Raw genomic sequence first — 175,762 nt, forward strand, 5'->3', positions numbered from 1 at the left:
GCTCGGCTTGTAGGCCGAAAGCAGCCGAGCGTGGGCTCGGCTCTACACGCGGCGCGCCGAAGAATGACTACGTGGATGCAGCCGAATGGTCGCTCGACACGCAGCTGGCCAAACGGCCGGGGCCCGCCGATTCTGTAGAGCCGAGCCGATGCTCGGCTTGTAGGCCGAAAGCAGCCGAGCGTGGGCTCGGCTCTACACGCGGCGCGCCGAAGAATGACTACGTGGATGCAGCCGAATGGTCGCTCGACACGCAGCTGGCCAAACGGCCGGGGCCCGCTGATTCTGTAGAGCCGAGCCGATGCTCGGCTTGCCGGCCGAAAGCAGCCGAGCGTGGGCTCGGCTCTACACAGGCCGCGTGGAAGGGTGCCGGTCAGACCGACCGGCACCGCCACTGAATCTCAGCCGCCCTGCCCGTGCTGTGCGAAGGGCTCGGTGCCGCCATCAGCCAGCACCAGCTCTACGGTATACGGCTGCACATAGCCATCAGGCATTTCCATGCCCGGAGATCCTGCCGGCATGCCTGGCAGGACGAGGCCACGCGCCGTCGGCCGTTCCTTCAGCAGGCGCTTGATGTCGCTGGCCGGAATATGGCCTTCCACCACATAGCCACCGATCTCGGCGGTATGACAGGACGCCTTGCCGGCCGGCACGCCGAGGCGCTGCTTGACCGGATGCATGTCATCGGTGTCACGTATCTCAACCGGGAAGCCGGCAGCCTTGAGGTGGTCGGCCCACACGCCACAGCAGCCACAACTGGCCGTCTTGTGGACGATGGCCAGCGGCAGTTCCGGATCGATCGTCGCCCCAGCCGTCACCGCGACTGCCGAGGCGGCTGCGGTTGCGGTTCCGGTTGCCGTTGCGGGCGAAGACACGGCCTCTTCGGAGGCACGCGCGCAGGCGGTGCCCAGCAGAACGGTGGTAAGCAACAGGCTCAGGGAAAGAGTGCGGTTCATATATCAGGTTGTCCTTTGCAATCGCAGGCGCGAGCGCCTGCCACCCACACGACGGATTCGCGTGGGTCAGGTAGATAAGGGGGTACTGCAGGACGGCAGGCACGCAATGCCTGCGCGCGATCAGGCGATCGGCGGACGGATCAGGTGCGGCAGCGCAGGCGCGGGATGACCGGGTCGCAGCGCCTCGCCGGGCACTGCACGCCGTGGCCATGCAGCAACGCTTGCCGCCGACGGCAGCATGGCCACACTGGCCGGCACGCATTCGCAACCCTCGCTGCTGCACGCGCCTGCGTCCCGGTCATCGCAGCAAGCGGGCGCGGCAGAGATCGCAATGTCGGCGCTCTCGTGGGGTGCACCGCAATGACCATCGCTGGCCTGACCGTTGATGCCGCCCGAGGCAAGCGCCAGCGCCGGTGCATTCAGCACCAGGGTCAGGAGCAGCATCAGTCGCAGCAGCAGGCCGGATATATCCACGGGCTGATGATAGCCGACGCACGACGCGCCCGTCGCCGCTGCCGGGTGTCATCATGGATGACGTTCATTGGAGCTTTTCCATGCCTGCCCGCTGCGCCTCTGCTGCCCTCCTGCTGTCCGCGTTGCTGAGCCTTCCGGTCATGGCAGGCGAACGCCAATGGACCGTGCTGTCCAGCGGCGATGGTGACGACACCCATGAGCGCTGGCAGGTGAGCGCGACGCGGTTGCATACGCTGCCCGCCTTCGACCCAGCGCGCGCCGAGCCGCCGCTGTCAGTGCACCAAGCGACGATTGCAGCGCTGGCCCACGCGCGCCTGCGCTATCCCAGCGATGACTTCATGGTCTCCGAAGTGAGCCTGCAGCGGTTCACCGCCGGCGCGGCGGCGCATACCGAAGATGCAGCGCGCGGCTGGGTGTACCTGGTCAGCCTCGACTACAACGCCAAGGGCTGGACCCAGATGGTTCCCGTGCTGCTGGACGGCAGCATCGTGCTCAGCGACAGCGAGGAACCGTAGGAGCGGCGCTTTACGCTGGCACCTCGACCTGCGCGCGCATCCGTACCGGAATGGATTTCGCCGCTGGCGTACCGCTGATCCGATCGTAGTAGTCCAGCGGCAGCAGTGGATTGAGCTCAGGGTAGTAGCCCGCCAGGGCACCGCGCGGCATCGGATAGTCAAGCACGGTCAACCCTTCGATGCGCCGCGTCACGCCATCGTCGCTGATCGTTTCCAGGCTCACCAGGGCTTCCTTGCCGAGCCCGCGCGCCAGACGGTCCTCGATGTTCATGAACACCACCATGCGGTCGTTGTACACGCCCCGGTAGCGGTCGTTGTAGCTGTAGATGGTGGTGTTGTACTGGTCGTGCGAACGCACCGTGGCCAACCGCAGCATCTCCGGGTCATCGACCACCGCGTTCACTTCCAGGCCCGGCATGACCAGGATGTTGGCCTTGCCGTTCGGCGTCGGCCACACGCGCCGACGCGGTGGAATATCCAGGTGAAAGCCGTGCAGTGCCTGGATGCGTTCGTTGAAGCCTGCGTAGATGTCCGGATAGACGGCGGCGATCAGGTCGCGGATCGGGCCGTAATCATGCATGTACGCCGCCCAGTCCACCTTGCTGTCCGGCAACGCCGCCATCGCCATGCGGCAGACGATCTCCACCTCCGGTAGCACGTGCTCGCTGGCCGGCTCCAGCACACCGCGCGACGCCGTCACGTTGGACATCGCATCTTCGATGGTGACGAACTGCTCCCCCAGTGGTGTGCGGATCCACTCCTAACGCGCCACCACTGGAAGAATCAGCGCGTCGCGGCCATGCACAAGATGACCTCGATTGAGCTTGGTGGCGATGCCCACTGTCAGTTCCAGCTTGCGCATGGCTGCATAGGCGCGTTCGGTATCGGGCACGGCATGGATGAAGTTGCCGCCCATGCCGATGAACATCTTGGCGCTGCCATCCAGCATCGCCGCGATCGACTCGACCACGTGGTGGCCATGTTCGCGTGGCGGATCAAAGCCGAACACCTGCTGCACGCGATCCAGGTAGCGCGCCGTGGGCTTTTCATCGATGCCGACCGTGCGATCGCCCTGCACGTTGGAATGCCCGCGGATCGGGCCGATGCCCGCGCCCGGCTTGCCGAAGTTGCCGCGCAGCAACAGCAGGTTGGCCACCTGCTGCAGCAGCCGCGATCCCTGCTGGTGCTGGGTCAGGCCCATCCCATAGCAGATCACCGTCGCCCGCGAACGGATGTAGATCTCCGCGCAGCGCCGTATCTGCTCCTGCGCGATGCCCGACACCCGCACGATCTCATCCCAGTCCTGCGCCAGCACGTCTTCGCGCAGTGCCTCCAGGCCAACGGTATGCTCGGCCAGGAAGGCATGATCCAGCACCTGCTCGCCCTGCGCTTCGCGCTCGAACATCACCTTCATCATGCCCTTGATCAGCGCCAGGTCGCCGCCGATATGGACGTGCACGAACTCGCTGGTGATCTCGGTGGAACCGAACGTGGCCATCTGCACCACGTCCTGCGGTTCGGTGAAGCGGATCAGCGCACGCTCGGGCATCGGGTTGACCGCCACGATCGGCACGCCGCGTTTGCGCGCTTCCACCAGGTTGCTCATCATCCGCGGCGAGTTGGTGCCGGTGTTCTGGCCCATCACGAAGATCGCCTCGGCGTGTTCGAAGTCGTCCAGCACGATGGTGCCCTTGCCCACGCCTATCACCGGCGGCAGGCCCCGGCTGGTCGGCTCGTGGCACATGTTCGAACAGTCCGGGAAGTTGTTGGTGCCGAACTCGCGCACGAAGATCGAGTACAGGAACGCCGCCTCCTGCGCCATCAGCTCGGTGACGGTGTGCTGGGCGAACAGCTCGCGGGTCACCCGGTGCTGGGTCGCTTCCCAGGCCAGAGCCTTGGCGCCGTTCTCGCAGAATTCCAGCTTCTTGCGGTGGTCGGCATCGGGGAACGCGCAGCTGGGGCACTTGAAGCCACCCGGCTGGTTCATCGCCAGCAGTGCCTTCGATCCCTTGCCGATCACGCTCTGCTGCAGCAGCACCTTGGCGGTCGCACCGGCGGCCCCCCAGCCGCCTGCCGGTTGGTTGTAGGGCTTGTAACGCGGCGGCTTCTGTTCGGACATGGTCGGGACCTGCGTTGGTGGAGTGCCTGCCTGCAGTGCCGGGCCCGCGCCCGGGTGCCGTGGCCAGTCAAGCACGCCGGCAACCGCGGCGCCATAGCCCAGCCGTGGTAACGCAGGCTGCCATGGCAACGGTTACCGCTGCGTCTTCACTGGATGGCTGCGTTATTCTGCGGGCGTAGCCTGCCCTTCTGCTTTGCCCAGGATGTGCCGCATGCCCGGATCGACGCCGCCCTCCCCTCCGCCCGCCGGCACGGCACTGCGCACGTTGCAACGCTGGCGCAACACAGCGCAGGAGCAGCAGGTGGACGTGATCGCCGAGGAAGTGCCGGTGGTGATGCGCTACAACGGTGCCGCCTTCGCGGTGATGATGGCCACGCCGTGCGACCTGGAGGATTTCGCCCTGGGTTTCTCGCTCAGCGAAGGATTGATCGAGCGCCCCGATCAGCTGCTGTCCGCCGAGGTGCAGCCACAACTGGAAGGCATCGAGCTGAAGATGACCGTGTCCGCCGACGCCCCGGCCGCCGCACTGGATCCGGACAACGGGCGCCTGCTGCCTGGCCGAGGCGGTTGCGGGTTGTGCGGAGCGCGTCAGCTGGAGGACGTGTTGCGCCCACTGCCGCCGGTGAAGGACCGCCGCACGTATCAGACGGCTGCACTGCAGCGGGCACTGGCCGGGCTGGCCGCGCAGCAACCGATGAATGCTGCCAGTGGTTCGACCCATGCAGCGGCCTGGGCCGATGCCAGTGGCCGCATCGGCTGGGTGCGCGAAGACGTGGGCCGTCACAACGCGCTGGACAAGCTGATCGGTGCGCTGCACCACAACGAACACAGCATCGATGGTGGCCTGCTGGTGGTGTCCAGCCGTGCCAGCTACGAAATGGTCAGCAAGGCAGCACGCGCCGGTGCCAGCGTACTGGTTGCCGTTTCGGCCCCCACCGCGCTGGCCATCGACCTGGCCCGCAGTGCTGGCCTGTGCCTGGTGGGTTTCGCCCGCGAAGGGGGCTTCAACGTGTATACCCACCCGGAGCGACTGCAGGGGGATGGCCTGCACGGCCACCCACCTGCTTGACGGCGCGGCCTCAGCGCAGCGCCACCTTCGGGAAGTCCACCGGCACGTCAAAGGCCACGTTGACGTAGTTGGTGAACAGATTGAGCGCTACATGGGCCAGAATCTCCACGATCTGCTCGTCATCGAAACCAGCCGCGCGCAGCGCCTGCACGTCAGCGTCGGCAATCTGCGCACGCTGCTCGACCACCTTCAGCGCGAAGTCCAGGGCGGCGGCGGTGGCCGGATCGCTGGACTGGCCGATCTGTGCAGCGGCCATCTGTTCGCCACTGGCGCCGGCCTTGCGCCCCAGCGCCGTGTGCGCGGCCAGGCAGTATTCGCACGCATTGCGGTTGGCGATGGCCACCGCGATCTGTTCACCCAGCAGCGGCGACAGACGGCCGCCACCCAGCGCGCCAAATGAGCCCCACATGCTCTGCAGTGCAGCGGGCGAGTTGGCTACGGCACGGAACATCGCCGGCGTGGCGCCGAAGGCGGCGTGGACCTGGCCCAGCAGGGCCTGGCGCTCGGGCGTGGTCGAGGTCGGGTCGATCAGGGGGATGCGGGACATGGGAGTACTCCTTGCGATGGCGCCCGGGATTGGACGATGGGCTCATCGTAGGTAAACTCGCAGGACGAATAGAGCATTTATTTCCATATATGTTGTCCATTCATCCATGATCGCCACACTGCCCCCATTCCCACCGTCCAACGATGTGCCTGACCGGCTGTCGACCCTGCTCGAACGGTTCCGGGTACAGGCAGCGCTGTTCCATTCCGGCCCGCTGTGCGGACGGCACGTGTTCGAACCGCAGCCGGGGCGCGCCTTCCTGCACATCCTGCGCAAGGGGGAAATGGAGGTGCATCACCCCGACACGGACTGCATCACGCGCCAGCTGAAGGTCACCGCCCCCAGCCTGCTGCTGTACCCGCGGCCACTGCGGCATGTGTTCCTCAACGCGCCGCTGGACGGCCCTGATTTCACCTGCGCCACGCTCGATTTCGACGGCGGTGCACGCAATCCGGTCGTCCAGTCGCTGCCGCCGGTGATGGTGGTGCCGCTGTCGGCCATCGGTGAGCTGGACGGCACCCTGCACCTGCTGTTCGCGGAAGCCGACCACCAGCGCTGCGGCTCGCGCCTGCTGACCAACCGCCTGTTCGAGGTTGCCCTGATCCAGGTACTGCGCTGGGTGATCGATCATCCCGATGCGGCAGGGGTCAGCCACGGGTTGATGCGCGGGCTGTCCAATGCGCGCCTGGCACGCACGCTGGTGGCCCTGCACCAGTCGCCGCAACAGGCCTGGACCCTGCCGAAGATGGCGTCAATCGCTGGCCTGTCGCGCAGCGCGTTCGCGGCGGTGTTCAAGGAAGTGATGCAGACCACCCCGGCCAGCTACCTGCTGGATTGGCGTTTGAGCCTGGCCTGCACGCAGCTGCGCGCGGGGGCAGCGGCCAAGCAGGTGGCGACCGACGTCGGCTTTGCCGATACCGCCTCGCTGTCCAAGGCGTTCCGCAAGCGCCTGGGGCTCTCGCCCCGCGCGTGGCTGGCGGCGCTGTAGCCCGCGGCTAGTCCTTCGGGGACCGCTCGGGAGAGAGCAGCCCGCCGATCCGCTCGGTCAACTGTGCGCGCACCTTCTCGTCCAGCTGGCCTTCGTACATGGCCTCGTAGATCCACAGGCCGTCGGCGGCCAGCCGCGCCACGAAATTGTCCAGCGCCGCAGGGTCGTCGCTGCCGGCGGCCGGTGGCGAAGGTGCCCAGCGCTGCACTACCGGTGCCCACGGCCGATCACTGGGGAACTCGGGGTCCACCGAGTCCAGCATGAACATCAGCTCGGCGCGGGTGGCACTCTGCGCCGAAACGCGCACGAAGGTCTGGTAGCGCTCCAGCGCAGTGGCCTCGCTGGCCGACTTGCCCAGCAGCGCCTCCATCGATGCTTCCCAGCTCTGCACCAGGTGCTCGTCGATGCCGCGCAGCAACGCTTCGCGCGACGGGAAGTGGTACAGCAGGCCGCCACGGGTCAACTGCGCCTCGGCCGCCACCGATTCAAAGGTCACCGCACGCACGCCGTCGCGGTTGATCACGCTGACGGCGGCGTCGAGGATGCGCTCGCGCTTGCTGGTTCTCATTGCCCCTATTTTACGCGATCGGCAGCGCCGTCGCGGCCACCGGCACGTCCACGCAGCAGGCGCGCGATGATCATCGCGCCGGCCGCCAGCACCGCACTGATCACCAGCAGCACGATCTGGTAACCGCGATCGTAGGCTACGGTGGCCAGGGCGAACCACTCACCCTGCCCCGTGTCACGCGCCACGTGCAACGCCTGGGTGAACCCCTCGCGCGCGGCGGCCGGAATGTCCGCCGACTCCGGCAGGAACGCGCCGTACATCGCAGCGCTCAGGCTGCCCAGCAGCGCGACCGCCAGCAGGCCACCGAACTCGTAGGATACCTCCTCCACCGACGAGGCCATGCCCGCACGATGCGGCGGTACGTTGTTGAGGATGGCGGTGGACGCTACCGAGATCGCAGCGCCCATGCCGAAGCCGGTGATCGCCATGCCGGCCACCACCCAGCCCAGGCCGTGCGGGAAGCCCAGCGCCACCACCCCGACACCTACCGCGCCAGCCGCAAGGCCGCCACAGATCAACGGACGCAGGCCGACGCGATGCAGCACGCTGCCGCCCAGCAACGCGCTGGGCAGGCTGCCCAGCGCCGCCACCGATACCAGCAGGCCCGCCTGCAACGGGCTGAGGCCGGCCACCAGCTGGAAGCGCTGGGTGGTGAGCAGCTGCAGCCCGGCCATCGCAAACAGGGTGAACACTGCCGAGAGGGTGCCGGCAAGGAAGGCCGGGTTACGGAAGATGGCGAAATCCAGCAGCGGATAGGGCAACTGCTGCTGACGGCGGCTGAAGGCGAAGCCGGCGATGACCGCCAGCAGCAGCGAGACAGCGCCCACCCCGTACGAGGGCGGCGTGGCGATCAGCGACTTGATCGCCAACACCAGGCCCGACAGCGCGGCCAGGGCCAGCAACGAGGACAGCAGGTCCCACGGCCGCGTGCTGTCGCGCTGCCCTTCCGGCGCCAGTACCAGGGTCGCGATGAAGGCGACCACCACCACCGGTACGTTGATCAGGAACACCGAGCCCCACCAGAAGTGCTGCAGCAGCCAGCCACCGATGATCGGCCCGAGTGCCGCACCGACGATGGCCACCGAACCCCAGATCGCGATGGCGATGTTGCGCTCGCGCTCTTCATGGAAGCTGAGCCCGATCAATGCCAACGTGGCCGGCATCATCGCCGCCGCACCCACGGCGAGGAAGGCACGCGCTGCAATCAGCTGCGCGGCGGTCGCAGAGAACGCGGCCGCCAACGAGGCGATGCCGAACACGACCAGGCCGATCAGGAACATCCGCCGGTGGCCGATGCGGTCACCCAAGGTGCCAGCGCCCAGCAGCAGGCCGGCCATCACCAGCGGATAGGCGTTGATGATCCACAGCGCCTGCCCGGCACTTGCCGAGAGTTCCTCGGTCAGGGTCGGCAGCGCCGTGTACAACACCGAGTTGTCCAACGTGACCAGCAGCAGGCCGGCCGCGACGGTGAACAGCAGCGACCAGCGTCGGGCGCGCGACAGGGACGGAGCACCGTCCAAGGGCTGGGAGAGAGCCATGGGGAACCTGGATGGGGAGGGGTACGCCCATAACTATACAGGACGTCCTGTATATTTATGGATCTCCCAGCGAACGCCATTCAGCTTCCGGGAGGCGCCCTGCCCGCTGCCGCAAGGCCCTGGCTTTACCTGCACTCCGCAGGCAATGCCGCGACCGCCTGCACTACCGGCTCCTGCATGGCCTGGCCTACTTCGGCATCCAGCTCGCCACGCAGATGGCCGTGCTGCCGCTGCATCGCGTCTTCGCACAGCGCACGCACCCGCGCACGAGCATTACTGCGCAGCGTGCTGCACCGCCAATCCCCCCCTCCCAACGGCAGCACCGAATAGACCACGCTGTTGCAGGCGTTGCCGGCGCGTTCTGGCAGCGGGCGCCCCCCGAAGTCACGCGGCGCACTGCTGCGCTGCGGGTCGAAGTAGCTGTCCGGGAAGGTGCGTGCGTACTGTTCGATATCCAACTCGATGCTGCCGCCATCGCCTGCCGGCAGGCGCAGTGGCTGGCCGCAGCCGGTGGCATCGGCGCGGTGCTGGATGTACTGGTAGATCGGTCGGTCCAGGCTCGCATCCTGCGTGGTCACGGTGCTCACCGCCGCCAGCACCGGCAGCGACGCACGGTTGGCCATGCGTGCCAGCACTCCCGCCTGCGCCGGTTCGCAGCGGTCGCGCAGCGTCGCCACCAGCAGGAACAGCAGGTCATCACGAAAGGCCTTGTCGGCAGCCATGTGATGTTCGATGCGTGCCTGCGCTTCCGCCGCCGGTGCGGGAAATGCCACTGCCGGTGGCGAGGGCGCTTTCGTTGCGTTCCACAGCAGCGCCACGCCCGTCCCTGCCAGCAGCACCACCATCAGCAGCGCGACGCTGCGTGCGCGGAGCCTGGTCATCGGGTGATCGCGGAAAGCGTCGCAGCGGCTGCGTCATAGGACGCGCTGGCGATATCCGCCTCGAAATGCTTCACCTGCAGGCGCCCTGACAGCCGGTAGGGGTCCCACAACGCGCCCATCGTGATCGGGATGGCCAGGGTCACATGGATGATCTGGTTCGGCGGTGGCGGCGGTACGTGGATGCACGCGCCATAGAACGGCACGAACAGCAGTTCGTCCACCTGCCCCGCGTCGTTCATCGCCAGCGGCACCACATAGCCATCCAGGTCCAGCGCCCGTCCATCCACGCCATCGACCACCGCCGACGAGCCGAACTGCTGCGCGCGCAGAGGGCTGGAATGATCGATGGCCTGCCCGGGCAGCGAGCCCGAACCGGTGTCGTCGATCAATCCGCCTACCCCATCCATGCCGTTGCCACGCGACAGCCCGATCTGCGGCGGTGGACGCTGGAAGCTGTCCTCCCCCGGCATCAGCGCGTCCCAGCGGTCGATCACTGCAGACGGCGCCGCTGGCGAAGCGGCAGCGTTGCTGGCATGTGGCGGGGTCTCCACGGCGGGCCGGCCACAACCCGCCAGCAGAACACCGGCAAACACAGCGGCAAACACCTTCGCGCTACGGTTCATAAGGCCTCAATTCGGCGCCGGCCATGCTGTAGGCCGAGCCGGCAAGATCATCGTCCACCCGCTCCGCACGCAGCACGCCGGCCAGGAAGAACGGCGAGTACATGTCGGGCATGGCGATCGGCCGCGGCAGCACCACGTGCACGATCTGGTTCGGTGGCGGCGGTGGCACGTGGATGCACGCGCCGTAGTACGGCACGAACAGGAATTCGAGCAGTCGACCATCCGCCGCATTGGCCAAAGGCACGACATAGCCCGGCAACCGCACCGCGCGATCCAGTACCGCGTCCACGGTACGGAACGTACCGAACTGGGCCATGCGCCGGTTGCCGCTGTGCTGCACCTCCGGCCCCTCGCCGCGCTCCAGTGCGGCCAGTTCATCGCCCGGCAGCATCTGCAACCAGTCCAGTTCCTGCTCGCTTTCCGTGCCAGCATTACTCTGCACCGGCGACGGCGGCAGCGCCTGCACACCGGTATCGGTCGGCCGCGTGCAGGCGACCAGCAGCATGGCCGCAGCCAGCAGCAACCCGCGGACGCCCGTGCTCATGACGCAGGCGCCAGGCCATCGGCCAGGGTGCGCCGGTAGGCCAGCAGTGCAGGCAGCAGGCCTGCGACCGCGCTGATCAGCAGCACGCCTCCCACCCAGGCCAGTTCGCGCGCGTCCGGCCAGACGTGGGTGATCGACAGACCGAAATTGGCCAGCGCCCAGCTGCGCCCCACCACGCTGGCGCAGGTCAGCACGGCCAGCGCCAGCGCGCAGGCCATCGCTGCGGTGGCCACGGCTTCAACGACCAGCAGGCAGGCCACATAGGCCGGACGCGCACCGGTAGCGCGCAGCACCGCCATCTCTCGGCGGCGCTCCTGCAGCGTCGATACCAGCAGCGCCATCAGCGAAACCATGCCCAGCAGCACCACCATCGCACTGATCAACTGCAGCGCGCGCTCTGCGGTACCCAGCGACTGCCACAGTTGCTGCAGGGTCACGCCGGGCAGGATCGCCTGCAACGCTTCGTCTGGATATTCGTTGATGCTGCGCTGCACGCCGAACGTTGCGATGCGCGAGTTCAGGCCGAGCATGAAGGCGGTGATGCTGGTCGGGGTCAGGTCGAGCTGGCGTGCCTGCTCGGCACTGACGTGCTGGCTGCGAAGCTGCACGCCGGAACGCCAGTCGACATGGATCGCCTCGATCGCCGGCAGTGACACCAGCACGGAAGAATCCACCGGCGTGCCGGTCCGCTGCAGGATGCCGACCACCCGGAACGGCTTGTCCGCATGCGTGGCCAGGGTTACCGCACCGGTGCCATGGGCCAGCACGATGTCAGCGCCCACGCCGATGTGCGCCGCCTGTGCCACTTCAGCACCAACCACCGCGTCATACAGGTCGTCGAACGGCCTGCCCTGTGCGAACGCCAGCGGATGCCCTGCGCCATGCCGGTAATGTTCGAAGTAGCCGGCGGTGGTGCCGATCACCCGATAGCCACGCCAGGAGTCACCCAATGACAGCGGCACTGCCCATTTCACCTGCGGCAGCGCGGACAGTTCCTGGTAGGACTGCCAGGACACGTTGTTGGTCGGGTCGCCGATATGGAACACCGAGTACAGCAGCAGGTTCACCGGCCCCGAGCGCGCGCCGACGATCAGGTCCGTGCCCGAGACGGTGCTGGCAAAGCCCTCGTGGGCCTGCGTGCGGATGCGCTCCACCCCCAGCAGCAGGACCACGCTCAGAGTGATGACCAGCACGGTCAGGCTCACGCTCAGGGCGCGGCTGCGCAGGCTGGCCCAGGCCAACTCAAACATGTACACCCCCTGCCCGGTTCAGATCACCCAGCGACAGCACCTGGTCGAACAACGGCTGCAGGCGGTCATCGTGGCTGACCACCAGCGCGGTGGTGCCGGCGGCGCGGCACTGCGCGGACATCAGCTGCAGGAAGGCCGTGGCCGCGTCGGGGTCCAGCGCCGAAGTCGGTTCGTCGGCCAGCAGTACCGCTGGGCGGCCGATCAAGGCACGGGCAGCGGCAACGCGCTGCTGCTGGCCAACGCTGAGCGTGCCCGCCGCACGCGGCATCAGTGCCGGGTCCAGCTGCAGCGCGCGCAGCAGGCGCGCGATCTCGGCATCCAGCCCGCCTTCGATGCGCGCATTGCGCAACGGCGAGAAGCGCACGCCAAGGGCGATGTTGTTGCGCACGCTCAGGAACGGCAGCAGGTTGAACTGCTGGAAGATCACGCCCAGCTGGTCGGCGCGGAAACGATCGCGCGCGGCGGCACCGAGCGTGTTCACCGCATGACCGGCGACACGGATGCTGCCGCGGCCCGGCAGCAGGATGCCCGCCAGCAGGCCCAGCAGCGTGCTCTTGCCCGAGCCGCTGGTGCCGCGCAGCAGCACGCTGCTGCCCGCGCTCACCTGCAGCTGTGCGATATCCAGCACTGCTCGGTCTGCGTAGCCGAACTGCACGCCCTGCAGGTCGATGATGGCGGCTTCGTTCATGGCGCCAGCGGCACCCGCAGGCTGTCGGCGGTCACCACGCTGCGGCCTTGCCCGGTCGACGTCGCGGTATTGACGATCACCTCATGCAGACCTGGAAACAGCGTCGGCAGCGGCAATGCCAGCCCACGCAATGCCGCCGGGTTGGCGCAGTGGTAGCGCAGTGCTGCGGTGAATCCGGCGTGCGTGTGCTGGCCAGGCTGCGTTGCCACTGCTACTGGCGCAAAGCCCTCCGCAGTCGCCTCGGCATGGTCCAGCCGGCACTGCGCAGCACTCGGCAACGTGACCCAGCTGCCGCTCTGCAGGATCGATCGCGCCCGCGCCAATGCGGCCTGTTCGCGGCTGTCGGCAGGCGGTCGTTCGAAATCGAGGATGCCGATACCCGGCGCACGCAGTGCCAGCTCCAGCGTTCCCTGCTCCACGGCCAGATCGACATCGGCCTGGCCATGGACATGCGCATCGTGATGGCGCACGTCGTGGGCGTTCGCAGAATGGGCAGCAAGCAGCAGTAGAAGGGCGGCAGAACGTTTCATGGGGGAACTCCGTATTGTTACTATGTAACATTATGGACCACATCCCGACCTCGCCTGCAAGGGCCCGCACCCAGCCGCCAGCTTCGGCACGCTGGCATCCCCGCTTCGATCTGGCAGGCGCCTGGCTGTCGCTGGCCTGCGCCGCGCATTGCGTGGCCCTGCCTCTGCTGCTGGCCTTCACGCCCGCGGCGATGATGGCGCTGCGCTCGTTCCAGCACCCTGGCCACGCGGCGATGACCGCGCTGCTGGTGATGTCGCGCTGGGAATGGCTGTTCGCGCTGCTGGCCTCGACGATCGCCCTGCTCAGCACCGCCGCCGGCCAGCGCCGCCATCAGCGGGCACTGCCGCTGTGCGTGGCCCTTGCAGGCGCAATCCTGCTGCTGTCCGCCTCGCTGTACCTGCCATTGAAGGAATCACTGCTCTGGCATGGCGCTGCCACCGCCTGCGGTGGGGTGATGCTGGCCGTCGCACATCTGCGCAACCGGCGGGCCCTGCGGTCCGCCGGCTGATGACCCTTCAGAACCGGTAGCCGACCTCGGCGCCGACAATGCGCGGGCTGTCCACCGGCCCGTAGTAGTTGCCATCGCGGCCGAAGGCCAGGTTGTCGAAGATCAGGCCGTTGATGCGCCGCTTGTCGGTCAGGTTCTGCACGAACACGCGCGTGCTCCACGGGCCCCGCTCGTAACCCAGCTGCACGCCCAGCACGGCCACGGCCGGCTGGAACGCCCGATTGCGCTCGTCCAGCGCGCTGGAACCGGTGAACTGCGATTCCACACGGGCGTAGATGCCGGAGTCGAACTGATACCGCGCGGCCAGGTAGCCGGTGTAGTGCGGCGTCAGCTTGACCCGCTTGCCGTGCAGGTTCTCCTGCGGGCTGACCCACAGCTTGGTGTACGTCGCATCGACATAGCCGACATTGGCCATCACCGTGAACCCCGGCGCGACTTCAAATACGCCTTCCAGTTCCGCACCGCGCGACCGTATCGAGGCATCCGAGCCCACGTAGTCGGAAGAGATCGGCCGGCCGTTGGCATCGGTGGCCACCTGGATTTCCTGCCAGTTGTCCGAGCTGATATGGAACAGCGCGCCACCGATATGGCCACGGCCACCTGCCAGGTTCATCTTGAAGCCCGCTTCATGGCTCCACATGCGTTCGGATTCGTAGCGCAGCACCTTGTCGTTGATCACATCGCTCTGCGCGGCGGCCAGGTTGAAGCCACCGGGGATGTAACCCTTGGCCGAGGCCGCATAGAACGACAGATCATCGCTGGCGTCGTAGCGCAGCGAGACGCGCGGCAACGTCGCCGAGAACGTATGTGCCAGGGCGGCGTCGCGGTAGCGCACCAGCCCTCCAGCGCCGAGGTCGAGGAATCCAGCCCGCTGCTCGGTGGAGCGGCGGGCCTGCTCGTGGCGGATGCCGAGGTTGGCGGTCAGCTTCGGCAATGCCGGCAGCGTGTAGCTGGCGGTGGCGAACACACTGTAGTCCTCACCCTTGGAGGTCTGCCGCGGCGCCAGGTTGTAACTGTCCAGGCCGCGCAGCGCCGGGCCGACGAAGGTGCCCTGGATCGAATCCTTGTCGATGCGGTAGGTCGATACACCGGCCATCCAGGTCAGCGCCTGGTCGCTGGGCGAGCTGAAGCGCGCCTCGGCATTCCATGCATCCTTCCTGTCATAGATGTAGCCGGCCAACGCGGAGCTGGCCGTCATGTCGAAATCATAGCCAGCCGAGGTGGTTTCCTCGCTGCGGTACGAGGCGGCAACATCCAGGGTGCCGGCCTGCAGTTGCCACTGCGCGCTGAGGCCGGCAACGGTCTCGTCCTTTTCGGTGCGCTTGGGCGCATCGTTGATGTAGGTGAAATCACCGGCATGGCGGCCACCGTTGAGGCGATCGCCATAGGTGCGGTTGTACAGGCCGGTATCCAGCGGCAGGTACTCGTACTCGAACATGCCCGGTGCGCGTGTTCGCAGGTGATAGGCCAAGGCGTTGACGGTCACGTAATCGCTGGGGCGCCAGCGCAGCTTGCCCTGCAGGTAGCCCTCTTTCACTTCGCCGCGCGCGCCGTACGGGGTCAGGTTCTTCAGGTGGGCATCCTCATCGGACCCCATGAACGCCACCGAGCCCGACAGCGTGCCGTCCTTGCTCAGCGGGCCTGCCAGGAAGCCATCCACGGCCGTACCGTTGCCGTTGCCGAACCAGGTGCTGCGCACGTTCACCTCACCCTCGCGGGTATCGGCCGGGCCGCGCGTGCGCACCAGCACCAGCCCCGACTCGCTGTTGGCACCGTACAGGGTGCCCTGCGGCCCCCGCAGCACCTCGACCGATTCCACCTGGTTGAGTACCGCATTGCTCAGCTCGCGGAACGGAATGCCATCGATGTAGACCGACGCGCGGTTGACCAGGAAAGGATTGGATTCGATGCCGCGGATGGAAATGAACATGTTGCTCAGCTGGCCCATCACGTTGAACTTCACGTTGGGGGCCAGCTTGTCCAGGTCACGGAACTCGGTGACACCGGCTTCTTTCAGCGCCTGCCGGTCAAGCACGGTCACCGACAGGTCACTCTTCAGGTAAGGCGTGTCGCGCTTGGAGCCGGTGACCACCACGCCATCGAGGGTGGTGGCATCGGCGGACTGCGCGTGGGTGGGAAGAACAGGGACGAGCAACGACGCTGCAACGAGGGCAACGGAGGAAACGGGGGCTTTCAAGGGAAACCTCATGAGGAACGGAAACGCGCCTGGCGGGCCGGCTGGCGCAAACTGTTATCCTGTAACATTCGCCGCTCGCCGCCACTCCATTGCAGTCAGCGCTGCTCCATTCCTGGACCCGCCATGCCCGCCCTCGCCGACCAGTTGCACCGGGAAGTCGCCCAGCCCATGGAGGGAACCGTGACCAGCGAGGATGGCTCGGTCGTTCTGCTGCGCCATGGCTTCCAGGCAAGCGAAGGCCCCATGGGGCATCCGTACCAGCTGCGGCTGGGCCTGCTGCTGGCCGGTGGCGGCAACCTGTACCAACGCACCACTGGCGGGGTCCTGCAGGCCCCGTGGCATCCGGGCCAGTTCAACGTGGTACTGCCCGGCGATCATGGACACTACGCCAGCCCTGCGGTGGAGCTGCTGGGAATGGCCATCGATACCTCGCAGTGGCGCGATGCGCCTGGCGGCTTCCCGGACGTCCCCTCCCTTTCCCTGCGGCTGCATCGCGACCCGGTCATCGCCTCCGTACTGCAGGCGCTGTGGTCCAGCGCGCAGGTTGACGCCTGCCTGCCCGGGTTCCTGCAGTACGGTGCAGAAGTGGTGGTGCGGCGATTGGCCCAGCTTGCCGGCCAACCGCACGCCCGGCCACGCATGGCCGCACCGCTGTCATCGCGGCAACTGCGCCATTTGCAGGGCTTCATCGATGAACACCGTTCGCAGGCGCTGGATGTCGCAGCGCTGGCCGGCGTACTCGGCATGGAACCCACCACCTTCAGCCGCGCGCTGCGCGCCGCCACCGGCATGCCACCTTATGCCTACCTGACCCAGCGCCGCATGCACTGGGCGCAGCAGGCGCTGCAGGGCGGCCTCAGCGTGACCGAGGTGGCCATGGCCTGCGGCTACGCCAACCCCAGCAAGTTCAGCGCTGCCTTCCGCCGCGTTGTCGGCGTCTCCCCGTCAACCTGGTCACGCCACTAGATCCACGCCATGCGTGGATGAGCCACCAAGCACGCTCCGCCTCGAACGGTCGCGCCAGTAGATCCACGCCATGCGTGGATGGGCCGCCGTGCGCGCGCTCCGGCTCGAACACAGCCGCCACCCAGTCGATGAACACCCGCAGCCGCGGCGATGGCGTGCGGTTGCGCAGATAGACCAGGCTGATCGGGCTCGGCGTGGGTGGCATATCAGGCAACAGCTCCAGCAGCTGCCCGCGCGCGATGTACGGGTCCATCCGGTAACGCGGCGCCTGGATGATGCCCAACCCGGCCAGCGCGGCACCGAGGAAGGCGTCGGCACCGGACACCCGCACGCGCGCCGGCAACGGCATATGGCGCACCTGGCCGCCCTGCTGGAACTCCAGCGGAATCAGCTGGCCGGTGGCGCTGGAACGGTAACCGACCATCTTGTGCCCCGCCGCCAGCGACGCGATGTTCTCCGGCTGCCCGTGCGCCTGCACGTAGGCAGGCGACGCCACCGTGACCTCGCGCAGCAACGCCAGGCGCCGCGCGGCCAGATCGCTGTCGGCCAGGGTGCCCACGCGGATGGCCGCATCCACACCCTCGCGCAGCAGGTCGACATAGCGGTCGCCCTCGCTGACCTCCAGTTCGATGTCCGGGTAACGCTGCAGGAAATCCGGCAGGTGCGGAAACAGCAGGTGACGGCCCAGCGCACCGTGCACTTCAATGCGCAGCGGTCCGCGCGGTGGCACGTCACGGAACGCAGCTTCGGCATCGTCCATGTCCGCGATCAGGCGCAGACAGCGGCCGTAGAAGGCCTCGCCTTCCAGCGTCGGCACCACCACGCGCGTGGTCCGGTGCAGCAGGCGCACGCCCAGGCGCTGCTCCAATGCCTTGATCGCATCGGTCACCGTGGCCCGCGGCAGCCCCAGGTCTTCGGCGGCACGGCTGAAGCTGCGGCGCTCGACGATCCGGACGAAGGCACGCAAGGCGGTGAATCGATCCATTGTTCGGCTGGCCGGATGATGTTTCCGGATTATCCATGATTATCCGCGACGGCGGATAGACGAAGATGGCCCTGCGCCATCCCGACGTGACTCCCTGGAACCTGCCATGACCTCCCCCGCTTCCCGCCCTGTCGCCCTGGTCACCGGCGGCTCCCGTGGCATCGGCGCTGCCATCTCGCGCCGCCTGGCCGCCGACGGCCACGCCGTGGTCATCAACTATGCCGGCCGCCGCGATGAGGCCGAGGCACTGGCTGCCGAACTGACCGCCAACGGCGGCCACGCCGTGGCCCTGCAGGCCGATGTGGCCGACCCGCCGGCTGTGCATGCCCTGTTCGACGCGATCGAGGCGCGCTTCGGTGGCATCGACGTGGTGGTCAACAGTGCCGGCGTGCTGCAGTTGGCCGCATTGGCGGACAGCGATGATGCATTGTTCGACCGCGTGATCGGCATCAACCTCAAGGGCGCATTCAATGTGCTGCGCGAGGCCGCGCGGCGCGTGCGCGACGGTGGTCGCATCGTCACCCTGTCCACCAGCGTGGTCGGCATCAAGCTGGAAAACTACAGCGTGTATGCCGCCAGCAAGGCCGCCGTGGAAACGATGGGGGCGATCCTCAGCAAGGAGCTGCGTGGGCGCGGCATCACCGTGAACGCGGTGGCACCGGGGCCGACCGCCACCGATCTGTTCCTGGACGGGAAGTCGCCCGAACTGATTGATCGGCTGGCGAAGATGAACCCTTTGGAGCGGCTGGGTACGCCGGAAGACATCGCCGCTGCGGTGGCATTCCTGGCCGGTGCCGATGGAGGGTGGATCAATGGCCAGGTGCTGCGCGCCAATGGTGGGATGGTGTAGATCGCATGCCAACCAAGGTTGGCATCTACCAGATCACGCCACATCGGTAGTCGCCCACCTTGGTGGGCGCTGCGTCACGGGCTCATCGAATACGGCGCCTGCGCGCCCTGCCCCGGCCAGTCCTTGTTCGGTTCGGCCTGCATGGTGAAATGCAGCTCGCCACCACCCAGAATCTCATCGTGGCGCAGGAAGGTGCGCTGCAACGGCTTGCCGTTGAGGGTCACGCTGCCGACATAGGTGTGCTTGTCGTCCAGGCCTTCGGCCACGATGGTGAAGGTCTTGCCGTTCGGCAACCGCATTGCGGTCTTCGGCAGGAACGGCCGGCCGAGGATGTACTCGCCCGAGCCCGGCGCCACCGGGTAGAAGCCCAGCGCAGTGAACACATACCACGCCGACATCTGGCCCACGTCATCATTGCCGGCCAGGCCATCGGGGCGGTCGGCGTACTGGGTGTCCATGATCTGCTTCAGGCGTGCCTGCGTCCGCCACGGCTGGCCGGCATGCGAATACAGGTAGGCCACGTGGTGGCTGGGCTCGTTGCCATGCGCATACCAGCCGATCAGGCCGGTGATGTCTTCCATGTGTTCGAAGATGGCCGGATCGACCTTGGCATTGAACACTTCATCCAGGCGCGCCAGCAGCTTGTCGCTGCCACCATGTGCGGCGGCCAGACCAGCCACGTCCTGCGGCACGTACCACGAGTACTGCCAGGCATTGCCCTCGGTGTAGTCGGTGCCGTAGCCGCTGGCGCTGGGGTCGAACGGGGTGCGGAAGCTGCCATCGCGCTTGCGCGCGCGCATGAAGCCGGTGTCCTTGTCGAAGGCATTGCGCCAGTTGCCGGCACGCTTGTCGAAGGTTGCCGCCACATCGGCCTTGCCCATCGCCTGTGCCATGCGCGCGATGGTCCAGTCATCGAAGGCGTACTCCAGCGTCTTGCTGGCCGCTTCGCCTTCTTCGTCGATCGGCACGTAGCCCAGCTCACGATACTGCGCGATGCCATCGTAAGGACCGTAGTTGGCGGTCTCCACCATCGCCTTCAGCGCCTTGTCCGCATCGAAACCACGGATGCCCTTCACGTAGGCGTCTGCGATCACCGGCACTGCGTGGTAACCGATCATGCACCAGTCTTCCAGGCCGTGGAACGACCACACCGGCAACATGCCGTAAGGGCTGTGCTCGTGATGGGCCAGCATGGAATTGACGAAATCGCTGTTGCGCTTCTCCGGCTGCACCAGGGTCAACAACGGATGCAGGGCACGGTAGGTATCCCACAGCGAGAACGTCGAATAATTCGTATAGCCCTTGGCCTGGTGTACGGCGTTGTCGGCGCCGCGGTACTGGCCGTCGGCATCCATGAACAGCGTCGGCCCCAGCAGCGTGTGGTACAGCGCGGTGTAGGCGCTGCGACGCGCGTGCTCCGGGGCATCGATATCCAGCACCGACAACGCCTGCGTCCACTCCTGCTTTGCCTGCGCGCGCACGCGGTCGAAATCGAAGTCGGCCACTTCGGCATCGAGGTTGGCGATGGCACCGGCCTCGCTGACCGGCGAGATCGCCACCTTCACCACCAGCGGTGCATCCAGTTTGCCGAAGTCGAACGTGCCCACCAGCTGCCGCCCCTCGATCTGCGCGCGCTGTTTCGGGTCCTTCTCGCCCGGGGGCGCAAAGCCCTTGTAGACGATGTCCTGCTCGGTGTTGTGCAGTTCGTGGCTGGCCAGCGGCCGCGAGAAACGCATCGCGAAGTACAGCTGGCGGCCGGCTGCCCAACCGCGGGTCTCGCGGAAACCGGTGACGGTGCCATCGCCACGCACGCGCACCCGCGACCACAGGATCTTCCCTGGGTAGTCATACATGCTGGTGCGCATGTCCAGCAGCACCTTGGCCTCGGTGCCCTTCGGGAATGCGTAGCGATGCACGCCCACGCGGGCGCTGGTGGTCAGTTCGGCGCGCACCTTGTAGTCGTCCAAGGTGACCGCGTAGTAGCCCGGCTCGGCCTTCTCGTCGTTATGGCGGAAGCGCGAGGCGTAACCACTCTTGGGCTTCTCGGGGTCGCCGCGCTCCAGGCCTGGGTTGCCGGTGAACGGCATCAGCAGGATGTCGCCCAGGTCTGAATGGCCGGTGCCGGAAAAATGCGTGTGCGAGAAGCCGACGATGCTGCTGTCGTCATAACGATAGCCCGCTGCCCAGCCATAGGCCTTCTCTCGCGGCTGGATGCGCGTGTCGGGGCTGAGCTGGACCATGCCGAACGGCACCGTTGCGCCGGGGTACGTGTGCCCCTCACCGCCGGTACCGATGAACGGATCGACCGAGGCATAGGCCTTGTCGGCGGCGGTCTTGGCCGGGGCGGCTACAGCCAGGCCGGAGGCGAACATCGCCGTAGCGGCGACAGCGATCAGGAGACGACGGTCCAGCGTGGGCATCGGCATTTGGATCGATTCAGGTGATGGTCAGATCCTAGCACTGGGGTGGCGGTGTCGCATGCTGCAGTGCGGATGCCGCCTTCAACGCGTGACTCTGCAACCAATTGGATGGATCGACGCCGGTATTGAATGGATGCTGGCGAGGCTGGCACGCCAATTTCGATGCGAAAGCGCAACCGGTTGTCGGAATGGGCACTACTGAAAAAATTCAGCCCGTAAATGGAGACTTCGAGATGCAATGCCTATTGGAACAGACCGCCATTGCGTGTGCAGGATGTCCGCGCAGCGCGAACACACGCTGCCGGGTGTGGAACCCCGAAATGAGCCTTGGGAGCTGCTTGCCGTGACTACGGCGGGCGGTGCGCGGCGGCCGCATGGCCCTCCGGCTTTTCCCAAAGCTCAGCCGAAGTTCCAACCCCGCACCGCTCGCCACCCTTGCGGTGGCTACGTCCCCTCAAGGAGCCATCGCATGTCGCATGAACCGCCCATCCTGACCCCGGAAATGGAATCCCTGTTCTTCCGCATCGAGCACGCCCTGAACACCGCCGAGGGCATGGCGATGATGATCGGCGAGAACGAGCCGGCCGACCCGCAGGCACACCTGCGCCCGGGCTACAGCCTGCAGAAGATCACGGTTGCGATGATGGCGCTGAGCCAGCATGGCCGGCGGTTGCTGCATGAACTGCGCGAGCAGCATGTGCGGGTGACGCTGCATTGAAGCCTGTAGAGCCGAGCCCATGCTCGACTCTGGTGTGATCGAGCACTACGGTTGGTGACGGAGCACGCCGAGGATGGGCTCGGCTCTACAGGAGCCGCTCAATCCGGCAGCGCGCTCTGCAGTGTGGCGAGATCAGCCGCATCCACCGGCCGCACCACGCGCGCCACTTCCCTGCCGTCACGCAACAGGATCACCGTCGGCCACAGCTTCACCTGGAACGAGCGGCCCAGCGGTTTGCCCTTGCCGTCTTCGATCTTCCAGTGCGGCAGATCATGCGCATCCACGAAGGCCTGCAGCGCCGCTTGCGCAGCCTGGCAATGGCCGCACCACGGCGCGCCGAATTCCAGCAGCAGCCAACCGGCCTGCGCATCCACCTCCGCGCGGGCCGGCTCGGCTGCAACATGATCACGCATGAAGGGCATGCCGGTTAGGCCTGCAGCGTGCGCTGGATGTCTTCCAGCGGCGCATTGGTCAGATCCTTGGCGATATCGACCAGCAACCGCGCCTGCGTCTCTTTATGAAGCAACGGACGGATGCGGCCAAGCGTGGTGGGATCGGCGATCAGCACCAGATGCGCGTAGCGGTTGTTGAGCGCATCTTCGTTGAGCTGCTCGGCCACCTGCTTGGCGAAGGTCGCTTCGTTGAGCTGCGAGATCGACATGTCCTTGGGCACTGCGCCCGACGGCCCCTGTCCGGACACACCCTGCTCGCTGATGTCCTGCAGGCGCAGCTCGCCTTCCTGCTTCAAGGTGAGCTTCTGCTCGCTGCCGACGTTGGTGAACACGCGGGCCGAGCCACCATCGGCGACGATAACCAGGGTGCCTTCGGGAATGCGACGGGTCATGCGTTACTCCTTGCGTTGGTTCTTGACCACCGTAAAAGGCATGGCGTGAGCGAGGTGAGCACAACATGTTCATTCGATGTGCTTGGGTCATCTGCATGAACAGGCAACATGGAACGCTGCGTTCGTGCTGGCGCGATTCTCGGCACGCTCACACTGTAACCGTTATCATGAACGCATGATCGACACGACCCACTGCGCGTCAGCACCTGTTGCTGGCATGCGGGAAGCACTGCCGACCGGCGCTTCGCTTTCCATCATTGCATCCCCGTCGCCTTTCCATCGCCTCGCGCTGGATCCCGGCGGATGACGCCTGCGGGCCCTGCCCCGCCTGTCCCCTGCGCCTGCCACCACCACACGTGCACTGACGCGGTCTGACACGTAATCGGACCCATCCGATCGTCCCGCGTTCTGGCAGCGGGCAATGCTTGTCGCGTGCGCGGCGCTTGATCGCACACACCTTTCGCCCCGTTCCGGGCCTTCCATTCGATGCCCCTGCGCCTGCTGCGCCAGCATCGCCGTTTCCGACTTTCGGGACATCCGTACCGCCCATTCCACTCCATTTCCATTTTTCCAAGGGAGTCCCCATGCAGGACAACTCCGATGCCCACGCCCATTTCGGCTGGTTCAAACGCCGCCGCCATCTGAAGGTCGACGAGATCACCGTTGTCGACAAACCCATGCTCAAGCGCGCCGTGGGCGCCGCTGCACTGGGCAACGCGATGGAATGGTTCGACTTCGGTGTGTATGGCTATCTCGCCGTCACCATTGGCCAGGTGTTCTTCCCCTCCAGCAACCCCACCGCGCAGGTGATCGCTGCGTTCGCCACGTTCACCGTGGCCTTCCTGGTACGCCCGCTGGGCGGCATGGTCTTCGGGCCCCTGGGCGACCGCTATGGGCGCCAGAAGGTACTGGCCTTCACCATGATCATGATGGCGCTGGGCACCTTCGCCATCGGCCTGATTCCCTCTTACGAACGCATCGGCATCTGGGCACCGGTACTGCTGCTGCTCGCGCGCGTGGTGCAGGGCTTTTCCACCGGTGGCGAGTATGGCGGCGCGGCAACCTTCATTGCCGAGTACTCCACCGACCGCAACCGCGGCCTGATGGGCAGCTGGCTGGAGTTCGGCACGCTGGGCGGCTACATCGCCGGCGCCGGTACGGTCACCGCGCTGCACATGCTGCTGAGCAGCGAACAGATGCTGGACTGGGGCTGGCGCATTCCGTTCCTGGTGGCCGGCCCACTCGGCCTGCTGGGCCTGTACATGCGCATGCGGCTGGAGGAAACGCCGGCGTTCCGTGCCTATGCAGAGGAAGCGGAAAAGCGTGACCACGAACGTCCGGGCCTGGGTGAGCTGCTGCGAGTGCACGGTCGCCAGCTGATCGTGTGCATGGGCCTGGTGCTGGTGTTCAACGTGACCGACTACATGCTGCTGACCTACATGCCCAGCTACCTGAGCGTGACCATGGGGTATGCCGAGAGCAAGGGCCTGCTGCTGATCATCATCGTGATGCTGGTGATGATGCCGTTGAACATCGTCGGTGGCCTTTTCAGCGACAAGCTGGGCCGGCGCCCGATGATCATCGGCGCCTGCATCGCGCTGCTGGTGCTGGCGGTGCCGAGCCTGCTGCTGGTGGGCAGCGGCAACGACTGGCTGATCTTTCTCGGCCTGATGCTGCTGGGCCTGGCGCTGGTGTGCTTCACCAGTTCGATGCCCTCCACGCTGCCGGCACTGTTCTATACGCCTGTGCGCTACAGCGCGCTGTCCATTGCGTTCAACGTGTCGGTGTCGCTGTTCGGTGGCACCACGCCGCTGGTGACCGCCTGGCTGGTGGAGCGCACCGGCGATCCGCTGGTGCCGGCCTACTACCTGATGGGCGCGGCGGTGATCGGGCTGATCACGATGATCTTCGTGAAGGAAACCGCCGGCCTGCCACTGCGTGGTTCGCCGCCGGCCGTGGGCTGCAACAAGGAGGCGGCCGCGCTGTTGAAGAGCGATGCGCCGGTAACAGTGGATCGCACCCTGCCGCCGTTGCCGGACGTGGCCGAGCCGGAACAGGTGACACCGGCCTGAGTGCGGGAGGCAGCGCCGGGCATTGCCTGGCGCTGCCGGTAATTCGATTACTCGGCGCGGGTCAGCTTGCCCGGGGTCCAGCGCAGGGTCCAGACGTAGTCGCCATCCGGCGGACAGACGTGCTTGTGATCCACGAAATCACAGGTGTGTGCACCGGCAACGATCTTGAACGCGACGATGATGCGGTCACCTTCAACCCTGATGGAGTGCACCGCACCAGGAATCTGCTTACCCGCATCATTGCCGTAGCCAGACGCGCGAATCGCGGCGAGATCTTCAGCATCGACCGCCGACAGGCTTTTCGGATTTTCCTTGCCCCGAGGATCATCTGCTGCCAATGCCGTCATCACTGCCACCACATTGCTCTGTGCGAACGAGCCACCGGAAAAGGTCGATGTATAGAGATAGATGACCTCGGCGCGGCCATCAGCGTCCAGGTCGGCAACGGCGGTCCACACGGGGCGGAAATCTCTTTCGATGTCATCGCCGGGGATACGACGCAACGAGGCCTCTGCTGCGTTGAACGCCTGTATCAGGCTCGGTGGCGATGCGTTCGATGCCGCAAATACCGGGTCAGCGCCCACCAGCGCGCAAAGCGTGATTGCGGCAGGCAGCAGGATGGAACGGGAAAATGCAGGTCCGTGCATGGTGTTCTCCTTGGTGAATGCCGTGCATCCGCCGAGCATGGCCCGGCGCTGCTGATAATGTGGATTACTCGGCGCGGGTCAGCTTGCCCAGGCCCCAGCGGCACACCCAGGCATGCTGGCCTTCCGGTGGGCAGGCCACCTTGCCACGCACGCACAGCTTTGAATGGCCGCCACCGGAGCGCGCAGGCCGATGGCCTGCCAGTGCTTTCGATCGTACATCCCTGTTCCCCGATCAATGAATCTGCAGCGTTGGATCATCGCACAGGCGGGCGGGCAAGCGGCGTGCTGTCGGCATGCAGGTCCATCGCGCGCATGACGATGGGCTTGGCCCAGTCCGGGGTGTGCAGCAGCTCCACCACCGACACCGGATACTGCAGGCCCTGGCGATCCAGCGCCAGCACCGGCAAGGGGGCAGCATGCCCGTGGCGATCTGCTGGCGCGCTGTTGTCATACACGTGCAGTTCGGCCAGGTGCGGCATCAATGCCAACAGGTTTTCGCGTGCGGAATCGAAGCGTGCGCGGATCTTGTCCTGCGGAATGTCGTGGCCACCGGCGGCAACCCGGGCGGCCACGCGGGCAACATGCAGTTCGACAGTGGCCAACCCGCAGAACCAGATCGCCACATCGTGCTCGTTACAGGCCTCGCGCAACAGGCGCGGAATGGTGTTGCCGCCCAAGGTGGTTTCAAAAGCAAAATCGCTGCCGTCGGCGATCGCCTGGCGCAGCCGTCGTGCGCCCTCCTGCCATGCTTCAGCGTTGGCTTCGGGCAACGGCCAGCCCGCCTCCACCAGCCGTCGGGTGAAGCTGTCCGGGTTGTACCAAGCCAAGCCGTCGGCCTCCAGCCAGGTACCGAGCAGCGAACTCTTGCCGGCGCCGTTGACGCCGGCCAACGCCAGGATCCGCCCCATGAGTCAGAGCGGTCGGCCGAGCGCGACCTTGTGGCCGCGGCGGATCGGCTTGCCCATCACCTTGCCCAGCCCCTCACCCTGCTGCAGCCCGGCCAGCGCATGGTCGAACTCGATACGCAGACGCGAGAGCACGTCGCTGCGCTCCTCGGTGTCGCTGCCGCTGGCCCTGGCCAGCAGCTCCTGGTACGTCTTGATGTCCACGATCACCGCTTCGGGGTGGTTGTGGTTGGTGATGACCAGCGCCTGCTTCTCGCGCACGGTACGCATCAGGCTGGGCCAGCCACGGGTCTTGACCGAGGATGCCGGGGCCTTGTCGAGGCCGGGCAGGTCGAGCGGGAGGGTCATGGCATGGCTCCAGCGGAAGGATATGAGGCCACTATACCTAATTTGGCCAAATTGGGGATAAATGGACCCGTCCGCCCTCCCGCCCCGGCCGACGGGTCAGAACGACCGTTCCCATTTCAGGCTCAGCAGGCTGCGATCGTGGCTGTACAACCAGTCCACGTTGCTGTCGATGCGCGCGTAACGCAGGCTCAGGCTGGGCACCAGCCCTGCTACGGCCAGGCGCTCGCTGCGCACGATGGCGATCAGGTTCTGCTCGCTGTCCTGCCGACGCGCTTCCAGCAACGGGCTCCAGGCATCGTAGTCACGCTCACGCAGCGACACGAACACGGTGGCCGTGGTGCCGCTCCACTGGCGTGCTGCGCCCAGGCGCAGGCCGCGTTGCCGGTAGCCATTGGCCGGATCAGCGGCACTGCTGTCACTCAGGTCGACCCCGACAAACACCGTCCAGCGCGGGTTGAGCGCGCGGAACCAGGTGGCATAGATCGCCGCCAGTTCACCGTCGTAGTTGCTGGCCAACCCCTGCTGTCGATAGCGCTGGCGTTTCCAGTCGGCTTCCAGTTTCAGCAGGCTGCGCGCATCGGCGGCGAACTGCCATTCGCCATGCACGCCGGCACCGCCCTGCAGCGCGTGGTTGCCCAGCCCCTGGTAATCGTAGCTGGGCGCCAGCAGCGCGGTATGCCGTGCGCTGCGCCAGCTGTAACCGGCCTGCACGCTGGCATTGAGCTCGTTGTAGTCGCTGTGCCCGCGCCACGCCTGGCCGAACGCCAGCCCGCGCAGGTACAGCCCATGGTGGCCGGCCAACGGCAGGCGCCGTTCCAGGCTGGCGTCGTAGTCCAGGCCGAACGCTGCCTGTGCATCGGGCAACCGGCGTTCGATGAAGCAGGTCGTGCCGTCACCGAACAGGCAAGTGCGGCTGGCCGAGCTGCGGTTGATGTTGTCGCTCCACGCGGGGCCAGCAGCGATCGCACCCTTCCAGCGCTGGCGCGCCTGCAGGGCCTGCAGGTAGCCGTCCACCCGCGTACGCACACCCGCCGTTGCAGGGTCGTCGCCATCGATGCCGGCTGCGATCGCCTCGAACAGGGCGATGGCATCGCGGTCGCGCTGGTCTTCGGCGTAGACACGTGCCAGTTCCAGCCGCGCCGGCAGGAAGTCCGGCTGCGCGGCGAGCACGGCCTCGTATTCGGCGGCGGCCTTGCCGTGCTGTCCAGCCACCCGCGCCAGCGCGCCCTGCGCGTAGTGGCGCAGCAGCGGATCGTGGCCGGGCAGTTCGACGTACTCCGCCAGGAAGGCGGCCACCGCCTGCCATTGCTGATGCTGCAGCGAGAGATAGAGCGCCTGGCCGAGGTCGTCGACAGTGCGCTCCACGCGGTACTGCTGGCCGTCGAGGGTGATGGTCGGCCGCTCGTGCTCGGCCTGGCGCAGGCGTTGCTGGTCCTGTTGCTGATGACGCAGCTCGCTGCCCTGTTCGAGCACGCGGCGCAGGTCATCCTGCTGGGCGCGGGCATCATTGAGCGGCCATGCCAGCAGCAGGACGACAAGAAAGAGAAGGTGGCGCATGTTCGATCCGGTTGAAGCACTATCGCGGGCCGAAGCAGGGACTGGCGGATCGCGGCTTGTCCCTGCCCTGCCCCGTCAGGGGCGTGGCGATCAGTTCTTGCTGCCGCCGAAGGCGGTGTCGTACTGGCTGTTGCCGGCGAAGGTGGCGATGCCGGCCAGGGTGGCGGCGTTGGCACCGAAGAACTGGCCCTGGCTGGTGCCGGCAACCGTACCGTTGGCCGTGGCCGAACCGGCGAACGACGCGTTGGCGCTGTTGATCGATGCAGCCACGGCCACGGTCAGGCCCGAGCCGGCCAGCGCGCCGTTGAGGCTGCCGGTGCCGAAGTCAGCGCGGAAGGTACCGCTGAGCAGGTTGCTGCCGTTGAACTTGTTGAGGCCCGCGACGGCGTAGGTGGCCACGCCTGCCGGCAGCGTGGTGCCGGCGCGGTCACCGGCGAAGTAGACCTGGCGGTTGTTGAAGCCGCCAGCCGCACCATCCTTGGACCATTCGCCGAACCAGACATCGCCGCTACCGACCTTGACGAAGTTGAAGTGGCCCATGCCGGCGTGGTTGCCCGGGGTACCGGTGATCGGCATGGCGAGGGTGCGCACGGTGGTGCCGTTGATGACCGTGGGTGCCGAGTAGGCGCTCAAGCCCTGGAAGTCCACACGCGTGCCACCCGAGACGGTGCCGACGCCAATACCGGCCTTGCCAGCCGAGTGCGGGCCACCATTGACCTGCGATTCGCCGACGTTGACGTTCAACTGCGGATCGGTGACGGCGCTGGCCGCACCGACGATATCGGCAGCGTGGGCGGCACCGGCCAGGGCCAGGCTGGCGGCGACGGCAAGCAGGGAACGGGAGATCATTTTCATGGAAAACTCCTTGGATTGAGGGAACTACAGGTACAACGCTTGCAACGGTGAAACTCAGAAGCGCGCAGTGAGCGCAAGCTTGACGGTGCGCCCCGGCGCCGGCAGCGTGGAGCGCGTGGCCGGGTCGACGTAATAGCGGTTGCCGAGATTGCTGCCGACCAGTTCAACGCTGGCGTGGTCGTTGAAGCGCCAGCGCGCATAGGCATCCACGGTGGTGATGTTTCCCCAGGTGAACGGCACGTTCTGCCAGAGCAGGCTGCTGCCACCTGCCAGCAGCCGATCGCGGTAGACCTGCAGGTCGGGGTTGTCGTGGCGCCGGTAGTGCACGATGCGGCTGCCCAGTTCCAGCCGCTCATCGAACAGGCGCGTGCCCAGTGACAGATTCACCGACAGCTTGGGAATCGCCTGGGTCAGCAGGTAGCCACCCACGAAACCGTCCTGTACGCAGTTCGGCACCAGCCCGCGGTTGGCGTCGAGCAGCACCGCGCTGCTCTCGTCGCACACCTCGTTTTCCAGCGTGCGCGCGATACCCAGGTCGCTGAAAAAGCGTCGATTGTCGAAGCGCGCCTGCAGTTCGATGCCACGGATGGTCTGCTTGTCGATGTTGTCGAACAGGAAGTAGGCGTCGCGCTCGATCACATCGCGCGTCTTGTGCACGTAGTAGGCCAACTTGACGTCGGCATCGGCGGTGCCGCCGAACAGCGCGGACAGATTGTGTACATAGCCCAGCTCGTAGTTGTAGGCGTGCTCGGGCTTGAGCGCGTACAGCGGATTGAGGCTGCTGGAGAAGGAAATGGTGCTCTCGGACATGCTGGGGAAGCGCACCGCCTCGCTGTAGCGCAGGTAGATGCGCGCGGCCGGCGACAGGTTCACCGTTGCCGAGAAGGTGGGCAGCCAGGCATGGTCGCGACGGCGGGTATTGCGTCCATCCACCGGCCGCGACTGCACTGTGTTGCGGATGCTGCAGACCAGGTCGCTGCCGGGGAACAGCGGCAGCGCGCCGGGGATGGCAGCCACTTCGCCATTGAGGCACGGATTGGTGGCACGGGAGTAGTTGCCGTCGGCATCGGGCAGCCAGGCGATGGTGTGCTCCACCGGCTGTGGCGTCTGGTAACTCTGCAGCAGGCCACGGATCGCATCGTCGACGAACCAGCCCATGCCGATGCTCTCCCAGAAGGCGCGCTCGGCTTCGAGCGAATCCACCTGCGCCTGCACGCTGGCTGGGCGCTCCGGCAACTCGTTGACCCGGTAGCTCGCCTGCTTGCCGCCCACCCCGCGGGTCAGCAGTTCAGGATGCTCGCCGAGGAAGTCATCAAAGGCCCAGTAGCGGCTGTAGCGCACGCCGGCATTGAGGGTGAGGAAGTCGACCGGCCGCCACTCCAGCGTGAGGTAGCCCTCGCCTTCCTGGCGACGGCCCGCGCGCGGGTACATTCGCCAGCCATCACTGACGCCGAAGTACGGGTCTCCCGACCCCAGTTTTTCATACTGCCAGTTGCCGCCCACGGTCAGGTCAAGCGTGGAATGCAGGCCGAAGCGGTTGCTCAGGGTCAGCCCGGTACGGTCGTTGCGCGCATTGGCCAGCGAGGTGTTGCGCAGGATCGGGCTGCGGCTGGAATCCCAGTCCGGGTTGCCCGAGGCGAAGTTGGGGAAGCCACCGGCGGTGTAGGTATCGCTGTTGGTTTCGGTCCGCCACAGGTTGGCGCGCAGGTCGAGCCAACGGCTGCCGGCCGGCTGCCAGCGGTACTCCAGGTTCCAGGCATCGGAATCGACCCGGCTGAGCGGCCACTGGATGCGCCCGTAATCCGGTGCGGACAGGATGCGCGAGGGCATGATCTCGCCGTAGTGCGAAAGCGTATGCCGCCAGGTAGCCTTGAGCTGCTGGTCATCGCTGATCTGCCAGGTGGCCTTCAGCAGCCACGACTCCTGTTCGCTGGAGGTGTTGGGGACTTCATCACCCGGCTTGAAGTAGCGCGCCAGCGTGGTGATGTAATCGATGCCCTGGTATTCGTACTGCTCGCGCGGGTCCTGGTCGTAGTAGGCACTGCCCCTGCTGCCGGAAAAATAGTTGCCGCGCTTGCGCCACGCGTAGGCCGCCATCACGTCCACCCGCTCACCGCGCCAGCCCAGGGCCAGGCGCCAGGCCTGGTCATCGCCATCGAACGGGTTGTCACCGCTGCGCGATTTCACCGGCACCACCAGGGTGCGGTCAGCATAGGGCGAGTTCGGCGACTGCTGCGGGAAGCCATCCACCGTGCGGTAGTCCTCGCCGGTGTGCAGCCGTGGCAGGCGCGGTGACACCGCATTGCTGCTGCCTTCGATCTTCAGCTCCCCGCCGAAGCGCTCACCGGCCGGCACGATGTCGTCGACGTCGAGGGTCTTGATGACCATCGCTCCGCCGATACCGCTGTGTACATCACGCACCAACGCTGGCCCCTTGATGACCTGGATGCCACCAATCAGGTTGGGATCGATGTAGTTGCGGTTGCTGACGCCGTTGTAGCCCCGCCATACGGTCAGCGCCTGCTCGCCACCGTCGATGCTGACCGGCACCCGTCCCGGCCCCTGGATGCCGCGGATGTTGAGGTCCAGCGCGCCGCTGTTGCGGGCGTCGCCGCTGAACACACCGACCAGGTCCTTGACCACATCGGCCGGGTTGGCACCGCGATAGCGCTCCACCCGGTCGCGGCCGGAATAGGCCGTGCTCAGGTCGAGCGCGAACACGTCGTCGTATCCCCAACGATCACGTGTTTCGCCGCCGTCGGCCTGCAGGCGCCCGCCCACTTTCAGCGTGTCGGTGACCACCACTCCGCCGTCAGCGGCGGCGGCCTGCAGGGTCCAGGTGCCGCCCGGCTCCTGCTGCGCGCGCAGGCCACTGCCCTGCAGCAACTGGTCCAGTGCTTCGGTGGGGCTGTACTGGCCCTGCACTGCACGCGAGCGCCGCCCTTCCACCAGATCGCTGCGGAACACCACCTGCACCTGCGACTGGCGGCCGAAGCTGCGCACTGCGTCGGCCAAGGCCTGTTCGGGAATGGCATACATGCGCACGGACGCAGTAGCGGCGTGGGCGCGGGCGGTCGGCGCCCAAGCGAAGGGAACCAGTGCCGTGGCGATGGCCAGGGCGAGGACGGTGGCGCGGCGATGACGGGCGGATGCCGGGAACGGCATGAACGGTGACTCCTCAAGGTGGCGGGACCGTGCGCACATCGGGTGCACGCGGTTCGGTTGGCTTGAGAAGAAACGCGGTTTCGCTCTGGCTATACCACTAGAGACAAGGTGGGGCCGGATCTGCCCACGGTTTTTTTGTTGACCGGCAGATCATCCACGCATGGCGTGGATGAGCCCAACCGCTACCCTCGACATCACCACAACAACAACGCGCCGCCCGGCAGGCGCTGGCTGCGCAGACCGGCCTGCTGGGCCACGGCGGCAATCGCCGCATCCGGCTGCTGCAGGTGGAACAAGCCGCTCACCGCCACCTGCGCGCCCTGCCCGCGCAGAACCCAGACCGGCGCACGGCGATAGCGGGCAAGACGCTCAATCGCCTGTTGTGCAGGCAGATCATCAATGACGATCTCGCTGCGTCGCCACGGTGCGATGGCCTCCACATCGGTCAGCTGCAGCGGCTGCAGCCAGCGGCCATCACGGAACGCGCGTGCCTGCCCAGCCTGCAGCCGCTGCGCAGCAACATGACCCGGCCGGATCTCGACTTCACCCTGGCTGACCTCGGTGGTCACCACGGCATCCTGCAATGCAACGCTGAATGCCGTGCCGATGTCACGGATCTCGCCGCCGCCGGCCTGCACGCGGAACGGTCGTGCTTCGTGCGCGACCTGGAACCAGGCGCTGCCACGCAGCAACTGCAGGCGGCGCTGGCCGGCGCTGAAATCAAGTGCCAACGCGCTGCCTGCATCCAATATGGCAGTGCTGCCATCCTGCAGTTGCACCGTGCGCGGCGCGTTGTCGCTGCGCACATCGCTGCGGACCAGCAACCACGCGTGCGGCGCCACCGTCACCGAAAGCAGCAGCACCGCCGCACTGGCCAGCAGCCAAGGCAGTCGACGACGCGGCTGCAGCGGCCGCAACGCGGGTTCGGCGGTCAGTTCCGGGAGCGCAGCCAGGACATCCGGGCCGGCGGCATCCAGGCTTTGCCAGAAAGCCTGCTGCTGGCGCCAGGCATCGGCATGCCTGGGATCGGCTTGCAGCCAGCGTTGCAGGGCGTGTTGCTGGCGCTCCGGCAACCGGCCCGCATTGCACCGTATCACCCAGCGCAACGCCTGCCTGGCCTGACGCGGCGAGGGTATGGACGTAGTCATGATTGTGGCCTGCGGCACCACCAACGGGTGCGCCTTACAGTTGAGACAACGGCAAGCGGCCTCTGCCCACGGCACATGCGGGTCATGCGCGGCTTCCCCGCTGGTGCGGCTGGATGAGCAGGGCCGCGCGCAGCACGTACTTGCCCACCACGCTCTTGGAAATACCCAGGCGCACGGCGATCTCGCGCTCGCTCAGGCCCAGGTAACGGTTGAGCACGAAGCACTCGCGCACCTGTGGCGGCAGCGCCAGGATGGTCTGGCTGATCTCGCGCAGCTGGGCCTGATCCAGCACCTGCGCCTCGCCATCATTGCGGGCATCGGCCAGGTCGCTGGCGTACTCCGCCATCGCCCGCCTTTCGCGCGCGTCGGCCTGGCTGCGGTTGAGCGCGTGGTGGTAGGCCATGCGGTACAGATACCCGCGCGGTTCCAGGATCGGCGGGTCGCCGGGCACGCTGCTGGCCTTCAGATAGAGGTCCTGCAGGGTGTCCTCGGTACTGGCCGGGTCGAGGTAGCGGGCAATGAAGCGAGACAACGCACGGCGCTCGCGGATCAACAGCTCGATCAGCGCCAGGGCATTGGGAGACATAAGTGCCAAGGCCGGACCGGGGAATGATGGGCGTGATGGCGACGGTCCGGACCGGGAGTGTAGGCGGCAACCGCCGATCCTGCACCCCCGGCCATGACGGCAGGCAGGACCTTCGGCCTATGAAGGCCACGTGAAAGTAATGTTATGTTATATCGTCACCATTGAAGCCCCCCCTTCCCATGATTCGATTCCCCGATGCCGGCCGCCTGTCCTGCGCCGTGCTTCTCGCCTTGGCGCCGCCGCTGGCCGTGGCCGCTGCGGCACCCTCGCAACTGGACCCGGTGGTGGTGACGGCCACCGCCACCGACCGCCTGGCCAGCGATGCGCCGGCCTCGATCAGCGTGATCACCCGCGAGCAGATCCAGCTGCGGCCGGTGCTGGACCTGGCCGATGCCCTGCGTGGCAGCCCGGGCGTGACCGTGGCCGGGGTCGGCTTCGGCCGACGCGGCATCCGCATCCGCGGCATGGACCCGGGCTACACCCTGGTGCTGCTGGATGGCCAGCGCGTGAGTGCCTCGGCCGACGCGATTGCCCATTCCGATTTCGACCTGGGCTGGCTGCCGGCCGCGGCGATCGAACGCATCGAAGTGGTGCGCGGGCCGATGTCGTCGCTGTACGGATCGGAGGCGCTGGGCGGCGTGGTCAATGTGATCAGCCGTCGCGCCACCGATGACTGGCAGGGCAACCTGATCTACAACGGCGGCGTGGTGGCTGGCGATCGCGGCGGCAACAGCACCCAGGCTGGCCTCTACGCAGGCGGCGCACTGGTACCCGGCGTGCTGGGCCTGAGTGTGTTCGCCGAGCACCGGCAGAAGGACGCCACACGCGACTCCACCGACGAGCGCTTGGACGAGCAGGAAGCCCGCCGTGCCAACACCGGCCGCGCGGTGCTCACGTGGACACCGGACACGCGCCAGCGCATTGATCTGTCGCACCTGCAGGGCAGCGAACAACGCCGCCGCCATGCGCTGCAGGCCGGCACCGCACCGTACGTGTATGAAACCGTGGATGACATCCAGCGTCGGCAGACGACACTGTCGCACCAGGGCGACTGGGCGTGGGGCCAGACCCGGGTCAGCGCCTATCGTGCAGAGCTGGACCGGAACAACCGCCGCGATCGCGGCGAGGCGACGCGCCCGCAGCAGCTGACCGACCAGATTGTCGATGCACGTGCAACCGTCTCCCTCGGCACACACCACCGCGTCAGCGTGGGTGGCGAATGGCGGCGCCAGGAACTGGACGACGCCTCGGGCGCGCGCAGTGGCCATCTGCAGGCCGACCAGACCGCTGTGTTCGTACAGGACGAGATCCAGCTCAACGACAGCCTGTCGCTGGTCGTTGGCAACCGCAGCGATCGCCATCCCGAATTCGGCTGGCACCACAGCCCGCGCGCGTACGCGGTGTGGCATGCCAATGAGGCATTCACGATCAAGGGAGGTATCGGCAGCGGATTCAAGGCGCCCAGCCTGAAACAGCTGTCGCCCGAGTACTCGGCGGTGGGCGGTGGTGGGCGCTTCACCATTGTCGGCAATCCACAGCTGAAGCCGGAACAGAACAGCAGCGCCGAACTGTCGGCGGCGTGGCAGCGTGACCGCTGGTCGCTGCAGGCCACCGCGTTCCAGAACGACCTCAAGGATCTGATCCAGACCACCTGCGTGCGCGCCTGCGGCGTGCGTGGCCGCGAGCTGCGCAACTACACCAATGTGGCGCGTGCGCGGATCCGTGGCATCGAGCTGGCAGCTACGGCGCCGATCAGTGAGCACCTGAACGCCGAAGCGAACTGGAGCTGGCTGGACCCGCGCGACCGCCAGACTGACCGGTGGCTGCTGGAGCGGCCCCGCCGCAGCGGCGCCACCGCCCTGAACTGGCAGCGCGGCCCGTTGCAGGCGGCCGTGCGTGGGGAATACATCGGCCCACAGCAGCAGGCTGCCGGAACTGCGCAGACCACCCTGCGCGGCTACTGGCTGTGGTCGCTGGATGCGCGCTGGCGCATCACCGACACGGTGAGCGTGCTTGCGGGCGTGGACAACCTGGCCAACAAGCGGCTGGATGAGACCGGCGCGCTGTATCCGTATCCGGAAACCGGCCGCTACGTGCACGCTGGCATCGAGCTGGGCTTCTGAGCATGCGCGGATGGCGAGAGTGGCTGGCACTGGTGCTGTGCGTGGCTGCGCCGATGGCCCACGCTGCGGCAGCAGCGCCTGCACTGCGGGTGGAGGTGGTCAGCAGCAGCTTCGTACTGCCGGGCAGGATCGCCCGGCTTGATGCACTCGGCAGCCCGCACGGAGTTCGCTACCAGCACCGCGTGGTCGACGCCGCAACATCGCTGCCAGCCGACTGGCCACGTGGCATCGATCTGGTGCTGCTGGACACGCCGCGCCCCAATGACGTCGAGCAGGTCACCTCAGCGGTGGACGCAGCACTGCGCGACGCCCAGGTGCCCTGGTTGCGCGTGGGCGGTGGCGCGCCGGTGTCCCATGGCCTGCCTGCCGACGTCGCCCGTCAGATTGCCGGCTATTACGGCAACGGTGGCGAGGCCAACATCCAGCATCTGACGCAGTTCCTGCGCGGTTGGCTCGACGCTGCGGAGGCGATCGCGGTGCCACCGCCACAGGTGATGCCGACCACCGGCTACAGCACCCGGGGCGGACAGTGGCTGGATGATGCGGCAGCGCTGCAGGCGCAGTGGCGGCAGGAGGGTCAAGCCGCCTGGCCGAAGGTGGCGGTGCTGATCTCGAGCAGCATGGTCGGCACGATGCAGACCGAGGTACTGGACGCGTTGATCGAGGCCGGCCGTGCACGCAAGGTGGCACTGTTCGGGCTGTGGTTCGATGCGGCCGCCGACGATGCCCTGCAGCAGGCGCTGCACGGGATCGCGGTGGATGCCGTGGTCAACCTGACCCATCTGCAGAACGGTACTGCACGCGCCGCCGAGTTCGCGGCGCTGGATGTGCCTGTGCTGCAGGCCCTGAACTACCGCCAGGGTGATGCCGATGCCTGGCGCGATGCCGCCAGCGGCGTACCGATGCCGATGCTGGCCACGTTCGTGGCGGTGCCGGAGGCATGGGGAGCGAGCGATCCGATGGTGGTCTCGGCCAACACGCGCGGCGAACTGTTGCCGATTGCCGCGCAGGTGGATGCGCTGGCCGCAAAACTGCAGCGGTTGGCCGCGCTGCGGCATACCGCGGCCGCCGACAAGCGGCTGGCGCTGCTGTTCTGGAACGCGCCCGATGGCGAGAAGAACCTGTCGGCTTCACACCTGAACGTACCGCGCAGCATCGAAACGCTGCTGCCACGCCTTGCACAGTCGGGCTATACGGTGGACGCGGCCGACGAAAAAACCCTGATTGACCGGCTGCAGGCGCTGCTCAGCGGCTACTACGATCCCGAGCGCCTGGACGCGCTGTTGGCACAGGGCCTGGCCGACACCCTGCCGGTGGCCGACTACACACGTTGGCTGGATACCCTGCCCGCCAACCGCCGCGACGAACTGCGCCGCCAATGGGGCGACCCGGCCGATCATCCAGCAGTGCGCCGCATACAGGGGAAGGCGGTGTTCGTGCTGCCACGCCTGCGCATGGGCAATCTGCTGCTGATGCCGCAGCCACCACGTGCAGGCGAGGTCGGCCAGGCCACCCACGATATGGCCTCGGTGCCCAGCCACTACTACCTGGCGGCCTACCTTTACCTGCGCACGCAGTGGAAGGCCGATGCACTGATCCACTTCGGTACCCATGGAACGCAGGAGTGGACGCCAGGCAAGGACCGTGGCCTGTGGGCCGGCGACTATCCCTGGCTGGCGGTGGGCGACCTGCCGGTGTTCTACCCGTACATCCAGGACAACGTAGGTGAGGCCATCCAGGCCAAGCGCCGTGGCCGCGCGGTGGTGATCAGCCACCAGACACCGGCCTTCGCCCCTTCCGGCCTGTACGACGAACTGCGTGACCTGCACGCCGTGGTGCACGAACTGCAGCAGCTGGATGAAGGCCCGGTACGCGACGCCACCGCCGCGCGCCTGCGCACGCTGGCCACCGACAGCGGCATCGCTGCCGACCTTGGCTGGAGCGCACTGGACATGCAGGCCCGCTTCACCAGCTTCCTGCCGCTGCTGCACGACCACCTGCATGAGCTGGCCCGGCGCAACCTGCCGCTGGGCCTGCACACCTTTGGCCAACCGGCATCGGCCGATCACCGGCTGCTGATGGTGATGCAGCAACTGGGCCCGGCCTATCTGCAAGCACTGGGCGAGGACCCAGCGGAGGCCAGCGCCATGGACTACCGGCAGATCCAGCAGGGCCTCGCCTATCGCACGCTGGCGCGCCACCTGCGCGACGGCGTGCCGATCGACAGCGTTGCCGACACGGAACTGCGCCGCGAGCTGCAGCGCGCCGCGCAGCTGGACGCCTCGTTGGCCGATCCGCAGGAAACAGAGGCATTGCTGCACGGCCTGGCCGGTGGCTTCGTGCTGCCCGGTGCCGGCGGCGACCCGATCCGCACGCCGGAGCTGCGCAGCGGTCGCAACCTGTTCGCCTTCGAACCGGACCGTATTCCCACCCGCGCCGCCTTCGACACCGGCGAGACAGCGCTGCAGCAACTACTGCAGGCCTATGCCGATGAACATGGCGGACAGCTGCCGCAGAAGCTCGCCATCAGCCTGTGGTCCAGCGAGGCCATCCGCCATCTTGGCGTGCTGGAAGCGCAGGTGCTGCATGCCCTCGGCCTGCGCCCGCGCTGGGACAGCGGTGGCAAGGTGGTGGCGCTGGACATCGTGGCGGACACCGACATGAAACGGCCACGCATCGATGTCGTGGTACAGGCCACCAGCGTCTACCGCGACCAGTTCGATCCCTTCCTGCGCATGCTGGCTGCGGCGATCGAACAGCTTGCGGCGATGCCGACCACCGCCAGCAACCCCATCGCGCGACACGCACAGGACATGCAACAACGCCTGCAGCAGCGCGGTGTGCCCGCTGAACGAGCCGCTGCCCTGTCGCGCCTGCGCATCTTCAGCAATGCGCCCGGCACGTATGGCAGTGGCCTGAATCATGCCGTGCTGGAGCGCGGCACCGCTGCCGGCAAGGACGATGCTGTACTGGCCGCCGGCTTCCTTGATCGCCTGCAGCATGGCTATGGCAGTGATGGCCAGGCCACCACCCTGCCCGGCAGCAACCTGTTCGCCGAACAGCTGCGCGGAGTGCAGGCGGCGGTGCTGTCACGGTCGTCCAATACCCACGGCCTGCTCAGTACCGACCATCCGTTCGAATACCTCGGTGGCCTGGCATTGGCCGTGCGTCACCTCGATGGCGCCAGTCCATCGCTCTACATCTCAGACCTGCGCGAACCGACGCCGCGCACGCGCAGTGCCGCGCGCTTCCTTGCCGATGAGCTGCGTGCACAGACGCTCAACCCACAGTGGATCAGCGCCATGCAGGGCGAAGGCTATGCCGGCACGCTGGAAGTGCTGAAGAACGTCGACAATCTTTTCGGCTGGCAGGTAACGGCGCCGGATACGGTGCGCGCCGAGCAGTGGCAGGCCGTGCATGACACCTTCGTCCGCGACAGTCGCCAGCTGGGAATGGCGCGCTGGTTCGAGAGCCACAATGCCGATGCGCAGGTGCAGATGATCGAGCGCCTGCAGGAAGCCATAGCGCGAGGCTACTGGCAGGCCGACGATCGCACCCGCAGCGAGCTTCAGGCGCGGTTGAATCAGCTGCAGACATCTGCCGCGGCCGCGTTGCCAGCAAGCTCCAGTGGCTACGGACTCGCACGTGGCCCGGCACCTGCGTCAGCGGCCAGTGCGGCAGCGGCCACCATCGAGACCCTGCCTGCAGATGCTGCGCCGACGCCAGCGGCCAGTGTGCGTGGACGGGTGATGCAGCAGGTGCCGCCGCCCTCGCCACACGCGCCATCGCTGTGGCTTGCCCTGGTCGCGCTGCTTGGTCTGCTCGGCGCAGGCGCGGCCCTGCAGGCCTGCCGCAATGCGCGACGGGCGCCCTCCCACTCCCCTTCCAACACGGCCAACGCATGAATGCCCTTGAATCCACTCTCTACGATCTGTCCCATCTGTTTCTGGCACCGGTACTGCTGCTGATCCTGCTGGCACTGGCCTATGCCTTCCTCAGCTTCGGTACGTTCCTGTGGGAAGCGCTGCAGCGGAGGCGCGGCCATTACCGCCCCGAACTGCTGGCCTGGCAGGCCCGCCACGGCGGCAGCAGTGAAGATCTTGAGCTGCGCATCCTGAAGCGGCTGGAAGGTCTGCGCATCGTGTCGCGGACCGCGCCGATGCTGGGCCTGGTCGCAACCATGATCCCGATGGGCCCGGCGCTGCTGGCGCTGACCCGCAGCGATGCACAGGGCGTGGGCGAGAACATGGTGGTCGCCTTCTCGTCGGTCATCCTGGCCCTGGTTGCGGCCAGCCTGACCTTCCTGGTGCTGACCGTGCGCCGCCGCTGGCTGCTGCAGGAACTGCGCCAGTTCGAACGCCTGCAGGAGGTGCGCTGATGCGCTTTCTCGATGACGACGACGCCGATGATCCGATCCTGTCGGTGGTCAACCTGATCGACCTGTTCCTGGTCGTGGCCGGCATCCTGATGATCGTGATCGTGCGCAATCCGCTCAATCCGTTCGCCAGCCAGAACGTGACCGTGATCGAGAATCCCGGCCAGGCCGACATGCGCATCACGGTCAAGCAGGGCGAGGAGCTGACACGTTACGAATCCACCGGCGAGATCGGCGAAGGCGGTGGGGTGAAAGCGGGCGTCACCTACCGGTTGCCCGATGGCCGCATGGTGTACGTGCCAGAGGGTGCCGCGCCGTAGGCCAGTAGATCCACGCCATGCGTGGATGAACTACCTCCCGCTCCTCCGACCGAGCCCGGCCAACCCCACGGAGAACCACGCGCCCATCCACGCAGGGCGTGCATCTACGGTTCCTGCAGCGCATCGAAGCGCTCGGCCAGGTAGTCGATCAACGCGCGCACCGCCGGCAGCAGGCCGCGTCGCGAGGGAAACACGGCATGCACGATGCCGTGCCTGGGCTGCCACTGCGGCAGGATCGGCACCAGCGCGCCGCTGGCCAGTTCGTCGGTGATCATCATCCGCGGCAGCATCAGCACGCCGACACCGGCCACCGCCGCACTGCGCAGGGCGATCATGTCATCGCTGACCAGCCGCGGGCGGTGGTGCACGCTGGCCTGGACCTCCTCTGGACCGGCGTACTCCCAGGCGTGCACCTGCGCCGGCGACGCCAGGTCCACGGTGGGCATCATCGCCAGATCGGCAGGCACTTTCGGCGTACCCATCTGCTTGAGCAGGGCCGGGCTGGCAGCGGTACACCAGATGCGACGGGCCAGCACGCGCACCACCAGGTCGCTGTCCTCCAGCGGTGGCGGGCGCACGCGGATGGCCACGTCCACGCCCTCGCCCACCACGTCCACGCGCCGGTTGGTGGCATCCAGCTGCAGGGTCACCTGCGGATGCAGGGCCAGGAAGTCAGCCAGCATGCCGCCAATGCGCGCGTGCAGCAGTGCGATCGGACAGGCCAGCCGCAGCACGCCTCGCGGCTCGGCGCGTGACAGCGCGATGGCCTCCTCGGCTGCTTCGGCCTCCACCAGCATCGCCTTGCAGTGCCGGTAGTAGTCCTGGCCGATCTCGGTGACCGAAAAGCGGCGGGTGGAACGTTGGATCAGGCGGACACCCAGCCGTTCCTCCAGCAGGGCGATGCGGCGGCTGAGCTTGGACTTGGGCATGGCCAGTGCGCGCCCTGCCTGCGAGAAGCCGCCGTGCTCGACCACCATGGCGAAATAGAACAGGTCGTTGAGGTCGCAGCGGCGGATGTCGGCGATGAACACGGGACGATCTCCTGCGGCCCTTGCCGGGCCTTCATCGTTCACGAAATAGGACTATGACGGCAAATTCTGCCGACTACCGGGCCCATTGTCACGGCGATATCGTCTCCGCAACGAAAAACAGCGACCGGTTGCCCCGGTCAGGAGATCGCCATGAAGCGTGTCACCGGTACCTACAGCGCCCCCCGCCCGCACTGGGTGGGCGACGGCTTCCCCGCCCGTTCGATGTTCTCCTACAACACCCATGGCCAGCACCTGAGCCCGTTCCTGCTGCTGGACTACGCCGGACCGTACAGCTTCCCGCCCAGCGAAACCCCGCGCGGGGTCGGCCAGCATCCGCATCGCGGCTTCGAGACCGTCACCATCGTCTACGAAGGCGAAGTCGCCCATCGCGACTCGACCGGCGCCGGCGGCACCATCGGCCCGGGTGACGTGCAGTGGATGACCGCTGCGTCCGGCATCCTCCATGAGGAATTCCACACGCCGGAATTCAGCAAGCGCGGCGGCACGCTGGACATGGTGCAGCTGTGGGTGAACCTGCCGGCCAAGGACAAGATGGGTGCGCCGGGTTACCAGACCCTGCTCGATGCGCAGATTCCTTCGGTGGCCTTGGCCGACGGTGCCGGCCGCGTGCGCGTCATCGCCGGGGCATTCGATGGCCATGCTGGACCGGCGCGTACCCATACCCCCATGGACGTATGGGACATCCGCCTGCTGCAGGGCCAGCACGCCGAGCTGCCGGTGGCCGATGGCCGCACCCTAGCGCTGGTGGTGCTGAAGGGCACGGTGCGGATCAACGGCGGCCAGGCGATCGGCGAAGCACAGCTGGTGACCTTCGACCGCAGCGGCGAAGACGTGTTCATCGATGCCGACAGCGACGCCACCGTGCTGCTGCTCAGCGGCGAACCGATCGACGAGCCGGTGGTGGGCTATGGGCCGTTCGTGATGAACACCCAGGCCGAGATCAGCCAGGCCGTCAACGACTTCAACGGCGGCCGCTTCGGCCAGATCGCGCACTGATCCACTGCATTGCGGCGGGCAACCGCCCGCCGCCTTCCGGGCCTTCGCCCCCTCCCCAGGAGATTGACCATGAGTACCCCCGCCAACTTCAACGGCGCCCGCCCGGTGATCGACCCGGACAACGCCGCGATGCTGCTGATCGACCACCAGAGTGGCCTGTTCCAGACCATCGGTGACATGCCGTTCACCTCCGTGCGCGCGCACGCCACCGCCCTGGCGAAGATGGCCACGCTGGCGAAGATGCCGGTGATCACCACCGCGTCGGTACCGCAGGGACCGAACGGCCCGCTGATTCCGGAGATCCACGACGCCGCACCGCATGCGCAGTACGTGGCACGCCGCGGTGAGATCAATGCGTGGGACAACCCCGAGTTCGTCGCCGCGGTGAAGGCTACCGGCCGCAAGCAGCTGATCATCGCCGGCACCATCACCAGCGTATGCATGGCCTTCCCCTCGATTGCCGCCGTCGCCGACGGCTACCAGGTGTTCGCGGTGGTCGATGCCTCCGGCACCTATTCGAAGATGGCCGAGGAAATCACCTTGGCGCGCGTGGTGCAGGCCGGCGTGGTGCCGATGGATACCGCTGCGGTCGCCTCGGAAATCCAGCGCACCTGGAACCGCGAGGACGCCCAGCAGTGGGCGGCGATCTACACGCAGATCTTCCCCAACTACCAGCTGCTGATCGAGAGCTACCAGAAGGCACAGGACGTGCAGAAGAACCACGAGCAGCTGGATTCGCAGCGTAGCTGAGCCCACTGCGTCCACGGCGATTTCCGCCTGCCGGCACGCCGCCGGCTCCACCGCAAGCCAACCCCGACCAGGACACCCTCATGGCCAGTGAACCGATCCGTGACCCCGTCAGCGACCACCTGCTGACCCCGCAGAATTCCGCCTTCATCATCATCGACTACCAGCCGGTACAGGTGAACTCCATCGCCTCGATGGACCGCCAGCTGCTGGTCAACAACATTGTCGGCACCGCCAAGGCGGCGGTCGCCTACGGCCTGCCGATCGTGCATTCGACCGTGAACGTGCAGACCGGCCTGAACAAGCCGCCGATCCCGCAGCTGCGCAAGGTGCTGGGCGACTACCCGACCTACGACCGCACCACCATCAACTCCTGGGAAGACGTCGAGTTCCGCAAGGCGGTGGCAGCGACCGGCCGCAGGAAACTGATCATGACCGCGCTGTGGACCGAAGCCTGCCTTACCTTCCCGGCACTGGATGCGCTGAAGGAAGGCTATGAAGTCTACGTGGTGGTCGATGCGGTGGGCGGCACCTCGCTGGCCGCGCATGATGCCGCGCTGCGCCGCATCGAACAGGCCGGTGGCCAGTTGATCAGCGTGACGCAGCTGTTCTGCGAACTGCAGCGCGACTGGGTGCGGGCGGAGACGGTGCCGGCCTTCATGAATCTTTTCATCGAAACCGGTGGCACGGCCGGCATCCAGTTCTCGTACGATCGTACGGAGTGATTCCGTGGCGGCCCCGGCTCCGGCTGGCGCCGCCTTTTCCTGCAGCCGGGCATGGCCCGGCGCTACAACCGGGGATTCCCATGGCCTACGCACGCATTGTTTCGACCGCCGACAACTACCTGCACCACATCAGCAACGGCCATTTCGATGTCGCGGCCGATGAGCCCGCCTCGCTCGGTGGCCAGGGCAAGGGCTTTGCGCCGTTCGACCTGTACCTGGCCTCGCTGGCCGCGTGTACCGCCATCACCCTGCGCATGTATGCCCAACGCAAGGGCTGGGAGCTGGGCGAGTTCCACGCCGAGCTGCGTTCCGAACGCGATGCGGACGGGCGCTTCCACGTGCACCGCGTGCTGCATGCCACCGCCAAGCTGAGTGATGCGCAGTGGCAGCGCCTGCTGGAGGTGGTGGAAAAGACCCCGGTGACGCTGGTGATGCGCGAGGGTGCACGGATCACCAGCGAGCGCGGGGCGGCTGCATAAGCGCATCCACGCATGGCGTGGATCTACTGCAGAGCCGAGCCCACGAGCCCATGCGTGGATCCACCACATCCGGTCAACGCCGTGAATGCAGCACGGTACGCTGGCGCATGGCGTTGAACTCCTGTTCGACCTGCTGGATGTCTTCGGCCTGGAAGCCGGCGGCATCCAGCAGCTGATCGGCGGCCGCGGCAGCCAGCGGATCATCCTCGCGCTGGCGCCAGCAGCGTGCAGGCAGGAAATAGCCGACCTCGCTGCGCCCGCGCATGATGACGACCGGGCGCCCTGCATACAGCAGGAATTCGGCCAGGTGCTGGCGCAACCCCTCCACCGAGACATAAGCCGGCCCGATGCCCAGTGTGTGTGCGGCGGGCTCGGAACTCTCGAACAGCTTGCGACGGCTCATCCACTCCTCCTTTGTGCAACGCGTGGTCCTCCTTCCTTAGACGGGCGCGTCGCCGCGCCCCCGCCACACACGTCCGTGACTGCGATCACGCTGTCCGATCAGAAACCGGTATTGAACTCCAGCTGGAACACGTCGATCGACAACGGTGGACCCGACACTTCCTTGGCCGCCATCCACTTGCCGCTGATCCAGCTGCGCGCATCCAGCGCATAGGCGCCGCCGACGTAGTAACCGCGCGCATTGGTACCACCCAGGTGGAAGTTCGGATCGTTGTAGGCGTCGGGCAGTGCATCGGCCTCGATCCGCTTGTAGCCCAGCAGGGCCTGCCACTGGCCCTTCTCCTTCAGCTCGGTAGCACCGAAGGTCGCCTGCAGCATCCAGGCGGTGTCGCCGCTGCGGAAGGTGTCGATGCTGGCACTGCCACCGGCGCCGTAGTTGTTGACGATGCCGTTGTTGGCCCGGGCGAACATGGCCTGCTTGTCATAGGCCAGGTTGCGGATGTAGTCCGCGTCCAGGCGCATGCCGATGTCCTGCGCAAGCTGTGTATCCCAGCGCAGGTTGAAGGTCGCCAGGCGGAATGCCGAGGCCAGGCCCACGTACTGCGTCGTGGGCGTATTGGCCGGATCCAGCGGATTGCGGGCGATATCGCGGATCAGCATCAGGGTGTTGCCCTTCTGCATGAACGCCGGCCGTGACCAGTCGGTATCGCAGCCGACGGCGCCTGCATACAGCGCACACGGCGACGACAAGCGGCCACTGATGTTCTTGAAATCGTAGTAGCCCAGCGCCGCACGCAGGCTGTTGTCATCGTTGAAGCGCCAGTTCACCCCCACCTGTGCACCGGACAGCCACTTGTTCTCGTTGGGCGTCTTCACCCGGCTCTGGCTGGGAGCGCTGTCGGAGGTGTACTCCAACGGCACCACCGCCAGGTTACCGAACAGGCCGAGGTCGTCAGCAATGTCGTACCTGAGATTGGCCGCCAGGCCATCGAAGTTCAGGTCGTTGGAGAACAGTGTGTCGCTGGTCCAGAACGGATTGCCGAAGCGTCCGCCACGCACCGTCACCCAGTCGGCCGGGCTGTAGGCCAGCCATGCCTGGTCCAGCCACACGTCCTTCTTGCCAAGGCCGCCGCCAAGTTGTTCGGTGGTGGACACCGGCCCGTTGCTGCTGCCGCTGGCCAGGCGCACGCCTGCGGTGGTGTGCTCGCCGATCATCGCTTCGATGCCCAGCCGTGCACGGATGCGCCACAGATTGCGGCGATCCTGGCGGGTGTTGAGCAGCGGCGGCAGCTGCAGGTTGGTGTTGTTGTTGGTATCGAAACCGCTGCCGGCATTCACCGAGGCCCAGTTGGTCTCGATGTCGCTGTTGCGCTCGGAGTAGAAGCGCGACTCACTGCGCACGCGCATGTCACCGGTCACCTTGATGCGCTTGGTCCACTCGGCCACTTCGTTCGGCGCGGCCCAGCCCTCGGCTTTGGCCTGCGCCATCACGTCCTGGCGTACTTCATCGCGGATGCCATCACGCACGCTCTGCGGCACGTACGGCACACGCACATCGCCGGCTTCCAGCGCCACACCGCCGCTGCTGGCTGGGCCGCCAGCGGTGCCGCGTTGCGCAGCCGCCGCCTCTGCCTCGGCCTGTACCAGCAGGGCCTGACCGTCTTCGGGCTTGAGCGCGCCACTGGCGATCAGGCCCCTGATCAGCTTGACCATGGTGGTTTCGGCAGCCATTGCACTGGCCGGCACGGCCAGGCTGAGCAGTACGGCGCAGCACAGCAGCGCCCGTCGGGCCGGCCGCGGGCGGCGGGATGCGGTTCGAGCGCGGTCGTGGTCGTTCATCACGGTTCTCATCGAAAGAAGGGAAATCACGGAAGTCATCGGTCAAGCGCCGGGGCGGCGCCCCTGGATCAGCACGCGCGCGGGAAACTCCAGCGACGCCGGTGGCATCTGGTCGACTTTGCCGATCTGCCGCAGCGCATCGAGCACGGCCAGGTCGGCCTCTTCGTTGCCGCTGCCACGCACCAGCTCGACCTTTTCCAGTCGGCCATCCGGCGCCAGCCACACATTCACCTGCAGCTGGAAGGCCAGGCGCTTGACCCGCGCATCGCGCGAGATCGCCTGTTGCATCAGATAGCCCAGATAGCGGCCATAGCTGGCATTGCCGGCACCGCCACGGCCGACACCCGACGAACCACCGCCGCTGCCCGACTGGATACCGAAGCTGTCGCCACCGGCCTGCGCATCGGCGTCCATGGTTACCGGGTCGGCGTTGTCCGGCGTCGGCGTCGGCTCTTCGGCCGGCGTTGGCTGGTCCAGCGGTTCCGGCTCAGGCACGGTCTCTTCCGGCGGTGTCTCCGGCTCGGGTGGTTTTTCCGGCGGCGGCGGCGGCGGTGGTGGCAACGCCAGCATCGGCGGCTGCACCACCGGCCGGCGCGTGCTGGCGGTGTCCTTGAACAGCAGCCACCACAGGGCAACACCCAGTACCAGCAGCGCCGCCAGCACCAGCGCGATCGTCACCAGCAACTGGCGTCCGCGCGTACCAGGCTCCTGCAGGGGTGGTCGATGGCCGGCCATGCCTCAGCCCTGCGCCTTGCCGGTGACCAGGCCGACCTGGGCCAGCTCCAGCCGCCGCAGCAGGTCCAGCACCTCGACCACGCGCGCGTACTGCACCTGCGCATCACCGCGCACGATCACCGGGAAATCCGGCGAGGTCGCACGTTCAGTACGCAGGCGGTCCTCCAGCTCGGCCATCGTCACCGGGTACGCATCCAGGAACACCTGGCCGCTGGGGTCGATGGTGATCGCCTTGGTCTTGGGCTTCTCCAGTGCGGTGCTGTTGCTGGCCTTCGGCAGGTTGACCTCGATGCCGGGAATGGAGGCGTTGCTGGTCAGGATGAAGATCACCAGCACCACCAGCAGCACGTCGACGAAGGGCGTCACGTTGATACCCTTCTCGCGTTTCTTGATGCCGAACTTCGCCTTGTAGGCCATGGCCGGTCCCTCAGCCCTGGACCGCGGCCGGGCCGCGCCCGTCCTGCTCTTCGGCCAGGCGGGCGGCGAACTCGTCGATGAACACCGCCATGTCGGCGCCGATGGCTTCGGCGCGTGCGCCCAGCCAGTTATAGCCGAACAGTGCCGGGATCGCGACGCCCAGGCCGGCGGCGGTACACAGCAGCGCTGCCGCCATGCCCGGGGCCACTGAGTTGATGTCCACCGCACCGGCCATCGCCGCCACCACGAACACCAGCATGATGCCGATCACGGTGCCGAACAGGCCGACATACGGTGCACCTTCGATGGTGGTCGACAGCCAGTTCATGCGCCGTGCCATTGCTTCCTGTTCGCGCACCATCACCGCATCCATCGACGCGCGGATGGCGGCGATGGTCGCCGCGCTCAGATAGCCGGAGTTGCCATCACGCTGATGGCGCTGCTGCATTTCATCGATGGCCACCTGGTAGATGCGCCACAGCGAGCCGTCGTGCATCGCCGTCGGCACCTTGCCCTGCCGGTTCATCTCGGACAGCGTGCGCAGCGGCACGCCGGAGAGCTTGCTGAAGCTCTCGGTGAACACCGCATTGGCTTTGCTGGTGCGACCGAAATGGCGGCTCTTGGCGATCATGATCGCCCACGACAACAGCATCATCAGGCCGAGGATGGCGACCACCACCCAGGCGTCGAACGGCATCGCCTTGAGGATGAAGGCGAAGTGGCTCTGTCCGGCCGATTGCTCGTCGGCGCCGTAGCTGACCAGGCGCGAATCGGCGCCCTGCGCGGTGGCATCGGCCAGCAGCAGTGCCGCTGGCCGCGCCACGCGTGAGATCCGCAGTTCATCCAGCGCACCATCGAAGTTGGCCAGCGGCTGCGTCGCGCCCGGTGCGTCGGCACCCACCACCGCAGCGGTGGTCAGTGCCGGCAATTCACCACTGAGCTGGGCGACCACGCGGCCGTTCAGATACAGCTGCAGCGCCCCCTTCTCGGCGGTAAGCGCGAGATGCGCCCACTGCCCTTCCGGGATCGGTTGTGCCGGCGTGCTGCGCTGACCGTTGAGTTGCACGAATGGCACGCGGTTGTCGATGCCCAGCACCAGCTCGGCGGCGCCATCGCGTCGAGCATAGATCGCCTGCGCGGTGGTCAGTGCGCCCGGTTTGATCCAGGCCGAAACGGTGAGCGGCGCGCCCGCTTCCTGTGCCAGCGAAGCACTGGCCGGCAGCGGCAGCGGGCCAGCACCCAGCTGCACGCCACGCCCGATCACCGTGCTTTCCGCCGCAGGCACTACCGTCCCGGCCGTGTTGCCGTAGGCCGTGGTATCACGCGCCGGCGCATTGGCTTCGGCAAAGTGGTAGACCAGCGTGTAGTCCGGATCGAACACCTGCTGGCCATTGCCGCTGGCCGGTGCCTTCGCGTTGCCGTAATACATCCAGATCGTCTGCGGCGCGCTGGCGGTCAGTGCCGGAACGTCCACCCAGACCAGTGCGAGGCCCAGGTTCGGGTCGAACTGCTCGATCTGATGGGCCAGCACGGTGCGACCGTCGGCAGAAACGAAACGCAGGTCGTTGCCACCCTCCTGGGTGCCATCAAAGCCGAAGTTGCCGGTATGCAGGCGCAGCAGCAGCGGGGTACGCCCGGGATTACCGGCCAACCCCGCGCCCTGTGGGCCGGCGTCGACGGTGATCGGCTTGCGGTACTTCCATTCGGCCTGCCACCAGTTGGCATCGGCCGCGGCGGCGGGCAGCGCGATCAGCGCAGCCAGCAGCAGCAACATTCGGGAAAGCAGACGGTCCATGCAAAAGGTCTCCGGAGAACGCATCTCAAGGGAAGGGTCAGTAGCTGGTGCTGATGTTGAAATGCAGGCGCGGGTCGTCCTTGCGCGTGACCGGGCCATCGGCGTAAGGCCAGGCGTAGTCCAGGCGCAGCTGCAGGTGTTCGCCCAGGCGCAGCTGCGCGCCCAGCCCGACCGATGCCAGGTTGTACTTGTCGCGCTGTTCCGGCAGCGGCTGGCGCAGGCGCAGGTAGGCCGCGTCGGCGAAGCTGTACAGCCGCAGGTCGGTACCACTCCACAGCGACCACGCCGGGGTGCGCCATTCCAGGTTGGCCAGGCCACCGTAGTCGCCGATCGCTTCGGCCGAGAGGTAGCCACGCACGGTGTACATGCCGCCGGCGGCGAACTGTTCGGCCGAGACCAGCGGCGCATCGGTCGCCTGCAGCGAGCCACGCGCATACCACTGCCAGTCGTTGCCGAAGGTGTGCGTGTTGGAGACATCGGCCTTGAACGCTACGAAGCTCGGGTCGGCCCAGTAGCGTTTCTGACCGAAATCGGTGGCGTTGCTGCCATAACCGAACAGGCGCCGGGTTCCCGCCACCAGCTGCGTGTTGATGCTCAGCTGATCGTTCTCGCCCTGGCGCACACCGACGAAGGCCAGGGTGATCGGCGCGTACTTCAACGGCGTCTTCAGGCTGTCCTTGCCCATCTGCGTGTCTTCTTCGGTGTCCTTGAAGTCCACGCCGAGGCTGAGCTGGCGCCACCACTGGCTGCTGCCAACCAGGCGGTAGTTGAGCTTGAGGCCGATCGAATGACCATTGCCGATCACATTGGTGCCGGTGCCGGTACCGACCTGCCCACCTGCATTCAGTACGCGGCTGTCGGACTTGTAACCGGATGCCTCCAGGCTCCACGGCGTGCCCTCGAAGGGGACCGTGTAGGACGCGGAGAACACTTTTGCCTGATCGGTGTCTTCCGGCGCGATGAACACGCCGATGCTCGCGCTGTGTCCACGCCGCCACAGGTTGTCGTGGGCCAGCGATGCACTCAGCCGCAGCTTCTCGGTGTCGGCACTGTGGTCGTTGTTGAGTGCCGCGCTGGCGCGCCACGGCGACTTCTCTTCCACCTGCAGGTCCACATCCATGGTGCCCGGCACCTGGCCTTCGCGCACCAGCGGCAGCACCTGGCGGCGGCCACCTTCATTCAGCGCAGTCAGTTCCTTCTGTGCCTGGTCGAAGTCGGGCACGCGCCCCTCAGCCAGCGCCGGTACCCGTTCGCGGATGCGTTCGGGTGAGTCATGGCGGGCACCGACCACGCGCAGCTGGCCAATGGGCGTCTGCTGCACCTTCAGCAGCACCACACCCGCGTTGACCTGCTGTTCGGGCAGCTCCACATAGACCGATTGGTAGCCGGCCTGCTGGTACAGCGCGTTGACTGCATCACGCGCCTTCTCGACATCGGCGAGCGTTTTTCCCGGGCCGAGGAACGGTTCTACCGCACGTTCGATCTGACGTGCATCGAGCACGGTGTTGCCGCGCACGATGTACTCGTTGATGTTCACTGTGGGCGCTGGCGCGGCGTCCTGCGCGAGCACTGGAAATGGCAACGACGCCAGGGCCAGCAGCAAGGGATGCAGGCGCAGCGGGAGGCGAACGGCACGGCACGGAACGGGAGTCATCGAAGGCATCGCGTCGTATCGAAGGGAATGGCCAGGGAGCGGCGCGTGGGTCTACCAACAGGACGTGCAGGCCGCGTCAAAACCGCCAACAGTTTTGTGACAGCACTGTCATCTGTTGACGATGCTGAAACAGGCGCAGGCGGACACTTCGCCTGGCACACGTCTTCAATGCAAAGCGATTACTGCCTCGGGACATTCAAGATGCACGCCACCCTGTTTACGCCAAACCACCCTGCCCTCTGTCTGGCGTTGGTTCTGGCTCTGGCTTCACCTTGGGCGCGGGCCGACCCGGCTGCCAGACATGCAGATGCAGCGCCATGCATCGAAGTACAGGTCAATGGCGAGCGCATCCCCGCCTGGGACTGCCTGCAACGCAAGCTGGCGCCGGCAGAAAGCGCAGCCGCCCGCCCCAATCTTCCCGAGGCCGAACGCTTGATGCGCAAGCCCGGCAACCAGTTGCTGCAGTACAACCTGGAAGGCACGCGGCAACGCATGGGCGATGCGTTCGGGCGTTCGGTGGTGCCACAGCGCCCAGCGCGCTGAGCCGTGTTCAGTGCCGCCCCAGCGCGGCGGGGACGATGCCATCGGTAGGCATGGGCGGCAGTTCGGGCACGGGCAGCGAGCGCGGCTGTCCTGCCTGCTGCAGTTCAATCGCGTTGGCGCTGATTGCTGCCAGTACGGTAGATGGACCCAGACGTTGGCCCGGTGCATAGGCCTGGGCAGGCGCCCCATCCACCGACAGCAGCGCCAACGGCGCCTGCTGCCCGGCCATTACGCCCAGCACGGTCACGTCGGTCTGCACCGCACCGGGCGAGAGCAGCCGCACCAGCGGTGCGCTCGCAGCGTCGTCGAAGGCCGGGGCAGCAGGTACGGCAACCTGCACAGCTGCGGCGGCAACGCGAGCCGGCGCCATGAACAGGGCCATGCCCCAGTATCCCGCTACGGCCAGCAGCAGCATCGCCGCCAGCAGGGTCAACATGCGATTGCGATCCCAACGCCTGCCGTCCATGTTCCGCACCTTCGCCAGGGTCCTGTGCGGCCACGCTAGCAGCTGTCGCTGACGCTTTTGTTTCATCATCCGCGCCTACGCTGGCAGGTACCGGCAAGGACGGGAGGCGATGTCCGATGCAACGCAGACCGCGCGGCTTCACCCTGATTGAACTGATGGTGGTACTGGTCATCATCGGCATCTGCACGGCGGGCATCGGCCTTGGCCTTGGCAGCCTGCTCGACCCTGCGCGGCAGCTGCGCCAGGAATCGGAGCGGTTGGCGCAGCGCCTGCAGGTCGCGCGCGATGAAGCACGCATCGATGGTCGGCCGATCCGCTGGCAGGCCAGCGCAGAAGGCTATCGCTTCAGCCGCCGCGACAGCGAAGGCTGGGTCGAGCTGCGGCGCGATGACCTGCTGCGCCCCCAGCAGTGGCAGACCCACGGCATGAAAGTGCAACCGACGGCCGCCATCGAATTGAGCCCCGAATGGATCGGCGTGCCGTGGGAGCTGACGTTGTCGCTGGACGGTCGTCGACTGCGTCTTCGTGATGATGGCAGTGGACAATTGCAGGTCATACAGTGAAGCGGAAGCAACACGGATTCACGCTGATCGAGGTGCTGATCGCGCTGGCCATCGTGGCCATCGCCTTGGCGGCGGTGATGCGCTCGGTGGCGGTGGCGACCGATGACCAGTCGCGTCTGCGTGACCGTCGGCTGGCCCTGCTGTGCGCGCAGGACCGCTGGCAGGAGCTGCGCCTGGCCGCACAGCCACCCGGCGATGCACGTCTGCTGTGCCTGCAGGGGCGCACCCGTTTCCTGGTGCAGCAGCACCTGGGCAGCGGCGCCGACGGGCAACCGCAGCTGGACTTGAGCGTGGTGGCCGAAGATGCACCGAAGCAATCGCTGGCGCGCCTGCAGCTGCCATGGACGGCGGCGCCATGAAGCGCGCTGCGGGCGGCTTCACCCTGATCGAAGTGATGATCGCCATCACCATCATGGGCGTGCTGGCGGTGATCTGCTGGCGCGCACTGGACAGCGTGGCCAACACTGACCAGCGCCTGCGCCACGCCGATGCCGAGACCGGCACGGCGATGCGGGTGCTGCAGCAGTTCCAGCGCGATATCGAGATGCGTGCTGACGATGCGCTGATGAACGGCGCGGTGCGTCCGGCCGATCAACCCGCGCGGCTGCTGCCGCCGTCGTTGACCAGTGAGCGCCACCCCGATGGCGGCTTTACCCTGGAGATCACTCGCAGCGTCGGTAGTGATGGGCTGCAGTGGCAGCGCGTTCGCTGGTGGCGGCAAGGCAGCACGTTGTGGCGTGCCAGCGGTGCGCCGTCCGATCACTATCCACTGCCTGCGCCCGAGCCGACGCGCGGGCTGCTGGTGGCCCGTGATGTGCACCGATTCGAGGTGCGGGCATGGCAGCCGGGAGTGGGTTGGGCGATGCTGCCCAGCCAGGGCGAGGTATTGCCTGCGACCGGTCTGGAGTTGCGGTTGGGGTTGCGTGATGGACGCGGGCCGTTGAGTTACCGGCGGGTGTTGGCGCTCTGAGAGGAGCATCCACGCATGGCGTGGATCTACTGGGCTGCATCCACGCATGCCGCGGGTGTACTGGGCTGCATCCACGCATGGCGTGGATCTACTGCCCCCCCGGTCGCCGGGCGCTGTCCCGCGCCCGGCGACGCCGTGTCGGTGGTCCTCACCGCTGATGGCCGCTCCCTGCCCTCGGTGCCGTCCTGGCTGGGGCCGCCACCGCTCCCTGGCAGCTGGCCCGATCCTCTGTTCTGCGCGTGGTGGGTGCGGACCTTGGTCCGCACCGTTCTTCCATCCGCGCGTGGCGTGGGTCTACTGGGTCGGCTGCTTGCCTGCTTCTGCACGCGCCTGCGGGAACTGGAAGGCGCTGTTGACGTCGTAGCCCGTGGCGGCGGCCGTGTTTCCGCGTGCTGGCGGGTCGATGCTGCTGCTGGCACTGCCGAAGCCGAGAATCTGCACGCTGATCACCGACGGCTGGTTGCGCCGCGCATCGTCCTGGCTCTTGCGCATCACGTCCTGTGCGGCCTGGCTGGCGCTGTTGGCCGCAGCGCTTGCCGACGCCAGCGCGTTGACGTTCACCGAGGCCAGTACCGGCAGGCCCTTGCTGTCGCCCTGCACCTGGATGTTTGCGGCGTTGAGCACCTGCAGTGCCGCCAGGTTGATGTTGCCCGACACGCGGATACCTGCCTCGCCCGCGTCGATGGTGCCCAGCGGCGCGATCAGGTCGACATCGCCCGGCGCCACTTCGGCGATCGGGTTCAACGTTGCGATGCCTGCGCCGCTGGCCGGTGCCTGCGGCGACAGGATCACATTGCCCCAGGTGTCATAGACCCGGCGCGGCGGGGTGTACAGCAGCGTGGTCTGCGAACCGCGGCCGGCATTGATGTCGCCCTGCTCGGACCACGCCAGGATGTCACCACCAAAGGTGGTCATCACCCGCGACAGGCCCAGCAGCACGCTGTCCTGGCTGAACAGACGGATGTCGCCCTGGCCCTGGGTGACCAGGCCCGCGCTGGCCGGAGGCACCACGCCCTGCACGCCCACCACGATCTGCCCGCCTGGCGCCATCAGCTCGATGTTGCCGCCCGCTTCGGTGCGCACTCCGGAACCGCCGTACATCACGATATCGCCAGTACGGTTGATCGTTGCGCCATTGGCATCCTTGTCCGGCATCAGCGTGGCGATCGCTTCGCGCCCGCGCAGATAGGAACCGAAACGCGGCCCTTCTGCATTCGTGTATTCACGACCACCTTCGCGCAGCTCAGCGTAGTAGACCTGGCGCAGGAAGATGCGCTGCTGCTCCTTCGGCAGCGCATCGAACGCAGCCAGCGCATCCGTGCCTTCGGCAGCGGTGCCGAAGCGCTGCTGCAGCCACTGCTTCAGTTCCTTGTCGTAGATCTTCACCGCCTTGCCAGGCTGCGCCGCCAGCGACTGCGCCGGATCGGCCAGGTTGGCCGGGTCGAGGTAACGCGCGCGCATTGCATCGAAGTCGATGCCTTGATTGCCAGCCGTCACCGCAATGCTCGCACCTGGGCGGGTATCACCCTGCACGACGCCTCCCAGACTGACGATGCTTCCGGCCTCTTCCTGGCGCACTTGGCGGCCGGCATTCACCTCGACATTGCCGGGGCCGGCTACCGTCAGGTTGCTGCGGATGATGTCCCGCCCAGCGTCGATACCGCTGATATCGGTACCGCTGGTGTTGAGCGCGGTGACATTCGCGTTGATCACATCGCGACCGGCGCGCAGTTGTACCGCCGATCCCGCTTCATACCAATCAAACAGCGTCCGGTTCGCGGTACCGGTGTTCTGCATCAGCTGTCGGCGGCCACCACTGCCCAACCCGATGATGTCACCGGCCACGGCATAGAAGCGACTTGGCGAAGTGGGGCGGGACGTCAGCGCACCGGTGGTCGGGGTACTGGGGCCGAACGCGAACAATGGCAGGATCGCCGCCGGATCGGTCCCCTGCACCCCATCGTCGGAGAGATTGTGGCTGACCCGGATTCGGCTGACGCTCCGCTGGGCCATGAAAGCAGGATCAAAGGGACCAGGGAGGCGGGCATCGCTACCGGAACGTGCAATGCCCGTGGCATCGATCGCGGCAAAGATCGAGCCCCCGGCCAGAACCTCGAGCTGGCCGCTGGCCGAAGGCGCGAGCAGCATCACATCGCCTGTGTTCGCGCCCGGTCCGAGGCCTCGAAGCGAGGCACTGATGATGTCACCACTCGCTGCCACTGCGCTGAACCTGGACGGATACAGCCAGTAATTGATGTTGGGGGGAACGGATCGATCCTGCAGCGCGACGCCTTCAGCGAACATGTTGCTACCGGTTGCATGCAGACTCCCGGCCAGGCTTGGTGCGAGATTTCCGCCTGCCGAGAACAGGTCCAGTGCAGTGCCTCGGGTCCAGAGCGAGAACCACGTAGTGCCAGCTGCATGCTGGCCATCACTCAGAACCACGTCGTTGTAGTTGGACGTCGGTACACGCCCCGCATCTGCGGCGCCACCAAGAACAATGTCGCCACGGGCCTGCAGGCGGGCGGTGGAATCACCCAGGATGAGCACCGGCCCCGCCATCGCCACGGGTGCGTCGGCCACGAACGGATTCTTCAGGCCCAACGTTCCGTAGCTGCTTTGTATCGCGCTGAGACCACCGATACGCGCCGCCTGCAGCAGTGTACTGCCCCGCAGATTGGTCACGGCGCCATTGAGATCCAGATCCTGCAGGAAACCTTCGGGCTGCTGCGCGCTCGCACGCAGGCCTGGGTTGAGCGCACCGCCGCTTCGCAGCGTCAGGTCTCCGCCCCCCGTCAGATGCAGTTCACCGTTGCTGACGCGTCCGGTCGACCCGACCGCAGCGACAATGGCGCTGGAATGGGGCGCAGTCAACAACCCCAGGGCATTGCCCATCGAAGCGATCACCCCCGAGTGGCGGCCTGCTTCCAGGGACAGATTGCCCCCTCCCAATGTGCCGAAGCCGGTGAAGCCGACCATGCGGGGCGTCGCGTCCTGCTCGGCGCCGACGGTGCTGTAGGTGCCGAAGTTGATCCACCAGCTGGTTGCTGTGGTCTGGACACCCTCCGTCGTGCCCGAACCCTGCCGCCACAACCAGTTTCCCACCGCAGCACTTGAATGCCCCGCTTGGTCGCGCTGCGCCGTGCCCGATTCGGACCGGGCAGTCCAGACATCGCCAATGATGTCTCGCCCCGCGTCGACCCTGACATCGCCACCATGATCGGGATACCAGGCACGGTAGTTGATCAGCGCCGCATCATAGCTGCCCGAGACTTGATTTTTGCCCAGCAGCGAGGTCTGCCAGGGCGCAGCCGCACGCGCCGGGTTGAACTGCGCGTCGTAGCCATCGCCCAACGACGTCGGCGCACCTGCGGTATACACACCGAAGCCGGACTTCATGCGCACGTCCTGGGCGGCCAGCAGCGTCAAGTCACCCTTGCCCGTTCGCAGCACGCTCCAGGCCGGCGCGCCCAAGCGCTTGCCATAGGTAGTGACTTCAGTCAGCGTGCCGCCACCATAGCAGTAGCCCATCGCCGCACAGATCTCTTCCTCCGACATGCCCATCTCGACACCCAGTTCCGTAGCCGGGCGGCCGACCCAGGATTCATCGCCCCACCATGCCAACGAGCCTTCCTTGTCGACCAGGCGCGGGGCGGGGCCGCAGTTGGGTCCGGAGTCACAGACTTCGTTCTCGGTCAAACCGAGCTCTCGGGCCAGATCGGCCACGGGCTTCCCGACCCACGATTCATCGCCCCACAGGCTCAGCGAGCCGTCCAGGGTGATCACGCGATCACCCTTCCATTCCGTCGTCGTGGTCACCGTGCCGATGGTGCTGTAGTGGCTGTCCGCCAGCACGATGCTGCCCTCGCTGCCCCAGCGGCGGGTGCGCGGGTCGGCGGCGGTGGTATCCGCACCCGCCACCGCAGTCAGATCCCAGGACGTCGTGCCTTCAGGCAGCATAGCCGCCAGCGCCCAGTTGCGTCCCTGCCGACCGCTGGCATCCGCGGTCCGCAGCTTTACCGGCGCGTCGCCGGCAAGCTCCACCTTGGTCATCGAGGGAATGATCGCACCGGCATGCAGATCCAGTGCGCCGGAGAGCTTCATTGCCATGGGCAGGGCGACACCGGCCGGCCACACCTGTGCGGCCACCGGCGCTAGCGTGCGCAGACGGAAGCCGGCACCCAGGCGGGAACCGGACTGCAATGCCAGCGCCTGTGCCAGCACGGTACCGGCCGCCATCACCTGCCCGCTGCCTGTCGTTACTGCCGCGCCCAGCACAGTACCGGCCGGCAGCAGCAGCGGCCCGGACAACACCATTTCCACCGGCAGCACGGTTCCCGCCGGCAAGGTCACGCCCTCAAATGGCAATGCATAGTTCAGCGTGGCGCCGGCGCGGAACTCGGTGCCGCGCTGCAGCTGGACACCCTCGCCGGGCACGATCAGGTCGCCGCCGAACGCGGTGTTGGGCGTACCGCCACTGCGCCCCTCCAGCAGCACCCAGCCGTCCTCATCGGGATTGGCCGGCGGCGGCGCAAAGCCGTCATTGATGCTGCCGTAGACATTGATATCGCCCTCGGCACGCAGCACCAGCGCGGCGGATTCACCGAAGCCGCGGCGCGCAGGATCGAGCCGGTTCGACTGCGGTCCGTAGCGGTAGCCGGACAGATCGATATCGCCGGCCACGACCAGATCGCCACGCGGGTTGTCACTGCTGGTCCGCGCCACGATCTGCACACCCGGGCGCAGGCGGTAGCTGCCCAAGGCCGCAGTGCGCTGCTGCAGGCCGGTGTTGGCCAGCGCGCCGTTCATCCAGACGCTGTTGTCCGGGTCCACCACCGTATCCAGCCAGCGCTGGTTGATCACCTGCGGGCGATGGCCATGTACGTCCGGCGCGCTGGCCAGCGGTGCCGAGTCATAGATGCGCACTGCGTTGACCTGGATATCGCCGGCACCGACGATGCGGACGCCGTTGGCCACCTCGATGGCCGCATCATCGGTGCCCACGCGCGGCACATTGAGCTTGACGCTGCCGCGTGCACGTCCATCGTTCTGCCCCGCAGCGGTACCGGCCGGCACCGAGGTGCCGGCACGCAGATCCAGCGCCGACGCACCGCCCAGCTGCAGGCCTCCACTGGCCGACGTCAGCTCGATCGTGGCCCGGTTCGGGCTGTCGATGATCTTGCCGTAGCTGTCCACGCGCAGGCCGCTGCCATGAGCATCCAGCGTGTCGTCCACGCGCAGCACATCGCGTGCCGACAGGCGGATGCTGCCGACCTGTTCGCCGCTGGCATCGATGCGGCCGTTGACCTGCAGGCTGCCACCATCAAGGCTGATATCGACGTGGCGAGCCTTCACTTCATTACCGATCACCAGGTCACCTTCGCTCAACTGGAAGGCACGGCCACCCGTAATGCCACCGCTCGTCAGCCGTGTGTTGAGCCCGGTAAAGTCCTGCAGCTGACGAGCACGCAATACCAGTTCAGCGCCGTCGTAGGGCACCTCGGTACCGCCGGCATCGTAGCGCCCGCTGGCACTGCCCAGCAGTGTTCCGGCCAGCGCCACGCTGCCCCCCTGCTTGCCCAGTGCCTGCACCGTCAAGCGACCGCCACGGTTGTTTCGAGCCGATACGTCGATGCGCGAAGCCGCATCGGCGCTGATATCGCCCTCGCTGGATGACAACGTGACATCGCCACCCCAGCTGTATTTGTCCACGTCATACAGGCTGACCCTGCGGCCGGCCAGGTCCAGCACGGCGCTGCCGCCCAGCGAAATTCCCTCGCGTGCATTCGCATCGAACCGGCCGGAGGCCAGCGCCACCCGGCTGTCGATCGCGATGCGATCGGCCTTGATCGACAGTTCCGCCCCCAGCGCGTCATTGCCTGTGGTGGCGCCTGCGCCGCGCAGCTGCACGTTGCCGCCACTGCGTATCGCCAGTTGCGCGCCCGCATCGCCTGTCAGCAGCGGCGTGACGATATCCAGCGCGCCTCCCGTCAGCTGCCAGCCGCTGCCAGCCACGTAGTCGCCTTGCTGCTGGAAAACATCGAGACTGCCTTTGCCCGAGAACAGCATCCGCTCGGACGCTGCCAGCGTGACCCCGGCAAAGCCGAGGATCTGGCGATCGGCGGCCACCGACGAATTGGGCCGGGTAAACGGCGCTCGCCCCAACTGCAGCGTGCGCGTGTTGATCTCCAGCTGGCCACTGCCGAGACGACCGACCATCGCCTCCCCGCCCGGCTGTGCCTGTTCGCCGCCCGGCAACGTCGTGCCCGCCAGCGTACCGTCCCAGACCAGCGTATCGGCAAAGATGCGTGCGCGGTCGGTGGCGGCACCGTAGCCGTGGATGGCCGGTGCACCCAGCACCAGGCTGCGCAGGCTGCTGCGCCCGGTCGCGCTGTCACGGGTGTCCAGGTCGACGCTGCCGAACACGTTGATCGCATCACGCGCGGTCAGGCTCAGTGCTTCCAGCGCAGGCGCGCCAGACGCAGTATTGCCGCGCAGCAGCCGCTGCAGGACATCCTGGTTCATGGTCATGCCGGCCGGCAGGCCGCCGGCCGCCGCTGCCGCTGCAATGGCCTCGGCACTGCCCAGGTTGAGCGCAGACATGCCCAGGCCCAGCTGACGGGTGCCATAGCTCACCGCATCACCGATGTTCAAGGCGCCGTCGGTGACCACATTGATGCTGCCAGCAGACAGCAAACGGGTCTGCCCGCTGCAGCCCGCCACGCAGCCACCGATATCGATCGCCACCGCCCCTGCCGCTGCCCCACCCTGCGCACTGAGCGCCGTCAAGCGCTGATTGGATACTGCCAGCAGCCCACCCGAGACCAGATAGGGCGCCGTGGCCTGGTCCACACGCGAGGGATCGGCCAGGGACAGGGTGTCGATCGAGGCGCCCTGCTCCAGCAGGATGCCCTTGCCTCCGAAGGCGGCCGCGAGCAGCACTTCCTGCGCCACCAGATTGACGCCGCTGCGCACGGCCAGCTGCGTTGCGCTGCCTTCCACCGTGTTGGTGGTCGCGTCACGGCGGAACGTCCCGCCGATCAGCATGATCTCCGGCCGCATTGCATTGAGCGCCGCGTCGAAGACGGTCGCGCCGCCCTCAGTGCTGGTGCTGCTGCCTTCTTTGACAATCTCCAGCGATGCACCGTTCGACGCAACGAGGTTGACCGAGAGAATGCCGCCGCGCCCCTGCGCGCTGCCTGGATTGAAGCGCGACAGTCCAGCAAAGGTGACGGCCGGCGTGCCCATGCGACCCGCGCCATCGCCGAGCATCAGGCTGAGGTTGCCGGCATCTACGGGTCGCCAGCGCAGTGCTTCACCGCGACGTTCAGCCACGCCCTGCACGAATGTGCCGTAGGATGTTTCGTTGTAACTGGCATGGCGCCGTACGGTCTCCGCAGGCGTCAGCAGCAGATCGGTGAGCAGCGGCGAGACCGAACCACCGAAGCCCTGGCCCTGATGCCCGCTGAGCCGCCAGGAACCGGTACCGGTCGACACCGGCTGGCCACTGCCGATCGCGTTCTCCGCACCGATCTCGACGCGGAACGCGCCGGGCTGCAGGGCGTAGCTGGCTGGCAGCAGCGTGTAGGTGCCGGCCGGCAGCCCCGGTACGCCTGCGGGTATGGTGATCTGTTGACCCACACGCGGGTTGGCGCTGCCGTCTGCTGTCGCCAACGGAGCCTGCACGTCCGATCGCCCCGGCACGATGGCGTAGACCGCATTGCCAGCGTGACTGAAGCCATAGCGCGGATTCGCATCCGCCAGCGTGTGTCGCAGGATATCGACCGAGCCGCCGCGCCCGGCCACGAAGGCAGCGCCGGACAACTCACCTCCGCCGGAAACATCCACGACGCTGCCTGTGGCGCCGTTGAACGCATTGGCCACGATGTTCACACCAATCGGGATATTGACCGATCCGGGGTCAAGCACATTGAATTCGGCACCGGCCTTTCGCCAAGTCACACCGTCCACCGTGCCGCCGAATGGCAGCGTCAGGCCGGCGCCACTAATGGAGGTCACGCTGCCGGCAAGCAGATCGACACGGCTGGCGCGATCCGAGTTGAACTCCTGGCCGCCCAGCTGCACACGGCCCCACGGCGCCTGCACATTGCCGCCCTGCACCACCGTCGCCGCCACCAGTTCCAGGCTGCCGAACGCAGAATCCGGTGCCGGTCGCGCACCGCCCGCAACACCATGGATGCGCAGTACGGCCTCTGGATTTTCCCAGAACGGCAATCCCGAAGGGCCGATGGCCGGAACGCCGGCTACGATGCGACCCTTGGCCTGGGCTGCCGGATAAAGGCGCGCAGCGCTGATATCGATCGACCCCGGGCTTGCCAGCGTGGATTCCCGCGAACTGCTGGCGACCGGGGCCAGCATTCGGATGTCGCCGCTGCTGCGCAGGTCGATGTGATCGAAGCCGGCCAGCCACGTGACATCGCGCAGGTCGATCAGGTCGGCCGTGACATCGAAACGATGTTGCTTGCCCACGTCGAACGATGCCTCCAACGGGCGCAGCGTGCCTTCGCCGGCCGGCTGCCACCAACGCCCCTGCGCAAGGCGGACGTAGGGCGCACTCAGCTGCAGGCGACTGCCCTCATTGTTGCCCTCTGCAAACCCCAGGGCGCGCTCATTCAAGCCATGGATACGCAGGCTCTGGTCCATGCGAAGATTGACATCGCCCTGCGCCCGGAGATCCCCGAACAGCGAGAGATGATCGAAGCCGCCGGCCTCGATCTGCTGGACCGACAACGCGGCATGGCCATACTCCAGGCGGTCGGGCAGGCGCTGGTCCGCTGGCGTGTCCTGGGTGAGCGAGATAACACGCGGTGCCAGCACCTCCTTGTTCCCGGCGCTTCCACCATAGGTGCCACCACCGAACGCCACACCCAGGGTGCCGCCCCGGGCGCTGTCACCGCCTGCCGATGCGTCAAGCACACCCTGCAGATACAGCGCATTGGCCGCGCGCAGCACGATGCTGCCGCCGTCGCTGTCCACCTGCGTGCGCCCGCTGCCGTCGATATCAAGCAACGCCGAGGCGCCGGAAGCACCCAGCCGCGCGCCACGCTCGACGACCACCAAGGTATCGGGCGGCAGGTGGCGCAGGTTGTCCTGGTCCTCCCAGTCCAGTGCACCGCCGATCTCGATCGTCCCGCCCTTGCGTACCTGCCCACGCAGCTGCCCGCGCGCATCGGCGGAGGAAACTGCATCGCCACTCACATCCAGCAGCGCCCCGTCGGCGATCGTCCAGCGGCGTTCGCGGCGTCCGTCGGCGCGCACCGTCGATGGATCGAAGGCTTCATCCAGACGGATGCGACCGCCCGCCGCCTTCAGCGTGCCCGCCACATTGATGTCGCCGGAACTGAACAATTCCATCAACTGCCCTGGGTCGACGTTGAGCACGGCATTGCTGCCGATGCGCAGGTCACCGGTCGACAGCAGATGCCCGGCGCGCAGCGTCAGGCTCGCACCCGCGCGCTGGCTGACGCGACCGCTGGCAGGATCCACCATGTACAACAAGGGTGACCATGCCTGCAGACCCTGCTCACGGCTCGAGGCACTCTGCGCACCCTCGGCCAGGCGCAGGACCGGTTGTTCCACATTCAACTGCACGCCGTCTTCAACGGTCAGCCCGTTGTGGCCACCGATGTCGTAGCGGGAAAAGCCGCTGCTGAACAGCGGCGCCTGCAACCGCAGCGCTTCCGACGCCGACGCCGCACCGCCAATGACGACCTCGCCCCCGGTCGCAAGGTTGAAGGCGCCGCTGCCGCTGCCGAGCGCACTGAAGCGGACGCCATCGCTGATACGCAGCCGGCCACTGCCATCGGTGGCGACATCGGTGCTGGCCGCCAACAGGCTGACGCTGCCGCCCTTGCCTACCCGCCCCTTGCCCTTTGCATCGATGCTGCCACCCGCATCCACCGAAACACGTGCGCCCACACCCACGGTGATGTCATGGCTGACATTGATGCGCAGCTGTCCACCGTCAATCCACGCCTGCGTGGCGCCCCCATCCGACACGGCAAAGGGATTGCTCCAACCACCAGCAAGATCAAACCCTGCACCAGAGGCAACATCGACCGCGCCACGCCCGGCGGACAGCAACGCGGTGGGTTGACCGAGCACCGGAAGCAGGTTTCCGGCCTCCACCTGGCCACCCGCGATCTGCACGGTGCCGCCGAAGCTGATCCGGCTACCGGTGAGAGCAAGCTGCCCACCCTCCTGCAGCCTGAGCGTGCCATCCAGTTCAACACGTCCCGCCGTGGCGATGTCGACGCGGCCCCAGCGCTGTGCGCTCAGGACATTGCTGTCCAGCGACACCGTGCTGCGCTGTGACTCCTCCACCGGCGCCTGCAGCGACCAGGGGCGGGCGTCGGCGGCGATCTCGCCAATCCGTACGTGCGAGTCATACACCGCATTGCGGCCGGTGTTGTCGTAGCGGCCCAGCCAGAGCTGAGCGTTGCGGGCTGCAGCCGTCTGCGCCTGCGCGTATCCATCCTGGCCCTGGTCGGGGCGGCGTGTCTGTTGCAGCCCCTGGAATGCACCCGTTTCCACCTGCCCTTGCAGAACTGCGGTGGGTGCCGAGATCAGCAACCGACCCGCATCGCGCCCTACGGTATAGCCATTGTCATAGTGTTGCCCGGGTGCCACCAGCGGATTGCGGAACGACTCGGTGACGCCCCAGCGTTCCTGCTTCACTTCAAAGCCCCGGTACAGACCGTCGTACAGCATCTCTGCCGGGGCATCATCAAGACGGTACAGCTGGCCGTCGCGGCCACGCAGCCAGCTCTGCTGGACCACGCCAGACTGCACATCCAGGCTGCCACCCGCCAGATTGATGCGCGAACCAGCGTGGCTGACAACCTCCTTGCCTGCCAGCTGGACGGTGCCGCCCTGTGCAGCCCATTCGCCTATCGAATGCCCCTGGTTGTCCAGGTAACCACTCACTTCCAGCAAGCCGCCACCGGCATACCAGCGGGTGCCTTCATAGCCACCGGTGCCTGCGGCCACCTCGGTCAACTGGCGACGGTCGATCCACACCTCGTTGCTGATCAGCTTGCCGCTGTCACGGTTGTCAGGCGAATCGCGCAGTTCGTTGCCCTGCACCTTCACCTTGACGTTGTTGCTCTCCATCGCCACCTGCACGCCGACCGCACCGGCCACGTCCACGCGGGCGCCGTCGTCCAGATAGCTGCGGCGGCCCGCATCGGAAATCACCTGACCACCGGTCGCCACCGCCAGCGAGCCGGCCTGGAAGTTCACATCGCCGCCGGAAACGATCTCGATGCGCGATTGCTCGCGGCGATCCTGCAGGCGCGAGAGATTGTCGAAGGTGCCGCTGTTGCTGGCCCCGCGCAGCTTGTCCTGCTCGCCGGATTCCTTGATGAGCGCATCGCGCTGGCTGTCGAGCGCAGTGGTCTTGCCATCATCTTCGATCAGCACCGCCGTCGTCGAACCCGTGGCCAGAGTCACGCTGCCTTTGCTGTCGGAGGACGAACTCAGCAGATGCACGGTACCGCGCTGGTTCAACGTCGTGGTGGCAACCGCTACACCGGTCTGTTCGACCGTGCGGCCGGCAAGAGTGACATCGCCCTCGCGCGCTTGGATCAGACCGCTGTTGCGAACGCTGCCGGCCGTGCTGTCGGTGACGAAGCGCGGCGCGATCTCATTGCCCCGCGTGGTCGAAGCCGTGTTCTGCGCCGTGCCCACGCCGCGGCGGATCACAAAGCTGTCGCCGGCCACCAGCTGGGCCTGGCCCTTGCGCGTCTCGATCTGGCCCGCGTTTTCCACGCTGTGGCCGGCAAGCAGCACATAGCCACCGCCACGCGTTGCGCTGGTGGGTTCATGTGTGGTGATGCGCGCGCCACGTTCAACCATGACCTTGCCCACCGCATCGGTGAGGGCCGAGGTGTTCGCGTCGGCACTGTACAGGCCGTTGTCACGGAACTGCGCGTCGCTGATCCGCGCTGCGGCGGCGGCCAGGTTGCGGACGTTGACCTGGCTGTTGTTGCCGAACACCACGCCGTTGCGGTTGGCGACGAACACGGTGCCGTTGGCCTTCAGCTGGCCCAGGATCTGGCTGGGCCGTGCGTTGGGGTCGTTGACCCGGTTCAGCACCGCCCAGTCGGGGTTCTGCAGGAAATTGAGGGTGGTGTTGCCACCGATGTTGAAGGTTTCCCAGTTCAGGATCGCCTGGTCAGCGGTCTGCTCGATGCTGACCTGCACCCGTCCGTCGGCGCCCTGCGACTGGATCGCTTCGCGGGCATTGATCCAGCCACGGGTCAGCGGATTCCCGTCCACCTTCAGGCCATCCTTGCCCAGCCCATCGGCCACCACGAAGCCCGCCTCGCGTCGCGCCTGCCTGGCCTGCTCCTGCATGCGCTGCTGCAATGCGATGGCCTGCGCGGCCGTGCCGAGGTTGTCGATCGACTGCTGCAGTTTCTGTCGCGCCGCATCCTGCTGCTGTGCAGGCAACTGGAACTGGATCGGCACGCCATTGGGCATGCGGCCACTCTGCGCTGCCGCGCCCTGGGCGGCGCCGCGGTCGGCGAACCAGCCGGGGCTGAACGCCTGCTGCGCCTGGCTGGCAGGAGCAACCACGGTGCCCAGCGCCACGGCCACGGCCCAGGCCATCGGGTGGCTGCGCCACAGGGAGGCGGAGAAACGGGCAGCGGGCGAATGCGGGTGCGACATCGGGGACCTCGTCAACCTGATGGGCCGCGTTGGCGGCGGCGAGTACGAAGGGGGCCTGCGCTACGCACGCCCTGCACCTGATAGACGGTGGCGGCGGCGTGAAGGCGACAGGCGCATCACTGTCATGCAGCGGACATACGCACAAGGGCGCCGGCATTGCTGCCGGCGCCCTTGTGCGTCTCCTGCAACTACCGAAGCAATTGCGGTTACAGCGGACGGCCGATGCCCGAGCAGGTGCTGGGATTGTTCAAAGCAGCGGCGTTGCTCGCGGCCACGAAGCGCATGCGGATCGCATCACGCCAGGCCTTGTTCATACCGCAGTGCGCCGACCTGACGGCCGGCGCACCCGGAGAACACTTTTGATGTATCTCGCAGTTACAGCGGACGGCCGATGCTGGCGCAGGTACTCGGGTTGTTCACGGCGCCGGCATTGCTGGCGGTCGCGAAGCGGGTACGGACCGCATCACGCCAGGCCTTGGTCAGCGGGATGAACTTGTGCGCGCGGATGGCCGCATCGTTCGGGCCCTGCTCGACGCCGGCGACCACGACGCTGCCGTAATGGCGGGTCAGGAAGCCACGGACGTTGGCGCCGACAGTGGCGTTCTTGTAGCACTGGCCGAACACGAAGTTGGTGTAGCCAGCGATCGGATAGCCCGCGGACGGGTTGCCGAACACCGGCACCCAGTTGGCGGGATTTTCAGCAGCGGCGCCGGTCGGCGGAGCAGCGGTTTCCAGGGTCGCCTGCACGCTCACTTCATCCGGCGAGAAGCCCTTGACCTTGGCAACCTTGGTGGCGTCGACCAGGCTCGGGATCACGTCCGGGCCAACGTAGCCAACGCGGCCGTCAACGGCGTACACCGCGTTGTACAGCGAGGTGCCACCGGTAGCCGGAGCGGCGATGAAGTTCGACGGCACGGTGGTGAACAGGTTGGCGAAGGTCGACTGCACCGAGAACGCCGGCACGCCACCGGTCAACTTCAGGTTGGTGCCCGACACGTCAGCCGGCTGGCAGGCGGTGGTCAGGAAGCGGGTCAGCAGTTCGCTGGTGCCGCTGCTCTCTCCGCGGTAGACGACCTGGATGGCACCAGTGCGGCCCAGGCCCGCCAGCTGGTTCCAGTTGGTGACCTTGCCCGAGAAGATGCCGCAGATCTGGGCAACCGACAGGTCAACCGCCGAACCGGCCTTGTTGAACGGAATGGTGACCGAGGTGGCGACCGAGGGGATCTGCACCAGCGCGCCGTAGCGGTTGGCATCGGTGGAGACGTTGTAGGTGCTGTTGTAGGTGCTCAGCTCGGTGCCGCTCAGCACCGAATCGCTGCCGGCGAAATGCACAGTGCCGGTGGTCGAGAACAGCGCCGAGTTGTTTTCCAGGAAGGCCTTCTTGCCGGTGCCCGAACCGGTCACGGCGTAGCTGAAGTTGCTCGGCAGGATGCTGTCGGCCTGGCCCTTGTAAAGCTCGGCCGGCAGCGAGGCGCCGCCACCGGTAACGGTCTGCGCCGACGCGGCACCGGCAGTGGCGAGCAGCGCGGTAGCAACCAGCGCGGCCAGGGTCTTGTACTTGTTCATGATCTTCTCCTGAAGGGTTTACTGCGAAGGTGAAACACCAAGGGAGGAACGGTCACTACACGCCTGCTGCCGCCGAGGGCCTCCCAGCCCACTCTGCGGCGACAGGGACATGCTGGTCGTCGCCGATGACAGGCCGCTTAAGAAACCTGTGGAAGATCGAAAAAAGGTGTGGAGGATTGTGTGGAGAAACCGGACGGCGGTGGATCCACGCCATGCGTGGATGCACGTCATTGCACCAGCTGGTTCATTTCCATGATCGGCATCAGCACGGCCAGCACGATGGTCAGCACCACGCCCCCCATCACCAGGATCATCGTTGGCTCGAGCAATGCAGTGAGTGCCATCGCGCGGCGTTCAATCTCGCGCGAGATGGTCTGTGCAGCGCGGTCGAGCAACGGTGCCAATGAACCGGTCTTCTCGCCACTGGCCACCAGATGCACCAGGATCGGCGGATATACTTTCTGCACCTTCAGCGCAGCACCAAGCGAAGTACCCTCGCGCACGCGAGCGGCCACATCATCGGCACAGCGCGCCAGCAGCGCGTTGCCCAGTGTCTGTCGTGCGGCGTCCAGTGCACGCAGCAGGGGCACACCGGCATCCAGCAGGATCGCCAGTGTCGACGCAAAGCGAGCACTGTTCACGCCCAGCACGAAACGGCCCACCATCGGCACGCGCAACAACAGGCTGTCCCAGCGCAGGCGCAGATCCGGGCGCCGCAGTGCCAGACGCCAGCCCACCACCAGTGCGCCGATGCCCAACCCCGTCCATACGCCCCACTCGCGAACGAAAGCACTGGCCGCCAGCATCACCTGGGTCAGCATCGGCAGCGTCTGCCGTGCCTGCACGAACGCCGTCACCACCTGGGGCACCACGTAGCTGAGCAGGAAGATCACGATCGCCACCGACACCAGGCTGATTGCCGCCGGGTAGATGAATGCCGTCAGCACCTTCGCCTGCAGCGCGTTGCGCTCTTCGATGTAGTCGGCCAAGCGCTCCATTACCCGCGCCAGATCGCCGGAATCCTCGCCGGCACCCACCAGCGCACGATAGACCCCAGGAAAATCGCGCGGCCGCGCCGACAGCGCCACGGTCAGCCGCTGACCGGCGCGCACGTCGGCACGCACTGCGGTGAGCGCCTGCGCAACGTGCGGGCGTTCGGCCTGTTCGATCACCGCGCTCAGCGCGCTTTCCAGCGGCAGGCTGGCGGCCAGCAGGCTGGCCAGTTGCCGCGTGGCCCAGGCCAGTTCGCTGGCCGACAGCCTGCGCGTGCCCCAGCCACTGCCGGCATTGCGTGCGGCTGATACCTGTACCGGTGTCAGCCCACGCCCACGCAGTTTCTGGCGCACACCGCGCGCGGTATCGGCGTCCAGCTGTCCCTTCTCTATGCGCCCCTGTGCATTGGCGGCCTGGTAGTCGAACAGTGCCATGCGCGCCTCAGTCGTCGCCGGTCACGCGCAGGATCTCCTCCAGCGTGGTCACCCCGCTGTCGACCCAGCGCTGCCCGTCCTGGCGCAGGCTACGCATGCCGGCACGCCGCGCCGCCTCGCGCAGCGCGGGTTCGCCCTGCCCTTCATGGATCAACGCGCGCACGCGCTCATCCACCACGAACAGCTCATGGATGCCGGTGCGCCCGCGGTAGCCGCTGTTCGCGCAGGCGGAGCAGCCTACCGCCCGCCACACGGTGCGCCCCTCGGTATCGAGTTCGGCACGCCTACACTGCAGGCACAGCCTTCGCACCAGCCGCTGCGCCAGCACACCGCGCAGCGATGAGGCCAGCAGGAACGGTTCCACGCCCATGTCCGCCAGGCGGGTCACCGCCGAGATCGCATCGTTGGTATGCAGCGACGCCAGCACGCCATGGCCGGTCAGCGACGACTGCACCGCGATCTGCGCCGTTTCCAGGTCACGGATCTCACCGATCATGATGGTGTCCGGATCCTGGCGCAGGATCGCGCGCAATGCCGTGCCGAAGCTCATGCCGATGCGCGCGTTGACCTGGATCTGGCCGATGCCGGCGAAGTCGTACTCCACCGGGTCCTCCACGGTGAGGATGTTGCTGGTGCTGCTGTCGAGCTGCCCCAATGCGGCGTAAAGCGATGTGGTCTTGCCACTGCCGGTCGGTCCGGTCACCAGCACGATGCCGTGCGGCTGGCGGATCAACCCGGTGAAGGTGGCCAGGGTGTCGTCGGCCATGCCCAGCCGCTGCAGCTGCAGTCGCCCGGCGTCCTTTTCCAGCAGGCGCAGCACCGCGCGCTCACCATGTCCGGTCGGCACCGTGGACACACGGATGTCCAGCGGTCTGCCACCCACGCGGATGGCGATGCGCCCATCCTGCGGCAGGCGCTTCTCGGCGATATCCAGGTGGGCCATGATCTTGATGCGCGATACCAGCGCCGCATGCAGCGCACGCCGTGGCTGCACCATGTCACGCAGGGTGCCATCGACGCGGTAGCGCACCACCGAATGCGTTTCGAAAGGTTCGATGTGCAGGTCGCTGGCGCCATCACGCGCGGCCTGCGCCAACAGCGCGTTGATCATGCGGATCACCGGCGCGTCATCCTGCGCGTCCAGCAGATCGGTCACCTCGGGCATATCCTGCATCAGCCGGTCGAGATCGACTTCACTTTCGGCCGCGCCGACCACCGCAGCGGCATCGCCACCGTCACGATACTGTTCGCCCAACCGCTGCTGCCAGACCGCCGCATCCAGCACCTGGAACGGTACTGGCCCGTGCCGGCGGCGCAGCTCGGCCACTGCCCAGGCGGCGGTCTCGGCGGTGCCCAGCAGTACCGGCGCGCCGCCTGCTTCGGCCAGCATCACCCCGTGGCTGCGCACCCAGGCATACGGCAGCAGCGGCAACGGCATGCTCATGGGCCGATGACCAGGTCCGGGGTGTAGCCCAACCCGCGCAGCTGCTGCAGCGCCGGGTCGAGCGTGGCCGGGTCGCGCGCCACCCGCACCCGCAGACGCTGTCCCGTTTCACCCGGCGTGGTCTCGGCATAGGCCTGCAGGCCAAGCGCGCGCACCTGTGCCACGGCCTGGGTGGCACGCGCCGCATCCAGCCCCTGTGCAAACTGCACCACCTGCAAATTGCCCTCGCTGGCCGGATACAACGCCGCAAGGCTGCCGTTCTGCAACGGCTGGCCCTGGCCATCACGCGCATTGCCCTGGCCAAGCACCGACAGGTCCTGCGGCGGCAGCTGCGGTGCCGACAGTGCAGGCAATGCCCAGCTCTGTACCGGCTGTGCAGCGGCCTGTGCATTGCGCATGTAGTCGTAGCGGTCGCGGGTCAGGCGCTGTCCGGCGGCCGGGTCACGCACCACGTGCGGGCGCAGGAACACCATCAAGTTGGTCTTGGCCCGCTTGCGCGTGTCGCTGCGGAACAGCGCGCCCAGCACCGGAATCTTCCCCAGCCCCGGCACGGCATCACGGCCGTGGCTGACGCTGTCTTCCAGCAGGCCGCCCAGCACCATGATCTGGCCGTCATCGAGCAGCACGCTGGTATCCAGTGCCCGCTTGTTGGTGATGATGCCGGCGCTGCCCGAGCTCTGCGCATCGATGCTGCTGACTTCCTGGTAGATGTCCAGCTTCACCGTGCCACCCTCGGAGATCTGCGGGCGCACCCGCAGCTTAAGGCCCACGTCCTCGCGTTCGATGGTCTGGAACGGGTTGTTGCTGCCACCGCCACCGTCGGTCACATAGCGGCCACTGACGAAGGGCACGGTCTGCCCGACCATGATGCTGGCCGCCTCGTTGTCCAGCGTCATCAGGTTCGGCGTGGAGAGGATGTTGGCGCCGCCTTTGCTCTGCAGGGCGTTGGCCAGCGCCTTCATGTTGAGGATCTGGCCGACGCCCGGCAGGTTGATCGTGCCGTCGATCACGCCGATGTTCAGGCCGTCCTTCGGCAGTACATCCAGCGTGGTGCGCGCAGTGGTGCTGATGCCACTACCGCCAGTGGTGCCGCCGAAATGGGTGCCACCGAACGTGCGGCCGTTCCCCAGCATCCATTGCACGCCCAGTTCAGCGGCATCGGTCTGGTTGACCTCCACGATCAGGCTCTCCACCAGCACCTGCGCCCGACGCTGGTCGAGCTGGTCGATCACCCGTCGCAGGTTGCGGTACACCGGCTCCGGGGCAGAGATCAGCAAGGTGTTGGTGGCGATGTCGGCCTGCACCGAGATGCCGTTCTGGCTGAAACCGCTGCTGCCGGCATCGATCGGCTCGCGACGACCCGGGTCAAGCCGCGGCGATTCCAGCGCATTGCCCTTGCTCTTGCCCTGCGCAGGTTGCGCCGGCGTGCTGGCGCTGCGGCTGGTCTCGCCCGGCAATGCGGTGATGCCGTCGCTGCTGCCCATCGCCGGCGCATCGCTCTGCCCTGCCACCACGCCCCGCAGCACCCCGGCCAGCTGGGTGGCCTGGGCATTGCGCAGGTACACCACATGCAGGTTGCCGGACTCATCCTGGGCCTTGTCCAGCTTCTCCACCAGCTGCCGCGCCAGGCGTGTGCGGCCCGGGCTGCTGGAGCGCAGCAGCACGCTGTTGCTGCGCGGGTCGGCCATCACCACCACCTTCTGCGCCGGCTCCGCGCCCTGCGCATCCAGCAATGGTGCGACCATCGCCGCCACGTCCACGGCAATGCCCTGCTGCAGCTTGACCACGTCGGTGTCCATGCCGGCCGGCGTATCCACGCTGGCGATGACCCGCGCGATGCGCTCCAGGTTGTCGGCGTAGTCGGTGATGACCAGCGTGTTGTTGCCCGGGTTCGCGGTGATCGGATTGTCCGCGGTGATCATCGGCCGCAGCACCGCCACCAGCGCCGCTGCGCTCTCGTAGCGGAGTGCAAACGTGCGTGTGGTTATCTCGCCTCCCGCGCCGCCGACACCAACACGACCGCCCAGCAGCTTGGCATCGGCCTGTGGCACCACCCGGCTGACGCCTCCACTTTCGACCACGGCAAAGCCGCGCATGCGCAATGCACCCAGCAGCAGCTGGTAAGCCTGCACACGGCTGACCGGCCCATCGGAGACAACGGTCATCTTGCCGGTCACCCGTGGGTCGACCAGGAACTGGCGGCCGGTGAAGCGTGCCGCCATGCGCAGCACCCCACCGATGTCGGTGTCCACCAGGTTCAACTGCACGGGTTCGCCACTGGCGTCCTGCGCCTGCACCGCCGCCGGAAGATGGGCCAAGCCCACCACCAGTGCCACTAACGCGCTGCAGCCCAGGCTGTGCATCGACTTCATGGATGGCCACCGCCATTGGCGGCCATCACGATGTTTCCGGAAATCCGTGCCGCCGGCATGTTCGCGTCCCCTGTGCGTTGCAGTTGCAGTTGCTGCAGTTCGATGGCCGGGTCGGCCAGCAAGGGCAGCAGCCAGTTCCAGAGCGCATCGGCGGGCACACTGCGCACCTGCAGGTGCCAGCGCCCGTCACGCGTTTCGATATGCAGGCTGTCGGCCAGGCCGGCAGCGGTGATCTGCTGGCGCAGCCCGGCAAGCGTCGGGTGCTGGCCCTGCGCCTGCTGCTGTTGTTCACGGGCACGCAGCAGCGGTGCAAGTGCCGCCGACTGTGCCTGCAGCCGAGGCAGTTCAGCCTGCCAATGGCTGCGCTGTTTCAGCAGCGGCTGCAGCCAGCCCAGCCACAGCGCGGCCGCCACTATCGCCGCAGCCATCAACAGCAGCATCGCGCGCTCGCGCGCCACCAGCCGCTGCCAACGCTGCTGCAATCCACGCAGGGAGGCCGCTGTACGCGGCTCGGCTGCGGTCACGGCGCAGCCCCGCTGCTTATCCGCAACCGGCCACCGGCCTCGCGCGCAAGCTGCAGCCCCTGTGCCTGCGTCGCCTGTTGCCAGCGCTCCAGCCGTTGCGCGTCCTCGGCCAACGCCTGCGCGTCGGAGTCCAGTTCCATGTCCAGCTGGCCCGGCTGATAGCGCAGGCTGCGAACCTGGCCAGCCAACTCAGGGATCGCCTGCAGCACGCTGGCAACCTGCTGCTGCACGGCAGGAAGTGCCCGTGGCGCTGCCGGCACTGCCAGGGCACGCCGCGCCTGCAGCACCGGATCGACCACTTCGTGGATCTCGGGGAACTGCTTGCTGAAGCCTTGCGCCATGTCCTGCCGCAAGGCTTCAGCCTCGCCATGCCAGCGCGACACCTGAATTTGCAGACCCAGCGCAGCCAGTACCGCCGCCGCCAACGCAAGACCGATGGCCAGCCGCGGCGCACCTGCACCCATGGCCGGCAACGGCAGCGACCAGCCAGGCAGCGGACCGCTGGACTGCACCGTCTGCGTCAGCACGCTGGCTGGCAGGCGCTCGGCCCAGGCAGCCGGTACGGCATCGATCCACTCCACCGTCTGCACCCCGGCCTGCTGCAAGCGCACGGCCAGCATCTGCATCACCGAGGCCAAGTCGCGCCCGCTGCACCACTGGACGAAGCCACGATCACGGCCGCAGCGAACCAGTACATGCTCGCCACACACCTGCAAGGTGGCCCGCCCGGCCGACCACGGCAGCAGCAAGGGCGTCGGATGCAGCGCCTGCAGCTGCAGCCCACAGTCCTGCAACTGCTGTCGTACCCGCGCAATGGCGTGCAGGCCAAGCCACGCCACCGCCACCGTGCCATCGGCCGCCTGCGTACCATGGCCCAGCGCTACCTCCTGCAGATCATCCAGCAGCATCGCTTCCACTTCGCCCTGCAGGGCCGCCTGCAGGCGTCGCCCGGACAGCGGCGGCAGCTGCAGCTCCAGCAGGATCAGGTCCTGCGGGTCCAGGCTCGCATGCACCACCGCCTGCGGAAAGCGCTGGCCCAGCGTTGACAGAAGGTCACTGCCCGTTGCCAGCACACGGTCCTTGTGCAGCTGCGCCCATTCGACCGCGCTGTCCCCATCCAATCGATCCAGCGCCGGCAGGCGCATTCTCAGTTGCGTGCTCATGCACCGATCCTTGTCCATACCCGTTGCACACGCACGCTGTCGTCGCGGTACTCGCGCCAGATCAATGCGCGGAAATCCACCGATGCGCCGTCTGCCTGTACCTGGCCTACCGCCAGGAACCACTCGCTGTGGATACCCAGCGGCATCAGCGCCATCTGTTCGTTGCTCAGCTGCAGCCGGTTGGCGATGTCACCGCGATTGAGCAGCCAGTGGCCACGGTCGCGCTCGACCAGCAGCGCCTGCAGGCGCCCGGCATCCACCCCGGGTGCAATCGCCTGCAGTACGGCGATATCACTCGTATTGGCGTTGACCAAGGTCTGCGCAGGCAGCACCACCGTGCGCCGTGCCAGTGCCTGTACCGCCACCGGATCGGCGCCGGCCAGCACCTGTTCGATCAGCGACTCGCGCGGCAGCGGTGCGCGCGCCTGGCGCTCGCCATCGCGCAGGCGCGACTGGATCTGTGTTGCGGCGCTGGCACAGGCGGCGCGAGGCAGCCCCTGCCCGGCACACAGGGTGGTGAACGCACGCAGTGCCTCTGCTGCAGGTTGGCCGTCGGCCAGCAGCGTGCGCAGGTTGAACCTCGACTGCGCGTCCACCAGCTGCAGGTGCACCGGCAGTGGCACCTGAAGCTGCAGCGGCCGCGCCCAGCGTCCGCTGCCAACGGTGGTCAACTGCTCGCGCGCGTCGTCACGCAACTGCTGCGCCGCGCGCTCCAGGGTGGCATCCACGGTCATACGCACCTGCATGCGCAGCTGATCGCTGCGTACCGCACGCAGCTGCGCCGACTGACGGGTCAGCAGCGCCGTGGCGATCACCGCCACCAGTGCCACCACCAGCATCGCGACGATCACCGCCATGCCCTGTTGGCGGGCAAACGCACCTGGAATTTTCCGGCGTCCCATTGTCTGGCCTCACAACTGCCAGGAGCCGATGTCTGCGTTGCCGGCCTCGCCGCCGGGCTTGCTGTCGGCCCCCAGTGAGAACACATCGATATCGCCGTGCGTGCCGGGGTTCTGGTACTGGTACGGGTGCCCCCACGGGTCATCCGGCAAGCGGTCGAGGTAGGGCGTTACCGGCATCGCAGCACTGCCCTGCGGTGGCTTCAGCAGCGCCTGCAGCCCCTGCTCGGCACTGGGGTAGCGACCATTGTCCAGCCGATACAGCTTCATCGCCTGCATCAGCGCGGCGATGTCCTGGCGTGCAGCCACCACGCGGGCCTGATCAGGGCGTTCCATCAACCGGGGCACGATCAGTGCAGCCAGAATGCCGATGATGACCACCACCACCATGATCTCGATCAGGCTGAAGCCCTGCTGCCGAGCCCTGCGACCACCCATCTGCGTTGCCATTGTTCCGCCCTCATCATCCTGGAAGAGACCGCTGCCCCATGGTCAGCGGCGCATGTGTCATTACGATAAACATCCTGCGGAAATCCGTTGTTCCTGCAGCCGATCACCCACGCGGCATGCATTGGTCACGCAGGCAGCGTCCAGCAGCGATGACGGAACACGCGCAAGCGTGTCGTCCACGCAGCGCCGCAGCAGTGGCGTGGCGCACGCCTGCAGCAGGCGCATGCACTGCAGCGGCGACCAAGCCATTCCATGGTCGAAGCCGATGAACTGCCGATACACCTGGTGATAGCGAAGATCGTCGTGCAGGCGTTGCACGCTCGCAGGCGCGCGCAGCGTGACCAGCAGCACCGCACGCTGCACCATGCGCATCTCCCTGCACTCCTGTGCAAGCGTGGCCAATGCCGATTCCGGCCACGGCTGCAGGCGTGCGTCCAGCGCCTGCCGCAGCACCATCAACGGATGCCCGCTGGCATCCAGCGCTGACCACCTTGCGGCGTCGGCCCAGGCATCGCTGGACAGCATCCACACCCACGGCTGTCCGTAGCGCTGCACATTCACTGGTGCATGCCGTGCCTGCTCCAGCGACTGGCTCAGGTGGCGATCCAGCTCCAGCATGCTGATCCTGCGACTGTCGTTCATCGGCGTCGCCTGCGCTCCGCGACGCGGGAGCGTCGTACTCTGCAGAAGACGTCAGCAAGGCAACCGAAGCGACAGCACGAACGCGATGTTGAGCAGTGCGTGGCAGCATCGCGGGAATGTCACCGCAGCGTCATCCGCCTGCAGGCTTCCAGGTCCAGGCGCGGAGCATCGCCACCGCAGCGTCGGGCCAGCACGGAAACGTCGCTGCGCTGTGCGAATGCGACCAGCGCGTGCATCGCATCCGGGTCATCCAACAGTGCCGCCAGCGACGCCTGCAGCAGCGGCAACTGCCATCCCTCCATCTGCGCATCGCTGGCGGCCACGAACCAGTGCCACAACCGGTGGTAGCGTACGTGATCGTGAAGCGCCGGAAGCCCCTCGATGCCATGCATCGCCATCAACAGCAGCGCGCGCGCCAGTGCAGCTGCAGGCAGCACCCCCGATTCGGACAGCGGCAGGGCCTGCCGCTGCAACCGCAACAGCATCGCCAACGGATGGTCCTGCGGCTCGAATTCCAGCAGCACCGCCTGCTGTCGCCACTGCGCATCGGACACCACGCATACCCACGGCGCGCCATAGCGGTGCACCATCAGCGGCCGCCGCTGGGTGGTTTCCAGCAGCGCCGACAGATTGCGGCGCAGATCCAACACACCGATGGTCTCGTTGCGCATCCTTGGCCTCTCCATGCATGCAGCGGCCGTGCGCGTCGCGCGCAGCCAGGGTCTTACCCCAAGACGGCAATTCCACCGGGAAAGCGACGCAGGCCGAGCGACATCGTCTGCCCGAGCTGCTCCAGCGCAGCGTCCGGATCATCGATGCGGAAACGCCCGCTGACCGGGGCGCGCGCCAGTGCCGATTCGCCCAGCAGCACCTTGCCGCGCCGGTAGCGGTTGATCTCGGCCACCACCTCACGCAGCGGCGCGCGGCGGAATACCAACATGCCTTCGGTCCACGCGCTGACTTCGGCCGCCACGGCTTCGGCCACCACGCCGCTGAGGCGCTCGTCATACACCGTCTGCTGGCCGGCCTGCAGCTGCAGGCGACCTTGCGGATGCTCGATGCGAACGCTGCCACGCAGGCAGGTCACACGCACCTGGCCGTCGGTGTTGCGCACATCCAGGCGTGCTGCGCCCTCGTCGGCTACAAGGCAGCCCGGCCCGGCGAACAGTGCCAGGCGTGTTCCCGCTGCGGCGTCGATCGCCGCCTGTCCCTGCACCAGCTCGAAGCCCTCACCCTGCGCGTCGCTGCGCCGGCGCAGGCTGCTCTGCGTATCCAGTTCGATCTTCAGATGCGGCGTCGGCGCAATCAGCAGCCGCTCGCCGGTACCGGTGTGGAAATCGGCCGTCATCGCCGTCACTGAAGGCCACAAGCCCAACGGCGGGTGCAGCGCAGCCACCACGGCCAGGCTCGCAGGTGCCGCCACGGCCGCACCAAGGAATGCGCGCCGGCTCCAGCGTTGCACCGGGGTTGCCACCTGCGGCTGGCGTGCGGCGGCAGGCAGCTGCTCACCGGCCAGGCGTACCTGCTCCCATTGCCGCTTCGCGCGGGCAAAGGCCTGCCGATGGCCGGGATCGGCCTCGCACCATTGGCGGAATTTCCTGCCATCGGCCGCCGTGGCCTCGCCCGAGGTCAACCGCACCACCCACGCGTGGGCCTGGCGCTCCACGGCGTCGAGCAGGCGGTGCGGTTGATCGTCAGCGTCCATGAGGGCTCTTGCCGTCCCCGCACGCTGCGGGGTTCTGCTCGGCGTCAAAGTGTAGACGGATGCCGTGCCTCAGAACCGCACCTGCCGCCCCTGCCCACTGCGTTCGGCCAGGTAATCCTGTGCGGCTTTCAGCTCACGCTGCACCAGCCGCAGCGACACGCCCAGGTGCTCGGCCACATCGCGCTGCTGCAGGCCGTCCACGCGGATCGCCAGCAATATCCGGCGGCGGCGCTCAGGCATCCGCTGCAGCAGGCCGACCATGTCTTCCAGCGCCATTTCCTGCTCGGCGGCCTGTGCCGGCCCCGGGCCGGGATCGGCCATGTCCATCAACGTATCCACTTCTTCCAGGCTCAGCAGGCGATGGTCGGCGCGCTGGCGGTCGATCACGGTGTTCATCGCCATGCGCAGCAGATACGCCGCAGGGTTCTGCACCGGGTCCAGGCGGTGTCGACGCGTGCTCAGGCGCATCCATGTGTCCTGCAGCGCGTCGCCGGCCAGCTCTTCCGAGCCCAGCTTGCGCACCAGCCGGCGCTTCAGTTCGTCGTAGGCGCCCAGCAGATGGTCCATCAGGTCCACCGCCCCAGCCGTGCTGTTGCTCATGTTCGATTCCTTGACGTCATGGTTGGGGCGGGCGCCGGCCACAGTCGTGGCCCGCGCTGGAAGGACGGATCTGCAGAGTCACCGGCTGCGGCAGCGCGGCAGCATCGGCGCCCAGCCGCAGGGCCTGCATCGCCTGCAGAAGGCGCGCATCGCGGCGTGCGCTGCCACTGCCGGCAAGCAGTTCGGGTTCCTGCACCTGGCCATCGTTGGCAATGCGGAAGCGCAGCGTCGCCGCATAGGTTCCCGGCGCCAGGTCAGGGTCGCCACAGAAAGCGGTGCGCAGCCGTTGCTGCAGGTCGCCGAAGCGGCGACGCTGCCCCGGGTCGGCGGCCACATCGGTCAGGGAGGATCCGGTGGCCGCGTGTGCACCGCGGCGCAGCACCACGCGTTGTGCACCGATCAGCTCGGCCTCGACACCCGTGTCCTGCAGCACCACCTGCAGCGCCTGCAGGGGCGGCAGGCTGGCCTGCAGCGGATGGCTGCTGCGGCCGGTACCGAGATCGCCGGGATACATCACCGACCACCCGCTGACGACACTGAAGCGCTCGACCGCCTGTTCCAGCGGTTGCGCGGGAATGTCATAGGATCGGATGTCGTCCTGTGCGGCGGCGGCGAAGGCGAACAGCAACCCGGCGGCGGCGGCCACCCTCCAACGTCTGATCGCATGCTGTCCATTCAGCCCCCTGACGTAGAACACATGACCCTCGGCAGCGACATCAGCTGCAGCGGCGGAGCGCGGTGCGACCAGGTGGGTCGACCTGCACACGGCCGGCAAGCGGGTCACACCGTAGCGGCGTCACGTGTCATTGCGATGACGGCGGCGCGCAGGGGACGCGCCGGGCCAGTTCAGACCGGCAGTTCAGTGGTCTGCTTGATCCGCTGCATCGGGATCTCGGTCTTGGTGTTCTGTACCCCGGCGATGCGGTTCAGGTGCTGGATCTGGAACTGCCGGTACGCGTCGAGGTCGGCCACCGCCACCCGCAGCAGGAAATCACAGTCGCCAGCCATCAGATGGCATTCAAGCACTTCCGGGAAGGACTTGATGCTGTTGATGAAGTGATTGGTGGTGTCTTCGTCCTGGCCGCGCAGCCAGACACGGACGAACACGGTGAACCCCCGCCCGATCCTCGCCGCATTCAGCAGGGCCACGTAGCGATCGATGTAGCCGCCCTCTTCCAGCAGGCGAACCCGGCGCAGGCAGGCCGACGGCGAGAGCCCCACCTGCCGGGACAGCTCCAGGTTCTGCAGGCGACCGTCGCGCTGCAGGGCGTCAAGGATGCGACGATCCAGGTTGTCGAGCTGGTACTGCATGCAACTCCACTCCTTGATCGAATCACCGCATGATATTGCACATTCGGCCGAACCAATGGCATCAACGCAACCCGATTTCGTGATCGGACCGTTAGCATGGGTCACCCCCACTCGTTGTTGATCCATGGACGCCCGAACCACCCTGCCCCTGCCTGATCCCGCCTGCGACACCGCACCACGCGCCGAGTTCCTGCGCGGTCTGCGCGCCGCCGTACCGGTGATGATCGGCTTCATTCCCTTTGCCCTGGTGCTCGGCGCCCAGGCCGCGCAAAAGGGCCTGTCGGCGCTGGAAGTGCCGCTGATGACCGGCCTCAACTTCGCTGGCGGGTCTGAATTCGCCGCGGTCGAACTGTGGACGTCGCCGCCGCACATCGCGCTGATCGTGGCGATCACCGCGCTGGTCAACAGCCGCCACCTGTTGATGGGCGCCAGCCTGGCACCGTTGCTGCAGCACCTGCCGCGCCGTCGCGTGCTGCCGGCGCTGTTCTTCATGTGCGATGAAAGCTGGGCGCTGGGCGTGGCCGATGCGCGCCGTCGCGCACTGGGCTTCAGCCTGGCCTACTACCTCGGCGTGTCAGCCGGCCTGTACACCGTGTGGGTGCTGTGCACCGCACTGGGCGCGATCGTCGGCCCGCTGCTCGGCGACATCCATGCCTACGGCTTCGACATGGCCTTCCCCGCCGTGTTCCTGGTGCTGCTGCGTGGCATGTGGCAAGGCATGCGCGCCGCGCGGCCATGGCTGGTCAGCCTGCTGGTGGCAGCGGGCACCTACCTGCTGGTGCCCGGCGCCTGGTACGTGGCCAGCGGCGCGCTGGCCGGTCTCGCCGCCGCCTGGCTGCTGGCCGAGGACGCGGCATGATCTTCAACGGCCTGATCCACTGGACCTCGGTGCTGACCATCATCCTGATGGCCGCCGCCACCTATCTCACCCGCATCATCGGCTTTCTCGCGCTGCGCAACCGCACCCTGAGCAAGCGCGCGGTAACGGTGATGGAAGCCGCCCCGGGCTGCGTGCTGATCTCGGTGATCGCCCCCGACTTCGTGGCCGACAAGCCGGCCGACCTGGCCGCGCTGGCCATCACGCTGCTGGCTGCCACGCGGCTGTCGATGCTGCCGACGGTGCTGATCGGCGTGGTATCGGCGGGGGTGCTGCGGTATGTGATGGGGTGAGCGGCAGAGGACAACCGGCGCCGACAGTCAGCCTCCAGATGCAACACGTCTGATTGTGCGTGCGCCGAGGCGTCTGCAAGGATGCATCCACCGCCTTGGAAGGGTGATCTCCTGCACATGGAATCCTGGTTGCGGCACGCCACAGGCGCAGCAGCGCTACTGCTCTGCACCAGTGAGTGCACTACCCTCGATATTCCCCCGCGCGATAGTGTCGGCGCGGACGGAGCGTTTGCCACGCTCCTGCGCGGCAACGCCTCCCAGCTGAGCGTTGGCACCGCGTCGGTGCTGCCCGGCCAGGAGAGTTCGGAACAGACGACGCGCTCGCATACCTGCCAACTGGAAACAATCGCAGTGGTGGTGCGCTGGGTCGAACCCAGCCTATCCGCTGGGCAGGCCGTGAATCTATGCACTGCCGCCGCCCACGCGGCGCGGCAACCGCTCCACGCCGCAGACCTGAACGATACGCCGGTCCGCTATCAGGTCACGATCGTCAGCGACGGTGGCGGCATCTGGCAACAGCCCGCCAGGCCGCCACGACCAGAACTGGTGGTGGCGTTCTGGTTTCCCGCCGGCGACGATGCCGATGCACTGCGCGCGCGCGTGATCTCCACCACCGCGCACGAATTCCACCATATCGCCACAGCGATGGTCGGGCAGCGTCGATGGGGCGCGCACCGGGAACCGGAGGCATACCTCGCCGGGGCATGTGCGCTGCTGGCGATTGAAGGAGAGCTTCGGCGCGAACAGCTGCCCGGCCGCCATGATCCCCGCGCTGACAGCCTGCTGCCGGCGGCTGCACGCCGTTCTGGAAATGCCGGCAACGCGATCGGCCGGTCGTTGCAGGCATTCTTCAGCGGTGATCATATGCAACGCGATGACGAAGAAGGGCGCGCACTGCTGCGGTACTGCCAGCAGAGCATCGGATTCCCCGGCATCGCCCGCTAGCGCCGCCCCTTCGCCCCTCCTGCGACAGCCGGTCGCAGCCCCCTCCCGGCACACGCTTGACCTATATCAATCCACCCACCGCCACGGGCGCGTATCTCTATACAGGAACCCACTACGCCGGCGTCACCGGCATCCAAAGGACCTGCGATGAGCTACACCCCCGACAACGCCCAGCTGCTCAACGCCATGCAGAACGTGATGGTGATCTCCACCACCGACCTGCAGGGCAACATCACCTATGCCAACGACCTGTTCTGCACGCTCACCGGGTTCGCGCGCGAGGAACTGATCGGCCAGCCGCACAGCATCGTCCGCCATCCGGACGTGCCCAAGGCCGTCTACAAGGACATGTGGGACACCATCAAGGCCGGCAAGACCTGGACCGGCATCGTGCCGAACCTGGGCAAGGGCGGCGTGCTCTACGTGGTCGACACCACCGTGCAGCCGCTGTTCGATGCCGAGGGCAACATCACCTCGTACATCAGCATCCGCCGCGTGGTGAACGACCTGATGCAGAACTACGACCTGGTCGAGTTCAGCAAGGAAAAGTTCGACGACTTCTACGAGGCTGCGTGAACGCCATCCCCACACGCACGCCCATCAGCCGGCTGCTGGTGGGTTTCGCCTCCGAGTCGGGCAACGCCCGCGCCCTGGCCCAGCGCCTGGGCGCGGACCCGGACCTGCAGCCGCATGGGCCGCAGGTCCTGCCGTTCAATGACATCGATGTGGCCAGTCTCGGCCACGGCGATGTGCTGCTGGCCATCTCCAGTTCGTTCGGCGACGGCGAACCGCCGGCCAATGGCGAGAGCTTCTTCGAGTCGCTGCGGCAGGCGCCCGCCCTGCCGGGACTGCGCTACGCGGTGTTCGGCCTGGGGGATACCGGCTACCCCAGCTTCTGCGGTTTCACCAAGGCGCTGGATGCAGCGCTGAGCGAGCGTCAGGCGCAACCACTGCTGCACCGTGTCGACGCTGATCTGGGCTACGAGCAGTTCTTCCAGCAGTGGCGGCCGGTGCTGGGTCAGGTACTGGAGGGTGATGCAACCGCAGGCCAGGATCTGCGCCTGCAGGTGACGGCCTATGGCGAAGACAATGCCTTCAACGCCCGCATCGTCGAACGGCGGCGCCTGAGCCACAGTGACCCTGCCGCCTGGCACCTGCAGCTGGACATCGCCGGCAGCGGCATGGTCTACCGGGCCGGCGACACCCTGCATCTGGTTCCGGAAAACGATCCAGCATTGCTGCAGGCACTGGCCGCCTGGTTGGGTGATTCCAGCGCCGTCGACGCCCTGCGCGACCGCGAACTGCGCCTGCTCAGCAAGAGCGTGCTGCGCGAACTGGCAAAGCTGGGCGGCAGCGACGTACTGAAGCGCCTGCTGAAGGTCAGCCAGAAGCGCGAACTGGACGCCTACCTGCATGGCCTGGACCTGCTGGACGTGCTGCAGGACCACGCCAGCCCGGACAGCGTGCCACTGGCCCGCCTGCGTGAACTCCTGTCACCACGCCTGCCCCGTGCCTATTCCATCGCCTCGCATCCGCACGATGATCAGCTGAGCCTGTGCGTGCGCGAAGTGCGCTACACCCTGCGTGGCCGCGAACGCTTCGGCACCGCCACCGGCAGCCTGCTGCACGGCGGCGGCACGGCCCGCGTGTACTGCCGCTCCAATCCGGGCTTCCACCTGCCCGACAGCGGCAACGCGCCCCTGCTGCTGGTCGGCACCGGTACCGGCATCGCGCCGCTGATGGGCCTGATGCAGGAACTGCAGGCTACCGGCGATGCACGCGAGGTCCATCTGGTGTTCGGCGAGAAGCACCGCGAGCACGACTTCCTGTACCGCGAGCAGCTGCAGGACTGGCAGGCGCGTGGCGTACTGGCTGGCCTGCACACCGCGTTCTCGCGCGATGCGGCGCAGAAGGTCTATGTGCAGCATGTGCTGCAGCAGCAGGCCGCGCAGATGCAGGATGTGCTGGCCCGTGGCGGCCACATCTACCTGTGTGGCAACAAGAGCCACCTGGAGGGCGCGGTTCGCGAAGCCATCGACACGATCGGCGGTGACGGCCATTGGGATGCCCTGCGCGGCGAGGGCCGCACCCACTGCGAGCTGTATTGAGGGGGCCTCCCTACCGGGTAGAGCCGGCCGCTGGCCGGCTGCTCCGGATTCCGTGGTTGCCGGCCAGCGGCCGGCACTACCATCACAGGTCAATCGCCGACGATGCGCCCATCAACCACGCGTGCCACCTGCTGGCCGAACACCGCCACATCCTGCGGATCGTGGCTGATCAGCAGCAGCGGGATGCCGGTTTCATCCAGTACGGTTTCCAGCTCCTGCCGCAGGTGCTGGCGCAGGTCGTGGTCGAGCGCTGCGAACGGCTCGTCCAGCAGCAAGGCCTGCGGCCGCGTCACCAGCGCTCGCGCCAACGCCGTACGCTGGCGCTGGCCACCGGATACCTGCGACGGCAGCAGATCCGCCACATGCTCGATACGGAATGCCTGCAGCCACTGCTCCACCGCATCGACGCGGGTACCGCGCTGCGGATTCAACCAGCCCCGCTGCAGCCCGAACGCCACGTTCTGACGCACGCTCAGGTGCGGGAACAGCGCGTAATCCTGGAACACATATCCCAGGCGACGACGCTGCGCCGGCAGGTCAATCCCTGCATCTGCATCGAACAACGTCTGCCCGTGCAGGCGCACATGTCCGTGCTCCGGGCGCAGCAGGCCGGCCACCGCTTTCAGCGTCAGGCTCTTGCCGGCGCCGGACGGCCCGAACAGCACCACCTGCCGCTGCGTGCACTGCAGTACCACGTCCAGTTCGAAGGTCTGGCCGGACGCCTGCAATCGCCGCTTTACCTGCAGGTCAAGCCACATCGCGCAGCTCCCGGCGGCGCCCGCCCACCAGCCGTGCGGCCAGCAGCAGGATCACGATGCATACCACCGACGTCAGGATCACCAGCGCATTGGCCTTGCCATCCTGCCCTGCCTGCACTGCCTCGTAGATGGCGATCGACAGCGTCTGCGTACGGCCGGGAATGCTGCCGGCCACCATCAGCGTGGCGCCGAACTCACCCATCGCCCGTGCGAACGCCAGCAGCAGGCCGGCCAGAATCCCGCGCCAGGCCAGCGGCAGGGTAATGCGGAAGAACACCGCCGCCTCGGACACACCCAGCGTGCGCGCGGCCTGCTCCAACTGACCATCCACTTCCTCGAATGCGGCGCGCGCCGGCTTGAACACCAGCGGCAACGACGCTACCGCGGCAGCGATCACCGCCGCCTGCCAGGTAAAGACCAGATTGATACCGAACCACGACTGCAGCCAGGCACCGATCGGGCCATTGCGCCCGATCAGCACCAGCAGGTAGTAGCCCAGCACCGTTGGTGGCAGCACCATCGGCAGGGTCAGTATCGAATCCAACAGCTCCCGACCGGGAAAGCGCCGTCGCGCCAGCAGCGCGCCAAGTGCCACGCCCGCTACGAGATTGATCGCGGTGGCCCAGCCGGCCACCTTCAACGACAACCCCAGTGCGCTCCAGTCCAGGTCCATCCGTCAGGGCTTGCCGAACCCGTGCTTCTGCAGGATCGCCTGGCCCTGCGCCGAACGCACGAACGCCGCGAAGCGCTTGGCTTCCACCGGCTGCTTGCTGGCCTGCACCACCGCGAGCGGATAGGCGATGCGTCCGGCAACCGGAACGTCGAACGCGCGCCGCACGCGATCCGGCATCGCCTGCGCGTCGGTAGCGTAGACAAAGCCCGCATCCACCTCGCCCCGTGCCACGTAATCCAGCGACTGCCGCACGTTCTGCGTACTGATCACCTTGCCCTGCACGGCCGGCCACAGCCTTGCGGCCTGCAGCGCACCCTGCGCGTAGCGGCCCACGGGCACGCTGTCCGGGTTGCCCAGTGCGATGCGCTGCACCCCGGCACCCGCCAGATCGGCCAGTGCGCGCGGCGGCGCCTTCGCCTGCGGCGGCACGACCACCCACAGCGCGTTCACTGCGAAGACCGCACGCGTACCCGCTGCCAGCAGCTTCTGCTGCGCCGCCTGGTCCATTGTTGCTTCATCGGCCGAGGCGAATACATCCACCGGCGCGCCCCGCGCGATCTGCTGCAGCAGCACGCCGGAGGCAGCAAAGTTGAAGTCGACCTTGCTGCCCGGGTTTGCCTTCTCGTAGGCGGCGCCCAGCTCGCGGAAGCTCTCGGTCAGGCTGGATGCCGCCGACACGGTAAGGTTGCCAGCCCACGCAGGCAGCGTGAACAGCAGACCCAGAAACACCATTGCGCATCGCTTCATCGTCGGCTCCCTGGTCAGGCTCAATCGGGGTCGTTCTCATCGGCCACGGCCAGCGCCGCCAGCCGATCGGGTTGCAACAGCAGGATCTCGCGCTGCTTCACCGCAATCACGCCGTCATCGCTCAGCCGCCGCAGCACACGACTGGCCGTCTCCGGTGCCATCCGCAGATAGTTGGCGATCTCGGTGCGGGCCATGGTCAGGTTGAAACGGGTCGCGGAAAAACCACGCCGTGCATAACGGGCCGACATGTCCAGCAGGAACGCGGCCATCCGCTCTTCGGTGCGGTGGTTGGCCGCCAGCGTGGCAGCCTTGCCGATCTCCGCACTGAGCAGGCTGAACAGCTTTGCCTGCAGCCCCGGCATGCGGGTGGCCAGCAGGCTCAGCTTGGGGAACGAGATACGGCACAGGTGCACCGTATCCAGAGCCACCGCATTGCAGGGGAAGCGCGAGCCATGAATCGCGTTGAGCCCGATCACCTCGCCCGGCAGCGCAAAGCCCAGCACCTGCTCGTTGCCCTGGCTGTCATCGACGAAGGTCTTGACCATGCCTGCGCGCACCGCCGCGATGGAATCGAAAGCCTCTCCCGCGCGGAAAATGTAGTCGCCCGCATGGAACGGCCCTACATGGTCAACCAGCACATGCAGCTCGCCCAGCGCCGTCTTGTCATAGCCCTGCGACATGCACGCATCGGAGAAGGCACAGGTGCTGCAGAAATGCAGCGCATCGCCATCATCGGCGGCGGCGGGATTCGGCGTGGTGCGGCCGGGTCTGGCCTGGGAAGGCGGAGTCGAAGACATCGGGACAGCACTCAAGCGATGGCGGCCGCCGGCCGGAAGCATGCGGCCATCATACGCCACAGCAACCGCCCTTCCTCGGCCAGGCGAAGCACGCGGCCGTCCCAGCGCGCCCAGCCACGCGCGAGCAGCGGTGCGAGTGCGGGCAGGGTCTCGGCGAAGCATTCATCGAACGGAACATCATTGCGCCACTCGAAGGCGGCAGCATCCAGCGCATGGTCGCAGGCGATGCTCTGCGCGACCTCGGCAGCCAGGCGTTCCCCCTCGGACAGGATCAGGCCCGCGGCAACGCCCACATGCCCCGCCTGCAGGCGGGCCTGCCAGCACTCAAGGTCATCCTCCGTCCGGTAGAACACCTCACCGATCTGGCTGCACGCCGCCAGGCCGATGCCGATGAAATCGCTGCGATCGCGGCGCGGCACGCCGGCCAGATCGCAATGACGCTGACCGTCACCCGGGCCGTTCGGATCCGGCAGGTCGCCGCGCTGATGATGGTCGCCACCGATACCCACATAGCCCGCCTCGCGCAGCAATCGCCACGCCTGCAGCCAGCGTTCCGATGAGGGATGCTCAGGCAGCGCGCATGGCGCCGGCAGCAGCACGCGCTCGGGCGCATCTGCCAGCACGGCCTGCAATCGCCCGATGAATCCCGTATCCTCCGCCGCAGGCACCCGCAACTGGTAGTAGCGCGCGGTAAAGCCCGCGTCGCGCGCCTGCGCCAGCACTGCCGGGCCAGGTGCATCGGCTCGATCGATCACGTTCAGCCGGGTGCAGCCCACCGCGCGCAGTTCTGCCGGCGCCACGGCACTGCCGGCATCCAGCCGCACCTCCACCTGCGGCCGGGCCACGGTGCGCAGGTGCCGCGGCACTGCATCCAGCAACTGCCCCAGCAGCGACGGCGGCAGTGCTTCGGCAAGGCCCAGCTGCAGCACCATCGCCACCACCTCACGGTCCTCGACCAGAGCATCAGCCTGCAGGCGCAACGCGGCCAGCAACGTGTCCAGATAGCGTTCGGCCGGCACGTCGCGGCCCATGCGGCCGGTCTGGAAACCCAGCGTCAGCCCACGCGGAATCAGGTGCTCGTTGCTGGCGCGCACGGCGGCACGCCAGCCGCTTTCACCGAAGCCGGCAATGAACTGGTCGGGCGGCGGAAACAGCACGTGGCGGGGTTGCCGCAGCAATGCCGCCTGCAGCGCCTTGTTCTCGCTCGCATCAACATGGAAGCTCATGACGGTCATCCTCGCGCGTTCCTCTTCGCACAGCCCTGATTGAAATCAAGCGTGGCGCATTGCGTTGCTGGTGCCGGCCAGCGGCCGGCACCACCGTTCAGGTGCCGCGCGCACGATCGACCGCCGCCGCATCGATGGCCTCCGGCAGGTCGGTCTCCCGATCGATCTGCGGGAAGTGTCGACGCTCCATCCGGCGGATGGCGAAGTGCATCCACGCCAGCGCGGCGGACACCACCACGAACAGCAGCATGAAACAGCTGCTCCAGATACCCAGCGCATCGTTCAACGCACCGAACACGATCGGCAGGATGAAGCCACCCAAGCCACCGATCATGCCCACCACGCCACCCACCGCCCCCACGTGCCTGGGGTAATACACCGGGATGTGCTTGTAGACCGCAGCCTTGCCCAGCGACATGAAGAAGCCCAGCACGAACACCAGCACGGTGAACATCACCACGCCGATGGCCAGGTGGAAGTGGATCGGACCATGGATGCCCTTCACCACATACTCGGTATCGGGGTAGGCCAGCAGGAAGGTGCAGATGGCCGACACACCGAAGGTCCAGTACATCACCCGGCGCGCCCCCATCCGGTCCGACATCCAGCCGCCCACCACGCGGAACAGGCTGGCCGGGATCGAATAGCACGCGGCCAGCATGCCCGCGGTGCCGACGTCCATGCCGTACGCGCCCACCAGGTAATGCGGCAGCCACAGGGCCAGTGCCACGAAGCCACCGAACACGAAGAAGTAATACAACGAGAACCGCCACACCTGCAGATTCTTCAACGGTGCCATCTGCTCGGCGAACGGCACCGGCTTCACCCCATCACGGCGGCGTTGCTCCAGCGAGGGGTCTTCCTTGCTGAACAGGAAAAACAGCACCGCCGTGATCGCCAGCGCCCCTGCCCACACCTTGGCCACCATCATCCAGCCCGCCGCCACCATCACCATCGGCGCCAGCAGCTTGGTGACCGCCGCACCGATGTTGCCGGCACCGAAGATACCCAGCGCCGTGCCCTGCTTGCTGGCCGGGAAGAACTTGGACACGTAGGCCACGCCCACCGAGAAATTGCCACCGGCGATGCCCACGCACAGCGCGGCGAACAGGAACTGCGGGTAGGTGTGCGCGTAGGTCAGCATCCACGTGGCGACCGCGCCACACAGCATCACCAAGGCCATGACCTTGCGGCCACCGAACTGGTCGGACCAGATGCCCAGGAACACGCGGCTGACCGACCCGGTCAGCACTGGGGTGGCGATCAACAGGCCGAACTGGGTGTCGGTCAGGCCCAGCTGCTCGCTGATCTGGATACCGATGATGGAAAAGATCATCCACACCGCAAAGCACACGGTGAACGCGAACGTGCTCAGCCACAGCGCACGCTGCTGCTGCCCGGCACTGGCGGGGGCAAGGGCCTGGTTCATGCAACCTCCTTCCTCAAGAGTGGGTCAGCCGATTTCGGCTTCGGCTTCGATCTCATCCAGCCCGCGTACCGGGTAGCGCTCCTGCAGCTGCAGCAGGTAGGCCTGCACTTCGCGTTGGCGCACCTGCAGTTCCAGGTAGTCACGGATCTGCGGCAGCACTGCGTCGAACGGCAGCGGCTGCCCTTCCTCGCGCCCATCGATGCTGACCACGTGGTAGCCCCAGCGTGATTCCACCGGGAAGCCGGCCAGGCCCTCGCGAAGGCGGAACACCTGGCGATCGAACTCAGGTGTGGTCTGCCCACGCTGCAGCCAACCCAGGTCACCGCCCTCGCTGCTGGACGGGCAACGCGAATGGCGCAGGGCGAAGTCGGCGAACAGGTGCGGCGCTTCCTTCAGTTCATTGGCCAGACGTTCGCCCTCGGTACGCGCCTCCAAGCGCCCAGCCACATCATCGGCCGGCGCGGCCAGCAGTATATGGCGCAGGCGCACGCGGTCCGGCGAGCGGAATCGCTCCGGGTTCTGTTCGAAATAGCGTTGGCAGTCCTCGTCGGTCGGCACCCGGTCTTCAATCGCGTCTTCCAGCAGTTGCTGGATCAGCACCTCCTCATCGCTGACCCGGCCGACTGCTGGCGCCAGCAGGCCCAGGCGCTGAGCTTCCAATCGCAGCAGTTCACGCACCACCAGTGCGCGTGCCGCCTCGGCACGCGACTGTTCCGGGCGCAGCGCCCGATGGTGCTGCATCTCGCGGGCGATGTCGGCCTCGCTGATCGCCGCGTCCTCCACGAACAACCGGCACGGTGCCGGTTGCCCAAGCGAGCGCGGCCCCTGCTCTGCCCCGTCATGCTGGTGCTGGTGGGCCTCGGCCGGAACAGGCTGGGTGGAATCGATCACGGTGATCGGCAGGAACTTCGGCAGGCTGCCCATGGCTTACTCCCGCGGCCCGTAACGCAGCGCCGCCTGGCGACGGCGCACCACCTGGTATGGCCGCCACAGATAGCTGACCGGAATGCTCCAGACGTGTACCAGACGGGTGAACGGCGCGATCAGGAACAGGGTCAGGCCCAGGAAGATGTGCATCTTGTAGACCCAGCTGACGCCCTGGATGTAGTCGGCGGCTCCGGCACGGAAGGTCACGATGTGCTGCGCCCACTCGGCCAGCTGCACCATCACCCCGCCGTCCAGATGTCCAGCCGACACGCGGATGCTGTACAGGCCAAGACAGAGCTGGGCGAACAGCAGCACCAGCACCAGGGTGTCACCGAAGCTGCCGGTGGCGCGCACGCGAGGATTGGTCAGGCGGCGCACCAGCAGGATGCTGATGCCGATGAAGCACAGTGCACCGAACACGCCGCCCACGACCATCGCCAGCATCTGCTTCTGCGAGGAGGTGATGAAGTGCTCGTATACCGCGTGTGGGGTCAGCAGGCCCACCAGATGACCACCCAGGATGGCCAGGATGCCGATGTGGAAGCAGTTGCTGCCGATCCGCATGCCCTTGTCCGACAGCATCTGGCTGGAACCGGTGCGCCAGGTGTACATGGCCTTGTCATAGCGCGCCCAGCTGCCGATCAGCAGCACCGCCACGGCGATGTACGGGTAGTACTGGAAAGCGAATTGATGCAGGTAGTAGTTCATGGCTGGACCTCTCGGTGCACAGGGCGGGCCGGTGAGCGTGTCGGTGGCTTGCAGTCTTCGGCAGGAGCTTCGGCGCCGAAACGCACGGCTTCCTCTTCCCACAGCTTGTCCATCGCCTCGGCCGTATCGTCGCGGGGCTCTTCGCTGGCGCGTTGCCGCAGCGCCTCCAGGTTGACCTTGCCGTCGCCGGCCTCCACCAGGATCTCCAGCAGCGGCACATGCGGCAGCTCGCGCTCGGCGGCACGTGCGGCCAGCATCCCGGCGATATGGCCGATGTGGTGCAGCCATTCGCGTGCTTCGCTCTGCGGCTGGTGGGCCAGGAACTCCAGCAGCAGCGGCAGGTAGTCCGGCAGTTCGCGTGCATCCAGCTCGAAGCCCTGCTTGCGGTAGGTTTCCACCAGATCGACCATGGCCTGGCCACGGTCACGCGATTCGCCGTGGATGTGTTCGAACAGCAGCAGGCTCATCGAACGGCCGCGGTCGAAGGTTGCCAGCCACGCGGCCTGCGCATCCAACGGATCGCTGTCCAGCAGCTGCTGCACGAAGCCGCGCAGCTGCCTGCGCCGCGTCGGCGTCAGTGCCACCTCGTCACAGGCCGCCAGCAGTTCCTCGCCGTGCTGCCACAGTTCCTCGCGGGGGTAATCCAGCAGTACCCCCACCAGCTTCAGAACGCTCATCAGACCACCTCCTTGCGGCGGTGGTTGGGCCCGTTGTTCACCACGAAGCTGGTGCTCTTGCGCTGGCCGAACAGGTCGGCCGGGCTGTCGCCGTTGCAGCCGTTGCCGAAGGTGAAGCCGCAGCCGCCGCGTTCGCCGAAGGCATCGTTGGCGTACTCGCGGTGAGCGCTGGGAATCACGAAACGGTCCTCGTAGTTGGCAATCGCCAGGTAGCGGTACATCTCTTCAACCTGGGCTACGGTCAGTCCGGTCTGATCAAGCACGGCGGTGTCTTCCACGCCGTCCACGTTCTTGGCCCGGCGCCAGGCGCGCATCGCCATCAGGCGTTCCAGCGCCCGCACCACCGGTGCCTCGTCACCGGCCGTCAGCAGGTTGGCGAGGTAGCGCACCGGAATACGCAGCGAGGCCACGTCCGGCAGCTCGCCACTCATGCCGATGCGGCCACGTTCGGCGGCCGACTGGATCGGCGACAACGGCGGCACATACCAGACCATCGGCAGCGTGCGGTACTCCGGGTGCAGCGGCAGCGCGAGCTTCCAGTCGATGGCCATCTTGTAGACCGGCGACTGCTTGGCCGATTCCAGCCAGCTGTCCGGAATGCCCTCCGCACGTGCGGCGGCAATCACCGCCGGGTCATGCGGGTCCAGGAAGATGTCCAGGTGGGCCTGGTACAGATCCTTCTCGGCGGCCACCGATGCGGCTTCGGCAATGCGGTCGGCGTCGTACAGCATCACGCCCAGGTAGCGGATGCGGCCGACACAGGTCTCCGAACATATCGTCGGCTCACCCATCTCGATGCGCGGGTAGCAGAAGATGCACTTCTCCGACTTGCCGCTCTTCCAGTTGTAGTAGATCTTCTTGTACGGGCATGCCGACACGCACATGCGCCAGCCACGGCACTTGTCCTGGTCGATCAGCACGATGCCGTCTTCCTCGCGCTTGTAGATCGCGCCCGATGGGCACGCCGACACGCACGCCGGGTTCAAGCAGTGCTCGCACAGGCGTGGCAGGTACATCATGAAGGTCTTTTCGAAGGCGCCGTAGATCTCCTTCTGTACTTCATTGAAGTTGTAGTCGCGCGAGCGCTTGCTGAACTCCGAACCCAGGATCTCTTCCCAGTTCGGGCCCCACTCGATCTTCTGCATGCGCTCGCCACTGATCAGCGAGCGCGGCCGTGCGGTCGGCTGGTGCTGGCTGTCCTTGGCGGTGTGCAGGTTCTGGTAGTCGAAGTCGAACGGCTCGTAGTAGTCGTCGATCTGCGGCAGGTCCGGGTTGGCGAAGATCTTGGCCAGCATCCGCCAGCGACCGCCAGCGCGTGGCACCAGCTTGCCGCTGCCGGTACGCACCCAGCCGCCGTTCCACTTCTCCTGGTTCTCCCATTCCTTCGGATAGCCGATGCCCGGCTTGGTTTCCACGTTGTTGAACCAGGCGTACTCGACACCCTCGCGCGAGGTCCAGACGTTCTTGCAGGTGATCGAGCAGGTGTGGCAGCCGATGCACTTGTCCAGGTTCAGCACCATCGCGATCTGTGCACGGACCTTCATCACACCACCTCCTTGGCGGCGGCCGGGACGGCCTCGCCATCCAGCCAATCCACCTTGTCCATCTTGCGCACGATCACGAACTCATCGCGGTTGGTGCCGCAGGTGCCGTAGTAGTTGAAACCGTAGGCCAGCTGCGCGTAGCCACCGATCATGTGGGTCGGCTTGAGCACGATGCGGGTCACCGAGTTGTGGATGCCGCCGCGGGTACCGGAAATCTCCGATCCCGGCACGTTGATGATGCGTTCCTGGGCGTGGTACATCATCGCCATGCCCGGCATCACGCGCTGGCTGACCACCGCTCGCGCGGCGATCGCGCCGTTGACGTTGAACAGCTCGATCCAGTCGTTGTCGACGATGCCGGCACTGCGCGCGTCGTCCTCGCTGATCCACACGATCGGACCACCGCGCGACAGCGTCTGCATGATCAGGTTGTCGCTGTAGGTGCTGTGGATGCCCCACTTCTGGTGCGGGGTGATCCAGTTCAGCACGATCTCCTTGTTGCCGTTCGAGCGCTGGTTGAGCAACGGCTCGATGGTGCGGGTGTTGACCGGCGGCCGGTAGCTCATGAAGGCCTCGCCGAAGTCGATCATCCACTCATGGTCCTGGTAGAACTGCTGGCGACCGGTCACCGTGCGCCACGGAATCAGCTCGTGCACATTGGTGTAGCCCGCGTTGTAGCTGACGTTGTCGTCTTCCAGCCCGGACCAGATCGGCGAGGAGATGATCTTGCGCGGCTGCGCCTGGATGTCACGGAAGCGGATCGCCTCGTGCTCCTTGCCCACCGCCAGATGGGTGTGCTCGCGGCCGGTGAAGCCACCCAGCGATTCCCAGGCCTTCACCGCCACGTGGCCATTGGTTTCCGGGGCCAGGTGCAGGATCACTTCGGCCGCATCGATCGCGGTCGAGATGGCCGGCCGGCCCAGGCTGACGCCCTCCTCGCGCACGGTATGGTTCAACTCGCCGAGGAATTCCACCTCGTGCTTCGTATCCCAGTTCATGCCCTTGCCGCCATTGCCGTGCTTGTCCAGCAGCGGCCCCAGCGAGGTGAACTTGCGATACAGGTTCGGGTAATCGCGCTCCACCACCGTCATCGACGGCATGGTCTGGCCGGGGATGGCCTCGCACTCGCCCTTCTTCCAGTCGGCCACGCCGAACGGCATGCCCAGCTCGTTGGGGGTGTCGTGCAGGGTCGGCACCAGCACCAGGTCCTTCTCCACGCCCAGCACGCCGGGCGCCATCTCGCTCACGGTGCGCGCAACCTCCTTGAAGATGTCCCAGTCACTGCGTGATTCCCAGGCCGGGTCCACCGCCTTCGATAGTGGATGGATGAACGGATGCATGTCCGAGGTGTTGAGATCGTCCTTCTCGTACCAGGTGGCCGTCGGCAGCACGATGTCCGAATACAGCGCGGTGGTGCACATGCGGAAGTCCAGCGTCACCAGCAGGTCGAGCTTGCCTTCCGGTGCCTCGTCGCGCCACTTCACTTCCTCTGGCTTTACCGCGCCCATCTCGCCCAGGTCCTTGCCCTGCAGGCCGTGGCGGGTACCCAGCAGGTGCCGCAGCATGTACTCGTGGCCCTTGCCCGACGAACCCAGCAGGTTCGAGCGCCAGATGAACATCATCCGCGGGTGGTTCTGCTGCGCGTCCGGGTCGGCAAAGGCGAAGTCCAGCGAACCGTCCTTGAACTTGCCCAGTGCGTAATCGGCGGGGGCCACGCCGGCCGCTTCGGCCTCGCGCACCAGCTGCAGCGGATTGCGGTCCAGCTGTGGCGCGCATGGCAACCAGCCCATGCGCACGGCGCGCAGGTTCAGGTCGGCCAGGCTGCCGCTGTACTTGCTAGCGTCGGCCAGCGGTGACAGCAGCTCATCCACCTGCAGCTTCTCGTAGCGCCACTGCCCGGTGTTGAAGTAGAAGAACGACGTGCCGTTCATATGGCGCGGCGGCTTGCTCCAGTCCAGGCCGAACGCCAGCGGCTGCCAGCCGGTCTGCGGGCGCAGCTTTTCCTGGCCCACGTAGTGCGCCCAGCCACCGCCGGTCTGGCCCACGCAACCGCACATGATCAACATGTTGATCAGGCCGCGGTAGTTCATGTCGTTGTGGAACCAGTGGTTCATGCCCGCGCCGACGATGATCATCGAACGGCCATGGGTCTTGTCGGCGGTACGCGCGAACTCGCGGGCGATCTCGATCACCTCGCCACGCGGCACGCCGGTGATGCGTTCCTGCCAGGCCGGCGTGCCCGGCACGTTCTCATCGAAGCTCTTGGCGACATTGGCGCCGCCGAAACCGCGGTCCACGCCGTACTGCGCCAGCAGCAGGTCATAGACCGTCGCCACCAGGGTCTCGCTGCCATCGGCCGTGGCCAGGCGGCGCACGGGGATGTTGCGGTCCAGTACTTCCTCGGCCGGGGCGGCGGTCCAGCCGTCACTCTCGATGCCACCGAAATACGGGAAGCTGACCGCCTCGATCCCATCGTTGGCATCGGACAGGCTCAAGCGCAGGCGCGTATCCGCGCCGTTGCTGGCCTTCTCCTCGATGTTCCAGCGACCCTTTTCGCCCCAGCGGAAACCGATCGAACCGTTCGGCACCACGATCTGGCCACTGGTCTCGTCGTAAGCGAGGGTCTTCCAGTCCGGGTTGTTGGCCTCGCCCAATCCACCCAGCTCACTGGCGCGCAGGAAACGCCCGGCCACCAGGCGGCCATCGGCACGACGCTCCAGGCGTACCAGCATCGGCATGTCCGAGTACTGGCGGCAGTAGTCCTGGAAGTACTGCGACGGCGAATCGACATGGAACTCGCGCAGGATCACGTGGCCGAAGGCGAACGCCAGCGCGGCGTCGGTGCCCTGCTTGGGGTGCATCCAATGATCGGTCAGCTTGGCCAGCTCGGAATAGTCCGGGCAGATCGAGACCGTCTTGGTGCCGTTGTAGCGCGCCTCGGTGAAGAAGTGCGCATCGGGCGTACGCGTCTGCGGCACGTTCGAGCCCCAGGCGATGATGTAGCGGCTGTTGTACCAGTCGGCCGACTCGGGTACGTCGGTCTGTTCGCCCCAGACCTGCGGCGAGGCCGGCGGCAGATCGCAGTACCAGTCATAGAAGGACAGACAGGCACCGCCCAGCAACGACAGGTAACGCGCACCGGCGGCGTAGGACACCATCGACATCGCCGGAATCGGCGAGAAACCGACCACGCGGTCCGGTCCGTACTGCTTCACCGTGTACAGATTGGAGGCGGCGATGATCTCGTTGGCCTCTTCCCAGTTCAGCCGCACGAAACCGCCCATGCCGCGCCGGGTCTTGTACGAGCGCGCCTTTTCCTTGTCCTCCACGATGCTGGCCCACGCATCCACCGGCCCCTGGGTTCTGCGCGCTTCGCGCCACAGGCGCAGCAGCGTGCCGCGGATCAGCGGGTACTTCAGGCGGTTGGCGCTGTACAGGTACCAGGAATAGCTGGCGCCACGCGGGCAGCCACGTGGTTCGTGGTTGGGCAGGTCCGGGCGCGTGCGCGGGTAATCGGTCTGCTGGGTTTCCCAGGTCACCAGACCATTCTTGACGTAGATCTTCCAGCTGCACGAGCCGGTGCAGTTCACGCCGTGGGTGGAACGCACGATCTTGTCGTACTGCCAGCGCTGGCGGTAACTGTTCTCCCAGTCACGGCCTTCGCTCTTGGCAAACCCATGGCCATCGGCAAAGGGCTGGGGGTCACGCTTGAAGAACTGCAAGCGATCAAGGAAATAACTCATCGGGGGTCTCCCTTTGCGGACATCTGCATCGTGGCTGTGTGTGTCATCTGGCTGCGGTGCGTTTTCATGTCAGCAGGGCGTCTCTGCGCCGCGCCGGTAGTACCACCACCAGGTCATGGCCAGGCAGGTGACATAGAAAACGACGAACCCGTACAGCGCCATGTCCGGGCTGCCGGTCAACGTGATCGAAGAGCCGTAGCTCTTGGGAATGAAGAAGCCGCCGTAGGCACCGATCGCACCCGAGAAGCCCACCACCGCAGCCGATTCGATGCTGGCCTGGTGCGCCGACGCGGCCTTGCCTTCGGCATTGGCACCTGCCGACAGGCGCTCATGCAGCGTGCGGAAGATCACCGGAATCATGCGGAAGGTGGTGCCGTTGCCGATGCCACTGAGCACGAACAGCGCCATGAAGCTGAAGAGGAAGCCGTAGAAATTGCCACCCTGGCCATCGCTGGGCAGGAAATGCAGCACGCCGAACACCGCCGCGATCATCAGCGCGAACACCCAGAACGTCAGCCGCGCACCACCCCAGCGGTCGGCCATGCTGCCGCCGACCGAGCGCATCAGCGCACCCAGCAACGGACCGATGAAGGCGTAGGCCAGCGGGTTCACGGCAGGGAACTGGCTCTTCACCAGCATCGGGAAGCCGGCCGAAAAACCGATGTAGGAACCGAAGGTGCCGATGTACAACCAGCACATCAGCCAGTTGTGCTTGCGGCGGAAGATCACCGCCTGTTCGGCGAACGAGGAGCGGGCGCTGGTCAGGTCATTCATGCCGAACCAGGCCGCCACCGCGCAGATCGCAATGGCCGGCACCCAGATGAAACCGGCATTCTGCAGGTACAACGGTGCACCGCCCTCCACCACCGGCTGCGGCGCACCACCGAGGGCACCGAACACGCCCACCGTGATCACCAGCGGAATCACCGCCTGCGCCACCGATACGCCGACATTGCCCAGGCCGGCATTCAGGCCCAGCGCCAGGCCCTGCGTCTGCTTGGGATAGAAGAAGGAAATGTTGGACATCGACGAGGAGAAGTTCGCCCCACCAAAGCCACACAGGATCGCGATCACCACGAACACCCAGTACGGCGTAGCCGGGTTCTGCACGGCAAAGCCGAGCCAGATCGTCGGTGCCAGCAGCGATGCGGTGGACAGCGCCGTCCAGCGGCGACCGCCGAAGATCGGAATCACGAACGAATAGAAGATGCGCAGTGTCGCGCCGGACAGGCTGGGCAATGCCACCAGCCAGAACAGCTGATCGGTGCTGAAGCCGAAGCCGATCTTCGGCAGGCTGATGGTCACCGCCGAGAACAGTACCCAGACCGAGAAGGCCAGCAGCAGCGAGGGAATGGAGATGACCAGGTTGCGGGTGGCGACCCGCTTGCCGGTGCGCTCCCAATAGCCGGGATCTTCCGGCGTCCAGTCGCTGATGACGCGACCAGGACTGGCAGTGCTGCGGACAACAGGATCGCTACCGACGGTCATACATGGCTCCAAGGCTGTGGAATGACGTGGGTACTGCTTTCAAGTTGTAACCCGTCGTCATGCAGCCATTAGGCCGTGCAGCAGTAACGACGGGGTTGATCTGGATCAATCAGGCGCGGGTTTCCCCCCTGCCCCTGACAAATGTCAAACCGGTGATGCGGAACTGCGGCGGGTCACCCCGCGCTGGCGCACGCTGTCGCGCACATCCACATCGAACTGCAACTGCAGCGTGGTGCCATCGTCCAGGTACAGCGCAAAGGCCAGGCCATCACGGCACGGCAGGCGCCCGGCCAGGTCCTCCACGGAAGACCGGGGCAGTACCAGCCGGCAATCGGTGCCGCTGTCGAGCAGCACGGCCGAATCGCCACCATGCAGCGAAACGGCCGTACCCCAACCACCACTGCCGCCGAACCGGGTCAGGTTCTCCACCGTTTCACCGGCCAGCAGCCGGGCCAGTTCGGCTTCGTCCAGGCGAAGGCGCATTGTCTGTTCTTGCAACTGCACCTTCATGAGGCAACGTCCTCCCATTGGGTGGGGGTATTGCAGTTGACCAGGGCGCTTTCATCAGCGTGGGCCAGGCGCAGGGTCTGCGCGTCCAGCCGGTGTTGCAGGGCCTGCAGGGAACGCGGACCGAGGGGATCGTGGATCATGTTTTCGAGGATCGTGCGACTTTCATTGTCCACATTAAACAGCATCGGAAGCGGATGCCCGTCAAAGATCGTGCAAGCGCTGCGATGCCCGTCACGCAATTGCTGCAGCAGATCCGGGGTCAGCCGGGGCGTATCCACCGGCACCACCCAGGCGGGGCCATCGGGCATCTGCATTGCCACGCTGAACAGGCCACCCATCGGCCCGCACCGTGTGATCTGGTCAGGCACGCCGCCGAAGGCCGGGTAACGTCCACTCACCCAGACACGGTCTGCCCCGGCCAGCCGCAACGTGCCGCGCATGTGCTCCAGCAGCGTGCGCCCCTGCCAGGGCAGCAGCGCCTTGTCGCGGCCCATGCGGCTGGACAGGCCACCGGCCAGCACGATGCCGGCGATGGTCATCGGTGACCGCCATCCACGCATGGCGTGGATCTACTGGGGTCAATGGTGGTGCTCATGTGCCGGCTCACTGTCGGCGTGGCATAGCGTGCATCCTTCGCTCCACTCGCTGTCGCCGTCTTCGTAATGTTCCTGTTTCCAGATCGGGCACTGGTGTTTCACCGCCTCGATCAACTGCCGGCAGGCCCTGAACGCTTCATCACGGTGCGGGCTGCCTGCGGCCACCACCACCGCCACATCGCCAATGCCCAGACGGCCCTTGGCATGTGCCACGTACAACTTCAGCTTCGGCCCGAACGTCGCCTCGATCTCCGCCGCCAAGCGCTGGATCTCGTTCAGTACCAGCGGTTCGAACAGGTCGTAGGTGATGCCGGTCACCGGCCGCCCCACATTGAAGTCGCGCACCTTGCCGATGAACACATCGATGCCGCCGAATGCCGGGGCGGACACCGCTGCGATGCCCTCGGCCGGATCGATGGTGCGCTGCGCGCGGTCCACCACTTTCGCAGTCACGTTGCTCATGGCTCAGCCCCCACTCACCGGCGGCAGGATCGCCACCTTGCCATCGGCGGGCAACGCCTCGTGGTCACGCAGCACGCGCTGCTGGTCGGCGAAGGCCGAATAGTCCAGCAGCCCCGCGCGGAAACCGGGAAAGCGCACCGGCAACAGCTCACGCAACGCCTGGCGCAGATCGGCTACGGTGCCACCGGCCACCTCCAGCGCGATCTCGCGGCTGGCATCCAGATCGGAAAACGCACCGAACAACTGCAGATTCACCTGTTTCATCATGACTCCTGGTTCGCCAGCTGCAGCGGGTCCTGATGGCCCCAGCCCTGCACGCGCACCGGTGTGCCGGCCGTGGCGAGGTCACCCTCGCCCTCCAGCACCACCCAGGCGTTGGCCTGCAGCATGGATTTCAAACGGAACGATTCCTGGCCCGCGAGCACGCGAGCGCTCAAGCGCCCCTGCGCGTCCACTTCCACCCGCGCCCGCGCGTGGAAGCGCAGGCCCAACGGCTTGCGCACGTCGGCCTGCAACGGCAGCTGCAGCAACGGCTCGTCGGCCAGGCCCAGCAGGCGACGCAGCACCGGTTCAACGAAGAAGCGCTGCCCCACTGCCGCTGACACCGGGTTGCCCGGCAGACCGAAATACAGCGCGCCATTGGGCAGCACTGCAAACAACAGCGGCTTGCCCGGGCGGATCGCCACCTTGTGGAACACGATGCGGGCGCCACGCGCGCGCAGCGCATCGGGAATGAAGTCGTAGCGGCCGGCCGACACCGCTCCGGTACTCACCAGCACCTGTGCCCCTGCCGCCAGCGCGTCATCCAGCACTGCATCGAAGGCAGCCACCTCATCGCCCACCGTGCCCTGCCACACCACCTCGGCACCGGCGGCCTGCAGGCGGCCGATCAGATAGGGCCGGTTGCTGTCACGGATCTGTCCGGAGTCCAGCGCCTGCGCCGCTTCGGTCACCAGCTCCTTGCCGGTGGCAATGACGGCGACCTTCGGCCGTGCCACCACCGCCACCTCGGCCACGCCGATGGCATGCAGCAGGGTGCGCGCATTGATGTCCAGCGCCTGCCCGGCCTGCAGCACGCGCTCGCCCTCTTCCACGTCCTGCCCGCGCAGGCGCACGTTCTGGCCAGGCTTCACCACGCTCTTCAACGCAATGCGGGTCGGCCGGCCATCCTCGCTGGCGAGGATCTCCACGTTCTCGATCGGCACCACCGTATCCAGCCCGACCGGCATGCGCGCGCCGGTCATGATTTCCCAGGCACCTTCGCCGCCCTCGGCAGCGGCATCGCCTGCGGCCTGCCGGCCCTGCACCGCAAAGCCGGTACCGCTTTCGAACGGCGTGCCATTGGCGCGCAGCGCGAAGCCGTCCATCGCCGAATTGTCGAACGGCGGCAGCGACTGCCCGCTGATGATGTCCGTGGCCAGGATGCGACCACCCGCCTCATGCAGTGTCAGCCGCTCGGCCGGCAGCGATGTGGCTGCCTCCATCAAGTGCTGCAGCGCTTCGCTGTAGGCAATCATGCGTGGCCACCGCCATCGACCATCGCCAGCGCGTGGCCCAGCACAGGTGCCAGAATGTCCAGGCACTGCGCAGCCGCCTTCGGGCTGCCCGGCAGCGCGAACACCAGCATGTTGTCCAACTGCACCACCTCGGCGCGGCTCAGCCAGGCCATCGGCGTGTGCTGCGCGCTCAACGCCCGCACCATCTGCGCCAGGCCGTGCACCGGTCGCGCGTTCAACGAACGCAGCGCCTCCGGGGTCAAGTCGCGCGGGCCAAGCCCGGTGCCGCCGGTACACAGGCACAGGCGTACGCCCTCGCCCGCCAGCGCACGCAGGCGACCTGCAAGCGGTTCGACGCCATCGGGCAGTACCTCGGCAGCCACCACCTCGCCACCGAGCGACTGCAGCCCGCTCACCAGCTTCGGCCCGGACTCGTCGGCATACGTGCCCTCGCTCGCTCGATCGCTCAGGGTGATCACCGCGCAGGCAGCACCGTTCAAGCCCTTCGGCGGACGCGGCCTGAAGCGCTCGCGCTCACCCTCGTCCATGCCATCCGGATGCAGCCACAGGCCACGCTTGCCGCCTTCCTTGAACAGCAGGCGGATGCCCTCGATGCGCAGTGCCGGCTCCACCGGTTTGCTCAGGTCGTACAGGGTCAGCAATGCCGCGTTCACTCCGGCCAGTGCTTCCATCTCCACACCGGTGCGTGCCTCGCTGGCGCATTCGCACCACACGCGGATCGACTGCCGTTCCGGCACCGGCGCGCAGTACACCTGCACCAGCTCCAGCGGCAGCGGGTGGCACAACGGCATCAACATCGAGGCCATCTTTGCGCCTTGCAGGCCGGCAATCTCGGCCATCACCAGCGCATCGCCCTTGGGCAGGCGGCGCTCGACAATCAGCGGGTAGGCCACCGGTCCGGCATGCAGCTCGCCCACCGCCACCGCACGGCGGCGGGTAACGCGCTTGTCGCGCACATCGGCCATGTGGAAGGCCGCGTTCAATTCACCACTCATCGTGTTCCTCATCCTCCGATCGACGCCAGGTGCGGGGTCAACCCGGTCTGGCCCTGATGCAATCCGTGCCCGGCCGCTTTCAGGCCGAGCTGTGTGGTGATGCGTGCCAGCAGCGCGTCCTGGTCATTGTCGCTCTGCAGCAGCGGGCGCAGCGGCACGCCGAATTCGCCGAACAGGCACAGCCGCAGGTCGCCCTTGGCGGTCACGCGCAGGCGGTTGCAGCCCTTGCAGAAGTCACGCGAATACGGAGCGATGATGCCCACCGTGCCTCGATGCTGCGGGTGGCTGAACTCACGCGCCGGGCCGGCATCGGCCGTGCGAGGGCGCTCATGCCAACCGGCGGCATGCAGCTGGTCGATCACGTGTTCGGCACGCAGGTGGTGCCGCTGGAAATAGGCTTCGTTGTCGCCGGTACGCATCAATTCGATGAAGCGCACGCTGAAGGGACGGTCGCGCAGGAAGTCCATCCATTGCGGCAGCTCGTCGTCGTTCAGGCCGCGCAGCAGCACCGCGTTGAGCTTGATGGCCGGCAGGCCCAGTGCCTGCGCCATCGCCAGCCCCTGCTGGATTTCCGGCAGGCGGTCGTGGCCGGTGATGGTGCTGAAGCGCTCGCGCTGCAGGCTGTCCATGCTCACGTTCAGCGCGGTCAGGCCGGCGCGGTGCCAGCCCGGCAGGCGGCGCGGCAGCAGCGTGCCGTTGGTAGTGATGGCCACCTTGCGGATGCCCGGCACGGCCGCCACCGTGGCGATGATCTCGTCCAGGTCCTTGCGCAGGCTGGGCTCACCACCGGTAAGACGGATCTTGGTCATCCCCAGCATGGCAAACGCGCGCACCAGGCGCGCGATCTCGTCCACCGCCAGGAAGCGCGGGCGGCCATCGGCCTGGTAACCATCGGGCAGGCAGTAGCTGCAACGGAAGTTGCAGGCCTCGGTCAACGACAGGCGCAGGTAGGGAAAGCTGCGCCCGAATCCGTCGGTGAGTTGGCTCATGGCTGGTCCACCTTGTTGTTCCACCGTCTTGCCTGTGCCCGGAACGGCCCGGATACCCTCGCCTGCTGAGACTGACGCCAGCCTACGCGGCAGGCATTGGCAACGGGATGACTTAAATCAATCGCCGCCGGCCACGCCGCGCGGGCGTTGTGGCAGCATGCGGCTTTCCGTGCCGTGTGCGTGTGACAGCCATCATGATGATGAACGATTTCCAGCAATTGCTGCAGGCCGCCGGCGAACAGGCCGAACCGCAACGCCTGCTGTTCGTATTCGCCCGCGCCGACCTGCCCGAATCGCCCACCGACGACCAGCGTGACCGCCATGACCGCCGCGAAGGCGGCACCCTGTCGCCGGTGCTGTGCGTGGACAAGCTGCCGGCCGAGGTGCCCAGCTTCCAGGCGTTGGCAATCGAATCCAGCACCACCGGCGTGGAGTGGGACATGGTGTTCGTGGCGGCAATGGATGGACGTGCCGGCTACGCCCCCACCACCGACGAAGCCACCCGCCCGCTGCGGCTGATGGTCAACGCCATCAACGACGGCCAGATCGGCCGCTTCGCCGCCTTCGACCGCAGCGGTGAGCCGATCCAGTTCTATTGAGCCACCAGCTGCAGGGTCAGGAAGAAAATCACCAGCACCGTGTTCAGGCCCCAGGCCACGGTCAGCCCGCGCGCGGCAACGCCCAGGTTCGGGGTGCGCGCGGTCGGTGCTGCGCGCCAGACCGCGGGGATGATCCAGCCGGTATAGAGCAGCAGTACGGCGAACACCGCCAGCACCAGCGTGGTGCGCTGGTTGGCCAGGGCCCAGAGGGCAACGGCCCAGAGAATGTTGCTGGGAATGACCCCTTGCAGCCAGAAGACGTTCCAGAGGCGTGAACGGCCTTGGGTGTCGGGCGTGGGGTGCAGAGACGCGGTGGCTGTCATAAGTCTCCTTTGTGTTTAGGAAACGTGCTGGGCAAGCCTGCGCTCGGTGGCTGGGAACGTCAAGGCACGACGCAATCGGAAGCGCCGGGTCGTGCCCGGCGGAATGCATCCGGGTTCACTGTCATGTCGCCTTCGCCCCGGCCGCCCTGCTCTCTCCATGCACCCAACCACGACGCCTGTCGCAGATTGCCTGGTCGCAGTGGACCAACGCGGCAGCCAGCGCTGCCAGTACTTAACAGCGTGGTTCAATGCCGAAAGCGTCTCCAATCGTGAGCTATTTGCAACTCTTCTGATTGGCATTGCACAGCGACGCGGGCTCAGATGGCGTGCCACCGAAAACGGGTGGCCGGGTTTCGAATCCCGTGTTGACCTTGAGTGATTGCGCTTGCCAGCCGGCGTCCACATTCCGTGGCGCCGGCTGGCAATCCGTCTGCCGGCTATGGCGGGCGGTGCGTGGGGGCGTTCGCGCCCGCCGGCTTGAGGTCAACCCGGATTCGAACCACGTACCGTCCGCCACCTCTTGCGTGGCGGCTACCGATTGCCTTGCACGGAGCCTCGCCATGAACGGATCTGACCTTCCCCACCTGCACGCCTACCGTGACCCGGCCAACGCCGATGACCTGGCAGAGGCTGTGCCCTGTGCGGATGCGCATACCCTGATTGCCAACCTGAAGCGCATCGGCAAAGGCGCTGCGGCCGACGGGCAGCCCTGGCCTGAGCGGCATCAGTTGCCCGGGCGCTGCATGGCGCTCGCCGATGCGGATTGCGCATTGGCCGGGCTGCGGGTGGTACAGGAGGTGCTGCTGGCGGCAGAGCGGACCCGGCAGAACGGCGAGCCCGAGGACTATGTGGGCGACCGGGTGATGGAAGGGCTGATGCTGGCGTGCCTGGCGTTGAGTGCGCAGGCTGTGGGGCGGTTGCAGGTGGAGGGGTGATTGCCACGCGCAACGCTTCAGCGAAGAGCGCTTTCAGCAGGCGTCAGTGCCCGCTGAAAGCGCTGCTCGGATCGATATCGATGATCGGTGAGAAGTCCACCATTCACAATTCAAGCTCGAAGCGCTGATCGTGATCGTCAACAAACAGGGTGCCAATTACCGGCATCCGATCCGCATCGGCAAGCATTGTGGTGACAACACCACATTCGAAGAGCCGGGTCATGCTGGACAGGAACAGCACGCCGCGAAACCAACGACATCCACGTCCTCCACCTGGGCGACGGCCAGATCCTTCAACGATCGCGTGGACTGTACGTTCGTCTCAGGCAGCATATCGTGGATGAAATACGCCTCGTTGAAGGTTAGAAGTTTGTGCACGAAAGTTCTTCAGAGCACCGCATCCACCATCCGCAGGTTCTCAACCTGCCATGTCTTTGCGTAGATGAGGATGACGCTTCCGGTTGAACTCATCTCGATGCGATAGCACCTGACCCCAGACAACGGATATCCAACTGCGTCCCAATGATCGAGAAGATCTCTAAGGCCTGGCTCGTCGTCGTCGATCACGGCGAACTCTATCCCCTCTTCACCCAGCACGCCAAAATTCATGACAGCAGAACAACCATAGGCATCCGAGAAACGAACTGCTCCCTCTCGCCCATCCGGCCATCGCACTTCAACGCGCACCTCATCACGGGTGCCTGGTTCGCTTCTATCTATATTCACTCCCAGCAGGGTGGCATCACACCAATCGAGAGAATTGAAATCTTCATTCATGGGCTAGAATCCTGGGTCTCGATCTCCCGGCGCAGGGCTGAAATGCTCGCGCCTCTGATCCAAGTGGTAGTGAGAGTAATTTGGCCCCTTGGTTCCCGGGGGGGTGGCCGGATCTATACGAAGCCGCTCCTGGTACTTCCCTCCCACCATCTCGCCAAAGCTCCCGGGCCTGCGGGGATTTTGAATGTAATGGCTCGGAATCGCGTGCTTTCCGCCCGCAGGTAGAGCGACCCCGGACTTTGTAACATGAATGACATCACTGGACTTCCGCGCGGCAGAGACTGCTCTTATCCCGCTTCGGCCAACTTTCGAAGATATCTTACCAATTGGTCCAAGTGCTCCGCTTGCCAGGATTGCAAAATTCCCGGCCGTAGGAGACTCACAGAATTCACCGAAGGCGCGCAGATCGCCCAGCACTGGCGTGATGTCTGCCAGAAGCGGCAGAACAAATCTAGCCTGCTCTTCCGTAGTTGGATTCATCATCTCTCGCGGACTTCCAACGACCTGAAGCCCGTATGGGTCAGACAATGAGAGGGAGTTCGCTTCAGCGTAGCCGTACGAACTGATACCGGCGCTTAGACCGAGAGGATCACTCTGCGAGTACCTTCCAACCCTTGGGTCGTACTCTCGCTGATTGTTGTAGAACAGCCCACTCGCATCCGTCGCCTGCTGCCCCGGGAAGCGCAGCGAGAGCTCAAAAGCTACGCCATCGCCATCTGGATCATTGGCCGGCGCCTGATCGCCAAAAGCCTCGCTCTTGTTGCTCCACTCCCAGATCGCGACATCGCGCGCAGAGTCGATCACAACACGCGGCGTACCCAAATGATCCGGCTGGACGTAGGCCAGCTCCGGCACGCCGCTGCTCGGCAGATTGATCAACGCCACCGGATAGTAGTCCAGCCAGATCGCCTGCTGCTGCGCCTGGCCCGTGGCCGAATAGTTGCCCAGCCACTGCCCTGCTTCGTCGTACAACGTGATCTGAGCCGCACCACCGGCCGGGGTACGCAGCACGCGCTCGCCGCGATGGTTGTAGCCGTAGCTCTCCAGTGTGGCGTTGCCCTGCTTCACCGCGTTCATGCGGTTGGCATCGTTGTAGGTGAACATCTTGCTGCCAATGCTGGTGGTGTTGCCTGCCGCATCATGATTGCGTGGCTCACCATCGACCACCGTAAGCCGGTGGCTGGTGGCCAGATAGGTGTAGTTGGCAGTTCCTGCCGAAGTGGTCAGCGAGGTGCGGTTACCGGTAGCGTCGTAGCCGTAGGTTTCGATCGGCGTGCCGGTCGCGCCGTCCTGGGTCTGGGTCAGGCGACCCAGCGCGTCGTAGGCGTACTTGGCCAGCACTTCGGACCCTGCGCCGTTCTTCAGCTCGGTGATCGAACCGACCGGGTCATAGCCGTAGCCCAGCGACAGGCCGCCTGCCGCCGGGTCATGCAAGGCCTGCGGACGGTAGTCCAGGTCCAGCGGGCGCTGCAACTGGCGGCCGTTGCCGTAGGTCCACCCTGTCGCCGGGCCGAAGGCCGCGTAGGTCACGTTGTTCACCACGATCTGCCGCGACTGCCCATGGCGGGTCAGGCCGATCTCGCTGATGCGCCCCTGGGTATCGCGCACGTAGTCGGCCACGCTGCCGTCCGGGTAAGTCAACACCGTCAGGCGGCCCGACTTGCTGTAGGCGTAGCGCAGCGTACTGGCGACACCGTTGACGGTCTGCACTTTGCGGGTGATCTGACCGAAGCGGTCATGGCAGTACTGGGTGCTGCCATTGGCATGCAGCACCTGCCCCAGGCGACCCTTGGCAAAGCGCTCGTCGGCGGCACAGGCAGCCGGTACCCCGTCATAGCTGTAGCCCACGTCCAGATTGGGGTCCGGATAGGCAATACCAGTCAGGCGGTTGAGTGCATCGTAGTGATAGGTGGCAGTGATACCGCGCGCGTCGGTGGCGGTCTTGCGGTTGCCTGCCGCATCCACGGTGAAGCTGCTGGCGCCACTGTCCGGGCTGACCTGGCCGGTCAGATCGCCAAAGCCGTTGTAGGCGTAGGTGGTGTGCAGGCCCTTCGGGTCGGTTACCTGGGTGACCTGGTCCAGCGCGTTGTACTGGCTGCGGATTTCCGCTGCCACGCCGTCCACGTCCTGCAGCGTCCGAGCAAGCCGGTTCAGCGGGTCGTACTGCTGGCTGGAGACGCGCTGCAGGGCGTCGGTCACCGTCTGCGGGTTGCCGTTGGCATCGTAGGTGAAGCCGGTAGCGTGGTTGCCGGCGTCCTTCAGCGCCGTAAGCTGGCCAATCGTGTTGAAGGTGCGTGCCAGGGTGCGGCGCAGGGTGCCGCCCGCATCCAGGGTGTCCTCCTTCAATCGATTGCCGGCATTGTCCAGCGTGTAGTGAATGGTGTTGCCCGCGTTGTCCTCGATATCGGTCAGTCGCAGTGCTGCGTCATACACGTAGGTCACGCTGCCGCCATCCGGCTCGGTGATCTGCTGCACCTGGCCGGTGGGCCAGTAGCTGATCTGGGTGGATCGATCCTCGGCGGTGGTGGCTCCGCGTACGGTCACCGAGGTGGGCCAGCCACGAGGATGGTAGGTGTAATCGGTGACCACGCCGTTGGCGTCCTTCAACGACAACGGCCGTCCGAATGCGTCGTAGGCCAAGGTCTCGACCGTCTGACCGAGTGCATTGGTGACGCTGCGCAGATCTCCCTTGCGGTAGGTGCAGCCCCCCCCGGTCGGGCACCCTGCGTCATCCGCCGGGTAGTAGGCATAGGTAACGGTATCGGCCACATCGGTACGCGGACCGTCCACACCCTTCAGCAGGCCCTCCACCGGGCAGCTGCCCGCTGCGACCAGATCCGCAGCTTCGCAGTAGCTGTAGAGGGTGGTGCGCGTGTGACCAGAATCGATATCAGATACCGTGATGGCCGTGGGCTGGCGGCGCGCGTTATAGGTGGCGCGGGTTTCACGCTTGCCGACCCGGGTAGCAAGCACCGCATTGGTCTCTACGTCGCGTGTGGTGGTTACCACGCGCTGCTCGGGCAGACCGACGGCTTCGGTCATCGTATGGATGTTGACCGCACGGCCACTCACCGGATCGGTGCTTTCTGCGTAGGCATGCTTGGTCTGGATGCCGCGACGATCAGTATAGGTATCCAGTCGGCGACGGAAGTCTACACTACGATCATAGTAGGCGCGGCTGATGGTTCCCTGGGAGTCGGTCAGCCCCGTTACCTTTCTCCCAAGTCCACTCGCGGTGCTGGACAACTGATAGATTGCCTGCTTACCCAACGCATCCGTGACAGTCGTCGTGCCATCAGCCGCGTAACTCAGCAGGACGCCGTCAATGCCGACCGATTGAGAATCGCAGGCCGCGCCATGCTGGCTGCAGATCACCCGCCCCTTCGAATCGTAGGCAACCCAACTATAGCGACCTCCGTCTTCCGCCGTTACTCCCGTGAGATGGGAGGGGAACTGAGCGTTCTCGTAGTGGTAGATTCGATCGCCGCCGTCCACATAGTCAACCAATGTCAACTGCTCGTTGCTGCCATAGTGATAGACCACATATGGTCGACCATTGATCGACAGGCCAGCGACCCGGTCATCGAATTCAGACAGATAGGCGAGCTCAATCCTCCGACCCGTAGAGTGCGTGATCGACGCCAATCGACTGAAACCGTCATAGCTGTACGCAAGCGATGTACCGTCGTCAAATAGACGAGCCAGAAGCTGCCCATTCGCGTTGAACCGCAGCACCTCATCTTCGCGATGGACAACCCACTGCCCTGCCTGCTGGACAGCTCTATCGCCGCTACCATCGACCGCCTCATAGATCTGCCCGACCTGCTCGAACGCAACATGCGTTCCGTCGCCATTGATCAGGCCAATATGAATGTCTGAAACGGGCGGATAAACCGATAGATCAGGGCCCACGGAAAGATGGACGTTATGTGAATGCGTCCAGTTGTGACCGAACGGGCCACGTGCAATGCTGGACGACGAGTGATAGTGGCGTGAGAAGCGAATCCACCCGGCATCGAGGTCCACCTCGGTTTCCAGCTTGTCACCGGTGGTCGGATCACAGGGATTTCCAACGTTGTCGCATTGTTCAGGCAACGCCGTCGTCCAGTACGCGTAATTCCCGAAAACAGAGGCGCCCACGCACCTCTGCTGCGACTCCGACCACTCCATCACCAAGGAGTTCGGGCAGTAGATATCCCGCGATCGTGAGACGGTGTCGTAGGTTTGCGAGGGAGGCTCGTCTACTGCGCAGTAGAGCGTCAGCGGAACCCTGGCCTCTTCGTCGCGAAAATTCCCGTCGGGCCCGGGCGCCCAGCCGCTCCATTCCTGGAGCGTTCCTGGTTCGACCACGCAGTCGGGATTCTCCGCACGATTCCTTGCCACAAGAGCGGCTATCGCTGCAGATACGTCCGGCACCTCCCCATTATAGAAGTAGCGCCATTCCGTAGTGGTCAACGGACCAGGCTTGATTGTGTAGTGTGAAACAAGCTTCTCACCCACAACAGACTGACTGGCGACTTCAAAGCCGAAGGATCCAAATACCTGAAAACCCTTGAACACTGCCTCGATCTCAACTTGCGCTCCCCGCTCAGCGTCATGACCAGCAGGCTCATACGCGTACCATCGCTTCTCAACCTCATCTGCCGCTAAAGCGCATGCAGGAAGCACGCATGTGACCAGTAGAAGTCCACCGGATAGCATGCGCAAGAAATTATCGAACAATCTTCCTCGTCCTTTCACAACCACTCTCCATTCCTTGGATTTCACGAAATCTGGAAATTGAACGTTTAAGAATCGCGTATCGGCGGCACATTTAACCGCAACGAGCGCCTCTCCTCAATACGCAGATTGAGGCGCGGATCACATTCCGAAGGCTATTTCAAATAATCCGATTCGAAGGCGCCCTGACTTTCCCATTTGCTCTTCAGCACGATATCCCTGAGCGAATCTGCGGTCAGCGGTCAGCGCATCAGGCATCGGCAAATCGCCCACTCGATAAACATGGAAGCCTCAAAAGCCACCGCTGAGCCGAATGCCCTCGGTCCCGCGCCCGCCTAATGCCCTTCTGCTTCACACCCCTCCTCCCCCCGGTGGAAATCGTCCGGCCAAGCACGTGGCGAGAGACAGTGCCTAGGCCCTGCAAGCTCCGCGGCTCCCCGCCTCCGCGGCTTTGCCGCTGCGCCCACTGGTCCGCACCGAGCAAGGCTGGAAGATATTTTCAGTGATTTATTCGATACGCGACAAACGCAGTTCCGCGGAGAGCTGATACTTCCTTTCAGCCAGTCAACGTCAGCCAGTCAACGTAAACCGCCACGAGCAGCAGAATCCTGATTCCGCAGCCGCGCGGCAAAATACCGCGTAGGCGACTGCCCCAGCGCTTTCTTGAACATCGTGATGAACGCCGTCACCGATTCATAGCCCAGGGTTTCAGAAACCCGCTGCACCGCCGCGCCGCCGGCAAGCTCGCGAATCGCAACCAGCAGGTGCAGTTGCTGCCGCCAGCGCCCGAACGACAGACCGGTTTCCCGATCAATCAGGCGCGTCAAGGTGCGCTCGCCCAGCGCCAGGCGTTTGGCCCATTCACTGATGGTGCTGCGGTCGGCCGGATTGGCCGACAGCGCCGCAGCCAGCGCACGGATCTTGGGGTGATCGCTCACCGGCAGGTACAGCCGCTCTGCCGGCATCTGCACCAGTTCGTCCAGCAGCACACGGGCCAGCCGCTCGATGTGCCCGCCGCGCGGGTAGTCCTGCGGCACATCGGCCAGGTGCAGGATCATCTCGCGCACCATCGGTGAGATCGACAGCGTCACACAGTGCAGCGGCAGATCGACCACGCCCGGCTCGACGAACAGATAGCACAGACGCGCGTTGGCGGTCGCGCGGTTGCTGTGCGGCAGGCTGCCGGGAATCCACACGCCGCACTGCGGCGGCACGATCCACAGGGCGTTGGCCACCTCGCAGGTCACCGCGCCATGAAGCGCCAGGATCAGCTGTCCCTTGCGGTGGTCGTGGACCGGAATCTCGGCATCATGGTCGGCCACCTGCAGGCGGCTGGCCACTGCAGGCCGATCCGTCGCGTCCGGGTCAAGATCAAAGCCAGGCAGCGAAATGCGAGTCATTCTCAATGACCAGATTCAGCGATAGACTGACATTCTAGCGAAATTCGGCTGCGGTCCTCGCTGAATACGATGGCGGCATGCAGATTCCCGCCCCTACCCTTCCCTGGCTTTCGCGCCCCAGCGCGCTGCTGACGTCGCCCGCATTGAAGGTCGACCGCGAAGCGGTGCTGTTCTCGCTCAAGTGCCTGCTCGCCGCGATCCTCGGGCTGTATGTCTCGCTGCGCATCGGCCTGACCCGCCCATTCTGGGTGATCGGCACGGTCTATCTGGTGTCGCAGCCGATGTCCGGCGCCACGCTCAGCCGGGGCCTGTTCCGCCTGTTGGGAACCGTCGGCGGCGCGGTTGCTACGGTGCTGCTGGTGCCGCGGTTCGCCAACGCGCCCTTGGTGCTGAGCGTGGTGCTGGCGGCCTGGATGGGCCTGTGCCTGTACCTGGCCATGCTCGACCGCACACCGCGTGCGTATGCCTTCCTGCTGGCCGGGTACACCACCAGCCTGATCGGCTTCCCGGCGGTGATGGTGCCCGGTGACGTCTTCACCATTGCCATCACCCGCGTGCAGGAAATCTCCATCGGCATTCTTGCGGCGACGCTGGTCCACGGGCTGTTGCTGCCGCGCCGGGTTTCGCCGCGTGTGCACGCGCGTGTGGCCTCGATTCTCGGCGATGCGGAACGCTGGACGCAGGACATGCGCGCAGGCGCCAGGGACACGGAACTGGCGGAGGATCGCTCCAAGGTAGCCGCGGACCTGCTCGAACTGCACACCCTGTCCATCCACCTGCCGTTCGACAGCGCGCACGGCGTTGCCCAGGTGCAGATCCTGCGCGCACTGCATGACCGGATGCTTGATGTGCTGATGCTGTCCAGCGCCGTGGACGAGTCACTGGCCCAGCTGCGCGCACATCCTGTTGGTACGGCAGACGCAGCATGGCCGGACCTGCTGCGCGCAGCGCTTTGCACACGTCAGGCCGAACTCGATGCTGCGCACCACGACTGCCGGCTGCTGGAAGAGCAGCTGCACGCCGCCCGCCCGGACTGGCGCCGGCGTGTGCCCGTGCACCTCGCCAGCAAGGCGAACGGCCATGTGCTGCATCGTGATCACCGGGTCGCCCTGCGCAGCGCTTTGGGTGCTTTCGTCGGCATCGTACTGAGCTGCGCGCTGTGGATCGCTACCGCGTGGTCCGATGGTGCAACCGCCGTCTCCATCATCGGCACCGCCTGCGTGTTGTTCGGGACCGCCGAGGCACCTGCCGGGCATGTCATGCGCTACCTGCTCGGGTCGACCATCGGCGTGGTCATTGGGCTGATCTACGCGCTGGTGATCTTTCCGGGCCTGTCCGATTTCGTCGGCCTGGCCATGGCGCTGGCGCCCGCGCTGCTGCTGTGTGGCTCGTTCCTCGCCCGCCCGCCTTTCATCATGGCGGCGTTGGGCGTGGTGCTCACCTTCCCGCTCATTGCAGGATTGGGCGCGACCAATGCCAGCAACATCGTGGGGGCGCTCAACAGCGGCGTCGCGCTGTTCGTCGGCACGGCGGCGGCGCTGTGCAGCATGTCGCTGTTGCAGACCCTGGACAGCAATCGCAGCCGCGCGCGCTTGCAGGACGTGATCAGGCGGGACATCGCGCGTCGGGCGGCCGGGCAGGTGCGAAACGCCAGCGACTGGACCAGCCGCATGGTGGATCGGCTTGCGCTGCTTGCTCCTCGCCTGCGCGGCCATCCGGATGCAGCCCGCACATTGCGGACGATGTTTGCAGACATGCGCGCGGCCAGTGCTGTGGCCGAACTACGCGTGATCGGCAGGACGCTCAAGGACCGGAGCAGCCGCGAGTGTCATGCGCTGCTGATGCACAGGGCCACCGCCCACTTCCGCACTCCCACTCCGCGCCTGGTGAATGCGCCGCTGCTGGAATCGCTCGAACGCACACGCGACGCCGTCAGCACTGGCAGCGCGCCCGGAACCGAGCATGTTCTTGCACTGCTTTCCGGCCTGCGCCGCGACCTGCTCGCTCATGAGGACTGATGCGATGTTCTCCGATATCTCCATCGATGGCGTCTTCGTTCCCGGCCTGCTGGCGGTGGCGCTCATCGCGTTGGCCCTGTCGATGATGGCCTCGCGGCTGCTGGCAAGCCTCGGGCTGTACCGGCTGTTCGCCTATCGCCCGCTGGTGGGCCTTTCGCTATTCGTGATCCTGGCGGAGCTGTTGATCCAGCTCGCGCCCCTGTTCGAGAAACTGAAATGAAACACGTGCTGAGTGTCCTTGGCCGCTGGAGCGCAACGCTCTGCCTGTTCGGCGTCGCCGTCATTGCGGCCCTGTCCCTGTGGAGCCGATACGAAACGCAGCCCTGGACGCGCGATGGCCGGGTACGCGCGGATGTGATCCGCGTGGCGTCGGACATGGGCGGACTGGTCACCCAGGTGCTGGTGCAGGACAACCAGCGGGTGAAAGCCGGGCAGCTGCTGCTGGTGCTGGACCAACCGCGCTACGCGGCCGCGCTGGAGAAGGCCGATGCCGCTGTGAGCAGCGCGCAGGCCACGCTTACCCTTGCCCGCCGCGAATCGAAACGGGATCTGGCGCTGGGCAACCTTGTCGCCTCGGAGACACGCGAGCGCAATGCGGCCAAGGTCGATACCGAAGTGGCCGGTCTGGCGCAGGCCCGTGCGGAGCGGCGGGTCGCACTGTTGAACGTGCAGCGCACCGAAGTGCGCGCCGGCGCCGATGGCACCGTCACCAATCTTGATCTCCATCCGGGTGACTTCCTGCAGCCGGGCGCGCAGGCCCTGGCCCTGATCGACAGCAGCAGCGTGAGGGTCGAAGGCTATTTCGAGGAAACCAAGCTCAACTGCATCAACGAGGGCGATGCCGCAGTCGCCCGCCTGATGGGCGATGGCCGCGACGTGCGTGGGCATGTGGAGAGCATCGCTGCCGGCATCGCCGACGACCAGCGCTCAAGCACCCACAACCTGCTGCCGTCGGTCGCGTCGACCTATACCTGGGTGCGGCTGGCGCAGCGGATACCGGTCCGCATCCGCCTGGATGACGTGGCGCCGGACACCCGCCTGATCGTCGGCAGAACCGCCAGCGTGACCATCACTCCGCGCGCGCCGGGAGCCTGCAAGTGATCGGCAACGCATCACGTGTGGGTGTGCTCGCCTGTGCACTGTCGCTGGCCGGCTGCGTGTCCGGCCCCGACTACACACTTCCGGCCAACGCGGTCGCCGCCGCCCCGGCAGCCCGCCGCGCATTCGTATCGAGCCACGAGGCAGCCTACACACAGGCCGAGCCGCCGGACCGCTGGTGGCAGCTGTACGACGATCCACGACTCAATGCCTACGTCAGCGAAGCGCTGCGGGCCAACACCGATCTGCTCGCGGCTGACGCCAACCTGCGCCGCGCCACGGCGCTGGTGCTGCAGGTCCGGGCCGAGGGCTCGGTAGGCACCGACGCCGACACATCGGCCACGCTGGCCCGCGCCGGGGGATACACCTCGCCTTCCTCGCCACCGCAGGTGTACGCGCTCGGCATCCACCTGTCCTACCCGCTGGATCTGGCCGGTGGCATCCGCCGCGGTATTGAAGCAGCCAGCGCGGATGCAGAGGCCGTCGCTGCAGCGCGCGACCAGGTGCGGGTGGTTGTCGCCGCCGCCGTCACCCGCGCGTATGTTGGCATCTGTTCGACCAACCTCACCCTGGCGGCGACGCAGCGGGTGCTCGCTACGCAGCGCGCCACGTTGGACGCCACCACCCGCTTGGCCAACGGCGGACGCGGAACCGAATTTGACGTGAGCCGGGCGCGCGCCGCGGTCAACCGCAGCGCCGCGGCGGTGCCGCATCTGGTTGCCGAGCGGCAGGCAGCTCTGTTCGAACTGGCAGCGCTGATGGGCCGACTACCAGCGGACTACCCGCAGGACGTCGCCAACTGCCAACAACCGCCGCGCCTGCAGCAGCTGATTCCTGTCGGCGATGGCAGCCAGCTGATCCAGCGTCGCCCGGATATCCGTGCGGCGGAGCGCAGCCTGGCGGCCGCCACTGCAATGATCGGCGTGGAAACGGCGGCGCTGTATCCACAGGTGAGTATCGGCGCGTCCGCTGGCATGGCAGGTTCACTCAAGAAGCTGCTGGGCAGCGACAGCATCGGCGCTTCCATCGGACCACTGCTGTCGTGGCGCTGGCCGAACCGCCGCGCGACCCACGCACGGATCGACGCTGCCGGGGCCAACGCCGATGCTGCATTGGCATCGTTCGATGGCGCGGTGTTGGACGCGTTGCGGCAGACCGAAACCGCGCTGTCGGCGTATGCACAGGAGATCGATCGCGAGCGCAGCCTTGCCCTGGCCCGCGACGACGCGGCACGTGCGAGCGGCCAGGCCGGGCAGCTGTACCGGTTCGGCAGGATCGGCTTCCTCGATGTGCTGTCTGCCGAGGCCGCGCTCGCCGATGCAGAATCCGCACTCGCAGCGTCGCGTGCGCAGCGGGTGGACCGTCAGGTAGATCTGTTCCTGGCGCTGGGCGGGGGATGGGCCGCGCCGGACGCAGTGCCAGAAGCCGGCACTGACCAGCCGGGTACCTTCTGATGAACAGCCGTCAGGTACCTTTGGCCTTCGATCACATCGCCTGGCCTGCAAATCCGCGCCGCGAGGCTGCGCGGCCCGGCACCTATAGTTCCTTCACAACAACTTCGCTGCCGGTCTTGTTGGCAATGGTGACGCGCCTTCCATCGACAGTAATCGTTGAGACGTGGTAGTGCACCTTGAACGGATCGGGGATCAGTTCCATGAGTATGAATTCAGATTCCGAGTCCCCCTTCTGAGGCCCAGACTCCGCAGCGACAAGCTGGTAGCGCTCAGTGGTATAGCGGTGGAACAGGCGCAACCTTCCAGCACGCAGTTCGTGCCCTCCTGCGGGCGTCTCGTAGGCCAGACCCGGCGAGACGTTCACCGCGATTGCTTCGGCGAGTGGAGCCGACAGTGAGAGCCCGAAGTACTCATCAACACGCTTGAAACCTTCCAGATACTTACCGACGAAATAGCTGTGAACATCCACGTCGGAATGAAGGCACCTTTCGGAAATGAGCGATGCCCCTGCCGCGTTGACTGTCTCGGAAGTACCCACCGCGAACGCACGGTCTCCCACGATCTGCATATCCACCCGGGACCCCTCAACGAATACGAATCGGTTGAATGCCCCCAGATCCAGCCTTCGCTCCTTCAACCAATCAGAGATGAAAAGGGAAAGATAGTTGGACGCGAGCTGGTAGCGAACGCGCGCTCGCAAGGGGAAACCATAGTATTCAAGATCTACGTAGACCGCGGAAACCTCCACGCTAGAGCCTCTGGCAATGCAAGAAGCCTGTCAGGTTCTCGGCACGCAGTTCGCCCCCAGGCACGTCACCGCGCACAAGACTCACCGGCATCACCGCGAGCCCCTTGCGGTTGCCCATGCCGCCTCAAAATCCGACTCGGCCACTTCATCCTCCGGCCCCAGGCCAAGGTTGGACAAAGGCTGGTCGGCCAGCATGAAGCGATCATCGCTTTGCCCCATCCTGTCACACCAGATGATCGTCTCGCCGTAGATCTCCACTTGCCTGGTGACCTCATCATCTACTGCCTCAAGAAGGATGATGCCCTCCCCAAGGATCGATTCAGCCCAATGCTTGAAATATTTTCTGATCATGGCTCTTACGTCGCATCCTTGCTGTCAATGCCGGACCCTGCTGCTGTAAAAGAACTTCCCTGAACCTGCTCAGCAAAACCTCGCTTGTCACCACGGCGCAACAGAGTCATTTTCTCTCCGCAACGAACGGCACACCATTCGCCGCACACATCTGAGCCAACGCCACGTCAAGCCGCGCCCGGCAGCTCACATCCGTCAACACCACTTCAATTGCACCACCGATTCCAAGCTTCTTTCGTGCCTCCCCAGAAATCAACAACTCGAGGGACACTTCACGCAGAACCACGCTTTCCAATCCGCCGTAGCAGGGTTGAAGCGCACCGCCAATCTCGAGATGGAGGCGATCCATGCCGAGTCTGATGTCCTGCTCGTCAAAATCCCTGCTGCTCTGCAGAATCAGGTAGTGGGACGGATCATCAGCGCCATCTGCAAGCCCAACAACAAGGCAGTGGCTGTCATCTTCTATAAAAACAACACTGGCATTGAAGGTGTAAATGGCTTGAGTCCTCTTTCATTGTCAACCAGCAGCCCAATGCCCCGCCGGCCCCAGGCCAGAGACCTGCCATTTCCATACCTGGAAGATCACCATTCCGGATGGTATCGGTCCTTGAACTCATCCTGGATCAAACCCTGATTTACATAGCGGTCATGACGTGCTTTCAGAGTGTTCCCCGCGAACTTCAAAGCACTCTCAATGGAATCAAACATCCATTCGTCTCCGAATGGAAGATCAGGATCCACTGGCTCGAATTCGTATACATCGATGAACCCGGGGGTTCCGTTGTCAAGGACCTCGCAAAGGCGAACCCTCCAGGAACTGGGCTTGTTGCGCTCGATGGAGACATAGCGAATCACAAGCTGATCCATCTCATATCGCTCAGGGAGAAGCTGTTCAATGTCGCGCCCAGCGGCCAGATGGGTTGTTACGTCCAGATCAACCAGATAGCGCATCCCTCCTCCCAGAGGCGAGTCCCCATTTCGATACGAGACCTCGGCCAGAGAATCCGGGTATCGGAAGCCTGCGCCTCAGTTGTTGCCCTTTGGTTTCCCGGGCCGGGACGGGCGCAGGACTACTATAGTGCAGTAGCGGAACGTCATCGATCGCGCTTCCGCCCCCGGCTCAATCCAGCACCACGACAAACGTCGTCACAAGCGCCAGCGGCCTGACCCTTGCCCCGACCCGTCGCAGCTCGACCAGGCCGTAACCCTCCATGAGCCGGAGCGTGCGCGACAGACTCGCCACCTTTCGACCACAGATTCCGGACAGTTCGGTGAGCGAGCGCGGCTGCAGCTTGTGCAGGGTGCGCAGAAGTTCACGATTCTCATCACAGAGCACCGCCGCCAGAGATGAAAGCGAAGGAAAGGTGATCACATCGGATCGCCCCTGCGGTGGTGCGCTGCGTTGCCGTCGCTCACCACTGATGATGCAGCGCCGCGGCGAGGGCGTAGCGGGAAAGGCGGGGGGTCTCGAATCGAGCACGGCAGTCCTGCTTGCCTGGAACCAGCGCCATCATCGCGCAACGCCCGCACCGGCGCTTGAACAAACAACGCATTCTTCCGTGCGCCGGCGCTAGGGAGTGGGAGCACGCCTTGTGCCTTTCCAGGCACGGACAAGAACGGCGCGCTCGGCGGCAGTGAGCAGCGACTCCTCCGCACCGACGCCGATCAGCGCATGCTGCAGGCAGGCGGCCGCCCGTGACCAGCTGGCGTTGAACACGGGCTCTCCCTCGTCTTCGATGAACGCGCCCTCCCCCGCCGTGTCGCGTGCGTGCCTGCGCAACACGGCGTGCAGGATCGAGGGCGCGGCGCCCACCGGCGACCGGGACGCATGCGCCCCCATTGCGAGGACGCCGGCATGCTCCTCGCCGATGAACGGCGAGCCGGGGTCAACGCGGGCAAGCCATCTATCCCAGGCCGCATTGTGTACAGCCGCTGCCTGCGCATCGACCTGCTCGCCCAGAGCGGCGATCACTGTTACCGAAAGACCCGGAATAGCGTTCAGCAATTCAACGACGGCTTCGCCGCTGCTACCGAAAAGCATCGCCAACGGCAGCGCCTCCAGAACATCCACTGCAGTCGCACGGGTGTAGCCGGCGTGGACGAGCGGCTGCTCGGCTGCCGAACGCAGTACGCGGACCTTCAACAGCCTGCCCGGCCATTTCGCAACGATCACCGAATGCGCATGGTGATCGACAACGATCCACGGCGGGCGGTCGCCCGGGCGATCGACGCGCTGTCCGGCAGCGGCGGCCGCCATCGGGCCTTCCTCGCCATCGGCCACATAGACCAGGCCCACGGTCCCCGCTTTTTCAGGCGGGCAAGCCAAGCCGCCCGCAGGCGGTTCGCTGGACAAATGGTTGATGTTGGCCATGTGATTCGATCCATTGATCCTGCACACCTGAGCAGCAGACCGGGCGCACAGGGGGCGGCGAGCCAGGCCTGCCTCGGCTCGACCGCGTCACGCTCAGTGCGCCAGGGCGAAATCCAACCCCGCACACACCGCTGCCACCTGGGCGTCGTTGCATTCCTGCGGGTTGGTGCGCGGGCTGTCCGGGTACACCTCGGTGGTGGTGGCATACAGCGCATCGGTGAAGCCAGCACATGCACCGATGGAACGCGACTCGCCCCACACCACGCCCAGCGACTGCAGCGGCATGCCCACCAGATTGCCTTCGGCGTCGGCCGGGGCAATGTGGGTGATCGGGGCCACGGCGGCGATCAGCGCCTTCTGGAATTCGTGCTGCGGGTCTTCGCTGTTGCCGATCACATAGAAGCCATCGGGAATGGTGTCGCGCTCGAACGGCTTGCCATCGCGGGCGCAACGGGCCGGGTCGAACTCGTGCAGGTCGCTGTCGGTGGTCTCGTGCAGGTCCAGGTGGACGCGGATGTTGGCCTTGCGTTCGGCCACCCAGCGCATCAGCGAGGCAGCTTCCTCGATCAGGCCGCCGTCACGGAAACTACGGTTGGGGTCGATGGCATTGGGATTCCAGCGCTGGATGCGCTCGTAGCCCCACGGGCTCACGCACGGGGCCACGATCAGGTTGAAGCGGCCCAGGTAACGCTCGGCATGCTGTTCCAGGAACTGCAGGGCGCCATGCACGCCGCTGGTTTCATAGCCATGCACGCCGCCGGTGACCAGCGCGGTCGGCAGGGCCGGGTTCCAGTCGTGGTTCACCACCGCAAACAGCGGGTAGTGGTCCGGGGCGTAGTCCAGCTGGCCGTACTGCACCACGTCGAAGCGCTCGTCCAGCCGTTCCAGCGCGGTCACCACGTCCTCGTGGTAGCTGCGCTGCCGCTGCTGGCGGGCCCGCCACTGCGCTCGTTCGGCGTCGCCCCAGGGCTGTCCGGGGGTGCCGATCGGGTAGAACTGCGCAACGGTCATCTCAAGCTCCAGAAGTCGGGGTGCGGTGGTACAGCCGACCATTTTAAGCCCTGTGGCCCGATCGTTGCTGCCCCTCCGCCCCGCCTTCATACGGTCGCCCTCATCTGGTTGTAAAATCAATGGTTTTTGGCCCCCACCCCCTTGATGGCGAACGCAGCGCAGCCGGTCCTGGGTGGACCGGACTTCCTCCGTCTGCTCGCCCGTCTCAGCGACGGCGCGATGCCGGCCTCCAGTCCCGCCCTGACCGATCGCCTCGGTCAGTGGGTGGACTGGAGCCGTGCCGTGGCCCTTGCGGGGGCGCTCGATGGCCGCCTGGCTGAACCGGCCGAGGCCGCCGAAGCGCTGGATGATCTGCTGGCCGACTGCGCCCAGGCCGAAGCGAGCCTGTTGGCCTCGCTGAGCGAGGATGCCGAGGCCGAGCGCTTGCTGGACCTGGCCGAGGCCGCTGCGGCACCCAACTTCGCTTCGCTGCGGCAGCGCTACCGCGTGCTGCAGCAGGCCATCCAGACCGCCACCGGTCGCCTGCGCGGCCGCCTGCGCGACCAGCTGGCGCTGGCATCACCGGAGCTGGCGCGGCTGGCCGAGGTCGATGCGGTGATGGAACAGACCTTGAGCCCGCGCGAGCACAGCCTGCTTGCCACCGCCCCAGCGGTGCTGGGTGCCCGATTCGAACGCGTGCACGGCCAGCCCGGCTGGCGCGCGTCCTTCCGCCACGACATGCGCACGCTGCTGCTCGCCGAGCTGCAACTGCGCTTCCACCCGATCCAGGGGCTGCTTGCCGCCCTGCGCTCACACTGACCGGAACACCATGTCCAGAACTGTTTTCCACGTCCTTGTCTTCCTTGCTGGCCTGCTGGCCGTGTGCTGGATCGGTGTCGGCTATGTCTCGGTGCACCCGTTGGGTGCGGCCGTGGCCGCGATCATTGCGGCCTGCTACATCGCCGGTGGCGTGGAGCTGTACCGTTACCGGCAGGCCAGCAATGGCCTGCGCGCTGCGCTGAATGACGTTTCGCTGGCCCAGGACAGCCTGGCGCCGTGGCTGGAGCGTGTGCCGCTGGGCCTGCGCAATGCCGTGCGCCTGCGCGTGGAAGGCGAGCGCACCGCCCTGCCCTCGCCGGTACTGACCCCTTATCTGGTGGGCCTGCTGGTGCTGCTGGGCATGCTCGGCACGCTGCTGGGCATGATGGACACCCTGCGCGGCACGGGCCTGGCCCTGCAGAGCGCTACCGACATGGCGGCCATCCGCGGCTCGCTGGCCTCGCCGGTGCAGGGCCTGGCGGTGGCGTTCGGCACGTCCATCGCCGGTGTCGCCAGTTCGGCCATGCTGGGCCTGTTGTCGGCGCTGCTGCGCCGCGACCGCCTGCAGGTGGTGCAGCAGCTGGACCGCGCCATCGCCACTGACCTGCATCCGTATTCGCAGGCCTGGCAGCGTGCCGAGTCGCTGCGCCTTCTGCAGTCGCAGTCTGCGGCGCTGCCTGCGCTGGTCGATCGCCTGCAGGCGATGACCAGCACCTTCGAACAGCACAGCGCGGCCGCCAATGAGCGCCTGCTGGCCGGTCAGGCCGAGTTCCTGACGCAGAGCCAGGCGCTGCAGGAGCGCCTGGCCACCTCGCTGCAGCAGTCGCTGCGCGAAGGTGCCGAAGCCAGCGCCGCCGCCATCGGGGGCGCGCTGCAACCGATGGCCGAAACCACTTTGGCTGGCCTGGCCAGCCACGGCCAGGCGCTGCATTCGCGTGTCGAGCAGGCAGTGCAGCAGCAGTTGAACGGCCTGGCTGAGGGCTTCGAGCGCAGCCGCGTGGCCACCGAGGCCAGCTGGGCCAACGTCGTGGCCGAACAGACCGGGGCGCAGCAGGCACTGATTGCCGAACTGCGCCAGCACCTGCAGGCCTTCAGCGAAGGCCAGAGCGCGCAGAGTGAAGCCCTGGTGGTGCGCATCGGCGAGCGCCTGCAGGCCGACGCCAGCGGCAACGCCGACGCCTGGCGCGCCGCTGCCGAACAGCAGCATGCATTGAACAGTGAACTGGTCGAGCGTCAGCAGCAGGCACTGCAGCGTGCCAGCAGCCACCTGGACGAACGTGCGCAGACGCTGCTGCAGGCGCTGGATGAGCGCCACGCCGCCGGCCAGTCGCTGCTGCAGGACCACGAACAACAGCGCCTGCAGGACTGGCAGGCTGCACAGGCCGCCACCGCCACGGCGCATGCCGAACTGCAGGCGGGCCTGGATGCGCGCGAACAGCAGCGCCAGCTGCGTTGGGACGCGGTGAGTACCGAGCTGCAGCAGGCGCATGCCGCATTGCAGGCTCAGCTGGTGGCCGCTGACGAACAGCGCCTGCAGCGCTGGAGCGATGCGTTGCAGAACGTTTCGACCGACCTCGCCGAGCGCCTGCAGGCCGATGGCGAACGCTTGTCCACGCAGCAACAACAGGTGTGCGACACGCTGGCGCAGACCGCGCAGCAGATCGGCGAGAACGGCCGCGCACAGGCCAGCGCCACGCTGGCCGAAGTATCCACCCTGCTGCAGACCGCCGCCGCCGCGCCGAAAGCCGCGGCCGAGGTCATCAACGAACTGCGCAGCACCCTGTCTGAAAGCCTGGTGCGCGACAACGCGATGCTGGAAGAGCGTGGTCACCTGCTGGCCACCGTGCAGACCCTGCTGGAGGCGATCAACCACGCCTCGCACGAGCAGCGCACGGCCGTGGACGCGCTGGTCGGGGGTTCGGCCGAGCTGCTGGAGCGCGTCGGCAACCGATTCACCGACCACATCGCCGCCGAGACCGGCAAGCTCGATGGCATCGCCACCCTGCTCAACGGCAGTGCCGGTGAGGTAGGTCAGCTGGCCGGCACCTTCGGTTCTGCAGTCGAACAGTTCGGCACCGCCTCGGCGGAGCTGGCGGGACGCCTGGAACAGATCGGCGGTGCGTTGGATGCCTCGCTGGCACGCAGCGATGAGCAGCTGGCGTACTACGTGGCGCAGGCGCGCGAGGTGGTCGACCTCAGCTTGCTGTCGCAGAAGCAGGTGATGGAAGAACTGCAGCAGCTGGCCGCGCGCCGCGGCAAGGCCGGCAGCGCATGAGCGACGAGCTGGAGGTCGACGGCGGCTCACACGCCCCGATCTGGGCGGCATTCGGCGACCTGATGTCGGTGCTGCTGGGCGCGTTCGTGCTGATCCTGGTCGGCGTGGTCGCCGTGCAGCTGGAGCTGTCGCAGCGGCTGGACCAGGAGGTCAAGCAGCGCCAGGCCGAGGCCAAGCGCCTGCAGACGCTGGAACAGGCGTTGGCTGGCCCGCTCGCCGCCGGACGGGTGACGCTGGTGGATGGCCGCATCGGCATCAGCGGCAACGTGTTGTTCGCGCTGAACTCCGACCAGCTGCAGCCGGAAGGCCAGGAGCTGCTGCGCAGCCTTGCCACGCCGCTGGCGGCGTATCTGGGTTCGCGCGAAGAAATCCTGATGGTCAGCGGCTTCACCGATGACGCGCCGGTGCGCGAAGGCAACCGCCGCTTCGCCGACAACTGGGAGCTGTCCGCACAGCGCTCGCTGACGGTGACCCGTACCCTGATCGCCGACGGCGTACCGGCCGATGCGGTGTTCGCCGCCGCGTTCGGCAGCGAGCAGCCGGTCAGCTCCAATGCCAACGAAGAAGGCCGCGCGCGCAACCGCCGCGTGGAGATCGCGCCGATTCCCAAGCCCAAGGCCCCGGATGCCAAGTAAGCCGCCCGCGCTGGAGGGCCTGCGCGCACTGGTGCGCGATCTCGATGCGGGGTCGCGCTCGCTGCCGCATTATCCGCAGGTGCCGATGCTGCAGCAGGTGCAGCGCGAGTGGTCGGAGCTGCGCAGCGAACTGCAGGTACGCCGCTCGCTGCGCACCGAGGCCCCCGCCGATGGCGGCCCGCTGAACTCGGCGGTGCTGGTGCAACGCATGCTGGACACGATGCAGTCGACCAGCCCCGGGTATCTGCGCCACTTCATCGACTATGTCGACACGCTGTCGTGGCTGCAGGCGTTGCAGGATGGTGCGGCCAACAGCGGTGACGCAGCAAAGCCCAAGCGCACGCGCAAGCCACGCAAAGCGGACTGAGCGCGCGTGGACGCCGACCTCGATCGGCACTTCTGGACACGGCAATCTCGATCCGCGCTTCTGGTAGATGCCAACCTTGGTTGGCGCTCCACAAACCGGGTAGCGCAGCATCCATTCGACGCCGCGCATGCCAACCAAGGTTGGCATCTACCACAGCAGTGCGCCGGTCGTTCCAACGTTCAAAACAGTGCCGCCACCCGGCCCAGTCGCAAGCACAGATGAACATGTCACCAGACAGTCATCTGTCTAGCGCACCATTTTCACGTTGATCGAACGGCGCCTCCGGCGTCTGTGATCGCATCGCGCCTTCCCCTTTCATCTGCCTGAGCTCCGTTTCCATGCGGCGGCTCGCGCCTGCCTGAGTGCCTGTTCCATGACCAAGACCCTGTTGGCTGCTGCGTTGTCTCTTGCCCTTGCGCCGACCGCATGGGCGCAGCAGGCGCCGTCGGCCACCGACCTCGATGCCGTTTCAGTGATCGGCAGTGGCGAGGCACGCCAGGTGCAGCGCATCACCCGCGAGAACCTGGACATTCTGCCGCCGGGCACCAGCCTGCAGAAAACGCTGAACCTTCTGCCCGGCGTCAACGCGCAGTCGGCCGACGCGCTGGGTACCAACGAACAGTCGATGACCCTCAGCCTGCGCGGCTTCAACGCCACCCGGCTGGGCTACACATTGGACGGCGTGCCGCTGGGCGATGGCGCGTACAACAACTACAACGGCCTGACCATCAACCGTGCATTGATCAGCGAGAACATGGCAGGCGCCGAACTCGCGGTGGGCATCGGCAGCCTCGGCACGCCGTCCACCAGCAACCTCGGCGGCACCATTTCCTATACCTCCGACCGACCGGCGCAGGAACTGGGCGGACGCGTGGTGCAGACCTTCGGCAGCGATGCCAACCGCCGCACCTTCGTGCGCGTGGACAGCGGCGAGTACAACGGATTCTCCGGCTACGTGTCGGGCATGAACGCGGCCTCGGACCTCTGGAACGACCAGACCGCGTACAACAATTCCACTACCAAGCAGTTCAACGCCAAGGGCGTGTGGAACTTCGGCAGCGGCCAGATCACCGGCTTTGTCGACACCTCGCGCACCAGCCAGGCCGACTACTTCTACCTGTCCAAGGACGAGATGTCCCGCGGCCTCGGCTGGGACTGGGGCGGCTACGCACCGGACTGGAACAAGGCCGTGGCCAAGGCCTACTGCAATACCGCCAGCCTCAACGCGAAGAAGTGTGACAACAGCGGTCCTGACAAGGACGCCGACGGCGCCTTCACCGCCGGGCAGATCCTGCGCGATGACAACCTGTACTACCTGGCCGGCGACTTCTTCCTCGCCGACGGCTTCACCCTGCGGGCGCTGGCCTACCACCACGATGACCGTGGTGAAGGCCACAACTGGAACAGCGGTGCCTGGTCGTACAAGGGCACTGCGCAGGAAATCCCGATCATCTTCCGCAACACCATCTACACCATCGACCGCGATGGCGGCACGCTGTCGTTCGATTGGGAGCTGGGGGCACACCGCATCGAAGGTGGCGTCTGGTACGAACGCAACACCAGCAGCGCCGAACGCTACCAGACCGCGGTGGATGGCCCGCGCGACCTCAGCGGCATGAACACCCTGCCCTCGGATGTGGGTGTGTTCGCCCAGCGTACGCGCTGGAAGACCCACCAGTTCTTCCTGAAGGACACCTGGCGCCTGCTTGACGACCGTCTGACGCTGGAGTTCGGCGCCAAGAGTCCGCATGCCACCTCCGACGCGCAGGCGCTGCCCGGCGATGCGAAGACACCGATCTCGCCGAGCTCGAACAACCAGTTCGCCACCGGCTCGCTGAAGGCCAGCAAGAATTTCCTGCCCAGTGTCGGCGCCAACTTCCGCCTCAGCGAGCATCACGAAGTGTTCGCCAGCTACGCCGAGAACATCGCCATGTTCCAGGGCGGCTTCAAGCTGGGCCCGCAGGCGGTCAGCCAGGCCACCTGGAACGCGCAGGGCAACCTGAAGCCGGAAGAATCACGTTCGCTGGAGGCGGGCTACCGCTTCGTCACCGACACCCTGCAGGCATCGGTCGCTGCCTACAACGTGCGCTTCGACAACCGCCTGCTGCAGTACAACCCCTGCGACTCGCGGCAGCCGGTCGGACCGACCTGCGGCAACCGCTTCTACAACGTCGGCGGCGTCGACAGCCGCGGTGCCGAACTGACCGTGTTGTGGACACCGAACGAGCACTTCAGCTGGTACACCTCGGCGTCGCTGAACCGCTCGACGTATGCCTCCAACTACATCCAGGCGGGCGTCGAGCAGCAGATCAAGGGCAAGATCCAGACCGACACGCCCAAGCAGCTTCTGGCCACCGAGATCACCTGGCGCGACAACGGCTGGTTTGCCAGCCTGCGCGGCAAGTACACCGGCGAGCGCTTCTACACCTATACCAACGACCAGGGCTTCGGCGGCTTCACCGTGTTCGACCTTGCCGGCGGCTACGATTTCGGCCAGGTTGGCTTCGCAAAGGGCATGCGCCTGTCGCTGAACGTGACCAACCTGGGTGACAAGCGCTACGCCAGCAATCTGGATTCGAGCGTGTTCGCACCCAGCGACCCGTCGGGCAAGCTGTATGTATTCCATGCGTCGGCACCGCGCCAGGTGTTCGGTACCATCGACGTCCGCTTCTGATCGCCGGCCGAGGAGTCCATCGATGTCCGCTACTGCCCTGCTGTTGGCCGCGCTCTCGGTCAGCGGCTACAACGCACCGCACGAAGCCCACGGCATGCCACCACGCGCGGTGGACGTGGGCAGCTTCACCTATGTCGACAAGGGATTGGTCGCCGCCGGACGATTGCCGGCCGGCACCGTGGATTTCCTCGGCGATACGCTGGGCTCGTTCTCGTCGCTGGCGGTGCAGCCAGGCACGTGGCGACGCACCGCGCGAGGGTACGAGGGGGTGCTGTGGACCCTGCCCGACCGCGGCCGCAACGATCCGGAGGCCGGCCTGTTCTACGACTACGCCGGCCGCCTGGAGCGCATGAAGCTGCGCGTTGACTGGCCGCAGGGAGCATCCAAGGGCTTCGGCGTGGTGACGATGACGCCCGACAAGGGCCTGGTACTGAAGGACTACAACGGCCAGCCCTTCACCGGTGCCGACCCGGGGGATCACACGATCAACCAGCGGGGCGTGGTGCTGCCCTCGCCCGCCGTTGGCGCGGGGGCCGGCAAGGTCGCGCTCGATGCGGAATCCCTGCAGTTCACTGCCGACGGCCACTTCTACATCGGCGACGAGTACACCGCCAACGTCTACTACTTCGATGCACAGGGCCGGCTGCAGGGCGTGATCGTGCCGCCGCTGGCGATCCGGCCACAACGTGATGGCAAGCCTGCCTTTGGATCGTTGGCCGCGCCGCAGACCGGGCGCCGCAACAACCAGGGCGTGGAAGGCATGAGCCTGTCGCCCGACGGCACACGGCTGTTTGTTGCCCTGCAGAGTGCCTTGATCCAGGACAGCGCGCCGGGCAATGCCGCCGGCCGCATCAATACCCGCGTGCTGGTCTACGACGTATCTGCCAACCCGACGCCGACGCAACCGGTCGGCCATCATGTGATGATCCTGCCCGCCTATGCCCACGACGGCAAGGGCAAGCTCGACCGTACCGCTGCCCAGAGCGAGCTGCGTGCATTGGACAACGAGCGTTTCCTGATGCTGGCGCGCGATGGCAATGGCCTGGGCAAGGATGGCGATGACCCGATCGTGTACAAATCGGTGCTGCTGGTGAACGTGGCGCAGGCCTCCAATCTGGTGGATACGGAATATGAGGCCGGCACCGCATCGGTGCTGGCCGACCCGGCTGACGCCATGTTGAAGACCGGCATCGTACCCGCCCGGGTCAAAGAGGTGCTGAACCTGCTCGACCGGCCACAACTGGCCCAGGCCGGGCTGGATCTGGATACAGCGCGCGGTTCGCACCCGGGACTGCTGTCGGAGAAGTGGGAAGCGATGGACGTGTTGCCGGCGCTTGATCCAGAGCACCCGAACGACGTACTGCTGCTGATCGGCAACGACAATGACTTCATCGCCCGCAGCTGCCGCATGCAGGGCGAGCACTGCGACAGTGCGTACGACAACGACAACCGCGTGCTGGTCTATCGGCTCACCCTGCCGCAGCCACTACCCGTCACGCCACGATAGATTCTGTAGAGCCGAGCCCATGCTCGGCTGCTCTGCACGGAATGTTCCCGCATTGAGTAATAAGCCGAGCATGGGCTCGGCTCTACAGAGTGCATTCCTACCCGCGCAGCGTGGCGCCACCATCCACGTACAGGTCACTCATCGCCACGTGCCCGGCCTGCTCGGACAGCAGGAACATCACCGCCTGTGCGATGTCCTCCGGCGTGGCCAGCTTGCGCAAGGGGATGCCCGCTTTGTAGGTCGCCGGATTGCCAGCGATCACCCGCGCTGCGCCCTGCTCGTCTTCCCACATGCCGGTCTGCATCGGGGTCAACGTGGAGCCCGGCGCAACGATGTTGCAGCGGATGCCCAGTGGCGCCAGCTCCAGCCCCAGGCAGCGGGTGAACATCGTCGCCGCCGCCTTCGAGGCCGCATAGGCGGCCATGCCGTGCCGTGGCACACCCGCCGCGTTGGAGCTGACGGTCACGATGGCGCCTTGCCGGCGCGGTGACATCACCCGCGCTAGTGCACGACCGACATGGAACACACCATCGGCATTGACCGCGAATACCCTGCGCCAATCCGCGTCGCTGGTGTCCACGACTTCGCCGACATGCAGCACGCCGGCCACGCTGGCCGCCAGCGTGATCGGTCCCAACGTGGCTTCCACATGGTCGACCAGGGCGTCCACCGCCGCACCGTCGGTGACGTCGAGTGCGAAGGCCTGCACGCGCCCATCGTCGGTCGCCAGCGCAGGCCGCTCACGATCGGTCGCCACCACCCGGCATCCTGCGTCCAGCAGCTGCCCCACCAGTGCCGCGCCGATACCGCCCGCTGCGCCGGTCACCAGCGCCACGTTTCCTTCAAAACCGGTCAACTGCACGTTGCATTCTCCTGTTGCCTGTCCCATTGCTGCAGACGCGCCGACAACCACGGTGCCAGCTGTGCCACGGCATCGCGACCGGTCAGTTCGGCGTGCAGGAACGGCAGCTCGATGGCATCCACCTGCAGCGCATGGGCCTTCCACAGCGCGGACTGCAGTTGCGGCCTTGCCTGATGATCGCGTCCGGCGCGCACATGCGCCAGCGTTCCCACGAAGGGTCGGTGCTGGTGTTCGCGGATCAGTCGATTGGTTCCGGTCACCGCCCGCACCACGCCGTCGAGCACCACCTCGGGCAGGCTGCCCAGCGCGCTGCCGCCGCGCCGCAGGAAGGACAGGATGCGCGCGCGGTCGTCCAGCTCCGGATGCGCGTCAGGATCGTGCCCGGCGATGGCCAACAGCGCCCGCAGCGCCGCGATCGGGTCGGGCTCCGGTTCGGCCCGCCAACATTCGCTGGGATAGGCATCGAGCAGCACCAGTTCGCCGACCTCGCGGCCGATGTCATGCAGGCGCACCGCCATCGCCTGCGCAAGGATGCCACCCACCGACCAGCCGAGCAGATGGATCGGCCCCTGCGGCTGCAGCGTGATCACCCGCTGCACATAGTCATTGGCCATGGCCTCGATGCTGCCTGGCAGGGGTTGCGTGGGATCGAGTGCAGGTGATTGCAGGCCGTACACCGCGCGCGTCGGTTGCAGCGCACGGGCAAGCGCGCGGTAGTTCCATGCAATGCCCCCGGCCGGGTGCAGCACGAACAAGGGCGCCACGGTTGACTCGTCGGACGCGGACAGCGCAATCACCGGGCCCAACGCGTGATCGGCGCGTGCGGGCGGCTCGGCAATGCGTGCCGCCAGCGCGGCAACGGTCGGCTGCGCGAACAGCGCGCCGAGACCCAGCTCGCAACGCCAGCGCTGCTCGATGGCCAGCAGCAGGTGCACGGCCGACAGCGAGTCGCCACCGAGACTGAAGAAATCCACATCGACGGCTACCGGCGCTTCACGTCCCAGCGCCTGCGCGAACAGCCCGGCCAGTTCCTGTTCCAGCGGCGTGCGTGCCGCCTGCCCTGCGACTTCCTGCTGCGGCGGCTTCGGCAGCGCAGCCCGATCCAGCTTGCCATTGGCAGTCACCGGCCACTGATCCACGCCGACGAACGCAGACGGCACCATGTAGTCCGGCACCCGCGTCAGCAGATGGTTGCGCAGCACCGCTACATCCGCCTGCGTCGACGGCACATAGGCGACCAGTCGTGCCTCACCGGGAAGATCATCGCGCAACAACACTTCCACCCGGTCCATGCCAGGCAGCTCGCGCAGCGCCGCTTCGATCTCGCCCAGCTCGATGCGCAGGCCGCGCAGTTTCACTTGGTGGTCGCTGCGCCCCAGGTATTCGACAGCACCGTCGGACCGCCAGCGCGCCACGTCGCCAGTACGATAGATGCGCTCCCCCGGCAGGAACGGATCGGCCAGGAAGCGCTCGGCCGTCAGGTTGTCGCGGCCAAGATAGCCACGCGCCAACTGCACACCGCCAAGGTAAAGGTCACCTGCCACTCCCACCGGCACGGGCTGCATCCGTGCGTCCAGCACATACAGGCGGGTGTTCCAGACCGGGAAGCCGATCGGCACCGGGCGCGAGCAATCATCGGCCGACGCCGGCCACCAGCTCACGTCCACAGCAGCTTCGGTCGGCCCGTACAGGTTGTGCAGTTCGGATTTCATTCTCGCGTGGAAGCGATCACGCAGGGCGGCATCCAGCGCCTCGCCACTGGTGAACACGCGCCGTAGCTGCAGATCCTGTGAGGCCGGTGCAGCCAGGAACGCATCCAGCATCGACGGTACGAAATGTGCAGTGGTGATGCCATGCACGCGGATCAATCGCGCCAGCTCGGTCGGGTCGCGGTGTGCGTCCGGCCCCGCCAGCACCAGCGTCGCGCCGCACAGCAGTGGCAGGAAGAATTCCCACACCGATACGTCGAAGGTTGCCGGGGTCTTCTGCAGAATCCGGTCGTCGGTGCCGATGCCGTAGTGCTCGCGCATCCACAGCAGGCGATTGACGATGGCGCGGTGCTCGATCACCACGCCCTTGGGCTCGCCGGTCGAACCAGAGGTATAGATCACATAGGCTGCATCGTCGCCCATCGGGCCCGGCCACGGTGCGGCGAAGCTCACATCGGTCCACTGCTCCGGCGGCAGCACCGGTACGTCTGCCATCCGGGATTGTGCGCTGGCCTCTGCCAGTACGCAGACCGGCTGCGCCGATGCCAGGATGCGCGCCAGGCGCTCAGCCGGATGGGCAAGGTCCAGTGGCAGGTAAGCGCCACCTGCGCGCAGTACCGCCAGCAGCGCCACCACCAGTTCCAGCGAACGCGGCAGCGCTACCGCGACGATGGTGGCCGGCCCCACGCCCAGCGAACGCAGCTGCGCGGCCAGGGCGAAGCTGCGCGCCTCCAGCGTGGCATGGTCCAGCGTCGTATCGCCGAACACCAGCGCCGGTGCAGACGGATCACGGTCCATGCCCTGCTGCAGCAGTTCGACCAGGGTGGTGTCAGGCAGCGGATGCGTGGTGGCATTGAAGCCATGCACGACCTGCCTGGATTCTTCCGGCGTGGCCAGCGGCACCGCCGCGATGTCTTCGGCCTGCAGCGCCACCGACACGAAATGCAGCAGTCGCCGGGCATGCGCCTTCACCTCGTGCAGATCGTACAGGGCGGGGTTCGCTTCAATCTCCAGATCCAGCAGGGTCTGTCCATCGCCACGGAAGCCCAGTGTCAAATCGTCCACCGGCCCGGTGCTCAGCACCTCCAGCGAGGCCCGCACACCCGGCAGCGCCAGCGGCTTGTAGAAGGGCTGTACGTTGATCAACGGCCCATGCAGGCGGTGCTGTGCACCGACCAGCCCAAGGTCACGACGCAACTGCTCGCCACGGTAGCGGCCATGCTTGCGGCCCTGGCTAAGCTGGCGCCCGATGCGCCGGCAGAATTCCTCGACGCTGTCCTCGCCGCCCGCCACCCGCAGCGGCAACACGTTCATCACCATCGCCGGCACCCGCGCCGCGACGCTGCCCAGCCGCGCCATGTAGGGCACGCCGAGCACGACTTCCCCGGACGCGCTCATGCGGCGCACATACTCGGCGGCCAATGCAGCGAGCACATCCGGCCACGGCTGCAGCCACGATGCCGAAACCTGCAGCAGACGCTCGCGGAAGGCAGGGTCCACCGGCTGCACCCAACGCACGGCATCGTCACTGGCAGCGGCCGTTCCGGCCAGGCCGGTGGAGGCCGGCGCGCCCTGCAGTGCCTGCAGCCACCACTGCCGGTCCGCGTCGCGGCGCGCATCACTGCGGTAGCTGGCATCGTCGGCCAGCACGCCCGCCAGCGCAGGCAACGCGCTACCGGTGCGGCCCGCATACAGCGCGCAGACACGGTCAGTGAACAGCGCCATGCCATAGCCATCGGTGGCCAGGTGATGCACGCGCAGATACCAGGCCCAGCGCTGGCCGCCAAGGTTGAACAGCACCTGCTGGCTCAGTCGGTCGCGGGTCGGATCAACTACGCTGGAGCGATCGGCCTGCATCGCGGCGCGTGCCGTCTGCTGCGGATCGGCCGCAGCAGCAACATCGCGCAGCTGCAGTGATGGCACCCGCGTGGATTCGTGCCATTGCACGGGCTGGCCGTCCTCGGCCTCGGCGAAACGCAATGCCAGCGCCTCGGCCTCGGCCGCGGCCTGATTGGCGGCGGCAGTGAACGCCGCCACATCCAGCGGACCCTCGATCCACACCGCATGCGCGGTATTGAACGCAGGGTTTTCCGGTGCCAGCCGCTGGGCAAACCACAGCCCGGCCTGCGCCTCGGTCAACGGCAGCGGCGATCCGTTCATGCCGTCTGCGAAGCCTGCAGCTGCTGCACCACGGTCCACCACTGCCGCAGCGTGGTGTGTTCGGCCAGCTGCGAGAACTCCAGTGGCAGCCCGGTGTTGCCCCAGGCCAGCACCAGCCCCAGCATGCGCATCGAATCCAGGTCCAGATCGATCAGGTTGTCATCGTCGCCGATGTCAGCCGCCTGGCAGTCCAGTACGCGGGCGACGTCGGCGCGCATGCGCTCCAGGGTCAAGGCTTCGGTCGTCGCGTTCATCACAATGCTTCCAGCAGCTGGTCGGTGGTCATCGGTACGCCGCAGGTGCGGGCGATCCAGTGCAGCGCCTGATCATGGTCGGCACGCGAGAAATCAGCCACGGCATCGGCAGCGATGAATGTCTCGATGTCGCGCTGGAACGCCTCCACTGCCGTGGCGGTGCATCCGATGTGCGCGTACACGCCGGTGATCAGCAGCTGATCGCGGCCACGCACGCGCATCAGTGTTTCCAGATTGCTGCGCTGGAACGCGCTGTAGCGGTGCTTGACCAGCACATGCTCGCCCGGCGCAGGTGCCAGCGCGTCGATGATCGGCTCGTGGTCGGCACGACGGCCCATGCCCGGGCCCCACAGGTCTGCCTGCAGGCCACGGTCACGACGGTCCTGGTCGCCGTGCTGGGCGGTGTAAAACACCGGAATGCCGTGCGTACGGCACTGCCCCAGCAGCCGCGCAATGTTGTCCACGGCTGGTCGCAGCGGCGCATTTCCCGCATCGAAGGCAGCGAGGAAGTAGCGCTGCATGTCGTGCACCAGCAAGGCAACACGATCACGTTGGGGGCGCCAGGCGCCACGCGCCTGCGGCAGTTCCGCGGCGGTCGGAAGGGAATACGGGGCAATACGGGGCAGCGCCATCAGCGCGTTCCTCCTGTCTGTTGCAGATGACGCGCACGCAGCTGCGCGCGCAGTTCGCGGCGGCTGATCTTGCCAACCGCCGTGGTATCGAAGCTGTCCACGAAGACAATCTGATCGGGCACCTTGAACGCGGCCAGGCCACGTCCGCGCATCCACGCCTTCAGCGCCGGTGCCTTGATCGCCTCGCCCTGCTGGATCACGAAGGCACAGCTGCGCTCGCCCAGATAGTCGTCGGGAATGGAGACCACGGCGGCATCGAACACGCTGGCATGGGCCAGCAGATGGTCTTCGATCTCCTCGGCGGAGATCTTCTCGCCGGCCCGGTTGATGTGGTCGCCGGCACGGCCCTGCACCACCAGGTAGCCGCCGGGCAGCTGCTGCACGCGGTCACCGGTGCGATAGAAGCCATCGTCGGTGAACGAGCGCGCATTCGCCGCCGCATCGTTGTGGTAACCGCGGATGGTGTACGGGCCCCGCGTGAGCAGATGGCCCACCTCGCCTTCGGCAACAGGCTGGTCATGGTCATCGACCACCCGCACTTCATCATCGGCGCTGATCGGCCGGCCCTGGCAGGCAACGATCAGTTCCTGCGGATCATCCAGCCGGGTGTAGTTGACCAGGCCTTCGGCCATGCCGAACACCTGCTGCAACGTGCAACCGAGCCCATCAATGACCCGCCGTGCGGCTTCCGGCACCAGCTTCGCGCCACCGACCTGCAGTACCTGCAGGCTGGACAGATCGTGCTTGCTGGTCGCCGCCGCCTGTGCCCACAGCAGCGCCAGCGGCGGTACCAGACCACAGCAGGTCACCTTCTCGCGCGCTATCAACGGGAATGCCGTGTCCGGACCGGGACCCGGGCTGAGCACCACGCGGGCACCGGCGTACAGCGCGCCGAAGAAGCCAGGTGAACTCATCGGGAAGTTGTGTGCCGCCGGCAGCGCGACCAGGTACACGCTGTCGCGGTCGATACCGCAGATTTCGTTGCTGGCGCGGAACGAGTAGATGTAATCGTCATGCGTGCGCGGAATCAGCTTTGACAGCCCCGTGCTGCCACCGGAAATCTGCAGGAACGCCACCGACTGCGGATCAGGATCGGCCGGCAGCTGGCTGCGGTCGCCCTGCAGCGAGTCCAGCGCAACAAATTCGGCTGCGTCGCCATCGATCAACACGTGGCGTACCGCTGGCACCTTCACCTGCAGCGCGCGCGCCAGGCCACGGTGGTCGAAGCCCTCATGTACATCGGTACTGATGTAGGCACTGGCCTCGGCCTTGCGGGCAAAATGGGCCAGCTCGGTAATGCGGTGCGCCGGCAGCGCGTACACCGGCACCAGCCCGGCGCGGAACAGCCCGCAGAGGGTACTGATGAAACTGGCGCTGTTGCCCAGCTGCACCAGCACGCGCTCCCCGGGTTGCAGGCCCAGCGCCAGCAGGCCGGCACCGATGCGCCCGGCCTCATGCCAGAGCTGCGCATAGCTCAAGCGCACATCGCCAGCCACCACCGCGATGTCATCGGCATGGCGCTCGGCGCGTTCGCGCAGGAAACCGGGGAAGGTTTCGCCACGCCAATGACCTGCAGCCCGATAGCGCGCGACCAGCGCGTCGGGCCATTGCTGCTGCAGCGGCAGGCGGGAGTCAACGGTGGACGGCGTCATGCGGATACCTCGATCAGGGGCAGCGGGTCCTGCACGCCCAGTGCGTTCAACAGCGCAGCGAATTTGGCGGCGGTCTCGGCGACCTCGGCGTCAGGCTGCGAGTCGGCGACGATGCCGGCGCCGGCATACAGGCGCAGCTGGGTGCCCTGCAGGCGCGCGCAGCGGATCGCCACATACCAGTCGCCGTCACCCTGTGCATCCAGCCAGCCCACGGCGCCGGCATAGAAGCCGCGCGGTACAGGTTCCAGCGCACGGATGCGCTGCAATGCCTCCAGCCGGGGGGTACCGCAGACGGCCGGGGTGGGATGCAGTTCGGCCAGCAGGGTCGCCGCCGAGGTGGCAGCGTCCTTCAGCGTGGCGTGGATGCGTGTTCCCAGATGCCACATGCTGGCGGTAGCGTGCAGCACCGGGCGCGGCTGCGCCTCGACGTGGCTGCACCAGGGCGACAGGCCATCGACGATGGCTTCAACCACATGGCGGTGTTCGTCGTGATCCTTTGCCGATGCCAGCAACGCCTGCGCGGCGCGCTCGTCGGCGACCGGATCGGCCCTGCGCCGCGCCGAACCAGCAAGCGGATGCGACAGTACCTGCGCACCGCGCTTGCGCAGCAGCAGCTCCGGCGTCGCGCCCACCAGCCACGCTGGCACCTGGCCGACGTCCACCGGCAGCGGCACGGCGTAGGTTGCCACCGAAGGATCGGTGCCCAGGCGGGCCAGCAGCATTTCCGGCGACAGCGCCTGCTGCGTGCGCGCCAACAGGCTGCGCGCCAGTACCACCTTGTGCAGCACCGGGTTGGGCGCGCGCATCGCGCTGACCGCGTCGGCCACTGCCGCAGCATAGTCCTGCGCGGACGGCTCGGCGGTCAGCCCTCCGGCCAACGCCGGCGCTGCCTGCAACTGCACGGGCAACGCCGGCAACAGACGCTCGGGCTGGTACAACGCATCATCGGCACGCGGCTCGAACGGCACCGCGCCGACCAGCAGGCCCGGCCCACCGCGCTGCTGCGCGAAGAACGTCGCCACACGCTCGGCCAACGTGGCCAGCGCGCCCGCCGGCAAGGGTGCGCGACAGCCCCGCGCGTGCATCTGTTGATCGGCCTGCCGCAGCAGGAACAACGATGCTTCTGCGCTGGGCTCCGGCAGCATCGACGCAGCCTCCGGCCACGCGCCCTGCATCAGGGAATCGTTCATGTCGTCTCCTTCATCCGATACGCTGCGGCCAGCACGCACAGCACCAGCAGCAGCACGCCGACCAGCAGATAAGGCAGGCTGGCCCCGCCGCGATACAACAGGGTGCCGAGCATCGGCCCGGCCACCATGCCCAGTCCCTGTGCCGCCGCGACCGTGCCAGCCGCCGCACCCTGTTCGTGCGCCTGCACCGCATCGGCGGCCAACGCCTGGAACGAGGGAAACACGAAGCCCATGCCGAACGCCGCGAGCGCGTAGGCCGCGGGCAACTGCCAGGTCTGCTGCACCGCGGCCACCGAAGCGAAGCCGATGCCGGCGATCAGTGCGCCGAGGATGATCCAGCGCCGGGGATGCACGTCCAGCTTCATCACCAGCCCCTGCGCAAGAATCAGGCCCACGCCCACTGCAGTCAGGGCGATGCCGGCCATGCGCGCGCCTTCGGCTGCATCCAGGCCGAAGCGATCGATGGCGAAGAAGCCAACTGTGACCTGCGCGATGGTGACCGACACCATCGCCACGAACGCGGCCATCTGCGGCAGGCGCAAGCGCGGGTCGAGGCGCGACAGTGGTACGCGCTTGCGGTTCTGCGCGGCAACCACCGGGGGCGTGGCCGGCAGGCGCCACGCCAGCAGGCCCAGCGCGAGCAGCGGCAGCAGCGCCGCCACGTACAGCGCCAACGGCAGGTTCTTGTAGGCAAGCCATCCGGCAGCAGCCGGGCCCAGCACCATGCCGAGCGCATTGGCGCTACCCAGCCGGGCCAGGAACTTCGTGCGTTGACCCGGCGGGGCCTGGTCTGCGATCAGCGCAGCGGCGGTTGGCGGCACGGCCGCATAGAACAGGCCCACCAGCCCGCGCGCACCTACCAGCACCAGTACCGAGACCAGCACCGGCGGTATCGTCTGCAGCGCGACATCGATGAACACCGCCAACGCGATGTAGACCAGCGTGTAGGCGCTCATGGCCAGCACCAGCACGCGCTTGCGGCCGATGCGATCGCTGAGCTGCCCCCAAGGGCGAGCGGCCAGCATCCACAACACACCCGCGGCCGTGACCGATAGACCGGCATGCCATTCAGACAGGCCCAGCAGGCGGACCACCGGGCCGATGACGGCGACGAAGGACATCATCGCCATGGTGCCGATCAGGGCAGCCAACACCAGCGCCGGCAAGCCGGGAACCACGGGACGTGCATGCATGGAACACCAACCGTAACCAAGGAGGGAACGCCGGGCGCTTCCGCACCCCGCACGACGTTGCCCTGTCAGGCAGCAACGCAATCCTTAAATGATAACGGCTCGCATTTGCATTTGATACCCATTCGCTTAACGGGCATGCACCCGCGGGTGCATCACTGCCCTGCGCGTACCGACAGCAGGCCGCGACGCTTGAACCACCACTCCAGCGGCAGGGTCACCAGCGGCGGAACCGCAGCCAGCAAGGCCAGCCCCGTCGCCCACCAGGGCCAGCGCAGGCGCAGCGCCGCAAACAGGGTTACCGCCACGTAGACCATGAACGCCACGCCATGCAGCGGTCCGAACAGCTTCACCAGCGCCACGTTGGCCTCCGGGCCGTATTTGAGCCACATGCCGACCAACAGACCGGCCCAGGTGATGGCCTCGATGAAGGCGACGATCGCGAACAGGCGTCCGGTCGGATGCAGCGGGTTGCGATGGGTCACGCAAGGCTCCAACAGTGGATGTCAAATGCGAATGATACGCAGATGCGAACGATCCGAACACCGAGGGTAGCGCCGGGCCATGCCCGGCGAACGGTAGAGCTGTGTCCACCAAGGTGGACACCTACCGAAGCGTATCCGGCAGGATCTGCTCGCCGATCTCACGCAGCACCTCGTCCGGCGGCCGGCCGTTGTCGACCAGGTTGAACATCACATGGGCCACGCCCTGCGCGTGCACCCGCAACAGGTAGTCGCGCAGGCCATCGCGCCCCACCTTCAGGCCCAGCGGCAGCGGTTCTGCCGGCGCAGCCGGGTCGGCCTGCAGGTCCAGCAGCATCGACTGCACGAACGGTTTCGGATCGCCGCCGCGCTGGGCCAGGGCATGCTGCCACAGACCAATGCGCCCTTCCTGCGCGGTTTCTTCGCGGTGATAGGTCGCCCAGCCTTCGGCTTCGCGCGCGATCCACTGCAGGCTCTGCCGTGCAGTACCGACCACCAGCATCGGAATGCGTCTGGCCGGCGCGGGAAGTACGTGGTACCCGCCGGTTGCCTGCATCACCGGCGCACGCTCGGATGGTTCGGGCGACAGTGCCGCACGCAGCAGCGACCAGCGTTCGCGGAAGGTCGCTGCCCTGCTTTCCAGATCCTCGCCGAATGCTGCGAACTCCTCAGGCCGATCACCCGAGCCCAGACCCAGCACGAAGCGTCCACCGCTGATCCGGTCCAGCGTCAGCGCCGACTTCGCCACCTGCAGCGGTTGCCGCAACGGCAGCACGATGGCCGCAGTGCCGACCACGATGCGTTCGGTCGCCGCGGCCAGCATGCCCAGCCACAGGAACGGATCATCCAGCGCACTGGCGGTCGCATCCGGCCCCTGCGGCACCATCAACGGCACATCGCGGGTCCACAGCGCGGCGAAACCCAGATCGTCGGCCAGCCGCGCGATGCGTCGTGCCTCATGTGGATCGGCCAGGCCGTGTGCGGCCACCGGCGTCATCAGGCCAAGGCTGAGGCCCTGCGTTGGGAACAAGCGTGCATGGGCGGGATTGAAATCAGTCATGCCGCCAGCTTAGCGTGGGGCATTGATGCCGTCCCGCCACAGGAAGTACAGCGCATGACCAGGATCCGCCCCGCCCACCTCGATGACCTGCCCGCGATCAGCGCGGTGTGCATGACGGCGTTCACTGCAGCCGTTGCGCCCATGCTCACCGCCGAGGGCATCGCCACGTTCGGCACGGTAGCCGCAGCCTCTGCGTTCGCCGAGCGGCTGCAGGGCGACAACCACATCCTTGTGGCCGAACAGGCAGACCAGGTGATGGGTGTGGTTGAGCTGAAGGCGGGTCAGCATCTGGCAATGCTGTTCGTTGCGCCGGAACTGCAGGGGCAAGGTATCGGCCGTGCCCTGCTGCAGGCGGTGCTGCCGCAGCTGCGTGGCCCGCAGATGACCGTGCGCGCCTCGCTCAACGCGGTGCCCGCCTACGAACACTATGGATTCGTGCTGGATGGTGACGTCGGCCAGTTCAACGGCCTGATCTACCAGCCGCTGGTGTTGACGGTGCCCGCTTCGGCGGGTGCGGACCTTGGTCGGCACTGATGTCCAGCCCACATGCCGTGCTGCGCGTGCGACATAAGCAAACTGCATCAGCCGGCATCCCGACCGTTCCTACAATGGCCCCATCACCCTGTCCTTCGAGATGCTGCCGATGCGCGTCGCGCTTTCCATGCTGCTGCTGGCCTCGGCCCTGAGCGCCTGCTCCCCCGCCTCCGCGCCGGTACCGACGGCGCAGGCGGCAGCCACCGCCCCGGCCTCCGCCATCCCCTGGCGCCAGGGCGATGTGGATGATGCCTTCAACGAAGCCGCCGAGAGTGGCAAGCCGGTGCTGCTGTACTGGGGCGCGGTGTGGTGCCCGCCGTGCAACCAGCTCAAGGCCGGGCTGTTCAAGGATCCGGCCTTCATCGCACTGACCGGCAAATTCGTGCCGGTGTACCTGGACGGCGACGAGGAAGGCGCGCAGGCGTGGGGCGAACGCTTCGGCGTGCGCGGCTATCCCACACTGATCGTGCTCGACCCGCAGCGCAACGAAATCACCCGCGTGGCCGGCGGCAACGACGCGGCCGAACTGACCCGGGCACTGACCGTCGCCGCCAGCCGCCGCAGCGCCGTCGCCGAGACTCTGGCCACCGCACTGGCGACGCCGGCCAAGCTTGGCGCCGAAGACTGGCAGGTGCTGGGTGACTACGGCTGGGAGGTCGATGCCAACCGCCTGGCCGGCAAGCGCAGCACCCAGGACGTGCTGCAGCAGCTGGCCAAGGCCGCACCCGAACCTGCGCTGCAGCGCCGCTTCGCACTGCTCGCGTTGGCTACAACCGAGAAACCAACGACAGCGCCCACCCAGGTACGCGAGTTGTTGCAGGCCGTGCTGGCGCAACCGGCGGAAGTACGTCGCAACCGCGAGCTGCTGGGCTATGCCGGCGCCGGGCTGGTCAAGCAGGCCAGCGCCGGTCCGGCCAGCACCAACGCCCTCGGCCAGCAGCTGCTGGTCGCGCTGGAACGCGCCGATGCCGCGCGTGGCGATCGCCCTGACGATGCCCTGTCACGCGCGCTGACCGAACTGGCGCTGGCCCGCCAGCAGCAGCCCGAAGGCGCGCTGCCGGCAGCCCTGGTTGAGCGGGTGAAGCAACGCGTGGCCGCCGCCGATGGCGCAGCCACGGACGCGCATGCGCGCCAGGCCACCATCAGCAGTGCCGTCTACGCGCTGCGTCAGGTCGATGACGATGCGGGCGCCGAGGCCTTGCTGCTGGCCGAGCTGAAGCGCAGCGAGCAGCCTTACTACTACATGCCGGAGCTGGCCGAACTCGCCGAGCAGCGCGGTGATACCGCCGGCGCCCTGGAATGGTTGAAGCGTGCCTACGAAGGCGCACAGGGGCCTGCCACGCGCGTGCAGTGGGGCGTGCTGTACGTGGAGGGCCTGCTGCGGCTGGCGCCGGATGATGCAGCGCGCATCGAGCAGGCCACCGAGGCGTTGATCGCCGAGCTGGACAAGCAGCCGTCCGGCTACCACCAGCGCACGCGTCAGCGCTTCGAACGGCTGGCCGGACAGCTGCAGGCGTGGAGCGCGAAGCACAAGGGTGCGGAGACGCTGGCGCGGTTGCAGCAGCGGATGCAGACCGCCTGTGGTGATCAGGTTGATAGCGCGTGCAAGGATTGGTTGAGTTGACGCCAGACGCAGGATTCGACGGATACAGGTAGTGCCGGCCGTTCCCGCCGCCACCGGACAATTTCCTGCGGGCGCGGACGGCGCATCACCACGCCGGTGAGGGTTCGAAAAGCGGTTGCCCGCTTGACCTCAACCAATGTTGAGGTGCGATAACAGTCTCCCCACGGCCACACCCCTGGCCTTCCCCACGGAGACTGTCTCGATGCCGTACTCGCTTCCCGCCCTCCCCTATGCCTACGATGCCCTCGAACCGCACTTCGATGCGCGCACGATGGAAATCCACCACGGCAAGCACCACCAGACCTACGTCAACAACCTCAATGCCGCGCTGGAACAGGCGGGCCTGCCGGCGCAGCCGGTGGAAACCCTGATCGCCGATCTGGATGCCCTGCCCGAATCGATCCGCGGCGCAGTGCGCAACAACGGCGGCGGCCACGCCAACCACAGCCTGTTCTGGACCGTGCTCAGTGCCAACGGCGGCACCGCCGATGACGAACTTGCCGCGGCCATCGATCGCGACCTCGGCGGCTACCAGGCCTTCAAGGAAACCTTCAGCAAGGCCGCGCAGACCCGCTTCGGCAGTGGCTGGGCATGGTTGACCGTCGACCGCGACGGCCGCCTGCAGGTCGAAAGCAGCGCCAACCAGGACAGCCCCCTGATGGGCGCAGCGGCTGGCGCCTCCGGCAATACCCCGATCCTTGCCCTGGACGTCTGGGAGCACGCCTACTACCTGCATTACCAGAACCGCCGCCCGGACTACATCGGCGCGTTCTTCAACCTCATCAACTGGGCCGAAGTCGGCCGGCGCTACCGCCAGGCCAGGGCCGCATGAACGCGGACTCCGGTGCATACGCCGGGCCGTGGGCAGGGGTCTTCCCCGCTCCGGCACCGGTGCCGTCGGTCAGCCTGCCGCCGCGTGCGCTGCGGCGATTGCTCGGCCATTTCCCTACCGGTGTGGCGATCGTCTGCGCGCGTGATGCACAGGGAAAGCCGCAGGGCCTGACCATCAATTCGTTCGTGCCGATCTCGCTGCAGCCGCCACTGGTGCTGTGGAACCTGGCCCTGCATGCGCAGAGCCTGTCCACGTTCCAGCGCGCCACCCGGTTCGCGATCAGCGTGCTCGGCGCCGGACAGGAAGCCCTGGCGCGCCGTTTCGCCGACCCGCAGGTGCGCCATCGATTCACCGACGTGCCCTTGCTGGAAGACGGCGAGGACGCGCCACCGCGGATCGCCGGTGCCGTCGTCCACCTCACCTGCACCCGCCACGCGCAGTGGCCGGTCGGCGATCACCTGCTGCTGGCCGGGCGCATCGTCGATGTACAGGAAGAAGGCGGCGCACCGCTGCTGTTCCATCGCGGACGCTTCCAGGCGGGGCCGGTGGAAACTCTGGTGGAGGTGCGCTGATGGACATCAACACGCTGGAAAAGATGCTCGCTGCCGGCAAGGACAGCGCGCTGCTGCGCTTCGGCCTGGGCAAAAGCTGGCTGGACGCCGGCGATCCGGTGCGCGCAGCCACCCACTTGGGCCGCTGCGTGGTGCTGGACCCGGATTATTCGGCGGCGTGGAAGCTGCTGGGCAAGGCATGGCTGGCCGGTGGCCAGCCGCAGGCGGCGCGCGAAGCGTGGCAGCGCGGTCTCAGCGTGGCCGGCAGCAAGGGCGACCAGCAGGCCCGCAAGGAGATGCAGGTGTTCCTGCGCAGGCTGGACCGAGAGTCGCCTGCGCTGTTGGCGAAGGCCGGCTGAACAATCAGCCGGCGTTGGCCGATGCCGGTGCCGGCATGATGTCCGGCATCGGCAGGCGGCGCGGCTTGCTCGGGAACGCGTGGCGCAGGATGCGCCAGACCACCTGGGTGAACTGCCGCGGCAGCGAGCCGTTGTTGTAGTGCTGGCCGTAACGACGGCAGATATCCTTCACTTCCTTGGCGATCGCCGCATAGCGATTGGCCGGCAGATCCGGATAGAAGTGGTGCTCGATCTGGTGGCTGAGGTTGCCCGACAGCACGTTGATCACGAAACCGCCGCTGATGTTGGACGAACCGCGCAGCTGGCGCAGGTACCAGTGGCCGCGCGATTCATTGCGCAGGCATTCCTTCGGGAACGTTTCCGATTCGGCAGTGAAGTGCCCACAGAAGATGATCACGTAGGTCCAGATGTTGCGCAGGCCGTTGGCCACCAGGTTGCCCAGCAACACCGGCAGGAAGAACGGACCGGCCAGCAGCGGGAAGAACACATAGTCCTTCAGCACCTGGCGGATCATCTTGCGTGCCACCGGACGGGTCTGCAGCCACATCGCGCGGCTGCTGATGCGGCCCTTGAACCAGCGGCCCAGGCGCAGATCCTGCGCGGCCACGCCCCACTGGAACAGCAGCGCAAAGATCGGTGCGATGATCGGCTGCAGCAGGTAGAACGGCTTCCAGCGCTGTTCCGGGAAGATGCGCAGCAGGCCATAGCCGATGTCATCGTCCATGCCACGCACGTTGGTGTAGGTGTGGTGGCGGAAATTATGGGTCTTGCGCCAGTTGTCGGCGGTGGCAACGATGTCCCATTCGTAGGTGTTGCCGTTGAGCTTGGGGTCGCCGGTCCAGTCGTACTGGCCATGCATGACGTTGTGGCCCAGCTCCATGTTCTCCAGGATCTTGGCCAGCGCCAGCAGCAGGGTGCCGGCGATGCAGGCCGGCCACAACAGCGGCGCCCAGAACAACGGCGAGAACGCGCCCAGGAACAGCAGGCTGCGGCCAAGCACGCCGGACCAGCGCACAGCAGCTGCGACGCGGCGGATGTAGCGGGTGTCGGACGCGCCGAGGCTGCCGATCACACGGTCGCGGATCGCATCGAGTTCCTCACCAAACGTCTGCATCTCGGCAGGGCTCAGGGCACGGTCGGTAGCGCGGGTCATGGCAGCGGGGTCCTCAGAGATCCAGGGTCAGGTCGGTGGTCGGCGCGCTCACGCAGATCCGCACCGGCACGGCCGTTTCGGACTGGGTGTCGCCGGTGCGCAGGTGGCGGGTGGTGCCACTGACGCGTTCACAGGTGCAGCTGTTGCAGATGCCCATGCGGCAGCCGTGCTTGGGCGCGATGCCCTGCGCCTCCAGGCTTTCCAGCAGCGAGCGGCCACGCGGCACGATCAGCCTCCGGCCGCTGCGGGCCAGGGTCAATGCGACTTCACCCAGACTGTCGGCATCACTGAGTGCTGCCGGCGGGGTAATGGCTTCCGCCTGAAAACCAGCCACCTGCTGGGCCAAACGCGTGCGCGCAGCGGCAACGAAACCGTCCGGGCCGCAGGCCAGTACGTGGCGCTGCGCCAGCGGCGTGTCGTCACCGGTCACGGCCAGCGTGTGGCTGTCGATACGCGCAGCGGGCACGTCGCCTTCGCGGGTGGCCAGCAGGTGCACGCGCAGGTTCGGATGCGCCGCAGCCAGGGCCAGCAGTTCATCGCGGAACTGGAACGCCGCGGTGCTGCGCTCCCAGTAGAACAGGTCGACCGGCGCAGCCAGCGGGCGCTGGCAGGCGTCGCGCAGCAGGCTGCGCATGGGCGTGATGCCGCTACCAGCTGCCAGCAGCAATACCGGCGCGGCGGCAGGCATGTGGAAATCACCGAAGGCCGCGTCCAGCCGGAACAGCTCGCCCGGTTTGGCATGTGCGACCAGATGCTGGCTGACCTTGCCGCCGTCCACCGCCTTGACGGTAATGGCCAGCTCGCGGCGGCCCAGGCGGGTCGGGCTGTAGCTGCGGCGCAATACACGCCCCTCAAGCTCAACGCCGAGGGTGACGTGCTGGCCGGCGCGCATCCCGGCCCAGTGCCGGTTGCAGCGCAGGACCAGGGTCGCAGCGCCCTCGCCGGCCGGCTCGCGCCGTACCAGGCGGGCCATCGGCTCACGCAGGGTCCACAACGGATTCAGCTGGCCCGCCCAGAAGTCGAACAGCGACGGCGACAGCCAGCGGTACGGAGAAAGCAGGGAAGGTCGGACGACAGCGCTCATGGGCGCACTATACGGCCGCACACACAGCTGTGTATACATGTGTATATTGCACCGGATTGGGTATGATTCAGCCTTGCCCCACCGGAAGTGCCATGGCCGCCGCCACCGTTCTGTCTCCGCCTGAAGATGCCAACAGCCCGGCCCGCCGTACGGTGAGCCGCGAGGATCTGTTGGCCGCCGCGTTGAAACTGATCGGCCCGCATCGCAGCCTGTCCACCCTCAGCCTGCGCGAAGTCGCGCGCGAGGCCGGCATCGCACCCAACAGTTTCTATCGACAGTTCCGCGACATGGACGAACTGGCCGTCGCCCTGATCGACGTGGCCGGGCGCTCACTGCGCACCATCATCGGCGAAGCCCGCCAGCGCGCTACGTCCAGCGCCACCAGCGTGGTGCGCGTGTCGGTGGAAACCTTCATGGAACAGCTGCGCGCCGACGACAAGCTGCTGCACGTGCTGTTGCGCGAAGGTGCGGTCGGCTCGGACGATTTCAAGCACGCGGTCGAACGCGAACTGCACTACTTCGAAGAAGAGCTGCAGCACGACCTGGTGCGCCTGGCCGCACTGGATGGCGCGGTGCTGTACAAGCCGGAACTGGTGTCGATGGCGATCACCCGGCTGGTGTTTGCAATGGGCGCTTCGGCCATGGACCAGCCTCCGGAGAACGACCCGGAACTGGTCGAACAGATCTCCACGATGATCCGCATGATCATCGTCGGCGCGCGCACTCCCGCCGCCTTCCGTCGCGGCTGACCCCTTCCGGTGCATGACCACCGGCACGCTTCCGTGCGCATTGTGTAATGTTATAACACTAGAATTCGAGTAAAGACCACGGTCCCGCCGCAAGCTGAAGCGACAGTATAGCAATTGCTATATTGATGACCTTCTGCTTTCATGTGCACCAGCCAGGTCGCCCTCGCCGCCCTCCCTCCCCAAGGACGACGCCCTCATGCGCATTGCTGCCTCCCTTCTTCGCCGGCTGCCGCTGGCTGCCGGTATCGCCGCCGCCCTGCCACTGGCCGCAGTCGCTGCACCGCCCTCACCCACCGAGCTGGACCGGGTGCAGGTGAAAGTCAGCACGGCCACGCGCAGCGAACGCCTGCTGTCGGACGTGCCGATCCGCACCGAAGTACTGCGCAAGGAAGATATCGCCCTGCGCGCGGCCACCGATTTCTCCCGCGCGGTGGAGCTGATCAACGGCCTGCGGGTGGAAAGCAACTGCCAGAACTGCAACACCAGTGAAGTGCAGCTGCTGGGCCTTCCCGGTGCCTACAACCAGTTGCTGTTCGATGGCATTCCACTGCTGTCCACGCTGGGCAGCGTGTACGGGCTGGAACAGATTCCCGCCGGCTTCGTCGACCGCATCGAAGTGGTCAAGGGCGGTGGTTCGTCGCTGTACGGGCCGGGCGCGGTGGCCGGTGTCATCAATCTGATTCCGCCGCTGCCTGCACGCAGCGGTGGCCATGTGCAGGCCGGCGTGGATGTGCTGAAGGGCACGCCGCAGAAGAACGCCGACGTCCGTCTGGATCTGGTCGCCAGCGAAGCCGACGCCGGACTGTCGGTGATCGCCCAGCGCAACTGGAACAGCGGCATCGACTACAACGGCGACGGCTATACCGAGATCACCCGCAAGAACCTCAGGGTCGGTGGCCTGCAGGCCTGGTATGCACCGAATCCGGGCACGCGCCTGCGGCTGGACCTGCAGGTGACCGATGAGAGCCGTCGCGGTGGCAACCGCCTCGATCAGCCCGAACACCTGGCCAACATCGCCGAATCGCTGGATACGAACTACCGTCGCGGCAGCCTGTCATGGGACCAGGAAGTGAACAGCGACGTCGACTTCCGTCTGGCCTACGCCTTCGCCGACATCGACCGCGACAGCTTCTACGGCGGTCTTGGCGATGTGGTCACCGATCCATCGGCGCCCGGCTACGACCCTTCGCAGCTGGACCCGAACGTGCCCGGCAGTGCCGCATCACGCTCGTGGCGCCAGTACGGGCGCACCCACAACCCGCTGCACTACATCGACAGCCAGTTGAACTGGCGGTTGGGTTCACACACGCTTGCGTTCGGCGTGCAGTACAAGCATGAGGGCCTGCGTGACGACAACCGCAATGGCGCCGGCCAGCGCCTGGCCGTGCTCGAGGATGCGACGTTCCACAACCTCGGCGCGTTCGTGCAGGACGAATGGAGCGTACGTGATGACGTCGACCTGGTGCTGGGTGCGCGCGTGGACAAGAGTTCGGAACTGGACAGCGCCGTGTTCTCACCGCGTATCGCCCTCGCCTGGCAGGCGACACCCCGGCTGAAATGGCGTGCGGGCATCGCCACCGGCTTCCGTGCACCGGAAATCTTCGTCGAGGACGTCCACGTCGATACCCTCGGTGGCGAGCAGGTGCGCGTGCGCAACAGCCGGGGCCTGAAGGAGGAGCGCGCGCTGACCACGCTGTTCGGGTTCGACTGGCGCTCCGACCCGGCCGACCCGGTATGGAGCTGGGATGCCACCGCGTCCTACGCACGCATCCGTGACACCTTCGCGCTGGGCGAGATCCAGCGCGGCGATGATGGCCAGCTGACACAGCTGCGCTACAACGCGTCGGGTTCGAACGTACTGGGCATGGAAACCAACGTCGGCTGGCAGCCCTCTGCGCAATGGCGGCTGACGGCCGGTGCGTCGTGGTACCGCTCGCAGTTCCGCGAGCCGCAACGCATCTTCGATGACACCGCCGACGGCGGCGATACGGTGATCGACAGCCGCGACTACCTGAAGACGCCGCGCTGGACCGGCGTGGCCCAGCTCAGCTGGACGCCGGCCGAACCCTGGGAGACGTTCCTGGCGCTGCGCCACACCGGATCGATGCCGGTGCTCAACAACCGGCTGGGCGAACTGCACCGCACCCGCGCCTTCCTGGTCACCGATCTCGGCGCGCGCTGGCATCGCCATCTGGGCGCGCAGGCACAGCAGGAAGTGTCGGTGGCGGCCGGGGTCAAGAACGTGTTCGACCAACGGCAGAAGGATCTGGAAAGCGGCGCGCTGCGCGACAGCGACTACGTGTACGGTCCGCGTTTCGCCCGCTCGTGGTACGTGAACCTGCGTTATGCGTTCTAGGTGGCTGCCCGCACTGCTGCTGGCACTGGCATCGCCGGCGGCGGCGGCCGACCTGCACGCGCAGGTCTCCGCATCGCTGATGCGGCCCGAGCCACGTTCCCTGCGGCCGGTGCAGTGGTCGCCACCGCCGAAGCTGATCGCGCTGTACTTCGGTGCCGACTGGTGCGCGCCCTGCCACGCCTTCGTGCCGACCCTGCGCGGCGTGCGCGACGCGCTGCGCGAGGCCGGCGCCGATACCGAAGTGGTGTATGTCAGCCTGGATGAAAGCGAGGCGGCGTTGCGGCGCTACATGCAGCTGCAGGACATGTCGTGGCCGGTGCTGGACCCGCGTCGCGCGAAGCGCATGCCGGCGCTGCAGGCATTGGCAGGCCTGGCCCCGCCCAACCTGGTGCTGATCGATGCGCAGGGCACGGTGCTGGCCAATGGCTGGCAGGGGCGGCGCTACAGCGGGCTGCAACCGGTATTGCAGGAATGGCGGAAGCAGGCGTGTGCTCAGGAACAGGCGCGCTGCCCTCCTGAATTGTAGAGTCGAGCCATGCTCGACTCATTTCATCACCGCGCGAACAGCAGCCGAGCATGGCTCGGCTCTACAGAAAGCAGATTCCGCGAGTAGATCCACGCCATGCGTGGATGCACTCATTCCATACCGCGCGAACAGCAGTACAGAAACCGCGACTCAACCGCCCTCGGCCTTGCGCACGAATTCGTCGAACAGGGCCAGTGTCTGCTCACTGACATGGTGCTCGATGCCCTCGGCATCACGCCGCGCGGTATCCGGGTCCACGCCCAGCGCCAGCAGGAAGCGCTCCACGGTCTGGTGGCGCTGGCGGCTGGCATGGGCCAACGCCTCGCCCTCGGGGGTCAGGAACACGCCGCGGTATGGGCGCTGCACCACCCAGCCGTCGCGGGCCAGCCGGCGCAGCATCTTCGCCACGGTCGGCTGGGCCACGCCCAGGCGGGTGGCGATGTCGACCTGGCGGGCCTCGCCACCGTCGGCCAACAGATCGGAGATCAGCTCGACATAGTCCTCCACCAGTTCCATCCGGTGTGCCTCGCGCACTTGCCGGAAGCTCTCGACCTGGCGCTCGGCCTCGATCAAGGGGGTGCTTTTCAGCGATGTCGAATCGTCCGTCTTGCCCACGCGTGTGCCTGTCCTGCAGTTGTCATCGGGTGCGAACCTGAATTCTGGACCAGTGACGCAGTAAAGACGATTGTTTCACATTGCTATGCGATATAGCATTGGCTATATTGAAAGCCATGAACACCGTCGCACCCACCGATTCTGCCGCCTCCACTCCGGCCAGCCTGGGTGCGCTCAACGCTTCGATTGCCGTACCCGACAAAGGCCATTGGTGGTTCCGGCTGCTGGCCTTCCTTGGCCCGGGCTACATGGTGTCGGTCGGTTACATGGACCCGGGCAACTGGGCCACCGATCTGGCAGGCGGCTCGCGCTTCGGCTACCTGCTGCTGTCGGTCATCCTGATCTCCAACCTGATGGCGGTGATCCTGCAGGCGTTGTCGGCACGGCTGGGTATCGCTACCGGAATGGACCTGGCGCAGGCCTGCCGTGCGCGCTACCCCAAGCCGGTAAACCTGGCGCTGTGGGCGCTGTGCGAAGCGGCGATCATCGCCTGCGACCTGGCCGAAGTGATCGGTACGGCCATCGCCCTGAAACTGTTGTTCGACCTGCCATTGCTGTGGGGCGCGGTGATCACCGCACTGGACACGCTGCTGGTGCTGCTGTTGATGAACCGTGGTTTCCGCGCGCTGGAAGCCTTCGTGATCGCGCTGCTGCTGGTGATATTCGGCTGCTTCATGGTGCAGATCGCGCTGGCCGCGCCGCCGGTGATGCAGGTGCTGGGCGGTTTCATTCCGCGCGCGCAGGTGGTCACGGATCCGCACGCGCTGTACATCGCCATCGGCATCATCGGTGCCACGGTGATGCCGCACAACCTGTACCTGCATTCGTCCATCGTGCAGACCCGTGCCTATCCACGCACCGATGAAGGCCGTCGCAGCGCGCTGCGCTGGGCCGTCACCGACAGCACCGTTGCCTTGACCCTGGCGCTGTTCATCAACGCCAGCATCCTGATCCTGGCGGCGTCGGTGTTCCATGCCAATGGCCGCTTCGATGTGGAAGACATCGAGCAGGCGCACCAGTTGCTGGCACCGATGCTGGGCGTGGGCCTGGCCTCGACATTGTTCGCCGTGGCGCTGCTCGCGTCCGGCCTGAACTCCACGGTGACGGCGACACTGGCCGGGCAGATCGTGATGGAAGGGTTCCTGCGCCTGCGCCTGCCACCGTGGTTGCGGCGGTTGATCACCCGCGCGCTGGCCATCATCCCGGTGGTGGTGGTCATCATGCTGTTCGGTGACCAGGGCGCAGTGAAGCTGCTGGTGCTGAGCCAGGTGGTGCTGTCGATGCAGCTGCCGTTCGCAATCATCCCGCTGGTACGGATCGTGACCGACAATGTGACGATGGGCGCGCTGGTTGCCCCGCGTTGGCTGGGCGGCATCGCCTGGGTGATCGCGCTGGTGATCGTGGTGCTGAACGTGAAGTTGCTGGTGGATACGTTCGCTGGCGGTTGATCCGCGCGCCGTGGGAATCCGCCGGGCGTGGCCCGGCGCTACCGATGGCGACCTGCAGTAGATCCACGCCATGCGTGGATGTGGCATGACCGGGCCTACAGGAACTCCGCGATCGCCGCTTCGATCTGCTGCGGCGACTGGAAGCCCGGCATGCGCATGCGTTCGTCACCGTCCAGGAACAGCGACAGCGTGGGGGTCTGCCGCAGCCCCAGCTCGCGGAAGTACGCCTCTCCCACTACTTCCAGCTGCACCCGCAGCAGGGTCGTACCCTGCCCTGCAGTGCCGCTGGCCACCCGCTGCAGCGACATGTCCAGCATCCGGCAACCCGGGCACTGGTCCTTGTGGAAGTCCACCAGCGCGCGCGGGTGTTCGGCCAGCAACTGCTGGAACTGCTCAGGCGTGGTGGCGTCGATGATCTGCATCGGTGGTACTCCAGTAATGATCCAGGACCGCATCGATCCAGCGGTTGATGGCCGCGGCATGCCGCCGGCCATGGGGCATCTGCTCGATCTCCAGCGGCGGGTAGCCACTGTCGAAATAGCGGATCAGCCGGTGCACCGCACCGCAGTAGTACTCCTGCCCCCACTGCGTTTCGCCGGTACCGAACACCGCCACCTGGCGCGGTCGCTGGCCGCGTTCGGCGATGCCTGCCACCCAGGCCTTCATCTCCGACGGCGTGCGCCCGGCGTTGTCGGTCCAGCAGCCCAGCAGCACCAGGTCGGCCTCGTCCACCGGCAGCGGCGGACACTGGCGCAGGTCGTCGGCGTCCTGCCAGTGCACGGCGTGGCCTGCGGCCCGGCAACGCTCGGCGATGTGGCGACCGAGCTCGCGGGTGTTGCCACTGAGCGACGCCACCACGATCAGGATGCGCAGCGCCGGGCCGCGCTCAGAGGTCGTCGAAGCCGTTGTCGACGTTGGTCTTCTTGTAACTTGCATTGCGCATCTCGAAGAAGTCGGTCTTGGTCTCGGTGAAGTTGTCGGCGTAGGCCTTGATCCACGGCATCACGTTGTCGGTGGTGTCGCTGTACAGGCGCTCGATGCCGAGCATGCCGGCCATCTTGTTGGCGCGGTACTTCACGTAGCGCACCATCTCGTCCACGTCGATGCCGTCGATGCCGTCCAGCACCTCCGCCGACCATTGGGTTTCCAGCTCGATGGCATGTTCGAACGACTGGTGCACGTAGGCGGTCAGCTCGTTGGTCTGCAGCTCCGGGTTCTCGCCGATGATGGCGCGGATCAGCTCGCTGATGAACTTGGTGTGGGCCAGTTCGTCACGGTTGATGAAGCTGATGATCTTGCCGGTGCCGTTCATGCGGTTCTGCCGCACCATGTTGTAGAAGTAGGCGAAACCGGAATAGAAGTTGATGCCTTCCAGGATCGAGGACTGGATCAGCGACTTCAGCAGGGTTTCGGCGGTCTTCTCCCGCATGAAGTCGTCGTAGGCCCCCATGATCGGCGCGTTGCGCTTGATGATGGTCGGGTGGGTGCGGGCGATCTCGAAGATGCGGTTCTGGTTCGGCAGGTCGGTGATCGAAGCCAGCACGTAGCTGTAGCTCTCGTTGTGGATCACTTCCTGCTGGCCGATGATCGCCGCGTTGGCGTGCGCGGCCGGGTCGGTGATGTACTCGGCGACGTTGTAGATGAAACGCGTCTGCGGCGAATCCAGCGTGGCCAGCAGGCCGATGATGGAATCGTAGGCGTTCTTCTCGCGCGCGTTGAGCTCGCCGTACTGGCGTGCATCCACCTTCATGTCCACCTCGTCGGGGATCCAGAAGTTGGTCGACAGCTCCTTGTAGGCGCGATAGAACGACGGGTAGGGAATGTCGTTCCAGTTCAGGATGCCGCTGGTGCGGCCGTTGATGATGCCGGTGCTGCGGTTGGGGTGGCGCGGTTCGAGGATCTTGATGCGGTCGAGGGGTGTTGCCATGGTCTTCTGCCTTCGTATTGCGTGCGTTGCGGATGTGGAGCCGAGCCCATGCTCGGCTGCTCTTCGCGCCTGAGCCGAGCGTGGGCTCGGCTCTACAGGGGGCGCGTCGATCAGCTCGAGCACCACTCGCATTCGCTGATGTCGATGTCGTTGGAGCGCACGTAGTAGGTGGTCTTCAGCCCTTCCCGCCAGGCACTCAGGTGCAGCTCCAGCAACGTGCTGGCGCGGATCGTGCTCGGCACGTAGAGGTTGAAGCTGATCGACTGGTCGACATGGCGCTGGCGGCGCGCGTTCTGCCGCACGCTGGCGAACTGGTCGACCTTGTAGGCGCCCTTCTCGTAGTACGGCCAGGTTTCCAGCGACAGCCCGGGCGCAGCCACCGGCCGCCGGAAGTCCTTCTTTTCCTCGTAGTAGAACGCGCTGTAGATCGGATCGATCGACGCGGTGGAACCGGCGATCTGTGCGGTGCTCATGTTCGGCGCCACTGCCAGCAGCCAGCCGTTGCGCAGGCCGTTGCTCGCCACCTCACGCGCAAGACTGTCCCAGGCCGCGCCGCTGTAATCGCGGTCACGGAAATAGTTGCCGTTGTGCCAGTCGCTGCCGGCGAACATCGGGTAACTGCCCTTCTCCCTGGCCAACTGCGCGCTGGCCTGGATGGTCAGGAAGTTGATGCGTTCGAACAGGCGATCGGACAGTTCCTCGGCCTCGGGCGATTCCCAGTGGATCGCCTGCTGTGCCAGCAGGTGGTGCCAGCCGAACGTGCCCAGGCCGATGGCGCGGTACTTGCGGTTGGTGATGGTGGCCTGCGGCACCGGCAGTGCATTGAGATCGATTACGTTGTCGAGCATGCGCACCTGGATCGGAATCAACCGCTCCAGCACATCGGTGGCCAGCAGATCCTCGGGGGCGGTGATGGCACGGCCGAGGTTGATCGATGACAGGTTGCAGACCACGAAGTCACCGGCGCGGCGGGTGGTCACGATCTGGTCGCCGCTGACGATCTCCTGGATCATCCGCGTCGGGCTCATGTTCTGCAGGATCTCGGTGCACAGATTGCTGGAATAGACCATGCCCGCGTGCTTGTTCGGGTTCTTCCGGTTCACTTCGTCGCGGTAGAACAGGAACGGATTGCCGGTTTCCAGCTGGCTGAGCATGATCCGCTTGAACAGGTCGATCGCCTTCACCGTGCGGCGGCTGATGCGCTCGTCGGCGACCAGTTCGGCGTAGCGGTCGCGGAAGCTGCCCTGCCCGCGCTTCTCGTCGTAGAAGTCCTGCAGGTACCAGCCCTTGGCCTGCTTCACCTCGTGCGGATCGAACAGGTACCAGTCGGCCCGGCGCTCGACCGCCTCCATGAACAGATCGGGCACGCAGATCGCGGTGAACACATCGTGCGCGCGCAGGCGCTGGTCGCCGTTGTTCAGGCGCAGGTCCATGAAGGCTTCGATGTCGCGATGCCAGATGTCCAGGTACACCGCCACCGCGCCCTTGCGCTGGCCGAGCTGGTCGACTGACACCGCGGTGTTGTTGAGCTGCTTGATCCACGGCACGACGCCGCCGGACGAGTTGGGCACGCCGCGGATCGGCGCACCACTGCTGCGCACGTACCCCAGGTACGCACCCACACCGCCGCCGTGCTTGGACACGCGGGCGATATCGGTGTTGGAGTCATAGATGCCCTGCAGGCTGTCATCGACGGTGTCGATGAAGCAGCTCGACAGCTGGCCACCGACCTTGCCGGCGTTGGCCAGGGTCGGTGTGGCCACCGTCATGTACAGGTTGGACAGTGCCCAGTACGCCTCGCCCACCAGCTGCATGCGCCGCACGCGGCCGCTCTCACCCGGCCCGCCCTCGTTCTGCATCAGGTACAGGGCGATGGTCAGCCAGCGTTCCTGCGGCAGTTCATACACCTCGCGGCTGCGATCGGTGGCCAGATAGCGCGTAGCCAGCAGGTACAGGCCGTTGTAGGCGAACAGACGATCGCGCTCGGGGTCGATCATCTCACCGGCCTGCTGCAGCTCTTCCTTCGAATAGCAACGCAGGATGTCGTTGCTGTAGATGCCGCGGTCGGCCAGGCTTTCCTGCAGGCCCACGAAGGAGCCGTACTTCAGGCTGACGTCGTAGAAGCGGTTGCGGCTGGCGCGCTTGTACAGCCGGCGCAGGTACAGGCGTGCGGCAAACTGTTCCCACTCGGGTGCGACAAGATCGACGCGCGATTCCGCTTCGCGGATCAACAGATCCACCAGATCATCGGCGCTGATGCTGGGCTTGCGCTCGACCATCGCCAGCACCACGCGGCGGTAGTCGGCCACATCCAGCTGCGGCAGCTCGGCGTGAATGGTGTCGATGCTGCGCAGCAGGCGTGCCGCATCGTACGGCAGGCGACGATTGCCGGCTTCCTTGGTGATCCAGGTCGGCACGCGCTCGCCACTGGCGCGCATGGCGTCGCCAGCGCCGGCCAGGTCGGCCACGCGGAAGGTACTGTCGGTCATGGTGGTGGAACTCCAGGCTCGTACGCGCGTCGGCGCCCGATGCCATGGCGGCCCTGCACGCGATACCGGCGCGCCGGGCGAACGGGTGAAGTGCCAAGGTGCAGGAACGTAGGTCGTCGGCATCTGCCTGCGCCTGCGGCCGGTATCCGGGCCGTGGGGGCGACCTGCGTCCGCACGGTGGCGGCCGCGTCGACACGGCAAGCCTTCAGGGGCGGGCCGCGGGACGTTTGCTGCATGTCCGGCGGCGGCGGCTGACCGGGAGTGACAGCCACAACATAGTGGGGATGCCCTGAGCCGTCAACACAAGATGCAGTAATCACGTCATGTCGCGACCATCGGTCGCAGGATGCCGTGTTGCACCGCCATCACCTTGTTGACGCCGCACACGTCCCCAGTTCGGTATCACATCAACTTTTCCGGAACACCGCTCATGCGCGCTGCCCAGTACTCCTCCTTCGGCGACCCGGCCGACGTCCTTGCCGTTGCCGACGCCGCACTGCCCGAACCCGGCCCCGGCGAGGTGCGCATCCGCACCGTGCTGGCCTCGATCCACAACCACGATCTGCTGACCGTGCGTGGCCTGTACGGCTACAAGCCGACGCTGCCGGCGATCGGTGGCAGCGAAGCACTGGGCGTGGTCGATGCGCTCGGCGAGGGCGTCGATGGCCTGCAGATCGGCCAGCGTGTTGCCGCCGCCTCGGTGCATGGCACCTGGGCAGAAGCGTTCATCGCGCCGGCGCGGATGGTGATCCCGATGCCGGAGTCGATCCCCGACGAGATGGCCGCACAGCTGATCGCGATGCCGCTGAGCGCACTGATGCTGCTGGAGTTCCTGCGCGTCGAGCAGGGCCAGTGGATCGTGCAGAACACCGCCAACGGGGCCGTCGGCAAGTCGCTGGCGATGCTGGCAACGGCGCGCGGTGTGCACGTGGCCAACCTGGTGCGCAACGCGGAAGCGGTGGCGCAGCTGCAGGCGCTCGGCATCGATCACGTGTTCGATACCTCGGTGGACGGCTGGAAAGACCGCGTGCGCGAAGCCACCGGCGAAGCACAGGCAGCGGCCGCGGTCGATTCCATCGGTGGCGATGCCAGCGGCGAGCTGGTCGACCTGCTCGGTCACCACGGCACCCTGGTCTCGTTCGGCGTGATGAGCGGCGAGCCGATGCGCATTCCGGCCGGCGGCCTGATCTACAAGGAGGCCACGGTGAAGGGCTTCTGGGGCAGCAAGGTCAGCCAGGCGATGGCGGTGGAAGACAAGCGCAGGCTGGTTGGCGAGCTGCTGAAGCGCGCAGCGGGCGGTGAGCTGACCTTGCCGGTGGAGCGGATCTTCGCCCTGGACGACATCGCCCAGGCAGCAAAGGCCGGTGCTGGCTCGGGTCGCAATGGCAAGGTGCTGCTGCGCCCTTGATGCAAGGCGCTGGATCCGGCGGCGCTGCGCGCCGCCCCCATCCCAATGGATAATGTCTGCATTGTCTTTGCTGAAGAAGGAATCACGTTGAGCGGAATGAATGGTCGGAAGGTGCTGCTGGCGACCTTTCTCGGGAGCAAACACCCGCCTGACGACGTTCGGCCCTCCGAAGACTACTGGAGGTTGATCGGTACAAACGGGACCATTGTTCTTGAGGAATCCCAAGCTTCCATGGCCAAGCATCAACGCGGCTTGCGGGTGCTGGTCCAGTTTCCTGAAAGCATCAGGGATATGGGGCTTGCGTGCCACAACGACATACCGGACAGCCTCTGGATTTTCGTCTCCGACCTGGCAATGCACCCGGTCGATTAACTGGGTCGGGGTTGAATGCCGTAACGGCGCGCGGAAGCAGTCCGCCACCGTTTATTCCGATGGTTAAGAACCTGTGATGTATAACTGAATGCGCATTCGTCATTGGAAGGCGCACTCACCCGCGTGCGGTACTGACGGCTCCTCCACCGTTTGGCGTAGTCGCTTCCATGTATCGCACCACCCTGCTTTCCAGCGCGGTCGCGCTGGCCCTCGTCGCCGGCACTGCCGGCGCCGCTGAAACCGCCGATACCGGCAAGGACAGCACCACCCTCGGCACCGTGCTGGTGACCGGCTCGAACATCAAGCGCAGCGACACCGCCGGCCCCAACCCGGTGCAGATCGTCACCCGCGAGCAGATCCTGCAGACCGGCCGCTCCACCCTCACCGACGTGCTGCGCAACCTGTCGGCCAACGCCGGCAACAGCTTCGACGAGCAGTACACCGGCAGCTTCGCTGCAGGCTCGGCGTCGATCGGCCTGCGCGGCCTGTCACCGAAGAACACGCTGGTGCTGGTCAATGGCTACCGCGTGGCCAACTTCGGCTTCGCGCTCAACACCCAGGACACCTTCGTCGACCTCAATGCGCTGCCGATCAGCGCGGTGGAGCGCATCGAAGTGCTGAAGGATGGCGCCTCGGCGGTGTACGGCTCGGACGCCATTGCCGGTGTCATCAACATCATCCTGCGCCGTGATTTCCAGGGCGTGGAGGTCGGCGGCGGTTTCGGCACCGCCACCCAGGGCGGTTTGAACGAGCGCAAGGCCAACCTGCTGGCCGGCTTCGGTGACCTCGAACAGCAGGGCTGGAACGTGCTGTTCGGGCTGGATCTGTTCAAGCGCGACCGCCTCGACGCCGACCAGCGCGCGTACACCCGCGACGGCGATTTCCGCGACAAGCCCGGTGGCCGCCTCGCCGGCTGGTCCACGGCCGGTGGCAACTGGCTGTCCAATCCACGTGCGCCGCAGCCGTTCTCGCCCTGCCCCCAAGGCAGCGAGCTGCGTCCCTACAGTGACTTCGGCAGCACCCTGCCCGGCCAGGCCTGCGCCTTCAACGCTCAGCCGTTCAAGACCCTGCAGCCCGGCGCCGAGCGCCTGCAGGCGTCGCTGAGCGCGACCTACCGCTTCAATGACAGCGTCGAAGCCTTCGCTGATGTGCTGTACAGCCACAACAAGGCCGACCAGGTCTTCAGCGCGCCGCTGACGGTCGGCCCCGGCCTGCGCGCCTACAATCCCACCACCGGCACGTTGACCGATGTCGCCGCGGTGCTGCCGGTCGGCCATCCGAACAATCCGGGCAGCGCGCCGCTGCCGTTCGAATACACCTTCTTCGATCTCGGCCCGCGCCTGAAGGACAATACCCAGGTGTTCTACCGCGCCCTGGCCGGCGTACGTGGCAACGGCGAACGCTGGGACTGGGAAGTGGCCGCACTGACCTCGCAGAGTGCGCAGCGCGAGTACGTGGACAACTTCGTTGACCGCTACGCCTTCCAGCAGATCCTGCGCGACGGCAGCTACAACTTCCTCGATCCGTCCAGCACGCCGGGCGCACTGGACGATCTGCGCCTGCAGACCAAGCGCCCGGGCTGGTACAAGCTGCACTCGCTCAACGTCAAGGCATCGACCTCGTTGTGGGAACTGCCGGCGGGTGCGATCGGCTTCGCCTGGGGCGCGGAATTCCGCAAGGAATCGCTGGACGCGCGCACCAGTGCGCAGGTGCTGTCCGGTACCGAACTGCGCCCGGCGATCAACATCGTCGACGGCGAGCGCCAGGTCAGTGCCGCCTATGCCGAGTTCAGCGTGCCGCTGCATCGCACGCTGGAGCTGCAGGTAGCCGGCCGCGGTGACCACTACGATGACTTCGGCAAGGCATTCTCGCCGAAGTTCGCGCTGCGCTGGCAACCGCTGGACAGCCTGCTGCTGCGTGGCTCGTTCTCGCGTGGTTTCCGTGCACCGTCGCTGCCGGAGATCGCTCCGGGGCAGACCATCAGCTACGGCTCGGTGGTCGATCCGTTCGATCCGCTGCAGCCCGGCGGCAGCCGCGGCGTGACCAACCTGCGCACCGGCAATCCGGACCTGAAGGCCGAACGCTCGCGCAACCTCAATGTCGGCGCCGTGTGGTCACCCGATGCCGATTCCAGCATCGGCCTGGACTGGTACCGCATCGAACAGGACAACCTGGTCAAGCCGGACAGCGCGCAGTTCATCGTCGACAACCCGGGACTGTTCCCCGGTCGCGTGCAGCGCGATGCGCAGGGCCGCATCCAGATCATCACCAACCAGTACGCCAACCAGGGCGAGCTGACCACCTCGGGCATCGACCTGGAAGCCAACCGTACCTTCCGCACCGACGGCTGGGGCAACTTCACCGTGGCCGGCAGCTGGACCCACCTGCTCAGCGTCAAGCAGCCGCTGGTGGCCGGCCAGGCGCCCTATGACGGCGCCGGCAACAACCGCCATGGCGCGCTGCCACGCACCCGCGGCACCACTTCGTTGAACTGGGCGGTGGGCGACTGGAGCAGCACGCTGAGCCTGCAGTACGTGAGCGGCTATGACCAGCGCGTAGCCACGGCCACCAGCAATCCGGGCCTGCGCGACAAGGTCAAGCCCTACCATCAGCTGGACCTGTACGTGGCCTACGAGGGCATTCCGAAGACCACGCTGTCACTGTCGGTGCTGAACCTGACCGACAAGGACCCGCCGTTCGATCCGGCAGGCGGCTCCAGCGGCTTCGACATCAGCCAGTACAACCTGCGCGGTCAGTTCGTTTCGCTGGGCGCACGTTACCGGTTCTGATTGCCGCTGTAGAGCCGAGCCCACGCTCGGCTCTTCCGTCGGAGCCGAGCGTGGGCTCGGCTCTACAGGCGTGTGCGGACCAACGGTCCGCACCCATCGAAGGCCGGGCCATGCCCGGCGTGGCTGCATCAACGGCTCAGGTGCAGGAACTGCAGGTGCCGTTCGTACTGGCTGATGATGTCGTTGATGATCTGCTTGCGGTTGTAGCCGACCAGGTCGTAGTCCTGGCTGCCTTCGTACAGATGTACTTCGGCGCGGTAGTAGCGCTGGTTGCGCAGCTGCTGCGCGGCGAAGGACGGGGTCAGGTAGCCACTGAGGATCACCCGGTACAGGAAGTCCTGCTGCTCACCGTGGTTGACTGACAGCTCCATGTCGCCCGCTTCGAAGCGCGTCTGCACGTCCCAGCCCTGCTCACGCAGCTGCTCGGCCACCGCCTCCATCGCCGGCTTCACGGTGTCGTCCATGAAGCGGTACACCTGGTCGCGTACCGGGAAGTGCATGGCCTGGGTCAGGCGCTGGCGCCAGCCCTGGTGGTGGCGATCATCGCCGATCAGCGGCGATGGCCTGAACTGCTGCGCGCGCTTGCGGTGCGACTCGTCACTGAAGGCACGGGTCAGGCCCCACATCATCAACAGCAGCACCGCCGAGAACGGCAACGAGGCCAGCACCACCGCGGATTTCAGCGCATCGATGCTGCCGGCCAGCAGCAGGCCGGCAGTCAGCACCGCGATCACCGTGCCCCAGAACACACGCAGCCAGCGTGGGCCATCGTCCTCCGGCGCACCGCCATGCGAGGACAGCGTGGACAGCACCACCGCGCCGGAATCGGCCGACGTCACGAAGAAGATGAAGCTGACCAGCACGGTCACCCCGATCACCGCCTTGCTCCACGGGTAGCCATCCAGCAACGCATACAGCACCGTCGGTGGATCATCCACCGCCAGCTGTGCCAACTGCTGCTGGCCATGGTGCAACACCTGGTCCAGCGCGCTGTTGCCGAAGATCGACAGCCACGCCAGGGTGAAACCGAGCGGAATCAGCAGCACGCCGAACACGAACTCGCGGATGGTGCGGCCGCGCGAGATGCGCGCGATGAACAGGCCGACGAACGGCGCCCAGCCGATCCACCAGGCCCAGTAGAACACCGTCCAACCGCCCAGCCATTCCGGACGGCCACCGTAGGCGTACACGTCGAAACTCTTGCCCACCACGCTGCCCAGGTAATCGCCCAGGTTCTGCATCAGCGTACTGAGCAGGTACTGGGTGGGGCCGGCGCAGAGCATGAACAGCACCAGCGCGATCGCCAGCAGCATGTTGATGTTGGCCATCCAGCGCACGCCCTTCTCCACCCCGGACACAGCCACCGCGACGGCCGCGCCCATCATCGCCACCACCAGCAGGATCTGCACCAGGTTGGAGTGCGGCACATTGAACAGGTGTGACAGGCCGGCGTTGAAATGCAGCACGCCGAAGCCCATGTCCGCACCAATGCCGAACACCGTGGCGACGATGCCCAAGGCATCGACGGTGTAACCGATCGGGCCGTTGATGCGCTTGCCGATCAGGGGATACAGCGCCGAGCGCAAGGCCAAAGGCAGGTTGTGCCGGTAGGCGAAATAGGCCATCGCCATCGCCGCCAGCGCGAATACGCCCCAACCATGCAGGCCCCAGTGCAGGAACAGCAGCTGCATGGCCTGGCGTGCACCGGCCTCGCCCGCTGCGCCATCACCCTGTGGCGGCTGCAGGTAGTGGGTCAGCGGTTCGGAAACGCAGAAGAAGAACAGGGTGATGCTGATGCCTGCAGCGAACAGCATGCCGGCCCAGGAGAGATAGCTGAATTCCGGTTCGTCATGGTCGGCACCGAGCTTGATGCCGCCGTACTTGGACAACGCCACGCCGACCACGAACACCAGGTACAGGGTCATCGCCAGCAGGTAGTACCAGCCGACATTGAGCGCAGCCCAGTCCTGCGCCTTGACCAGCAGGCGACCGGCGCCGAGCGGAAACAGGCTAACGAACAGTGCGAAGGCAACGACGACGATCGCCGCGAAGGCGAAGACGGGCCGCAGGGTTCGCACCGGCTGATGTTGAGGCTCCAGTGCTTCCATGGGCAGCCATCTCCGGATCGATCAGAAAGTAAGCCGGCGGATTCTGGATGAACAGCAGTGGACACAGGATGAAGTCGTGGCACCACGCAGGCACGATCGGCCGGTGTTCCGTGCTACGCGCGCGCCTGGGGCCTTGCGGGCGCGTCGGGCGCCGGGGTCACGCTGGTCCGATTACGACACGCCGCGTCCAGCGGCGATGATTCAACCCATCACATGCACGGCGCACAGCTTGTTGCCGTCCGGATCACGCAGGTAGGCCAGGTACAACTGGCGCCCGGCCTTCTGCCGCACGCCAGCCGGGTCTTCCACCGCAGTACCGCCATGGGCCACGCCCGCTTCCTGCCAGGCATGCACCGCCTGTGGGTCTGCCAGCGCAAAGCCGATGGTGCCACCGTTGGCGTGGCATGCCGCCTGTCCATCGATGGGCGGAATGACCATGAACATGCGCCCATCCTTGATGTAGACCAGCTTGCCCTCGTCATCGAACACGCCTGCGCGGGCGCCGACGGCGGTGAACAACGCATCGTAGAAGCGGCGGGAGATCGCCATGTCGTTGGTTCCGACGGTGACGTGACTGAACATGCGGGCACTCCGTTGCGGGAAAGCCTGAGTGTCGGCCACCTCACTGATCGCCGCAATCAAGCCGGGTTCAAGACGTACTGAGCAGCAACACCGCCACAGTGACCAGGCCAATGCCAACCCAACCAATCGGGCGCAGGCGGTTGCCGAACAACAGGCGGGCGCAGGTGGCCGTGCCGATCACGCCGATCGCGCCCCACATCGCATAGGCGGTGGCCAGGTCCATGTAGCGCACGGCCTGGCCCAGCAGGGCGAAGGCGATCCAGACCAGCACGATGGCGCCGACACCCCAGCGCCAGCGACGGAAGCCATCGGACTTGGCCACCATCATGTTGGCGGCCACATCGATCAGCGCCGAGCAGATCACGAAAAACAGGGCCATCATGTTCATCAGTGCGCCTCCCCGAGGGTGACACAGACGATGCCGACCACCGCCAGCACCAGACCGGCCAGCTGCTGCAGCGACAGGCTCTCACCGAACACGCTGATGCCGACCACGGTCAGCAGGGTCAGGCCAAGGCCTTCCCACACCGCATAGGCAACGCCGACGGCGATGCGGCGCACCGACAGCGCCAGGAAGTAATAGGACAGCGCCAGCGCACCGGCCATGATCAGATAGCCGGTCCAGCCGCCATCGCGGGCGGCATGGGCCATGAAGGACGTGCCGACCACTTCGGCGACGATCGCCACGGTCAGGCAGGCCCAGGCGACGAAGGCGCCACGGGCGGGAACGGTACGGGACATGTGAAGCTCCTTGCGGGACGGGGACCGCGCCCCGTCATCAATAGATCCACGCCGTGCGTGGATGATCCGGAACGCCCCGCAGACAGGGGCGACGGCGGCCAGTATCATCGTCTTTTGCGGTGGTATCAAAATGGATTCCATCGACAGGAGCGATGGATCAATGCCCTATTCCCCTGAATCCCTGCAGGCCTTCGTAGAGGCCGCCGCGCTGGGCTCGTTCTCGGCGGCCGCGCGCCGGCTGCGCAAGACCCAGTCCACGGTCAGTACCGCCATCGCCCATCTGGAGGCGGACCTGGGCATGGTGCTGTTCGATCGCAGCGGCCGCTATCCACAGCTGACCGACGCCGGTCGGCAGGTGTTGGGCCACGCGCAGGAAATCCTCGCCGCCGACGCGCGCCTGCAGCAGCTGAGCGTGCGCCTGGCGGCGCCGGTGGAGCCACGCCTGACCGTGGTGTTCTCTGATGTCTACCAGCTCGATCCAGCGCAACGTGTGCTGCAGCGGTTTGCCGAGGCATTTCCCGAGATCGAGCTGGAATGGCTGGATGCCGAGGGACGGGACGTGCTGGAACTGGTGGATGCTGGCCGCGCCGGGCTGGGACTGCTGCCGCGGCAGGCGCAGTATCCCGATGCGCTGGTAGCCCAGCCCCTGGCCCACCACAGCGAACTGGCGGTGTATGTGGCCAGCGATCATCCGCTGGCGCAGGCCGGCGTGCGCGCGGCCGCGCAACTGGCCCGGCACCGGCAGGTGCGGCTGAGCGCGCAGGTCGACCACGCGCCGCCGATCAGCGGACCGGCATGGACCGCGTCGGACTACCTGATGGTGATGGAGATGGCCGAGGACGGCATCGGCTGGGCCGAGCTGCCGCGTGCGCTGGTGCAGCGCTACGACCGTGGCCGCCTGCTGGAGCTGCGCGTGCCTGGCTGGCCGCGCCGCATCCACAGTGACCTGGTGTGGCGGCGCGATACGCCGCCGGGGCCGGCGGCATTGTGGTGGGCCGAAGCATTGGGGTGAGTAGAGCCGAGCCATGCTCGGCTGAATTTCCAGGTCCAGCCGAGCATACGCTCGGCTCTACAAATCAACGATGGGCGAGCGCGTAATCCAGCGCCGAGCACACCGCCGCCACCTGCGCGTCGTTGCACTGCTGCGGCGTCGCCCGCGGGCTGTCCGGGTAGACCTCGGTGGTGGTGGTGTACTTCGCCCCGGTGATACCGGCGCACAGGCCCAGCGGCACCAGCGCGTACTCGATCACGCCGTGCGCGACCACCGGCGAACCGATGATCTCGCCCTTGTCGTCGGCCGGCGCGATATGGGTGACCTTCTCCACTTCGGCAACCACGGCCTGCTGGAACGCCGGCTGCGGATTCTCGCTGTCGTCCACCAGGTAGAAGCCATCGGGAATCAGGCCCGGTTCGAACGGCTTGCCGTCGCGCGCGGCAAGTGCGGGACGGAACTCGCTCTCGTCGCTGTCGGTGGTCTCGTGCAGGTCGATGTGCAGCACGAACTGGCCCTTCAACGGTGCGATCAGTTCGATCAGCGCCGTTGATTCGCGGGCCGGGCCGTCTTCGCGGAAGTTGCGGTTCGGGTCGATCGCATCGAAGTTCCAACGGTTGATGCGCTCGAAGCCCCACGGATTCACGCACGGCGCGACCAGCAGGTTGGCCTTGCCGGCGTATGTGGCGGCATGCTTTTCGAGGAATTCCAGCGCGCCCAGCACGCCACTGGTCTCATAGCCGTGTACACCGCCGGTTACCAGCGCGGCCGGCAATGCCGGGTTCCAGTCGCGGCTGCGCAGGGCCAACAGGGTGTAGGTCTCGCCTGCATAGTCGAGCTGGCCGTAGGCCACCTTGTCGAAGCGCCCGGCCAGTGCATCGATGCGCGGCAGCACTTCCTCGTCGTAACGACGCAGGCGCTGCTGGCGCGCACGCCACTGCTCCCGTTCCGCCACGCCCCACGGCTGGCCAGGGGTTCCGACGGGGTAGAAAGCAGCAGTGGACATGGCGGATCTCAGCGGGTCAGGAGGCAATTGACCACTTTACCACCGGGTCAAAGCGCTGAACCGTGTGCCGATTCCAATGGCGAATGGAATCAGCAATAATTCTCATTTACACCCTTCCACTGCCCGCAACGATGCCCATCCCTGCCCTGCAACCGGCCCGCCTGCCCTTGGCCGCCGCCCTCGCCCTGTGCCTGATCCCGGCTGCCAGCGCCTTCGCACAGGACAGCGCCACCACGCTCGACAGCATCCAGGTATCGGGCAGCTGGCTGGGCACCGGCCTGCACGACAGCGTCAAGAGCTTCGCCGGCGCACGTACCGTGGTTGATCGCCAGCGCATCGAGGCCAGCGGCGCCGCCAGCCTGGGCGATGCCATGCGCCGCATTCCCGGCGTGCAGGTCACCGACAACTCCGGCACCGCCGGCAGCTCGGTGTCGCTCAACATCGGCGTGCGTGGCCTGACCGGCCGCTACTCGCCGCGCTCGACCGTACTGCTGGACGGCGTGCCGCTGGCGGTTGCGCCGTACGGGCAGCCGCAGCTGTCGTTCGCCCCGGCCAGCCTGGCCAACATCGAGTCGATCGACGTGGTGCGTGGCGGCGGTGCGGTGCGCTACGGGCCGCAGAATGTCGGCGGCATCATCAACTTCAGCACCCGTGCGATTCCGACCGCGGCCGGCCTGCACGGCGAGGCCGGCGTGCGCTACAGCGCGTACGACCACGGCGGCGGCGACAGCACCCAGTACAACGCGTTCCTCGGCGGCACCGCCGACAACGGCCTGGGTGCCGCCCTGCTGTATTCCGGGCAGGACGGCCGCGGCTGGCGCCAGGGCAGCGTTGACCGCTTCGATGACCTGGCACTGAAGTTTGCCTATGCCATCGATGCACAACAGGAACTGCGCGCCAAGCTCTCGTACTACGACGTGCGCTCGCTGACCCCCGGTGGCCTGTCCCGCGCCCAGTACGAGACCGATCCGTTCCAGAACACCCGGCCGACCGACTTCTGGAAGGGCCATCGCACCGGCATCGACCTGGGCTACACCAACACGCTATCGCAGAACAGCGAGTTCGAGGTGCTTGCGTATTACAACGAAAGCAACCGCGCCAGCTCGCTGATCAACGCCGCCAACACCCAGATCACCGTGCAGCCGCGCGACTACCGCGTGCTCGGCATCGAACCGCGCTACACCCAACGCCTGCACTGGGGCAGCAGCGTGCACGACATCACCGCCGGCTACCGCTTCCTGCGCGAGCGCGGCAACGACCGCAGCTACACGGTGGTGCGCCGCACCGGCGTGGAAAGTGCCACCACCCGCTTCGACAACGCTACCGATGCGCACTCGTTCTACGTCGATGACCGCATCGCCATCGGCCAGTGGCGGATCACCCCCGGCGTGCGCATGGAGTGGATAGACATGGACCGCCGGCAGGCCGGTGGCGGCGCGACCTTCAGCAGCCGCAACGACAAGGCCCTGCCCTCGCTCAACGTCGCCTACCTGCTGACCCCGCAGCTGACCGTGTTCGGCAACTACACCACCTCGTTCGGGCCGGTGCAGAACATCCAGCTCAACTCGCAGAGCGCGACCAATCCGCTGAACCCGGAAATCGCCAAGACCACCGAGCTGGGCGCACGCTGGCAGGATGGCGCGCTGCGTGCGGAAGTGACCGTGTTCAAGATGCGCTTCGACAACCAGATCCTGCAGATTCCGGGCATCACCCCGCCCACGTTCCAGAACATCGGCGCCACCGACCACAAGGGTGTGGAAAGCGCGATCGAATACCGCTTCGCCGAGAGCAGCGCGCTGGCCGGGCTGGAGCTGTACGCGAACTACACCTGGACCAAGGCCATCCAGCAGTCCGGCGACAATCGTGGCCTGGATGTGCCGTTCTATTCGCGCGATACCGACAGCATCGGCGCCCGTTATGCGCTGGCCGCCTGGACCTTCAACGTGTCCAGCACCCACCAGAGCGGCCAGTTCTCCGATGCCGCCAACACCTGGAACGAAACCGCCGATGCGCGCGTAGGCCGCGTGCCGGGCGTACGCCTGTGGAACGCGCAGGCCGCCTGGCAGCTGCCGTGGCTGGCCGACAGCGAAGTTGCGGTGGGCGTGAACAATCTGGCCGACAAGCGCTGGTATACCCGCAACGTGGATGGCAACGCCGGCCGCATGGTGGGCGCACCGCGCACGTTCTACGTGCAGGGCCGCTACCGCTTCTAAGCGCGGTAACCGCCTGATGCGGTGACGGTGGCGCTCACGGTGGCGGCGTATCATGCCGCCACCATGTCGTCCGCCGCTTCGCCATCGCGCCTGCATCTGGCCTTCCAGGGCCTGCGTCTGCGCCTGCGCGGCAGCGACCTGTGGTTCATCGCCCTGGCCCTGCTGGTCGGGCTGATCGCCGGTGGCCTGACCCTGTTGCAGGCTGGGCTGGCACGCACCCTGCAGACGGCGCTGTATGGGCTGGACGAGGGCATGCGCCTGAGCTCACTGCCCGCGCTGACCTGGACCGCGCTGCTGGTACTGCCGCTGGGCGGCCTGGTGGTGGGCCTGGTCAGCCTCGCTGCAACGCGCCTCAAACGCCCCCTGCTGGATGCCGTGGAAGCCAACGCGCTGCACGGCGGCCGCATGTCGATGCGCGACAACCTGATCGTGCTGACCCAGACCCTGGTCTCCAATGGCTGCGGCGCGTCGGTCGGACTGGAAGCGTCGTACACGCAGATGGGTGCGGGCAGCGGCTCGCAACTGGGGCGTGTGATGCGCCTGCGCCGCAACGACGTGCGCATCCTGGTCGGGGCCGGCGCGGCCGGTGCGATCGCCGCAGCCTTCGACGCACCGCTTGCGGGGGCGTTCTATGCCTTTGAGATCGTCATCGGTGCCTACACCCCGGCCGCACTGGCGCCGGTGGCGGTTGCGGCGCTGGCCGGCGCCTTCGTTGCCGACCAGGCCGGCGTGGAAGCCTATCTGCTGCCGGCGGCATCCACCATCGACGTGCGCGCAGCCGACTATGCGATCTACGGCCTGCTCGGCTGCTGCTGTGCGATGGTCGGCATCGCGGTGATGCGCCTGATCGCCTCCATCGAGGGCACGGTCAAGCGCAGCCCGTTGCCGCTGTGGGGGCGCCCGGTAGTGGGCGGCCTGCTGCTGATTCCGCTGGCACTGGCCAGCCCACAGGTACTGTCGTCCGGCCACGGAGCGCTGCACCTGGACCTGACCACCCATCTGCCGCTGATCTGGATCGGCGGACTGCTGACCCTCAAATGCCTGGCCTCGGGCATCTCGCTGGGTTTCGGCTTCCGCGGCGGCTTGTTCTTCGCCTCGCTGTTCATGGGCACCCTGGTCGGCACGCTGTTTGCCGGGCTGCTGGCGATGGCCACTGGCGTACCGGTGGTCGACGCCACGTCGGCGGCGCTGGCCGGCATGGCCGCGCTGGCCGCGGCCGTGGTTGGCGCGCCGATGACCATGGCCATGCTGGTGCTGGAAGGCACCCACGATTTCCTGCTGACCAGCGTGGTGATGAGCGCCGTACTGGTGTCCAGCACCCTGGTGCGCCAGTGGTTCGGCTATTCCTTCTCGACCTGGCGCATGCATCTGCGCGGGGAGACCATCAAGAGCGCGCGTGACATCGGCTGGGTGCACAACCTCAACGCCGGGCGGATGATGCGCAAGGGTGTAGCCACCGCCCCGGCCGACCTCGATGCCGCCGCCTTCCGCCAGCGCTTCCCGCTGGGCTCGGGCAGCCGGGTGATCCTGATCGACAGTGAAGGCCGCTACGCTGGCATCGTGCAGATTCCGCGCCTGTTCGGCGACGGCGTGAAGCCCGAGGACGTGGTGGGCACGTTCGCCGAGAACCGCGACGTGGCGCTTGCCGCCAGCGCGGACGTGGTGAGCGTGATGCAGCGGTTCGACCAGACCCAGGCCGACGAGCTGGCGGTGGTGGCCGACGATGGCCAGGTGCTGGGCGTGGTGTCCGAAGCATTCGTGCGCAAGCGCTATGCGGAGGAACTGGACAAGCGCCAGCGCGAAATGATGGGCGAGCGCGTCGACGAGTAGATCCACGCCATGCGTGGATGATGTCCTCGGCCCACCCATCCACGCATGGCGTGGATCTACTGTCACCTGCGGGAGGTAGACTGCGGCCATGCGCTTCATCGAAACCTTCCAGTCCGGCCCCTTCGCCGACACCGTGGTCAGCCTGCTGGCGGCGTTCGTGCTCGGCACCCTGATCGGCGCCGAGCGCCAATACCGGCAGCGTACGGCCGGCCTGCGTACCAATGTGCTGGTGGCCGTTGGCGCTGCCGCCTTCGTTGATCTGGGCATGCGCATCGCCGGCAGCGCCGAGGCCGTGCGGGTGATCTCGTACGTGGTCTCGGGTGTCGGCTTCCTCGGCGCCGGCGTGATCATGAAGGAAGGCATGAACGTGCGCGGCCTGAACACCGCCGCGACGCTGTGGTGCTCGGCTGCCGTGGGCAGCTGTACCGGTGCGGACATGCTGGCCGAAGGCGTGCTGCTGACCGTACTGATCATCGCCGGCAACACCCTGCTGCGGCCACTGGTGAACGCGATCAACCGCATCCCGATCAACGAAGCCGCCAGCGAAGCGACCTACGAAGTGCGCCTGAGCGTGGATGCCGACGCGGTGCCGCGCGTGCGCGAGCGTCTGGTCGATGCACTGGAAGCGGCACAGTACCCCGTCGGCGACGTACAGCTGGTCGAGCACGCCGATGCACCTACCGATGTGATCGCAGTCCTGGTCAGCACGGCGGTCAGCGCCGACGAGCTGGACGTGGTGCTGGCGCGGATGGAGCAGGTGCCGGGCGTGCTGCACGCCACGTGGGAAGTCAGCACCCGCGATTGAACGCGTGTCGGCAGTTCAACCACGCATGGCGTTGCTCTACTGCTCATGCACGCGCCAGGCGCTGCTGCGCACGCAGCAGTCTGCGGAACGAGGCGCAGCGCCGCGCATCCTCGGCGTGTGGACAGGCCGCAGCCCGCCGCAGCCGTTCCTGCACCCGCTGCAATCCGCGGATCTGCCGCTGCAACGCATCGGCCTGGGCCAGCAACGCCGTGCGGTCCAATGCGAGCCCTGCCCCCTGTGGCATCGCCGCGCCGATCTGCTGCAGCGACAGACCGGCTGACTGCCCCAGACCGATCAACGCCAACCGTTCCAGCACCTTTTCGTGGTACTGCCGGCGCAGGCCGCGCCGCCCCAGCACCTGCAACAGGCCCAGCTGCTCGTAGTAGCGCAGGGTGGAGGCCGGTACACCGCTGCGGCGCACCACCTCACCGATATCCAGTTCCCGCATCGTGCTTGACCTCAAGTGGGCTTCAAGCGCCACCATGGTCGCACTCCCCGCGCAAGGCAAGCCCATGGCCGATTCACTCCCGCTCGATCAGAACACGCTCTGGAACGGCCCTGCTGGCGAGAACTGGGTCGCGCAGCAGACCCTGCTGGACGGCTTGTTCCAACCGATGGCCGATGCACTGCGCGACGAGCTGCCGGCTGCCGTCACGGAACTGCTGGACATCGGCTGTGGCACCGGCGCCAGTACGCTGACCGCCGCCACGGCGCGTCCCGATGTGCATTGCACCGGCGTCGACATCTCCGCACCGATGCTCACCCTCGCCCGCCAGCGTGCCGCTGCGATCGGGCGCGACATCGACTTCATCGTGGCCGATGCGCAGCGCCATGCCTTCGCAACGGCGCGCTACGACTGGATCCAGTCGCGGTTCGGGGTGATGTTCTTCGAGGACACGCAGGCCGCCTTCGCCAACCTGCACCGTGCCGCCCGAGCCGGCGCAGGCCTGCGCTTCATCGCCTGGCGCAGTGCGCAGGAAAATCCGTTCATGACCACCGCCGAGCGCGCCCTTGCGGACCAGTTGGTGCTGCCAGCGCGAGCACCGGGTGCACCAGGACAGTTCGCCTTCGCCGATGGCGAGCGGGTGCGCCAGCTGCTGCAGAGTGCCGGATGGCAGGACGTGGACGTATCGCCGCTGGACCTGACCTGTTTCCTCACCCGTGATGCGCTTGCCAGCTACGTCGGCCAGCTCGGGCCCGTGGGCCTGGCCCTGCGCGCGCTGCCTGTCGAACGCGCCGCTGCACTGCTGCAACAGGCGCTGGCCGCGTTCGCACCGTTCATCGACGGTGATCGCGTACGGGTGGAAGCCGCCTGCTGGATGATCCGCGCCCGCACCTAGCAACAGAAAAGGGGACGGAGGGAATCAAGTCGTTCATGCCCCGGCTGTAAGGGAAACGACTTGATCCCCTCCGTCCCCTCTTCTCTACAGCGCCTCGCCTGCATCGGCCAACCGCGATTCGATCAGCGCGTACCACTGCTCGAGCATGTCGACCAGCATGTCCAGCTCGGCATCGGCCCGCTGCGCGCGGCCGCTGCGCAGGCAGGCCTGCGCCTCCTGCAGCTGGGTGAGGAAGCCGGCAACGGTGTCGGCCTGCAGGATCAAGCCCGGCAGCCGGCGCCCGGGAATGCGCACCACCGCATGGTTGCCGAGCTGGCCGTACACGCTGAGAGTGGCTTCCGTCTTCATGGACAAGGGCAGGAATTGGGCATTCATCAGGTGTACCAGGGAAGAAACCTGCCCACCGGCAGGCGTGGAAAACGGGGGAGACGTTTCCACGTCCTGCCGGCAGGACAGGGGGGACTCGGGATGCCGGGGCGGGCCCCGGCACGGGGATTCAGTGCGCTCGGGCCACGCCAGCGATCTGCACCCGGCGGTTGGGCGCCAGGCAGGCGATCAGTTCGCGCCGGTTGCGCTGGTCGCACTGCACCAGCGGTTCCGCCGCGCCCCGACCTTCGGCACTGATGCTCGCCGCCGATACGCCGCCCTGTACCAGGGCCAGGCGCACCGCCTCGGCGCGCCGCTGCGACAGCGTCTGGTTGTAGGCAGCGCTGCCGATGCGGTCGGTGTAGCCGACCACCTGGATCGACTGCACCTGGCTGGCCTCACGCACCTGCGCCAGCACGCCCTGCACTGCCTGCTGTCCGGTGGCACTGAGCACGGCACTGTCGAAACCGAACAGTGCGTCGGCAGCCAGTCGCAGCGGCTGCTCCGGCAGCGGCGCCGGCGGTGGCGGTGGCGGCGGGAGCCGCGGGTGCCGCTTGGGCACGGCCGGCTCCGGCGTCCCGACGGCACCCCTGGGGGGTGCCCTTGTGTTCAAACGGACCTGTGACTTGGAGGTGGAGGTGTTGGGGG

The 175,762-nt window shown here is 66.5% G+C and carries 154 protein-coding genes and 4 pseudogenes; 55 read left to right on the forward strand and 103 right to left on the reverse strand.

The features are described from left to right. Positions 1–398: 398 nt before the first annotated feature. Both GIW57_RS00005 and GIW57_RS00010 read right to left on the reverse strand, forming a co-directional pair. Entirely contained in the window at positions 399–953 is a 555-nt protein-coding gene (locus GIW57_RS00005; RefSeq protein ID WP_236508765.1) for a DUF411 domain-containing protein, read from the reverse strand. Positions 954–1,073: 120 nt separating this feature from the next. Continuing rightward, positions 1,074–1,427 (reverse strand): CopL family metal-binding regulatory protein, encoded by a 354-nt coding sequence (locus GIW57_RS00010; protein WP_285834936.1) that lies wholly within the window; start codon positions 1,425–1,427, stop codon positions 1,074–1,076. 80 nt (positions 1,428–1,507) lie between these two features. Here GIW57_RS00010 and GIW57_RS00015 point away from each other — a divergent pair, with 80 nt between their 5' ends. Next, positions 1,508–1,942, forward strand: coding sequence for a hypothetical protein (locus GIW57_RS00015; protein ID WP_236508767.1), 435 nt, complete (start codon positions 1,508–1,510; stop codon positions 1,940–1,942). A gap of 10 nt (positions 1,943–1,952) precedes the next feature. Here the strand turns inward: GIW57_RS00015 and GIW57_RS00020 are convergent. Further along, positions 1,953–4,061 (reverse strand): annotated as a pseudogene (locus GIW57_RS00020) (FdhF/YdeP family oxidoreductase). A gap of 211 nt (positions 4,062–4,272) precedes the next feature. Between GIW57_RS00020 and fdhD the strand changes: the two are divergent. Continuing rightward, the gene (gene fdhD, locus GIW57_RS00025; RefSeq protein WP_100465532.1) at positions 4,273–5,130 is read left to right on the forward strand and encodes a formate dehydrogenase accessory sulfurtransferase FdhD; all 858 of its coding nucleotides are present in this window, start codon (positions 4,273–4,275) and stop codon (positions 5,128–5,130) included. A gap of 10 nt (positions 5,131–5,140) precedes the next feature. On the opposite strand, the gene GIW57_RS00030 is transcribed toward fdhD, so the two are convergent. Next, entirely contained in the window at positions 5,141–5,677 is a 537-nt protein-coding gene (locus GIW57_RS00030; RefSeq protein ID WP_100552628.1) for a peroxidase-related enzyme, read from the reverse strand. 106 nt (positions 5,678–5,783) lie between these two features. Here GIW57_RS00030 and GIW57_RS00035 point away from each other — a divergent pair, with 106 nt between their 5' ends. Next, complete coding sequence (locus GIW57_RS00035) at positions 5,784–6,665, forward strand: AraC family transcriptional regulator (RefSeq protein WP_236508768.1); 882 nt, start codon at positions 5,784–5,786, stop codon at positions 6,663–6,665. 7 nt (positions 6,666–6,672) lie between these two features. Here the strand turns inward: GIW57_RS00035 and GIW57_RS00040 are convergent, their stop codons facing one another. From GIW57_RS00040 to GIW57_RS00075, 8 genes are all read right to left on the reverse strand, one after another. After that, the gene (locus tag GIW57_RS00040) at positions 6,673–7,233 is read right to left on the reverse strand and encodes a TetR/AcrR family transcriptional regulator (RefSeq protein WP_236508769.1); all 561 of its coding nucleotides are present in this window, start codon (positions 7,231–7,233) and stop codon (positions 6,673–6,675) included. Positions 7,234–7,238: 5 nt separating this feature from the next. Beyond that, the gene (locus GIW57_RS00045; RefSeq protein WP_236508770.1) at positions 7,239–8,771 is read right to left on the reverse strand and encodes an MFS transporter; all 1,533 of its coding nucleotides are present in this window, start codon (positions 8,769–8,771) and stop codon (positions 7,239–7,241) included. 125 nt (positions 8,772–8,896) lie between these two features. Then, positions 8,897–9,616, reverse strand: a complete 720-nt coding sequence (locus GIW57_RS00050; protein WP_236508872.1) for a hypothetical protein — start codon at positions 9,614–9,616, stop codon at positions 8,897–8,899. 32 nt (positions 9,617–9,648) lie between these two features. Further along, positions 9,649–10,275 (reverse strand): DUF3299 domain-containing protein, encoded by a 627-nt coding sequence (locus GIW57_RS00055; RefSeq protein ID WP_236508771.1) that lies wholly within the window; start codon positions 10,273–10,275, stop codon positions 9,649–9,651. Then, on the reverse strand, positions 10,265–10,819 hold the full coding sequence (locus GIW57_RS00060; protein WP_236508772.1) for a DUF3299 domain-containing protein: 555 nt from the start codon (positions 10,817–10,819) through the stop codon (positions 10,265–10,267). The genes GIW57_RS00055 and GIW57_RS00060 overlap by 11 nt, the downstream gene beginning before the upstream one ends. Next, positions 10,816–12,069 carry an ABC transporter permease gene (locus GIW57_RS00065; RefSeq protein ID WP_236508773.1) on the reverse strand — a complete coding sequence of 418 codons (1,254 nt, stop codon included), beginning with the start codon at positions 12,067–12,069 and terminating at the stop codon, positions 10,816–10,818. Before GIW57_RS00065 ends, GIW57_RS00060 begins: the two co-directional genes overlap by 4 nt. Next, positions 12,062–12,757 carry an ATP-binding cassette domain-containing protein gene (locus GIW57_RS00070; RefSeq protein ID WP_236508774.1) on the reverse strand — a complete coding sequence of 232 codons (696 nt, stop codon included), beginning with the start codon at positions 12,755–12,757 and terminating at the stop codon, positions 12,062–12,064. The genes GIW57_RS00065 and GIW57_RS00070 overlap by 8 nt, the downstream gene beginning before the upstream one ends. Continuing rightward, positions 12,754–13,287 (reverse strand): DUF2796 domain-containing protein, encoded by a 534-nt coding sequence (locus GIW57_RS00075; RefSeq protein ID WP_100465541.1) that lies wholly within the window; start codon positions 13,285–13,287, stop codon positions 12,754–12,756. Before GIW57_RS00075 ends, GIW57_RS00070 begins: the two co-directional genes overlap by 4 nt. Before the next feature lie 32 nt (positions 13,288–13,319). Here GIW57_RS00075 and GIW57_RS00080 point away from each other — a divergent pair, with 32 nt between their 5' ends. Continuing rightward, a complete protein-coding gene (locus GIW57_RS00080; RefSeq protein WP_089235786.1) occupies positions 13,320–13,796 on the forward strand; it encodes a MerC domain-containing protein in 477 nt (158 codons plus the stop codon). A gap of 7 nt (positions 13,797–13,803) precedes the next feature. Here GIW57_RS00080 and GIW57_RS00085 read toward each other — a convergent pair whose 3' ends face one another. Further along, the gene (locus GIW57_RS00085) at positions 13,804–15,993 is read right to left on the reverse strand and encodes a TonB-dependent receptor (protein ID WP_236508775.1); all 2,190 of its coding nucleotides are present in this window, start codon (positions 15,991–15,993) and stop codon (positions 13,804–13,806) included. A gap of 123 nt (positions 15,994–16,116) precedes the next feature. Here GIW57_RS00085 and GIW57_RS00090 point away from each other — a divergent pair, with 123 nt between their 5' ends. After that, a complete protein-coding gene (locus tag GIW57_RS00090) occupies positions 16,117–16,959 on the forward strand; it encodes an AraC family transcriptional regulator (protein WP_236508776.1) in 843 nt (280 codons plus the stop codon). A 103-nt stretch (positions 16,960–17,062) separates the two neighbouring features. On the opposite strand, the pseudogene GIW57_RS00095 reads toward GIW57_RS00090, so the two are convergent. Further along, positions 17,063–17,944 (reverse strand): annotated as a pseudogene (locus GIW57_RS00095) (LysR family transcriptional regulator); the annotation flags it as partial. Positions 17,945–18,050: 106 nt separating this feature from the next. On the opposite strand from GIW57_RS00095, the gene GIW57_RS00100 reads away from it, so the two are divergent. Next, entirely contained in the window at positions 18,051–18,794 is a 744-nt protein-coding gene (locus GIW57_RS00100; protein WP_236508777.1) for an SDR family oxidoreductase, read from the forward strand. A gap of 74 nt (positions 18,795–18,868) precedes the next feature. On the opposite strand, the gene GIW57_RS00105 is transcribed toward GIW57_RS00100, so the two are convergent. Further along, positions 18,869–21,220 carry a GH92 family glycosyl hydrolase gene (locus GIW57_RS00105; protein ID WP_236508778.1) on the reverse strand — a complete coding sequence of 784 codons (2,352 nt, stop codon included), beginning with the start codon at positions 21,218–21,220 and terminating at the stop codon, positions 18,869–18,871. A 463-nt stretch (positions 21,221–21,683) separates the two neighbouring features. Between GIW57_RS00105 and GIW57_RS00110 the strand changes: the two genes are divergently transcribed. After that, entirely contained in the window at positions 21,684–21,932 is a 249-nt protein-coding gene (locus GIW57_RS00110; protein ID WP_025874402.1) for a hypothetical protein, read from the forward strand. A gap of 98 nt (positions 21,933–22,030) precedes the next feature. Here the strand turns inward: GIW57_RS00110 and GIW57_RS00115 are convergent, their stop codons facing one another. Together GIW57_RS00115 and GIW57_RS00120 are read right to left on the reverse strand one after the other, a co-directional pair. Beyond that, a complete protein-coding gene (locus GIW57_RS00115; RefSeq protein ID WP_236508779.1) occupies positions 22,031–22,354 on the reverse strand; it encodes a thioredoxin family protein in 324 nt (107 codons plus the stop codon). A 5-nt stretch (positions 22,355–22,359) separates the two neighbouring features. After that, positions 22,360–22,776, reverse strand: a complete 417-nt coding sequence (locus GIW57_RS00120) for a host attachment family protein (RefSeq protein WP_089235798.1) — start codon at positions 22,774–22,776, stop codon at positions 22,360–22,362. Positions 22,777–23,360: 584 nt separating this feature from the next. On the opposite strand from GIW57_RS00120, the gene proP reads away from it, so the two are divergent. Further along, positions 23,361–24,848: a glycine betaine/L-proline transporter ProP gene (proP, locus tag GIW57_RS00125; protein WP_100465550.1), complete on the forward strand. Its 1,488-nt coding sequence runs from the start codon at positions 23,361–23,363 to the stop codon at positions 24,846–24,848. Between the two features lie 47 nt (positions 24,849–24,895). Here the strand turns inward: proP and GIW57_RS00130 are convergent, their stop codons facing one another. From GIW57_RS00130 to GIW57_RS00165, 8 genes are all read right to left on the reverse strand, one after another. Continuing rightward, positions 24,896–25,495, reverse strand: a complete 600-nt coding sequence (locus tag GIW57_RS00130) for a hypothetical protein (RefSeq protein WP_236508780.1) — start codon at positions 25,493–25,495, stop codon at positions 24,896–24,898. 254 nt (positions 25,496–25,749) lie between these two features. Then, positions 25,750–26,403: a hypothetical protein gene (locus tag GIW57_RS00135; RefSeq protein ID WP_236508781.1), complete on the reverse strand. Its 654-nt coding sequence runs from the start codon at positions 26,401–26,403 to the stop codon at positions 25,750–25,752. Between the two features lie 3 nt (positions 26,404–26,406). After that, positions 26,407–26,748: a type II toxin-antitoxin system prevent-host-death family antitoxin gene (locus GIW57_RS00140; protein WP_100465552.1), complete on the reverse strand. Its 342-nt coding sequence runs from the start codon at positions 26,746–26,748 to the stop codon at positions 26,407–26,409. A 96-nt stretch (positions 26,749–26,844) separates the two neighbouring features. Next, positions 26,845–28,305, reverse strand: coding sequence for a porin family protein (locus tag GIW57_RS00145; RefSeq protein ID WP_236508782.1), 1,461 nt, complete (start codon positions 28,303–28,305; stop codon positions 26,845–26,847). A 90-nt stretch (positions 28,306–28,395) separates the two neighbouring features. Further along, a complete protein-coding gene (locus GIW57_RS00150) occupies positions 28,396–29,160 on the reverse strand; it encodes a Slam-dependent surface lipoprotein (protein WP_236508783.1) in 765 nt (254 codons plus the stop codon). A 54-nt stretch (positions 29,161–29,214) separates the two neighbouring features. Further along, positions 29,215–32,325: a TonB-dependent receptor gene (locus tag GIW57_RS00155; protein WP_236508784.1), complete on the reverse strand. Its 3,111-nt coding sequence runs from the start codon at positions 32,323–32,325 to the stop codon at positions 29,215–29,217. Positions 32,326–32,519: 194 nt separating this feature from the next. Next, entirely contained in the window at positions 32,520–33,473 is a 954-nt protein-coding gene (locus tag GIW57_RS00160; RefSeq protein WP_236508785.1) for a FecR domain-containing protein, read from the reverse strand. An 82-nt stretch (positions 33,474–33,555) separates the two neighbouring features. Then, complete coding sequence (locus tag GIW57_RS00165; protein WP_236508786.1) at positions 33,556–34,059, reverse strand: RNA polymerase sigma factor; 504 nt, start codon at positions 34,057–34,059, stop codon at positions 33,556–33,558. A gap of 179 nt (positions 34,060–34,238) precedes the next feature. Between GIW57_RS00165 and GIW57_RS00170 the strand changes: the two genes are divergently transcribed. Genes GIW57_RS00170 through GIW57_RS00185 form a run of 4 tightly spaced genes read left to right on the forward strand, consistent with a single transcriptional unit; the run spans position 34,239 to position 40,877 of the window. After that, positions 34,239–36,182, forward strand: coding sequence for a TonB-dependent receptor (locus GIW57_RS00170; protein ID WP_236508787.1), 1,944 nt, complete (start codon positions 34,239–34,241; stop codon positions 36,180–36,182). Between the two features lie 2 nt (positions 36,183–36,184). Next, entirely contained in the window at positions 36,185–40,087 is a 3,903-nt protein-coding gene (cobN, locus tag GIW57_RS00175) for a cobaltochelatase subunit CobN (protein ID WP_236508788.1), read from the forward strand. Then, the gene (locus GIW57_RS00180; protein ID WP_236508789.1) at positions 40,084–40,560 is read left to right on the forward strand and encodes a MotA/TolQ/ExbB proton channel family protein; all 477 of its coding nucleotides are present in this window, start codon (positions 40,084–40,086) and stop codon (positions 40,558–40,560) included. The genes cobN and GIW57_RS00180 overlap by 4 nt, the downstream gene beginning before the upstream one ends. Further along, a complete protein-coding gene (locus GIW57_RS00185; protein WP_089235810.1) occupies positions 40,560–40,877 on the forward strand; it encodes a DUF2149 domain-containing protein in 318 nt (105 codons plus the stop codon). The genes GIW57_RS00180 and GIW57_RS00185 overlap by 1 nt, the downstream gene beginning before the upstream one ends. Positions 40,878–40,981: 104 nt before the next feature. Here the strand turns inward: GIW57_RS00185 and GIW57_RS00190 are convergent, their stop codons facing one another. Then, the gene (locus GIW57_RS00190; protein ID WP_229979176.1) at positions 40,982–41,908 is read right to left on the reverse strand and encodes a LysR family transcriptional regulator; all 927 of its coding nucleotides are present in this window, start codon (positions 41,906–41,908) and stop codon (positions 40,982–40,984) included. 150 nt (positions 41,909–42,058) lie between these two features. Here GIW57_RS00190 and GIW57_RS00195 point away from each other — a divergent pair, with 150 nt between their 5' ends. The 4 genes from GIW57_RS00195 (at position 42,059) to GIW57_RS00210 (ending at position 44,876) form a co-directional block, all read left to right on the forward strand. Then, positions 42,059–42,925 (forward strand): pirin family protein, encoded by an 867-nt coding sequence (locus GIW57_RS00195; RefSeq protein WP_236508790.1) that lies wholly within the window; start codon positions 42,059–42,061, stop codon positions 42,923–42,925. A gap of 69 nt (positions 42,926–42,994) precedes the next feature. After that, complete coding sequence (locus tag GIW57_RS00200; protein WP_100465562.1) at positions 42,995–43,675, forward strand: hydrolase; 681 nt, start codon at positions 42,995–42,997, stop codon at positions 43,673–43,675. 80 nt (positions 43,676–43,755) lie between these two features. Continuing rightward, the gene (locus GIW57_RS00205) at positions 43,756–44,397 is read left to right on the forward strand and encodes a hydrolase (protein WP_100465563.1); all 642 of its coding nucleotides are present in this window, start codon (positions 43,756–43,758) and stop codon (positions 44,395–44,397) included. A gap of 80 nt (positions 44,398–44,477) precedes the next feature. Further along, on the forward strand, positions 44,478–44,876 hold the full coding sequence (locus GIW57_RS00210; protein ID WP_100465564.1) for an OsmC family protein: 399 nt from the start codon (positions 44,478–44,480) through the stop codon (positions 44,874–44,876). A gap of 73 nt (positions 44,877–44,949) precedes the next feature. Here the strand turns inward: GIW57_RS00210 and GIW57_RS00215 are convergent, their stop codons facing one another. The 6 genes from GIW57_RS00215 to GIW57_RS00240 all read right to left on the reverse strand — a co-directional run bounded on the left by GIW57_RS00215 (position 44,950) and on the right by GIW57_RS00240 (position 51,718). Continuing rightward, positions 44,950–45,279 (reverse strand): hypothetical protein, encoded by a 330-nt coding sequence (locus tag GIW57_RS00215; protein WP_100465565.1) that lies wholly within the window; start codon positions 45,277–45,279, stop codon positions 44,950–44,952. A 98-nt stretch (positions 45,280–45,377) separates the two neighbouring features. After that, the gene (locus GIW57_RS00220) at positions 45,378–47,117 is read right to left on the reverse strand and encodes a putative porin (RefSeq protein ID WP_236508791.1); all 1,740 of its coding nucleotides are present in this window, start codon (positions 47,115–47,117) and stop codon (positions 45,378–45,380) included. 42 nt (positions 47,118–47,159) lie between these two features. Beyond that, positions 47,160–47,852, reverse strand: a complete 693-nt coding sequence (locus tag GIW57_RS00225; RefSeq protein ID WP_236508792.1) for a cell envelope integrity protein TolA — start codon at positions 47,850–47,852, stop codon at positions 47,160–47,162. Positions 47,853–47,855: 3 nt separating this feature from the next. Continuing rightward, on the reverse strand, positions 47,856–48,269 hold the full coding sequence (locus GIW57_RS00230) for a biopolymer transporter ExbD (RefSeq protein WP_089235818.1): 414 nt from the start codon (positions 48,267–48,269) through the stop codon (positions 47,856–47,858). Positions 48,270–48,279: 10 nt separating this feature from the next. After that, positions 48,280–50,064, reverse strand: coding sequence for a MotA/TolQ/ExbB proton channel family protein (locus tag GIW57_RS00235; protein WP_236508793.1), 1,785 nt, complete (start codon positions 50,062–50,064; stop codon positions 48,280–48,282). Between the two features lie 37 nt (positions 50,065–50,101). Further along, positions 50,102–51,718, reverse strand: coding sequence for a ShlB/FhaC/HecB family hemolysin secretion/activation protein (locus tag GIW57_RS00240; RefSeq protein WP_236508794.1), 1,617 nt, complete (start codon positions 51,716–51,718; stop codon positions 50,102–50,104). Positions 51,719–51,919: 201 nt separating this feature from the next. On the opposite strand from GIW57_RS00240, the gene GIW57_RS00245 reads away from it, so the two are divergent. After that, positions 51,920–52,261, forward strand: coding sequence for a hypothetical protein (locus GIW57_RS00245; protein WP_236508795.1), 342 nt, complete (start codon positions 51,920–51,922; stop codon positions 52,259–52,261). 7 nt (positions 52,262–52,268) lie between these two features. Here GIW57_RS00245 and GIW57_RS00250 read toward each other — a convergent pair whose 3' ends face one another. After that, on the reverse strand, positions 52,269–52,727 hold the full coding sequence (locus tag GIW57_RS00250; protein WP_236508796.1) for a general secretion pathway protein: 459 nt from the start codon (positions 52,725–52,727) through the stop codon (positions 52,269–52,271). Positions 52,728–52,843: 116 nt separating this feature from the next. On the opposite strand from GIW57_RS00250, the gene gspH reads away from it, so the two are divergent. Genes gspH through GIW57_RS00265 form a run of 3 tightly spaced genes read left to right on the forward strand, consistent with a single transcriptional unit; the run spans position 52,844 to position 54,260 of the window. Further along, a complete protein-coding gene (gene gspH / locus GIW57_RS00255; RefSeq protein ID WP_100465572.1) occupies positions 52,844–53,290 on the forward strand; it encodes a type II secretion system minor pseudopilin GspH in 447 nt (148 codons plus the stop codon). Continuing rightward, positions 53,287–53,649 carry a type II secretion system minor pseudopilin GspI gene (gene gspI / locus GIW57_RS00260; RefSeq protein ID WP_100465573.1) on the forward strand — a complete coding sequence of 121 codons (363 nt, stop codon included), beginning with the start codon at positions 53,287–53,289 and terminating at the stop codon, positions 53,647–53,649. Before gspH ends, gspI begins: the two co-directional genes overlap by 4 nt. After that, positions 53,646–54,260, forward strand: coding sequence for a prepilin-type N-terminal cleavage/methylation domain-containing protein (locus GIW57_RS00265; RefSeq protein WP_236508797.1), 615 nt, complete (start codon positions 53,646–53,648; stop codon positions 54,258–54,260). The genes gspI and GIW57_RS00265 overlap by 4 nt, the downstream gene beginning before the upstream one ends. Before the next feature lie 294 nt (positions 54,261–54,554). On the opposite strand, the gene GIW57_RS00270 is transcribed toward GIW57_RS00265, so the two are convergent. From GIW57_RS00270 to GIW57_RS00340, 15 genes are all read right to left on the reverse strand, one after another. Continuing rightward, positions 54,555–66,953 carry a filamentous haemagglutinin family protein gene (locus tag GIW57_RS00270; protein ID WP_236508798.1) on the reverse strand — a complete coding sequence of 4,133 codons (12,399 nt, stop codon included), beginning with the start codon at positions 66,951–66,953 and terminating at the stop codon, positions 54,555–54,557. A 375-nt stretch (positions 66,954–67,328) separates the two neighbouring features. Further along, entirely contained in the window at positions 67,329–68,519 is a 1,191-nt protein-coding gene (locus GIW57_RS00275; protein ID WP_236508799.1) for a substrate-binding domain-containing protein, read from the reverse strand. Positions 68,520–68,746: 227 nt separating this feature from the next. Then, positions 68,747–69,946, reverse strand: a complete 1,200-nt coding sequence (gspF, locus tag GIW57_RS00280) for a type II secretion system inner membrane protein GspF (protein WP_236508800.1) — start codon at positions 69,944–69,946, stop codon at positions 68,747–68,749. 7 nt (positions 69,947–69,953) lie between these two features. Then, positions 69,954–71,390, reverse strand: a complete 1,437-nt coding sequence (gene gspE, locus GIW57_RS00285) for a type II secretion system ATPase GspE (protein WP_236508801.1) — start codon at positions 71,388–71,390, stop codon at positions 69,954–69,956. After that, positions 71,387–73,762, reverse strand: coding sequence for a type II secretion system secretin GspD (gene gspD / locus GIW57_RS00290; protein WP_236508802.1), 2,376 nt, complete (start codon positions 73,760–73,762; stop codon positions 71,387–71,389). Before gspD ends, gspE begins: the two co-directional genes overlap by 4 nt. Further along, positions 73,759–74,286 carry a type II secretion system protein GspM gene (gene gspM / locus GIW57_RS00295; RefSeq protein ID WP_236508803.1) on the reverse strand — a complete coding sequence of 176 codons (528 nt, stop codon included), beginning with the start codon at positions 74,284–74,286 and terminating at the stop codon, positions 73,759–73,761. Before gspM ends, gspD begins: the two co-directional genes overlap by 4 nt. Beyond that, entirely contained in the window at positions 74,283–75,449 is a 1,167-nt protein-coding gene (gspL, locus tag GIW57_RS00300; RefSeq protein WP_236508804.1) for a type II secretion system protein GspL, read from the reverse strand. Before gspL ends, gspM begins: the two co-directional genes overlap by 4 nt. After that, positions 75,446–76,306, reverse strand: a complete 861-nt coding sequence (gene gspK, locus GIW57_RS00305) for a type II secretion system minor pseudopilin GspK (RefSeq protein ID WP_236508805.1) — start codon at positions 76,304–76,306, stop codon at positions 75,446–75,448. Before gspK ends, gspL begins: the two co-directional genes overlap by 4 nt. Positions 76,307–76,360: 54 nt before the next feature. Beyond that, positions 76,361–76,798, reverse strand: coding sequence for a type II secretion system major pseudopilin GspG (gspG, locus tag GIW57_RS00310; protein WP_236508806.1), 438 nt, complete (start codon positions 76,796–76,798; stop codon positions 76,361–76,363). A gap of 60 nt (positions 76,799–76,858) precedes the next feature. Next, positions 76,859–77,440: a hypothetical protein gene (locus GIW57_RS00315; RefSeq protein ID WP_236508807.1), complete on the reverse strand. Its 582-nt coding sequence runs from the start codon at positions 77,438–77,440 to the stop codon at positions 76,859–76,861. Positions 77,441–77,559: 119 nt separating this feature from the next. Then, positions 77,560–78,111 carry a hypothetical protein gene (locus GIW57_RS00320; protein WP_236508808.1) on the reverse strand — a complete coding sequence of 184 codons (552 nt, stop codon included), beginning with the start codon at positions 78,109–78,111 and terminating at the stop codon, positions 77,560–77,562. A 53-nt stretch (positions 78,112–78,164) separates the two neighbouring features. Further along, a complete protein-coding gene (locus GIW57_RS00325) occupies positions 78,165–79,145 on the reverse strand; it encodes a DUF4880 domain-containing protein (protein ID WP_236508809.1) in 981 nt (326 codons plus the stop codon). 69 nt (positions 79,146–79,214) lie between these two features. Next, positions 79,215–79,745 (reverse strand): sigma-70 family RNA polymerase sigma factor, encoded by a 531-nt coding sequence (locus tag GIW57_RS00330; protein WP_089237960.1) that lies wholly within the window; start codon positions 79,743–79,745, stop codon positions 79,215–79,217. A gap of 16 nt (positions 79,746–79,761) precedes the next feature. Next, the gene (locus GIW57_RS00335) at positions 79,762–80,442 is read right to left on the reverse strand and encodes a TonB-dependent receptor (protein WP_329605733.1); all 681 of its coding nucleotides are present in this window, start codon (positions 80,440–80,442) and stop codon (positions 79,762–79,764) included. Between the two features lie 149 nt (positions 80,443–80,591). Next, complete coding sequence (locus GIW57_RS00340) at positions 80,592–81,056, reverse strand: Lrp/AsnC family transcriptional regulator (RefSeq protein ID WP_025874361.1); 465 nt, start codon at positions 81,054–81,056, stop codon at positions 80,592–80,594. A 124-nt stretch (positions 81,057–81,180) separates the two neighbouring features. Here GIW57_RS00340 and GIW57_RS00345 point away from each other — a divergent pair, with 124 nt between their 5' ends. From GIW57_RS00345 to GIW57_RS00365, 5 genes are all read left to right on the forward strand, one after another. Beyond that, positions 81,181–81,915: an AzlC family ABC transporter permease gene (locus tag GIW57_RS00345; RefSeq protein ID WP_165377319.1), complete on the forward strand. Its 735-nt coding sequence runs from the start codon at positions 81,181–81,183 to the stop codon at positions 81,913–81,915. Next, complete coding sequence (locus GIW57_RS00350) at positions 81,912–82,226, forward strand: AzlD family protein (RefSeq protein ID WP_033831264.1); 315 nt, start codon at positions 81,912–81,914, stop codon at positions 82,224–82,226. The genes GIW57_RS00345 and GIW57_RS00350 overlap by 4 nt, the downstream gene beginning before the upstream one ends. Positions 82,227–82,343: 117 nt before the next feature. Continuing rightward, positions 82,344–83,171, forward strand: a complete 828-nt coding sequence (locus tag GIW57_RS00355; protein WP_236508811.1) for a hypothetical protein — start codon at positions 82,344–82,346, stop codon at positions 83,169–83,171. Positions 83,172–83,318: 147 nt separating this feature from the next. After that, complete coding sequence (locus GIW57_RS00360; protein WP_032128130.1) at positions 83,319–83,747, forward strand: PAS sensor domain-containing protein; 429 nt, start codon at positions 83,319–83,321, stop codon at positions 83,745–83,747. Further along, positions 83,744–85,279: a sulfite reductase flavoprotein subunit alpha gene (locus GIW57_RS00365; protein WP_236508812.1), complete on the forward strand. Its 1,536-nt coding sequence runs from the start codon at positions 83,744–83,746 to the stop codon at positions 85,277–85,279. The genes GIW57_RS00360 and GIW57_RS00365 overlap by 4 nt, the downstream gene beginning before the upstream one ends. Before the next feature lie 89 nt (positions 85,280–85,368). Here GIW57_RS00365 and GIW57_RS00370 read toward each other — a convergent pair whose 3' ends face one another. From GIW57_RS00370 to moaA, 19 genes are all read right to left on the reverse strand, one after another. Further along, positions 85,369–86,037 (reverse strand): ATP-binding cassette domain-containing protein, encoded by a 669-nt coding sequence (locus tag GIW57_RS00370; protein WP_236508813.1) that lies wholly within the window; start codon positions 86,035–86,037, stop codon positions 85,369–85,371. Next, a complete protein-coding gene (gene modB, locus GIW57_RS00375) occupies positions 86,027–86,710 on the reverse strand; it encodes a molybdate ABC transporter permease subunit (protein ID WP_089235839.1) in 684 nt (227 codons plus the stop codon). Before modB ends, GIW57_RS00370 begins: the two co-directional genes overlap by 11 nt. A gap of 3 nt (positions 86,711–86,713) precedes the next feature. Beyond that, a complete protein-coding gene (gene modA / locus GIW57_RS00380; protein WP_236508814.1) occupies positions 86,714–87,457 on the reverse strand; it encodes a molybdate ABC transporter substrate-binding protein in 744 nt (247 codons plus the stop codon). A 20-nt stretch (positions 87,458–87,477) separates the two neighbouring features. After that, positions 87,478–88,254 (reverse strand): helix-turn-helix domain-containing protein, encoded by a 777-nt coding sequence (locus GIW57_RS00385; protein WP_236508815.1) that lies wholly within the window; start codon positions 88,252–88,254, stop codon positions 87,478–87,480. A gap of 11 nt (positions 88,255–88,265) precedes the next feature. Beyond that, on the reverse strand, positions 88,266–89,480 hold the full coding sequence (locus GIW57_RS00390; protein WP_236508816.1) for a coproporphyrinogen III oxidase: 1,215 nt from the start codon (positions 89,478–89,480) through the stop codon (positions 88,266–88,268). Between the two features lie 97 nt (positions 89,481–89,577). Beyond that, positions 89,578–90,909, reverse strand: a complete 1,332-nt coding sequence (locus GIW57_RS00395) for a nitrate/nitrite transporter (RefSeq protein WP_236508817.1) — start codon at positions 90,907–90,909, stop codon at positions 89,578–89,580. Positions 90,910–90,933: 24 nt separating this feature from the next. Next, positions 90,934–91,833 (reverse strand): peptidylprolyl isomerase, encoded by a 900-nt coding sequence (locus tag GIW57_RS00400; protein ID WP_236508818.1) that lies wholly within the window; start codon positions 91,831–91,833, stop codon positions 90,934–90,936. A gap of 3 nt (positions 91,834–91,836) precedes the next feature. Continuing rightward, complete coding sequence (gene narI / locus GIW57_RS00405; protein ID WP_236508819.1) at positions 91,837–92,544, reverse strand: respiratory nitrate reductase subunit gamma; 708 nt, start codon at positions 92,542–92,544, stop codon at positions 91,837–91,839. Beyond that, a complete protein-coding gene (gene narJ / locus GIW57_RS00410; protein ID WP_236508820.1) occupies positions 92,541–93,221 on the reverse strand; it encodes a nitrate reductase molybdenum cofactor assembly chaperone in 681 nt (226 codons plus the stop codon). The genes narI and narJ overlap by 4 nt, the downstream gene beginning before the upstream one ends. Continuing rightward, a complete protein-coding gene (narH, locus tag GIW57_RS00415) occupies positions 93,221–94,765 on the reverse strand; it encodes a nitrate reductase subunit beta (protein ID WP_236508821.1) in 1,545 nt (514 codons plus the stop codon). The genes narJ and narH overlap by 1 nt, the downstream gene beginning before the upstream one ends. Then, positions 94,765–98,508 (reverse strand): nitrate reductase subunit alpha, encoded by a 3,744-nt coding sequence (locus GIW57_RS00420; RefSeq protein WP_236508822.1) that lies wholly within the window; start codon positions 98,506–98,508, stop codon positions 94,765–94,767. The genes narH and GIW57_RS00420 overlap by 1 nt, the downstream gene beginning before the upstream one ends. Before the next feature lie 69 nt (positions 98,509–98,577). After that, entirely contained in the window at positions 98,578–99,996 is a 1,419-nt protein-coding gene (locus GIW57_RS00425; RefSeq protein WP_236508823.1) for a NarK family nitrate/nitrite MFS transporter, read from the reverse strand. Positions 99,997–100,140: 144 nt separating this feature from the next. Further along, on the reverse strand, positions 100,141–100,506 hold the full coding sequence (locus GIW57_RS00430; RefSeq protein ID WP_236508824.1) for a hypothetical protein: 366 nt from the start codon (positions 100,504–100,506) through the stop codon (positions 100,141–100,143). Next, positions 100,503–101,045: a molybdenum cofactor guanylyltransferase gene (locus GIW57_RS00435; protein WP_236508825.1), complete on the reverse strand. Its 543-nt coding sequence runs from the start codon at positions 101,043–101,045 to the stop codon at positions 100,503–100,505. The genes GIW57_RS00430 and GIW57_RS00435 overlap by 4 nt, the downstream gene beginning before the upstream one ends. A 39-nt stretch (positions 101,046–101,084) precedes the next feature. Next, positions 101,085–101,564 carry a molybdenum cofactor biosynthesis protein MoaE gene (locus tag GIW57_RS00440; protein WP_236508826.1) on the reverse strand — a complete coding sequence of 160 codons (480 nt, stop codon included), beginning with the start codon at positions 101,562–101,564 and terminating at the stop codon, positions 101,085–101,087. 3 nt (positions 101,565–101,567) lie between these two features. After that, a complete protein-coding gene (locus GIW57_RS00445) occupies positions 101,568–101,828 on the reverse strand; it encodes a MoaD/ThiS family protein (RefSeq protein ID WP_049463966.1) in 261 nt (86 codons plus the stop codon). Then, positions 101,828–103,081, reverse strand: coding sequence for a gephyrin-like molybdotransferase Glp (glp, locus tag GIW57_RS00450; protein WP_236508827.1), 1,254 nt, complete (start codon positions 103,079–103,081; stop codon positions 101,828–101,830). The genes GIW57_RS00445 and glp overlap by 1 nt, the downstream gene beginning before the upstream one ends. After that, the gene (gene moaCB, locus GIW57_RS00455) at positions 103,078–104,076 is read right to left on the reverse strand and encodes a bifunctional molybdenum cofactor biosynthesis protein MoaC/MoaB (protein ID WP_236508828.1); all 999 of its coding nucleotides are present in this window, start codon (positions 104,074–104,076) and stop codon (positions 103,078–103,080) included. The genes glp and moaCB overlap by 4 nt, the downstream gene beginning before the upstream one ends. A gap of 8 nt (positions 104,077–104,084) precedes the next feature. Continuing rightward, a complete protein-coding gene (moaA, locus tag GIW57_RS00460; protein WP_236508829.1) occupies positions 104,085–105,065 on the reverse strand; it encodes a GTP 3',8-cyclase MoaA in 981 nt (326 codons plus the stop codon). A 194-nt stretch (positions 105,066–105,259) separates the two neighbouring features. Between moaA and GIW57_RS00465 the strand changes: the two genes are divergently transcribed. Further along, a complete protein-coding gene (locus GIW57_RS00465) occupies positions 105,260–105,664 on the forward strand; it encodes a ribonucleotide reductase subunit alpha (protein ID WP_329605732.1) in 405 nt (134 codons plus the stop codon). On the opposite strand, the gene GIW57_RS00470 is transcribed toward GIW57_RS00465, so the two are convergent. After that, positions 105,658–105,987 carry a hypothetical protein gene (locus GIW57_RS00470; RefSeq protein WP_089235855.1) on the reverse strand — a complete coding sequence of 110 codons (330 nt, stop codon included), beginning with the start codon at positions 105,985–105,987 and terminating at the stop codon, positions 105,658–105,660. The genes GIW57_RS00465 and GIW57_RS00470 overlap by 7 nt on opposite strands. Positions 105,988–106,547: 560 nt before the next feature. On the opposite strand from GIW57_RS00470, the gene GIW57_RS00475 reads away from it, so the two are divergent. Beyond that, on the forward strand, positions 106,548–106,922 hold the full coding sequence (locus tag GIW57_RS00475) for a hypothetical protein (RefSeq protein ID WP_236508831.1): 375 nt from the start codon (positions 106,548–106,550) through the stop codon (positions 106,920–106,922). Positions 106,923–107,025: 103 nt separating this feature from the next. On the opposite strand, the gene GIW57_RS00480 is transcribed toward GIW57_RS00475, so the two are convergent. The 3 genes from GIW57_RS00480 to GIW57_RS00490 form a co-directional block, all read right to left on the reverse strand. Continuing rightward, on the reverse strand, positions 107,026–107,163 hold the full coding sequence (locus GIW57_RS00480; RefSeq protein ID WP_236508832.1) for a hypothetical protein: 138 nt from the start codon (positions 107,161–107,163) through the stop codon (positions 107,026–107,028). 146 nt (positions 107,164–107,309) lie between these two features. Further along, positions 107,310–107,699, reverse strand: a complete 390-nt coding sequence (locus tag GIW57_RS00485; protein WP_236508833.1) for a hypothetical protein — start codon at positions 107,697–107,699, stop codon at positions 107,310–107,312. Between the two features lie 3 nt (positions 107,700–107,702). Continuing rightward, positions 107,703–112,400: an RHS repeat-associated core domain-containing protein gene (locus GIW57_RS00490; protein WP_236508873.1), complete on the reverse strand. Its 4,698-nt coding sequence runs from the start codon at positions 112,398–112,400 to the stop codon at positions 107,703–107,705. A 484-nt stretch (positions 112,401–112,884) separates the two neighbouring features. Between GIW57_RS00490 and GIW57_RS00495 the strand changes: the two are divergent. After that, positions 112,885–112,965 (forward strand): annotated as a pseudogene (locus GIW57_RS00495) (nuclear transport factor 2 family protein); the annotation flags it as partial. Between the two features lie 31 nt (positions 112,966–112,996). Here GIW57_RS00495 and GIW57_RS00500 read toward each other — a convergent pair. Next, positions 112,997–113,818 carry a helix-turn-helix transcriptional regulator gene (locus GIW57_RS00500; RefSeq protein ID WP_236508834.1) on the reverse strand — a complete coding sequence of 274 codons (822 nt, stop codon included), beginning with the start codon at positions 113,816–113,818 and terminating at the stop codon, positions 112,997–112,999. 77 nt (positions 113,819–113,895) lie between these two features. Between GIW57_RS00500 and GIW57_RS00505 the strand changes: the two genes are divergently transcribed. The 4 genes from GIW57_RS00505 to GIW57_RS00520 are packed head-to-tail and all read left to right on the forward strand — an operon-like array spanning position 113,896 to position 118,388. After that, the gene (locus GIW57_RS00505) at positions 113,896–115,836 is read left to right on the forward strand and encodes an FUSC family protein (protein WP_236508835.1); all 1,941 of its coding nucleotides are present in this window, start codon (positions 113,896–113,898) and stop codon (positions 115,834–115,836) included. A 4-nt stretch (positions 115,837–115,840) separates the two neighbouring features. Then, the gene (locus tag GIW57_RS00510) at positions 115,841–116,056 is read left to right on the forward strand and encodes a DUF1656 domain-containing protein (RefSeq protein ID WP_099818682.1); all 216 of its coding nucleotides are present in this window, start codon (positions 115,841–115,843) and stop codon (positions 116,054–116,056) included. Continuing rightward, the gene (locus GIW57_RS00515) at positions 116,053–116,937 is read left to right on the forward strand and encodes a biotin/lipoyl-binding protein (protein WP_236508836.1); all 885 of its coding nucleotides are present in this window, start codon (positions 116,053–116,055) and stop codon (positions 116,935–116,937) included. Before GIW57_RS00510 ends, GIW57_RS00515 begins: the two co-directional genes overlap by 4 nt. Further along, positions 116,934–118,388, forward strand: coding sequence for an efflux transporter outer membrane subunit (locus GIW57_RS00520; RefSeq protein ID WP_236508837.1), 1,455 nt, complete (start codon positions 116,934–116,936; stop codon positions 118,386–118,388). The genes GIW57_RS00515 and GIW57_RS00520 overlap by 4 nt, the downstream gene beginning before the upstream one ends. A gap of 82 nt (positions 118,389–118,470) precedes the next feature. Here GIW57_RS00520 and GIW57_RS00525 read toward each other — a convergent pair whose 3' ends face one another. From GIW57_RS00525 to GIW57_RS00555, 7 genes are all read right to left on the reverse strand, one after another. Next, complete coding sequence (locus GIW57_RS00525; RefSeq protein ID WP_236508838.1) at positions 118,471–119,136, reverse strand: hypothetical protein; 666 nt, start codon at positions 119,134–119,136, stop codon at positions 118,471–118,473. Between the two features lie 90 nt (positions 119,137–119,226). Beyond that, positions 119,227–119,487 carry a hypothetical protein gene (locus GIW57_RS00530; RefSeq protein ID WP_089235865.1) on the reverse strand — a complete coding sequence of 87 codons (261 nt, stop codon included), beginning with the start codon at positions 119,485–119,487 and terminating at the stop codon, positions 119,227–119,229. A gap of 106 nt (positions 119,488–119,593) precedes the next feature. Then, positions 119,594–119,983, reverse strand: a complete 390-nt coding sequence (locus GIW57_RS00535; protein WP_100465606.1) for an Imm10 family immunity protein — start codon at positions 119,981–119,983, stop codon at positions 119,594–119,596. Between the two features lie 86 nt (positions 119,984–120,069). Then, the gene (locus GIW57_RS00540; protein WP_100465607.1) at positions 120,070–120,438 is read right to left on the reverse strand and encodes a hypothetical protein; all 369 of its coding nucleotides are present in this window, start codon (positions 120,436–120,438) and stop codon (positions 120,070–120,072) included. Between the two features lie 169 nt (positions 120,439–120,607). Next, the gene (locus GIW57_RS00545; protein WP_236508839.1) at positions 120,608–120,859 is read right to left on the reverse strand and encodes a hypothetical protein; all 252 of its coding nucleotides are present in this window, start codon (positions 120,857–120,859) and stop codon (positions 120,608–120,610) included. Positions 120,860–121,057: 198 nt separating this feature from the next. Then, positions 121,058–121,858 carry a hypothetical protein gene (locus GIW57_RS00550; protein WP_236508840.1) on the reverse strand — a complete coding sequence of 267 codons (801 nt, stop codon included), beginning with the start codon at positions 121,856–121,858 and terminating at the stop codon, positions 121,058–121,060. 93 nt (positions 121,859–121,951) lie between these two features. After that, the gene (locus GIW57_RS00555; protein ID WP_236508841.1) at positions 121,952–122,869 is read right to left on the reverse strand and encodes a M14 family metallocarboxypeptidase; all 918 of its coding nucleotides are present in this window, start codon (positions 122,867–122,869) and stop codon (positions 121,952–121,954) included. Between the two features lie 144 nt (positions 122,870–123,013). On the opposite strand from GIW57_RS00555, the gene GIW57_RS00560 reads away from it, so the two are divergent. From GIW57_RS00560 to GIW57_RS00585, 6 genes are all read left to right on the forward strand, one after another. After that, positions 123,014–123,667: a DUF3348 family protein gene (locus GIW57_RS00560; RefSeq protein WP_100465610.1), complete on the forward strand. Its 654-nt coding sequence runs from the start codon at positions 123,014–123,016 to the stop codon at positions 123,665–123,667. Positions 123,668–123,677: 10 nt separating this feature from the next. Continuing rightward, positions 123,678–125,942: a DUF802 domain-containing protein gene (locus GIW57_RS00565; RefSeq protein ID WP_236508842.1), complete on the forward strand. Its 2,265-nt coding sequence runs from the start codon at positions 123,678–123,680 to the stop codon at positions 125,940–125,942. Further along, complete coding sequence (locus GIW57_RS00570; RefSeq protein ID WP_236508843.1) at positions 125,939–126,577, forward strand: OmpA family protein; 639 nt, start codon at positions 125,939–125,941, stop codon at positions 126,575–126,577. Before GIW57_RS00565 ends, GIW57_RS00570 begins: the two co-directional genes overlap by 4 nt. Then, positions 126,495–126,944 carry a DUF2894 domain-containing protein gene (locus GIW57_RS00575; RefSeq protein WP_236508844.1) on the forward strand — a complete coding sequence of 150 codons (450 nt, stop codon included), beginning with the start codon at positions 126,495–126,497 and terminating at the stop codon, positions 126,942–126,944. Before GIW57_RS00570 ends, GIW57_RS00575 begins: the two co-directional genes overlap by 83 nt. 373 nt (positions 126,945–127,317) lie before the next feature. Further along, positions 127,318–129,618, forward strand: a complete 2,301-nt coding sequence (locus GIW57_RS00580; RefSeq protein WP_236508845.1) for a TonB-dependent receptor — start codon at positions 127,318–127,320, stop codon at positions 129,616–129,618. Between the two features lie 22 nt (positions 129,619–129,640). Beyond that, positions 129,641–131,125, forward strand: coding sequence for an esterase-like activity of phytase family protein (locus GIW57_RS00585; protein ID WP_236508846.1), 1,485 nt, complete (start codon positions 129,641–129,643; stop codon positions 131,123–131,125). Between the two features lie 97 nt (positions 131,126–131,222). On the opposite strand, the gene GIW57_RS00590 is transcribed toward GIW57_RS00585, so the two are convergent. From GIW57_RS00590 to GIW57_RS00630, 9 genes are all read right to left on the reverse strand, one after another. Further along, on the reverse strand, positions 131,223–131,987 hold the full coding sequence (locus GIW57_RS00590) for a 2,3-dihydro-2,3-dihydroxybenzoate dehydrogenase (protein WP_236508847.1): 765 nt from the start codon (positions 131,985–131,987) through the stop codon (positions 131,223–131,225). Continuing rightward, a complete protein-coding gene (locus GIW57_RS00595) occupies positions 131,978–135,856 on the reverse strand; it encodes an amino acid adenylation domain-containing protein (protein ID WP_236508848.1) in 3,879 nt (1,292 codons plus the stop codon). The genes GIW57_RS00590 and GIW57_RS00595 overlap by 10 nt, the downstream gene beginning before the upstream one ends. Beyond that, a complete protein-coding gene (locus GIW57_RS00600; RefSeq protein WP_100465617.1) occupies positions 135,853–136,110 on the reverse strand; it encodes a phosphopantetheine-binding protein in 258 nt (85 codons plus the stop codon). Before GIW57_RS00600 ends, GIW57_RS00595 begins: the two co-directional genes overlap by 4 nt. After that, complete coding sequence (locus GIW57_RS00605; protein ID WP_100465618.1) at positions 136,110–136,742, reverse strand: isochorismatase family protein; 633 nt, start codon at positions 136,740–136,742, stop codon at positions 136,110–136,112. The genes GIW57_RS00600 and GIW57_RS00605 overlap by 1 nt, the downstream gene beginning before the upstream one ends. Continuing rightward, entirely contained in the window at positions 136,742–138,394 is a 1,653-nt protein-coding gene (locus GIW57_RS00610) for an AMP-binding protein (RefSeq protein ID WP_236508849.1), read from the reverse strand. The genes GIW57_RS00605 and GIW57_RS00610 overlap by 1 nt, the downstream gene beginning before the upstream one ends. After that, positions 138,391–139,584, reverse strand: coding sequence for an isochorismate synthase (locus tag GIW57_RS00615; RefSeq protein ID WP_236508850.1), 1,194 nt, complete (start codon positions 139,582–139,584; stop codon positions 138,391–138,393). The genes GIW57_RS00610 and GIW57_RS00615 overlap by 4 nt, the downstream gene beginning before the upstream one ends. Then, a complete protein-coding gene (locus GIW57_RS00620) occupies positions 139,581–140,777 on the reverse strand; it encodes an MFS transporter (RefSeq protein ID WP_236508851.1) in 1,197 nt (398 codons plus the stop codon). Before GIW57_RS00620 ends, GIW57_RS00615 begins: the two co-directional genes overlap by 4 nt. A 152-nt stretch (positions 140,778–140,929) precedes the next feature. After that, entirely contained in the window at positions 140,930–141,259 is a 330-nt protein-coding gene (locus GIW57_RS00625; RefSeq protein WP_236508852.1) for a DUF3817 domain-containing protein, read from the reverse strand. 121 nt (positions 141,260–141,380) lie between these two features. Beyond that, positions 141,381–142,316: a TIGR03571 family LLM class oxidoreductase gene (locus GIW57_RS00630; RefSeq protein WP_236508853.1), complete on the reverse strand. Its 936-nt coding sequence runs from the start codon at positions 142,314–142,316 to the stop codon at positions 141,381–141,383. Positions 142,317–142,370: 54 nt separating this feature from the next. Between GIW57_RS00630 and GIW57_RS00635 the strand changes: the two genes are divergently transcribed. The 5 genes from GIW57_RS00635 to GIW57_RS00655 all read left to right on the forward strand — a co-directional run bounded on the left by GIW57_RS00635 (position 142,371) and on the right by GIW57_RS00655 (position 146,216). Continuing rightward, entirely contained in the window at positions 142,371–142,850 is a 480-nt protein-coding gene (locus GIW57_RS00635; RefSeq protein WP_236508854.1) for a GNAT family N-acetyltransferase, read from the forward strand. 100 nt (positions 142,851–142,950) lie between these two features. Then, positions 142,951–144,474 (forward strand): thioredoxin family protein, encoded by a 1,524-nt coding sequence (locus tag GIW57_RS00640; protein ID WP_236508855.1) that lies wholly within the window; start codon positions 142,951–142,953, stop codon positions 144,472–144,474. 202 nt (positions 144,475–144,676) lie between these two features. Beyond that, complete coding sequence (locus tag GIW57_RS00645) at positions 144,677–145,306, forward strand: superoxide dismutase (protein WP_236508856.1); 630 nt, start codon at positions 144,677–144,679, stop codon at positions 145,304–145,306. After that, complete coding sequence (locus GIW57_RS00650) at positions 145,303–145,878, forward strand: flavin reductase family protein (RefSeq protein ID WP_236508857.1); 576 nt, start codon at positions 145,303–145,305, stop codon at positions 145,876–145,878. The genes GIW57_RS00645 and GIW57_RS00650 overlap by 4 nt, the downstream gene beginning before the upstream one ends. Next, positions 145,878–146,216 (forward strand): tetratricopeptide repeat protein, encoded by a 339-nt coding sequence (locus tag GIW57_RS00655; RefSeq protein WP_089235888.1) that lies wholly within the window; start codon positions 145,878–145,880, stop codon positions 146,214–146,216. Before GIW57_RS00650 ends, GIW57_RS00655 begins: the two co-directional genes overlap by 1 nt. A gap of 4 nt (positions 146,217–146,220) precedes the next feature. Here the strand turns inward: GIW57_RS00655 and GIW57_RS00660 are convergent, their stop codons facing one another. Together GIW57_RS00660 and GIW57_RS00665 are read right to left on the reverse strand one after the other, a co-directional pair. Next, a complete protein-coding gene (locus tag GIW57_RS00660) occupies positions 146,221–147,369 on the reverse strand; it encodes an acyl-CoA desaturase (RefSeq protein WP_236508858.1) in 1,149 nt (382 codons plus the stop codon). A gap of 13 nt (positions 147,370–147,382) precedes the next feature. Beyond that, the gene (locus GIW57_RS00665; protein ID WP_236508859.1) at positions 147,383–148,492 is read right to left on the reverse strand and encodes a ferredoxin reductase; all 1,110 of its coding nucleotides are present in this window, start codon (positions 148,490–148,492) and stop codon (positions 147,383–147,385) included. Between the two features lie 53 nt (positions 148,493–148,545). Between GIW57_RS00665 and fabR the strand changes: the two genes are divergently transcribed. From fabR to GIW57_RS00680, 3 genes are all read left to right on the forward strand, one after another. Continuing rightward, entirely contained in the window at positions 148,546–149,202 is a 657-nt protein-coding gene (fabR, locus tag GIW57_RS00670) for an HTH-type transcriptional repressor FabR (protein ID WP_033831321.1), read from the forward strand. Positions 149,203–149,398: 196 nt separating this feature from the next. Then, positions 149,399–151,558 carry a TonB-dependent receptor gene (locus GIW57_RS00675; RefSeq protein ID WP_236508860.1) on the forward strand — a complete coding sequence of 720 codons (2,160 nt, stop codon included), beginning with the start codon at positions 149,399–149,401 and terminating at the stop codon, positions 151,556–151,558. Further along, a complete protein-coding gene (locus GIW57_RS00680) occupies positions 151,548–152,084 on the forward strand; it encodes a thioredoxin-like domain-containing protein (RefSeq protein WP_236508861.1) in 537 nt (178 codons plus the stop codon). The genes GIW57_RS00675 and GIW57_RS00680 overlap by 11 nt, the downstream gene beginning before the upstream one ends. 150 nt (positions 152,085–152,234) lie before the next feature. On the opposite strand, the gene mntR is transcribed toward GIW57_RS00680, so the two are convergent. Further along, on the reverse strand, positions 152,235–152,699 hold the full coding sequence (gene mntR, locus GIW57_RS00685) for a manganese-binding transcriptional regulator MntR (protein WP_089235893.1): 465 nt from the start codon (positions 152,697–152,699) through the stop codon (positions 152,235–152,237). Between the two features lie 116 nt (positions 152,700–152,815). On the opposite strand from mntR, the gene GIW57_RS00690 reads away from it, so the two are divergent. Continuing rightward, positions 152,816–154,147: an Nramp family divalent metal transporter gene (locus tag GIW57_RS00690; protein ID WP_236508862.1), complete on the forward strand. Its 1,332-nt coding sequence runs from the start codon at positions 152,816–152,818 to the stop codon at positions 154,145–154,147. Between the two features lie 95 nt (positions 154,148–154,242). Here GIW57_RS00690 and GIW57_RS00695 read toward each other — a convergent pair whose 3' ends face one another. From GIW57_RS00695 to GIW57_RS00710, 4 genes are all read right to left on the reverse strand, one after another. After that, positions 154,243–154,569 carry a thioredoxin family protein gene (locus GIW57_RS00695; RefSeq protein WP_236508863.1) on the reverse strand — a complete coding sequence of 109 codons (327 nt, stop codon included), beginning with the start codon at positions 154,567–154,569 and terminating at the stop codon, positions 154,243–154,245. After that, positions 154,541–155,020: a flavodoxin gene (locus tag GIW57_RS00700; RefSeq protein WP_236508875.1), complete on the reverse strand. Its 480-nt coding sequence runs from the start codon at positions 155,018–155,020 to the stop codon at positions 154,541–154,543. The genes GIW57_RS00695 and GIW57_RS00700 overlap by 29 nt, the downstream gene beginning before the upstream one ends. 13 nt (positions 155,021–155,033) lie before the next feature. Beyond that, positions 155,034–156,074, reverse strand: a complete 1,041-nt coding sequence (locus GIW57_RS00705; protein WP_025878567.1) for a ribonucleotide-diphosphate reductase subunit beta — start codon at positions 156,072–156,074, stop codon at positions 155,034–155,036. A gap of 110 nt (positions 156,075–156,184) precedes the next feature. Then, positions 156,185–158,512 carry a ribonucleoside-diphosphate reductase subunit alpha gene (locus GIW57_RS00710; protein WP_236508876.1) on the reverse strand — a complete coding sequence of 776 codons (2,328 nt, stop codon included), beginning with the start codon at positions 158,510–158,512 and terminating at the stop codon, positions 156,185–156,187. A gap of 481 nt (positions 158,513–158,993) precedes the next feature. Between GIW57_RS00710 and GIW57_RS00715 the strand changes: the two genes are divergently transcribed. The 3 genes from GIW57_RS00715 (at position 158,994) to GIW57_RS00725 (ending at position 163,132) form a co-directional block, all read left to right on the forward strand. Next, complete coding sequence (locus GIW57_RS00715; protein WP_236508864.1) at positions 158,994–159,971, forward strand: zinc-binding dehydrogenase; 978 nt, start codon at positions 158,994–158,996, stop codon at positions 159,969–159,971. An 87-nt stretch (positions 159,972–160,058) separates the two neighbouring features. Continuing rightward, complete coding sequence (locus GIW57_RS00720) at positions 160,059–160,343, forward strand: hypothetical protein (RefSeq protein ID WP_140393488.1); 285 nt, start codon at positions 160,059–160,061, stop codon at positions 160,341–160,343. 167 nt (positions 160,344–160,510) lie between these two features. Further along, positions 160,511–163,132, forward strand: a complete 2,622-nt coding sequence (locus GIW57_RS00725) for a TonB-dependent receptor (RefSeq protein WP_236508865.1) — start codon at positions 160,511–160,513, stop codon at positions 163,130–163,132. 128 nt (positions 163,133–163,260) lie between these two features. On the opposite strand, the gene betT is transcribed toward GIW57_RS00725, so the two are convergent. From betT to GIW57_RS00745, 4 genes are all read right to left on the reverse strand, one after another. Further along, the gene (gene betT, locus GIW57_RS00730; RefSeq protein ID WP_236508866.1) at positions 163,261–165,240 is read right to left on the reverse strand and encodes a choline BCCT transporter BetT; all 1,980 of its coding nucleotides are present in this window, start codon (positions 165,238–165,240) and stop codon (positions 163,261–163,263) included. A 201-nt stretch (positions 165,241–165,441) separates the two neighbouring features. Next, the gene (locus GIW57_RS00735; protein ID WP_236508867.1) at positions 165,442–165,822 is read right to left on the reverse strand and encodes a VOC family protein; all 381 of its coding nucleotides are present in this window, start codon (positions 165,820–165,822) and stop codon (positions 165,442–165,444) included. 67 nt (positions 165,823–165,889) lie between these two features. After that, positions 165,890–166,210 carry a multidrug efflux SMR transporter gene (locus GIW57_RS00740; protein WP_236508868.1) on the reverse strand — a complete coding sequence of 107 codons (321 nt, stop codon included), beginning with the start codon at positions 166,208–166,210 and terminating at the stop codon, positions 165,890–165,892. Then, the gene (locus GIW57_RS00745) at positions 166,210–166,563 is read right to left on the reverse strand and encodes an SMR family transporter (RefSeq protein ID WP_089235904.1); all 354 of its coding nucleotides are present in this window, start codon (positions 166,561–166,563) and stop codon (positions 166,210–166,212) included. The genes GIW57_RS00740 and GIW57_RS00745 overlap by 1 nt, the downstream gene beginning before the upstream one ends. Positions 166,564–166,723: 160 nt before the next feature. On the opposite strand from GIW57_RS00745, the gene GIW57_RS00750 reads away from it, so the two are divergent. Then, positions 166,724–167,575 carry a LysR family transcriptional regulator gene (locus GIW57_RS00750; protein ID WP_033831329.1) on the forward strand — a complete coding sequence of 284 codons (852 nt, stop codon included), beginning with the start codon at positions 166,724–166,726 and terminating at the stop codon, positions 167,573–167,575. A gap of 64 nt (positions 167,576–167,639) precedes the next feature. On the opposite strand, the gene GIW57_RS00755 is transcribed toward GIW57_RS00750, so the two are convergent. Further along, a complete protein-coding gene (locus GIW57_RS00755) occupies positions 167,640–168,560 on the reverse strand; it encodes a M14 family metallocarboxypeptidase (RefSeq protein ID WP_100465639.1) in 921 nt (306 codons plus the stop codon). Positions 168,561–168,691: 131 nt separating this feature from the next. Between GIW57_RS00755 and GIW57_RS00760 the strand changes: the two genes are divergently transcribed. The 3 genes from GIW57_RS00760 to GIW57_RS00770 all read left to right on the forward strand — a co-directional run bounded on the left by GIW57_RS00760 (position 168,692) and on the right by GIW57_RS00770 (position 173,408). Then, the gene (locus GIW57_RS00760) at positions 168,692–170,773 is read left to right on the forward strand and encodes a TonB-dependent siderophore receptor (protein WP_236508869.1); all 2,082 of its coding nucleotides are present in this window, start codon (positions 168,692–168,694) and stop codon (positions 170,771–170,773) included. Positions 170,774–170,836: 63 nt separating this feature from the next. Further along, on the forward strand, positions 170,837–172,603 hold the full coding sequence (locus GIW57_RS00765) for a chloride channel protein (RefSeq protein WP_236508870.1): 1,767 nt from the start codon (positions 170,837–170,839) through the stop codon (positions 172,601–172,603). A gap of 88 nt (positions 172,604–172,691) precedes the next feature. Continuing rightward, positions 172,692–173,408, forward strand: a complete 717-nt coding sequence (locus GIW57_RS00770) for an MgtC/SapB family protein (protein WP_099818727.1) — start codon at positions 172,692–172,694, stop codon at positions 173,406–173,408. 43 nt (positions 173,409–173,451) lie between these two features. On the opposite strand, the gene GIW57_RS00775 is transcribed toward GIW57_RS00770, so the two are convergent. Beyond that, positions 173,452–173,856 (reverse strand): MerR family transcriptional regulator, encoded by a 405-nt coding sequence (locus tag GIW57_RS00775; RefSeq protein ID WP_100465642.1) that lies wholly within the window; start codon positions 173,854–173,856, stop codon positions 173,452–173,454. 64 nt (positions 173,857–173,920) lie between these two features. Between GIW57_RS00775 and GIW57_RS00780 the strand changes: the two genes are divergently transcribed. After that, on the forward strand, positions 173,921–174,748 hold the full coding sequence (locus GIW57_RS00780; RefSeq protein ID WP_100465643.1) for a class I SAM-dependent methyltransferase: 828 nt from the start codon (positions 173,921–173,923) through the stop codon (positions 174,746–174,748). 84 nt (positions 174,749–174,832) lie between these two features. On the opposite strand, the gene GIW57_RS00785 is transcribed toward GIW57_RS00780, so the two are convergent. Together GIW57_RS00785 and GIW57_RS00790 are read right to left on the reverse strand one after the other, a co-directional pair. Beyond that, entirely contained in the window at positions 174,833–175,123 is a 291-nt protein-coding gene (locus GIW57_RS00785) for a hypothetical protein (RefSeq protein ID WP_170929478.1), read from the reverse strand. 121 nt (positions 175,124–175,244) lie between these two features. Beyond that, positions 175,245–175,652: pseudogene (locus tag GIW57_RS00790) on the reverse strand (OmpA family protein); the annotation flags it as partial. Positions 175,653–175,762 lie beyond the last annotated feature (110 nt).

It is taken from the genome of Stenotrophomonas sp. PA-6-5C (assembly GCF_021605635.1).
Taxonomy (GTDB): Bacteria; Pseudomonadota; Gammaproteobacteria; order Xanthomonadales; family Xanthomonadaceae; genus Stenotrophomonas; species Stenotrophomonas lactitubi.

Coding starts and splice junctions, on each gene's coding strand:
- GIW57_RS00005 (WP_236508765.1), bottom strand. CDS start 953: ATGAACCGCACTCTTTCCCTGAGCCTGTTGCTTACCACCGTTCTGCTG.
- GIW57_RS00015 (WP_236508767.1), top strand. CDS start 1,508: ATGCCTGCCCGCTGCGCCTCTGCTGCCCTCCTGCTGTCCGCGTTGCTG.
- fdhD (WP_100465532.1), top strand. CDS start 4,273: ATGCCCGGATCGACGCCGCCCTCCCCTCCGCCCGCCGGCACGGCACTG.
- GIW57_RS00030 (WP_100552628.1), bottom strand. CDS start 5,677: ATGTCCCGCATCCCCCTGATCGACCCGACCTCGACCACGCCCGAGCGC.
- GIW57_RS00035 (WP_236508768.1), top strand. CDS start 5,784: ATGATCGCCACACTGCCCCCATTCCCACCGTCCAACGATGTGCCTGAC.
- GIW57_RS00040 (WP_236508769.1), bottom strand. CDS start 7,233: ATGAGAACCAGCAAGCGCGAGCGCATCCTCGACGCCGCCGTCAGCGTG.
- GIW57_RS00045 (WP_236508770.1), bottom strand. CDS start 8,771: ATGGCTCTCTCCCAGCCCTTGGACGGTGCTCCGTCCCTGTCGCGCGCC.
- GIW57_RS00050 (WP_236508872.1), bottom strand. CDS start 9,616: ATGGTGGTGCTGCTGGCAGGGACGGGCGTGGCGCTGCTGTGGAACGCA.
- GIW57_RS00055 (WP_236508771.1), bottom strand. CDS start 10,275: ATGAACCGTAGCGCGAAGGTGTTTGCCGCTGTGTTTGCCGGTGTTCTG.
- GIW57_RS00060 (WP_236508772.1), bottom strand. CDS start 10,819: ATGAGCACGGGCGTCCGCGGGTTGCTGCTGGCTGCGGCCATGCTGCTG.
- GIW57_RS00065 (WP_236508773.1), bottom strand. CDS start 12,069: ATGTTTGAGTTGGCCTGGGCCAGCCTGCGCAGCCGCGCCCTGAGCGTG.
- GIW57_RS00070 (WP_236508774.1), bottom strand. CDS start 12,757: ATGAACGAAGCCGCCATCATCGACCTGCAGGGCGTGCAGTTCGGCTAC.
- GIW57_RS00075 (WP_100465541.1), bottom strand. CDS start 13,287: ATGAAACGTTCTGCCGCCCTTCTACTGCTGCTTGCTGCCCATTCTGCG.
- GIW57_RS00080 (WP_089235786.1), top strand. CDS start 13,320: ATGGACCACATCCCGACCTCGCCTGCAAGGGCCCGCACCCAGCCGCCA.
- GIW57_RS00090 (WP_236508776.1), top strand. CDS start 16,117: ATGCCCGCCCTCGCCGACCAGTTGCACCGGGAAGTCGCCCAGCCCATG.
- GIW57_RS00100 (WP_236508777.1), top strand. CDS start 18,051: ATGACCTCCCCCGCTTCCCGCCCTGTCGCCCTGGTCACCGGCGGCTCC.
- GIW57_RS00105 (WP_236508778.1), bottom strand. CDS start 21,220: ATGCCGATGCCCACGCTGGACCGTCGTCTCCTGATCGCTGTCGCCGCT.
- GIW57_RS00110 (WP_025874402.1), top strand. CDS start 21,684: ATGTCGCATGAACCGCCCATCCTGACCCCGGAAATGGAATCCCTGTTC.
- GIW57_RS00115 (WP_236508779.1), bottom strand. CDS start 22,354: ATGCCCTTCATGCGTGATCATGTTGCAGCCGAGCCGGCCCGCGCGGAG.
- GIW57_RS00120 (WP_089235798.1), bottom strand. CDS start 22,776: ATGACCCGTCGCATTCCCGAAGGCACCCTGGTTATCGTCGCCGATGGT.
- proP (WP_100465550.1), top strand. CDS start 23,361: ATGCAGGACAACTCCGATGCCCACGCCCATTTCGGCTGGTTCAAACGC.
- GIW57_RS00130 (WP_236508780.1), bottom strand. CDS start 25,495: ATGCACGGACCTGCATTTTCCCGTTCCATCCTGCTGCCTGCCGCAATC.
- GIW57_RS00135 (WP_236508781.1), bottom strand. CDS start 26,403: ATGGGGCGGATCCTGGCGTTGGCCGGCGTCAACGGCGCCGGCAAGAGT.
- GIW57_RS00140 (WP_100465552.1), bottom strand. CDS start 26,748: ATGACCCTCCCGCTCGACCTGCCCGGCCTCGACAAGGCCCCGGCATCC.
- GIW57_RS00145 (WP_236508782.1), bottom strand. CDS start 28,305: ATGCGCCACCTTCTCTTTCTTGTCGTCCTGCTGCTGGCATGGCCGCTC.
- GIW57_RS00150 (WP_236508783.1), bottom strand. CDS start 29,160: ATGAAAATGATCTCCCGTTCCCTGCTTGCCGTCGCCGCCAGCCTGGCC.
- GIW57_RS00155 (WP_236508784.1), bottom strand. CDS start 32,325: ATGCCGTTCCCGGCATCCGCCCGTCATCGCCGCGCCACCGTCCTCGCC.
- GIW57_RS00160 (WP_236508785.1), bottom strand. CDS start 33,473: ATGACTACGTCCATACCCTCGCCGCGTCAGGCCAGGCAGGCGTTGCGC.
- GIW57_RS00165 (WP_236508786.1), bottom strand. CDS start 34,059: ATGTCTCCCAATGCCCTGGCGCTGATCGAGCTGTTGATCCGCGAGCGC.
- GIW57_RS00170 (WP_236508787.1), top strand. CDS start 34,239: ATGATTCGATTCCCCGATGCCGGCCGCCTGTCCTGCGCCGTGCTTCTC.
- cobN (WP_236508788.1), top strand. CDS start 36,185: ATGCGCGGATGGCGAGAGTGGCTGGCACTGGTGCTGTGCGTGGCTGCG.
- GIW57_RS00180 (WP_236508789.1), top strand. CDS start 40,084: ATGAATGCCCTTGAATCCACTCTCTACGATCTGTCCCATCTGTTTCTG.
- GIW57_RS00185 (WP_089235810.1), top strand. CDS start 40,560: ATGCGCTTTCTCGATGACGACGACGCCGATGATCCGATCCTGTCGGTG.
- GIW57_RS00195 (WP_236508790.1), top strand. CDS start 42,059: ATGAAGCGTGTCACCGGTACCTACAGCGCCCCCCGCCCGCACTGGGTG.
- GIW57_RS00200 (WP_100465562.1), top strand. CDS start 42,995: ATGAGTACCCCCGCCAACTTCAACGGCGCCCGCCCGGTGATCGACCCG.
- GIW57_RS00205 (WP_100465563.1), top strand. CDS start 43,756: ATGGCCAGTGAACCGATCCGTGACCCCGTCAGCGACCACCTGCTGACC.
- GIW57_RS00210 (WP_100465564.1), top strand. CDS start 44,478: ATGGCCTACGCACGCATTGTTTCGACCGCCGACAACTACCTGCACCAC.
- GIW57_RS00215 (WP_100465565.1), bottom strand. CDS start 45,279: ATGAGCCGTCGCAAGCTGTTCGAGAGTTCCGAGCCCGCCGCACACACA.
- GIW57_RS00220 (WP_236508791.1), bottom strand. CDS start 47,117: ATGAACGACCACGACCGCGCTCGAACCGCATCCCGCCGCCCGCGGCCG.
- GIW57_RS00225 (WP_236508792.1), bottom strand. CDS start 47,852: ATGGCCGGCCATCGACCACCCCTGCAGGAGCCTGGTACGCGCGGACGC.
- GIW57_RS00230 (WP_089235818.1), bottom strand. CDS start 48,269: ATGGCCTACAAGGCGAAGTTCGGCATCAAGAAACGCGAGAAGGGTATC.
- GIW57_RS00235 (WP_236508793.1), bottom strand. CDS start 50,064: ATGGACCGTCTGCTTTCCCGAATGTTGCTGCTGCTGGCTGCGCTGATC.
- GIW57_RS00240 (WP_236508794.1), bottom strand. CDS start 51,718: ATGACTCCCGTTCCGTGCCGTGCCGTTCGCCTCCCGCTGCGCCTGCAT.
- GIW57_RS00245 (WP_236508795.1), top strand. CDS start 51,920: ATGCACGCCACCCTGTTTACGCCAAACCACCCTGCCCTCTGTCTGGCG.
- GIW57_RS00250 (WP_236508796.1), bottom strand. CDS start 52,727: ATGGACGGCAGGCGTTGGGATCGCAATCGCATGTTGACCCTGCTGGCG.
- gspH (WP_100465572.1), top strand. CDS start 52,844: ATGCAACGCAGACCGCGCGGCTTCACCCTGATTGAACTGATGGTGGTA.
- GIW57_RS00265 (WP_236508797.1), top strand. CDS start 53,646: ATGAAGCGCGCTGCGGGCGGCTTCACCCTGATCGAAGTGATGATCGCC.
- GIW57_RS00270 (WP_236508798.1), bottom strand. CDS start 66,953: ATGTCGCACCCGCATTCGCCCGCTGCCCGTTTCTCCGCCTCCCTGTGG.
- GIW57_RS00275 (WP_236508799.1), bottom strand. CDS start 68,519: ATGAACAAGTACAAGACCCTGGCCGCGCTGGTTGCTACCGCGCTGCTC.
- gspF (WP_236508800.1), bottom strand. CDS start 69,946: ATGGCACTGTTCGACTACCAGGCCGCCAATGCACAGGGGCGCATAGAG.
- gspE (WP_236508801.1), bottom strand. CDS start 71,390: ATGAGCATGCCGTTGCCGCTGCTGCCGTATGCCTGGGTGCGCAGCCAC.
- gspD (WP_236508802.1), bottom strand. CDS start 73,762: ATGAAGTCGATGCACAGCCTGGGCTGCAGCGCGTTAGTGGCACTGGTG.
- gspL (WP_236508804.1), bottom strand. CDS start 75,449: ATGAGCACGCAACTGAGAATGCGCCTGCCGGCGCTGGATCGATTGGAT.
- gspK (WP_236508805.1), bottom strand. CDS start 76,306: ATGGCGGTGATCGTCGCGATGCTGGTGGTGGCACTGGTGGCGGTGATC.
- gspG (WP_236508806.1), bottom strand. CDS start 76,798: ATGGCAACGCAGATGGGTGGTCGCAGGGCTCGGCAGCAGGGCTTCAGC.
- GIW57_RS00315 (WP_236508807.1), bottom strand. CDS start 77,440: ATGAACGACAGTCGCAGGATCAGCATGCTGGAGCTGGATCGCCACCTG.
- GIW57_RS00320 (WP_236508808.1), bottom strand. CDS start 78,111: ATGCGCAACGAGACCATCGGTGTGTTGGATCTGCGCCGCAATCTGTCG.
- GIW57_RS00325 (WP_236508809.1), bottom strand. CDS start 79,145: ATGGACGCTGACGATCAACCGCACCGCCTGCTCGACGCCGTGGAGCGC.
- GIW57_RS00330 (WP_089237960.1), bottom strand. CDS start 79,745: ATGAGCAACAGCACGGCTGGGGCGGTGGACCTGATGGACCATCTGCTG.
- GIW57_RS00340 (WP_025874361.1), bottom strand. CDS start 81,056: ATGCAGTACCAGCTCGACAACCTGGATCGTCGCATCCTTGACGCCCTG.
- GIW57_RS00345 (WP_165377319.1), top strand. CDS start 81,181: ATGGACGCCCGAACCACCCTGCCCCTGCCTGATCCCGCCTGCGACACC.
- GIW57_RS00350 (WP_033831264.1), top strand. CDS start 81,912: ATGATCTTCAACGGCCTGATCCACTGGACCTCGGTGCTGACCATCATC.
- GIW57_RS00355 (WP_236508811.1), top strand. CDS start 82,344: ATGGAATCCTGGTTGCGGCACGCCACAGGCGCAGCAGCGCTACTGCTC.
- GIW57_RS00360 (WP_032128130.1), top strand. CDS start 83,319: ATGAGCTACACCCCCGACAACGCCCAGCTGCTCAACGCCATGCAGAAC.
- GIW57_RS00370 (WP_236508813.1), bottom strand. CDS start 86,037: ATGTGGCTTGACCTGCAGGTAAAGCGGCGATTGCAGGCGTCCGGCCAG.
- modB (WP_089235839.1), bottom strand. CDS start 86,710: ATGGACCTGGACTGGAGCGCACTGGGGTTGTCGTTGAAGGTGGCCGGC.
- modA (WP_236508814.1), bottom strand. CDS start 87,457: ATGAAGCGATGCGCAATGGTGTTTCTGGGTCTGCTGTTCACGCTGCCT.
- GIW57_RS00385 (WP_236508815.1), bottom strand. CDS start 88,254: ATGTCTTCGACTCCGCCTTCCCAGGCCAGACCCGGCCGCACCACGCCG.
- GIW57_RS00390 (WP_236508816.1), bottom strand. CDS start 89,480: ATGAGCTTCCATGTTGATGCGAGCGAGAACAAGGCGCTGCAGGCGGCA.
- GIW57_RS00395 (WP_236508817.1), bottom strand. CDS start 90,909: ATGAACCAGGCCCTTGCCCCCGCCAGTGCCGGGCAGCAGCAGCGTGCG.
- GIW57_RS00400 (WP_236508818.1), bottom strand. CDS start 91,833: ATGGGCAGCCTGCCGAAGTTCCTGCCGATCACCGTGATCGATTCCACC.
- narI (WP_236508819.1), bottom strand. CDS start 92,544: ATGAACTACTACCTGCATCAATTCGCTTTCCAGTACTACCCGTACATC.
- narJ (WP_236508820.1), bottom strand. CDS start 93,221: ATGAGCGTTCTGAAGCTGGTGGGGGTACTGCTGGATTACCCCCGCGAG.
- narH (WP_236508821.1), bottom strand. CDS start 94,765: ATGAAGGTCCGTGCACAGATCGCGATGGTGCTGAACCTGGACAAGTGC.
- GIW57_RS00420 (WP_236508822.1), bottom strand. CDS start 98,508: ATGAGTTATTTCCTTGATCGCTTGCAGTTCTTCAAGCGTGACCCCCAG.
- GIW57_RS00425 (WP_236508823.1), bottom strand. CDS start 99,996: ATGACCGTCGGTAGCGATCCTGTTGTCCGCAGCACTGCCAGTCCTGGT.
- GIW57_RS00430 (WP_236508824.1), bottom strand. CDS start 100,506: ATGAAGGTGCAGTTGCAAGAACAGACAATGCGCCTTCGCCTGGACGAA.
- GIW57_RS00435 (WP_236508825.1), bottom strand. CDS start 101,045: ATGACCATCGCCGGCATCGTGCTGGCCGGTGGCCTGTCCAGCCGCATG.
- GIW57_RS00440 (WP_236508826.1), bottom strand. CDS start 101,564: ATGAGCAACGTGACTGCGAAAGTGGTGGACCGCGCGCAGCGCACCATC.
- GIW57_RS00445 (WP_049463966.1), bottom strand. CDS start 101,828: ATGAAACAGGTGAATCTGCAGTTGTTCGGTGCGTTTTCCGATCTGGAT.
- glp (WP_236508827.1), bottom strand. CDS start 103,081: ATGATTGCCTACAGCGAAGCGCTGCAGCACTTGATGGAGGCAGCCACA.
- moaCB (WP_236508828.1), bottom strand. CDS start 104,076: ATGAGTGGTGAATTGAACGCGGCCTTCCACATGGCCGATGTGCGCGAC.
- moaA (WP_236508829.1), bottom strand. CDS start 105,065: ATGAGCCAACTCACCGACGGATTCGGGCGCAGCTTTCCCTACCTGCGC.
- GIW57_RS00465 (WP_329605732.1), top strand. CDS start 105,260: ATGATGATGAACGATTTCCAGCAATTGCTGCAGGCCGCCGGCGAACAG.
- GIW57_RS00470 (WP_089235855.1), bottom strand. CDS start 105,987: ATGACAGCCACCGCGTCTCTGCACCCCACGCCCGACACCCAAGGCCGT.
- GIW57_RS00475 (WP_236508831.1), top strand. CDS start 106,548: ATGAACGGATCTGACCTTCCCCACCTGCACGCCTACCGTGACCCGGCC.
- GIW57_RS00485 (WP_236508833.1), bottom strand. CDS start 107,699: ATGAATGAAGATTTCAATTCTCTCGATTGGTGTGATGCCACCCTGCTG.
- GIW57_RS00490 (WP_236508873.1), bottom strand. CDS start 112,400: ATGCTATCCGGTGGACTTCTACTGGTCACATGCGTGCTTCCTGCATGC.
- GIW57_RS00500 (WP_236508834.1), bottom strand. CDS start 113,818: ATGACTCGCATTTCGCTGCCTGGCTTTGATCTTGACCCGGACGCGACG.
- GIW57_RS00505 (WP_236508835.1), top strand. CDS start 113,896: ATGCAGATTCCCGCCCCTACCCTTCCCTGGCTTTCGCGCCCCAGCGCG.
- GIW57_RS00510 (WP_099818682.1), top strand. CDS start 115,841: ATGTTCTCCGATATCTCCATCGATGGCGTCTTCGTTCCCGGCCTGCTG.
- GIW57_RS00515 (WP_236508836.1), top strand. CDS start 116,053: ATGAAACACGTGCTGAGTGTCCTTGGCCGCTGGAGCGCAACGCTCTGC.
- GIW57_RS00530 (WP_089235865.1), bottom strand. CDS start 119,487: ATGATCAGAAAATATTTCAAGCATTGGGCTGAATCGATCCTTGGGGAG.
- GIW57_RS00540 (WP_100465607.1), bottom strand. CDS start 120,438: ATGCGCTATCTGGTTGATCTGGACGTAACAACCCATCTGGCCGCTGGG.
- GIW57_RS00550 (WP_236508840.1), bottom strand. CDS start 121,858: ATGGCCAACATCAACCATTTGTCCAGCGAACCGCCTGCGGGCGGCTTG.
- GIW57_RS00555 (WP_236508841.1), bottom strand. CDS start 122,869: ATGACCGTTGCGCAGTTCTACCCGATCGGCACCCCCGGACAGCCCTGG.
- GIW57_RS00560 (WP_100465610.1), top strand. CDS start 123,014: ATGGCGAACGCAGCGCAGCCGGTCCTGGGTGGACCGGACTTCCTCCGT.
- GIW57_RS00565 (WP_236508842.1), top strand. CDS start 123,678: ATGTCCAGAACTGTTTTCCACGTCCTTGTCTTCCTTGCTGGCCTGCTG.
- GIW57_RS00570 (WP_236508843.1), top strand. CDS start 125,939: ATGAGCGACGAGCTGGAGGTCGACGGCGGCTCACACGCCCCGATCTGG.
- GIW57_RS00575 (WP_236508844.1), top strand. CDS start 126,495: ATGCCAACGAAGAAGGCCGCGCGCGCAACCGCCGCGTGGAGATCGCGC.
- GIW57_RS00580 (WP_236508845.1), top strand. CDS start 127,318: ATGACCAAGACCCTGTTGGCTGCTGCGTTGTCTCTTGCCCTTGCGCCG.
- GIW57_RS00585 (WP_236508846.1), top strand. CDS start 129,641: ATGTCCGCTACTGCCCTGCTGTTGGCCGCGCTCTCGGTCAGCGGCTAC.
- GIW57_RS00595 (WP_236508848.1), bottom strand. CDS start 135,856: ATGAACGGATCGCCGCTGCCGTTGACCGAGGCGCAGGCCGGGCTGTGG.
- GIW57_RS00600 (WP_100465617.1), bottom strand. CDS start 136,110: ATGAACGCGACGACCGAAGCCTTGACCCTGGAGCGCATGCGCGCCGAC.
- GIW57_RS00605 (WP_100465618.1), bottom strand. CDS start 136,742: ATGGCGCTGCCCCGTATTGCCCCGTATTCCCTTCCGACCGCCGCGGAA.
- GIW57_RS00610 (WP_236508849.1), bottom strand. CDS start 138,394: ATGACGCCGTCCACCGTTGACTCCCGCCTGCCGCTGCAGCAGCAATGG.
- GIW57_RS00615 (WP_236508850.1), bottom strand. CDS start 139,584: ATGAACGATTCCCTGATGCAGGGCGCGTGGCCGGAGGCTGCGTCGATG.
- GIW57_RS00620 (WP_236508851.1), bottom strand. CDS start 140,777: ATGCATGCACGTCCCGTGGTTCCCGGCTTGCCGGCGCTGGTGTTGGCT.
- GIW57_RS00630 (WP_236508853.1), bottom strand. CDS start 142,316: ATGACTGATTTCAATCCCGCCCATGCACGCTTGTTCCCAACGCAGGGC.
- GIW57_RS00635 (WP_236508854.1), top strand. CDS start 142,371: ATGACCAGGATCCGCCCCGCCCACCTCGATGACCTGCCCGCGATCAGC.
- GIW57_RS00640 (WP_236508855.1), top strand. CDS start 142,951: ATGCTGCCGATGCGCGTCGCGCTTTCCATGCTGCTGCTGGCCTCGGCC.
- GIW57_RS00645 (WP_236508856.1), top strand. CDS start 144,677: ATGCCGTACTCGCTTCCCGCCCTCCCCTATGCCTACGATGCCCTCGAA.
- GIW57_RS00650 (WP_236508857.1), top strand. CDS start 145,303: ATGAACGCGGACTCCGGTGCATACGCCGGGCCGTGGGCAGGGGTCTTC.
- GIW57_RS00655 (WP_089235888.1), top strand. CDS start 145,878: ATGGACATCAACACGCTGGAAAAGATGCTCGCTGCCGGCAAGGACAGC.
- GIW57_RS00660 (WP_236508858.1), bottom strand. CDS start 147,369: ATGACCCGCGCTACCGACCGTGCCCTGAGCCCTGCCGAGATGCAGACG.
- GIW57_RS00665 (WP_236508859.1), bottom strand. CDS start 148,492: ATGTATACACAGCTGTGTGTGCGGCCGTATAGTGCGCCCATGAGCGCT.
- fabR (WP_033831321.1), top strand. CDS start 148,546: ATGGCCGCCGCCACCGTTCTGTCTCCGCCTGAAGATGCCAACAGCCCG.
- GIW57_RS00675 (WP_236508860.1), top strand. CDS start 149,399: ATGCGCATTGCTGCCTCCCTTCTTCGCCGGCTGCCGCTGGCTGCCGGT.
- GIW57_RS00680 (WP_236508861.1), top strand. CDS start 151,548: ATGCGTTCTAGGTGGCTGCCCGCACTGCTGCTGGCACTGGCATCGCCG.
- GIW57_RS00690 (WP_236508862.1), top strand. CDS start 152,816: ATGAACACCGTCGCACCCACCGATTCTGCCGCCTCCACTCCGGCCAGC.
- GIW57_RS00695 (WP_236508863.1), bottom strand. CDS start 154,569: ATGCAGATCATCGACGCCACCACGCCTGAGCAGTTCCAGCAGTTGCTG.
- GIW57_RS00705 (WP_025878567.1), bottom strand. CDS start 156,074: ATGGCAACACCCCTCGACCGCATCAAGATCCTCGAACCGCGCCACCCC.
- GIW57_RS00710 (WP_236508876.1), bottom strand. CDS start 158,512: ATGCGCGCCAGTGGCGAGCGCGTGCCGACCTGGATCACCAAGGAAGCC.
- GIW57_RS00715 (WP_236508864.1), top strand. CDS start 158,994: ATGCGCGCTGCCCAGTACTCCTCCTTCGGCGACCCGGCCGACGTCCTT.
- GIW57_RS00725 (WP_236508865.1), top strand. CDS start 160,511: ATGTATCGCACCACCCTGCTTTCCAGCGCGGTCGCGCTGGCCCTCGTC.
- betT (WP_236508866.1), bottom strand. CDS start 165,240: ATGGAAGCACTGGAGCCTCAACATCAGCCGGTGCGAACCCTGCGGCCC.
- GIW57_RS00735 (WP_236508867.1), bottom strand. CDS start 165,822: ATGTTCAGTCACGTCACCGTCGGAACCAACGACATGGCGATCTCCCGC.
- GIW57_RS00740 (WP_236508868.1), bottom strand. CDS start 166,210: ATGAACATGATGGCCCTGTTTTTCGTGATCTGCTCGGCGCTGATCGAT.
- GIW57_RS00745 (WP_089235904.1), bottom strand. CDS start 166,563: ATGTCCCGTACCGTTCCCGCCCGTGGCGCCTTCGTCGCCTGGGCCTGC.
- GIW57_RS00750 (WP_033831329.1), top strand. CDS start 166,724: ATGCCCTATTCCCCTGAATCCCTGCAGGCCTTCGTAGAGGCCGCCGCG.
- GIW57_RS00755 (WP_100465639.1), bottom strand. CDS start 168,560: ATGTCCACTGCTGCTTTCTACCCCGTCGGAACCCCTGGCCAGCCGTGG.
- GIW57_RS00760 (WP_236508869.1), top strand. CDS start 168,692: ATGCCCATCCCTGCCCTGCAACCGGCCCGCCTGCCCTTGGCCGCCGCC.
- GIW57_RS00765 (WP_236508870.1), top strand. CDS start 170,837: ATGTCGTCCGCCGCTTCGCCATCGCGCCTGCATCTGGCCTTCCAGGGC.
- GIW57_RS00770 (WP_099818727.1), top strand. CDS start 172,692: ATGCGCTTCATCGAAACCTTCCAGTCCGGCCCCTTCGCCGACACCGTG.
- GIW57_RS00775 (WP_100465642.1), bottom strand. CDS start 173,856: ATGCGGGAACTGGATATCGGTGAGGTGGTGCGCCGCAGCGGTGTACCG.
- GIW57_RS00780 (WP_100465643.1), top strand. CDS start 173,921: ATGGCCGATTCACTCCCGCTCGATCAGAACACGCTCTGGAACGGCCCT.
- GIW57_RS00785 (WP_170929478.1), bottom strand. CDS start 175,123: ATGAATGCCCAATTCCTGCCCTTGTCCATGAAGACGGAAGCCACTCTC.